Origin of the sequence: Citromicrobium bathyomarinum (assembly GCF_021021475.1) — a bacterium.
Classification (GTDB): domain Bacteria; phylum Pseudomonadota; class Alphaproteobacteria; order Sphingomonadales; family Sphingomonadaceae; genus Alteriqipengyuania; species Alteriqipengyuania bathyomarina.
On the sequence record NZ_JAINWL010000001.1, the window covers coordinates 392,434 to 615,653 of the forward strand.

A 223,220-nucleotide genomic window follows, 5' to 3' on the forward strand; every position below is an offset into this window, starting at 1 on the left:
AATGCGCGTGCCGGAGGGCCGGGAGGGCGCAGCTAGCCTAATGCGCGGGCGCTGCCAAGCCCCTCTTGCTACGCACCTGTATGAAGCCCGATTCTCGCCCGGCGCACCGCTGCCCATTGTGCCGCGCCCCCCGGACATCTATCTTGTCACGAATGCCGCTTTCGCAGTTCTTTTCCCACCAGGCCGGCCGCCAGATCGAAGTGCCGTTCAAGCGCCAGGCGCGCTTTGGCGTCGGTGACGTGGTGCGCCACAAAATGTTCGATTTCCGGGGCGTGGTGTTCGACATCGACCCAACCTTCGCCAACAGCGAGGAATGGTACGAGGCGATTCCCGAACAGATTCGCCCCGAACGCGATCAGCCGTACTACCACCTCTTCGCCGAAAGCGACGATGCGTACTACGTGGCCTATGTCAGCCAGCAGAACCTTGTCGGCGATGGGACCGGCGGCCCGGTCGACCATCCCAATATCGACGAGATGTTCGATGAATTCGCCGACGGCCGCTACCAGATGCGCCGGGGCATGACCCACTGAGGCTGGAGCGCCGGAGTGTCAGCCCTCCGGTCCGCCTTCGTTCACCGGGATAGTACGTCCGGCTATTGCCGGATCTTCCACCCGGACTTGAGCAGCGCGAAGGTCGCCAGTGCGAGCACCGCGTTGAGCGCGAGCAGACCGCCCGCCGCCATCCACACATCGCCAGCCGTGCCGCCGCCAATATCGCTTTGCCCGATGAAGCCATAGCGGAAGCCCGAGATCACGTAGAAGAACGGGTTGAAGTGGCTGATCGTGTAGAACGGCTCATGCAGCCGATCGAGCGTATAGAACGTACCCGACAGCAGGCTGAGCGGCGCGACCACGAAATTGGTCACCGCAGCGTTGTGATCGAACTTCTCCGCCCAGATCGACGCCATCAGGCCGAAGAAGCCGAGCATCAGCGCACCCATCAGGCCGAACCAGACGATCGCCCAGGCGTGCGACAGCATCAGCTTCGCACCGGGATAGATGAACACCGCCAGCGCCACCGCGCAGCCGACCAGCACTGCGCGGGTCACCGCCGCGCCGACGATGCCTGCCAGCAGCTCGCCATGCGAAAGCGGCGGCATCAGCAGGTCGATGATGGTCCCCTGGATCTTGCCCGAGAGGAAGCTGAAGCTCGAATTGGCGAAGCTGTTCTGCATCATCGCCATCACGATCAGGCCCGGCGCGAGGAAGCTTTCGAACGGCACGCCGAGGATCTCGCGACCACCCCGCCCCAGCGCGACCGAGAAGATCACCAGGAACAGGAGTGTGGTGAAGGCCGGTGCCCACACGGTCTGCGTCTGGACCTTGAAGAAGCGCCGCACCTCCTTGAGGTACAGGCTCCACAGGCCGATGGTGTTGATCCCGTGGATCTTCGGCTCGCCCCATCCGGGCAGATTGTCGGGTGCAGCGCAGGCTGCGGCGAGGCTCTGTTGTGCGGGCGGTGCTTGATCGCTCATGCTGCGCGGCCTAAGCGCTGGCGAAACGGGTGGCAACCCACGGCCCGGATACCTAAGTTGCCTGTCTGGGCACAAAGCAGATGGAATTTCGATGAGTTGGACTGAAGAGCGCACCGCGACCCTCAAGCGCATGTGGGAAGGCGGCTCTACCGCGACCGAGATCGCCAAGGAACTGGGCGAGGTGTCGCGCAATGCGGTGATCGGCAAGGCGCACCGCCTGGGCCTGAAATCGCGCCCGTCCCCGGTCAAATCCGCGGAAAAGAAGGCCCCTGCCAGCAAGGCCAAGCCTGCGCCCAAGAAGAAAGCGGCTCCCGCGCCCGCACCTGCTGCTGCGCCCAAGCCTGCCGCGCCCAAGCCCGCCCCCGCCGTGGCCAAGGCCCCCGCGCCCTCGCCAGCCCCGGCCCCTGCCCCCGCACCGGCGCAAGGCCCTGCGGCACCCACTGGTTCGGCAGAGCAAGCCGCGCCCCGCTCCAACATGCCGCGAGTCGTTTCGGTCGGCCCCGGCGGTTTCCTGCGTCAGGGCCCCGGCGACCAGCAGCCGCCGATCCCGCCCGCACCGCCGCGTCGGCTGGTTCCGGCCAAGCCCGATCCCTCGATCGCGGACAAGACCAGCCTGCTCGATCTGAGCGACAAGGTGTGCCGTTGGCCGATGGGCCATCCGGGCGAACCCGATTTCCACTTCTGCGGCGAAGCGGTGAACCCCGGCTTCCCCTACTGCGTCGAACATTGCGGCCGGGCCTATCAGGCGCAGCTGCCGCGCGGCAGCCGCCGCCCCCCGCCGCCGCTGCCCTATGGCGGTCCGCGCGTTCGCTAATAAAGGCCGCGCACTAGTATCAGATTTCGACAGCCCGGCTCTCCACCAGCGAAAGCCGGGCTGTTTCGCGTTGAACAGGAGGAAATACACATGGCCCTATCGCTGCATCAGGCGATCATTCCCAACTGGCTGCAGGTGCTCGGCGCGGTCGACGGCCTGCTCGACAAGGCCGAGGGCTACGTCGCGGACGGAAAGGCAGGCGAGAAAGAGCTGCTGGAGACGCGCCTCGCCGACGACATGCTGCCGCTGGCCTACCAGTTCAAAAGCTGCTGGACGCATACGCACCTGGCGCTCACCGCGGTGCACGAGGGACACTTCTCGCCCGACATGAACCCCTACCCGGAGGATTTCGCGTCCCTGCGCGACATGATCGCGACGGCGCGCAAGACCTGCGAGCAGGCGAGCGAGGACGCGCTTGAGCAGATCGCCGGAAACGACATGGTGTTCACCATCGGCGACAAGTTCCGGCTGGACTTCACCGTGCAGGACTTCCTGCTCAGCTTCTCCAACCCGAATGTCTATTTCCATTCGGCGACCGCCTACGACATCCTGCGGATGGCAGGCGTGGAGATCGGCAAGCGCGACTATCTCGGCGCGCTGCGCCTGAAACCGGCGGGCTGACGCTCCGCCTCAGCGCTTGCGCGCAAACCAGATCGTGTGGCGCGGCCCCTTGTTGTTGGGCCGCGCGCGCACTTCGCGCACCTCGACCTCGAACCCGCCATCCTTCAGCCGCGTGGTGAACTTGTGGTCGGGCGCGGCGGACCACACCGCCATGATCCCGCCGGGGTTGAGCGCATCCTTCGCCTTGGCGATGCCGGTGCGGGTGTAGAGCCGGAAATTGCTGTCGACCACGATCCCGTCCGGCCCATTGTCGACGTCGAGCAGGATCGCATCGTACTTGGGCGTCGTGCCATCATTGGCATCGTCGATCAAAGCTTCGACATTGCACAGGATCACCTCGCCGCGCGGATCGTCGAGGCTCTCGCTGCTCAGATGCGCCAGCGGCCCGCGTGCCCACTCGAGGATTTCGGGCACCAGTTCGGCCACGGTCACGCTGCCGCCTGCGGGCAGGTGCGCGAGCGCAGCGCGATAGGTGAAGCCCATGCCAAAGCCGCCGATCAGGATGCGCGGCTTGCTCGCCCCCAGCTCGGCCAGCGCAAGCACCGCGAGCTGTTCTTCGGAAAACTGCATCCGGGTGCCCATCAGCTCGTCCCGGCCGAGCATGATGATGAAATCGCGCCCGTGGCTGACCAACGTCAGCTCCTTGCCGTCGGGGATCTGGGCAGTGGCTATTGTTTCGCGTGGCAGCATGGGCGTTGCGATAAACGCTACCGCGCGCGGGGGATAGGCCGGAACACGGACCCGTCGGGAAAAGTTATCGAGACAACCCCCGAAGGAGAATTCCCATGACCACCACCGCCCGCATCGCCGTCGTCTCCGAAGCCGGAGCCGACTTCGCCATCGAAGAGCGCGAGATCGCCGATCCCGGCCCGCACGAGGTGCTGATCGAGCTGGTCGCCACCGGCGTGTGCCACACCGACCTCGCGGTGCAGGCGGGCGACCTGCCGACCAATTTCCCGGTCGTCCTCGGCCACGAAGGCGCAGGAAGGGTCATCGCGACCGGTTCGCACGTCACCGGCATTGCCGAGGGCGACCATGTGGTGCTGTCCTACGGCTCGTGCGGGCATTGCCGTCCCTGCCAGGAGGGCGATCCTGCCTATTGTGCCGACTTCAACCCGCTCAACTTTTTGAACAAGCGGCAGGGCGACGATGCGCCGGTGTTCGACGACGGCCCCAACGCCGCCTTCTTCCAGCAGTCGAGCTTCGCTACCTACTCGATCGCGCACGAACGCAACGTGGTGAAGATCGAGGCCGACGTGGACATCTCGCTGCTCGGCCCGCTGGGCTGCGGCATCCAGACCGGTGCGGGCGCGGTGATGCGCACCGCGCAGCCGCCTGCGGGATCGAGCCTGCTGGTCTCTGGGGTGGGCAGCGTCGGCATGGCCGCCGTGATGGGCGCGAAGGTGGCCGGATGCTCGCCGATCATCGCGGTCGATACCAACGAGGACCGGCTGACGCTCGCGAAGGAACTGGGCGCGACCGACACCGTGCATGTCACCAAGGACACCGACGTCCCCGAGGCCGTGCGCAAGATCGTGGCGGGCGGCGTGGACTACGCGATCGAATGCAGCGGCAATGCCACAGCAGCGCGCGGTGCGTGGGGTTCGCTTGCCAACCGTGGCACGCTGGTGGTGGTCGGCGCACCGCCCGCGGGCACCGAATATTCCTTCGACGCCAACGAACAGATCCTCTCGGGTCGCAAGATCGTCGGCTGCGTCGAGGGCGATTCCAAGGTGAAGCAGTTCATCCCGACGCTGGTCGATCTCTACCAGAAGGGGCAGTTCCCGTTCGACAAGCTGGTCAAGCGCTACCCGTTCGACAAGATCAACGAAGCGGTCGCCGACCTGCATGATGGCAAGGTGTTCAAGCCGATCCTCGAAATGGGCTGATCCGGCGACGGACGGCGGTTCGCAACTGGCCCGGGCCGCGGGGGCAAAAGCCTTCGCGGTCCTGTGCGTATGTGCGTCAGGGGGCTGAGGGCACGCCGCCGAGCGGCGCGTCGATCTCCAGCCGCGCGACCGTGCCGGGCCCCACCGGCGCTGCGGCCATGGTAAAACGCCCGCCGAGCGATTGCGCAAGCGTGCGTGCGATCTTCAGCCCCAGACTTTCGGCACGTGCCAGGTCGAAGCCCTCCGGTAGCCCCACCCCATCATTGGCCACGATCACCTCGGTGCCGCCTTCGAAGGGCGCGACGGTGACCACGATCAGCCCGCCCTCACGCGATCCGAAGCCGTGCTCGATCGCATTGTTGAGCGCTTCGGCCACGACCAGCGCGGTGGGGATCGCCTTGTCCGGCGGCAGCACGGTGTCCGCATTGGCGACGAATTCATATCCCAGCCCGGTCCGACCCGAGGCCGCTATCACATCGCGGCAAATCTGGTCGATATAGGCCGCCAGGCTCACCTGCGCGCCTGCCGGGTCGTAAAGCTGGCGCTGGATGCGACCGACGAGGCCCAGCCGCCGCGATGCCTCGTCCAGCGCGGCGCGCGCGCCCTCGTCTGTCATGCGGTTCTTCTGCAACGAGATGAGCGAGCCGACCATCTGCAGGTTGTTGCCGACGCGGTGCTGCAACTCCTTGAACAGCACCTCGGTATTGTCCTTCAGCGCGATGCTACGGCGGCGCTCCGCATCGAGATCGCGATTGGCGACCTGCATCCAGTGGATCAGCGTGATGTCGACCGAAACGATGAAGATGTAGAAGCCCAGCGCCAGCGCGGAACCGAAATGCAGTTCGAAGCTGCCGAAAGGCGCGATGAAGAAGAACCACGACAGCATCCCGCACAGCACGGCGCACACCGTCCCCGGCCCCACTCCGAAGAAGAAGGCGGTGACGATGACGGCGGGGAAAAAGGTGAGATAGGGGAAGCCCGGCGGCAGCCCGTCCCCGATGACATACCGGATCGCCCACGCGACGAAGGTCAGCAGCAAGGCGACACCGTAGCCGATCCACGGGCGATTGCGCGCGAGCGGAAGGCGAGAGACGAAACGGCGCGCCACGCCGGGTGATTTCGGGTTCACCGATTCTGTTGGGACGGCGTGCGACACCTCCGGCAAATGCCAGCGCTTCAAGTCGGGCGCAAAGAAAAAAGGCTGCGGAAGCAATGCTCCCGCAGCCTTTTCTATGTGTTCTGGCGAGAGACTTAGTCGTCGTCGCGCAGGAAGGCAGGCATGTGCGCGGGGCCGTCGCCACCGCCGTTATCGCCGCCCTTGTCGCCGCCACGGTCGTCGCCGCCACGGCCGCGACCACCGCCGCCGCCGCGACCGCCACGGCCACCGCGACGATCGCCGCCACGGTCACCACGAGGGCCACGATCACCGCCGCCTTCGCGCTTCTCACGCGGCGGGCGGGTGTCTTCCAGCTCTTCGCCGGTTTCCTGGTCGACGACGCGCATCGACAGGCGGACCTTGCCGCGCTGGTCGATCTCGAGGACCTTGACCTTAACTTCCTGGCCTTCGGACACGACATCGGTCGGCTTTTCGACCCGCTCGTTCTTCATTTCGGAGACGTGGACGAGGCCGTCCTTGCCACCCATGAAGTTCACGAACGCACCGAAATCGACGATGTTGACGACCTTGCCGGTGTAGATCTTGCCGACTTCGGCTTCCTCGACGATGCCTTCGATCCACTTGCGCGCGGCTTCGATTTCGTCGGCATTGCTCGACGAGATCTTGATCACGCCTTCGTCGTCGATGTCCACCTTGGCACCCGTTTCGGCGACGATCTCGCGGATCACCTTGCCGCCCGTGCCGATCACGTCGCGGATCTTCGACTTGTCGATCTGCATCGTCTCGATACGCGGAGCGTGCTTGGAGACGCCCGTACGCGCCGAGCCCAGCGCCTTGGTCATCTCGCCAAGGATGTGCGCGCGGCCGGCCTTCGCCTGCTCGAGCGCCTTGGCCATGATTTCCTGCGTGATGCCGGCGACCTTGATGTCCATCTGCAGCGAGGTGATGCCGCTTTCCGAACCGGCGACCTTGAAGTCCATGTCGCCGAGGTGATCTTCGTCACCCAGGATGTCCGACAGAACGGCGAAGTCGTCGCCTTCCAGGATCAGGCCCATCGCGATGCCCGAGACCGGACGCTCGATCGGAACGCCTGCGTCCATCATCGACAGACAGCCACCGCACACCGTCGCCATCGAGGACGAGCCGTTGGACTCGGTGATGTCGGACAGTACGCGGATCGTGTACGGGAAGTCTTCATGGCTCGGCAGCACGGGGTGCAGCGCGCGCCATGCGAGCTTGCCGTGGCCGATCTCGCGACGGCCGGTGAAGCCGAAGCGACCCACTTCGCCGACCGAATAGGGCGGGAAGTTGTAGTGCAGCATGAAGTGATTGTACGACAGGCCTTCGAGCCCGTCGATCATCTGCTCGGCATCCTTGGTGCCCAGCGTGGTGGTGCAGATCGCCTGCGTCTCACCGCGCGTGAACAGCGAGGAACCGTGGGTGCGGGGCAGCAGGCCCACGATCGCTTCGATCGGGCGAACCTCGTCGAGCTTGCGCCCGTCGATCCGCTGGCCGTCCTTGAGGATGGCGCCGCGAACGATCTCGCTTTCCAGCTTCTTGACCAGCTTGATCGCGGTCATCTTCTGCTGGCCGTCGAACTCTTCGCTCGAATAGTGCGCCTTCACCTTCTCGCGCGCTTCGTTGAGCGCGTCCGAACGGGCGGACTTGTCGGTCAGCTTGTAAGCCTTGGCGATGTCGTCACCGATCATCTGCTTGATCGCCGACTTCATGTCCGCATGGTCGTCGCCCGAGGCGAGTTCCCACGGATCCTTGGCGGCCTGCTCGGCCAGCTCGATGATCGCACCGATGACCTTGCGGCATTCGTCATGCGCAAACATGACCGCGCCGAGCATTTCTTCCTCGGTCAGTTCCTTGGCTTCGGATTCGACCATCATCACCGCGTCGTTGGTCGCGGCGACGACCAGGTCGAGGCGACCTTCGTCGTCCAGAGCGGCGCTCTGGGTCGGGTTCAGTTCGTATTCGCCATTGCGGAAGCCGACGCGTGCCGAGGCGATCGGGCCCATGAAGGGCACGCCGCTGATGGTCAGCGCAGCCGAGGCCGCGATCATCGCAACGATATCGGGCTCGGTCTCGCCATCGAAGCTGAGGACCTGCGCGATCACGTTGATTTCGTTATAGAAACCTTCGGGGAACAGCGGCCGCACGGGGCGGTCGATCAGGCGTGAAACCAGCGTTTCCTTCTCGGTCGGACGCGCTTCACGCTTGAAGAAGCCGCCCGGGATGCGCCCGGCGGCGGAGAACTTTTCCTGATAGTTGACGGTAAGGGGGAAGAAATCCTGCCCTTCCTTCACCTTCTTGGCGGCGGTCACGGCGCACAGCACCACGGTTTCGCCATAGGTGGCCAGCACGGCGCCGTCGGCCTGACGGGCGATGCGGCCGGTTTCCAGAGTGAGGGTCTTTCCGCCCCACTCCAGACTGACTGTTTTCGTATCGAACATTGATTATCCTTCTGACCCGCCAGCCTTATTGCACGGCGGGGCCTACTGCCGGGGATACCGTCCCGGTCCGGTGCGGGGCGCTTCATATGCCCCAGTTGACCGCGCCCTGCCGGATTGCAGGATCACGGATAGACGAAGGGGCGGCCCATTCGAGCCGCCCCTCCGAGAAAACTCTTACTTGCGAAGACCCAGCTTCTGGATCAGCGCGTTGTACCGCTCGACATCTTTCTTCTTGAGATAGGCGAGCAGGTTGCGGCGCTTGTTGACCATCATCAGGAGACCACGACGGCTGTGATTGTCCTTGTGGTTATCCTTGAAGTGCTCGGTCAGGTTGCGGATCCGTTCGGTCAGGATCGCGACCTGCACTTCGGGACTGCCCGTGTCGTTGTTGCCCTGGGCGTTGTCCTTGATGATCTCTTGCTTGCGCTCGGCAGTAACCGACATTCATTCTACTCCGCGACATCTGGAAAGTTGAAACCCCGCACGATTCGCATCGTGCCGCCTTCGATCTCCACCAGCGCAACCGGGACGCTGCCCGATTTCGCAAAATAGAGCCCGTCGGCATGGGGCAATCCGGAAAGGACCCGGCCCTGGCGGGCCGCCTGCGCTTGCTCCGGATCGAGGGAAAGGGCCGGGATGTCGTCCAGCCCCGCCTCTATCGGCAGGAGTAGGTCTTGAAGCTGCGCGCCGTTACCGATTTCGCCCAGTTTGTCCAGCGAAATCGCCTGTTCCTCGGCGAACGGGCCTGCGCGCGTTCTTCTCAAGTAGGTAACGTGCCCCCGCGTGCCAAGGGCCAGCGCGATATCCCGTGCAAGGGACCGGATGTAGGTGCCCTTGCTGACCGTCGCCTCCAGTGTAACGCTCTCGGCAACTTCGAGCGGTGCGGACGGATCGAACGGGTCCGGGCGGCCGGTGGTGGTCTGGAAGGTGGATTCGAGATCTTGATCCTCATCGGACGTTCCGGTCCGCGGGCTGGATGCTGAAACGAGTTCAGCATGACGGTAAAGCGCCAGCGAGTGAATCGTCACCTTGCGCGCCTTCAGCTCGACGTCTTCCCCTGCCCTCGCCAGGTCGTAGGCACGCTTGCCGTCGACCTTCAGCGCCGAAAAAGCCGGCGGCACCTGCTCGATCGGGCCGGTAAAGCGGTCGAGCACGCCAGCCACCGCAGCCAGCGGAGGGAAGCGGTTCGAGCGCGCGATGACCTCGCCCTCTGTATCGAGCGTGTCGGTCTCCTCGCCGAACTGGATCGTGAAGACATAGGTCTTGGTCGCATCGAGCATGCGGCCCGCCAGCTTGGTCGCCTCGCCCAGAGCGATCGGCAGCACGCCTTCGGCCAGCGGGTCGAGCGTGCCGCCATGACCGATCTTGGTCTTGGCATAGCCACCTTCGCGCAAGGTTCGCTTCACCGCGCTGACGCCCTGGGTCGAACCCATTCCGCGCGGCTTGTCGAGCACGATCCAGCCCGAGGGCGGCATCTTCTTGTCTTTGTCGTTCACGAAACCCGCCTAGCCAAACCGCGCCGGATAGGCCAATTGCTTAGGTGTATGAGCGAGCCTTTCGACCTTCTCGTGATCGGTGGCGGCATCAACGGCGCCGGTATCGCCCGCGATGCTGCGGGCCGCGGCCTGTCGGTGCTGCTGGTGGAGAAGGACGATCTCGCCGCGCACACCTCCAGCGCCAGCACCAAGCTGGTCCACGGCGGCCTGCGCTATCTCGAATATTACGAGTTCCGGCTGGTGCGCGAGAGCCTGCAGGAGCGCGAGGTGCTGCTGAGCAACGCGCCGCATATCATCTGGCCGATGCGCTTCGTTCTGCCCCACCATTCCGGCCTGCGCCCCGCCTGGCTGCTGCGGCTCGGCCTGTTCCTGTACGACCATATCGGCGGGCGAAAGCTGCTCCCACCCACCAAGAGCGTGAACCTGCGAGAGCCGCCGCACGCCATGATCCTCAAGCCCTTTCTCAAGCGCGGGTTCGAATATTCGGACTGCTGGGTCGAGGATTCGCGGCTGGTCGTGCTCAACGCGCTCGATGCGAAGGAACGCGGGGCAGATATCCGCACGCGCACCGAATGCACCGGGCTGGCGCGCGAGGGCGACCTGTGGCGCGCAACCCTGCACGACGGCGCTAGCGAGACTCAGATCAGCGCGCGGATGGTCGCCAACGCCGCCGGGCCGTGGGTCGATCAGGTGTTGCAGCGCGCGCTCCACCGCAACACCCCCGCCCACCTGCGACTGGTCAAGGGCAGCCACCTGATCGTGCCCAAGCTGTGGGACGGTGCGCATTGCTACATCTTCCAGAACGGCGATGGGCGAATCTGCTTCGCGATCCCCTACGAACAGGACTTCACCCTGCTGGGCACCACGGACGAGGCGTTCGAAGGCGACCCCAACGAGGTCGCGATCAGTCAGGACGAGGCCGCCTATATCTGCGCGTCGGTGAACGAATATCTCGCCACACAGGTCCGCCCGGAGGACGCGGTGTCGAGCTATTCGGGCGTGCGCCCGCTGTACGAGGATGCGGCGGCCAGCGCCTCCGAAGTCACCCGCGACTATGTGTTCGAAGTCGATGATGAAGGCGGCGCGCCGATCCTGTCGGTCTTCGGCGGCAAGATCACGACCTTCCGCAAGCTCGCCGAACATGCGCTCGAAAAGCTCGCCGTCGGGGGCAAGCCGTGGACGCACGACGCGCGTCTGCCGGGCGGAGACATGCCGGTGGCGGGCCATGCAAAAGTGGTCGCCGCCTGCGCGTGGTCGGGCCTGCCCGAACATGTCCTCGCGCGGCTCGTGCGTGCCTACGGCATTCGGATCGCGGATATCATTGGTAGCGAAGCGGCACCGGCGGATCTTGGCGCAGAAATCGCGCCCGGCGTGTTCGAGGCAGAGTTGCGATACCTGCGCGATGTCGAGTTCGCCCGTACCGGCGAGGACGTGCTGTGGCGGCGCAGCAAGCTGGGTCTGCATCTGAACGAAGCAGGCCGATCGGCCATCGCCCGCTGGTTCGACGCCTAGGCGGGGGTCTGCCCCGCAATCCAATCGGCAAGGCGCAGGAATTGCTCCAGCATCCATTCGACCGGCGGGCCGATGGTGTTGGAAATTATGCCGGTATCGGGAAACACCCACACCACCGCGATCAGCACCACGAACAGGATCATCCCGACCTGCTGCAGCTTGTTCCAGTACACCGCCCAGCTGCGCGGCAGCAGGCCTTCCACAATGTGCGACCCGTCGAAAGGCGGGATCGGCAGCAGGTTGAAGAAGGCGAGGAACACGTTGATCAGGATGAAGAAGAACAGCGCACTGGGGATCAGCGCGATTGCCCCGTCCGCTCCGGTAACCTGCGGCAGGCCGGTATCGCTCGACGCGAGCATCGCGCCGTCGGGCGCGCTCAGGCCGAACAGCACCGCGCCGATCAGCGCGAGCAGCAGGTTGGTCAGCGGCCCTGCGGCGGCGACCAGCATCATCCCGTAGCGCGGATTGTTCAACCGACCACGCACCACCGGCACCGGCTTGGCCCAGCCGAAGATCGGCCCGCCGACCAGCGCGAGAAAGCCCGGCACCAGCAGCGTGCCGACAGGGTCGACATGCCTGATCGGATTGAGCGTCAGCCGCCCGCGATCATAGGCAGTGGTATCGCCCAGCAGCATCGCGACCCAGCCATGCGCCACCTCGTGGCAGACGATCGCGACGATCAGCGCAGGGATCAGCAGCGCGGCAAATGTGAGGGTGTCGGTCATGCCCGCCTATGTGGGGTCGGCGGGGGCGGAAACGAAGTGCATCCGGCACACCGCAACATAGCGCTCGTTCCCGCCGATCTCGGTCTGCGCGCCGTGCGTCACCGGCTCGCCGGCATCATCCACCCGCTGGTTCATCGTCGCCTTGCGTCCGCAGTGGCACACCGCCTTCATCTCGACGAGCTTGTCGGCAATGCCCAGCAGCGCTGCCGAGCCGGACCATAGCTGGCCCTGAAAATCGGTCCTCAGGCCGTAGCAGATCACCGGGATATCGTGCCGGTCGGTCAGCCGGGCCAGCTGCCACACCTGATCGCGGGTCAGAAACTGCGCCTCGTCCACCAGCACGCAGGCGAGCTTGGGATCGGCCGGACCGCGCCCCGCAGCCTCCTCGCGCACGCGCGCGGCGACATCGGTTTCGGGGGTGAAGCGGTGCGCATCGCTGGTCAGGCCGATCCGGCTGTTGATCGCGCCGAACGCCGGGCGATTATCGACCGCGGCGGTCCACAGCGAGACGTCCATGCCCCGCTCGCGATAGTTGAACGCGGTCTGCAGCAGCAGCGCGCTCTTCCCCGCATTCATGCTGGCGTAGTAGAAATAGAGCTTGGCCATCGGCGGTGTCGCAGCGGGGCCGCCTATTCTTCCCCGTCGCCCGGATCGTCGTCCAGATCGCGCGCGACCTTGGGGTCGCTCAGCAGGCGTTCGATACGGTCCGCCTCGTCGAAACTCTCGTCCGGGCGGAACTGCAGCTTGGGCGCGAATTTCAGGCCGAGGCGCTTGGCCACTTCGCGCTGGAAGAACGCGGTATTGGTGCGCAGCGCCTTGACCACGACATCCTCATCCTCGCCCAGCAGCGGCTTTACGTAGACGCTGGCGTGCTTGAGGTCGGGCGTCATCTTCACTTCGGTGACGCTGACCGAGTGCGCGCTCAGCGTCTCGTCGTGCACCTCGCCCCGAGTGAGCAGTTCGGACAGGATGTGCCGCACCCGCTCGCCCACCTTGAGAACGCGGACCGATTGCTGTTCGGCGGAAAATTGCTGTTTTGCCATTATGCCGCACGACATAGGCATGCGGGGGCGCGCGCTCAATCCCCCGGCGCTAGTCGCGCCCTGGCACGTGTGTAGGAATCGCGGTGGAGGTGGCGCGGGCGAGCAGTCGGCCCTCGGAATCGAACAGCTCGCCTTCGAGGAAAGCGACCTTGCGCCCCGCCTTCACCACGCGTCCCTTGGCGGTGATCCGCTCGAGCGGGACCATACCCACGAAGCTGATGTTCATATCGAGATTGAGCGGCAGTGCGGCATTGTCGCTATGCGCAAGCAGCGCGGCACCCATCACCTCGTCTAGGAAGCCCGCGATCAGGCCGCCCTGCACCGCTCCGCGTGGCGAGGCGAAGCTGGGTGGCGGATCCTAGGTGAAGGTCACTTCGCCCTTCTCGGCATCCCATGACTGGAACTGCGACCCCATGAGCTCTGCCGACGGCGAGCGCCGGGTCTTGAAGAGTTCGGTCACCGATCGCGGTCTTTCTCGGACAGGCGATCGAGAATCCTGGACAGAAGCAGAGATTGGCGACGCTGCTCCTTCACCATCGAAACGATTCCCCAGATAAGGATCAGCGCGAAGACGATGGATATCATCCCGCTTACGAATGCTGCGAATGGCATGACCTGCTCCTGACGTCCCTAACCCTTCGATCGAGACTAACGACTGGGACGAGGGGCTACAACGTCTGCCCGGGCTTCTTTGCGCGCTTGCTCCGGAGCCGCCAGGCCATCAGCTGAGCCGAGCATGAGCGGTCATGAAGAGTTCGCACATGGTAACGCCGAAGCTAGGGGGAGAGCGAAGCCTATAACGACGATGGGGAGGCAACCATGCGTTACGCCGCTATCGACGTAACGCCAGTTGCGCCCCCACCAGGTCTTCTTCTTTTCACGCTCTTCGGAGTTGCGCTTTCGAACTCGGATCTTCGGCGTACCTCGTTCCTTACAGCGTCCGTTCACGCTCCTCGACTTCGAAGACTTCGAGCTGGTCGCCCGGCTTGATGTCGTTCGTGTCTTCCAGCACCACGCCGCATTCGAGGCCTGCGCGGACTTCGTCGACGTCGTCCTTGAAGCGCCGCAGCGAGGCGATGGTGGTCGACGAGACGATGACATCGTCGCGGGTGAGGCGGGCGTGGAGACCCTTGCGGATAACGCCTTCCTCGACCAGCAGACCGGCCGCCTTGTCCTTCTTGCCGGACTTGAAGACTTCCTTGACCGCTGCGCGACCGACGACGTGTTCGATCCGCTCCGGACCCAGCTCGCCCGCCATCTCCTTCGCGATCTCTTCGGTCAGGTGGTAGATGACGTCGTAATACATCATCCGCACGCCTTCGCGTTCGATCTGCTGGCGCGCCTTGGCGTTGGGACGCACGTTGAAGCCGATGATCGGCGCATTGCCGGCAGCCGCCAGCGTCACGTCGTTTTCGGTAATCGCGCCCACGCCCGAGTGCAGGATGCGCACCTTGATGTCGTCGTTGGACAGGTTGGTGAGCGCGGTCTTGATCGCCTCGACCGAGCCCTGCACGTCCGCACGGACCAGCAGCGGGAACTCGATCGCCTTGTTGGCAAGCCCGGCGAACATCGCGTCGAAATTGGTCGGCGCCAGCGCGGTGCGCTGCTCGTTCGCCTTGTCCTGACGATATTCGGCGACTTCGCGCGCACGCTGCTCGTTCTCGACCACGGTCAGCTGGTCGCCGGCATTCGGCACCCCGCCGAGGCCGAGGACTTCGACCGGCATCGAAGGCCCGGCTTCCTTGATCTGCTTGCCCTGATCATCGATGATCGCACGGACGCGCCCGCTCATCGTACCGGCAACCAGCGCGTCGCCCTTCTTGAGCGTACCGCGCGTGACCAGAACCGAGGCGACCGGGCCACGGCCCTTGTCCAGCTGCGCCTCGATCACGGTGGCTTCGGCCATGCGATCGGGGTTGGCCTTGAGCTCCATCAGCTCGGCCTGCAGCGCGATCTTTTCGAGCAGTTCGTCGAGCCCGGTGCCCTTGAGCGCGGAAATCTCCACGTCCTGCACGTCGCCCGACATCGCTTCGACTATGACTTCCTGTTCCAGCAGGCGCTCGCGCACCTTCTGGGGGTTGGCGTCTTCCTTATCCATCTTGTTGATGGCGACGATGATCGGCGTCCCGGCAGCCTTGGCGTGGCTGATCGCCTCGACCGTCTGCGGCATGATGCCGTCGTCGGCGGCGACCACCAGCACCACGATATCGGTGACGTTGGCACCGCGTGCACGCATCTCCGTAAAGGCGGCGTGGCCAGGCGTGTCGAGGAAGGTGATCTTGTCGCCGTTCTTCGTCTTCACCTGGTAGCTGCCGATATGCTGGGTGATGCCACCGGCTTCGCCGCGGGTCACATTGGTGCCGCGCAGCGCATCGAGCAGGCTGGTCTTGCCGTGATCGACATGGCCCATGATCGTGACCACGGGCGGACGCGGCTTCAGGCTTTCTTCCGGATCGACATCCTCTTCGGCCTTGATGTCGATATCGGCATCGGAGACCTTCTGGATGTTGTGGCCGAACTGCTCGACCAGCAGTTCCGCAGTGTCCTGGTCGATCGTCTGGTTGACGGTGACCGCCATGCCCAGGCTGAACAGTTCCTTCACCAGATCCGCGCCCTTTTCGGCCATGCGGTTGGCGAGTTCCTGCACGGTGATCGCCTCGGGGACGACCACGTCGCGGACCTGCTTCTCGCGCGGCTTGGACGAGCCGCCGCCCTGTATCCGGCGTTCCTTCTCACGCGCACGCTTGAGCGCCGCGAGGCTGCGGGCGCGGCGGCCCTCGTCCTCGTTGAGCGCCTTGGTGACGGACAGCTTGCCGGAACGGCGCTTGTCGGGCCGCTCTGCCGCGCGAGCGGGTTTGTCTTCCTTCTTGGCCTTTTTCTCGGGCTTCTTGGGCTCGGGCCGCTGCACGGGAGTAAACTTGCGCGCTGCGGGCACCGCCTTGCCGGTGGACGCGGGCTTGGCGGCCTCTTCGGGCTGCGCAGCTTCCGGCTCGACCTCGGCTGCGGGGGCCTTGGGCGGAGCCTTGGCTTCTTCCTCGGCCCGCTTGGCAGCTTCTTCTTCTGCCTTGCGGTTTTCCTCGGCGCGCTTCTTCTCGTCCTCGGCGGCCTGGCGGGCCTTCTGGTCGTCACGCTTGCGCGCCTCTTCAGCCATCCGCAGGCGATCTTCCTCGGCCTCACGCTGGAGCCGGGCGACGCGTTCCTGCGGAGTTTCGTCGGCAGGCGCTGCCTTCTTGGGCGCAGGCTTCTTCGCCGCGGGCTTGGGAGCGGGCGCAGGCGCAGGCGCGGGGGCCGGAGCAGGCGCGGGCGCTGCCTCAGGCGCTTTCGCTTCTTCGGCGGACGACGGAGCCGGTGCGGCCTCGCCGGGCTTGAGGATCTTGCGACGACGCTTCACCTCGACCGCGACCTTGTTGGTGCGTCCGTGGCTGAAGGTCTGCTTGACCTCGCCCGATTCCACGCTCCGCTTGAGGCCAAGCGGTTTGCGGGTCCGGGTGTTGTTTTCGTCGTCGCTCATAAAACTCGTTTCTTCCTTCAGTCACATCGTCGCGAAAAGAGAGGCCCCCGTCTAGGTGGCCCCGTCCCCGCTCACGTCTTCGCGGGCACCCGCAGACGCATTCCTATAATGCAGCAGGCGCGTCAGGGCCTGATCGACCCGCTTTGCCGCCTCTTCGTCGGCGAGCGCCAGATGGACGACATTGTCGCGGCCCAATGCCACAGACAGCGCCGCACGGTCCAGTGGCAAGCGCGTACCGCCCTCGCCCGAACCTTCGCGATCCATCCCCACACGCCATGCCTGGTCCAGCTTGGCGGTACCGCCATCGCTCGCATCGCTGGCGTGATAGAGCGCACTCAGCACTCCGCCGCGCGCATGCTCGGCAATCCGTTCGGACCCCAAGATAAGGTGTCCGCTGCGCATTTCGAGCCCCAGCCGGTCGGTCAGGGTGCGTAGCAACCCCGCATCGATCTGCGCGGGCAGATCGTCGGGCACGCGGGGAGGCGCGGATTTGAACGCGCGGGCCAGCGCTCCCTTGAGCTTGCCCTTCTCCATCGCGGTTTCAAGCGCGTCGCGCGAAACGCCCAGCCATGCGCCGCGACCCGGCGCACGCGCGCGCGGATCGGGCAGCACGTCACCATCGGGTGAGATCGCGAGACGAATCAGTTCGTCCCGCTCGCCGTGGCGTCCGGTCAGGATGCACTTGCGCTCCGGCGATTTCCCGCCGGGGCGCGTGCGCTCAGTTGTCGGCGTCAGCGACTCATTGTTCGGAGTCCGCATCGGCGGCCTCCTGGTCTGCACCCTCGGATGCGGTTGCGGGCTTGGCCGGTTCTTCATCTTCGAACCAGTGCGCGCGGGCAGCCATGATGATCTCGTTGCCCTGCTCTTCGGTCAGGCCGTATTCGCCCAGCACGCCGCCCTTGTCCTGCTCGCGCTGCGGACGGTCGCGCCGCATCGGCGGGCCATCGGCGTTCGCATTGTTGCGGCGACGCGGAGCTTCGCGTTTCTTGGCGATCAGCTCGTCGGTGGCGAGATCGGCCACATCGTCGAGCGTCTTGAGCCCGGCCTTGCCCAGCGTGACCAGCATCGCCTCCGACAGGTGCGGCAGGTCGGCCAGCGCGTCCTCGACGCCCAGTTCGCGGCGCGCCTCGCGGTGCGCGGCCTCCTGCCGTTCGAGCGCTTCGGTCGCGCGGCTCTGGAGTTCCTCGGCCAGCTCTTCATCGAAGCCTTCGATCATCGCAAGTTCGTCCAGCTGGACGTAAGCGACTTCTTCCAGCTCGGCGAAGCCTTCGGCGACGAGCAGCTGCGACAGCGTTTCGTCGACGTCCAGCTCTTCCTCGAACATCTTGGAGCGAGCAGCAAATTCCTTGCTCTGCTTTTCCGAGGCTTCTTCCTCGGTCATGATGTCGATCTGGTTGCCGGTCAGCTGGCTGGCGAGGCGCACGTTCTGGCCACGGCGACCGATCGCCAGCGAAAGCTGGTCGTCGGGCACCACGACTTCGATGCGGCTCTCGTCCTCATCCAGCACAACGCGGCTGACAGTGGCAGGCTGGAGCGCGTTGACGATGAAGGTCGCCTCTTCCTCGCTCCAGGGAATGATGTCGATCTTTTCGCCCTGCAGTTCCTGCACGACGGCCTGCACGCGGCTGCCCTTCATGCCGACGCAGGCGCCGACCGGGTCGATGCTGGAGTCGTGCGAGATCACGCCGATCTTGGCGCGGCTGCCCGGATCGCGGGCGGCGGCCTTGATCTCGATGATGCCGTCGTAGATTTCGGGCACTTCCTGCGCGAACAGCTTCTTCATGAAGTCGGGATGCGCGCGGGTCAGGAAGATCTGCGGACCGCGGTTGTTGCGCTCCACCTTGCTGATCAGCGCGCGGACACGTTCGCCGACACGGGCGGCTTCGCGCGGGATCTGCTGGTCGCGGCGGATCACGCCTTCGGCACGGCCGAGGTTGACGATCACGTGGCCGAATTCGACCGACTTGATGACGCCGGTGATGATCTCGCCCGCGCGATCCTTGAATTCGTCGTACTGACGCTCACGCTCGGCATCGCGGACCTTCTGGAAGATCACCTGCTTGGCGCTCTGCGCGTCGATGCGTCCCAGATCGACCGGGGGCAGCGGGTCGACGATGAAGTCGCCCACGGCGGCGCCGTCCTGCAGCTTCTGCGCCTGCTTCAGGTCGACCTGCTTGAAATAGTCTTCGACCTCTTCGACCACTTCGACGACGCGCCACAGGCGCAGGTCGCCGGTCTGCGGGTCGAGCTTGGCGCGAATGTCGTTTTCCGCACCATAGCGGTTACGGGCCGATTTCTGGATCGCCTCTTCCATCGCTTCGATGACGATCGACTTGTCGATCATCTTTTCCGAAGCGACCGAGTTGGCGATCGCGAGGAGCTCCGCGCGGTTGGCGGAAATGGCAGTGGCCATCAGTCGTCAGCCTTTTCTTGTTGGTCTTCTTGTACTTCCTCGGCACCCGTGGTGTCGAGCGGTCTGGTCGCGGCGATCAGCTCGTCGGTGAGGACGAGCTGCGCCGAATGGATCTGGTCGCGCGGGAGTTCGACGTCGCCCGCCTTGCGGTCGGTGATGGTGACGATGTCGCCACCAATCCCCTTCAGGATGCCGCGATAGTTGCGCTGGCCTTCATAGCCCTTGGCCATGGAAATCTTGGCCTCGTGCCCTGCCCAGTCGGAAAAGTCCTTGGTACGGGTCAGCGGGCGGTCGATCCCGGGCGAGCTGACTTCGAGGTGGTAGGCCCCTTCGATCAGCACGTCGCCCTGCTCTTCCAGCGCGTCGATCCTGGCAGAGACGGCGCGGCTCAGCGCGGCGCATTGTTCGATCACCAACTGCCCGGTCGCCGGGTCTTCCGCCATGATCTGCAGCGCCTGCGTGCCATCGCCGGCTTCGGACGGCATCATCTTCACGCGCACGAGTTCGAATCCCAGGGCCTGCGCCTCGGGCTCGATAATCTGTGTCAGTCGCGCGATATCTGCCATTCGGTCTCCGTTTCGTTTCCGGTCTGCATGGCCATGCGGCTTGGCGCCGGTGCCTTTCGGCCCGGCCCAACACGGTGCCAGCAATGTCGGGATGGCCGCTAGTTAGGCGCAGTTCGGGCAAAATGCAACGCCGTTCGATGCTAATTTGCGGCTTGGTATGCACTACGGTGGAAAGACGCGCCGCTAGTCCCCGCCCCCGGGATAGGTCTTCAGGCTCGCGAAATAGCGGATCAGCGCGGCATGCAACAGCGTATCTTCCGCCGCACCGCCCAGTTCGACACCTCTCGCCGGATCATCGCTCGCGCGGTGATAGTCGCTGCCCATGAAGCTTTCGAAATCAGCCCGGTCGGCAAGCGCGCTGGAGACCAGCACGGCGGGCACGCCCTCGACCAGCAGCGCCCAGCCATCCTGCCGGGGCAGAAAGGCATCCTGCAGGTCCGAAGAAACAATCTCGCGCCCCTGCACGCGCGCGACCTCCGATATTCCGTAATCGAGCGCGGTCTTGCCAGCGCCGAGCACCACCACCGGCGTCCCGCGCGGTGCGATCGCCATCGTGTCGAGGTTGAACGCCGCCGCGATCGTGGGCAGCGGAACCGGCGGATCGGCCACGAAAGCCTTCGCGCCGAGCAGGCCCAGCTCTTCCGAACTGGTGGCAAGGACGATCACGTCGCGGTCGAGCGGGCCGCCCTGCAGCGCGATCCGCACCGCCTCGATCATCACCGCAAGGCCGCTCGCATTGTCGACCGCGCCGTTGCACAGCCGATCGGTCGCATCGGGCGGCCCGCAATCATCGCCCAGATGATCCCAATGCGCCAGCAGCACCACTGTGCCCGCGCCCGGAACCCGGCCCGGCAGGCGGCCGATCACGTTGGCGGTCTCGATCCGCTCGACCTTCTGCGCGATGCTCGCCTTCAGAATCGTGTCATAGGCGATCAGGCCAAGGCCATCGGGATGCCGCTTCGCATTCGCGCCGATCGCGTCGCTCAGGCCGGCGCTTGCCTGCGGGGAGAGAAGCAGCACGGCAGGGCCGGAGGTATCGCTCCCCAGCCGCCAGCGCCCACGCGAGATCAGGCCGGCGGTCTTTTCATATTCCTCGGCCGTCTGCGTAGTGACGATAAGCGCCTTGGGCGCTGCAGCCTCGAATTTGGAGAACAATCGCGGAAGCTCGGCCGCAGGCACCCGCACTGCGCGATTGACCAGTGAGCGCGGCTGCAATTCTTCGGAGTCGGGATCGAGGCCCACGATCGGCACGTCGGCAAGGTTGGCATCGTCCCGGCCGGGATCGACCGCAATCAGCCCCTGCGAAAGCGACACGCTGCGCGAGCCCCGCGTGGCCGTAGCCGTGCTTGACCCCGCTTCTTCCGACGGCTGGCGGCGCACGAGGGTGAAATCCTGCGTCCAGTCGCCCTCGCCCGCACCAGGCTGCAAGCCGATTTCGGAATAGCGCTGGATCAGCCAGCGCTGCGTCTTCGCTTCGCCCTCGCTGCCGGGATAGCGGCCACCGAAATCATCGGCTGCCAGCGTGCCGATATCCTCCGCCAGCCGCTCCTCGACCATGTCGAGCGAAGGGCCGGTCTGCGGCGCGGGCACGGTGGCGCAGGCGGCGAGCGAAAGCGCCGCCGCACCCACGGCGATGGTGCGCGAAAGGGCGATCATGATCTCATGGTCTAGTCAGCGGTCCAGCCGCCATCGACGCTCCAGTTCGCGCCGTTCACGTTGGCCATCGAATCGCGGCACAGGAACACCGCCATCTCGCCGATATCTTCCGGCTGGACGAACTTCTTGGTCGGCTGCTTGGCCAGCAGCACTTCGTCGATCACTTCCTCGCGGCTCATCCCGCGCGCCTTCATCGTGTCGGGGATCTGGTTCTCGACCAGCGGCGTCCAGACATAGCCCGGGCTGATGCAGTTGACCGTGATTCCACTGGTCGCGAGTTCCAGCGCGACCGTCTTGGTCAGCCCGGCAATCCCGTGCTTGGCCGCCACGTAAGCCGACTTGTAGGGCGAGGCGACCAGCGAATGCGCGCTGGCGGTGTTGATGATCCGTCCCCAGCCGCGTTCCTTCATGTGCGGCACTGCCAGGCGGATGGTGTGGAACGCCGCAGACAGGTTAAGGGCGATGATCTTGGCCCACTTGTCGACCGGGAATTCCTCGACCGGGCTGACATGCTGCATCCCTGCATTATTGACCAGAATGTCGACCCCGCCGGCCTGCGCCATCATCGCCTCGATCGCGGAAACATCGGTCAGGTCGCTGTCGAAATAGTCCGCCCCGCCCAGTTCCTTGCGCAGCTGCGCGATCTCGCTTTCGTCCCCGAAGCCGTTGAGGATCACCGCCGCGCCTTCTGCATGCAGCGCGCGTGCGACTGCCAGTCCGATGCCGGAGGTCGATCCGGTAATAAGAGCCTTCTTACCTTCGAGGAACATCGCTAGCCTTTCGTGTATTAAGCACTGCGTATGGAGCCAATCGCCGCCTGGGTGCCGTGGTTCCGCTGGCAGGCGCACATTGCAAGGGTTTTTCTTCGTAATGCGCGCGGGGAGAAGACAGGGGGACAAGCGCGATGCGGCTCAATCCATTCAACACCGACAATATCGATGTGCGCGGCGGCGGTGGCAGCCGCTTCCCCGGTGGCGGTGCAGGTCAGCTGGGCTGCGGCACGATCATCATCGCCGGGATCGTCTCGCTGCTGTTCGGTACCGATCTCGGCCAGACAATCGCGGTTTTCGATAGCGTCGACCAGGCGACCAATGGTGGTCAGGTGGCCAATTCCCAAGGGAAGATGAGCGAGGAAGAGCTGTGTAGCAGCAGCCAGTACGCGACCGAGGCGTGCAACGCGCTGCAATCGCTCAATAAGACATGGGAGCCAGTCTTCGCGCAGGCGAATGTCGGTTTCGAACAACCGTTCCTCTATCTGTTCAGTGGCGGCGTGAATACCGAGGGGTGCGGCAGCGCAAGCTCTGCGGTCGGCCCGTTCTACTGCCCGGCGGATGGCGGCATCTATCTCGACACCGGCTTTTACGATGTGATGCAGCGCCAACTGGGTGCAGGCGGCGATTTCGCGCGGCTCTATGTGGTGGCGCACGAATACGGACATCATATCCAGAATCTGACCGGGCTCGCCGCGCAGGTGCGCAGTCTCCAGCAACGCTCCCCGCGCGACGCAAATGCGCTTCAGGTGCGTATGGAGCTGCAGGCCGATTGCTATGCCGGGGTGTGGGCGGGCAAGAACAGTGATCTTATCGAGCCGGGCGATTTCGAGGAAGGCATGGAAGCCGCCGCGGCGATCGGGGATGATGCCATTTCGGAACGCATGGGCGGCAGGGCCTCGCCCGAGAGCTTTACCCACGGTACCAGCGCCCAGCGCATGGAGGCATTGCGGCTCGGCATAAGAAGCGGCGATGATACGACCTGCGACCGCTATTTCGCGCCCGAGTCGTTCTAGGCGCGATTCCGCCAAGGGGGGCAGGCCGACAACGCCATGGACTTCATCCGTAACCTCATCACGCTGATCCAGCGGCTCCAGACGATCGTGCGCGACGGGCAGAAGCGCGGCGACCTTCCCGGCATGGCGATGGCTCTGGTGCGCGAGGTGACCGGCAATGGCGGCGAAGAGGAAGGCGAGGCGAGCGGGCCTGCGATCTATCAGGGCAAGCGCGCACAGGCCGATCAGGGCACGCCCGAAAGGGCCTCTCGCGCGACCGCCCGCAACCGCGCGGCGCGTGATACCGACCTGCCCGAACCGGCGGTCTATCGCAGGCCCGAAGGCAGCAGCGATACGCCCGATTTCGAGCCTGCCCGGGCCCCCGCGCGCAATGCGGGCGAGGCCGAAGAGCAGTTCCCCGAGCCTGCCGCCGCGCCGCTGCAAAAGGAAGACTACGACTACCAGCCCGCCTCCGCCCCGCCCGAAGACACCACGATCGAGCCGAAATACGAACCGGCCCGCGCCTCCGCCCCGGAGCCTGAACCCGAGCCCGAGCCCGAGGAGTCGATGGAGGTAAGCGCCGCCTCCGTCACGTGGGACGACGATTCCCAGCCCGCCCCAACTCCGCCCGTGCCTGCATCGGAGCCGCAGGAGACCGTGCCACCCGAACCGTTGGAGGCCTCCGCCGCGCCCGTTCCGGCAGAAGCGAAAGAGGCCAGCGCGACGAAAGCCGGCGACGACGACGAGTGGTTCGACCTCGACGAATGGCAGGGCACAGCGCTGAAGGTCGCGGGTGTCGGGGCCGCCGCCGCCGCGACCGCAGCGGGCGCGATTGCGATCAAGGACCGTTTCTTCGACCGCGACGACGAGGAAGGTGGCGATAAGGACGGCAGCGAGGAAGACCGGCCTGAGGCTGCCGCGAGCCGCTCCGCTATCCCACTTCCGTCAGGCGATGAACCGCTGGTGCGGGACGCGCCTGACGCCGACACAGAGCAGCGCTCCGAGGATGAGGGCGACGGTGACAGCGACGGCGCCGAAAATGACGGTCGCAAATGGGCGGCCGCTGCCGCCGTTGCCGCTCCTGCCGTCGCCGCCGTGCTTCCCAAGGCGTCCGGCGAGGAGGAAACGCAGGAGGAAGAACCCTCCACTTCCGAAAGCGAGCGACCCTCGCCCCCTCCCCCCGAGCCGCAGCCGGAACATCGCCAGCAGGTCGAGATCATTCCTGCCGACCCGCGCAATCCGGCAACCAAGCCCGCCTCCCAGTCGCTCGCCAGCCCCGGCATCCGCCTCTACGGCACGATGGACGCCGCGATGTATGCCGAGTTCAGCGAGATGCTCTCCGAACAGGCACCGGGCGGGCCGATCGTGATCGCGTTGACCACGATGGACGGCGACCCCGAAATCGCCCGCAGCATGGCCGAGGATATCCGCCTGCTGCGCGATCGCGGGCGGCGCGAGATCATCTTTCTTGGCAAGACCGCGGTCTATTCTGCAGGCGTGCTGTTCATGGCCGCCTTTCCCGTCGGCCAGCGCTACCTCACCCGCGCGACCAAGCTGCTGATTACCGAGAACAAGCGCGCGCAGCCGATCCAGCTGGCGGGCGGATCGCTGCGCAGCGTGGCCAGCCAGCTGGAACATGCCCGGCGCGAGATCCAGCGCGAGATCGATCAGGAAGACGACGATTTCCGCGCGATCTCCGAAGGGTCCAATGTCAGCGTGCAGGAACTGCGCGAAAAGGCGCCGGGCGACTGGTACATCACCGCCAGCGAAGCCAAGGCCATGGGCCTGATCGCCGAAGTCGTCTGAGCATCGGCTGTCCCGGCGCAAAGCAAATCTACGCAGGCGCAGGTTTGAATTTCGCTGCCCCGCCGCCATCTTGGGTTGCATGACAAAACTCTCCCTGCTCGACCTCCTCCACGTCACCGAAGGTGGCGATGTCCGCCGCTCGCTCGCCAATGCCGTCGACATGGCGCGCCATGCCGAAGCGCTGGGGTTCGAGCGATACTGGTGCGCAGAGCATCACGGGATGGAAGGGATCGCCAGCGCGGCGACATCGGTGGTGATCGGCCATGTCGCCGCGGGGACCGAGAAGATCCGCGTCGGCGCGGGCGGGATCATGCTGCCCAATCATTCCCCGCTGGTGATCGCCGAGCAGTTCGGCACGCTGGACGCGCTGTACCCGGGCCGCATCGATCTGGGGCTCGGCCGCGCGCCGGGCAGCGACCAGCGGGTTGCCGCTGCGCTGCGCCGCAATCTGGACAGCAATCCCGATGCCTTCCCGCGCGACGTGGTCGAGCTGCAAAGCTATTTCGCCGATGACGGGCGCACCGGGATCAGGGCCACGCCGGGTGCCGGTGCCGATGTGCAGCTCCATATCCTCGGCTCCAGCCTGTTCGGCGCGCAGGTCGCGGCGATGCTGGGCCTGCCCTACGCCTTCGCCAGCCACTTCGCCCCGCAGGCGCTGGATGACGCGCTGAAGATATATCGCGACCGGTTCGAGCCTTCCGCTGTGCTGAGCGAGCCCTATGCGATCTGCGGCTACAACGTCTTCGCCGCGGATACCGAGGAAGAAGCGCAGCTGCTCGCCAGTTCAATGCAGCAGAGCTTCGTGAGGCTGCGGACCGGCCAGCCGGGCAAGCTGCCGCCGCCCGTCGAAGGCTATCGCGAAAACCTGCCGCCGCAGCTTTCGGGTATGCTGGACGGCGTCCTCTCGGCCACTGCGATCGGTACGCGCGATCAGGTGCGCGAGCAGATGAATGCCTTCGTCGAGCGCACCCAGGCCGACGAGCTTATCATCGCCGGGTCGATCTACGACCACGAGGCGCGCAAGCGCAGCCTGGCCCTGGCCGCAGAAGCCTTTGCGGGCGAACCCGCAGCCGCCTGACCCCGAAAAAAGAGGGCGGCGCACGTCTGGGGGAAACGTGCACCGCCCTTACTGATGCTGCTCCCAGCGTCAGTTTGTCCTGCCGACCTCGCGCATCGCCTCATCGAGCGCGCGCAGCGCCTCGGTCCGCTCTCGCCGCGACAGATCGCGATCGCTCTCGATCTCGCGGCGGGCGCTGGCAATCGCGTCTTTTGCGCTCGCCATCATGGCGGTGCGACAGAACACCATCACCTTCTTGCCATCGGGACCGATACGCTCGGTCACCGCCTGGTCGCTCCCGTCGCAAGCGAAGGTGAATTCGGGCATCTCGGCAGCGGCCTGGGCGAGCGCGAGGCGAGTCTCGCGCTCGATCATGCCGCTCTCGCCAAGGCTCCGGCGCATCTCATCCAGTTGCTTGCGCAGGTCGCCATTTTCTCCGAGCCGCTTGCGCAGAAGCTCCATCTCGCTCCGCAGCTCGCGCTGCATGCGGTCGGTATCGACCCTTGCATCGCGCAGGCTGTCGAGCCCGGCTTCGATCTTGGCCCGCTCCTCTGGCGTCGCGGGGCGACCATTGACGGTGTAGGTGGTCCGCTTGGTGCGCTTGCCAGAGTCGTCGGTCGTCACCTTGCGTTCGACGCGGACCACACGCTCTGCGTCATCGCCATCGTCTCCGTCAGATAGCACGAAGACAGCGGGCGCTTCCGGTGCGGCGGGTGCCTCCGGCGCGGCAGGCGCATCCGGCGCAGCCGGAGCCACGGGGGCGAGCGGTGCCACCGACGCTACCGGGGCGAGCGGTGCCGCAGGAACCTCGGGCACGCCCAGCGCCTCTGCATAGGAAATCGATGCGGTCAGCGGCACGGCGGCGAGCGCACCGATCATCAGCGTGCGTGCGGCAATCCGCCGACGCGGGGAAATATCGGACATGGTCAGGCTCCTCAGACGGTGGATAATCGATTTGTCCCCCAGCACCGGGCACGCCATCGGCGCGGCCAGCGCCAGGCTGGCGCGCCTGTCGCTGCGGGTCGCGAAGGACGCGATCGTGGTTGCGTAGGCTTCGCGCCGGCGCGCATCGCAGCGGGCGACGACACGGGCATCGCATGCCGCTTCCTGATCGCGCCGCATCGCACGCCAGCCGACCCAGCCGAGCGGGTTGAACCAGTGCAGCGCGAACAGCGGCTGGACCAGCGCGTTGACCAGCAGGTCATGTGCGCGGTGGTGCGCCAGCTCGTGCTCCAGCGCGAGATCGCGGCGGGTCTTCTCGGTATTGGCCATGAAGCCTTCGGGCAGCGCGATCACCTTGTCGAACACGCCGAACGCGACCGGCGATGCGGTGGCAGGCGATTCGATCAGCCGCACGCTGCCGCGCGTGCCGACGCCGATGCTCGCCCGCAGAAGCTGGCGGCGCATGGCGAAATAGAGCGTGTAGCGGCGGATCAGGAAGACCAGCACACCGGTCAGCCACACCACCATCCCGATCAGCGCCCAGTCGGTGGCAGGCTCGCTCGCCACCATGGGTTGCAGCAGCAGCGCGCCACCCCCGGTTTCGGCGAGCGTGTGCTCTCCTATTGGCAGAAGAACCGCCGTCGGTTCCGGACCCATCGATGCCGGCAGCACAATCGGCGGAAGGACCAGCCGCGCGACCGGCAGCGCCCACAGCGCGTAGGCGGCGTGCGCCCCAAAATGACGCGACACGGGACGGCGCAGCACCAGCACCACGGCGACGAGCGCGCCGGTCCACAGCAGCGTGTCGAAGGCGAAGCCTTGCAGGTCGATGCTCATTTGCGCATCTCCTTCAGCAGGCGTTCGATCTCGCCGAGATCCTCGTCGGTCAGAGCCTCGCTTTCGGCGAGATGCGCGAACAGGGAGGCCGCGCGTCCGCCGAACAGCCGGTCGACCAGCCGCCGGGATTCTCCGCCGACATAATCCGCACGCTCGATCAGCGGGGTGTAGAGAAACCGGCGTCCATCGGGCTCGGTCGCCAGAGCGCCCTTGCTTACCAGACGGGACAGCAGCGTCTTGACCGTGGGCATGGACCAGCCGCGCGCTTCGCAGACCTGATCGCACACATCCGTCGCGCTGACCGGATGGCGATCCCAGATCACCTCCATGATCGCGTGCTCAGCCTCGCTGATGCGTTCGCCCTTGCCGTCTTTCGAATCGGACATCGACCGTCTCCCTCCTCATCCGTCTACACCTGTAGCCATAACGACTACGGATGTAAACATGAGCGGTGGATGAACGGTTCGTGAGGCGCTTTGCCCTCGCCCGGACAAGCGATCAGCAGACTTCTGCGGTGTTCTCCGGAATCGGGCCCGGCGGCACGCGCGCATCGCTCATCCAGAAAGGATCGGCCGCCAGCCGGTGCCGGTCGCCATAGGCGGCGCGCAAGGCGGCGGCTAGCTGCGGATCATAGGCTTCCAGATCCCGATGCCCCAGAATCCGGCGCCCGTCGAACACCTGCAGGCGGTTCGAATCGAACCAGAATTGCGTCCCTTCGGCCCAATATTCCTGGACCGTGGTCATGTTGTATTCCTCGAACCACAGCTTGTTGGCCTGCGCATTGGCATACGCCGCCTCGACCTCGGCGTAGAGATCGGGGTCCGCGCCCTGGATGGCGAACAGGATGTTGTGCGCGAATTCGTGGACCAGGATCGTCTCGCCGTAATAGCGGCTGGTCGGCAGGCCGAGGACATCCTCTTCGGAACCGACCGTATGCTGCCCGCCGATCCCGCGCGCGCGCGCATCCCAGTAGGCGCGGTCGGTCAACCGCCCGATCCGCTCGTCATAATGCTTCTTCTCGCACCGGGTCAGGCGCGGATCGTCGGGGGCCGGCTTTTTCCAGTGCGCGTTCTCGGGAAGGTCGAGCAGCGCCTCTGTCTCGGCGATGATCGCGACGCGATAGCCTTCCCCGCGCAACCAGTCCGCGAGATCGGGCCGGAAGGCGAGCATATCCTCGATCATCGCCTCCGCCGCGACCATCGCATCTTCGGACACGACGCTTGAGGAGACCACGGGGATACCATCCGCATCGCGGTACTGCGTGTAGAAGTCGGGAATGCCCAGCGCGGGTGGCGGGGGTGAGGCGGCGACGCTCGCGCAGGCGGTCAAGGCCGCCACGCTGGCGATTGCAAGAAAGCGGGAGCTCATGCTGCCAAGCTACATCCGCAAAAATGAACGGCGGGCGAAACCGCCCGCCGTCTCAATTAGTACACCCGCTTCTTCGGCTTGATGTACTCGATATCGTCGGTCAGCGTGTATTCGTGGACCGGGCGATAATCGATCTTCATATCGCCCTTGCCCGAACCCTTGGCACCGCCGCCCCAGCCGTCGAACCACGTGACCGTGTGCTTCATCCACTCGGCGTCGTTGCGATCGGGGAAGTCCTCGTGCGCGTGGGCGCCGCGGCTTTCCTTGCGGTTGTCGGCGCTGGTCATGGTGACGCTGGCCTGTGCCATCAGGTTGTCGAGCTCCAGCGTCTCGATCAGGTCGCTGTTCCAGATCAGCGAGCGGTCGGACACGTGGATGTCCTGCATCGAAGCGTTGACCTCGGCGAGGTGCTTCTTGCCCGCCGCGAGCGTTTCGGTGTCGCGGAACACGGCAGCATGCTTCTGCATGGTCTTCTGCATGTCTTCGCGAATCCGCGCGGTCGGCAGGCTACCCTTGGCATTGCGGAAATGGTCGAGCCGGGTCAGCGCCAGCTCGGCACTGTCGGCGGGAAGCGCATCATGGCTCGCGCCCGGCTTCATCGTTTCGGCCAGACGGTGGCCGATCGCGCGGCCGAACACCACGAGGTCGATCAGCGAGTTCGAGCCAAGGCGGTTTGCGCCATGGACCGAGACGCAGCCCGCCTCGCCCGCGGCATAGAGCCCGGGCACGACATGGTCGGGATTGCCGTCCGGCCCCAGCGTCACGACTTCGCCGTGATAGTTCGTCGGAATGCCGCCCATGTTGTAGTGGACGGTCGGCGTCACGGGGAGCGGTTCGCGCGTCAGGTCGACGCCGGCGAAGATCTTGCCGCTTTCGGTGATGCCCGGCAGGCGCTCTGCCAGCACCTTGGGATCGATGTGATCGAGGTGCAGGTAGATGTGGTCGCCATCCTTGCCCACGCCCCGGCCTTCACGCATTTCCAGCGCCATCGAGCGCGAGACGACGTCGCGCGACGCCAGATCCTTGGCCGAGGGAGCATAGCGTTCCATGAAACGCTCGCCTTCGGAGTTGGTCAGGTAACCGCCCTCGCCGCGTGCGCCTTCGGTGATCAGCACGCCCGCGCCGTAGATGCCGGTCGGGTGGAACTGAACGAATTCCATGTCCTGCAGCGGCAGGCCTGCGCGCAGCACCATACCGCCACCGTCGCCGGTGCAGGTATGGGCGCTCGTCGCGGTGTAGTAGCAGCGGCCATAACCGCCGGTTGCCAGCACCACGGCATGCGCGCGGAAACGGTGAATCGTGCCGTCATCGAGGCACATCGCGATCACGCCGACGCAGCGACGGTTGGCACCCTCGCCCGTCATGATCAGGTCGATCGCGAAATATTCGATAAAGAAGTCCGCGTCGTACTTCAGGCTCTGCTGGTAGAGCGCGTGGAGCATCGCGTGCCCGGTACGGTCCGCCGCGGCGCAGGTGCGCTGCACGGGCGGGCCTTCGCCCATGTTCTGCATGTGGCCGCCGAACGGGCGCTGGTAGATCGTGCCATCCTTGTTGCGGCTGAAGGGCACGCCTGCGTGCTCCAGCTCGTACACCGCCTGCGGGGCTTCACGCGCGAGATATTCGATCGCGTCCTGGTCGCCCAGCCAGTCAGACCCCTTCACGGTGTCGTACATGTGCCAGGTCCAGTGGTCGGGCGTGTTGTTGCCCAGCGACGCGGCGATGCCGCCCTGCGCGGCCACTGTGTGCGAACGCGTGGGGAAGACCTTGGAGATGTTGGCGGTCTTGAAGCCGGCCTCTGCGGCGCCCATCGTGGCGCGCAGGCCCGAACCGCCCGCGCCGACGACGACCACGTCGAAATCATGGTCGATGATCGGATAGGCGCGTCCGTTGATTTCGAAAGTATCGGCAGCCATCAGGCGGCTCCTGCAAATGCGATGCTGGCGATGCAGAAGATGCCGAACACGGCCCCTGCCACCGCCACGAGATTGAGAAGGGCGATCAGCGCGAAGCGGCTGCCGCCCTGGTGGATATAGTCCTCGATCAGAACCTGCAGGCCCAGCCGCGCGTGCCAGAACGTGCTGACGATCAGCAGGATCAGCGCCGCCGCCGCGATCGGTGAGGAGAGCCAGCCGGTGACCGTGCCGTAGTCATAGGCGGGCAGCAGCAGGAAGCTGACCAGCAGGAACAGCACCAGCACCAGATTGCCGATCGCGGTGAACCGCTGGAGCAGCCAGTGATGCGCGCCCTCGTGGGCCGAGCCGAGGCCGCGCACGCGGCCGATGGAGGTTCCGTTACCCATGGGAAATGCCTTACTTGAGGAGGATGATCGCCCAGAAGGCGATGGTCAGAAGGACGCCGAGGATCGGGGCCAGCGTCGACCAGGTCTTGTTGATCGTCAGCTCGTACCCCGCGCCGATATCGAGCACGAAGTGGCGCAGACCGCTCATCATGTGGCTGAAGAAGGCCCAGGTCAGGCCGACCAGCACGATATAGCCGGGGATCGAGGTCGCAACGGCGGAGAAGGTGGCATACGCCTCCGGCCCGCTTGCCATCGCGCCAAGCCACCAGAGCAGCACGGCGAGGCCGACCAGCGCCATTCCGTCACCGGTGACACGGTGCAGGATCGAGGTGAACATGTGCGGGCCCCACTTCCAGATCTGGAGATGGGGAGAGAGTGGTCTGTTCGACATGGTGGCTTGCGGGTCCAATCTGGCCGGTGCGGTAGGTCTTGCGCCTCCACTTAGCGGATGCGCGGTCAGGTTCAAGCGAGTCAAAAGCATGGGTGCAAAAGCACGGACCATGGGGTGAGCGCAAGCGCGGGGCTTGGTCGCGCGCATCAATCGGCCTAACAGGTGGCTCCATGACAGGCATTCTCGTCACAGGATCGAGCCGCGGGATCGGCGCCGCCATTCGCGAACAGCTGGAGGCGCGCTGCGTGCGCGTGGTCGGCCACTCGACACGCGGGATCGAGGAAGGCGAGATTGCTGCCGACTTTACAGAGCCTTCCGCACCGTCGACGCTGTGGGAAGAGGCGCTGCGGCAGACCGACGGCGCAATCGACGTGCTGATCAACAATGCCGGGCTGTTCGACGGAGTCCCGCTCGACACCTCGGACATCGAATGGCTCGATGCGTGGGAGGAAACGCTGCGGATCAACCTGACCGCCGCCGCCCAGCTCAGCCGTTTCGCCGTGCGCCACTGGCAGGAACGCGGCTGCGAAGGGCGGATCGTCCATGTCGCCAGCCGCGCCGGGCATCGCGGCGATTCGCCCGCGCACTGGCACTATGCGGCGGCCAAGGGCGGGATGCTGGCGCTGCACAAGACCATCGCGCGCGCTTATGCGAGCGAAGGCATCTACAGCTTTGCGGTCACGCCGGGCTTTACCGATACCTTGATGGCGGGGGACTATCTTGAGAGCCGGGGCGGGCCGGGCCTACTCGCCGATATTCCGCTGGGCCGCGTGGCCGAGCCGGAGGAAATCGCCAGCATCGCCACTTGGTGCGCGCTCGAAGCGCCGCCTTCGATGACGGGCGCGACGATCGACGCCAACGGAGCCAGCTATGTCCGCTAGGCTTGCCGTGCTGGCAGCGCTGGCACTTGTCGCTGGCGGCTGCGCGCCCGCGCCCGAGTCGCCCGCCACCGCCGATCCTGTGGCGCACGACGTCGTCTCGTCACCGGACATGGCCACCAGCTTCCCGCAGTCCGCGTTTCTCGAAAAATGCGAAGACTGGGACGAGTGGGACACACCCGCCCCGCCCTTCGAGCTGCTTGGCGACACCTGGTACGTCGGCACCTGCGGCATTTCCGCGCTGCTCGTGATCGGCGATGGCGAGCACATCCTGATCGACAGCGGCGTGGAGGATGCGGCACCGCTGATCCTCGCCAATATCCGCGCGCTCGGCATCGACCCGCGCGATGTGGGCTATCTGCTGATGAGCCACGAGCATTTCGACCATGTGGGCGCGCACGCAGCCCTCGTCGAAGCGACCAGCGCAGAGGTGATCGCCTCGCCCATAGCGGCTCAGGTTCTGTCCAGCGGCGAGGCAAGCGCGGACGATCCGCAGGTCGACATCCACCCTGCGATGACGCCGGTGAAGGTCGACCGGATCGTGAGCGATGGCGAGGTGCTGACGCTGGGCGGCAAGGAATTCACCGCGCATGTCACCCCCGGCCACACGCCGGGCGCGATGAGCTGGACGTGGAATGCCTGCTCGCTCCCGTGGCAACCGCCGGTGTGCCGCCGCGTCGCCTATGTCGACAGCCTCTCGCCCGTCTCGGCGGACGATTACCGCTTCAGCGATCACCCGGCAGTCGTGGCCGATTTCCGGCGCAGCATCGCCAGGGTCGCCAAGCTTCCGTGCGACCTGCTCGCAACGCCGCATCCCTCGGCAAGCGGAATGCTCGACCGGATGGCAGATGGCGGATTGCTCGATGGGGCCGCTTGCGCAGAATACGCGAGGGCGATCGAGAAACGGCTGAACGAGCGGCTGGCGAAAGAAGGCGAATGAGTGACCTAGCAGGTCCGGGTTCCGATCTGCCCTTCTCCTGCCGCTGCGGCGCGGTGAAAGGGGTGATCGAGAGAGCGGGCCCGCGCGAAGGCGATTTCGTCGTCTGTCACTGCACCGATTGCCAGACCTTCGCCAATCGCTTCGATGCGGGCGACAGGGTGATGGGCGATCAGGACGCAGGCACACCGCTCTACCAGAGCCGCTGCGCACGGATGCGGATAGAGAGTGGGCGCGACCGGCTGCGATGCATCCACCTGACCGAAGAGGCGACCCTGCGCTGGTACGCAGGCTGTTGCGACACGCCGCTGTTCAACTCGTACAAGAACGGCAAAATTCCCTATGTCACCACGCTTGTGGGCAATTGCGACGCCGGGGCACGAGCGCGGATGCTGGGGGAACCGATCGGGCACCTCTTTGTCGATGACGACCCGACATGTACGGAGCCGGTTCCCCGCCTTTCGATGAACACGCTGATGCGGCGATTCTTCGTCAGGATGGTCAAGGACATCGTCTCCGGAGACCGCCGCCGGAGCGCGCTGTTCGATCCCGAAACGCTGGAGCCGATCGTGGCCCCCGCTCGCGCGAAGAAAGAAGATATCGCCCATGTCGGCTGACATCACTGCCGAAGAAGCCGGAATCAGCTGGAAGCTGACCGCACTGGTCGACCGCAAGGCCGCCGAGGCCGCACTCGCGGCGAGTGTGGAGGACGCGTGGGACAGCGATCTGGTGATGAGCGCGCACGAGGTGGAGGCGGATCGCTACGATCCTATCAATGCCGGGTTGTGGCGGATAGAGGCGTGGTATCCGCGCAAGCCCGACGAGACGCTGCGCGCCACGCTCGACACGATGTTCGACGGCAACGCCCCGGACTTCACGCTGGAGAAGGTCGAGCCGGAGGACTGGGTCACGATAAGCCAGCAGGCGGTTGAGCCGGTCCGCGCCGGGCCGTTCCATATCCGCACCCCCGACCACGCGGCCGCGCCCGAGGGAATCGACCTGGTGATTCCCGCCAGCCGCGCCTTCGGCACCGGGCAGCACGAGACCACCGCGGGGTGCCTCGCGATGCTCGGCTGGCTGCGCGCGCGCGGCGTCCACCCGCGTGACATCGCCGATATCGGCACCGGCACCGGCCTGCTCGCGATCGGCGCGCTCAAGCTGTTCCCCACCGCCAATGTGATCGCCAGCGACATCGACCCGGTGTGCGACGAGATCGTGCGCGAGAATGCCCAAGGCAACGCGGTCCCGCTCGGCCAGCGGCCCGGCGCGCTGCATTACGTCACCGCGCCGGGCATGGACAATCCCGCGCTCAGGGCCCGCGCGCCGTACGATCTGCTGATCGCCAATATCCTCGCCGGCCCGCTGATCACGCTCGCGCCCGATTTCGCGCGCGCGGTGCAGCCGGGTGCCTATGTCGTTCTGGCCGGTCTGCTGACCACGCAGGAGGCGCGGGTGACGCGCGCATACCTGCAACAGGGGCTGCGCCGCGAACATCGCATCGTCGATGGCGACTGGTCGATCCTGTGCCTGCGGATGCCCGCCAGATGAGAGCGGTCAGGCTGCTCGGCTGGACGCTAGGCAGCCTGGTCGGCGCGACCGCGCTGCTGATCGCAGGCTTCTTCCTCGCTGCATGGGCGGGATCCTCGATCCCGCGCAATGCCGGGTGGAGCGAGACCGAGACCGGCATCCCGATCATGGTCGAAAGCAACGGCGTCCACACCGGGATCGTGATGCCGATAGCGACCCCGGTGAAGGACTGGCGCGAGACCATCCCGTTCGCCGCAGAGCCGTTGCCCGATGGCAGGCGCGCGACTCACATCTCGGTCGGCTGGGGCGACCGCGAAGTGTACCGCACGGTGGCAACTTGGGGCGATCTCAAGCCGGGCACCGCACTGCGGATCGCGACCCGAGGTGGCCCGGCGGTGATGCGGGTGGCGCGCTATTATCGCCCCTCCGGCGGCCCGAACCATCGCTGGATTATCCTGCGCGAGGCGGAATATGCGCGGCTGGTGGCTGCGGTGGAAGCAGGCCTGCCGCCCATCGCGGACCCGAAGAATCGCGTCAGCCTGACAAGCTTCGATCCGCAGGCGCGCATCTACGACAGCACGGGCCACTACACGCCGTTCTACAGCTGCAATCAGTGGGTCGCCGACGCGCTGGCGGAGGCGGGAATCGAAATAGGCCTGTGGAGCCCGCTCGCCGGCGGCGTGATGAAGTGGATCCCGCAGGGCGCGGCGCAGCCCTGATGCGATCAAAAAGCAGATGACGCTGCGGCTTGCTTGCATCAGTGTAAGTAAGCCATGATCGACCTGCCGACCGCTTTCGATGTCTTTGCCGATCGCATGATCCGCGTCGTCGTGTTCGACGTGCAGCGCTATCTCGTCGCGGCGGGCCTGTTCACGATCGCGCTGCTGGTGTTCCGCAGCTGGGCGACCCGCAAGCGTATCCAGACCCGCCGCGCGACGCGCAAGGATTACACGCGCGAGATCGCGTCTTCGCTGCGCACGTCCTTCGTGTTCGCGCTGACCACCTTTCTGACGCTTGGCCTTCGTGAGATCGGGCTGGTGAAGATCAAGCTGGAAACCTTCACCCTGCTCACCGTCGCGTGGCAGTTCGTGCTGATCGTCCTCGCGCATGATGCCTATTTCTACTGGATGCACCGCGCGCTGCATCACAAGCGGCTGTTCCGCGCGACGCACCTGCATCATCACAAGTCGCGCACGCCCACGCCGTGGACCGCCTACAGCTTTTCGAGCTGGGAGGCGGTGACCGAGGCGCTGTTCCTCCCGATCTTCATGCTGGCGACCAGCACGATGGGCTTCGCGATGACCGGTCTCGCCGTGTTCCTGTTCCTGTGGCACATGATTTTCCGCAACGTGATCGGCCACCTGGGCGTGGAACTCTATCCGGCGGGCTGGGTCGATAACCGCTGGACCGGGTGGTGGAACACGACCACGCACCACGACCTCCACCACAGTTCTGGCAACACCAATTTCGGCCTCTATTTCACCTGGTGGGACCGGTGGATGGGAACCGAGCATCCGCGCTATCGCGAGGAATTCCGGACGGTAACCGCCCGCACCCGCAGGGCGGCGCGCGAAGCCGGGGCCGCACCGGCCTAAGATCCCAGCGCGTCGCGGCGTGCCGCCAGCAAGCGCGCTTCGGCCGGTTCGGGATCGAGCGCCAGCGCTGCGTCATACTCTGCCCGCGCCTCGCTCAATCTTCCCGTGCTCGCCAGCAGGTCCGCCCGCACCGCGTGGAACGGCAGGAACTGCGTCAGCCGTCCGGTCTCGATCGCATCAAGCGCCGCCAGCCCCTCTTCGGCCGAGGTCGCGCGCGCCAGTGCCAGCGCGCGGTTGACCGCGACCACCGGCGTCGGACGCATCATCGCAAGCACATCGTATAGGCGGAGGATCGCAGCCCAATCGGTTCGCCCCGTCTCCCGCCGCAGGCAGTGGACCAGGTGAATCGCCGCCTGCACCTGAAGCGGACCCGGCTTGCCGATCGCGGTCGCCCGGTCGAGCGCAGCGCGCCCCACCTCGATCCGCGCAGGATTCCATTGCGCAACGTCCTGTCGGGACAGGGGGACCATGGTGCCTTCGCGATCCACCCGCGCCGCCTCGCGAGAGCGCACGAGGCAGACCAGCGCCAGCAGCCCGTGCGCTTCCGCCTCCTGCGGCATCAGTTCGACCAGCAGCACCGCCAGCCGTTCGACTTCGGGTGCAAGCCCCTCGGTCTCGCCGGTACCCGCAGCATTGCGATAGGCGATGGCCAGCGCGGTCTTGAGCGTTTCCAGTACGGCACCGACCCGGAATTGCCATTCGCAGGACGGTGGCGTTTCGAAAGGGATGTTGGCCGCCTTGATCTTCGCCTTGGCGCGGGTCAGCCGCTGGTACATCGCGGGCTCTGCGACGAGAAAGGCGCGCGCGATCCGCGCCACCGATACACCGCAGATGACCCGCAGCGCCAGCGCGATCCGCGCCTCGCGGGCGAGCGCCGGGTGGCAGCAGGTGAACAGCAGCCGCAGCCGGTCGTCGGGGATCGGCTCGGGAAAGGCGATCACTTCGCCCACCGAGTCCGAGTCCGGCTGGTCCGCCAGCACACGCGCCTCTCGATCGGCCCTGCGTAGTGCATCGAGAGCGCGCCGCCGCGCGGCAACGTAGAGCCACGCGGCGGGGTCGCGGATCGGCGCAGCCTCGCGCAGTGCCGCCTCGCACGCGGCGGAGAACGCGTCCTCCGCCAGGTCAAGATCGCGGAACCGCGCGGCGAGCGCCGCGACGACCCTCGGCCGCGCAGCCGCGAGCAGGTCTGCCAGCGCGGCCAGCGGCTAGTCCTGCCAGACCGGCCGCACCTCGACCGCACCCTTGCCCGGGATCGGGATTTTCCGCGCCCAACGGACCGCCTCGTCGAGATCGGCGGTCTCGACAATGTAGTAACCGCCAAGTTCCTCGTGGCTTTCGGCGAAGGGGCCATCGTGCAGCGTGCCCTCGCCGCCGTTTTCGTAGCGGATGGTGGTTGCGGTGTCCGCGCCCTTCAGGCGATTGCCGCTGAAAGCGACCCCAGCGGCGTGCCATTCCTCAGCCAGCTTCATGTGCCCCGCCAGCGTGGCCTCCATCACCGCCGCGCCGTTTTCGCCCATATAGGCGCTCTCGTCCTCATGAATCAGCAGCATGTATTGCATCGCATGTCTCCGCCTCGGCATCGCCCCTGCGGCGACACTCTACACCCGAGACGACGCTGCCGCCCGCTTTTCGACATGCTCCGAAAATTTTTTCTACGAGGTGCCAGCCGGATCGTCCTGCGGCGTAGCCCCCGCCCCCGTGACCATCTCGTGATAGCCCGCCACCGCGCGCACGACGCCGTGCATCATCTCCATGCGCACCGGGATCGGCACCTGCGTGCGCCCGATCATCACCGCGACTGTATAGACGCTGCCATCGGGCGCGGTGAGGATGCCGACGTCGTTATAGCCCGCCTGATCGGCAGGCTGGCCCGGCTCCACGATGTCGAGCACCTGGCCAGTGCCGGTCTTGTGCGCGATGCTCCACCCCTCCGGAAGCCCGCCCTTGAGCCGGTTCGGCCCGCTCTTCACCTCGCCCAGCCAGCCGAGGAAGCGCGTGGTGCTGGTGTCGGAGAGCAGATCGCCCGCCTCCAGCCGTGCAAGTGCGCTGGCGATCGCGACCGGGCTCGCCCCGTCGACCGGATCGTCGACATAGGCATCGAAGGCCGCTGCGCGCACATCGTGCGGCACCGTCTTGCGCACTTCGAAGAAGGTATCGCCCAGCGCATAGGACTGGCGCCATTCCAGCCCGGCGATCGCCGACTGCATCGGGCGTTCACCCGGGCCGAAGCGGATATCGGCAAAGCCCTTGCGCGCCAGCACCCCCCGCACCGCATCGGGCCCGCCCACCCGGCGCAGGACCATGTCGTTCGCGGTGTTGTCGCTCTGCGTCAGCGCGCGGGAGATGAAATCGGCATAGCTGGTGGTGAAGCTGCCCTGCGCGACCACGCTCTGCCGGATCGGGCTGTGAAACACCGCCAGATCGCCGTTTCGTACCGTCGCCGTCTCGGAAAGGTCGAGCCGGCCTGCGTCGGCCGTGTCGAGCGCGCTCAGCGCGACCCACAGCTTGCTCACGCTCTGCTGCGGATACAGGTCCGTGCCGTTGAAATGCATCATCCGCCCGCGCGCCGGATCATAGACCGCGATGCCGACCTTGCCCTTGAGACCGGTGCCGAGCGCAAACAGCTGATCGTCGAGCCATTCCTCTTGCGCCGAACGCTCGACCGTCAGGTCTTCCGCCGCCTGCTCGATGCGCTCGCCGAAGCTGGGCACGCCCGAGACATCGTCAGCCTCGTCGCTCGGGCGACAGCTCGCCAATGTGCCGAACGCGAGGAGACAGAACAGGGCGGCAAGGAGGGTTCGCATCGCAGGCATATAGCCTCAACCCGTTGAAAATGAATGCCCTCAGCCAGCCGCCGCGACGATCTCGGCCCAGCCCGCCTCGTCGATCACCTCGATGCCCAGTTCCTCGGCCTTCTTCAGCTTGCTGCCCGCGCCCGGCCCGGCGACCAGCAGGTCGGTCTTGGCCGACACGCTGCCCGCCGCCTTCGCGCCCAGCCGTTCGGCCTGCGCCTTGGCCTCGTCGCGGCTCATCGTCTCCAGCTTGCCGGTGAACACGACCGTCTTGCCCGCGACCGGGCTTTCGACCGTCTCGACTTCGTAGACCGGCGGATCGACTTCGCCCGCTCCGGGTTCTGCGCCGATCAGGTCGTCCCACACCTGGCGGTTGTGCTCCTCGTGGAAGAAATCCGCGAGCGCGTGGCCCACCGCTGTCCCGATCCCGTCGGCCCGCACCTCGTAGATGCGCCGCACCGCGTCGAGCATCCGCGCATTGAACGGACTGACCTTCTCGTCCTGCCCACGCGGATTTTCGATACGGTAGCGGTGGAACTCCGCCGCCTTGCCTGGCAGCTTGCGAATATCGCCCAGCCCCTTGAGCAGGTCGCGCGCGGTGACCGCTCCGACATGGCGGATGCCGAGGCCGAACAGCAGCCGCGCGGCGTCGGGCGCACGCTTGGCCTCGATCGCTGCCAACAGGTTATCCACCGACTTGTCCTGCCAGCCTTCGAGCGCGAGGATCTCGTCACGCCGCTTGCGCAGGCGGAAGATGTCCGCCGGACTTTCGAGCCACCCGCGTTCCAGAAATTCGGCGATGGTCTTCTCGCCCATCCCTTCGATGTCGAGCGCGCCGCGGCTGACGAAGTGCTTCATCCGTTCGAGCCGCTGCGCCGGGCAGATCAACCCGCCGGTGCAGCGCACATCGACTTCGTCTTCCTCGGCCACCGCCTCACTGCCGCATTCGGGACAGGTCTCGGGAAATTCGAAACGCGCACGTTCCGCATCGGGCGTAAGGTTCTCGACCACTTGCGGAATGACGTCGCCTGCGCGCTGGATCAGCACCCGGTCGCCCACGCACAGACCCAGCCGCGCGATCTCGTCGCGGTTGTGCAGCGTGACGTTGGTGACCGTGACCCCGCCGACCAGCACCGGTGCGAGCCGCCCCACCGGGGTCAGCTTGCCCGTGCGCCCGACCTGGATATCGATCGCCTCCAGCGTGGTCTCCGCGCGCTCTGCGGGGAACTTGTGCGCTAGCGCCCAGCGCGGGGCCTTGGCGACGAAACCCAGCCGTTCCTGCCAGTCGAGCCGGTCGACCTTGTAGACCACGCCGTCGATCTCATAGGGCAGACCGGGCCTTGCGGACGCGATCGTCTCGTAATGGTCGAGCAGCGCATCGACCCCTTCCACCCGGGTAAATTGCGGCGAGACCGGCAGGCCGAACGCCTCGATCGCACGGATGACATCTGTCTGCGTCTCACCGGGCACCTGCGAGGCTTCGCCCCAGCCATGCGCCCAGAAGCGCAAGGGGCGCTTGGCGGTGACGCTCGCATCCTTCTGCCGCAGCGAGCCCGCCGCCGCGTTGCGCGGATTGGCGAACTGGCGAGCTTTGGTGGGGTCGAACTCCTCCCCCTTCTCTGCCGCAGCCGCCCGCGCCTCGTCCATCAGCCGTGTGTTGAGATCGGCGAAGGCGGCGCGCTCCATATAGACCTCGCCGCGCACCTCGAACACGTCTGGCGCATCGCCCGTCAGCTGCGCGGGGATATCGGCAATATGCGCGACATTGGCGGTCACATCCTCCCCCACCTGCCCGTCGCCCCGCGTTGCCGCGCGGACCAGCTGGCCCTTCTCGTAGCGGAGCGAGCAGGAGAGGCCGTCGATCTTGTCCTCGGCGGTGAAGGCGATCGGCGTGTCGGCTTCCAGATCGAGGAAGCGCCGCACCCGCGCGACCCACTCGCCCACCTCTTCGCCGTTGAAGGCGTTGTCGAGGCTCATCATCCGCACCGCGTGCGTCACCTTCGACAGCGGCGATGCGGCGACCTCGTGTCCCACGCCCTTCGACGGCGAATCTGGCCGCACCAGATCGGGAAAGGCCGCCTCCAGTGCCTCGTTCCGGCGCACCAGCGCGTCATATTCCTGGTCGGTAATCTCCGGCGCGTCTTCCGCATGATACAGGCGGTTGTGTTTGCGGATGGTCCGCGCGAGCCGCATCAGCTCGTTCGCGGCCTCGGCTTCGGAGAGGGTTTGGGCAAGGTCCTTGGGGTCGTCCATAAGGCGCTGCGATAGGGCACACCGGCAAGCTTACGGAAGCGATTTTCTGCCCGCTGCAACTGCCCGCTACATCTTCTCCTTGAGGCCCTTGCGGATCAGAAGCCAGTTGGTCGGAAAAGCGGTCGCGAACCCGGCGAGCATCGCGATCTGCATCGCGAACCAGAACTCGGGCGTGTTCACCGGCGCCAGCCCGCCATAGCTGGGCGCGAACCAGGCGAACTGGATCAGCGCCATCAGCCCGTACATGCCCACCTGCCACGATGTGATCGAGAGGAAATCCGCCTTCACCGCAGCCGCGATTCCCTCCCCGACCGAAACGTCGCGCATCGGCTTGATCGTGAAATACTGGAAGGCGATGCCCAGCGCGAAAGCGACGATATAATCGACAATCCACACTGCGAAGATCTTTTCGCCAAACAGGGTGTGCCAACCGAACCACACCGCGACCTGCGGGAAAGCAAAGGCAGACCATTCGGCGATGATGTCCCCCAAAGTGCACCCCGCCCCGCAATGCGACGCGCCCTTGGCGACCGAGGCCCAGAAGGGCAGCTCTTCGTCCGGAGCATGGACATCCCGCCCCTTGCGCCGCCCGAAAGCCCGATAGAGCCAAACCCACAGCACGCTGCCGAACAGCGCGGCGAGCGGCCAGACGAAATTCATCACCGCCATCTTCTGCGGATGCCGGATAACGTCGATGGCGATCCACAGCGCACACGCTGCAGCAATCAGTAAAGAGATCGTCGAGAGTGCGTGGAGCCAGTCGGGAAAGGTCGGGGCGTGCATGCAGGCCTAAGGCCGGATGGAGGCCCGAGGTTCCGCCCGCATCATACCCCCTCCAGCAACCGATCCGCCTGCGCGCGCGCCTCCGGGGTAATTTCCGCGCCCGAGAGCATACGCGCGATCTCTTCCTGCCGGCCCCCGGCGTCGAGCAGCTCCACCGATGTCTTGGTGACCGTGCCGCTGCTCGCCTTGGCGATCTGGTAATGGACCCGCCCGCGTGCCGCGACCTGCGGGCTATGCGTCACCACCAGCACCTGCCCGTCGCTGGCGAGGCGCGCCAGCCGTTCGCCGATGGCCGAGGCGACCGCCCCGCCCACGCCGCGGTCGATTTCGTCGAAGATCATCGTCGCCGCGCCGCCCTGCTCCGCCAACGCGACTTTCAGCGCGAGGATGAAGCGCGACAGCTCGCCGCCGCTGGCGATCTTGTTGAGCGGTGCGAAGTCCGCGCCCGGGTTGGTGGCGATCAGGAATTCGACCGCGTCCATGCCCGTTGGGCCCCACTTTTCCTGCGGCAGCGGCTGCACGTCCGTCTGGAAACGCGCTGCGTCCAGCTTCAGCGGCGCAAGCTCGGCGGCGACCGCCTTGTCGAGCGTCTTGGCGGCGGCCTTGCGCGCCTTGCGCAGCCGCACCGCTGCACCCTCATAGGCATCGAACGCCTCGCGCTCGGCGATCCGCAGCGCATCGAGTTGCGCCTCACCGCCTTCGATCGCGTCGAGTTGGCTGCGCATCTCGCGCATCTTGTCCGGCAGTTCGTCGACCTCGCAGCGGTGCTTGCGGGCGAGCGCGCGCAGGTCGAACAGGCGGGTCTCCGCAGCATCGAGTGCGGCGGGATCGTGGACCAGCGCCTCGGCCGCCTCCTCCAGCTTCTCCTCCGCCTCGGTCCCTTCGAGGATCGCCCGGTCGAGCGCCGCCAGCGCCTCGGCCAGCAGCTTGTGCTCTCCGGCAATCCGGTCGAGCCGCCGCGCGGCGGTGCGCAGTTCGCTCAGCGGCGATTCCGACCCTTCCCAGATATGGCGAAGCTCCTCCAGGTCGCCCGCCAGCCGCTCACCCTTCTGCATCGCGGCGCGCTGCTCCGCCAGCCGGGCTTCCTCGCCCGCCTGCGGGGCAATCTCGGTCAGCTCGGCGAGGTGCGCGAGCAAAAGGTCCTGTTCCGCACTGGCGGCGTCGATCGCCGCGCGCGCTTCTTCCAGCGCTTCCGACGCCTTCTGCCATTCGCGCCAGTTGCGCGCGACCTTGGCGGTATCGGCCCCGGCGAACCGGTCGAGCAGCTGGCGGTGGCCGCGCGGGTTCACCAGCCCGCGATCGTCGTGCTGACCGTGCAGCTCGACCAGAATCGGCGCGAGATTGCGGAGCAGTCCGACGCTGGCCGACTGGTCGTTGACGAAGGCCTTGGAGCCCCCGTCCGCCTTGACCTGGCGGCGGATGATCAGCGGTTCGCCCGGCTCGATTTCGACCCCCGCATCCTCCAGCGCCTCTGCCAGCGCGGGCGGGAGCGTGGCGAATTCGAAACTGGCGGTGACGCTGGCCTGCTTGGCGCCGCTGCGCACCAGCGCGGTTTCCGCGCGGTTGCCCAGCACCAACCCCAAAGCGTCGAGCAAGATCGACTTGCCGGCCCCCGTCTCGCCGGTAAGCACGCCGAGACCGCGCCCGAAATCGAGATCGAGCGCTTCGATAAGAACGACATTGCGGACGGCGAGTTGAGTCAGCATCGCGGAGGCAGGATAGCGTGCGCGTGCGGGCACGTCACCGGCAGGCACGCATCCTCACAGCTCATGGATGTGCATAAGCGGCCCGATCTAACGCCGCCCCGGGATAGAAGCGCGATCAGTTGGCCAGCGCAACCTGCGTGTCGGCCGCGTGATCCTCGACCAGCGCATAGGCCTTGTCGTACCATTCGCTGCCGGGATAGTTAGCGCCGAGAACGGCGGCGTACTTCTTCGCTTCCTGCGGGATGCCCAGCGCCAGGCTGGTTTCGGTCAGCCGATAGAGCGCTTCGGCAGCGTGGCTGGTGGTCTGATAGTTCTCGACCACGTTCTGGAAGCGAATCTGCGCGGCAGTCCACTTGCCCGACTTCTCGTAGAAGCGGCCAATATCCATTTCCTTGCCCGCGAGGTGATCGCGCACGAGGTCGATCTTGAGCCGCGCGTCGGCGGCATATTCCGATTGCGGGAAGCGGCGCTCAACCTCGCGCAGCGCGACCAGCGCCTGCTCGGTAATCTTCTGGTCACGCTGAACGTCGCTGATCTGCTCGTAATAGCTGAGCGCGATCAGGTAATAGGCGTAAGGCGCATCCTTGTTACCCGGGTGGATCGACAGGAAGCGCTGCGCGCTCTGGATCGCCTTCGAATAGTCGCGCGACACATAATAGCTGAAAGCGCTCATCAACTGTGCGCGGCGTGCCCACGGCGAGTAGGGATGCTGGCGCTCAACCTCGTCGAACAGCGCAGCGGCCAGCTGAGGATTGCCGCGGTCCAGCCGCTGCTTGGCGGTCGCGTAAAGCGTTTCCACGTCGCGCGCGACATAGGCGGTATCACCCGGGCCGCCGCTGCCGCTGCCGGCACAACCGGACACGAGAGTGGCAATGGTACCGAGGGCGAGCGCGGCGGCGATGGTCTTGGCGTTGGCTGTCATGGTCGCGCGGTATAGCGACCACCGCCATGAACGCCAAGTGAAAGGCTGGGCCAGTCTTGCTCAGCTCGCAGGGCGTTCCCCGTGACCAGACAATTCGCCACTCTCGGGCGCGTCCCACAGCAGGTGGCGCCCTTCAAGCGCGACAAGGTTCTTGTTCCGGACGACCTCGCCCTTGGTCTTGTAGCCAAGCAGCTGTTCGGCATCGAGATGCGGGTTCACCGCCAGCACGCGCAGTTCTTCGGAGGTGAAGTCGGACAGGCCGCGGGCCCGCTCCTGCCCCTGCTGGTCGTAGATGTGGAGCACGTCGCCGCGGCTGAAATCGCCCTCGATCGAGAGGATGTCCTCGCGCCGGATCGCGCGGTTGCCGTCGGCGATCTCGTCCGCCAGCTCGTCCGAAATGCCGATGCTGCCCGCCATCTGAAGCCGGTTGGCGATCCACCGCTCCCACCCCGTAGTCGGCGTGTCGTGGGCGATGAACTTGGTGGCGCGACGCTCCCCGTCGAGCACCGAGCTGAGTGGATTGTCGTGCTCACCATGCGCGATATAGGTAGTGACGCCTGCTTCCTGCGCGATGTTGGCGGCCATCAGCTTGGTCGTCATGCCGCCGGTACCCAGCGTGCTCTTGCCCTTGGTCGCCTCCATGAAGGGCGCGACATCGGTGACTTCCGAGATGAACTCGGCACCTTCCTCGTCCGGGTGGCGATCGTACAGGCCGTCGACCTCGGTCAGGATGATGAAGTTCTTCGCATCGACCATCTGCGCGACCTTGGCCGCCAGCCGGTCGTTGTCGCCGACACGGATTTCCTCGGTGGTGATCGAATCGTTTTCGTTGATGATCGGCATCACCCCGGCTTCCAGCAGGCGGAACACGGTGTTGCGGGTGTTGAGGAAGCGCCGGTGATCCTCGAAATCGCCCAGCGTCAGCAGCACCTGCGCGATCTCGAAATCGAATTCGTGGCCGATCTGCTTGTAGGCATTGGTCAGGATCGGCATCCCGCACGCGGCGGCCGCCTGCTTGTCGCTGACCCCGGCAGTCTCGGGCCGCTCACCCACGATCTTGAGGCCCAGCGCCACCGCGCCGGAACTGCACAAGATGACATTGGTGCCGCGCTCGCGCAGCTTGGCAACGTCTTCCAGCATCCGCTGGATGAACCCGAAACGCGGCGTCAGGCGTTCGGTGTTCGCAACCAGGGTGGAACCGATCTTGACGACAACGGTGTTCGATTGCGGCATGTTTGATCCATCTTGGCGGCCAAAAGAGTGGCGCGGACATAGGCAAGGGTGTTGCATCGCACAACCCACTGGAAAAAATTGCACGACTGTGTTATAAAAGAATAAACACATTGAAAAGGCACGATCGAGCGCCATAAAGCACGCGCGCCCCGATCGCCTCGGAAAACAGATGGAGAGATATTATCTTTCAAGACATACTTTTGATCGGCTGCGGAAAAATGGGCGGAGCGCTGCTCGAATACTGGAAGCGGGGTAGCGAAAGCTTCACCATCGTCGACCCGTTTCTGGATAAAGCGCCAGAGGGTGTTACGCTCGTCAAGGAGCGCAGCGAACTCGGCGACAAGCGCTTCGACGTGATCATCGTCGCGATCAAGCCGCAGATGATCGACGACATCCTGCCCGACTATGCGCCGGTGCTGTCGGATAACGGCTACGTCATCTCGATGGCCGCAGGCGCAGGGATCGCGCGCATTTCCAAGGTTATGGCCAAGGGAGAACAGCCCGCTCCGGTCATCCGCATCATGCCCAACCTGCCCGCCTTCGTGGGCAAGGCGACCAATGGGCTGGTTGCAGGCCCTGGCGTCACCGAAGACCAGCGCAAGCACGCGCATGCGATGATGGAGCGGACCGGCACCGTGGTCGAAGTCGACGACGAGGACCAGCTCGACCGCGTCACCGCAGTCGCAGGTTCGGGCCCCGGCTATGTCTTCGAACTCGCCCGCGCCTACGTCGCGGCGGCCGAAGGCATCGGCTTCTCGCACGAACAGGCCCGCGCACTGGTGCTCGGCACGCTCGAAGGCACGATCGCGATGGCGATCGACCAGGACGGCCAGACGCTGGAGGAACTGCGCAATTCGGTGACCAGCAAGGGCGGGACGACCGCTGCCGGGCTCGACGCGCTGAACGGCGACGGCGCCGTATCGCGCAAGTTCGAACAAACGCTGGAGGCGGCCTACAAGCGCGCCGTCGAGCTGAGGTAGCGGTCGTTCGGAACCCGGGGCACGTCTTGCCCGTCTATCAAGCAGAGCTTCAAAAATAACAGATCCGAAGAGGACCACCATGAACGACCAGACACTCGATCCGGCGATCCACATCCACGAACTCGGCAGCAACGCGCGCGCCGCGGCCAAAGGGCTGCTCACCGCAAGCACCGAGGCCAAGAACACCGCCCTCACCGCAGCGGCCAAGGCGCTGCGCGACCACCAGGACGAGTTGCTCGAAGCCAATGCGAAGGATGTCGAGAGCGTTGCGGGCAAGAAGCCCGAGAGTTTCGTCGACCGGCTCAAGCTCACGCCCGACCGGATCGAAGGCATGGCTAGCGCGCTCGAACAGATCGCCGAACTGCCCGATCCGGTGGGCCGCAAGCTTGCCGAAATCGACCGGCCCAATGGCCTCAAGATCGAACGCGTCGCCGTGCCCATCGGCGTGATCGGCATGATCTACGAATCGCGGCCCAATGTGGGTGCGGACGCCTCGGCGCTGTGCCTCAAGTCGGGCAACGCGGTGATCCTGCGCGGCGGTTCTGAAAGCCGCAACTCGACCCGCGTGATCGTGCGCTGCATGCAGGAAGGCCTCAAGGCTGCCGGCCTGCCCGAAAACGCGGTGCAGACCGTTGGCACGACCGACCGCGCCGCGGTGGCCGAGCTGCTCAAGGCGGACCAGTTCGTGGATCTCGTGATCCCGCGTGGCGGGCGTGGCCTTGTCGAGCTGGTGCGTGACCAGGCCTCCGTGCCCACGCTCCTCCACCTCGATGGCAACTGCCACACCTATGTCCATGAAAAGGCAGACCTCGACAAGGCAGCCGAAGTCATCCGCAACGCCAAGCTGCGCCGCACCGGCGTGTGCGGGGCGACCGAGAGCATCGTGGTCGACAAGGCGGTCGCCGAAAAGGCGATCCCCAAGATCGCGGCGATCTTCGGCGATGATTGCGAGCTTCGCGGCGACGAAACCGCCGTCTCCATCGCGCCGAGCATCAAGCCCGCAACGGATGAAGACTGGGGCACCGAATATCTCGACCCAATCGCGAGCGTAAAGGTGGTCGACGGCCTCGACGAGGCGATCGACTGGGTCGACACCTATTCGAGCCACCACACCGACGCGATCATCACCGAGGATGACGACGCGGCGCGCAAGTTCATGACCAGCATCGACAGCGCGATCCTGATGCATAACGCTTCCACCCAGTTTGCCGACGGCGGCGAGTTCGGGATGGGCGCGGAAATCGGCATCGCGACCGGCAAGATGCACGCACGCGGTCCGGTCGGCCTCGAACAGCTGACCAGCTTCAAGTACCTCGTCCACGGTAACGGCCAGACGCGGCCGTAAGCCACGCGACCTACGCTAAAAGAGCCGCCGATGCCTCCCGGGGCGTCGGCGGCTTTTTCGTGCGCGTCAGATATTGGTGCTGCACGGGATCAGGCTCGGCAGCAGGAAGGTGTAGGGCCGCATCCGTTCGGAATTGCGCGCGACGATCTGCTCTTCCACGTCCTGTAGTGCCGCACGGAAGCGCGACAGCGGGCCGCCCTTCCCCGTGATCTGCGGGTCCTGGAACCACTGCGGATAGGGAAAGTCGGGCGAGAGATAGGTGCCCAGCGGACGGTAATAGAGCGAGCCCAGCAGGAAGAGCACTTTGAGCTGCTGCAACGCCAGAACCTCGGGCGGCATCATCGCCAGCCAGCCCGTCTTGGTTCCGCCTTTCTGCGTGTCGGGGGCCGGTTGCCAGAACGCGCCCGTCACTGCCGGTGCATATTCCATGATCGCCTTTTGCGGGAAGTTGACCGAGGCATGCTGCGCGCTGGCGGTGAAGATCGTCATCGTGCAGATATCGACCAGCTCCTGAATGGTGCTCGGCGCGGAGAAGCCCTTCAGCTTGCCGCTGTCGGAGATTGCTGCGGCCCAGGCCTGCAACTCGGTATCGCCGGTCACATCCTTGTCCGATGAGTAGTAGGTGCGCACGTAAGCCTTCGCCCAGCTCTCGATCGCGTTCCACACCAGCAGACCGTCGTCGCGATAGGGGTAATCGCCCAGCGCGGAGTCCGCGCCCACGCCGCGCGCGACGATATCCTGCGGCAGCATCCCCTTGGCGAAATCGAAGGTGAGCCGCGCCTGCACGGCGGCCTGCTGGCTGCTCTCGATCGTGCCTGCGAAGATGTGGTCGATCGGGCCACCCGCGACGATCAGGCTGTTCGCGGCGGCATCATTGATGAACAGCGTGCCTTCGAAATGGCGCACCAGCAGAGCGTTGATCGGGTGCGCATCGGGAAGCTGGCGATGCGTGGCGATGGCAATCGCCTCGATCACCAGATGCGTGCGCGCCAAATGGGCGAACAGCTCGTGATAATTGCCGTCGGCCACCTGCACGACCAGCTTGGCCATTTCCCAGCCCCACTGCTTTTCCGTGCTCATGCTCGGCGTCATCACCGGGCTCGCCGCGTTGGACGGATCGCAGTTGATCGCGACCGGGACGAGGCTCTGCGCACCGGGCGGCACCGCGAACAGCGCCACCGGGCAGGTCAGGTACTTGGCCGACCCATCCCACTCGCCCGGCTCGATGATCGAGAGCGGCGAATAGTCGCACTGGAACAGGCGCCCCTCCTCCAGTGCGGCATCCAGTGTGTCGCCGGGCACGACCGCCGCATACTGCTTGGCCGTCACAGCGCATTTCTTCGGGATTTTGGTCACCGCTTCGATCAGCATGCAGTTCGGGCCAGCGACACGCAGGTTGGCGAATTCGAGATCGTCCTGGAATGTATAGGCGATCGGCGGGACGGAGATCGTCTTGAAGTTGTCGAGATAGGTCTGGAGCGTGCGCGGGCGTTCCTTGCCGAGCGCCGCCTTGGTCGCGCCGCGCAGTTCGATGACGCCCTTCAGCTTGGTCGCGTGGTTCTTCAGGTCCGCGATGGCGACTTCGGCGTCGAACATGTGAACGCAGTCGGTCGCCAGAGCGACGATGCCCTTGCCCCCCGTGACATCGCCCGCGATCTTCGCCTCCAGCGCGGCGACATCCTTCTCGATCGCGGCGACCACCACGCGGTCCGCCGCGACCAGCGCGGGGTCGAGCGCGGAGAGGCCCTGTTCGATCAGCGATTGCTCGACCTCGATCTGGTTGATCGCCACTTCGATCAGGATCTTCACCAGCTTCAGCCACCATTCGAGCGTCGGCATCTCTGCCGTGGGCAGCGTCTTCACCACCGGCACGCCTTCGAGCGACGGAACCGCGTCGGTCCACTCGTAGGTCGCCTGACTGGCGGCGAGCTGCGCCTCGCGGGCCTTGCGCTGCGCGGGCGTAACGTTCTGGGGAAGCGTGGGATCAGCCGGTGCCTGGTGAGCCATTGTATTTCCGTCCATTTCCGTCGATTTCCGTTGAGACCGCAGAAATGCTACGTCACAATGGTTAATAGGGGGATTACGGCGGACGGGCCGGGCACCCCGCTTAATTTTTGTTTAGACGTTGCTGGTTATCTGGGGGCCATGGACGGGGTGAAAACGATACTGCGCAATGCCGCGATTCCCGATCTTCCGCAGGAGGTTCGGACCGATTTCGTCGTGGCCAGCGCGACCACTGTCCAGAAGCAGGGGCGCTGGCTGTTCGTCGGGCTGCTGCTGACCTGCCCCTTCGCCGCGCTCGCCACGCCCGAGGCTGCCGGATGGTTCGTGCGCTGGGGCCTGCCCACCCTGATGGCGCTCTATTGCCTGATGGGCCTGAAGGATCTCTTCAAGGAAAACCATTTCCCGCAGAAGCCCTGGCGGGCCGAGCGTTTCATGGTCCAGAGCTGGGCGTCGTCGCTGATCGGCGCGGTGATCTCCACCACTTGGGCGGTCGCCTGCTGGTCCGCCGCAGACCCGGGCGTGCGGCTGCATTTCCCCGTCATCCTGGTGATGGGCGCGCTCGCCACCGCGTATTGCATGGCGAGCATTCGCGCAGCCGCAGTGACCCATCTGGTGATCGACATCGGGGCCATCGCAACGCTGATGCTGCTGACCGGATCGACCCTCGACATCGCGACCGCGGTGAGCCTGTGCGTCGCCGGGGTGTTCCAGTGGCGCATGATCACCGCGCACCACAATCAGGTGATCGAGTTGCTGATGCTCGAACGCAAGAGCCAGCAGCTTGCCCTGACCGATCCGCTGACCGGACTTCTCAACCGCCGCGCCCTGCTCGATTTCGCCGAGGATCTGGGCGAGCAGAGCGGGCAGTCGCGGCTGCTGCTGATCGACATCGACTGTTTCAAGGTGATCAACGACACGCATGGCCACGATGTTGGCGATAGTGTGCTGCAGGAGGTCGCGCGGCTGATTCAGGCGCATGCCGGTGACGGGGTCAGCGCGGCGCGGCTGGGGGGCGAGGAGTTCGCCCTGCTCGGCACGAGCGAGGCGCTGCCGCCGGGCATGGCGATGCAGCTGCTCGCGGAGATCCGCGAGGCGGAGATGCCGCATGGCGGGCGATGCACGATCAGCATCGGCGTTGCCGAAGGCGCGCTGCATGACGATTCCACCTGGCGCGAACTCTACCACCGCGCGGACAAGGCGCTCTACGCGGCCAAGAGCCAGGGCCGCGATAGGACGGTGCACGAGCACGAGCTGGAAACCCTCACCGTGCCGCCGGTCGAATGCGCCGTCTCGCCGGATGGCGTGCCGGAGCGCAAGGTCGCCTAGGCCCTACCCGGCAAGCACCTTCCTGCCGGGCAACGCGCAAACGCGCGTGCAGGCTACCTGACACACCTGACACACAGTCCTAGGGGCAAAACCAGTCCCTCCCCATGCGCCACGAAGATGGCCGGTTGGTTGCGCGCGATCGTCCAACGGGCAGGCGCGCGCGAAACACGCAGATCGACGATTTGAAAGAGCGGCGGGCAACCTAGGCAAAGACAGCCGTGTAGGACAGCGCGGCGTGCGAAGCGAAGCACGCACGGTCCTCGATTGAAATACCCCGTGGGGGTATATATAGACTTCGCCTCAGGCTCACTCTTTCGCAGGCCCCACCAATGGCATCCCTTTCCCGCCGCCACCTTATCCGCAGCACCGTCGCGCTCGCCGCCGCAAGCGCCCTGCCCGTGCCCGCCTGGGCACGCGGTGCCTCGCTGAGCCGCGCGCAGAACGGCTTCGGCGAGCTTTCGGGTGAGGACATCGACCTTACCATCGGCGATCATCACTTCATGACCGGCGGCCGCTCGGGCCACGCGGTCGCGGTCAATGGCAGCGTGCCCGGGCCGCTGATCCGCCTGCGCGAAGGCCAGAACGTGCGCCTTCACGTGACCAACAATCTGGCCGAGGACAGCTCGATCCACTGGCACGGCCTGCTGGTGCCGTTCCAGTTCGACGGCGTGCCCGGCGTCAGCTTCCCCGGTATCCGCCCGGGCGAGCGCTTCACCTACGAATTCCCGATCCGCCAGAGCGGCACCTACTGGTGGCACTCGCACTCGGGCCTGCAGGAGCAGGCGGGGCACTACGGCCCGATCGTGGTCGAAAGCGCCGATCCGGACCCGCGCTACGACCGCGATTACGTCGTGCTGCTGAGCGAGTTCACCCCGATCCATCCGCACGAGATCATGCGCAAGCTCAAGGTGGGCGAGCACTACTTCAACTACCAGATGCAGACCGCGACCGAGGGCGAAATGTCCGGGGAAATGCGCCGCATGTGGGGCCGGATGCGGATGAACCCGCGCGACATCTCCGATGTGACGGGCAGCACCTATACCTTCCTCATCAACGGCCACGGGCCGGCGGACGATCTGCAATTCGCGTTCCGTGCGGGCGAGCGGGTGCGCCTGCGGGTCATCAACGGATCGGCGATGACGTTCTTCAACGTGCGCATTCCCGGCGTGCCGATGACGGTGATCGCCGCCGACGGGCAGGACGTCGCCGAGGTCGAGGTGGACGAGTTCCAGATCGGCGTCGCGGAAACCTACGACGTGATCGTCAGCCCGCCCGACGGCAGCCACGCGATCGTGGCCGAGGCGATGGACCGCAGCGGCATGGGCGTCGCCAGCCTGACCAGCCACGCGGGGCACAGGGCCACGCCGCCCGCGCTGCGTGAGCCGGTAACGCTGACCATGGCCGACATGGGCATGATGGACCACGGCGGCATGGCCGGGATGGAAGACATGGACCACTCCATGCGCGATACCTCCACCCTGCCGGCCGACGTGAAGGTCGGCCCGGGGCTCGACATGGTCTCGCCCATGCCGATGGACCGGATGGACTTCCCCGGCCTCGGCCTCGACAAGCTCAAGCACCGCGTGCTGCGCTACACCGACCTCAAGGCCAAGCGGATGAATCCGCATCGCGAGGTGGACCGGGAGATGCAGATCCATCTCACCGGCAACATGGAACGCTACATGTGGAGCTTCGACGGCAAGAAGTTCACCGCCGTCACCGACGATCCGATCCGCTTCGGGTTCGACGAACGGGTGCGCGTGACGCTGGTCAACGACACGATGATGGCGCACCCCATCCACCTGCACGGCCATTTCTTCGAACTGGTCAACGGCGCGGACCATATGCACCAGCCGCTGAAGCACACGGTGATCGTCCAGCCGGGCGGCACCGCGACCTTCGACCTGACCGCCAACGAGCCGGGCGACTGGGCCTTCCACTGCCACCTGCTCTACCACATGCACGCCGGCATGATGCAGGTGGTCACGGTGCGCCCGTTCCCCACAGGAGACGGCGCATGATCCGCGCGATGCTTCTCGCCGGGGCCGTGCTGCTGCCCGCTCCGCTCGCCGCGCAGGACCATTCGGGCCATGGCAGCAAGAGCGAGCCCGCGCCCGAGATGGATCACTGCGCGATGGGCCATCTGCCGCCCGAACAGTGCGGCAAGCAGGAAGAGAGCGAACCGACCCCGGCGATGGACGATGGCATGGCGGGCATGGACCATGGCTCTCACGGAGCGATGACCGACAAGTCCGCGCCGGGCGCGGCCCCCGAAAGCGCCATCCCCGCGCGTGCGCTGGAGGGGCCGCGCCATGCCGCCGATGCGATCTGGGGCGAGGACGCAATGGCGCCCGCGCGCAGGGAACTCGCCCGCGGGAATGGCGGCATGACCACCGGCATGGTGCTGGTCGAGCGGCTCGAGGCACGCATTCCCACCGACGGGGGCGAGAGCGGCTACCTGTGGGACGCACAAGCCTGGTACGGCGGCGACCTCAACCGCTTCGTGCTCAAGACCGAGGGCGAAGGCGAGTTCGGCGGCGCGGTGGAGGATGCCGAGATCCAGGCGCTCTACAGCCGCGCGATCGGGCCGTTCTTCGATCTGCAGGCGGGTGTGCGCTTCGATCCCGAGCCGGACAGCCGCACGCACCTGGTGCTCGGCGTGGCGGGGCTGGCGCCCTACATGTTCCACGTCGACGGCGCGCTGTTCCTTTCCGACCGGGGCGACCTGACCGCGCGGATCGAGGCGGAATACGACCAGAAGATCACGCAACGCCTGATCCTCCAGCCCCGGATCGAGGCGGAGTTCGCCGCGCAGGACATTCCCGAGCGCGACATCGGCGCAGGCGTCACCAAGGTCGAGCCGGGGCTGCGCCTGCGCTACGAGATCGCCCGCGAATTCGCGCCCTATATCGGCGTCGAATACGAGGCCAAGCTGGGCGAGACGGCGGACCTCGCGCGCGCGGGGGGCGAGGATCCGGACGGTTTCAAGGTCCTCCTCGGCGTGCGCGCCTGGTTCTAGGCGGACGCGGCCAGCCCGCTCCCCCCCGCCACGCAGCACCCGCGCGGCGCGGAAAATCGCTGTCCTACAGCCGCGCGGCCGGGGCATAGCCTTGCGCCCGCCCCGCCGCGCAAGGACCGCCGCCCATGAGCTTCCGGCCATGACCCGCAAAGCCGACAACCGCGAGCAGCGCCTGCCCGTGCCTGCTGGCGAGCTGCCCGACTTCACCCCCGTCCCCCGCCAGACCGACCGCCACGATGGCTGGACCGAAGATCGCCAGCGCCGCTTCATCGCCGCGCTCGCCGATACGGGCTCCGTCCACGCCGCGTGCAAGGCGGTCAACATGAGCCAGGCCGGCGCCTACCACCTGCGCCGCCAGCGGGGCGCGGAGAGCTTTCGCGCGGCATGGCAGGCGGCGATCGACCTCGGCGTGCAGCGGATCGAGGATGTGGCGATGGACCGCGCGCTCAACGGTGTCGACGTGCCCGTCTACTCCTACGGCAAGCTGGTCGGCACGCGGACCACCTATAACGACCGCCTGCTGATGTTCATGCTCCGCAACCGCGCGCCCGATCGCTTTACGGAGGGGCGCGCAAAAGGCCTCAACGCGGTCGGCCAGATGGAGCTGAAGCGGCTCAAGAAGCAATGGCGCGAGGAGTACGAACGCGAGCGCGCGCAGGGCGGCGAGGCCCGCGTGTACGAAGCGCTCGAGACCAAGCTGCAAGCGCTCCACCAGCGCCGCCTCGACTCCATGAGCCCCCGCGCCCGCGCGGCCTGGGACGCCTTCAAGGCCATCGAGGCCGAGGACGAGGCCGCAGGCTACCGCTGGTGGGAGGACCCGGAGCATCCGAAGTACGATGCGGGAGAGGATGAGGACGACGGGGATGACTGGGAGGAGCGGGCGCTGCCTCCGTTGGGGTGGCGGTGCCGTGTGCCCGAGGAAGAAAAGCCGGAGGAGAACCCCAAGTGGCGCGGGTTGAAGGATGAGGGGTGGGAGTGAGGAAGCGTCGAATTCGGCGTACTTCGGACCGCTAGACCAGTACCAATAACTCGCCAAGGCGACCAAGCATCAAAGCAACCTCAGTTCTGTTTGCATCTATAGAGCCTCCTGACGACCTCCGGACCATACTTTTTTTCAAGCCTGTCCTTAAAATCATGTTCTATAGAGGATACAAAAGCAATCAAACCAAGAACCTCTTCGATCTGCTCGTCATTGAGCCTGCCGTTGAGAGCATGGTGAACCGCTGCGAATAAATTCCGCTTCCTATCTCTTCCAACTGAGATTTGACCGTCGTTGGTGAGTACTAGGCCAGTTACCTGCCGGCGGAACTTCGACGTCGCATAGACCGTTTTTTCGGAATTTATTTTTAGCGCCGGGTACTCTATTTCTCTAAGTATCATCCTGAGGTGCCGCTCTAATCCATTGAAATATCCAGTTCTCGGGGCTGAAAATGTTATGTCATCCGCATAACGCGTGTAAGACACCTCATCACTCGCTATTTCCGCCGAAATCCTCTCATCAATTCCAAACATAAGGATGTTAGAAAGAATTGGCGAAGAAGGCGCACCTATAGATAGCCTAAGCAGACTCCTGTTAAACTCTTTCTTAAAAAATATCTTCGTCGATATCTCAATATCTAATTCCGCAATACCCCGCCCCTCCGCGTACTTCCTCCAATCGTTTTCAGTTATTGAGGGAAAAAAGTCCTTGAAATCGAATTTCAATATGGGCCCTCGCCCGACATGAGCGGCCGCATTGTCCCTGATTGATGAGCCAGATTTGTATGCGGTAGCCGCCTTGTGTATTGGAAAATTACTTAGAAATTCACGCATCAGAACGCGCTGCATCAATTTTACTTCTTTAGCAGGCTGCGAGATAACTCGCATTTTTTCGCTGTTCCTCTTAGGAATTTTGTATGTTTTGTATCGCGCCGGCGCAGTGGCAATGATCTTTTGCAAATCCCGGTCAGGAAGCGCCGTCTCACGCTTCAATAAGTCGTATAGGCTACCCATGTGCGATTCCCATACCGTCGAGGATTGCAGCGAATCTCTCAGGATCACTGTCTTTCAGCATTGACCTCCTCGCCGCCCTACGCCGTGAAGCGGTACGATCAGTCGTCTCTGGCTTAAAACGAAAATTCGCAGAATCTCGCGGAAGATCTCGAGCAGCTGCAAAATTCCGAAATCCTTTCCGTTTCCGGACCACCCAACCAACCGCCTCAGCACAAAGGAGATAGCGGTCAATTTCCCGCGGCGAAACGTCCAGCTCGAAAGCTAACAGCAGGGTCGATATTTCCTCTGGGGTTAGCGCACCGAATTCCTGAATGAGGCCAACGACAAGCTTAATTCGATGTCCAGCAAGCTCAGCATTGAATGTGGTTGGATTTTCAATCTCTGAAATTCTCAACGTCACTGGATTGGAGAGCATTTTCTGCAATTCGTTGACCGTTACCTCCGTAACGCTCGAGCCTGATAGAGAGAGGCCAGCCTTATCCATTACAAAATGGCTAAGCTCTCCATATTTCTCATTCATAAAATCAACAATTCCAAGCCTGATAAAAGACGATTCTTCGTAATGGTCACTCCTAATCAAAACGAGCATTCTCTTAGCGATTTCGGGAATCAGGCAAAATGCTCCAAGCTCAGCCAAGCTTCCATGACTCTCCGAGAATATTACGGTCAATTTCGCTAATTGAGCGAGATCTAATTCGAAGGATAATAGGTCAGAATAATTGGCGCGCGCTATATGAAGAGCTTCTATATCTTCAGCACGAACGACGCCCGCCCCCTTGAGTGGTTCAAACTCAACGATCTTATAGAAAGCGTCACGGAGCGAAACTGGCGGCTGAACCCCCAAGTCCGTCATTCTTCCTCCGCAGAGGAATACGAATTGCGTCGGACTCAACACGTGGACCTTTGATGGATCCAGAGCGTCCGCGAACTCGTCTATCATAAATAAGGGCTTACCTAAGCACCGAAAGACAGCAGCGCGCTGTCTAGCGGAGCGACCGGCTTGCCGGGAGACAGCGCGCTGCTGTCTTTCGGTGCCATAAAACCGGCCAATCTAGTGAGGTCCGGCGAAGCGCCAGACCGAGCAGGCCATTGCTCAATCGCGTAAGCAGTATTCAATCTAGCTCCAGAGTGAAATGAATTCAATCGCAATCGTTGAGATGAGATATATCGCCGAACGAGCGCGAAATGGAAGTTCTCTGAATTTCCGTATGCACAGAATGATTATGCCTCCACACACCCGCGAAGGCTAAGCGCCTGATCAATCAAGTACAGTGGCTGTGAGACGAAATCCTCATAAAATTATCGACAACGCGGCCCCTTCCTTGCTTCCCCCGTCCCGCGCCGTTCCGCGTTTGCTGACGCAAACGCTCCATGCGCCGCGTGACGTCAGTCGGGTTCCGCCCTTCGACAAGCTCAGGACGGACCCACTGGCCGGAATGCGCGATGCGCTGCGCGCACCGGCTTCTAACTTGTCGCTTTCTACGAAAGCGCCTGCGTTAGGCGCGTAGGGGCTTCGCCCCGCCTATTCCTCCCCCCCCTTTTCAAAGGAGGGGATTGAGGGGTGGTTGCGAGCCGGCAGGCTCGATCTGTGCCAAGGCACCACCCCCAACCCCCTCCTCTGAAAAGGAGGGGGCTTTAGGGATCACTCCTCCCCCATACGCAGCGCCGCAATAAACGCCTCCTGCGGAATGCTCACGTTGCCATATTCCCGCATCCGCGCCTTCCCTTTCTTCTGCTTCTCCAGCAGCTTCTTCTTGCGGCTGATGTCGCCGCCGTAGCATTTGGCGGTCACGTCCTTGCGCAGGGCGGCGATGGTTTCGCGGGCGATCACCTTGCCGCCGATCGCGGCCTGGATCGGGATCTTGAACAGGTGGCGCGGGATCAGGTCTTTCAGGCGCTCGCACATGCCGCGGCCGCGCTCTTCGGCGACGCCGCGGTGGACGATCAGCGATAGGGCATCGACCGGCTCGTTGTTGACGAGGATGTTCATCTTCACGAGGTCGCCCTCGCGCAGGCCGATCTGCTCGTAATCGAAGCTGGCATAGCCGCGGCTGATGCTCTTCAGCCGGTCGTAGAAGTCGAACACCACCTCGTTCAGCGGCAGCTCGTAGGTCACCTGTGCGCGGCCGCCCACGTATGTGAGGTCGGTCTGGATGCCGCGCCGGTCCTGACACAGCTTGAGGATGCTGCCCAGGTATTCGTCGGGGGTGTAGATCACCGCCTTGATCCACGGTTCCTCGATCACCTCGATCCGGTTGGGGTCGGGATAGTCGGCGGGATTGTGCAGCTCGATCACCTTGGCATCCTCGGTCTTCGATTTGCCGAGGTGGATGCGGTAGACGACCGATGGTGCGGTGGTGATCAGGTCGAGGTCGTATTCGCGGCTGAGCCGTTCCTGGATGATCTCGAGGTGCAGCAGGCCGAGGAAGCCGCAGCGGAAGCCGAAGCCCAGCGCGGCGGAGCTTTCCGTCTCGAAGGTGAAGCTCGCATCGTTCAGGCGCAGGCGCGCGATGCTCTCGCGCAGCTTGTCGAAATCGGCGGCGTCGACCGGGAACAGGCCGCAGAACACCACCGGCTGCGGCTCGCGATAGCCGGGCAGCGCCTTGGTGGCGCCGTTCTTGACCGTGGTGATGGTGTCGCCGACGCGGGCCTGCTCCACCTCCTTGATCTGCGCGGTGATGAAGCCGATCTCGCCCGGGCCGATCTCCGCCAGGTCGATGCGCTTGGGGGTGAAGGCGCCCACACGGTCGATCAGGTGCTGCGTGCCGCCCTGCATGAATGTGACGTTGAGGCCCTTCTTGAGGACGCCGTCGATCACGCGCACGAGGATGACGACGCCGAGATAGGGGTCGTACCAGGAATCGACCAGGCTGGCGGTCAGCGGCGCGTCGCGGTCGCCCGTGGGCGGCGGGATGCGCGCGACGATCGCTTCGAGCACGTCCTCGACGCCGATGCCGGACTTGGCGCTGGTGAGCACCGCGCCGCCGTTTTGCCAGGTGCCGGTGGCCTGGATGCCGACGATCTCCTCGATCTCCTCGGCTACGCGTTCCGGCTCGGCGGCGGGCAGGTCTATCTTGTTGATAACAGGCAGGATTTCGTGGTCGTGCTCGATCGACTGGTAGACATTGGCGAGCGTCTGCGCCTCGACCCCCTGCGCCGCGTCGACCACCAGCAGCGCGCCCTCGCACGCGGCGAGGCTGCGGGAGACCTCGTAGGCGAAGTCGACATGGCCGGGCGTGTCCATCAGGTTGAGCTGATAGGTCTCGCCATCATTGGCGGTGTAGCTGAGGCGCACGGTCTGCGCCTTGATGGTGATGCCCCGCTCACGCTCGATATCCATGTTGTCGAGCAGCTGCTCGCTCATCTCGCGCTCGGTCAGCCCGCCGGTGAGCTGGATCAGCCGGTCGGCGAGCGTGGACTTGCCATGGTCGATATGGGCGATGATGCTGAAATTGCGGATCTTGGAAAGGTCAGTCATTACCGCGTCGCAATAGACACGCGCGCCGCGCCTGTCAGCATGTTTGAGGGCATGCACGATCTGTCCCGTGTAGGACAGCGGCAATTGAGTGCGCCCTCAGGCCGAGCGCCGCTGTTCGCGCTGGATCGAGCGCTCGACCTCGGGAGCCGGAAGATCGAACTGGCCGCGCTGGTCGCGCCGCAGACGCTGGGCGAAGCGCACACCGATGCGGTTCTCCGCACACCAGCGCACCTCCGCATCGACCGCCAGCCGCTCGCTCAGCGCGACACGGAAAACCGTGCCCTCGGGCACGTTCCACAGACCTTCGATCAGCGCGCCCTGCGACGAGATATTGCGGATCGTGCCATTGTAGAAATCCTCGCCGTGCTGCAGCACCACCCGGCGCAGCATCGCCTGGCGCGGCTCGCGCGCGGCGCGCGGGCCGCTGGGGCGGGCCTTCAGCCCTTCTTCCAGCCGCGCATCGGCCTCTGCAGTGGAGAGCGGCTTGGAATAGATATAGCCCTGGATGTGGCTGCATCCGTGCATCCTGATCAGCTCTAGCTCGTCGAGCGTTTCGACCCCTTCGGCGGTGGTGTCCATTCCCAGCGCATTGGCAAGGCTGGAGATCGCCGCGATGATCGCGCCATTGCGGCTGCCCGGCATGGTCGCCCCGCGCACGAAGCCCTGATCGATCTTGATCTTGTCGAACGGCGCGTTCTTCAGATAGCCGAGCGAGGAATAGCCGGTTCCGAAATCGTCGAGCGCCAGCCGCACGCCGACCGCCTTGAGCGCGGCGAAGGTCGCATCGGTACCCTCGCTGTCGTCGAGGAACACGCTCTCGGTAATCTCCAGCTCCAAACGCGAGGGGCAGATGCCCGCCTTCGCAATGGCGTCGGCAATCACCCCGGGCAGCGCCGGATCGGCAAACTGCAGCGGCGACACGTTGACCGCGCAGCGCACCGATTTCGGCCAGCGAGCCAGATCGCTGCAGGCCTGGCGGATGGCCCATTCGCCCATCGCCACGATCAGCCCCGCATCTTCGGCCACGGGGACGAATTTTTCCGGGCTGATCCAGCCCTGCTTGGGATGGTTCCAGCGCATCAGCGCCTCGAACCCGCTGATCTCTTCGGTCGCCGTGTTGACCACCGGCTGGTAATGCAATTGCAGGCCGCCGGTGTCGATCGCCAGCCGCAGCTCTTCTTCCAGCTGGTTACGCTCGCGCGCGGCGACGTGGAGATCGTCGGAGAACACACGATAGCGCCCGCGGCCAGCGTCCTTTGCCGCATACAGCGCAAGATCCGCGCTGCGGACCAGCCGCTCGCTGGTGCCGCCATGCTCCGGCGCGATTGCAATCCCGACCGACGCGCCGATGACGGCACGGTTGCCATCGATCGAATAGGGCTGCGAGAGCGAGTGGATGATATCGTTGCCCAGCTGTTCGAGGCGCGCCTTTTCGCAGCGCTTCGGGATCAGCACCTGGAACTCGTCACCGCCGATCCGGCCGACCGTGCCGAGATCGCCGACCACCTTTTCCAGCCGCCGCGCGACCTGGTTGAGCAGGGCATCGCCTGTCGGATGGCCGAAGGTGTCGTTGACGTGCTTGAACCGGTCGAGGTCGAGCATCAGGATCGAGCAGACCCGCTGGGCCGGATTGCGGTGGGTCAGCAGCTTGGACAGCGCCTGGCTGAGCGCGTGGCGGTTGGCGAGCCCGGTCAGCGAATCGTAAAGCGCCAGGCGAGAGGCGTGCTCGGCGCTACGCCGACGCTCGGTCAGATCGGTGCCCGAGCCGCGGAAGCCGCAGAAATTCTCGAACGAATCGAAGATCGGCCGACCATTGACCGACCACCACACCGTGCCATCGCCAGCGCGCCCCTCGCCCCTGACCGGCAGTTCGTGGAACGGGGAGTGGGCCGTGAAGTGGAACTTGATCGTGCGTTCGGCGTCGCGGTCGCTGGGATCGACCTCGAACACGCTGGTAAACACCTTACCCAGCAGATCTTCGTGATCGAAGCCATAGCGCTCGGCAAAGACTTCGGAGATGTAGACGATCCGCCCATGCTTGTCGGTTTCCCAGAACCAGCCCTGCCCGGTCGCCTCATAATCGCGCAGGATGTCGATCGAGCGATTGCGGCTGCGCTCTTCCGCCTGCCGCTCTTCCTCGCTGCGCCGGTCGTAGCGTTCCTGAAACAGGGCGATGCCCACCGCGACAAGGATCGCGAGCGGAAGCGCAACCACGGCCATGTAATCGTCATAGGCGACGGAGTGAACCGCGATCGGTAGCCAGATCCCGATCTTGACGAACAGCATCGGGAACGGCCGCCCCGCAAGGAACACCGCGGCCATACTTCCCGCAAGGATCAGCGTAGCGATCCCGAAGCCCAGCGGCAGGCCTCCATGGAACATCCATTCGGCATAGGCATAGCCGACCAGCAGGTGCGGGATCAGGCCGAAGGCGGTGGTCACCGACAGGCGCCGAACCCTGCCTGTGTCGCGAACGAGCCGGGAGAGGGAGAAAAGCAACGCCGAAAGAAGCACTGCGACCAGCGAGGTGATCGGCGGATAGGATTGGGCAATCAATCCGTTGCCCAGCGCGCCTGCCAGAGCCATTGCGCCCAGCACGGGCCATTGCGAGGGCAGCGCGGGTGCGTCGTCGCTCAGGCTCAGCCCTCGCGCGCGCGCGAAAGCATCGGCTTCGTTGCTTTTGGTGGGCAGGCCGCTGCGACGGCGCTCGCTAGCGGTCGCGTCGCCTTCAGGCGATCGCACCGCTGCCAATGCCCGTCTTTCCGTACGCGTACCCTGCTGCATCCTGAATCCTATGCCTGAAACCGGCTGGAGAAGGATTAACCATCGGGGTTAGCGGCAGGTTAAAGCCGGTTTTGGCGGCCCATGAAGGGCCAACAGACGCCGCGTGCTTGTGTTGCGGCGCAGCAAGCGCCATCACTGCGCTCCCGAGAGGGAAAAACCGCCTTTGCAGGCTGCGCGAAGCGTCGAAAAACGGCGTCTTTTTCGATTTTTGTTTATAACTTTCAAGGCCTTGAAGAATGATGCGCTTTACCGACATGGACCTGCGCCTGCCTGGCTGGGGCCTGTTTGGCGGTGCCGCGCGCAGTCAGCCGAGCAAGCACCTGCGGGGCAAGCCGGGCGGCCCGTTGAGCGCGGATGTATCGTTCGAGACGGTTGACGGGATTGAGCTGCGGGTGGCGCGCTGGCGGCTCGATGCGCCCTGCGCGCACCCCCCGCTGCTGTTCTTCAACGGGATCGGCGCGAACATCGAAGCGGTCGCTCCCTTGGCGGAAACGCTGACCGACCGGGGTTTTATCATGTTCGACATGCCGGGCACGGGGGAATCGCCCGATCCGGTGCTGCCGTATAATCCCTTTACCATGAGTTCGACCGCCGCAGGCGTGCTGAAGCGCTTCGGGCTTGAGACGGTCGATGTGATGGGGATGAGCTGGGGCGGCGCGATGGCGCAGCAATTTGCCCTGCAATACACCAGCCGCGTACGGCGCGTGGTGCTGGCCGCGACCTCCCCAGGCATGCTGATGATCCCGGGCGACCCGGCGATGCTGGCGCAGATGGCCGATCCCTTCTCTGGCATCAACGCCATGCTGCGCAGCGAATACCTGATGGCGCTGGAGAATGCGGACGAGACAAGGCGCGCGCGCCATTCCATCGGCAATATCACCGCGCCCAGCAGCACCGGCTATTTCTATCAGCTGATGGCGCTGGCCGGGTGGACCTCGCTGCCTGCCCTCCCCTTCCTCGACAAGCCGGTGCTGGTGATGATGGGAGAGAACGATCCGATCGTGCCACTCGCCAATGGCAGGCTGCTCGCCGGTGCGATTCCCGATGCCCGGCTGGAAGTGTTCGAAGGCGCAGGCCACCTGTTCCTGATGACCCACCCCGAGCGGGCGATAGACCTGCTGCGCGAGTTTCTGGGTTAGCGCAAACGGCCACCACCCCGCCGCAGCAGGACCGGATCACTTCCCCGACAGCGCCTCTCCGGCGGCAATCATCGCGTCTGCCATCTGTTCGGATTCGGCCACGCAGCGGGTCTGGATGCTCTCGTAGTCCTCCGCCACCTCGGCTGCCAGTTCCTCGGTCATGACCGATCGCAGGCTGTCGACGCCCAGTTGCGAGGTCAGCTTGCCGGAGAAGTAACCGACCAGCGCATAGAGCCCGGTCGCAATCGAGTAGTCGCGGTCCTTCTCGTCCTCATATTGGCCGAGCGAGATGGAGTACACCATCAGACACTGCGCATCGTCGCGCACGGATGCGGCGGCCGGTGCGGGCAATGCTGCGGAGGCCGCGGCCAAGGTCGCGATGGCGACGCCCGTTTTGCGAAAGGTCATGAAAATCCTGCTCCCCATATGAAATTCTATCTGGCCAGCGCGCGCCGCCGCTCGTCTTCCTCCAGCACGCGCAGCGCGGTCCGAAATTCGAGCGCTGCGGTACAATGCTCGGGCGGGACGGCCTTGGCGTACCACACGGCATAGCGGCGGTCCGGGATCGAGGATAGCGCGACGGCGAAGGGTGCCCGGGTTGCCTCCGCCACCTGACGCCCGGCATCCAGATCCACCCCCAGCGGCGGCAGCGCCCTCATCCGCGCGAAGTCACTGCGCATGCTCGCCTCGATCCTGTCGGACTTGGCGTTGTCGAGATGGGAATAGCGCTCGATCCCCTTCAGGCTTTCGCGCAGATCCGACACGCCGATCATCAGTTCGATGCACCGCTCCGTGTCCTCGTACACCGTCTGGCTCATCCGCGAGGAGAGGCAGCGCACCGCATCGGGGTTGCGGTCCACGTTTTCGCTGGTGGTCGAGGCGACGATCGCCGGGCAGTCGTCGGAACCGACCGGCGTCGCTCCCGACAGCAGCAACAAGACGAGGAAGCCGGATGGCATGGCGAAATTCCTTTCGCCAGCAAACCTAGCCCCGGTGCACCGGCCGGAGCCAGTGACAAGGGCGGTTAGGTTTTACACCCGCATCGGCATGAGGACGTACAGCGCCGGGCTGTTCTCGTCCCGACGGATCAACGTGGGAGCACCCGCATCGGCGAGGTGGAGTTCCACCGTGTCGCTGTCGATCTGGCCAAGGATGTCCTTCAGGTAATTGGCGTTGAAGCCGATCTCGAACCCTTCGGACTTGTACTCGGCGGCGATCTCTTCGGCCGCAGTGCCGTTGTCGGGACTGGTGACCGACAGCGTCACCTTGTCCTCGTCCAGCCCCATCTTGACCGCGCGGGTCTTTTCCGTGGCGATGGTCGCGACACGGTCGACGCCCTGGAAAAAGGCCTTGGGGTCGAGCCTGAGCAGCTTGTCATTACCCGTGGGGATCACGCGGCTGTAATCGGGGAAGGTGCCGTCGATCAGCTTGCTGGTCAGGACCACCCCGCCCTCGCCGCCCAGCGCGAAGCGGATCTTGCTCGCCGAAAGGTCGATCTGGACGTTCGAATCGAGCGCTTCTTCAAGCAGCTTGCGCAGTTCGCCGACCGCTTTGCGCGGCACGATCACGTCGGGCATGCCCGCTGCACCCTCGGGCCGGTCGAGCGTGTAACGCGCCAGCCGGTGGCCGTCGGTCGCCGCGGCCTTCAGGACCGGGCGCGCCTCGTCCGACACGTGCAGGAAGATGCCGTTCAGGTAATAGCGCGTTTCCTCGGTGCTGATCGCGAAACGGGTGCGGTCGATCATCTCGGCCAGCTCGCGCGCGGGCAGCTCGAAACTGGTCGGTAGCTCGCCCTCGACGATCACCGGGAAGTCGTCGCGCGGCAGGGTGGGCAGCTGGAAGCGGCTGCGCCCGGCCTTCACCACCATGCGGTTGTCGGCGGTTTCCAGGCTGACCTGGCTGCCATCGGGCAGCTTGCGCGCGATGTCGAACAGCAGGTGGGCGGAGACGGTGATCGCCCCGGCGCTCTCGACGCTCGCGGCGGTCATGGTTTCGACCACCTGCAGGTCGAGGTCGGTCGCCATCACCTTCACGCCGCCGCCTGCGTCGGCGTCGATCAGCACGTTGCTGAGGATCGGGATCGTGTTGCGGCGCTCCACCACGGACTGCACGTGGGACAGGCAGCGGAGCAGCGTGGCGCGTTCGATGGTGGCCTTCATCGGTCCTTCTCTCGTCTCATAAGCGCTTGGAATGCGGCGCGACTCCCCCTCGAGTCTGCCTTGGCGCGAGAAATCTTATCCGGTTTCCTTATCGCGCCTGCACTTAGGGGCAAGCTGCAAGCGCGAGTCCACCCGGATTGCTGGGGATAAGGGGTTGAGGGCGGTAAGGCTAGCCGTTGGTGTTGTCGATGCGCGCCAGTCCCGCCCCGCAACACCTAGCCGAGCATCGCCATCCCGCCATTGACGTGCAGGGTCTGCCCGGTGACGTAGGCTGCCTCGTCGCTGGCGAGGTAGGCCACGGCAGCGCCGATTTCGTCGCCCTCGCCCATGCGGCCCGCCGGAATGCGCGCTTCGATGGCCGCCTTCTGCTTGTCGTCCAGCGCATCGGTCATCGCGGTGCGGATGAAGCCGGGGGCGACGCAGTTGACGGTGATTCCCCGGGTGGCGAGTTCCTGCGCAAGGCTTTTCGACATGCCCGTCAGGCCGGCCTTGGCCGCCGAGTAGTTCATCTGCCCGGGATTGCCCGTCGCACCCACGACGCTGGTGATCGAGATAATCCGGCCATGGCGCGCCTTCATCATCGGGCGGGCGGCGGCGCGCATCAGGCGGAAGGCGGCTTCCAGATTGATCCGGATCACCTGATCCCACTCGTCGTCCTTCATCCGCATGGCGAGGTTGTCGCGCGTGATCCCGGCATTGTTCACCAGAATGTCGACCTTGCCGAGCGTGTCGATCGTCGCGGGGATCAGCTCTTCGACACTCGCCGAATTGGACAGGTCGCAGGTGATCTCGACATGCGCGCCGGCATCGTGCGCGTATTCGTCGTTGAGCTGGTCGCGAAACGCGCGCAGCTTGTCGCCGTTGGAGCCCGACAGCGCGAGGCGCGCGCCCTGCGATGCGAGGGCACGGGCGATCGCCGACCCGATCCCGCCGCTTGCGCCGGTGACCAGCGCGGTTTTTCCTTCAAGTGAGAACATCAGGCCAGTTCCTTCGCCAGCGCTTCGAGGTCTTCCATGGTGATCGCACTGGTCACCTTCGCGTCCTTGTCGGTGCGGCTGACCATGGGGCCGAGGACCTTGCCGCCCAGCTCCACGAACTGCTCCACCCCGTCCGCGCGCATCGCCAGAACGCTCTCGCGCCAGCGCACGCGGCCGGTGATCTGATCGACCAGCAGGGCCTTTTCCTCGTCCGAGTCGGCCACCTTCGCGGCCGTCACATTGGCGTAGAGCGGCAAATCCATCGCCGAAGGAGGCGTGTTTTCCAGCGCCAGCTTCATCCGCTGCGCGGCGGGCTTCATCAGCGAGCAATGGAACGGCGCGGAAACCGCGATCTTGATCGCGCGCTTCACGCCGTGGTCCTTCGCCATGTCGAGCACCCGGTCGATCGCCTGCGCGTGGCCCGAGAGCACGACCTGCGAGGGGTCGTTGTCGTTGGCGATCTCGCACACCTGACCTTCGGCAGCGGCTTCGGCCAGCTTTTGCGCGGTTTCGATATCGGAGCCCAGCAGCGCGGCCATGGAGCCGACGCCGATCGGCACCGCATCCTGCATCGCGATGCCGCGCAGGCGCAGCAGCTTGGCGGTTTCTGTCAGCGAGAAGGCGTTGACCGCACACAGCGCGGTATATTCGCCCAGCGAATGCCCGGCGACGCAATCGCCCGCATCCTTCAGCTTCATGCCGAAGTCCTTCTCCAGCACGCGCAGCGCGGCGATGGCATTGGCCATGATCGCGGGCTGTGCATTGGAGGTCAGCGTGAGTTCGGCATCAGGCCCTTCGCGCATCAGCGTGAACAGCTTCTGGTTCAGCGCGTCGTCGACTTCCTGAAAGGTCTCGCGCGCGGCGGCGCTGGCTTCGGCGAGGTCGGCACCCATGCCGACCTTCTGGCTCCCCTGCCCGGGGAAGATGAAAGCTCGCATAATATCTCCTTATCCGCTGCGGCCTAGGAACCGCGCGCCGGGCTGGCAAGACCGAAGGGGACGATCCGGTTGGCGGCGGTATGGCCGATTTCGGCCCGGCCGAGGTATGGAATACCTGCCCGCGCGCACCAGAACTGCGCGATTTCCTCTGCGCTCATACCGAATTCCCGGTCGTTCTCCGGCACGTTGCTGACCGCGCCGAGCCTCAGCCCCGCAACCCGCGGCAGGGTGTTGGACAGGCTGAAGAACAGCCGATCGACCGCGTAGAGATGCTCGCTCACCTCCTCGACCATCACCACATGGCCCGAAAGATCGGGCAGCATCGGCGTGTCGACCATCATTGCCAGAGTGATGAGGTTGAACGCGACCACCGGCGTCTTGCCATCGAGGCTCGGCTCGAGCCCGCTGCCATCGCCGGAGAACCAGCGCAGCACCCGGCGCACCGCCTCGCGCCCATGCTCGCTGCGCGCGCTGACTGGCATCGAGCCATGGACCGGCTGGCCGATCCCGGCGCGGTAGAGCGCGGCAAGCATGTAGCCCATGTCCGAAAAGCCGACATAGGTCTTCTGCCGCGCGGCATCGTTCATCTGCGTCACCGCCGCCTGTGCGATCCGGTTCGATCCGTAGCCGCCCTTGGCGAACCACACCGCGTCGAATTGCGGATCGTTCGCGCATTCGAGCAGCGCGGTCAGGCGCTGCAGATCGGTCCCGGCGAAGTGCCCCCAGCTTTCGAAGCATTGCGGGTGCACGTAAACGCTGTGTTCGGGAAATTCGTCGGCCACCAGCTGCTCGATCGCGGCGGCATGATCGGGCGTGATGGCGGTGGCGGGCGCACAGATGGCGATGCGGGTCATGTTTTCGCTGTACCCGCCAAACCCACCCCCGTCATCCCCGCGCAGGCGGGGATCCCGCTCACCTCTTCCGCGCCTAGCCGCAAAAAGCGGGACCCCCGCCTGCGCGGGGGTGACGAGTTGGTCTAATGACAATAGGCAGGCCGGATGACCGACCTGCCCGACCCCACCGCCGACCTGACCGCCCGCCCCTGGTTCTTCTGCGGGATCGGCGGATCGGGAATGCAGCCGCTCGCCGCGATCCTGAAGGGGCGCGGGGCGGAGGTCGCGGGATCGGACCGCAGCTTCGACCAGGGTCGCACGCCCGAGAAATTCGCCGCGTTGGAGCGCCAGGGTTTCCGGCTGTTCCCGCAGGACGGCAGCGGGATCACCCGGCCCGAACAAGTGCTTGTAGCCAGCGCGGCGGTGGAAGACACGGTTCCCGAAGTCGTCCGCGCCAAGGAACTGGGCCTACCCCGCCTCACCCGCGCCGACCTGAACGCGGCGCTGTTCAACGCTGCCGAAACGGGCGTCGCCGTCGCGGGCACCAGCGGCAAGTCGACCGTGACCGGGATGCTCGGCTGGATATTGCACCACACAGGCCGCAATCCGACGATCATGAACGGCGCGGTTATGAAGAACTTCGTCAGCGACGACCGCCCCTTCGCCAGCGCGGTGGTCGGCGATGCGGACCTCTACGTGTCGGAGGTCGATGAAAGCGATGGCTCGATCGCGCAATACAAGCCTGCCGTGGGCATCCTGTTGAACGTGTCGCTCGACCACAAGAGCATGGACGAGCTGCGCCAGCTGTTCGGAGATTTCCTCGAGGCGTCGGACCGCGGCGTGGTCAATGCCGACGACGAGGAAGCCTTCCGCCTTGTCGCTCACGCCAATGCCCCGCTTACCTTCGGTGTGACCAATGGCTGCGCCGCGCTCGGCATCGTCGAGGGCAGCATCGCCGAGGGGCCGACGCGGCAGGCGGCGATGGTTCACGACAAGCGCGACGATAGCCAGCACCCGCTGACGCTGAACCTGCCGGGACGCCACAACCTCTCCAACGCACTTGCGGCGATTGCGGGCGCCAATGCGGCGGGCGTGCCGGTGGCCGATGCGGTCGCGGCGCTTGCCGAGTTTGCGGGGCTCGCACGGAGGTTCGACATCGTCGGCACGTCCTCCTCAGGCGTGACCGTGATCGACGATTTCGGTCACAACCCGGAGAAGGCCGCCGCGACCTTGCGCACGCTGAAATCGCACCCGGGCCGCGTGCTCGCCTTCTTCCAGCCACATGGCTACGGCCCGCTCAAGCAGATGGGCGCCGAACTCGCCGAGACCTTCGCCCGCGAACTCGGCCCCGAGGACGTCACCCTGCTGTGCGACCCGGTCTATTTCGGCGGCACGGTCGACCGCTCCGAGGGCAGCGAGAGGATCGTCGATCTGATCGCCAAGCACGGCGGCAAGGCGATCCACATCAACACCCGCGGGGGCTGTGGCGACTGGCTGGTGGCGAACGCCCAGCCCGGCGACCGCATCGCGATCATGGGCGCGCGCGACGATACGCTGAGCGCCTTCGCGCGCGATGTGCTGGAGCGGTTGGGTTGAGCGTCTACGAACGCGCCCGCCGCCATGCGCTCAAAATGCTGCTCGGCGTTGCGATCGGCGTGGTGTTCATCATCGCGGTCGATGCGTGGATCGGCCATTCGAGCGTCGCCTTCGCGATCGTGATCTTCGGCCTGTTCATGGCCAATATCGGCATCCTCGGCTTCAATTGCCCGAACTGCCGCAAGAACCTGTTCTTCCGCGGCCTGCTGATGCTGCCATGGCCGAACAAGACCTGTAGCCGCTGCGGCACGGACCTTGCGAAGGAGCCGTGGCGCGGCGCCTAGTGCGCGCCCTCGCCGCTTTCCTCGCCATCCTCGTGACCCACGCCGAACACCTTGTGCAGCACGACAAAGATCACCGCGCCCAATACCAGCCCGAGTAGCGCGGACGAGGTCGCATAGGCCACCCAGCCAAGCACCCCGCCCAGCGCGCCGGTGGTACTCTCCACCGCATGCTCCAGGCCGTGCGCCGCGCCGTAGAGCGGCTGGAAGCCGAGCTCGTGCGTGCCGTGCAGGATGATCCCCCCTCCGACCCACAGCATCGCCGCCGTTCCCACAACCGACAGGATCGTGAGGATATGCGGCATCGCGTTGAGCATCACCTTGCCCACCTTCTTCGCGAAATCGCCGGGCTTCTTCATCAGGTGCAGGCCGATATCGTCCAGCTTCACGATCAGCGCGACCGCGCCGTAAATGCCCACGGTCACTGCCAGCCCGACCAGTGCCAGGACCACCGCACGCGTCACGAAGGTTTCCGCCGCCACCTCGTTCAGCGCGATCGCCATGATCTCCGCCGACAGGATCAGGTCGGTGCGGATCGCGCCGTCGACGCGTTTCTTCTCGAACGCCTTCTCGTCCTTGATCGGCTCATCCACGGTCTCGCCATGCTTGTCGCCTGTCAGCTTCTCGACGATCTTCTCCGCCCCTTCGTAGGAGAGGTAGCAACCGCCCAGCATCAGGATGAAGACAATCGCCTGCGGCAGAAACTCGCTCAGCAGCAAGGCACCGGGCAACAGGATCAGCAGCTTGTTCTTGATACTGCCCAGCGCGATCTTGCCGATAATCGGCAGTTCACGCGCGGGCGAAAAGCCGGTGACGTAGCTGGGCGTGACCGCCGCATCGTCGATCACCACGCCCGCAGTCTTGGTGCCCGCCCGCCCAGCCGCCGCCGCGACATCGTCGACCGAGGCCGCCGCCGCACGTGCGATTATCGATACGTCGTCAAGCAATGCTGCCAGGCCACCGGGCACGCTATTCTCCTAGTTCAGTCTATAATCTCAAGCGTATGACGGCGGCCTCGAGCGTCCGTTCCGACCGTGCTTTGAAAAACGTGCGTTGCGTCAGCACGTCGCGTCTGCCTGAACACGGCAATAAGGTTGTCGGCCTCATCGAATGTGCAGAATACCTCGAGGGCGCGATCTGCCGAGACCATCGCATTGCCGACTCTACCGAAGGTCAGGAAACCCTCAGAAAGGTGGGAGTCACGACATAACTGGACAGTTGGCAGATCGGTTGCCTCGGCAAGGAATACCGCACTCGAAGAGGTTCGAGAGGGAGCCCCGCAAGCAACGAGCTGACATGCAGCGAGAATCGTGACTGCAAGTGTCGGAAGTTTAGACATGGACATCCCCTGAGCTTGCGACCGACACAGTGACTGCCCGCCACGGCACCATCCCGCAAGCCTTGCATTATCCCACGATCCAGCTATGTGCCCCGCTTCCCTGCTGTGGGTGACGGCCCGCAGTGGGGAAACCAAGAAAGCCGGAGGGGCCCCGCGATCCGCGCGGACAAGCCAGCGATCGGCAGCAATGTGAAAGGAAAAGGCATGGCTCTGTACGAGCATGTATTCCTTGCGCGCCAGGATTTGAGCCAGTCGCAAGTCGACGCTCTGGCCGCGCAAGCCACCGAAATTATCGAGTCGAACGAAGGCAAGGTCACCAAGACGGAGACCTGGGGTCTGAAGAACCTCGCCTACAAGATCGACCGCAACCGCAAGGCCCACTTCGTTCTGCTGAACATCGAAGGCCCCGGTGCGATGGTCGCCGAACTCGAGCGGCAGACCCGCATCAACGAAGACGTCATCCGCTACATGACCATCCGCGTGGACGAACACGAGGAAGGCCCCTCGGCAATGATGCGCAAGAACGAACGTGATTCCAAGAAGCGCCGCGAGCGCTCCGATCGGGGAGACGACTAATGGCCCGCCCGTTTTTCCGCCGCCGCAAGACCTGCCCGTTCTCGGGCAAGAATGCTCCGGTCATCGACTACAAGGACGTGCGTCTGCTGCAGGGCTTCATGTCCGAGCGTGGCAAGATCGTGCCCAGCCGCATCACCGCCGTCAGCGCGAAGAAGCAGCGTGAACTCGCCAAGGCGATCAAGCGCGCGCGCCACATCGGCCTTCTTCCCTACGTCGTGAAGTAAGAGGAGCAGAGACATGGATATCATCCTCCTCGAACGTATCGGCAATCTGGGCAGCATCGGCGACGTCGTGACCGTCAAGGACGGCTACGCACGCAACTTCCTGCTGCCGCAGAAGAAGGCGCTGCGCGCCAACGCCGCCAACAAGAAGGTCTTCGAAGCGAACCGCGAACGCCTGGAAAAGGAAAACGCGGAACGTCGCGGCGAAGCCGAAAAGGCTGGCGAGAAGATCGCCGGTGCCGAAATCGTCCTGATCCGTGCGTCGTCGAACGCCGGCCAGCTGTATGGTTCGGTCAACGTGCGCGACATCGTGGCAGGCCTCGAAGCCCAGGGCCACGAAGTCGACAAGCGTCAGGTCGTGATGGGCAGCCCGATCAAGACCATCGGCATGCACGACGTCACCGTCGCGCTGCACCCCGAGGTGCACGTGATCGTGAAGGCCAACGTCGCCCGTTCGGACGACGAAGCCGAACTGCAGAGCCAGGGCGTCGACGTCCTCGCCCAGATGTTCGAAGACGAACAGCGGGAAATCGAGGAAGCGGCTTCCGAGAACAAGATCGACCCGAATCTCGAGCCGGGCGAAATCCCTGCCGAGCTGATGGAAGACGGCGTGAGCACGCCCGAAGGCCAGTCGACCACCGAAACGCTGATCGAAGCGACCGAGCCGGAAACGAGCTCGGACGAGGTTGCGCCCAAGGGCGAATAAGCCTCGCGCATCGCGCAGCTAGTAAAAGGGCCGCTCGCACCCCGGTGCGCAGCGGCCTTTTTCTTGGGGATCGGTGCTGGGCGCCCCTCGCCCGGCCCGCCTGCGATCGTACCGGCCCGAGCGCGATCTCGCGCGTCGCCGCTTGACCCTTACCCCGGGAAGGTTAGACGCCGCGCCATGCTATCCATCGAACAGGCCCTCGACGCGCTTCAGGCGCATTACGACGCAAGCATCGCCGCGCTGCGCGCCGACATCATCGCCTTTGCAGAAAACGGCACGCTGCCCGCCGAAAGCGCGCGCAAGGACCGCTACACCTACCCACGCTTACTGCTCCATTACGACGGAAGCGAACCCAAGGATTCGCAGAGCCGGGCGTTCGGCCGGTTGGGGACCGAGGGCACCTATTCCACCACGGTTACGCGCCCGCAGCTGTTCCGCGCCTATCTGCGCGCGCAGCTGGAACTGATCGAGAGCGACTACACGATCCAGCTCGATGTGCAGCCTTCCGACCAAGAGATCCCCTTCCCCTACGTGCTGGACGGGGAGGCGACCGCGCGGCTTCAGGGGATCAGCCCGCAGGATATCGCGCGCCACTTCCCGCACACCGACCTCGCCGATATCGGCGACGAGCTGGCCGACGGGATCGAGCTGGACGAGCCCGACCAGCAGATACCGCTGTCGCTGTTCGACGGGTTGCGGACCGATTTCAGCCTCGCGCGTCTGGCGCATTATACCGGCACCGATCCGGAGCATTTCCAGCGCTTCGTGCTGTTCACCAACTACCACCGCTATGTCGACGAATTCGTCGACTGGGCGGGTGCACGGCTGGGCGAGGACGGATGCGGCGCGCTGGCCGGCCCCGGCGGACTCTACCTGACAGAACCGACGCAGAACGCGAAGGACCAGCTGTCCGACGCGGCATGGCGGCGTCACCAGATGCCCGCCTATCACCTGATCGGCGAGGATGGCGACGGGATCACGCTGGTCAATATCGGCGTCGGCCCGAGCAATGCGAAGACCATCTGCGACCATCTGGCGGTGCTGCGACCAGAGGCGTGGCTAATGATCGGCCATTGCGGCGGCCTGCGCTCCAGCCAGAAGATCGGCGACTATGTGCTCGCCCATGCATACCTGCGCGACGATCACGTGCTCGACCCCGTGCTGCCGCCGGAAATTCCGTTGCCTGCGATCGCGGAAGTGCAGCAGGCGCTGGCAGCGGCGGCGGAAGAGGTCTCCGGCCAGCAGGGCAGCGATCTTAAACAGCGCCTGCGCACCGGCACCGTGGTCACCACCGACGACCGCAACTGGGAACTGCGCTACGCCATGTCGGCACGGCGCTTCTCGCTCAGCCGTGCGGTCGCGATCGACATGGAAAGCGCGACCATCGCCGCGCAGGGCTTCCGCTTCCGGGTGCCCTACGGCACGCTGCTCTGCGTCAGTGACAAGCCGCTGCACGGCGAGATCAAGCTGCCCAAGCAGGCCAACACCTTCTACGAAGAGGCAATCGCCGCGCACCTGCAGATCGGCATTGCCGCCGTGCGCCACCTGCGCGAGGAAGGCCCGCGCCTGCACAGCCGCAAGCTGCGCGCGTTCAACGAACCGCCGTTCAGATAAAAGGCGCCCCGCGGACGAACCGGGGGCGCCTCAAGATTGCTCGACGGGTGCGGAGCGCGGCCTACTGGCTGATGTAGTTCTGGTAACTGCCTCCGGAGTCCCTGAAGACCTCGATCTGGGCTTTCATGTTGCCCATCATGATCCCACCATCCGAGATGATGTAGGATTGCAGGACCACGTTTCCGTCGGTCCCGCGATAGGCCTTCGCCGCCGGCGCGGTGTCGTTGAAGCCGCGCAGCTTGTCGTCCAGCGCGGCATCGCTGTCGTAGCCGGACGGACGGGAGAACTGGGCCACCAGCACCAGCCCGCGGCACTGGCCATCCTCGCACACGCGATACCAGGCATAGGCCTTCAGACCATTGGCGAAGGTGACCTGATACAGGTCGGTATCATCCTCGCGCGGGGAGCTTTCCCAGGCCGCGTCCATCGCATCGAGGACCGCTTCCAGGTCGGCATTGTCCATGGTCTTGAGCAGGCGCGTTTCCTGATAGGTCTGCGCGCTGGCGGCGACCGGAGACAGGGCGAGGCCCCCTGCGGCGATGGCAAGAAACAGTGTTTTCAAGATTTCCCCCTCTTTTCCCGAAGGTCCAGAATAGCAATTTCGTGCCGGATGCAAAGCCGCACGATTTGCAGGAAGCCTATTCCGTGGCCTCTTCACCGAACACCTGATCGGCCACTTGATCGACCGTGGTCTCGTACTTGCGCAGGCCGTAGATAAATGACCCAGTAGGGATGCCCTCGAGCCCGGTCGCGACATCCCACGAGATCCACGGATCACCCTCGTCGTCGAGCCAGGTGGAGGCGAAGCGGACGTTCCGGTTGATCGCCAGCGCGTCCTCCGGCTTCCACGGTTTTTCGCTGTCGAAGCCGGTGGTGAACATCAGCGAGGTGCAGTCCTTGCCCTCGTTGCAGCCGTAGAAGTAGATGAAGGACACCATCGATGCGAAGGCGCTGGTGATCATGGGATCGCCATTGCCGTCGGTGTCCAGCTCCGCCCGGTAGCCTGCGTTCCTAAGCGCGCTGACCACGCTTTCAGGCGCGTGCGCGCCCACCATCGGCGCGCTCGACTGCGCCGATGCCTGGCCTGCAAGGCCCGCCGCCAGCACTACCGCCGTTGCCAGTTTCCGCATTACTTGCCCCCTCTTGTTCACGATCCCGAACGCGGCGGGTTAGCCCGCGCCCTTGGTCTTGGTTGCGCCGATCTTGGCGCTCTTCTCGATGAATTCGATGATCTGCCCGGCAATGTCCTTGCCCGACGCTGCCTCGATTCCTTCGAGGCCGGGCGAGGAATTGACCTCCATGATCACCGGTCCGTGGTTGGACCGCAGCATGTCGACACCGCACACGTTCAGCCCCATGCGCTTGGCCGCGCGCACAGCCGTACTGCGCTCCTCGGGCGTGATCTTGATCAGCTGGGCGCTGCCGCCGCGATGCAGGTTGGAACGGAAATCGTCGGGTGCGCCGGTGCGTTTCATCGCGGCGACCACCTTGCCGCCGATCACCAGCGCGCGGATATCGGTGCCGCCCGCTTCCTTGATGAATTCCTGCACCAGAATGTTGACGTTCGCCCCCCGGAACGCCTCGATCACGGACTTCGCCGACGACATCGAATCCGCCAGCACCACGCCGATGCCCTGCGTGCCCTCCAGCAGCTTGATGACCACCGGCGGGCCCTTGACCGCGCGGATGATCTCCTCCGCCTTCTTGGGGTCATTGGCATAGGCAGTCAGCGGCAGGCCGAGACCATGCTTGGCGAGAATCTGCAGGGACCGTAGCTTGTCGCGACTGCGCCCGATCGCGACGCTTTCGTTCAGCGGCCAGCAGCCGCGCATTTCGAACTGGCGCAGAATCGCGAGGCCGTAATTGGTGATCGAGGCCCCGATGCGCGGAATGACCGCGTCGTACCCGATGCACGGCTCCCCATCATAATAGACTTCGGGCTTGTGGCTCGCGATGTGGACCGTGCAGCGCAGCGTGTTGAGCCAGTCGATCTGGTGGCCACGCGCCTCCGCCGCTTCGATCAGGCGCTTGTGCGAATAGAGATTGGGATTTCGGGCGAGCAGCGCGATTTTCATGGCCTGATCCTCATGGGCCGGAATGTCATGGTTTGTGACCTTTCACTGGCTCCCGTCCGGGGGTCTGGAGCCAGGAATTGCCCGAATCGACGAGAAAGCGTCGACGCAGTGCGCTCCTCCCTATCAGCATAGGGAACTTCATGTCGCTACGATCCGCGAGGCTGATCTCCGCACGGAAGGTGATATCACCAATCGTGAGCGGGGTCTTGATCACATAGCGCAGCTGGGTCTCGCCGTTGGAGCTGGTGATCCCGCGCACATCGACGTGCACCGCCTCGCACACCTGCTGCACCTTGGTGCCGGGGAAGAGCACCTCGAAGCGGACGAATTTCTCGCCATCGCGCCGAAACTCTTCGAGCACGCTGCCGTGGAGCGAGGAGGTGCGTGCGCCGCTGTCGATCTTGGCGGGCACGCGCTTGAGGCCGAGTTCGGGCAGCCCGACCAGTTCGCGCCAGCCGACGGTGATCATGCGATCACCGCCAGCCACGCGATTGCCGCCGGTGCGATCACCATCCGCTGGGCTTGCCCGCGTTCTGCTTGTCGAGCCATTCCTTGAGCGGGGCGAAATATTCCATCATCGCCTTGCCGCTCATCTCGCGGCTGCCGGTAAACGCTTCCAGCGCGTCGGGCCACGGCTTGCTGGCACCCATTTCGAGCATGGCGTTCAGCTTCTCGCCCACTTCCTTGTTGCCGTAGAAGGAACAGCGATGCAGCGGCCCTTCCCAGCCCGCCTGATCGCACGCCGCCTTGTAGAACTGGAACTGCAGAATGCGTGCGAGGAAGTAGCGGGTGTAGGGCGTGTTGCCCGGGATGTGATATTTCGCGCCCGGATCGAAGGCGTCGTCGGGCCGCTCGACCGGCGGGGTGATGCCCTGATATTCGCGCTTCAGATCGTGCCACGCAGTGTTGTAGGTGGCCGGGGTGATCGATCCGTCGAACACGCCCCAGCGCCACTTGTCGACCAGCAGGCCGAAGGGCAGGAACGCGACCTTGTCCATCGCCTGACGCAGCAGCAGGCCGATATCCTTGTCCGCGCTGGGCACGTCATTGCGATCGAGCAAGCCGATCTGGACCAGATATTCGGGCGTGATCGACAGCGCGATGAAATCGCCGATCGCCTCGTGGAAGCCATCGTTCGCGCCGTTGAGGTAGAGGTAGGGCTGGTCGTTATAGGCGCGCTGGTAGTAGTTGTGGCCCAGCTCGTGGTGGATGGTGACGAAGTCGTCCGCATTCACCTTGATGCACATCTTGATGCGGATGTCGTCCTTGTTGTCCACGTCCCAGGCGGAGGCATGACACACGACTTCGCGATCTTCCGGCTTGGTGAACATGCTGCGTTCCCAGAACGTCTCGGGCAGCGGCTTGAAGCCGAGCGAGGAATAAAAGCCCTCCCCGATCTTCACCATGTCCATCGGGTCCTTGCCCTGCGCCGTCAGCAGGTCGCCGATGTCATAGCCCAGATCGCCCGAGCCTGCGGGTGCGACCAGCGGGTAGATATTGCCCCATTCCTGAGCCCACATATTGCCCAGCAGATCGGCGCGGATCGGGCCGGTCGCGGGCTGGATATCGTCGCCGTATTTCTCGTTCAGCTTGGTCCGCACGTAGGTGTGCAGCGACTGGTAGAGCGGCGCGACCTCCTGCCACATACGCTCCAGCTGGTCGGAAAACTCCTCCGGCGGCATGTCGTAGCCCGAACGCCACATCGTGCCGACATTGTCGAAGCCCAGTTCCTTCGCGCCTTCATTGGCGATCTCGACCATACGGGCATAGTCGTCCTTCATCGGTGCGCCGACATTGGTGTGCCAGCTGGCCCACATCTCCGCGAGTTCGGCGGGCGTGCGTTCGAGATTGCCCATCTCCGCTTCGATGTCCGAACCGCTGATCTCTTCGCCGTTCAGCGTGCCCTTGCCCTTGCCGTACTGGCTGTTGAGGCTGGTCGCGATCTCGTTCAGCTCGGTCGCCGCGCCATCGGCGGTCGGCGCGGGCAGGACGATGCCGTTGCGCAGGATGTCGAGCTTGCGGGCGACTTCGGGATCGAGCCCGTCGATCTCGGCGTATTTTGCCGCCTCGAGCGCGTAGTTGACCGACTTCTCGGTCCCCTCTGCCCCGACCTTGGCGGCCAGCGCATCGGTATCATGCGTGATGTAGGTCGCGTTGACCCAGTAGATCTGGCTGGCGTGCACCGAATAGTCGAACAGGTCCTTCTCGACCATCGCGACCCAGCTTGCGGCTCCTTCGGGCGTCATCGGATACTGCCCGGCCGCCTGCTCGGTCTGGGCGCCATGATCGTCGGCCAGCGCGGGCGTGGCGAGAGACGCGGCGGCGAGCGCGGCGAGCGAAACGGGAAGCAATTTCATGGGCGGCATCCTGTCGTAGCGTTTGAGATTGGCCGCGAAACTACCGTCACGCGGGGTAATAGCAAGCGGGGCCGTCAGCGTTTTGCCGGGCCCAGCCACTGTGCCATCGCGCGGCCCAGATCGGGCTTCGTGACGCTGCTCATGTGGGTGCCCGGCACCTCGGCATAGGTTGCGTCCGGCAGCATCCCGGCCAGCTCTTGAGCAGAACCGTTGTCGCTGTCCTCATCGCCGCAGACCACCAGCGCGGGGCAGGCGATGTTGGCCAGCTCTGCCAGATCGAGGTTTTCCATGCTCCCGAGCAACAGCCGGGCGGCGGTTCGATCGACCTTCTGCGACTTGAGGAACTGCATCGAGAAATAGGCCGGATCGCCCTTGGGGATCGCATCGAATTCGTCGATCACGCGGATGAAGAAGGCCGCGCGCTTGTCCCATTCGCGCAGGCCGTCGACGCCCATTCCGCCCAGGATCAGCCGCCGCGGGGCAAGCCTGCCGGTGGCAACGCCGTGGATCGCCGTCCGCGCGCCGAGCGAGAAGCCGGCAAGGTCGTAGTCGGTCAGCCCGAGATGCTCGACCAGCGCGACGACATCCTTGACCAGCACGCCCGCCGGATAATTCTCCGCCTCATGCGGCGCCTCGCTCTGCCCATGCACCCGGAAATCGAGCATCAGGACTTCGTAGCCCTGATCGACAATCCGCAGCGCGTGACCGAAGCGGATCCAGTTCATGTCCGCATTGGAGAACAGGCCATGCAACAGCACCGCCGGCCTGCCCTCGCCCATCCGGTGGAGAGCCAGCGTGGTGCCGTCGAAGGATTGGAAATTTTCTGTGCTCATTGGGGGCAAATGCTCCGGTAGATTGACCTCTCGCCTATCAAATGGCGACCTCCTCCGGCAACGGTGTTGCACGTAATAAGTACGCTTATTATATGCGCGCGCATGGACAAGAACCTGGGCTGGCTGATGGTCGACAATGCGCGCCTCTTGCGCCGTGCGTTCGACGAGCGGGTGCGCGCCATCGGCATTACCGGGCCGCAGGCGCGTCTGCTGCTCGCGCTCGAAAGGTCGCCGGGAGAGAACCAGGCCTTTCATGCCGAACTGCTGGAGGTCGAACCGATCACGCTATGCCGGATGGTCGACCGGATGGAGGAATCGGGCCTCGTCGAACGGCGCAACGACCCGCGCGACCGCCGCGCAAGACTGCTCTTCCTGACGCCGCGCGCCGCGGGCGAGGCCGCGCGCATTCGCGATGCGCTCTCCGGGCTGCTCGACCAAATGGTCGACGGGCTCGACGAGGGCGAGCAAGCAGCGTTTTCACGAATACTTCACCGGGTTTCCGCTAACCTCTCCACCACTCCCGAAATGCAAGAGCCCGCCCATGGCTGAAGCCGATCCCGTCATCGCAAGCGACACTCCCGCAACCGAGGAAGCGCCCGCAAACGCGCCCAAGAAGCGCCGCTGGCGGCGCATCGCGCTGATGGCGGTGGTGCCCCTGCTGCTGCTGATCGGCGGGTTCGTCTACTGGTCCAGCCTGCAAGGCAAGGTCGCGACCGACAATGCCTACGTCCAGCAGGACCGGGTCTCGATCTCGGCCGAGGTCGGCGGGCAGATCGTCGAGGTGCTGGTCGCCGACGGGGATCGGGTGAAGCCGGGCCAATTGCTGTTCCGGATCGACCAGCGCCCCTACAAAGTGCAGATTGCCGAGGCCAATGCCGCTATCGCGCAGGCGCAGGCCAGCCGTACTGCGCTGACCAGCGATCCCGACCTCACCGGTGCGTCGATCTCCGCCGCGCGCGAAGATATCGCCTTCGCCGAAGCCAATTTCGCGCGCAAGGATGCGCTGTACAAGAAGGGCTTCCTGACCAAGACCGAGCACGACGCGGCCCAGCACCAGGTCAATCAGGCGCGCGAAGAGCTGCGTCTGGCGCAGGCTCGCAAGGCCTCGGCGCAGGCCAAACTGGCGGACGGCCCTGCCGTCCCGGGGCAGAACCCCGCGATCGCGGCGGGCGAGGCCAAGAAGGCGGGAGCCGAACTCAACCTTAGCCGCATGGAAGTGCGCGCGCCCACGGCGGGCACCGTGACGCAGGCCGACCGGCTGCAGATCGGCCAGCAGATCGTGCAGGGCCTGCCCGTCCTCACGCTGGTCGAGGATGGCAGTTCCTATGTGGAGGCCAATTTCAAGGAAACCGATCTCGACGACATGCGGGTGGGCCAGCGCGCGGAAATCCGTGTGGATGCCTATCCCGGACTGGTGCTCAAGGGCGAGGTAGAGACTATCGGCGCGGGCACGGGTTCGGAATTCTCCGTCCTCCCGGCGCAGAACGCGACCGGCAACTGGGTCAAGGTGACGCAGCGCGTGCCGGTCAAGATCCGCATTACCAGCAAGAGCCCGCGACGGCTGATCGCCGGACTTTCTACCGATGTGACCGTCTTCACCGACGACCGCTGAAGCAATGGCAAGCGCCGCCCGCCCTGCCTCACCCGCTGCCGGAGCCGCCGCGCCTCCGGCCGCCGACGAGCCTCTGCTCCAGGTCCGCAACCAGCCTCTGCTGCTGGTCGGGATCATGGCCGCGTCGCTGATCCAGGTGCTCGACACGACGATCGCCAACGTCGCGATCCCGCACATGCAAAGCGCGCTCGGCGCCAATGCGGAAAGCGTCACCTGGGTGCTGACCAGCTATATCATCGCCAGCGCGGTCGCGATGCCGGCCACCGGCTGGCTGGGCGACCGGGTCGGCGCGCGGCGGCTGTTCATCTTCTCGGTCGCGGGTTTCATCATCGCCTCGATGATGTGCGGGATGGCGCAGAACCTTGGCGAAATGGTGCTGTTCCGCGCCATGCAGGGGGTGACCGGAGCGTTCATCCCGCCGCTCAGCCAGAGCTTCATGCTCGACAGCTCCCGGCCCAGCCGCCACCCGCAGGTGATGGCGATCTGGGGTCTGGGGATCATGATCGGGCCGATCCTGGGGCCGATCCTTGGCGGCTGGCTGACCGAAAGCGCCAACTGGCGCTGGGTGTTCTACGTCAACCTGCCCGTCGGCATACTCGCGCTGGCGCTCCTGATCACTCAGCTGCCCCACCGCGAGGGCAAGCGGCGCAAATTCGACCTGTTCGGGTTCGTGATGCTGGCGATCGCGCTCTCCTCGCTGCAATTGCTGCTCGACCGCGGGTCGCAGCTCGACTGGTTCCAGTCTTACGAGATCTGGTTCTACACCTTCCTGATGGGGAGCGCAGCGTGGATCGCGATCGTCCATTTCACGACCGCGCGCGAACCGCTGTTCGACAAGGCCATTTTCGCCGACCGCAACTTCGTGATCGCACTGCTGTTCATGGTGGTGATCGGGATGGTGCTGTTCGCCAACATGGCGCTGTTGCCGCCGATGCTGCAGCGCCTGTTCGGCTATGGCGTGATCGACACCGGCATGGTGCTGATGCCGCGCGGGGTCGGCGTGATGCTGAGCATGCAGCTGTCCGGCGTGCTGATCCGGCGGGGGCTCGACGCGCGGATCGTGGTCGCCACGGGCTTTGCCATCGCGGCCTATTCACAGTGGATGATGGCGGGCTGGTCGCTCGCGGCGGACGAGTGGCATTTCATCGTCACCGGGCTGATCCAGGGGCTGGGCCTGGGGCTGGTGTTCATCCCGCTCAACGTGACCGCGTTCTCGACCCTGCCGGGCCACCTGCGCACCGACGGGTCGAGCCTGCTCAACCTGCTGCGCTCGATCGGCGCGTCGGTCGGCATCTCGATCACCACCGTGCTGCTCGCAAGGAACATCCAGACCGCGCATTCGGACCTCGGCAGCCATGTGACTTCGGCGACCATCGACGCGATCGACCTTTCGACAGTCGACCGCTACCAGCCGCTGGGCCAGACGGTGCTTTCGATGGTCGATATGGAGGTCAACCGGCAGGCGGCGATGATCGCCTATATCGACGATTTCTACCTGATGATGTGGCTCGCGCTGGCGGCGATCCCGATGGTCTTCCTGATGCGCAAGGGCCGCACGTAGCGGGTGCTGGCTAGGCGCGCGGAGACAGTCCTTTCTGCTCCATCCGCCAGCGGACCATCTCGATCCGGTCCTGCCCGAAGAAGGGTTCACCCTCGAAAACCAGCGTCGGCACACCCCAGTGGCCCGCGTCCTCCAGCGCCTGCTGGTTGGCGGCAATCTCCGCATCGAGCGCGTTGGCCTGCGCCGCGACCTCTGCATCCAGAGCCTCGGGGTCGAGCCCGGCACGCTGCGCCGCATTGGCGAGGTGATCACCCGCGTGCCAGTTTTCCGCCCCGCCCCAGATCAGCTGCGCAGCCTCATGCGCAAACGCCACGCCCTTCCCGCGCCGCGCCGCCGCCTGCCCCAGCCGGGTGACGTAGCGGATAAAAGGCTGGTCCTGCGCAATCCGGCGCGTCGCCATATCCTGCACGATCGGGTCGGGGCGCGGCGGGCCGAAGGGAATGCCGTGGAACTGGGCCACACGCATCATGTCGCGCACGGTATAGGCAAGCCAGTTGGGATGATTGCGCTCGAAGAAATCGGGTTCGCGAATCGCGAGCGGCCAGACGGGCCGCAGCGCAATCTCCACCGCGTGGCTCTCCATCAGCGCGCGATAGCGGCCGATCGCGAGATAGCTGTAGGGCGAGCGGAAGCTGAAATAGAGATCGGCAGTCAGCACGGCCCCGCTCCGATCAGCGGAAATTGCAGGCCACCCCGCCCCACAGCACCGCGACCTGATTGTCCTCGATCAGGCCCGAGACGAGCATCTCGTTGCCACCGACGGTGAATTCCTCGCCCAGCGTGCTGTCTTCAAACGCGGCATAGGTCGAGAGCTTGCGCAGGTCAGCCGCCGACATGCCCAGTGCCACGCCATCGGGCCCGGTGAAGCTCGCGCGCTCGCTCGGGCCGTTGACCATCCAGCCGACGAAGCGGTCGTCCTGAAAATTGGCGACGAACTGGTCGAAAGTCGCGAAGGTCATCGGGCCTGCGCCGCATTCCTCGTTGCTGCCGAATTGCGGGCCGCCGAAGACTGCGGTCAACGCTTCGACCACCTCGTCCTCATCCTCGCCGAAGTTGAGGACCACCCCATTGCCGCCTGCTTCCGGTGGAGCGATCACCAGCCCGTCCGGCAGCAGGTCGATCGACCTTTCACCGGGCGCATTGGGCGTTTGCGCATCGATCTGCTCCTGCGTCACCGGTTCGCTGGGCTGCGGCTCCTGCGTGCCGTCGTTGCACGCCGCGAGCGAGAGCGCCGCCATCCCGGCCAAGGCCAATCCGAACCGATGTGTCATGTCACGCTCCCAAGCGAGGTTGTTCCGGCGCGAGAGTGTCAGAGCCGCCCGCGTGCCACAAGCACTAGTCGTCGCCATCCTCGCGCGGGCGCTGGTCGATGATCACTCCCGCGGGTTCATCGCGCGGCGAGTCCCGCCTTGCCGGGCCCGCATCGTGCCATGATCCGTCGATCGTCTCGCCCTGCCCGCCGAACATGCCGAACTGGCCGCGAACCCGCTCCAGCCGTCTGGTCAGGAAGCGGCGGAACAGCAGCGGCACCGCCAGCGAGACGACCGCGATCGGCACCGCGATCCACCACAGCCAGTCGAGCCAGTCGACGCTTTGCGTCAGCAGGAAGATGACCGCGAAAACGACAGCCCAGCGGATCCCCCAACGCACGACCAGACGCTTCAGGACGGCGGATGTCTCACGCTCGATCTGCTCGATCGAGCGGTCCATCTCGCCCGCCATGCGGCGCTGCTGGTCGGGATCGGGGCCGAGCATCGCTCAGCCCTTCTTGAGGTGGCGGCGACCCAGCAGCTCGGCGATCTGCACGGCGTTGAGCGCCGCACCCTTGCGCAGGTTGTCGGAGACGCACCACAGGTTGAGGCCGTGCTCCACCGTCGGGTCCTCGCGCACGCGGCTGATATAGGTCGCGCCGTCGCCCACGCTTTCCACCGGGGTGATGTAGCCTTCGTCCTCGCGCTTATCGACCAGCATGATGCCGGGTGCCTCGCGCAGAATGTCCTGCGCCTGTTCGGCGGTGATCTCACGCTCGAACTCGATGGTCACCGCCTCGGAGTGGCCGACGAACACGGGCACCCGCACGCAGGTGGCGGTCAGCTTGATCTTGGGGTCGAGGATCTTCTTGGTCTCGACCACCATCTTCCACTCTTCCTTGGTCGATCCATCGTCGAGGAAGACGTCGATATGCGGGATCACGTTGAACGCGATCTGCTTGGTGAACTTGGCTGGCTCCACCGGGTCGCCGACGAAGATCGCGCGGCTCTGCTGGAACAGCTCGTCCATGCCTTCCTTGCCCGCGCCCGAAACCGACTGGTAGGTGGACACGACGACCCGCTTGATCCCCGCCGCATCGTGCAGGGGCTTGAGCGCCACGACCAGCTGCGCGGTCGAGCAGTTGGGGTTCGCGATGATGTTCTTCGCGGTGTAGCCGTCGATCGCGTCGGGGTTCACCTCGGGCACGATCAGCGGCACGTCCGGGTCCATCCGGTAGTGCGAGGAATTGTCGATCACCACGCAGCCTGCAGCGGCAGCCTTGGGCGCATATTCCTTGGCAATCGCGCCACCGGCGGAAAACAGCGCGATGTCCCACCCGGTGAAGTCGAAATGTTCGAGGTTCTTGCACTTGAGCATCTTGCCGGTGTCGCCGAATTCGATCTCGGTGCCCTGCGAACGCGAGCTGGCCAGCGCCACGATCTCGTCGATCGGGAACTCGCGCTCCGCCAACACCTGCATCATTTCGCGCCCGACATTACCCGTCGCGCCGACAACGGCGACCTTGTAACCCATCAATCACTCCTGTGCGTGCTGCACTGCCACATGGGGCCAAGCGCCGCGCGCCGCAAGCATTAGCGGGGTCAAATCACTCCGAGCATGTGCAGCACCAGCACCGCCAGCGCGCCGAATGCGAGCACCGTACCGGGCAGCGTGATCCAGCGACGGCCGACATTCTCCTTCACCGCAAGCGCGTTGAGCGTGCCGAAGACGAGGAGGAAGACCACGCTCGCCCCGCTCACCAGCCCGTCGAGCCCGCCCATCACCGCCAGCGCGAGCGCACCTGCCGCGAGCAGCAGCACCGCCCAGTAAGGCGATCCTTCCGCATTCTCCCGCCCCAGCACGCCCGGCAAGGCGCCGTCGCGCGCCACTTCGCGCGCCAGCCGGGCCGAGCTGAACAGCGTCGCGTTGATCGCACTGGCGGTGGAGAGCGCAGCCGCGATGGTCACCGCGATCAGGCCCGGGGTGCCAAGCGCGGCCTGCCCGGCGCGCGACAGCGCAACCTCGCCATCCGCAATCACCGCCTGCGTGCCGGTGAGCATCGGCACCGCCAGCGCGACGAGGACGTAGATCAGCGCCGCGCTGCCGATCGCCAGCGGCATGATCCGGCGCATCACCCGTTTGCGGTCCTTCATCTCGTCATAGTCGTAGGCGACCAGTTCGAAGCCTTCATAGGCCATGAACACCGACGCCGCGCCGATCACGATGCCGATCAGGCCCGGTTGCTGAGGGATGGAAAGCTTCTCCACCTCGAACTGCGAAAGGCCGAACGCGGCCAGCGCGGCGAGGATTGCGAGCTTGATCGCGACGATGGCGATCTCCACCCCCGCCGCCTGCCCCGCCCCGCGCAGGTTGATCGCGGTCATCGCCAGGATCACCGCGGAGGCCATCGCAGGAGGGAGCCAGCCAGGCCCCCCGATCGCCTGCCCCAGATAGGCCCCGAAGGTGTAGGCATAGACCGCGCAGGTCAGCACGTATCCCGCCAGCAGCACCCATGCGGACCAGCGGGCGAGCCGGGTGAACTTGAGGTCGCGCAGGAAGGTGTAGATGCCCCCCGCCTCGTCCTTCGCCACCGTCAGCGCGGCAAGGCTGTGTCCGGTGGCATAGGCGACCAGCCCGCCGAGCACGAAGCTGAGCGCGGCCCAGTGCCCCGCGCTGGAGATGACCACGCCGAGCGTCGAGAAGATCCCGCCGCCGACCATCCCGCCGACCGCGATCGCCCAGACCGCTGCAAGACCGAGCTGGCCCCCGGTCGACTGCTTTTCGCTCATTCCGGCGGTGTTACCCCGTGGCTATCCAGGAAATCGAAGATCGTGTGCCACAGGTGCACGCTGATCTTCGGACCGCTGACCCGGTGGGTGTAGCCCGGATAGAGCATCATCTCGAACGGCACCGCCGCTTCCTGCAAGGTCGAGATCAGCTCGGTCGAATTCTCGAACACCACGTTGTCGTCCGACATCCCGTGGATCAGCAGCAGCGGGTCGGTCATCTCCGTCGCTTTGGGAATCGCGCTCGCCGCTTCGTAGGCTTCGGGCACTGTGTTCGGATCGCCCATGAAGCGTTCGGTATAATGGGTGTCGTACAGCTCCCACCGGGTGACCGGAGCGCCGGACACGCCCGCGGCGTAGAGGCCGGGATCGGCCTGCAGCTGCTTGAGCGTCATGTACCCGCCATAGGACCAGCCGTAGATCGCCAGCTTGTCAGGATCGACGAAGTCGAGCGACTTGAGAAACTCCGCGCCCGCCTTCTGGTCGCGCACCTCGACCCCGCCCATAGCGTGGTAGATCGGCTGCTCGAACGCGACGCCCCGGTTGGCCGAGCCACGATTGTCGAGCACGAAGTAGACATAACCCTTGTCGACGATCGCCTGCGCCAGCGCGCCCTTCCACCCGCGATCCACCATCTGCGGGCCGGGGCCGCCATAGTGCATGATGAAGACGGGGTACTTCTTGCCCGGCTCCATCTTGGGCTTGAGCATCATGTAATGCAGCGGCGTGCCATCCTCCGCAGGCAGCGTGCCGAATTCCGGCCACACATGGCTGGCGAGATAGGGCGCATAGGGGTGATCTGCGTCGAGCGCGTTTTCCTCCACCCACGCCAGGCGTTGCCCGTCGGTATCGGCGAGGTAGCTTTGCGGCGGCTGGCTGGGGGAAGACCGGCTGATGAGCAGCGTCTGGCCCTGCTGGTCCATGCTCGCGCTGTTGGTGAAGCCGGGGTCGGTCAGCAATGCGCCATCCGCCTGCCCGTCGAGCGAGGCACGATAGATCTGCTGCGTCAGCACATTGGTCGTCGCCTGGTAGAAGAACACGCCGGTCTCTTCGTTGAGTCCGACCAGCGAGGTCACGGGTTCGTCCCCACTGGTCAGCTGCTGCCAGTCCTTACCGTCGAAGCGGTAGAACTGCCCGTAACCGTCGCGTTCGGACCACCACAGCAGACTCCCGTCGTCGAGGAAGCGGTAATTGTCCGACAGGTTGATCCAGTAGTCGGGCCGCGCCGCTTCTTCGGTAAACCAGACCTCGCTTGCCCCGGTTGCGGGATCGACCCTGAGCATGTCGAGCCGGGTCTGCTCGCGGTTCTGGCGCTGGACATAGAGCGCGCTGCCATCGGGTGCCCAGTCGACCCGGGCGAGGTAGATGTCGGGGTTGTCCCCCAGATCGACCTTCACCCGGTTCGCGCCGTCCGGGTCCATCACGAACAGCTCGACGATCGCGTTGTCGCTGCCCGCCACGGGGTAGCGCTGGTCGAACACCTTGGTCCCGGTCGCGCCGATCGCCGCGCGGGTGACCACGCCCACCGGGCTCTCGTCGGTCCGTTGTACCGCGATCCGGCTATCGTCGGGGTTCCACCAGAAGCCGGTCATCCGGCCCATTTCTTCCTGCGCGACGAATTCCGCCTCGCCCCAGCGGATCAGCTCGCCTTCCTTCGGCGTGATCGGCTGCGCGTCGCCACCGACCGGGCCGACCCACAGCTGCCGGTCGCGCACGAAGGAGACGAATTCGCCTTCGGGGCTGAGCTTGGGATTGAGCTCGCTTTCCTCGGTATCGGTCAGCCGGGTGACCGTTCCGTCCAGCTTCGCGAGGTAGAGATCGCCGTCCAGCGGCACCAGCACGCCCGACCCATCCGCATTCCACTGATAGGCGATGATGCCCTTGAGATTGCCGACCCGCGCCCGCTCGCGCTGCATCTTCTCGTCTTCGGACAGCTCGCGCCCCGACCCCAGCGCTTCGCTGTCGACCAGCATGGTCCATTCGCCGCTCTGCCGGTCGTAACCCCACAGATCGTAGCGTTCGCGATCATCCGCGCGGTTGCGCAGCAGGGTGAGATAGCGACCATCGGGCGAAAGCTTCGCCTGGCGCGGGCTCGGCCCGTCGAGGCCGGGGCTGGCGAAGACGCGTTCGATGGTGAGGTCTGCGTTCTGGGTGGCCTGGCTGGTCATGGCGTCGCTCTCCTGCGCGGCAAGCGGTGTGGCAAGGGCGAGAATGGCTGCGGCGGCAAGCAGGTGGCGCATTGATGTAAGTCCTCTCCGTCGTCACCGCGCGCAACCCGCAGGGGCGCACGGCGATCCAGTGGCCAACCGCCCGACATGCAGGGCGATCCGCCGTGGATTGCTTCTTCGCTGACGCTCCTCGCAATGACGGGGGAGAATGACAAGCTTGCAACGAAAAAGGGCGGCCCTGCCGGACCGCCCTTTCCTGTTTCGCTTGGGAGAAAGCCGCGCTTACGCGTCCTTCTTCTCGCCCTTGGCGGGGCGCACATCGCGGCGTTCGGCGATGCGCGCGCTCTTGCCGGTGCGGCCGCGCAGATAGTACAGCTTCGCACGACGCACGACGCCGCGGCGAACCACGGTGATGGAGTCGACGATCGGCGAGTAGAGCGGGAACACACGCTCCACACCTTCGCCGAAGCTCATCTTGCGAACGGTGAAGTTGGAACCCATGCCGCGGTTCGAACGCGCGATGACCACGCCTTCGAAGTTCTGAATACGCTCACGCGTACCTTCGACGACCTTCACGCCGACGCGGACGGTATCGCCGGAGCGGAATTCCGGAATATCCTTGCCGAGATTTTCAATCGCTTCGGCTTCGAGCTGCTGAATCAGGTTCATTGGTCCTGGTCCTTCGTTTCTCGCTGCGCGCCAGAGGCAGACTGGACCGGAGCATCGGTGTGACGCTCCCACAAATCCGGCCTGCGTAACCGTGTCATTTCTTCGGAGCGTTGCTTTCGCCACGCCGCGATCTTCGCATGATCCCCCGATCGCAGCACTTCGGGGATCGTGCGCCCTTCCCATTCCTGAGGTCGGGTGTAGTGCGGGTATTCCAGAAGGCCGTCCTCGAACGACTCCTCCGTCCCGCTTGAAGCCGCGCCCATTACTCCCGGCAGCAGCCGAATGCAAGCGTCGAGTATGGCGATTGCGGCAGTCTCTCCGCCCGACAGGACGATGTCGGCAAGGCTGACTTCCTCGATAAAGGGGCGCGCCTCGAACAGCCGCTCGTCGAACCCCTCGAACCGGCCGCACAGGATGGTGACACCCGGCCCTTCCGCGATCTCGCGAATGCGCGCCTGCGTGATCGGTTTCCCGCGCGGCGTCATCGCGAGGACGGGGACTCTAGCTTCCCCTCCCTTGAGGGAGGGGATTGAGGGGTGGGTGTTCGACGCTTCGGGTGCAGCACGCCCCTCCCCAACCCCTCCCCGCACGGGGAGGGGCTTATCAGTCACACTATCCAGCGCCGCTGCCAGCACATCGCACTTGAGCACCATGCCCGCCCCGCCCCCGGCAGGCGTATCGTCCACCGTGCGATGCTTGTCGGTCGCGAAATCGCGGATCTGCACGGTGTCGAGCGACCACGCGCCCTCGCGCAACGCACGCCCGGCGAGCGACACGCCGAGCGGGCCTGGAAACATCTCCGGGTATAGGGTCAGGACGGTGGCGGTGAAGGTCATGCAATTACTCGAAAACATCCGGATCGGGCACCCGGGCGCCGCCGTCTCGGGGGCGCACCAGGCGGATGGTCAGATAGGCGGCAACCAGATCGACGCCGAGGGCACTGGCGTAAAGCATCCGGCCGCGCGTGTTCATACGCAAAAAGAGATCGATCGCCTCTGCCAGGGACGGCCTGCCGAACGTCGCGATGGCGGCGATCGGCAGGGCGACCAGAAGCACAAAAGCGGGCAGCGCACCCGCGATGGTAAGGCCCAAGGTCGAACGCCGGGACATTCTGCGCCTCAGAACGAAAGCGCAGGCCGCGCTTAGCAGCGCGCCGATCAGAAGGATCACGGCGAAGATGATAAGCAGGTGTGACGCCGGGAAAACCGAAGGCTCAGCGGTCGAAACAGTGACCGAGACAGATGCAGCGGTCGCGATCATTGAAAGGTGCTCACATCGAAGCGGGTCAGCTTGTCGAGACGGCGCGTCGCGAAGTGCGAAACCGGCCACCCGACGATCGCCGCGCCTGCCAGCAAAATCGAAGCTGCGGCAAACCCGACAACCATGAATTCACGGCCATCCGCTGCCATCACCAGGATCAGGGGAGCGCAGGCCAGCCCCGGCCCCAACAGTGCTGCCCACAGCGTCCGTACGCGCGTGCTCGCTGCAGGCCTGGCGAACAGAACAAGCAGAATTGCGCCGAGCGTCGCCATGACGAGCATGACGACGAAAAAGACGATCACCGCGATCACTTCCATCGAGATACCATTGCATTCGTGTTGCTGTTCGTTGCGCAGATGGACAAGCGCCCGCTCACCCCCCGCACCCGCCGCAGCCACCGCCGCCGCAGCCCGATCCGCCCCCGTCGCCGCCACCATCTGCGGTAGAGCCTGCATCCCCGCCGCCGCCGTGGCGCATCGCGTGCAGCGGGTCGAACGGTGTGCCCGCCAGCACGGCGGTGCCGAAGATCGCGACTCCGAGCCCCATCTGGTCGCGGGTCGGCGCGCGTTTCAGCCCGACATGCTCTTGCCGCGCCTCCTTGAGCGCGCGCTCGCCCTCACGCGTGCGGCGCAGCCCGGCGATCAGGCGCCAGCCGATCACCACCACGCCCAGCGCGATCAGGATCACCAAGATGCCGACCGGTTCCCCCTCCGCGCTCCCGGCCTGCAGGCGATAAAGCCCGAGCAGGACGATCGCGAGCATCGGCAGCGCGGCCACGATCCGCACCGGCAGCGCCTCGCCCGATCCGGTCAGCAGGCCCGCATCGACCAGCGCGTCGCGATCCGCCTGATAGGCCCCGTCGATCGCCCGCGCGAAGGTCCGCCACCCGAAACTGTCGCCGAGCGACATCAGCCGCGTTTCCGCGCCGCCGGTGGCGGCCTGCCGATCGCGCACGTGGAATTTCTTGCCCTCCAGCTCGAGCCGGCCCGAGGCGAGCAGGTCGGCCATCACCGCCTCGGCATAGCGCGTCTTGCCGCTCGCCAGCGCGGCGAACTGGCCAGCATTGCCCGGGCGGCCCGGTTCGCCTGCCGGGCGCAGAATCGCAGGCACGATCAGCGCGAGCAGCCAGCCGAGCACGATCAGCCCGGCATAGAGCATGATGAACTGTGCCGCCCCGTATTGCGCCAGATCGATATTCATTGCCCCCCACTCCTCACAGCAGCACCCCCAGTGCCAGCGCGGTCAGCGCTAGCCCGATCGCCGCGGCGAAACCATAGGCTTTGCCGCGCGGCACGATGAAGGCGTCCGCCGGGTTCACCCGCACCGCCTTGGGATCGACGAGGAAGCGGCGACGCGCATCGGGCCAGATATCGTCGGGCGCAGGCGCGCCGAAATGCGCTTCATAGCTGGCGAGCGTGTGCGCATACTGACCGTAGTAGTGCGTCCGTTCCACCGCCCCGCCCGCAGTCGGCCCATGGTGCAGCGGCATGCGCAGGACCTCGGGGCAGAAGCGGTCCCAGTAATCGCGGCTGAAGGTCAGGTGCAGGTGCCACGCCTGATCGACCGCGTCCGACGGCGTGACCTCGTGACCAGCCTCGCAGGCGAGCCAGCAGAACCGCTTGTATTCCGTGAGGACGCGCGCGGCATGGTCCGCGCTCCAGCGGTTCTCCCGGGCGAGGCGCTGGGCGAAGGTAAACGCAGCATCCGCCGGGCCGATCTCGTAACCGGCCAGCCGCTGCCACAGGTCGGTTTCGAACGCGCTCATCCGTACACTATCGGGGCACAGGCGCGCTCAGACCAGCGTCAATCCGTGCATTTGACGAAGACCACGCCATCGCCATCGATGCGGTGCCCGGCAAGCGTTACCACCTCGCCATCAGCGGCAGGCATCACCGCAAGACCATCGGGCCCGCGCGTTTCGATCGGCAGCGTGGGCAGCGGTTCGTCCAATTGCAGCGCAGGTGTCGGGCCGACATCGACCACGCCGGTTTCGGGGTAGCCGTTCACCCGCGTTTCGATGATGCTCATCCCGCGCGAATTGGCGCTGACAGCGAAATCCGGCTTGGCGCAATTGGCGTTCAGCCCCTTCGCCACCCAATTGCCCCGGACATAATCGCCCGTCACCGCAAGCCCGCCCGCTCGGGACGGGGCGCGATCGCGCGCCGGCGGGCTCCTAGCCTCGATCCGCTGCGGGATCAGCGTGCCCGTCCCCTGTTGGCAGAAGCTGGCATCGGCGACCTCGCGGGTGATCTCGACATAGTCACCCGGCCGGAAATCCGCCTCGCCCGCGTTGAACGCCCACGTCTCGCCATCAGGCGTCTTCAGCGTCAGGCATTCGACGCCTTTGCCAATCCTGCCCTCGACCGTCACCAGGTCCGGCTGCCCGGAGGGGCGAATGCCCGCTGCCGGGTTACTGGAGTTGTCACCGGGCGCAGCGATCATCTCGTCGCCCGGCGCATCGGCGCTTTCGCCATTCTCGTCCGAAGGCCCGGCGCAGGCTAGCAGGAGCAGCGGCGCGCAGAGCAGGCTCGTCATATTCCTGAATGTCGTCATGTCCGATCAGTGCGCAATGCGGGGGTCGAGTTCCGAAAATCTCCGGCGATCCCGGCGCCACTTACCGATAAGCTGCGCTGCAACACGCCGTCGCAGCAACCAGCCTTCCCGGTCAGTCGAACACCTTTTCGGAAACCGGCTCTCGGCCAGCAGCGCGCTTCCTGGAGAAGAAATAGGCGACCGGAAAACAGACCACTACGGCAATGAACAGCGCACCGATGACGAGCGCCGCCAGCGGCGCGACCACCTCGGATCGGAAACCGGTTTCGCTCACGAGCGTGATGATCGGCAGCGACATAGGCACGAAGGCGGCGATCAACGCCGTCCACACGGACCGCACCTTCCACGAGGTCGAAGCGGCGATAATATCGAGCAGAAACGCGATGCCGACGGTCAGCGCGACCACAAACCCGAGAGACGCGACCAAGCCGACAATAGCGAACATGCGTCCTTAATCCGCGAATTCGGCGGCGATCACAAGGCGCTTGTCATCCCATTCGGGCACGGCGGTCGGGATCATCGGGACCATGAAGGTCTTCGGGCCCTTTTCGGGCACGGGATCCTGCGCGATCTCGACAATGTCGGTCGCGCCGTAATTGGCGACGTCGATCACGCGGCCCACTGCGGCCCCATCGGTGGTCACCACCGGCAGGCCGATCAGGTCCGCATGATAGAACTCGCCTTCTTCGAGCGGGGGCAGCGCGTCGCGCGAGACGCTCAGCAAGGTGCCGCGCAGGGCTTCGGCGGCGGTTCGGTCGGGCACCTCGGCGAAGCGGGCGATCGCCCCGCCCTTGTTGTCGGAGCGGATCTTGGAGGCGGTCAGCTGCCCGTCGTTGAAGGTCTTGTGCGCCTTGAGCGCATCGACATCATCGCCGAACAGCTTGAGCCGGACCTCGCCCGCCACCCCGTGCGCGCCGGTGACGGCGGCGAGAACAATGTCGGGGCTGGTGACGGGTTTTGCACGCGAGTCCCCCTCCCGCTCGCGGGAGGGGTTAGGGGTGGGCCTGGCAGGGCGCGTCATCGCGTGACGCGCCCACCCCCGGCCCCTCCCGCTAGCGGGAGGGGAGCGAAGGTCATCAGCCTTCGGCCTTTTCTTCGCCGGCGTCTTCAGCAGGAGCTTCGGCGGCGGTTTCTTCAGCCTTGGCTTCTTCTTCAGCCGGAGCTTCCTGGGCGGCCTTCAGCGCTTCGGCGGCTTCGGCTTCCTTGGCGGCCTTTTCCTCGGCGCGTTCCTTGGCCTTTTCGCCCGGCTCGGCCTTGTTGGGGTTGTTGCGCGCAGCACGCTCACGAATGCCGGCGGCATCGAGGAAGCGGGCGACACGGTCGCTCGGCTGCGCGCCGACGCCGAGCCAGTACTTGGCGCGGTCTTCGTTCAGCTGCACGCGCTTCTCGTCGTCCTTGGCGAGCAGCGGGTTGTAGGTGCCGATCTGCTCGAGATAGCGGCCGTCACGCGGATAGCGCGAGTCCGCCGCCACGATGCGGTAATAGGGGCGCTTCTTGGCGCCGCCACGGGAAAGTCGGAGTGCAATAGCCATTTCGGTTCGTCCTTGGTCTTAATCTAAGTCGGTTTCGGTTATTTCTTCTTGGGCAGCAATTTCTGAAGATCGGGCGGCAGCTTGCTCATGTCGACATCGCCCATGCCCTGACCGTCCATGCCCGGAATCTGGGGCATACCCTTGCCCCCAATGCCGGGAAGGCCGCCCATTCCGCCGCCTCCGCCAAGCATTGCGGCAAGGCCCTTCATCCCGCCCATCTTCTTGATCTGCTTCATAGCGCGGGACATTTCCTGGTGCATTTTCAGTACCTTGTTCACGTCCTGCACCTGCGTGCCGCTGCCCGCCGCGACCCGCTTCTTGCGCTTGGCGTTGAGCAGCGCGGGGTTGGCGCGTTCCTTGGGCGTCATGGAGCCCATGATCGCATCCATGTGGACCAGCACCTTGTCGTCCATGCCGCTGGCCTGCATCGCCTGCTTGGCCTTCTTCATGCCGGGCATCATGCCCGCCAGCATGCCGAGGCCGCCCATGTTCTGCATCTGCTGCAGCTGCATGCGCAGGTCGTTGAGGTCGAACTGGCCCTTGGCCATCCGCTTGGCGAGAAGCTCGGCTTCCTCGACCTTGATCGATTCCGCCGCCTTCTCGACCAGCGAAACGACATCGCCCATGCCCAGGATGCGTTCGGCGACCCGGCGCGGGTGGAAGGCTTCGAGCGCGTCGAGCTTTTCGCCGACGCCCGCAAACTTGATCGGCTTGCCGGTGACCGCGCGCATCGAAAGCGCCGCACCGCCACGCGCATCGCCGTCCATCCGGGTCAGGATCACGCCGGTCAGCGGCACTTCGTCGGAGAAGCTCTGCGCAACGTTGACCGCGTCCTGGCCGGTCAGGCTGTCGACCACCAGCAACACTTCGGTCGGCGTAGCAACGCTCGCGACCGCTTTCATCTCGGCCATCAGCGCTTCGTCGACATGCAGGCGGCCTGCGGTGTCGAGCAGGACAACGTCGACATTGCGCAGCTTCGCCGATTCGAGCGCGCGGCGCGCGATGTCGACCGGCTGCTGGCCTTCGACGATCGGCAGTGTGTCGACCTGCGCCTGCTCGCCGAGTACCGCCAGCTGCTCCTGCGCAGCCGGGCGATTGACGTCGAGCGAGGCCATCATGGCCTTCTTGCCGTGCTTCTCGCGAATCAGCTTGCCGAGCTTGGCCGTGCTGGTCGTCTTACCCGAGCCTTGCAGGCCGACCATCATGATGACGACCGGCGGCTTGGCGTCGAGAGTCAGCGGAACGTGGCCGTCCTCGCTGTCCGACCCGCCCAGCATCGCGACCAGCTCGTCATTGACGATCTTGACGACCTGCTGGCCGGGGGTGACCGACTTGAGGACCGCTTCGCCAACGGCCTTTTGCGTGACCCTCTCGATGAAGTCGCGCGCGACGGACAGCGCCACGTCGGCTTCGAGCAGAGCGATTCGCACTTCGCGCATCGCATCGCGCACGTCCTGTTCGCGCAGGGCACCGCGCCCGCGCAGGCGGTCGAAGGTATTGCCAAGGCGATCCGACAGTGCGTCGAACATGCTAGCCGCTTACTCCATCTCCGGCACGATACCGGATTAAACGCGAAAAACGCCGGCGGACGAAACCTCGTCGGCCAGCGTCGGGGCGGTGCCCCTTCTGAAACTCACACAAGGGTAGCGAACTACCCTTTGAAACCGGTGGTGGAGCCTAGCGGGATCGAACCGCTGACCTCTACAATGCCATTGTAGCGCTCTCCCAGCTGAGCTAAGGCCCCGTGCCGGTTGTGGGAGGCGCCGTTTAGAAAGCACGGCGCCCCTTTGCAAGCGGAATATCCGCCCGCGATACGAAAAATCAGGTGTCGTCGTTATCGTCGTCGTCACCCTTGGACTTCGCGACGCCCAGATCGTCGTCGCCGCCCAGATCGACCTCGTTATCCGGCGAATCGTCGTCGTCATCGACGTCGATATCCTCCAGATCGTCATCGGCCAGATCGCTGTCGGCCTCCTCGTCCTTCTTCTTCTTCTCTTCCTCGAAGGGAATCGGCTGCTTCGACTTGAGCACCGGCTCGGGCGTCCAGGTGTTCTCGCACTCGATGCAGGTCACCGGGTCTTCATTGCCCAGATCGTAGAAACGCGTGCCGCACTTGGGGCAGGTGCGCTTGGTGCCCCATTCGGGTTTGACCATGAGAGATGTCCTTGTTGCGGGCGCTGCCATCTTCGCGCGCGCCGATGTGAATTTCCGTGAGGGCTGACTTGGGGCCGCCACCGCCCCGAATCAAGAATGGCGCGCGCCTTGCCATGCACCAATGCCGGTGTCAAAGCCGCCCGCGCATGAATGACACCGCCGCCTCCCATCGCTTCCGCCCTGCCGGCCCCTTGCGCGGGAGCATCACAGTGCCCGGCGACAAGTCGATCAGCCACCGCTCGCTGATCTTGGGCGCGATGGCGGTGGGCGAAACGCGCGTTTCCGGACTGCTCGAAGGCGAGGACGTGCTGGCGACCGCCGCCGCGATGCGGGCGATGAGCGCGGAGGTCTACCGCGACGACGATGCGACCTGGCACGTCCACGGCGTCGGCGTCGGTGGTTTGCTGCAACCCGAGGCGGCGATAGACTGCGGCAACAGCGGCACCTCGGCCCGCCTGCTGATGGGGCTGGTCGCGAGCCACGGGATCGCCGTGACCTTCACCGGCGATGCGAGCCTGTCGAAACGCCCGATGGGCCGCGTGATCGATCCGCTGAGCCAGATGGGTGCGCGCTTCACCCCCAGCCCCGGCGGCACCATGCCGCTGATGCTGGAAGGCGCGCATCCTGCCGTGCCGATCGCCTATCGCCTGCCCGTCGCGAGCGCGCAGGTGAAGAGCGCGGTGCTGCTCGCCGGGCTCAACACGCCGGGCGTCACCTCGGTGATCGAGCCGGTGCCGACCCGCGACCACTCCGAACGCATGCTGCGCGGCTTCGGCGCCGAGCTGGAGATTGGCGAGGACAACGGCGCGCGCGTGATTCGCCTGACCGGGCAGGTCGACCTGCGCCCCCAGACGCTCACCGTGCCGGGCGATCCTTCGTCTGCCGCATTCTTCATGGTCGCCGCCACGCTGGTCGAGGGCAGCGACCTGACGATCCGCAATGTCGGCATGAACCCGACCCGTGCCGGGCTGATCGGCGTGCTGCGCCAGATGGGCGCGAATATTGAGGAAATCGACGCGCGTGAGGTCGGCGGAGAGCCGGTCGCGGATCTGCGCGTGCGCCATGCGCCTCTGACCGGCATAGAGGTCGATCCAGCCCTCGCGCCGAGCATGATCGACGAATTCCCCGTGCTGTTCGTCGCCGCCGCGCTGGCCGAGGGGACCACGGTGACGCGGGGGTTAGACGAATTGCGGGTCAAGGAAAGCGACCGTCTCGCCACCATGGCCGCCGCGCTGGAGACGATCGGCGCGCGGGTGGAAGAGCGTGAGGACGGGCTGACGATCCACGGCACCGGCGGCGAGCCGCTGCGCGGTAGCGCGAATGCGCGGGTAAAGACGCATCTCGACCACCGCATCGCGATGAGCATGGCCGTCGCGGGCCTCGTCACCCGCGACGGGGTGGAAGTGGACGACACCAGCCCCATTGCAACCAGCTTCCCCGGCTTTGAAAGCCTGCTCGAACAGACTACTCCGTCGCAAACCCTGTGATCGTATCCAGAAAAGGGATCCGCCCATGATGTTCCGCCTGATCGCCCCCGCGCTGATCGCGCTGGCCGCCTGCTCGACCACGGTCCAGGCCGCCACATATGAAATGTTCCGCGATCCGAACTGCGGATGCTGCGAGATGTGGGCAGAGCATGTTCGCACAGAAAACGAAGCCGACATTGCGCAAGTGCCGACGCAGGACATGGCAGCGATCAAGACCGCCAACGGCGTGCCACAGGATCTGTGGAGCTGCCACACGATGATCGTCGATGGCTACGTGATCGAAGGCCACGTCCCCGCCGCCGACATCTCCCGCCTGCTGGAAGAGCGTCCCGCCGGCGTGAAGGGTCTCGCGGTGCCGGGCATGCCGATGGGTTCGCCGGGCATGGATATGGGTGGTCACAAGCAGGCTTTTCAGGTGATCGCCTTTGGCGAAAAGGGCCGCTCGGTCTTCGCAAGCTACCCCGGGACATGACCGGGCTCGACATCTACAGCCTCGTCGGCTTCGTCGGGATGGCCTGCATCATCGGGGCCTATTTCTATCTCACCGCCAGCAAGGCGGCGAACCCCTATATCCTGCACGGCACCAACCTTGTGGGTGCGGCGCTGCTGACGGTGAGCCTGCTGGTCCACACCAACTGGCCCAGCCTCGTACTCGAAGGCTTCTGGGCCGCGATCGCAATCTGGGGCATCGCCAAGGCGATCCGTGAGAAGAAGGCCGCGAAGCAGCCATGATCCGCACCATACTAGTCGCCGCCGCGCTCGCCCTGTCGGGATGCGCTACGCTTCCTCCGCCCGAGGCAGCACCCTCCCCCGCCTCGGTTCAGACCGTTGCGCTCGAAGCCTACGCCGCGCCCGACCGCGAACTGATGGTCCCGGTAGAAGGCGGCAATGTCTACGTACGCGTCAACGGCGATCTCGACGCCGCGCCCCCGGTGGTGTTTCTCCACGGCGGCCCGGGGGGCACGCATAACGGCCTCGCCTCGATGCTGGGCTTGGCGGACGAGCGCGCGGTAGTCCTCTACGACCAGCTCGACAGCGGGAAGTCCGACCACCCGAACGATCCCGCCAACTGGCGGGTCGAGCGGTTTGTCGAGGAACTGGAGACGATCCGCCGGACGCTCGGCATCGAGCGCTGGCACGTGGTCGGCCACAGCTGGGGCTCGGCGATCGCGCTGGAATATGCCGCGAAGTACCCGCAGCACGTCGCCTCCACCGTGCTCGGCGGGACCTATATCAATACCGAGCGGTGGATCGCGGACGCCAACATCCTGCTCGAAGACCTGCCGCAGGATGTCCAGCAAACCATCGCCGCGTGCGAGACCGATGCCCCCCCGCCTGCGGAGCAATGCGCCGCCGCAACCGATGCGTTCTACGCCGAATTCAACCGCCGCGAACCGGCGACTGCCGCGCTGCGCGCCTATTCCGAAAGGATCGGCGGACAGGGCTTTAACCCGGTGATCTACAACGCGATGTGGGGGCCGAGCGAGTTCCGCTCCAAGGGTTCGCTCAAGACCTACGACGCGGTCCCGCTGCTTGGCGAAATCGACGGTTCGCGCACGCTGTTCCTGATCGGCCAGTATGACGAGGCGCGGATCGACACCGTGCAGGACTATGTGAAGATGACGCCGGGCGCCGAATTCGGCGTGGTCCCCGGAGCCGCGCACGGCTTCTTCACCGACCGGCCGATGGAGAGCGAGGCGATCCTGCGCGCCTGGCTCGCGAGGCACGACGCACCGTGATCGTCGCTGTCGACGGCCCCACCGCCAGCGGCAAGGGCACTCTCGCCCGGGCCATCGCTGCGCATTTCGGCCTGCCGTATCTCGATACCGGCCTGCTTTACCGCGCAGTTGGACGGCAGGTGCAGCTTGCCGGGACGGACCCCGACAGCGAAGCGGATGCTCTTGCTGCAGCGGACTTCCCCGACAGTCTGCTGTCCGATCCGGAACTACGCAGCGAGGCAATCGGCGGCTATGCCAGTCGCGTCTCGATCCACCCGCAAGTGCGCGCGGCGCTGCTCGAACGCCAGCGGGCCTTCGCGCAGCAGGCCGGCGGCGCAGTGCTCGACGGGCGCGATATCGGCACGGTGATCTGCCCCGATGCGGATGTGAAGCTGTTCGTCATCGCCTCGCTCGACGCGCGCGCGGACCGGCGCTTTGCCGAGATGCAGTCGCAGGGTCGCGAGATCTCGCGCGACGAAATCCACGCGCAGATCGAACGCCGCGACGAGCGCGACATGAACCGTAAGGATGCGCCGCTGAAGCCCGCGCCCGACGCCTTCGTCCTCGATACCACCGCGCTCGGCAAGGACGCCGCCATCGCCGCCGCCATCGAAGCGGTCGAACAGGCGCGCGGGGAAATCCGCTAGCCGATCAGGCGACCGCGCTCTTCGAAGGCTCTTGCGGCGTCGGCCAATGCACCTCCGGCAGGGTGCGAAAGCCGGGTTTTGCGAACAGGTATCCTTGGCAATAGCGGATGCCCAGGAGCCTGAGCGTGGTCCACTCCTCCACGGTCTCGATCCCTTCGGCAACAACCGTGATGCCCAGCCTTGTGGCAATGCGCACGATCCCCTCGACGATCACCCGGCGCGATACAGAGGAGTCGATCGAACGGATCAGCTCCATGTCCAGCTTGAGATAGTCGGTCTGGATTTTCGCAAGCAGCCCCAGCCCCGCGTGCCCCGCGCCGAAATCGTCGATCGCAGTGCTGAAGCCCATGCTTTTGTAACTCTCGACGATGTTTCGCACGTGCTCGGTATCGTCCATCCGCTCGTTCTCGGTCAGTTCGAACAGCAGGCGATCGGTCGGCAGGTCGCACGCCCGCGCGGTCGCAAGGGTCAGCTGGATACAGGCGAGCGGCGAATAGACCGCGTTGGGCAGGAAGTTGATCGACAGCCTGGCGTCGGTCTCGAGAATGCCGGCCTTCACCGCGCCCTCGATCGCAGTCACCCGGCATTGCTGATCGAAGGCGTAGCGCGTCTCGTCAGTGACCTGCGAGAGGACCCAGGCGGCACTCTCGCCGTTCTCGCCGCGCACCAGCGCTTCGTAGGCGAACACGGCGCCCGTCTCGCAATCGACGATCGGCTGGAACGCCATCGCGATTGCGAACTCGTGCTGCGGCGATTTGCACTGCGAACAGCCAGCCATCGGTAATCCTACTCCTTCACTGTCGAACAAATAGGGCTAAGGACATAATGAACTGTAAAAACGATACCTGTTGCTGAGCACGCGGCAAGAGATCCGCACTCAGGCGGATTGCCGCCGGCACGCAAAGCCTCCAATTTGCTTGCATTTTCCGCGGTTCGCGCGTACCTGCCCGCCGTTCTCGCATTCTCATGGATTCGACGGACCCGCGCGGTGGCATACGGCCTCGCGCGGAACACGGCCCTCTTGCCCCGTACGGCCCGCGCAATGGTGTGCAGGCAGACGGGTAAAGACCCCGGACAACCGGTGGCCGGTAGCAAAAGTGAACTAGGAACCTCATACCTATGGCAACTGCAGCCAACCCGACGCGCGACGATTTCGAAGCGCTACTCAACGAACAGCTCGGCGATGCCGATGATGGCGGCTTCGAAGGCCGCGTCGTCAAGGGCACCGTCACCGCCATCGAAAACGGCATGGCGATGATCGATGTCGGCCTGAAGAGCGAAGGCCGCGTCGACCTGCGCGAATTCATGCGCAACGAAGACGAGCACGGCCTCGAAGTCGGCAGCGAAGTCGAAGTCTATGTCGACCGCGTCGAAAACGCCGATGGCGAAGCGATGCTCAGCCGCGACCGCGCCCGCCGCGAAGCCGCGTGGGATCGCCTCGAAAACGAATTCGGCGAAGGCAAGCGCGTCGAAGGCCGCATCTTCGGCCGCGTCAAGGGCGGCTTCACCGTCGACCTCGACGGCGCCGTGGCCTTCCTCCCCGGCAGCCAGGTCGACATCCGCCCCGTGCGCGACGTCACCCCGCTGATGGACCAGCCCCAGCCGTTCCAGATCCTCAAGATGGATCGCCGCCGCGGCAACATCGTCGTCTCGCGTCGTGCGGTGCTTGAAGAAACCCGCGCCGAACAGCGCAGCGAACTGATCAGCGATCTGGCCGAAGGCCAGGTGGTCGACGGTGTGGTCAAGAACATCACCGATTACGGTGCGTTCGTCGACCTGGGCGGCATCGACGGCCTGCTCCACGTCACCGACATGAGCTACAAGCGGGTCAACCACCCCAGCGAAGTGATCGAGATCGGCCAGACCGTGACCGTGCAGATCATCCGCATCAATGCCGAAACGCAGCGCATCAGCCTGGGCATGAAGCAGCTCGAAAGCGATCCGTGGGATGGCGTCGCCGCCAAGTACCCGGTCGGCATGAAGCTGACGGGCCAGGTGACCAACATCACCGAATACGGCGCCTTCGTCGAAGTCGAGCCGGGCATCGAAGGCCTGGTCCACGTTTCGGAAATGAGCTGGACCAAGAAGAACGTCCACCCGGGCAAGATCGTTTCGACCTCGCAGGAAGTCGAAGTCATGGTGCTGGAAGTCGATTCCGAAAAGCGCCGCATCTCGCTCGGCCTCAAGCAGGCGCAGCGCAACCCGTGGGAAGAGTTCGCCGAAGCGCACCCGATCGGCAGCGAAGTCGAAGGCGAAGTCAAGAACGCCACCGAATTCGGCCTGTTCATCGGCCTTCCGGGCGACGTCGACGGCATGGTCCACATGTCCGACATCGCGTGGGGCATCTCGGGCGAAGACGCGCTGGCGCTTCACCGCAAGGGTGAAGAGGTCAAGGCGATCGTTCTCGACGTCGACATCGACAAGGAACGCATCAGCCTGGGCATGAAGCAGCTCGAAAAGGGTGCGCCGACCGAAGCCGCCGCCGGTGGTTCGCTGCGTCGCGGTGAAACCGTCACCGTCACCGTCCTCGAAGTCCGCGATGGCGGCCTCGAAGTGCAGGTTGGCGACGACGGCGCGACCGGCTTCATCAAGCGTTCGGACCTCGGCCGCGACCGCGACGAACAGCGTCCGGATCGCTTCCAGGCGGGCCAGAAGATCGACGCGATGGTCACCGGGTTCGACCGCAGCAAGAAGCCGACCTTCTCAATCAAGGCGTACCAGATCGCCGAAGAGAAGCAGGCGGTGCAGCAGTACGGTTCGGCCGACAGCGGCGCCTCGCTGGGCGACATCCTGGGCGAAGCGCTCAAGAAACAGGACTAAGCTTCGCCACGCTCAACGCGTGACCTTTGAAACGGCCCGCCCTCCCCACCGGAGCGGCGGGCTTTTTCGTATCCCCGGCAACCCTGCCACCATGCGCGCCAGTGCCCTTGTATCGGGCCGCGCGCACTCATAGCGTCGGGCACATGCCGACGATGAGATTCCTTACCTGTGCCGCCCTGCTACTCGCCAGCGCGGCCTGCACCAACGAAGCCGCCACCCCGCAGCCGGATGCCGACGAAGCCGCTGCCCAGCCCACCCGCGCCCCGCTCAAGCTGGCAGGGCAGTACAAGGCGTTCCTCTACGGGCCGGACCATACCAGCGCCTCGGGCGCGCGGCTGGATCAGGCGTGGCAGGTGCTGCAACAGGACCGGGCCAACTACCACGAGCGCGATGTGCGGCAGGACGCCGATCAGAGCGACCCCGTGTTCGCTTCCGCCGCCAATCGCGACCGGATCGAGGACATGGTCGCCAACGGCAACCTGACCGAGGCGTCGGCGCGCAAGATCGTGGACGGGAACGTGCTGGTCGCAGTCGACGTCTATACCCGTGACGGCGAGCCCGCGCGGCTCGATGTGTCGGTCTACTAACCAGCGGAGAAGTCCCCCTGCTCCAGATCCACCAGTTCCCCTGCCTCAACGACAATTACGGCTTCCTGCTGCACGATCCCGCCAGTGGGCAGACCGCTGCGATCGACACGCCCGATGGCGCGGAATACCTCAGGCAGGCCGAAGCCAAGGGCTGGCGGATCAGCCACATCTGGAACACCCACTGGCACCCCGACCACGCAGGCGGAAACAAGGCCATCGTCGAGGCGACAGGCGCGCAGGTGATCGCGCCGCAGGAAGTCGACAAGCTCTCCCCTATCGACCGGGTGGTGGCGCATGGCGATGCGGTGACGCTGGGCGAGCACACGGCGCAGGTGATCGACGTATCGGGCCACACCAACGGCCATATCGCGTTCCACCTGCCCGCAGACGGCATTGCCTTTGTGGGTGACAGCGTGTTCGCGCTGGGCTGCGGGCGGATGTTCGAAGGCGAGCCGCAGCAGTTCTGGGACAGCCTGGAACGGATCAAGGCACTGCCGCCCGAAACCACGCTCTACTGCGCGCATGAGTACACCGCAGCCAACGCGAAGTTCGCCCTCCACGCCGATCCGGAGAACGCGGCGTTGCAGGCCTATGCGCAGGAGATCGATGCCAAGCGCGCGCAGGACGAGCCGACCGTGCCCACGGTCCTCTCGCGCGAGTTGGAGACCAATCCCTTCCTGCGTGCCGATGCCCCCGAGATGCAGGCACGCTGGGGCGGAGAGAGCCCCGCAGACACCTTTGCCAAGCTGCGCGCAGCCAAGGACGCGTTCTAGGCGGCCCGCGTCAGGTCGCGGTGGAAGAACTGGTTGAAGTCGCTCTTCACATAGTCGCCAAAAGCCGCACCCGGCACGAAGCCGCGAGCGCGGTAGAAGCGGATCGCGGGCTCGAAAGCCGCACCGCTACCGGTTTCCAGTGAGAGGCGGTGCAGGCCCAGTACCTGCGCGCGGGAGACGATCGAAGCGAGGATGGCGTCCGCGACTCCGCGCTTGAGAAAATCGGGATGGGTCCGCATGGACTTGATCTCGCCCGTTCCATCGGGGAGCAGCCGCAGCGCGCCGACACCGGCGATCGCATCACCGAACCAGGCGGACCAGACTTCCACATCTGGCCGTGTCAGGCCGCTCAGGTCGAGCGCGAATACGGCTTCGGGCGGGGATTGCGCGTGCATGCCGCGCAGGTGCAGTTCGATGAGGGAACGGGTGGCTTCGCCCGTCAGATCGTCGCGACGAACGACGATTCTGTCGGGCGATAGCGCCGTCATGGCAGGGAAATCAGATCCCGGCGATCATGTCGTCGGCGAGCTTGCGGTCCGCGTCCGCGTCCAGCTTCTCGCCGATCAGGCTGCGGCTGGCTGCGGCAGCAGCGGCAGCGGCCTTGGCACGCACTTCGGCAACGGCCTCACGCTCGGCAGCGGAGATCTTGTCCTGCGCCATGCGCTTGCGCCGTTCGACCAGCTCCTTGCTGTCTTCCTCGGCACGTTCCAGAATCGACTCCGCTTCGGCCCGTGCATTGTCGAGCATTGCCTCGGCATCGCTCTCCGCATTGGCGATCTTGGCCGCATATTCGTCACGCAGCGTCTCGGCTTCGGCTCGCAGGCGCTTCGCCTCGTCCAGCTCTTCTCGGATCGCGGCGATCCGGCCGTCGAGCCCGGCCGTGATGCTCTTGTGCGCCTTGAGGCGCAGAATTGCCACCAGGATAAGCAGCAGCATCGCGACCGAGACCCACTGGAAGGGCTGAAGGCCCAGCAGGGTGGGTTCCGCATGCGCGGCGTCGCCGCCATGCGCCGCCTCGGTATATTCGACGGGCTCTTGCGTGGTGAAGATTTCGGTAGATTCAGCCATGTGCCATCGCTTCCTTCACGGCCTTGCCGGCTGCGGGCTTGGTCACCGTGATGCCGGCGATCCGGGCCACGATATCCTGCGCCGCATCGGTCGCGACCGCTTCGATCTCGCCCATAGCCTGGGCCCGGGCGGCGGCCAGTTCCTGGTCCGCCTCTTCGAGCTTCTTGTCGAGCCGCTTTTGCGCGGCGGCGATCTTCTTCTCGGACTTGGCGGCAGCTTCGGCCTTGGCCTCGGCAATCAGGGCCTGGGCCCGCGCGCGATTTTCGTTCTCGCGCACGCGCCAGGCTTCTTCTTCCTGGTCCGCCTGATCGCGAGCTGCCTGCGCCGCTGCGATATCGTCGGCGATCTGCTTGCTACGCCGCTCCATCGTGCCCGAGACCTTGGGCACCATTCCGCGCCCGACGACGAAGAAGGAGATGCCAAAAAACACCAGCAGCCAGAAGGCCTGGCTGGAGAAGGTTTCGGCCAATTGGTCGATCTGGGGCATGTTGCTCTATCCGGCGTGGGAGGTGGAAGGCGTTCGATACAAGGGCCGGGACGCGCCCGGCCCTTTCAGATATCGATCGGTTTCCTCAGGCCACGAAGGTGAGGATGATCGCGATGACGAACGCGAGCAGGCCGAGAAGTTCCGCACCGGCGAAACCGATGAACAGGCGGCCCTGCTGGCCGTCGGCGGCACCCGGATTGCGCAGCGCGCCATCGAGGAACGAGGCGAAGACGTTACCCACACCCAGCGCGGCGAGACCGCAACCGATTGCGGCAAGACCGGCTCCGAGCAGCTTTGCGGCTTCTGCGTCCATTTCGAATACTCCTTGGTAAAATATGCGTGTGTTGAAAAGGGATCAGTGAAGGTGTTCGGCGTCGTTGATATACAGCGAGGTCAACAGCGCGAAAACATAGGCCTGGATGCCTGCGACCAGGATTTCCAGGGCGCAGATCGCGATCATCAGCAGCATGCTGGGCAGGCTGACGATCAGGCCCGTGCCGACGCCGCCAAGTCCGCCGGAGACGACGAAGCTGGCGAGAACTTCAAGCAGAAGGTGCCCGGCCATCATCGCGACGAACAGACGCAGCGCGAGGCTGAAGGGGCGAACCATGAACGAGATGAACTCGATCGGCGCAATCAGCGGCGTCATGAACAGGGGCGTGCCGTGCGGCACGAACAGGCCGAAGAACTTGAGGCCGTGCTTCCAGAAACCGACCGCAAGCACGATCGAGAAGCTGAGAATGGCGAGTATGCCGGTGACCGTGAAGTGGCTGGTGAAGGTGAACGGGTGGATCCCGACGATCCCCAGCGGCATCAGGCCCAGCAGGTTTGCGAACAGGATGAAGGTGAACAGGGTGAACACGTAGGGCACGTATTTGCGCCCTTCCTTGCCGATATTGGCTTCCACCATATTCTCGATGAAGCCGGTCAGGCTTTCCACCGCCATCTGCCAGCGACCCGGAATCAGGTCCTGCTTGGTACCTGCGCGCACGAAGAGGATGAGCACGATGGTCGCGATCATCATCCACAGCGCGCTGTTGGTGAATGCGATGTTGACGCCAGCCACTTCCCACTGAGCCGATCCGAAGAGCGGCTTGATGGTGAACTGGTACATCGGGTCGATTTTGCCTTCTTCGCCGGCCACCTGAAAATCCTGTTCGCGTCTCTTACCGCTCAATCGCGGCGGCTTGGAAAAATCAGCCTTCGTCAGAAGGTTTGCTGCTGGCACCGCCACCGGTGCCCGCATTTCGAAACATATTTCTGAAAGCCACGCCTATTCCGAGGAACAGGCCGGCCAACAGACCCCACGGCCAGGTTCCGGCCAGCGCATCCACGCCGTAACCGATCACCGAACCGCCAAGCAGCCCACCCAGAAGATCCGCCAGTACACGATTGCCGGCACGGTAATCCGCATCGGCTTTTCGCGCACTTTCCGTGGGCCTGCGCTTCTCCTCTCGCTCGCGTGCGGCCTTAAGCCGCTGCTCGAGCGCGTCGATCCGCGCATCCTCAGGTATGGGCTCTCGCGCGGACTTATCGTCGCTCATGCCAAGGCTCTCTATAAAAGTGAGAATCATGCGGCACGGGCAACACCTGCCCGCCGAGGGCGCGGTCGCCTTAGAAAAGGGTTTTTGGCAAGTCAACCGGAGCCGACGCGCGCCGGTCGAACGTCCCCGTTATTGAAGCGGCCCGATTACATCGGCGGGCAGCGGCTGTCGCGTTCGGGCGGTGCGCTGGTGCGCGTCTTCCACGAACCGTCGGGTGCCTGGTATTTCTCGCCCGGTTGGGTCCGCGCGATCAGCAGGCACCCCTGGGTCAGCGCATAGGCATCGATCGTGGCGTTCTGCGAGCGCGCACGATCGGTATAATTGGCCCGGCGGCGGATATTGATGTCCGACACCAGATCCACGATCGCCTGCGGCTGATTGCCGACCACGCCGAGAAATCCGTCCATCCGCTCGCCCACCTGGCCATTGGCGCGCGCCTGTTCATAGGCCGGATCGCGCTGGAACATGGCCGCAGCCGGATTGGCCAGCGCCAGCCCGATCGCTCCGCCGGCAATGGTCAGCATCAGCTTCGTGCGTTTCATCATCTCGTCTATCCCTGTTGCCGCAACCTGCGGAGTTGCCCCGACCTAGAAAATGTCGGGATTGGCGTCGATATTGTCCTCAACATCCGCAGCAAGGCGATAGATCACCTCCTGCTGAATGTTGATGTTGAGCTCGATCACGATCTTGTCGGACGGTGCGTTCACATTCACGCATCCGCCCAGCAGGCAAAGCCCGCAGACCAGGCCGAGGCCCTTCATCTTCGCATGTATCATGGCCTTTTCTCGCTTTCCGAGTGCTGAATGGTTTGTTCGGGCTTCTTGCCGGCCTGCGCCGCCTCTTGCGCCTCTTCCGCCGCCGCCTCGTCCGCAGCGCGCACCTCTTCGCCGGTGACCGCCGGGCGCAGCCGCACGCCATCGTCGCTCAGCAGGCCGAGCGAGCGCGGATCGCGGACGAATGCGGGGTCGAAGAACGACCGCACGTTCTGGATCAGCGCGAAGAACGGAGCGGAAATGTTGATCCTGAATTCGATCGGCAGCGAGGCAAGCTTGCGGGTGATGAAATTGCTGTCCGCTTCGGCCCCTTGCGCGATTCCATTGAAGCGCAGCCGGGTGATGATCTCGCCGGTCAGCGGGCCTTCGATCTCGACCTCCAGCTGCTCGTAATCGAGCGAACGCAGCGCCTGGAAGGCGAAATTGGCGATCGGGGTCAGGTCTTCATAGGTCAGATCGCCGACATAGGCGACATTCCCGCCCGGCGGGCGCGAGATCAGCAGCCCGTCGACGATCCGGCCATTGCCCTCGGCATCGAACAGCACGGTGATCGATCCGTCGAAAATGCCGGTCGCGTTGACATTGCCCAGCTCCAGCCGCTCGACCAGCCGCGCCGCGTCGAGCCCGGAAATGTCGAACACATAGGCGCGCTCTTCCTCCGCCCCGATATTGATATCCAGATTGCGCAGGGTGATCGTGCCGCCCAGAAACGGAGCGCTGGCCCCGGCAACCGCAATCAGCTGCCCGTCGCGCACGCCAAACTGCACCGTGCCGCCTTCCACCGCGATCCCCGGATTGACCGATCCGACCGCGATTCGTTGATCCGGGGCGGTCGTCAGGCCCAGCAGATCGTCGAACCGGATGGTGCCCGATGCGCCTTTGACCGGGCCGAAAGCGGCCGCGAAGTCGAGCCCGTCGGAAGAGAATTGCCCGGTGCTGGTGACGCCATCGGCGCCCCACTGGATATTGCCCGATCCGGTCACCGCGCCTTCGGTCTGCGCGATCACGCCAAAGGCGAGCCGGGTGAGATCGTCGGGTTGCAGATCCTTGCCGAAGCGGATGCCGGGCACGTCGAGATAGGCGAAGCCGGAGCCCGAGGAGAGATCGTGTTCGACCGTGACGTTGGTCACCAGCTGGTCCGATTCGGGTTCGCGCAGGCCCGCCTCGGCGACGATCCGGTTGTCGCGCAGGCGCAGGCGGGCACCGCGCGCCGCAAGCGGTTCGAAACGCGGCGGATCGGCCCGATCCTGCAACAGGAAGGAGCCTTCGGTCAGCGCCAGCACGCCATCGCGGTAGGACCACTCGCCCGCCGTATCCGTGAGGTCGAGCGGCACGGCGGCCAGCCCGATATCCGCCCCGCTGAAGGTGCCGCCGATATCGCGCCCCAGCCGGGCCTTGAGATTGTCGATCCGGAACCGGGCGGCATCCCCGCTGCCCAGCGTCACGTCGAGCGCGCTGGCGGAGAGCTGGCCGGGCCATGCGAAGCCCACCGGGCCGCTCTTCAGCGCGATCGGCGTGTCTGCCAGCGTGCCCGACAGGTCGAGGCTGGGCGCACCCGCCGCCAGCTGCACCGCGCCGCCCGCTGCGGTCAGGATCGGCCGGCCCTTCGCGGGGCACAGGGTCACCGTGCGCTGGTCGAGCGCGAGATTGGCGTAGATCAGCTGGCCGAAGCTCACCCGCGTGCAGTCGGGCCACAGCGCCAGCCGGTTGCCATCGTAGGAGCCCTTGATCGGCAGGCTGAGCCCGCGCGCGAAGCCGCCCGGCAGCGGCCCGCTCGCCTGAATTGCGCCTGCCAGCCCGATCGTGCCGCCCGGAGCCTGCGCCACCGCCAGCTGCGGGATCGCCAGCCGGGCCTGGCCCGCGCGGTATTCCTCCATCGCCAGCTGGAACACCAGCCGCCCCGAGGCGCTGCGCTCCATCCGGCCCTGCATGACCGGGATGCCCGGCCCCGCGGTGGTGAAGTTGCCCGAAACGCGCGGCAGCGCGCCTTGCGTGGGCAGGACCGCGAAGCGCGAGAGCGAGAGGATGCGCGCCCCGCTCGCCCCGTCGAGCGTGGCGGTGGGCACGCCGAGCGAGAAGCCGTCCGCATTCGTCGTCAGCGTGACTTCGGCCGCCAGCGAGCTCCCCCGTGCCTCGCGAGACAGCGCCTCGCGCAGGCGGGCCAGCAGCGGTGCTGCCAGCGTGTCCTTGCTCGCGACCTGCCAGTCGCGCAGCCGCGCCAGCCAGTCGGCGCTGGGTGACAGGCCCTCGCCAGCAAGGCTGGTCTGCACCCGCCATCCGGTATCGCGCCCGCGCCGTGCGACGCCCTTCGCGCCGATCCACCTCGCGGCGAGCCCGGTGGTGCGCGCATTGCCCAGCCGCAGGTCGTAGTGGAGGCTCGTCTGCCCGCCGCGCAGAGCGAGCGCGCCTTCGATCGTGCTGCTACCTGCCGCAAGGCTGGGGGCAGAGAGGCGCGCGACCTTGCCGTCGACCTGCACTTCCAAGCCATCGAGCGTGTCATCCACCGCAAGCGTGACCGGGCTGCTGAGGTCGACCACTTGCACCTGAGGGTCTTCGCACGCGATCTCGGCCACCCGCAGCGGCCCGCGCAGGGTCGGCTTGCCGCCATCGACGCCGATGCGCCCCTTGCTGCGCGCATTGCTGAGCCCGCACCCGGGATAGTCCAGCGCGTCGGCCCGCAGGTCGTAACGTCCGGCGAAACCGCCATCGAGCCGCCCCTCGCCCACCAGCCCCAGCGCGATGTCGCCATAGGCCCCGCCGATACGCGCGCGCCCGTCGATAATCTTGAGGTCGAGCTCGGGCAGCCCGCCCTCCCCGCCGGTATCGCGGAAGAGCACCCGGTCGAGCGTGCCGAAGCTGATCCCGCCCTCGCCCAGCGTGCCCTTGAGGCGCGGTTTTTCGAGCGTGACGCGCCCGAACCGCGTGCCCCACGGGCGCACGCGCAGGTCCACGATCGCGCGCGTAACGGTCAGGTCCGGGGCCGCCGGATCGCCGACCACGATATTGCGCAGCACCTGCCGGTTGGGGCCGATCGACTCGATCTCGTAGGTGGCCGGCAGATCATACTGGTCGAGCTGGCCCTGGATCAGATCATCCGCGATCCGCTCGCGCGAGAACCATGCGATCGCCAGCGCGATCACCACCAGCGCGGCCAGTGCGATCAGCGTGTAGCCTACCCGGCGACCGGGTCGCAGGCGAGCCCGGCGGGAGGATGGGCGTGCGCCCTCCTCGCCCTCACCGGCGGCCAAATCTGCCTCTGCGCTGTCCGCCATTCGGGTCACTCGCTTGCACGTCATGCCGCCAGCGGGCATCTCTTGCACGTCTTGGGGGTCTTATCGGGATAGGGCGGGCATGGCGCAAGTGGATGACGAATTCGCGGGGGCAGCGCAGGTTCCCTCTGCGGCCGGCCACCGCGAGCGTTTGCGCAAGCGGCTGCTGGATGGCGGGGCGGAGGCGCTGGCCGATTACGAAGTGCTCGAATACCTGCTGTTCGCCGCCAACCGCCGCGGCGATACCAAGCCGCTGGCCAAGGCGCTGCTGGCGCGTTTCGGCAGTCTGGCGCGGGTGCTGGAGGCGGAACCCGCTGCGCTCGCCAAGACGCCGGGCATGGGCGAGGCGGGCGCTGCCGCGCTCAAAGCGGTCGCGCTGGCGGCACGGCGGATGGCGCGCAGCGAGGTGGTGGACAGGCCGGTGATCGCCAACTGGCACGCGCTGATCGACTATCTTTCCACCGATATGGCGCATCTTACGGTGGAGCGCGTGCGGGTGCTCTATCTCGATACCAAGAACCGGCTGGTGCAAGACCATCACGTGGGCGACGGGTCGATCGACGAGGCTTCGATCCACCCGCGCGAGGTGATCCGCCGGGGGCTGGATCTGGGCGCGGCGGCGCTGATCCTGGTCCACAACCACCCCAGCGGCAATCCGGAGCCGAGCCGCGCCGATATTGCGGTGACGCTGAAGATCGCGGAGGCCGGGCGCCTGCTAGGCATCGCGGTGCACGACCACGTGATCATCGGCCAGGGCCGCTATGTCAGCCTGAAGGCGAAGGGGCTGATCTAGCCCCTCCCGCCTAGCAGCGCCTACTTCGGCGGCAGGCCCCACAGGCTGTAGAGCGAGGCGATCCCCGGCGCGGCATGCAGTGCCGATTCGATATCCTCGCGCGCCTCCGCCTCACGGCCGAGCGAGCGTTTCACCACCCCGCGCAGATAGCGCGAGCTGTGCTGACCCGGCGAACGTGCAAGCGCCACGTCGAGGTCGCGCAGCGCCTCTTCGGCGCGGCCCATGCGATACAGCGCCAGCGCGCGGCTATCGATCGCGCCCGAGCTGTTCTGCGCCTCTTCCACAGCGCGGGTGCAGGTCTCCAGCGTCTCTTCGGTGACAAGATCGAAGATTCCTGCGTGCCAGCAGGCCGAATTGAGCAGGCCCGCATCCTCGGGCTCGATCGACAGCTCGTCGCGCAGCAGGTCCAGCCCTTCCTGCGCCTGCCCGGCGAAGCCCAGCGCGTAGGAGCGCAACTGCGCCTCGCTCTTGGGGTCTTCGAACAGGTAGGCGAACTCGTCGACCAGCGCGACCGCCTCGTCCGCCCGGCCCAGCAGCGCGAGCAGCTCGATCCGGCGGCTGTTGATCGTATAGTCGGGGTCGATATCCGCTACCGCGACGTGATCTGCCAGCGCGGCGTCGAAATCGCCCAGATTGTAGTGAACCTCGCCCCGGCTCAGATAATTGTCGGCCGAGGCATCGCGCGCGATGGCCGCGTCGATATCGGCCAGCGCCCCTTCGAAATCGCCGGTCTGGAAGCGGAAGTCGAAGCGGTTGAGCAGAGCGCTGGTATCGTCGCTGTCCGCGTCGGCGACCAGTTGTGTGTAGATCCGCTCGATCGGTTCGAGCCTGGCGCTCGCGTCCCCGCGATATTCCCACGCCCGGCGCACGGGCGAGGTCGCTCGCAGCCGCGGCAGGCTGCGCTTCAAGCGCAGGCTGGCGCGGCGCACATCGGGCAGATCGCTCGCCGGGAATTCCCACGCGAGGCTCTGCACCTCCTCGGTGATCTGCAGTACCGGCGCGGTCAGCTCTGTCTGCGAGGAAAGCCGCGTGCCCCCGATCACCTCGTCGATCTGCGGATTGCCGAGCAGGCGGAACAGCGTCTCTCCCTCGGGCAGCAGCCACTCGATCTCGCGGCGGAAGTAGATCGGCCCAGGCACGCTGACCGGCAGGTCCGCGATATCGGGGCGGGCGCGATCAACATCGAAGCCGAAGCTGTCGGCCACCTGATATGGCACGTCGAGCTCGGCGCGGGTGGCGTTGGTATCCCACGGCGAGGTGACGAGGCCATGCGCGGTGACGGTGGCAATGCCGCTGTCGGAATCGAAGGCGAGCTCCATGTCGACCGGCTGGTGATCGCCCAGGATCGTCGAGACGGTGCCGTAGAGCGCATCCTTCTTCTGCGCGGGATCGTCGATCAGGGAGAGCGCCTGGAACTGGCGGGCGGTCGCGCCGGTAATCGCGATCCGCACGTCGTAGATCGCGGGCAGCCCGACCCCTGCCGACTGGTCGATTTTGACCGACACTGTCTGGTCGGGCACGGCCTGCGGGCGCATCTCCATTTCCTGCAGGTCCGTCCCGCCTTCGCGCAGCGGCAGCGCATAGCGGAAGCGCGGGACCTCGATCATATTGGTCGCCCGCAACCCGCCATTGGTGCCGTCGAGCCAGTAGGGCACGCCGTCGATATCGGCGCGCACGATCATGTGGTCGAAATTGGTCAGCGTGGGCAATTGCTCGGGCAGCGCATCGCCCGTCTGGCTCTGCACCAGCACCGCCTCCGCGCTGATCCCCAACTCGCGCAGCATGGCGAGCAGCAGCAGCGACTTCGCCTTGCAGTCGCCGCTGCGCAGTTCCCAGGTCTCCGCCGGACTCTGCGGAATGTAGTTCCCGCCATTGAGGCCGTTGAGCAGATAGCTGACCTCGTCCTGCACGAATTGCGTGGCGAGCGCCGCGCGCTCCTTCTGGTCGGTGGTCTGCGCACCGATCTCGGCGATCTTCTCCGCCAGCGCGCTGCCCGGTTCGATCGTCCCTTCGGTGGCGAAGAACGGCGCGATGTCGGCGGAAATCTGCGCGTAGCTGTCGAACGTGGTCGCGCGAATCTGCGGCGGCAGGCGGAAGCGCGGCGGCGCGTCTGCCGGAATCTCGGCCGGTTCGGCCACCGGCACCGCGATGGTCACGTACCTGTACCCGTCGCGCGTCGTCTCATCGACCGGCGCGTCGACCCGGGTGGTCGCCCAGCGCACACTCTCGTCCACCGGCCACGATAGGATCATGCGTCCTTCCGCGAGCGGCACGGGCTTGGCCATCACCACGTTCACATATTCCATCTCGTCGTCGAGCACCTGCTCGTCGGTGGTGGTGGTGAAGCTGTAGCGCAGCACATCGCCGATCTGCGCGCCGGGAATGGACATGGTGGCGGTCAGCGCACCGTTGAGGATGCGCTTTTCCAGCCCTTCCTCGCGCCGCAGAACCTCGAACCGGGCGCCATCGGCAAGCACGTCGATCACCTTGTCGCCGCGCACCAGCTCGACCCGGTGGACCGTCAGGTCGCCCTTGTCGGGCAGCCATTCGAGCGAGATCGTGCCCATCGCGTCGAGTGCTTCGGTGCTGTCGAGCGCGAAGGCGATATCGCCGTAGCTGGAGACGACGCCATCCTCCATCCGGGTCTGCGATTCCATCAGGCGCAGCGGCATGCCCCGGCCATCTTCGGCAGATGGCAGATCGGCCACATCAATCCACGCGCCTTCATCGCCATAGAGAATCGTCTCGCCCGCATGGGCCGGCATGGCGATCGCGGCCGCAATCAGCCCGGTCGCATAAGCGACGTGAAAATAACGCATTGGTCCCCCGATGATCCCTGTACTTGCCCTGGCCCGGCAGACTTACAGGGCACACGGGCGCGTGCAAGGCGAAGCTTCGGACTGTCCCGGCGCGCATTGGCACCCGAGATGCTTGCCTTCGGACCCGATGCATCTTAGCCGCGCGTCCATCCCCGCCATTCCAACCGGAGCCGCCCGATGGTCCCCCGCTATGCCCGCCCCGAAATGACCGCCCTGTGGGAGCCGGAGGCGAAATATCGCATCTGGTTCGAGATCGAGGCGCACGCGACCAGCAAGCTGGCCGAGCTGGGCGTGGTCCCGCAGAGCGCTGCCGACGCGCTGTGGAACTGGTGGGAAACCAACCCGGAAATCGACGTCGACGCGATCGACGCGATCGAGGCGGTGACCAAGCACGACGTGATCGCCTTCCTCACCTGGGTGGCCGAGCATGTCGGCGAGGAAGCGCGCTTCATGCATCAGGGCATGACCAGTTCCGACGTACTCGACACCACGCTGAGCGTCCAGCTGGTCCGCGCGACCGACATTCTGCTGGCCGACATGGACGACCTGCTCGAAGCGCTCAAGCGCCGGGCGGAAGAGCACAAGTTCACCCCCACCATCGGCCGCAGCCACGGCATTCATGCAGAACCCGTCACCTTCGGGCTCAAGCTGGCGCAGGCCTATGCCGAGTTCGACCGGTGCCGCGCGCGCCTGTGGGATGCGCGCACCGAAATCGCGACCTGCGCGATCAGCGGCGCGGTCGGCACCTTCGCCAATATCGATCCGCAGGTCGAAGCCTACGTGGCGGACAAGCTGGGCCTGGTGCCAGAGCCGGTCAGCACGCAGGTCATCCCGCGCGATCGCCACGCGATGTACTTCGCCACGCTGGCGGTGATCGCCGGGTCGATCGAGCGGCTGGCAGTGGAGATCCGCCACCTTCAGCGCACCGAGGTGCTGGAGGCGGAAGAGTTCTTCTCCAAGGGGCAGAAGGGTTCGTCGGCCATGCCGCACAAGCGCAATCCCGTGCTGACCGAGAACCTGACCGGCCAGGCGCGCATGATCCGCGCCTATGCCATGCCCGCGCTGGAAAACGTCGCCCTGTGGCACGAGCGGGACATCTCGCACTCCTCGGTCGAGCGCTTCATCGGCCCCGACGCGACCATCACGCTCGACTTCGCGCTCGCCCGCCTCACCGGCGTGGTCGACAAGCTGCTGGTCTACCCCGAGCGGATGGAGGCCAACATGAACCGGATGGGCGGCCTGATCCACTCGCAGCGCGTGCTGCTGGCGCTGACCCAGAACGGCGTCAGCCGCGAGGATGCCTATGCCATCGTCCAGCGCAACGCGATGAAGGTGTGGGAATCGGACGGGCGTCTGCAACTGCTCGACCTGCTCAAGCAGGATGAGGACGTCTCGAAGGCCCTGTCCGAAAATGACCTCACCGCGCTGTTCGACCTCGACTACCACCTGAAACATGTCGATACGATTTTCGCGCGGGTGTTCGACGGCGACTAGCCTTTCGAAAGGGGCTGACCAGCCGCTGGACGCATGGGGACGCGCGGCCTAGGCTGCGCTCTGGCCGGGCCTTGACCGGAACTACGGGGGGAAGTGCTGTGCAAATCGTGCGGATGATTTTGTGGGTGATCCTGCTGGTGGCGGTGATCATCTTTTCGTGGTCCAACTGGAACCCGGTCGAAGTGACGATCTGGGACAATCTGGTTGTCGAAACCAAGGTGCCCGCGCTGGTCATCATCTCTTTCCTGATCGGCTTCCTGCCGGTGTGGCTCTATTCGCGCGGCGTGATCTGGAGCCTCAATCGCAAGATCCGCAGCCTCGAAATCGCGGCCAAGGCGAGCTCCGTCTCCGCCGCCGCACGCGAATCCGACCGCGAGGAGGCCGAGCGGCAGGAAGAGGCGCACAGCGAACCGCAACCCGCGCCCGCTACCGATCCCGCTCCCGCTCCGGCAGCGGTGGACACCACGCCGACGGTTGACGAGACCCCGGCGGAAGAGGAAACCCGCCTGACCGCCGACGACACGGCGGCTGGCGATGCACCCGCCGCGGATGATCGCAAACCGACACAGGATACGACAGCCAGCTCGTGAGTAACCCGGTCTATCTCGCCCTCGACCTGCCGCGGATCGACGCGGCCCGTGCCCTCGCCGAAAAGGTGAAGGGCCATGTCGGCGGGTTCAAGCTCGGCCTCGAATTCTTCTGCGCGCACGGCCACCACGGGGTGCATGAGATCGCGCAGGTCGGGCTGCCGATCTTCCTCGACCTGAAGTTCCACGACATCCCCAACACGGTCGCCGGCGCGATGCAGGCGATTCACGTGCTCGAACCCGCGATCGTCACCGTTCACGCGGGCGGCGGGCGCGCGATGATGGAAGACGCCAAGGCGGCTGCGGGCGAGAATACCAAGGTGGTTGCGGTCACCATGCTCACCAGCCTCGACGAGCGCGACCTTGAGCGCACGGGCGTTTCGGGCAGCGCGCACGATCAGGTGCTGCGCCTTGCCGATCTGGCGCAGGACGCCGGGCTCGACGGGATCGTATGCTCGGGCCACGAGGTGGGCGAAGTGCACAGGCGCTGGAAGCACGGCTTCTTCGTCGTCCCCGGCCTGCGCCCCGCGGGCAGCGCGGTCGGCGACCAGAAGCGCGTTGTCACCCCGCGCGCCGCACGCAATGACGGTGCCAGCGTACTGGTGATCGGGCGGCCGATTTCGAAGGCGGACGATCCGCTCGCCGCAGCGAAGGCCATCGAAGGCACGCTGTGAAGCGCGGGGCTACCCTCGCCGCATTCGCCCTTGCCCTTGCTGCATGTGTCGGCACGCCGCGCGCATCCGAAAGAGTCGCGCTGATCGATCCGGCGATGGGCGCCGCGCTGACCCGTCCCTGCTCGCGCCCCGGGCCTGAGAATCCGGAGCGGTTCTTCGTACCCTCGCCCAGCCAGATCACCGCGACCGAAACCGCCACGATGCGGCTCCTGCGCGAACGCGCCGGGGACTACGCCGCATCTCTCGGCAACGCGGCGGATGAACCGACGCCGTTCGACTGGCCCGCCGATCCTGCGCTCTATCATCGCCAGTATGCCGGCTATTATCAGGATGGCCGCGCGATGATTTACGGCAACTACTTTCCCGCCGGGTTCGACGCCGACCTCACCCAGCCCACCGGTCTGTGCGATGGCGGGTTCAGGTTCTTCGGGGTCGAGTATGATCTGGCCAGCCGCTCGGTCCGCCGGATCGCGTTCGACGGATCGCGTTCGACGGATCGCTGGGCGGCCCGTTGCTCCCCCCGATCGAGCCCTGAGGCCCGCGCCTACTGGTCGGCAGGCGCAGCGGCTTCCGCAGGCTCGTCCGCGTAATTCTCGAACACATCGGCCATCATGTCGGGCGAGTTGATATTGTAGCCCACCAGCCTCAGCGAATCGCCCGATCCGCTGAACACGAAGGTCTCGACGCCCCGCCCCCGCTCGAAATGGGTCTCCATCTGCAAGGTGGTAAAACTGCCCTGCGGGCTGGTGTTCATCTTGACATTGGTCTGCGAGGTTTCCTCGACCGGCCCCAGGCTCTTGCGCACCGTGCCCAGCAGGCGGACGAAATCCTCGCGCGAGGTCGCCTTGCGCAGCTGCTCGCCCGCATTGGTCCAGATCGCCTGATCCTCGCCCGCATTCAGCCGCTCGTGGAACACATCCACCTGCGCGCGCGCATCCTTCGCCTGCTGCACCGGGTTGCACCCGGCCAGCAGTACCCCGGCGAGTACCATTGCGATCCATTTCAGCATTGCCGTGTCCCCCACTTGTCCGCCCCATGCGATTGCCGGGCGAGTAGCATTTGCCTCGGCAAGACCAAGCTATAAGAGCACACACATGCCCACCCAGATCAAGATTTGCGGCCTCTCGACGCCCGAAACGCTCGATGCGGCAGTGGACGCAGGTGCGAGCCATGTCGGCCTGGTCCATTTCGCAAAGAGCCCGCGCCATGTGAGTCTGGAAACCGCAGCCGAGCTGCGCGCGCGGGTGCCCGATCACGTCTCCACGGTGGTGCTGGTGGTCGATCCGGACGAAGCGCTGCTGGGCGCGATCGTCGGGAAGGTCCGGCCCGATATCATCCAGTTCCACGGCCGCGAAGCGCCCGAAGCGCTCGCGGTGACGGGCGCGCAATTCGATGTCGAGACATGGAAAGCGGTCGGCCTGGGCGATGCCTCCAAGCTGGACCGAGCGACCACCTACAAGGGCTGCGCAGATCGCCTGCTGTTCGATGCACCGCCCACATTGCTGCCCGGCGGCAATGGCGAGAGCTTCGACTGGGCGCTGCTCGACGAGGTCGATATCGGCATGCCCTGGGGGCTCGCGGGCGGGCTGACTCCGGAGAATGTCGCTGCGGCGATCCACCGCACCCGCGCTCCGCTGGTCGATGTGTCGAGCGGAGTGGAAGGCGCGCCGGGCGTGAAGGACGCCGCCCTGATCCGCGCCTTCTGCGACGCGGTGCGCGCTGCGGACGCGAACCGCTGAGTACCAAGGCCGGAGCGGCAATGCGCCCCGGCCCGGCAACGGAAACGACGGTTAGAAGAACGTACCGATGCCGATGGTGACGGCGTTGGCTTCGTGATGGTCCACGAACACGTGGCGGTATTCGGCGGCGATGTAGGTGCCGCTGTGGCCGAGGTGGTACTCGTAGCCGATCCCTGCATGCGGCCCGTCGCCGTGGTGGGTGAAGGTGTATCCGCCCGCGAGGAAGACACTGCCCTTCTCGCTCACCTTGGTGCCGAGGCGGCCGGTCAGCGCGAGTTCCACATAGGTATCTTCGGCGAGGATCTTCTCACCCGAGACTTCGCCGCCCAGGAACACCGTGTCGCCAAGGTCGAAATCATAGCCCGCCGCAATGCCGAGGACCGGATCGGTTTCCCCGTCCGCCCACGCGACGCCGCCGCGAACTTCCGCGCGCGGGCCACCGGCTGCCTCTTCGGCGAAGGCCGGAGCCGCCGGCAGAGCGATCAGGAGAGCGGACAACACAACAGGCTTAATCATCGAAACATCCCATCAAGGGGCCACCGCGCACTCGCCGGAGCGCCGGCCCGAACCAGACCCATAAGGCTTCCATCATAGAGGGACGCGCCGCGCCCGATTCCCCGGGGGCCGGGTTTTTTGGGCAGCGCGGGCGTGGCAACCGGCTCGCACTACCCACGCAAACCGGTGGACATGATTTTGCGGCTCTGCCAATCGCTCAGGCCTATGCGCACACCCCAGACCAGCCCGGGCGACACCGCCGACACCCCCAACAGCTTCCGCCAGCAGCCGGACGATCGCGGCCATTTCGGCGATTTCGGCGGGCGCTACGTCGCCGAAACGCTGATGCCGAACATCCTCGCGCTGGAGCAGGCCTATGACGAGGCGAAGAAGGATCCCGCCTTCACCGACCAGTTCGAGGATTTGCTGGAGCACTATGTCGGCCGCCCCAGCCCGCTCTATTTTGCGGAGCGCCTAACCGAAGCGCTGGGCGGCGCGCAGGTGTGGTTCAAGCGCGACGAGCTCAATCACACCGGCGCGCACAAGATCAACAACTGCATCGGGCAGATCCTGCTCGCGATCCGGATGGGCAAGACGCGCATTATCGCAGAGACCGGCGCGGGCCAGCACGGCGTGGCCACCGCCACCGTGTGCGCGCGGTTCGGCCTGCCTTGCGTGGTGTACATGGGCGCGGAAGACGTGCGGCGGCAGTCGCCCAACGTGTTCCGGATGAAGCTGCTCGGCGCCGAGATCGTCCCCGTCACCAGCGGGCGCGGCACGCTCAAGGACGCGATGAACGAGGCGCTGCGCGACTGGGTCGCGAATGTGGACGACACGTTCTACATCATCGGCACTGCGGCGGGCCCGCACCCCTACCCCGCGATGGTCCGCGACTTCCAGAGCGTGATCGGCACCGAGGCGCGCGCCCAGATCCAGCAGCGCACCAGCCGCCTGCCCGATCTTCTGGTCGCGTGCATCGGCGGCGGCTCCAACGCGCTGGGCCTGTTCCACCCCTTCCTCGACGATCCGGACGTGAAGATGCTCGGCGTCGAAGCGGCAGGGCTCGGCCTCGATGGAGACCAGCACGCCGCCAGCCTGACCGGCGGTGCCCCCGGCATCCTCCACGGCAACAAGACCTTCCTGCTGCAGGACGAGGACGGCCAGATCACCGAAGGCCACTCGATCTCCGCAGGCCTCGACTACCCCGGCATCGGCCCCGAGCATGCCTGGCTCAAAGACATCGGCCGCGTCGAATACACCGCCGTCACCGACGACGAGGCGCTGGAGGCCTTCCAGCTGCTGTGCCGGACCGAGGGGATCATCCCCGCGCTGGAGCCTTCGCATGCCATCGCGGCGGTCGCGAAGCGCGCGAAGGAGATGGACAAGGACGCCATCATACTCGCGAATTTGTGCGGGCGCGGGGACAAGGACATCTTCACCGTGGCCGAGAAGCTGGGGGTGGAGATTTGAGCCCCCGCAGGCTGGCCTGGCTCACAATCGCTCTCGCGCTGGTCGGCTTGCTGTTCCTTGCGGCAAGCGGCCTGTGGCGCGAGACCGGCGCGATAGCCGCGACGGCGTTCGTATTCCTTGCCGCCACTACAATTCTTAGCTTCCTCATAAGCGGTAAGAAGCCGGAATAACCGCTCACTCACTAGGCATTGCGAGGAGCCTGGAAGGCGACGCGGCAATCCAGATTAAGAGGTTTTGACGAGCCGAAACGCGCAAAGGAAATGGACAAGGACGCGATGATCCTTGCCAACCTGTGCGGGCGGGCGGACAAGGATATTTTCACGGCCGCTGAAAAGCTGGAGGTGGAGATTTGAGCAAGGCACTCGTGTTGGCGCGCAATGTGCTTGTCATGACGACCATCCTGACAGCTCTGTTTGCTGGTCTCGACGCGCTATTTTCGCAGGATCCCGATCCGCTAGTCGAGAATGTCGCGCTGGCATTTGCAGTCGCGATCATCATCGAACTAAGACAGCTTTGGGCCAATGGGACGAAGTGACGCACTTCGTTCCGCCCTCGGCAAACGCCCAAAGCCCTCTCTCCTTCAGGGGAGAGGGTTGGGAGAGGGGCCTTGCGCGACGCTGAACTGACCAGCCGCGCCCGCGACATGCGCAAGGGCATGACCGAGCCGGAGACGCGGTTGTGGCTCGAACTGCGCGACGGTCGCTTTCACGGGATCAAGTTTCGGCGGCAGAAGGTCATCGGGCGATATATCGCGGACTTTGCGGCGAACGATCCCAGGCTGGTGATCGAGCTGGATGGCGATACGCATGCTTCAACTTCAGAATACGACGCAGAGCGTACGCGCTATGTGGAAGCGCATGGGTACCGGGTTGTCCGCTTCAGCAATGCGGAGGTGATCGAGAACATGGACGGCGTTTTGCAACGGCTGGGCGAGATCGTGTGTGCGCTGCGCCATGCCCCTCCCCCCAACCCCCTCCCCTGAAGGTGAGGGGGCTCAACCATGACCTCACGCGCTCCCCTCTCTCTCACCGGCTCGTGCCATTGCGGCAGGGTCTCGGTGAAGCTGCGGACGTCATCAAAGACCCTTCCGGCGGCGCGCGCGTGCGGGTGCTCCTTCTGCACCAAGCATGGCGCGGCGTGGACCAGCGATCCTCAGGGCGAGCTTGTCCTGTCGCATCGCGCACCCGATGACATCCGCCGCTACCGCTTCGGGCTGGGCATTACCGACTTCATCATCTGCGCGCATTGCGGCGTGCCCTGCGTCGCGATGGGGATGGTCGACGACCGGCTGCTGGGCGTCGTCAACATCAACACGATGGACCGGTTGGGCGATTTCGCCCCCGCCAGCCCCGCCTCCTTCGACGGGGAAGAGACCGACGACCGCCTCGCACGGCGGCGCAAGGGGTGGACGCCGGCGCGCGTGGTGTGCGCGGAGGATGAGGGATAGGCCCGCCGCATGCTTGGAAGACGAAAGCCGGGTCGACCCCAACCACAATCGTCATCCCGGACTCGATCCGGGATCCCGCTTCTTCCGGAGCGCGCCACTCAAGGCAGCGGGACCCCGGATCGAGTCCGGGGTGACGAACACGAGAAACCCTGTCCTACACCCACTCCCCACGCGCATAATCGCCGCATGACCCGCTCAGCGCCCTTCCCCACCCCGCCGTTCTTTGCCATGCGCATCGCCAGCCCGTTTTTCTAACCTAGGACAGTGTGTCAGGTGTGTCAGCGTTCAGCCCCGAGAGCCCTACGATGAACAACGCGAACCGAATCGCAGCCGCCTTCGCAAAGCCGCACCCTGCGCTGGTGTGCTTCGTCACCGCGGGCGATGGCGATACTGCCGCCAATCTCGATGCGCTGGTCGATGGCGGCGCGGATGTGATCGAGCTGGGGATGCCCTTTACCGATCCGATGGCGGACGGCCCCGCGATCCAGGCGGCGAACATCCGCGCACTGAAAGCCGGGACGACCACCGCCGACGTGCTGATGATCGCCAACGAGTTCCGCGAGCGGCACCCGGACGTGCCGCTGGTGCTGATGGGCTATGCCAACCCGATGGTCCGCCGCGGGCCTGAGTGGTTCGCGCAGGAGGCCGCAGGCGCGGGCGTCGACGGCGTGATCTGCGTCGACATCCCGCCCGAGGAAGACTCAGCGCTCGGCCCGGCATTGCGCGAACGGGGCATCGCCCCGATCCGCCTCGCCACGCCGACCACCGACGACTTCCGCCTGCCGACCGTGATCGAGGGGAGCGAAGGCTTCCTCTATTACGTCTCGGTCGCCGGGATCACCGGCAAGCAGAGCGCCGCGCAGGACTCGATCGATGCGGCGGTGAAGCGGCTGAAGGCGGCGACCGACCTGCCCGTCGCGGTCGGCTTCGGCGTGCGCACGCCCGAACAGGCCGGCGCCATCGCCAGGGTGGCCGATGGCGTGGTGGTTGGCTCGGCGCTGGTCGATCTGGTCGCCGAACATGGCGCGGATGCACCCGCACACCTGCGCGATCTCACCGCAAGACTTGCCAAGGCGGTCCATTCTGCGGAAAGGACGCCCCAAAAGGAGTCTGGCGCATGAGCTGGTTCAATCGTGTCCGCAATTCGCTGCCCTTCGTGGCCAAGCGCTCCACCGACGAAACGCTGTGGATCAAGTGCAAGGGCTGCGGAGAGATGATCTTCGCAAGCGACTATGCCGACAATCTCTACGTCTGCCCGCGCTGCGAGCACCACGGGCGGATCGGTGCAGACACGCGGATCGCGATGCTGATGGACGAGGGCTTTACGCTGCTGCCCCAGCCCGAGGTCAAGGAAGACCCGCTCAAGTTCCGCGATTCCAAGCGCTATACCGACCGGCTGAGAGCCGCGCGCGCCAACAATCCGCACCGCGATGCCTTCACCGTGGCGAGCGGGGCGATCGACGGGCAGCCTGCGGTCGTGGGCGTGCAGGACTTCCACTTCATGGGCGGTTCGATGGGCATGGCGGTGGGCCAGGCCTTCTGCGACGGCGCTGCCGAAGCCCTGCGGCGCAAGTGCGGCTATGTCGTCGTGACCGCGGCGGGCGGTGCGCGGATGCAGGAAGGCATTCTCAGCCTGATGCAGATGCCCAAGGCGACCGTGATGGTGCGCAAGCTGCGCGCGGCGGGCCTGCCCTATATCGTGCTGCTGACCGACCCGACCACCGGCGGCGTTACCGCCAGCTACGCGATGCTCGGCGACGTGCAGATCGCGGAACCGGGCGCGCTGATCGGCTTTGCGGGCCAGCGCGTGATTCAGGAGACGATCCGCGAACAGCTGCCCGAAGGCTTCCAGCGCGCCGAATACCTGCACGAACACGGCATGGTTGACCGCGTGGTGCACCGCCACGCCCTCAAGGCCGAGCTGGCGATGATGCTGCGCTATATGCGCGGATCGAAGGCTGCGTGACGATCATCCTCCCCTCCCCTTCAGGGGAGGGGATCGAGGGGTGGGGGAAAGCTGGGCGCGAGACCCCTCCCCCAACCGGCGACGGGTCGTCCGGGGGACGTTTCACCCGACGCCCCCCCCTGAACGAGAAGGGGCTGTGATATGAAGGACTTCGCCCGCTCGGACGATCCAGCCGTGCAGGCCCAGCTCGACCGGCTGGCCGCGCTCTCGGTGCCCGACGGCCGGCTGGGGCTGGAGACGATCCGCGCTCTGCTGGCCCGGCTGGGCGATCCTCAGGACCGACTGCCGCCGGTGTTCCATGTCGCAGGCACCAACGGCAAGGGGTCGACCTGCGCCATCCTGCGCGCGATGCTGGAGGCGGATGGCAAGCGGGTCCATGTCGCCACCAGCCCGCATCTGGTGCGCTATAACGAGCGGATCCGGATCGCAGGCGCGCTGATCGGCGACGCACAGCTCGCCGCGCTGCTGGCCGAGGTGCTGGATGCCAGTGAAGAGGACGGCGAAGATCTGAACCCCAGCTTCTTCGAAGTCACCATCGCCGCCACCTTCCTCGCCTTCGCGCGCGAACCCGCAGATGCCTGCGTGATCGAGGTAGGCCTTGGCGGGCGCTTCGATGCGACCAATGTGCTGGGCTCGCACGTGCTGGCCGCGTGCGGGATCGCCGCGCTGGGGCTGGACCATGAACGCTTCCTGCTCGCGCCGGAGGATAACGTGCCTGCCGAACCGCTGGCACGCATCGGGTTCGAGAAGGCCGGGATCGGCAAGCCCGGCGTGCCGCTGGTCACGCTGTCCTACCCCGAAGGCGTAACGCTGGAGGTGGAGCATGCGGCGATCGTGCGTGAGGCGCTGCTAACGATGCGCGGGCGCGAATGGCATTCAAGCGTCACCGAGACGGGCCTCCACTTCGTCGATGCGCTGGGCGAGCTCGCGCTGCCCCTGCCCGCCCTGCCCGGCGCGCATCAGGCGGAGAACGCCGCGCTCGCCATCGCGATGCTGCGGCATCAGGACCGGGTCAGCGTGTCGCGGGATGCGATGGCGCAGGGGCTGCGAAGCGTGACATGGCCCGCGCGGCTTCAACGCCTGCCCGCCTCGCCGCTGACGGGCGAGCGGATCGTATGGGTCGATGGCGGCCACAATCCCAGCGCGGGCGAGGCGCTGGCGCAGCACTTTACGGGTGAGCGTTTCCACCTCATCCTCGGCATGCTCGCCAACAAGGATCACCGCGCTCTGGTCGATCCGCTGGCGGACGCCATCGCGAGCATCACCGCCGTACCGGTGCCGGGGCACGAGTATCACCCCGCGAGCATGTACGGAGCAGACGTACGCGAAGCGGCGGATGTCGCCCATGCGCTGCGTGCCCTGCCCGACGACGGATTGCCTGTGCTGATCGCAGGCTCGCTCTACCTCGCGGGCGATGTGCTGCGGCTGAGCGGCGCGCTGCCCGACTGACTACTGCGCCGCAACCGCTTCCGATCCGGGCGGCGGCGCGTTCTGCGAGCGGCCCGAACGGACCACGCGGATCCATTCGAACACGCACAGCACCACCGCCAGCATCCCGATCAGCGTCGTCAGGATGAACACGTCGTAATAGCCCTGCTTCTCGATCATCTCCCCCAGCGCGCCGCGCCCCAGCGTGCCCACCAGCAGCGTCAGCGAGGAAAGGAGCGCGTACTGGACCGCCGAGTACTTCTTCGAAACGATCGAGCTCAGCCACGCGACATAGGCGGCCCCCGCGATGCCGATCGCGAGGTTCTCCCACATGATCGTGAAGGTCAGCCGCGGCAGCGCCTCCGACCCGAACGGGGCCATGAAACCGATCAGCGCGGAAAAGCCGATCGCGTCGCTCGCCGCCTGCATGTTCGCCCCGCCTGCCGCCATGTCGGCATAGAGCAGGTTGGTCAGCGCAGCGATCAGCGCGCCCAGCGTCAGCGTGGCCATCCGTCCGATCGCGGTCAGCAGATAGCCGCCGATCGCCAGACCCGCGATGATCGCGCCGACTCCGAAGAACTTGGAAGCGAAGGCGACTTCGTCGTTCGTGTACTGCAACTCGCCCAGATAGAACGGATAGGCGAAGGTGCCCCAGATCGCGTCGCAGATCCGGTAGGTCAGCACCAGCGAAAGGATCAGCACCAGAGACCAGCCCATCCGCCCGACGAATTCGACCAGCGGCATCACGAGGGCGCGGTAGAGGTGGTCCATCGCATAGGATTGGCCCGCACGTTCGGGCAGGTCCTCGGTCATCACATATTCGCCCCGCTCCTTCTTGGAGGCGAGCCAGCCCGCGATCAGCGCGGGGATGACGACCGTGGCGACGATGATCCACGGGCCGTAGTTGAGCGTGAATTCGGTCGGATTGGGCCGCTCCTCCGGCGGGAAGGCCAGCGACATGTACATGAAGGTGAGCACTGTGCCGATGGCGACCGCCCACAGCAGGCCGACCGCGCCCAGCGCCTTGGCGCGGACCGAGGGCTTCAGCTCGCCCTTCCGGCGCAGGCTGAGCAGCAGTTCGTCGTCGATCGTGCCGTCGACATTCTCGCCTGCCTTGCTGTCGGGCGCGAACAGGCCCGCAATCCCGATCACCAGCAGGATCGCGCCCATCATCAGGTAGGTCTGCGGCCAGCCGATCCGCGCGGCGATGATCAGGCCCAGCGCCCCGCCCACCAGTGCCGCCAGCCGGTAGCCCATCTGATAAACGGTCGAGAGGATGTCGATCGTCGCCTCTTCGTCCGCGACGTCGATGCGCCAGGCGTTGATCGCGATGTCCTGCGTAGCGCTGGCCAGTGCGCCGATCCCGGCGAGCAGGCTGAACCAGCCGATCGCCTCGTTCGTCGGATTGGACAGCGAAAGCGCGATGAGGATGACGCCGAGCAGGATCTGCGCGGGCACGATCCACTGCTTGCGCCGGCCGAGCTTGCGGAAGCCGGGGATCGAAACCTTGTCGATCAGCGGCGACCAGAGGAACTGGAACGCGTAGGCAAGCCCGATCAGCGAGAAGACGCCCATCGTCTCCAGCTCCACCTCGGCTTCGGAAAGCCAGGCGTAGAGCGTGCCGAGGAACAGCGCGAAAGGCAGGCCGCTCGCAAAACCGAACAGCGCCATATAGCCGCTCTTGGGATTGCGCAGAGAGCGCGCCAGCGTTCCCCAGCCCGGCTTCTTCGCCTTGTCAGCCTTTGCCTCGGCCATACACACCCTTCCCTCGATAAATCGTCCTTGCGCTCTCTAGCCGCTGTGGTCCGGGTAAGCCTAGCCCTCGCAGGACATTGCCAAAGCATTTGGCGGATCGTCGACCGGTCGCTAAGCGGGCCTACATGGCCGAAGATGAACGTAAGGGCGATCGCATCGCCAAGCTGCTGGCGCGCGCAGGCGTGGCGAGCCGCCGCGAGGTTGAACGGATGATTGCGGACAAGCGGATCGCGATCGATGGGAAAACCGTGGAGACCCCGGCAACCCTGCTCGAATCCCTGCGCGGGGTGACCGTGGACGGCAAACCGGTCGCCAAGCCCGAACCGACGCGCCTGTTCGCCTTCCATAAGCCGACCGGGCTGATCACCGCCGAGCATGACCCGCGCGGGCGTCCGACGATCTACGACGCCCTGCGCAACTCGCTGCCCAAGGATGCGCCGCGGGTGATGCCGATCGGTCGGCTCGACTTCAACACCGAAGGCCTGCTGCTGCTGACCAATGACGGCGAGTTCAAGCGCATGCTGGAACTGCCCGCCAACGCCGTGGAGCGGACCTATCGCGCGCGCGCGCATGGCGGGGTGACGCAGGCGCAGTTGGAGGAACTGAGCGAGGGGATCACCATCGATGGCGTGCATTACGGCCCGATCAACGCCAATCTGGAGCGGCGGACCGGTGCCAATCAGTGGATCGAAGTGACGATTACCGAAGGCAAGAACCGCGAAGTGCGCCGGGTGCTCGAACATCTCGGCCTCGAAGTGAACCGGCTGGTTCGCGTGGCCTTCGGGCCGGTCGCGCTGGGCGATCTGCCGCGCGGGCAGGCGATGGAAATCCGCAAGCACGAGATCGGCAAGTTCCGCGCCTCGGTGAAGAAGGGACGCGACTGATGCGGATCGTCGCAGGCGACTGGCGCGGGCGTGCGATCAAGGCTCCGCCGGGCGAAACCACCCGCCCGACCGCCGACCGCACCCGGGAGACGCTGTTCAACATGCTGAGCAGCCGCCTCGGCAGTTTCGAGGGGCTGAGCGCGGTGGATCTGTTCGCCGGATCGGGCGCGCTCGGGCTGGAGGCGCTGTCGCGCGGCTGCGCCTCGTGCCTGTTCGTCGAAGAAGACAAGCGTGCAGTGGACGCGATCCGGGCAAATGTAGCGGCGCTGGGTGCAGGGACGCGGGCGACGGTACAGCAGGCCTCCGCCTTGCGGCTGGGCCCGGCGAAGGTGCCGCACGATCTGGTGATGCTCGACCCGCCCTATGGCACTGGCGCAGGCGCCGTTGCGCTGGAGCGGCTGGTCCGGCTCGGCTGGATCGGCCCCGCGACCTGGGTCTCGCTCGAGGTGGCAGCGAAGGAAACGCCGGACTTGCGCGATATGCAGGTCGATGCAGAGCGTAAAGTGGGCAAGGCGAAACTGCTGCTGCTCCAGCTGGACAGCTAGCGACAACGCCCATCAAAAAAGGGCGCCCGCCGATGGCGAACGCCCTCTTTCGATCGCAGATCGGGCGATCAGTTCTTGGGTTCGTTGAGCGGCAGCGGCTCGTCGATCTCGCTCGCCGGGCGACCCGGCCAGTAGTTAATCGGGCGGTTGCCGGTCTTGTTGGCTTCCCAGCTGTTGATGCAATTGGTCTGCTGGTCTTTCTTGCAGATCGGAAGCTCGCCGGACTTGGGCTGCTCATCCTGTGGGACCTGCTGCACCGTCTCCTTGCTGACGTAGTTGATCGTGGGTGCAGTCTGCGCTGCGGCAGGGATCGACAGCCCCGCAAGGGCGGTGGCGAAACCGGTCAAAAGGATCTTATTCATCTTATTGCTTTCCTCTCGAAAAAATATGGCGACCCCGGGATAACCCCGGAGCCGCCACACGGTTTCACGCAGAATAACGTTTGTTTATTAGACTGCCCCGCGGTTGATGCAGTTATCCTGCTGCATCGGCTCGCAGATGGGCAGATCGGCCGGCGGCGGCCCTTCATCGCCAGGGGTCGGCTGCACCATCGCCTTGCTGGTATAGTTGATCTTGGCGCTTCCCGAAGTCGTGCTGGTGGTGGTTGCCGTCGCCGAGCCGCTCAGCTGGCTGTTGATCGACTGCCAGGCAGCCATGCGCTGCTCGGGCACCATGTTGACGATCTTGACGCGCTGATCATTGGTCAGCGTGTTCCACCAGACGTTCTTCTGAGTATCGTTGAGCGTCCAGTAATATTCCTGGGCGGCAATGGGCCACTCCTGATAGGTCATCCGCTGTTCGGCAGACCAATCAAGGTACATTTTTTCCTGCGCGTCAGTCATCGCGTAGGATTCGGCTTCCATGTGATGGTCGGCGAGTGCCGGAGCCGCTGCAGCAATTGCGAGGCCGCAGGCGGCAGTCGAAGCAATAATAAGCTTTTTCATGTCTCTGTCTCCTTCTTCCCTCGTCCTTGCCCAACCAACGAGACCTCGGGCGTGAGGTTCCGAATTGGGGAGCGCGGGTGCTGCTTCCCTTGCTCGGACGGCCCGCGTTCCCTACCTGTTCGGCCATAGCCATGAGTGATGCCTTCCCCCTCGCAACCGCCGCCGGAGACGCGGATATCCCGTCCTATGCCGCGCGATTGAACCCGCCGCAGCGCGAAGCCGTGCTCACCACCGAAGGACCGGTGCTGATGCTGGCCGGTGCGGGAACGGGCAAAACCTCGGCGTTGACCGCAAGGCTGGCGCATCTGGTCGCGATGCGGCTCGCCTGGCCGAGCGAGATCCTGTGCGTCACCTTCACCAACAAGGCCGCGCGCGAGATGCGCGAACGTGTGGGCCGCCATATCGGCGACGCGGTCGAAGGCATGCCGTGGCTCGGCACGTTCCACGCGATCGGGGCGAAGATGCTGCGCCGCCATGCCGAGCTGGTCGGCCTGCAATCGAACTTCACGATCATCGACCCCGACGATCAGCTGCGCCTGCTCAAGACGCTGATCGCGGAGGCCGATCTGGACGAGAAGCGCTGGCCCGCGCGCCAGCTGGCCGGGCTGATCGACCGGTGGAAGAACCGCGGGCTGAACCCTGGCGATCTCGATGCGGTGGAGAATGAAGCCTACGCCAACGGACGCGGCGCTCAGCTGTACAAGACCTATCAGGCGCGCCTGCAATCGCTGAACGCTTGCGATTTCGGCGATCTGCTGCTGCACATGCTCAACATCTTCCGGCAGCATTCTGATGTGCTGGAGCAGTACCAGAACCGCTTCAAATACATCCTGGTCGACGAATATCAGGACACCAACCAGGTCCAGTACCTTTGGCTCCGCCTGCTCGCACAGCACCGCAAGAATATCTGCGTGGTGGGGGACGACGACCAGTCGATCTACTCGTGGCGCGGCGCGGAAGTGGCCAATATCCTGAAGTTCGAGAAGGACTTTCCGGGCGCCAAGGTCATCAAGCTGGAGCAGAATTATCGCTCCACCCCGCACATCCTCGGCGCGGCATCGGGCCTGATCGGGGAGAACAGCCAGCGGCTCGGCAAGGAGTTGTGGACCGAGACCGACACGGGCGAGAAGGTGCGCGTCATCGGGGTGTGGGACGGGCCCGAAGAGGCGCGCCGCGTGGGGGAGGAGATCGAGAGCCTCGAGCGTGGCGGCGTGGGCCTCGACGAGATCGCGATCCTCGTGCGCGCGCAGTATCAGACGCGCGAATTCGAAGACCGCTTCATTCAGATCGGCATGGCCTACCGCATCGTCGGCGGTTTTCGCTTCTACGAACGCGCCGAAATTCGCGACGCCCTCGCCTACCTGCGCGTCATCGCGCAGCCGGCGGACGACCTCGCGTTCGAGCGGATCTACAACCAGCCCAAGCGTGGTCTCGGCGCCAAGACGCTGGAGAAGATGTACCAGCACGCGCGGCGCACCGGGATGCCGCTCGCTGCGGCATCACTCGATCTGGCGGACAGCGACGAACTGCCTGCGCGGGCGCGCGGGACCATCGGTGGGCTGATGCGTCAGTTTCTCCAGTGGCGCGAACAGGCGGACAGCCTCGCCCCCGCCGAACTGCTGCGGCAGGTGCTGGAAGAAAGCGGCTATCAGGCGATGCTCGAGAACGAGCGGACGCCCGAGGCCAAGGGGCGTCTCGAAAACCTGTCCGAGCTCGCGCGCGCGATGGAGGATTACGAGACGCTGGGCGACTTCCTCGAACACGTCGCGCTGGTGATGGATAATGATGCGAATGCGGAGGATGCCAAGGTCACCATCATGACCATCCACGCCGCCAAGGGGCTGGAGTTCGACCACCTGTTCCTGGTCGGGTGGGAAGAGGGCGTATTCCCGTCGCAGCGTTCGCTCGACGAAGGCGGGCTCGCTTCACTGGAGGAGGAACGCCGCCTTGCTTACGTCGCGATCACCCGCGCGAAGAAGGCCTGCACGATTCTGCACGCCGCCAACCGGCGCATCTACGGCCAGTGGACCAGCTCGCTACCCAGCCGATTTATCGGTGAACTGCCCGAAGACCACGTCGAGAGCGAGACCACGATGTCCGGAGGCGCCTCCCTCTGGCGGGCGAATTGGAGCGAGAGCGAAGACCCCTTCGCCCATGTCACCCGCGATCGGCCTGAGCGCTCGAACAACCGCGGCCCCGGCTGGCAGCGTGCGCTGGCGACGGGATACGAGACACGGCCCGCCAGGGTTCAGGAAAGCCGCCGCAGCGCAGCCAGCTTCGCGGCCAAGCCACGCGGCGACATCGCGCTGGGTGCGCGGGTGTTCCACGACAAGTTCGGTTACGGCACCGTCATGGGGCAGGAAGGCAACAAGCTCGAAATCGAGTTCGAAACCACCGGCACCAAGCGGGTGATCGACAGCTTCGTGAAGCCGGCCGACTAGCTCACCGCGCGCAGCTGCGGCGCGGCGCGAATGTGCTGCCCCGCAATCGCATCGGGACAAATCGAAGCAGTGCCGCGTTCGGTCCGCTTCGCCTGGTACAAGGCATAGTCGGCACAGCGCAGCAGCTGGCTGCGATCATTGTTGCATGCGGTCAGCCAGGTTGCTCCGATCGTGGCGCTGGCCAGAATTGTCTCACCTTCCCGACCGACCTCGAAGCGCAGCTTGCCCAGCAGCAGTTCGAGCGTCCCGGGCAGATCGGCAAGCAACTGCTCGTTCTCGATCACCAGCACGAATTCGTCCCCACCCAGCCGCGCAGCCATCTGACCGGCGAAAGGTTCGCTGACCAGTTGTGCAGCAACGCCCTTGAGCACGCGGTCCCCCGCCTCATGGCCGAGACGGTCGTTGATGTCCTTGAAGTGGTCGAGGTCGATCAGCAGCAGCGCCATTCGACGGCCTGCCTTGTGCATCGTGTCGATCGTACTGTCGAGATACTGGTTCAGGCGGGCGCGATTGGGCAGGCCCGTCAGTTCATCCACGTGGGCCGCCGCGCGGAGTCGCGTCTCGAGGTGATAGCGCTCGGTAATGTCCTGAAACACGCCCATAATCCCGACGGGCTTACCGTCAGCGATTTCCTGTTCGCCGATCGCGCGCACCCGCTTGAGCACACCCTTGGCATCACGGAAATCGAGTTCGAGATCGTAGGGCCTGCCATGTTTGGCGCACTCCTCGACCGCCTTGGCGATACGGGGGCGCTCATGCGGAGGGAAATAGTCCAAGCCGCCCTGAAGGTGTGCCTTTGTCGGATTCTCGATCGCATGAATCGCAATTGTCTGAGGCGACCAGAAAAGCTCCTCGGTCGCCAGATCCATTCGCCAGTGGCCGATCTGCGCCATCTCTTCCGCCAGTTCGAACTGGCGCTGCACCCGGCGCAACTCGTCGATCAGCTGTCGGCGCGCCTCGAGCGCCGCCTCGGCGAGCTTCGCATCGAGCCGCGTCTGGAACAGCGATTCAACCACGTGCGCAAGTCGGCGCAACTCGTCGAGTTCTTCCCGGCTTGCCACCCACGGCCGGTCGTCGATGACGCAGAGCGTGCCGATCGGCACGCTTACGCCATCCATCGGCGGCCCCATCAGCGGGATTGTCACGAAGAACTGGAAATGTGGCATCGCCACGATGTCGGGCATCTGGCCGTAGACCGGATGCTCCTGCAGGTTCTCGACAACGATCTCTCGGTTTTCATCGACCGCCGTCGCACAGATCGAACACTCGCGCGCAACTTCGCTCGGCGCGAAGCCCTCCCGCGCCTTGAACCACTGACGATCCCCGTCGATCAGCGAAATATATGCCGTGCGGCTCCCGAAAATCCGGCGGGCCGCCATCACCAGGGCGTCGAACTCGCCCTCGGCTTCGGTGTCCAGTATCTCCATCGCCACGAGCGTTCGGTGACGGATCGCCTCGACGTTGATTTTCTCTTCGGACATCCCTGCTCCTTCGGCGCGCGACGAGTGCACGATTCTGGTTAAGACCAGCCTAACTCCCGCCGCTTTTGCAGACAGTACGCCCGATTCTTTGGTCAGGTCGCACTGACGGAGAGGAAGTCGGGCTTGGGCCCGTTCCACTCGCCGGCGGGGATCACCTCGTTATCTTCCCTACGCCCACGGCCACCATTGCTGCGGGGCGATCTGTTTTCTGCCGAACGGCCCGGTCGCGCTTCGTCGCGCTGCGACTCATCGCGGCGGGGCTTGCGCTCCCTCGCGGGCTTGGCCTTGCGCGATTCCCGGTCATCGTCACGCTCGGGAGCGTCCGCCTTGCGCTCGTCCGACCGCTTGCGATCCGATTCGCGCTTCGGCTCCGCCTCGACCAGTTCGACCCGAACGTCTTCCTTGCCGAACGGCTTGATCTTCGATTCGGTCAGCTTCTCGACATTGGCGATCGCCTCGGCGTCGTCATCGGTGACGAAAGTGAAGGCGCGCCCCTTGGCCCCGGCACGGCCCGTCCGCCCGATACGGTGAACGTAATCGTCCGGGTGCCACGGCGTGTCGAAGTTGAACACGTGGCTGACACCCTTTATGTCGAGCCCGCGCGCAGCAACGTCCGACGCGACAAGAATATTAACCTCGCCGGCCTTGAACCGGTTGAGTTCGGCGATCCGGCTCGACTGGTCCATGTCGCCATGAATCTCGCCGCTGGCGAAGCCATGGCTCTGCAGGCTCTTGTTGATCTCGCGCACGGTCGTCTTGCGGTTGGCAAAGATGATCGCGGTTTCAACGTGGTCGTTCGCCAGCAGCCAGCGCAGCGTCTCGCGCTTTTCACGCGGCTTCACCGGAATCTTGAACGCGGTGATGTTCTCGTTGGTGGAGGCCGCGCGGCTCACCTCGATCCGCTTGGGATTGGTGAGGAATTTCTGCGCCAGCTTCTCGATCGGCGGCGGCATGGTCGCGCTGAACAGCAGCGTCTGGCGCGGCTCGGGCAGCTTGGAACAGATCGTCTCGATGTCGGGGATGAACCCCATATCGAGCATCCGGTCCGCCTCGTCGATCACCAGCAGTTCGCAGCCGTTGAGCAGGATCTTGCCCCGCTCGAAAAGATCCATCAGCCGGCCGGGCGTGGCGATAAGCACGTCGACGCCTTCGTTGAGCGCCTTGACCTGATCGCCCATCTGCACGCCGCCGATCAGGAGCGCGAGCTGGAGATCGTGCTGCTTGCCGTACTTCTCGAAGTTTTCGGCGACCTGGGCGGCCAACTCGCGCGTGGGCGCAAGGATAAGGGAACGCGGCATCAGCGCGCGGCGACGACCGCTGGCGAGAATGTCGATCATCGGCAACACGAAGCTCGCGGTCTTGCCGGTGCCCGTCTGCGCGATGCCGATGATGTCCTTCATCATCAGCACGGGGGGGATGGCCTGCGCCTGAATCGGCGTAGGCTCGGTGTAGCCGGCGGCTTCTACCGCCTGCAGCAATTTGTCGGAGAGGCCGAGATCGGCAAATTTCATTCAGGGTTCCGGATGTGGAGGGCAATCAACGCCAAGACCGCGGAAAATACAGCTCCGCGTAAGCGCGCGCGGCTTCGCTCAAACCCGCGCGAATGTCAAGATTAGAGGGCTATTCGGCGGGGACGAGCTGGCGGATCGCGCCAATCTTGCAAGTCGCACCGCTGCGCGCACGCAGAAGATCGCGATCGACGCACAGCTTCCCATCCTCGCTCGGCTCCACGTAGAAGCCCAGATAGAAATCGCGTGCATTGCAGGACTTGTGCAGCAGCGCTCGGATCATTCGCTGGTCGGACATGTGCAGCACGAGATCCCGCGAAGAGACCGTTTGCACCGCTAGAATATCTTTAGCTGGCAGACACTTGCCGATCTTGCGCTGTTCATACTCGCGTGGGATCGCAGTCCGCCAATCGGCCACCAGTTCGTTCGTGGTCGATCTGCGCGGGGATACCCGGATCATAATCTGCTGCCGAATACGGACCTGGTTCGCCTCGAGATCGCGTCGCCAGGACTGGCTGACCATCCACCCCGGCGAATGGTCGGTACGAATATTTGCAGGCGGCTCTGTTGAAAACACCGGCGCGTCGAGCGGCCAGCTGGCACTCGACGACGAAGCATCGGGCGCGACCGGCGCGCTAAGCGCCAGAATCGGTGCCAGAAATGCTGCCACGAAGTGCATGATATCAAATGCTGCCTAACTCTTGCGGGGCGAACGCACATCTACAGCGCGCCCAATTCGATCAACCCGGGCGCAAGCGATAGCCTGGTCTTTTGAATGGCGGCTTAATTGTGTCCCGGCAATACGTCCGGGGGTGGCAGGGGCGCGCCTAAGTGTGGCATGACAGCAACATGAACTCTGCTACTGACGGATCATTCTTGGAAGGCGCGCAGGCCATCCTGGGCGAGCGCGGCCTGACCCGCGATGCCGAGCTGATGGAGCCGTGGCTGACCGATTGGCGCGGACGCTATCGCGGCAAGGCGATCGCCCTCGCCTCTCCTGCCAATACTGCCGAGGTCGCCGCGCTTGTCGCGCTATGCGCCCGGCATCGCGTGCCGATCGTGCCCCAGGGCGGCAACAGCGGCATGTCCGGCGGCGCAACCCCGGATGCGAGCGGCACGGCGCTGCTGCTGTCGCTGCGGCGGATGGATTCCTTCCGCCTGTGGGACGAGGATGCTCGCGAGGTCGTGTGCGAGGCAGGCGTCATCCTGCAAACGTTGCATGATGCGGCCGCGCAGCGGGCCTTGCGCTTCCCGCTGACACTGGGCGGGCGCGGATCGGCCACCATCGGCGGGCTGATCTCGACCAATGCGGGCGGCACGCAGGTGCTGCGCCACGGCACCATGCGCGCGCAGGTTCTCGGCCTCGAAGCGGTGCTGCCGGACGGTTCGGTGCTCGATACCCTCGCCGCGCTGAAGAAGGACAATCGGGGCTTCGACCTCAAGCAATTGCTGATCGGATCGGAGGGTACGCTGGGCATCGTGACCGCTGCCACGCTCTCTCTGGAACAGCAAATCGCCGGACGGCAGGTGGTTTTCGCAGGGGTCGAATCGGTCCAGCAGGCATGGCGGCTGCTGCTGCTCGCTCGCGACAAAATGGGGGCCGCGCTCGAAGGGTTCGAGATCATCCCGCGGCTCGCACTCGAATCGGTACTGCGCCACGAGCCCGCCAGCCGCGCCCCGCTGTCAGGTCGGCATCACTGGTATGTGCTGATCGAACTGGTCACCCACGATCCCGACACTGCCCCCCTCGCCGAGCAGACCACTGCCCTGCTGGAAGCGGCGCTTGACCACGGGCTGGTCGAAGACGCGACGATCGCCGCGAACGAGACTCAGGCCGAGGCGCTGTGGGCCTTGCGCGACGGCATTTCCTCCGCCGAGCGCGCGCATGGCCCGGCGGTGCAGCACGACATCTCCGTGCCGCCCGCCAGGATGCCCGACTTCATCGATCAGGCAAGCGCAACGCTGGAGGATCGGTTTGAAGGTACCCGGGCGGTGGCTTTCGGTCATCTTGGGGACGGCAATGTCCACTTCCACCTTCGTGCACCCGCAGGCGCGACCGGCGGTGAATGGGAGGAGCGCGAAGGCAAGGCAATCAGTGCCGCGGTGCATGATCTGGTGACCCAGTGGGGCGGCTCGATCAGTGCCGAGCACGGCATCGGCCAGATGAAGCGTGACGAGCTGGCGCGCCTCGCCGACCCGGCCAGGCTGACCATCCTGCGCGGGGTAAAACAGGCGCTCGACCCGCTCGGGATCATGAATCCGGGCAAGCTTGTCCCGCTTGCCAGTTCCCCGCAGGCCGCCTAAAGGCGCGGTTTCGCGACCCGGGCGGCTTGCATCGATCACCGCCCTCACTCATTCAGCCCGATGACGGAGAGACCGATGGCCAGCGCGCCGCAACAGCCCCAGCTTCCGATGTTCTATAACGACCTGATGCCGCTCAACACGCGGGATCACCTGAAGTTTCGCAATCGCATGCTCGATACGGCACCCTGGCTGTCCAAGCAGCACGTCGTTCCGCTGACCGGCGACGAGTTCATCCAGGCCGCACGCCATTTCCCGGTGATCTTCTCGTCGGGCGACAACCCGCTGCCGCTGGCGCTGATGGGTCTCAACGAAGGCGTGAACACCTTCTTCGACGATGAAGGCAAGCTGATCGATCAGGTCTACGTGCCCGCCTACATCCGCCGCTATCCGTTCATCCTCGCCAAGCTGACGCCCGAAACCGACGAGCTGTCGCTGTGCTTCGACCCGACCTCGAATGCGGTCGGCGAATTCGACGAAGGCGAGCTTCTGTTCAACGAAGACGGTTCGACCACCGAACAGACCAAGGCGATCCTCGATTTCTGCGAGAAATTCGAGCAGGCCGGTCAGCGCACCCGCAACCTGACGCAGGAACTGCTCAAGCACGACCTGCTGATGGATGGTGAAGTCTCGATCGAACGCGCCGAACTGCCGGGCAAGCCCTACGTCTATCGCGGTTTTCGCATGATCGATCAGGCCAAGCTGGCCGAGATCGATGCGGAGACCCTGAAGCAGTGGAACAAGGAAGGGATGCTCGCGATCATTTACGCGCACCTGACCTCGCTCGAACTGATGCGCAACATCTTCGGCCGCCAGGAACAGCAGGGCAAAATGCCCGCTCCGACCGAGCAGGACGGCGCCCCGAACTAGGGCTGACAGGGCGCGCTGCAACAGTGCTTGACTTTGCTGCAACGCACCCCAGATTCAGCGTGTCCGGGCGGAATTCCCCCTCATAGCCGCTCCGGATAGGCACGCTTTCGAGCGTGCTTCCTCCCTGAACCTTGGCCACCTCGTGCATTCGTGCACGGGGTGGTTTTTTTATTCCGCAGCCAGCGGTAGCCCGTAATCGCGACGATCCGGTAGGACCTCGTCCGCCAGCGTGCGCACCAGTTCGGCAATCAGCCGCGCGACCCCGGGCAGACGGGCACTCGTCCCCGCCAGACGTGCATCCAGATAGAGCGTGCGACACACTTCCAGTTGGAGGGCATTGATGCCCAGACCGGGCCTGCCGTGCCGGTCGAGCACGTAGCCACCGGCATAGGGGCGGTTATGCGTCACGCCTCGCTCGCTGCGCCCCAGGAACTGCAGCGCGCGCCCCGCCACACCATCCTCGCAAGAGGCTCCGAAACGGTCGCCGATCACGAATTCGGTGGGTCGCTGACCCGGGTGGCTGGCGGCGAGCGGCGGCATCGAGTGCAGATCGATCAGCAGGGCGACGCCCCAGGTCCTGCGGATCGCATCCAGCGCCCGGGCAAGAGCGCGGTGATAGGGTTCGTGAATCAGCGCAATTCGCTCCGCCACCTCGGCGCTGGTCAGATCCGTGCGCCAGATTTCGCCCACCCCCGAAACGCGGCGGGGGACGAGGCCGAGCCCGCTTCGCGCGCGACGATTGGCGCTTGAGTGCGCAGGCCTGTCCGCGGGCGCATCGGCGACCATCGACCAGTCCATGTCATCGGGTGCCCGGTTGAGATCGAGCATTGCGCGCGGAGCGTGTGCAATCAGCGAGGCAGCGCCGGTCTGCCGCGCCACCTCCAGCGCCAGCCGATCGACGTGGCGATCCTCCAGCCGCAACTGGGCGATGGCCGGATTGCGCATCGCATCCGCAATCCGCGCAGGATAGGCGCGACCGCCATGCGGCGCCGCGATCAGGACCGGAATTGCCGCGTTCTCAAGATTCTCGAGGGTGAAGGCCGGCGCCCCGCTGCCGGGGATCATTCCGCCTGCAATGCCCTGTCCCGAATCGCTGCCGCGCGCGCCTTCCATGTTCGCCGTGCTGAACCGGAACACAGGGTGTGTCAAAGCAGGGCAAGGCACTGACACGCCAAAGATTCATTAAGTGGTGGCCGCTATGGACGAGGGTCTATGAGCAAACCCACCTTTCAGCGGCGAATCCTCCTGGCGGAGGACGAGGAAGCAATGCGGACCTATCTGACCCGCGCGCTCGAAAAATCAGGCTATGCGGTCGATTCGGTCGATTGTGGAACGGCGGCCCTGCCCCTGCTCGAAAGCGACAGTTACGACCTTCTGCTGTCCGATATCGTGATGCCTGAGATGGACGGGATCGAACTCGCCCAGCGGTGCGCGGAGATCAGCCCGGAGACGAAGGTGATGTTCATCACCGGATTCGCGGCGGTTTCGCTGAAGGCAAGCGCCGACCAGCCGCAGGCCAGGGTGCTCTCGAAACCGTTCCATCTACGCGATCTGGTACTGGAGGTGGACCGGGTTTTTGCGGACGCGAGAGAGGCCCTTCTGTAACAAGCAACTTTAGCCTCTTGTAACGGCGAGCGGGCGCGGCTAGATGGCGCCTCCGCCGACAAGACGGCGATCCCCATGGTGCGGGCGTATAGCTCAGGGGTAGAGCACTATGTTGACATCGTAGGGGTCGGAGGTTCAAATCCTCCTACGCCCACCATTGGGGTTTTCGAGAGGGGCGTCGCGGCGAGCGGCGCCTTTTTTCGTATCTGGCTGCAAGCTCCCCTCCCCCGCCGCCAGCGCGGCATTGCTCATTGCCCCGCCCCACCGGCACCGCGCTTTGCGTCCGCGATCCTTGCACCCGCCCGGACCTCTGCTAAAGCCGCGCCAGATTCACCCCCAAATTGCAACGCACGGACCAGCAGGGACGGATAATGGCGAAAATTCAGGTCAAGAACCCGGTCGTCGAACTCGACGGCGACGAAATGACGAAAATCATCTGGCAGTGGATCCGCGAAAGGCTGATCCTGCCCTACCTCGATATCGACCTTAAGTACTACGACCTGTCGATCGAGAAGCGCGACGAAACCGACGACCAGATCACGGTCGATGCGGCCAACGCGATCAAGCAGTACGGCGTCGGCGTGAAGTGCGCCACGATCACGCCGGACGAGGCGCGGGTCGAGGAATTCAGCCTCAAGAAGATGTGGGTCTCGCCCAACGGCACGATCCGCAACATCCTTGGCGGCGTGGTCTTCCGCGAACCGATCGTGATCGACAACGTGCCGCGCCTGGTGCCCGGCTGGACCGATCCGATCGTGGTCGGCCGTCATGCCTTCGGCGACCAGTACCGCGCCAAGGACACGCTGATCCCCGGCAAGGGCAAGCTGCGCCTCGTCTTCGAAGGTGAAGATGGCGAGAACATCGACATCGACGTGTTCGAATTCCCCAGCCCGGGCGTCGCGATGGCGATGTACAATCTGGACGATTCGATTCGCGACTTCGCGCGCGCCAGCTTCCAGTACGGCCTCGACCGCAAGTGGCCGGTGTACCTGAGCACCAAGAACACCATCCTCAAGAAGTATGATGGCCGCTTCAAGGACCTGTTCCAGGAAGTGTTCGACGCCGAGTTCAAGGCCGATTTCGACAAGGCCGGAATCACCTACGAACACCGCCTGATCGACGACATGGTCGCCGCAGCGCTCAAGTGGAGCGGCAAGTTCGTGTGGGCCTGCAAGAACTACGACGGCGACGTGCAGTCGGACATCGTGGCGCAGGGCTTCGGCTCGCTCGGCCTGATGACCTCCGTGCTGATGACGCCCGATGGCAAGACCGTCGAAGCCGAAGCGGCGCACGGCACCGTGACACGTCACTACCGCCAGCACCAGGAAGGCAAGGCGACCTCGACCAACCCGATCGCCAGCATCTTCGCGTGGACGCGCGGCCTGATGTATCGCGGCAAGTTCGACGATACGCCCGAAGTGGTGCAGTTCGCCGAGACGCTGGAAAAGGTCTGCATCCAGACGGTCGAGAACGGCCAGATGACCAAGGATCTCGCGCTGCTGATCGGCCCGGGCCAGAGCTGGCTGACCACCGAGCAGTTCTTCGAGGCAATCGTGACCAACCTCGAAACCGAAATGAAGAAGCAGGGCCTCGCCCCCGCCTGATCCGGAACACCGTTTCCGTGAAAATCTCGCCCCGGCGCCTCACTCGTAGGCGTCGGGGCTTTCTATATGCGGTCGGTCGATGCCCAGCCCGATGAGCCTGGCAGGCAGGCGTTGCAGCGGGCTCACCGTATCGATCAACCGCACCGGCAGCGGCGCCCGGTCGATCGGCTGATCGCGCTGGAGGATCGGCCGGATGATCCGATCCTGCGCGAGCTTCTGCATCATCTGCGTGTAATGGACCGACCGGGCGCGCAGCTGCTGCACACGCGGCAACAGCGGATCGGGATTGTCTCCGCGTGCGAGCGGTGCCGCCAGCACGTTCGCCGCGACCACTGCATCCTGCACAGCTATGTTGATGCCTACCCCACCGATCGGACTCATCGCGTGGGCGGCATCCCCGATCGCCAGCAACCCGTCACGGTTCCACCGTGTCAGACGGTCGAGCGCCACGCTCAGAATCTTCACATCGTCCATATCCGAGAAAGCGGCGATGGCCCCATCGAGCTCCGGCACCAGACCCAGCAGGCGATTGCGAAACGCGTCGATCCCCTGCGCGCGAATTTCGTCCGCCTTGCCTTTGGGGATCAGGAACGCGCACTGAAGGTAAGTGCGCCGGTTGATGAGAACCAGAAACTTGCCCGCAGCGAGCGAACCGAAACTCTCCGGGCCGAGCCCTTCGGGGCGGTCGAGCCGGAACCACAGGACATCCATCGGCGCGCCGATTCGCTTGAGCGGCAGCGCCGCCTCTTCGCGCATGATCGAGCGGCGGCCGTCCGCGGCGATCACCAGCCGCGCGGGCAGCACCTCCCCGGCCTTTGTTTCGACCGCAGATATTCGCCGGTTGCTATCGGTACGAGCGGCGACCGCCTCTGTCCCCATACGCAGTTCGAACCCGGGATACTGACGCGCCTTTCCCGCCAGAAAATCGAGCAGGTCCCACTGCGGCATCATCGCGATGTAGGGCGCAGGCACGGGCAGGTGCCGGAAGTCTGCAATTTTACGCTGCTCGCCTGCGATCCTCAGCCCGATCTGCTCGACCTTGCTGTGCTCGATCTCCAGCAGCTCATCGAGCCAGCCGAGCTGGTGGAACAGGTCGAGAGTCGAGGGATGGACGGTATCTCCGCGAAAATCCCTGAAGAAGTCCTCGTGCTTCTCCAGCACGGTGACCTTGACGCCCGCCCTTGCGAGCAACATGCCAGCGAAGATTCCGGCGGGGCCACCGCCTACAACAACGACGGGCAATTCGGAATTGTGCGGCACTTTGGCGGCCCTTCCTTGTTCAGGCACTAGTGTCCATTGAACGCAAGCATACAGGAGACGATCCGATCTCGACCACCGACAAGACCAAGGCGCGCCTCGAAGTCCGCCAGGCGAAGCTCAAGGATGTGCCCGATATCGCGGAACTGGTCCGGCGCGCCTATGTCGACCTGCCGCCCTACAAGCTGGGGGAAATCCGCGGGCAGCTGAACAATTACCGCGAGGGTTGCTTCGTCGCCAAGCTGGATGGCGTCATCGTCGGCTACTGCGCGTCGATGCGCCTTAAGGCGAATGTCGCGATGTCGGATCACTCGTGGGACGAGGTTACCGGCAACGGGTTCGGCAGCCGCCACGATCCCACCGGCGACTGGCTCTACGGCTACGAAATGTGCGTCGATCCCAAGGTGCGTGGCACCCGGATCGGACGACGCCTGTACGAGGAGCGGCGTGCGCTGGCCGAGCGACTCGACCTGTCGGGCATCGTCTTCGGCGGGCGCATGCCCAATCTGGCGAACGCGATGCGGCGCAAGCGCAACCGGGCGGAGGGGCCGGAGGATTATCTCGAGAAGGTCGTCGACAACAAGATCCACGACCCCGTCCTGCGCTTCCAGCTGGCCAACGGGTTCGAGCCGCAGGGCATCCTCGAAAACTACCTGCCCGAAGACAAACGCTCCAAGGCGTTCGCCGTGCGCATGGTCTGGCGCAACCCTTACGTGGATGCCGACGCGCCGCGCAAACACCGCCTGCCGCGCGATGTCGAAAGCGTACGGATCGCGACCTGCCAGCTGCAGGCGCGCGCCGTCTCCGGTTTCGACGAGTTCATGCGCCACGTGGAATATTTCGTGGACGTCGCATCGGACTACGAGAGCGATTTCATCCTCTTCCCCGAACTGTTCACGCTGATGCTGCTGAGCGCGGAGGAAAAGGAGCTCAGCCCGATCGAGGCGATCGAAGCGCTGAGCGAGTACACGCCCAAAATCCGCCAGAAGCTCTCCGAACTGGCGCTCAACTACAACATCAACATCATCGGCGGATCGCACCCGACGCGAATGGACGACGGCGACATCCACAACGTCGCCTATGTGTGCCTGCGCGACGGATCGATCCATGCGCAGGAGAAGATCCACCCCACCCCCAACGAGGCCTATTGGTGGAACATCAAGGGCGGCGATTCGATCGATGCCATCCCGACCGATTGCGGCCCGATCGGGGTGCTGATCTGTTACGACAGCGAATTCCCCGAACTCGCCCGCCGACTGGTCGACGAAGGCGCGCGGATCATCTTCGTGCCCTTCTGCACCGATAGCCGCCAGGGCTATATGCGCGTGCGCTATTGCGCGCAGGCCCGCGCGATCGAGAACCAGTGCTTCACGGTGCTCAGCGGCAATGTCGGCAACCTGCCCAATGTCGCGAACATGGACATCCAGTACGCGCAGAGCTGCATCCTGACCCCCTGTGACTTCCCCTTCGCGCGCGATGGGATCGCCGCCGAAGCGAGCGAGAATGTCGAGACGCTGACGATCAGCGACGTCAATCTCGCGGACCTCAGCTGGGCGCGCGCCGAAGGCACGGTCCGCAATCTCGCGGATCGCCGCTTCGATCTCTACCAGATCGAGTGGGACAAGCGCGTGGGCCAGATCTCCCCCCGGATCGGCGAGGCAGAGGCCGAAGCCGCCGGACAGGACGCCGCACCCAGGGGCCCGCACACCCCGGGCGGTGGGTAATCCCGAACTTTCGCTCATTTCAGGCCTTCAACGGCTGGGCAGGCTTGATATGGTCGGCCCGTGGCAGGTGAACTTCAACCGACGACTGCGCTGTCTGACGCGCTGGTGATTTTGGGCGCAGCGGGAATCGTCATCCCGCTGTTCGCCCGCTTCCGGATTACGCCCGTGATCGGCTTCCTGCTGATCGGCATCCTCGTCGGCCCCTACGGGCTCGGCGCGCTGACACCTGAAATCAAATGGCTGACGGCGGTGACCATATCCGAGCCGGATTCTCTCGCGATATTCGCGGAGTTCGGAATCATCCTGCTGCTGTTCACGATCGGGCTGGAACTGTCGTTCAACCGATTGTGGCAGATGCGCAGGCTGGTCTTCGGGCTCGGCGCGCTCGAGCTGACGATCATCGGCACCTCCATCGCGCTGGTGCTGGCGATGATGGGCCAATACTGGACCGGCGCGATGGCGCTGGGCCTGGCGCTGGCGCTGTCGTCGACCGCGATCGTGCTGCCGATTTCCGGCACCAGCTCCCCGGTCGGCAAGGCCGCGCTCTCGATGCTGCTGTTCGAGGATATCGCGATCGTCCCGATCATCTTCATGCTCGGCGCGCTCGCCCCTTATGCGCAGGCCGACGGGCTCACCGGGCTGTGGACCACGCTGTGGCAGGGCGCGGCGGTGATCGCTGTCCTGCTGATCCTGGGCCGCTATGCCCTGCCGGTACTCTTCGCGCAGGCTGCGCGTACCAAGAGCCCCGAGGTGTTCCTCGCCGCCACGCTGGTGGTGGTGATCGGTGCCAGTCTTGCAACCGGGATCACCGGCCTCTCCCCCATCGTGGGCGCGCTGATCGCAGGGCTGCTGATCGCCGAGACCGATTTCCACGGCGAGGTCGAGACGATCATCGAGCCCTTCAAAGGTCTCGCACTCGGTATCTTCCTGATCACCATCGGGATGAGCATCGATTTGAAGGCGCTGGCTGACAATGTCGGGATCATCCTGACCGCGGTGGTGCTGGTGCTGTCGTTCAAGGCGCTGGTCACCGGGCTGCTGCTGCGGATGATGGGCGCGCGGCGCAACACGGCGACCGAGACCGGCATCCTGATGGCGAGCCCATCGGAAACCACGCTGATCGTGCTTTCTGCCGCAAGCTCGGCGATGCTGATCCAGCCGGGTACGACGCAGTTCTGGCAGATCGTCACCGCGATCGGTCTAACCGTAACCCCGCTGCTGGCCTTCGTCGGGCGCGCGGTCGCCCGCAGGGTGGACCCGGTGCCCGATCCCGCGCGCGACCAGTCCGCCCCGGCGGGCCGGGTGATCGTGGTCGGCGGCGGGCGTGTCGGCCGGCTGATCGCGGATATGCTGCGCGTGCACGAGAAGCCCTATGTCGCCATCGAGTCCGACGCGGACCTGGCGCTGCAGGACAAGCGCGATGGCTACAACGTCATCTTCGGCAATGCCGCGCGGCTGGAAACGCTGCGTGCGCTGCGAGTGGAAGACGCCTCCGCAATCGTGCTGACGATGGATGCACCGGTACTCGCCCAGCAGCTGGTTGCACGGCTGCGGCGCAATTACCCCGATCTGCTGATCGTCGCGCGTGCCCGCGATGCCAGCCATGCCGCATTGCTCTATCAGGCTGGCGCGAGCCACGCGGTCCCGGAAACGCTCGAAAGCTCGCTGCAACTGTCGGAGGCAGTGCTGGTGGATATCGGAGTGGCCATGGGGCCGGTGATCGCCTCGATCCACGAGAAGCGGGATGAAATGCGCAAGCAGATTCAGACCGAAGGCGCGCTGGAATACGCGCCCAAGCTGCGCACGAGCACCGTATCGGCAACCGCGCCCTCAAGTGTCCCGGCAGATCTGTCTTCCGACTGATCCGGACCTTCTTTCGCTGCCAACCATTGGTAGGGAAAGGAGAATTTAAATGTCCGACATCGACCCGACCAAGCCGATCCCGAACGACGAGAAGTTCAAGCCGCAAAATCAGCAAGGAAGCGGCAAGGCCAAGCCGTCCGCTCGCCGGGACGCCTCCAGGCCTGCCGATACCGGCGGTGAGGACCTGAACCGTGGCAGTCAGCCAGACGCGCGGCGAGCAGGCAGCGGCGCCCGCTAAAAAATGTCCGAGCGCGCGTACGGCTAGGCGTTTACCGCCTCGGCCAGCGCGCCTCGCACCGCATCAAGCGCGGCCCCGGCGCTAGCCGCATCGGGGCCGCCGCCTTGCGCCATATCCGGTCGGCCGCCCCCGCCCTTGCCGCCAAGCGCGGCAACACCGGCGCGGACCAGTTCGACAGCGCTGAAGCGATCGGTCAGGTCGTCGGTAACAGCGACCGCGAAGGCGGCCTTGCCGTCATTGGTGGCGCAGATCGCGGCGATCCCGGACCCAAGGCGCTGTTTTGCCGCATCGAGCAGCGGGCGCAGTTCCTTGGGATCCAGCCCCTCGATGACCTGACCGCTGAAGGTCACGCCATTGATCGTCTCGTCGCTGACGTGCGGCCCGTCGCCACCCCCGCCCGACAGGGCGAGTGCGCGCTTGGCGTCAGCCAGCTCCCGCTCGAGCGTCTTGCGCTGCGCGAGCAGGGCATCGAGCTGCGCGACCGCCGCATCGGGAGTCGCGCCCAGCTTGCCGCTGATTTCGTTTAGGGCGTTCGCTCGGGTGCGAAGATATTCGCTGGCCGCATTGCCGGTCAGCGCCTCGATCCGCCGGACGCCCGAGGATACGGATGATTCGCCGATGATCGCAAACAGGCCGATATCGCCGGTCCGTTCCACGTGGGTGCCGCCGCACAGCTCGATCGAGAAATCGGCGTCGGCATCGCGCCCCATCGAAAGCACGCGAACCTCGTCTCCGTATTTCTCCCCGAACAGCGCCATCGCCCCTGCAGCGACCGCGTCGTCGGGTGTCATCAGCCGGGTGCCGACTTCAGAATTGCCACGGATCTGGGAGTTCACATCCTGCTCGATCCGGTCGAGCCCTTCGCGGTCGATCTTCTCCGGGTAGGAGAAGTCGAAGCGCAGGTAATCCTCTGCCACCAGCGAGCCCTTCTGGGTGACCTGATCGCCAAGGCGCCGGCGCAGTGCTGCATGAAGCAGATGGGTCGCGGAGTGATTGGCGCGAATTCGGTTGCGGCGCTGCTCGTCGACGGTCAGCCGGACCTCGTCGCCCACGCGCACTTCGCCCGCCTCGATCTTGCCCTGATGCGTGTGGAGCCGACCGAGCGGTTTGCCCGTGTCGCGCACTGCGATACGTAGGCCATCGTGCGTGGTGATGCTGCCGCTGTCGCCGCTCTGGCCACCGCTTTCGCCGTAGAAGGGCGTCTGGTTGGTCAGCAGCACGACATCTTCGCCAGCCGCAGCCGAGGTCACTTCGACGCCATCCTTCACGATCGCGACCACCTGGCCTTCGCCCTGCGTGGCGGAATAGCCGGTGAACTCGGTCGCGCCTTCACGTTCGGCAATAGTGAACCAGACCTCGCTGTCCGCAGCCTGACCGCTGCCCTTCCACGCGGCACGAGCCGCCTCGCGCTGGCGCGCCATCGCAGCGTCGAACCCTTCACGGTCGACCGCGATGCCCTGGCCGCGCAAGGCATCTTCGGTGAGGTCGTACGGGAAGCCGTAGGTATCGTAGAGCTTGAACGCGACCTCGCCGTCGAGCTGATCGCCCTTGCCCAGCGAGCCGGTCGCCTCGTCGAGCAGACGCAGACCCTTCTCCAGCGTTTCGCGGAAGCGCGTCTCTTCGCGTTCGAGCGTTTCCTCGATCAGTGCCTGGCCGCGCCCGAGTTCGGGATAGGCCTGGCCCATTTCGCCGACCAGTGTCGGGACGAGGCGGTGCATCAGCGGCGTTTTAGCGCCCAGAAGATGCGCGTGACGCATCGCGCGCCGCATGATTCGCCGCAGCACGTAGCCGCGCCCTTCGTTCGACGGGAGGACCCCGTCCGCGATCAGGAAACCGGTCGCGCGCAAGTGATCGGCAATCACGCGGTAGCTGGCGATCGTATGGTCGGTCGCATCCGCGTGAAGCTGGGCCTCGGTGGATTCGATTAGCGTGCGGAAGGTGTCGGTGTCGTAGTTGTTGTGGACACCCTGCAGAACAGCAGCAATCCGCTCCAACCCCATGCCCGTGTCGATATTCTGGTTGGGCAGATCGCCGACGATCTCCCCGCCCCGCTGCTCGTTCTGCATGAACACGAGGTTCCAGATCTCGACGAAGCGGTCGCCATCCTCTTCCGGAGAACCGGGAGGGCCACCGGGGATATGATCGCCATGATCCCAGAAGATTTCGGAGCACGGTCCGCACGGGCCATCATCGCCCATCGCCCAGAAGTTGTCCTTGGTCGCGATGCGAATGATGCGGTCTTCGGGGAGCCCTGCAATCTTGCGCCACAGATCGAACGCCTCGTCATCGGTGTGATAGACCGTGGCGAGCAGGCGATTTTTGTCGAGACCGAACTCCTCGGTCAGCAGCGTCCATGCATTATGGATCGCCTGTTCCTTGAAGTAGTCCCCGAACGAGAAATTGCCGAGCATTTCGAAGAAGGTGTGGTGCCGCGCGGTGTAGCCCACGTTGTCGAGGTCATTGTGCTTGCCGCCTGCGCGCACGCATTTCTGCGCGCTGACTGCGCGGGGCGCCGGGGGCGTTTCTAGGCCGGTGAAGACGTTCTTGAACGGCACCATGCCGGCGTTGACGAACATCAGCGTCGGATCGTTATGCGGCACCAGTGGCGCCGAGGCGACACGCTTGTGATCGCGCGATTCGAAGAATTCGAGGAAGGTCCGGCGGATATCGTTGGTGCTGGTCATGATCCAGCCGAGTTAGGCAAGAAGGCCGTGGCCGACAAGCTTTCACGAAGGCTTCCGTGTCGGGATCGCGTTTAGCGCCCGGTGGTGCGCCAAGGGTCACGCGGGCCACAACGGAAAAGCCGGTCGCGATGCTTCCATCGGGAAGCGCCGCAACCGGCATTCCGGGTTCCCGGGCGCTTCCTTTGCGCCCGCTTGAGAAGAAGCGATCAGTCCTCCGCGTCAGGGCCGACCATCATCTCCTCGGCGACGTCGTCGGTCTTGCCGCGGATCGCAGCCTCCAACTTGTCGCAAATTTCGGGGTTTTCCTTCAGGAAGGTCTTCGCATTCTCGCGGCCCTGCCCGATCCGGATACTGTCGTAGGAGAACCAGGAGCCGGATTTCTCGACAACGCCAGCCTTCACGCCGAGGTCGAGGATTTCGCCGATCTTGGAAATGCCCTGCCCGTACATGATGTCGAATTCGACCTGCTTGAACGGCGGTGCGACCTTGTTCTTGACCACTTTCACACGTGTGGAGTTACCGATAATTTCGTCGCGGTCCTTGATCTGGCCGGTGCGGCGGATGTCGAGTCGCACGCTGGCGTAGAACTTGAGCGCATTGCCCCCGGTGGTCGTTTCCGGATTGCCGTACATCACGCCGATCTTCATCCGCAGCTGGTTGATGAAGATGACCATGCACTTGGAACGGTTGATCGACCCGGTCAGCTTGCGCAGGGATTGGGACATCAGGCGTGCCTGAAGGCCGACGTGGCTATCGCCCATCTCGCCTTCGATTTCGGCACGCGGGACCAGCGCGGCCACCGAGTCGACCACCAGCACGTCGATCGCATTGGAGCGGACCAGCGTGTCGGTAATTTCGAGCGCCTGCTCGCCCGTATCGGGCTGCGAGACGATCAGTTCGTCGATATCGACACCCAGCTTCTTGGCGTAGACCGGGTCGAGCGCGTGTTCGGCGTCGACGAAGGCGGCAGTACCGCCGGCCTTCTGCGCTTCAGCGATCACATGCAGCGCCAGAGTGGTCTTGCCCGAGCTTTCCGGCCCGTAGACCTCGATCACCCGGCCCTTCGGCAGGCCGCCGATGCCGAGCGCGATATCCAGACCGAGCGAGCCGGTCGAAATCGATTCGACATTCATCGTTTCCTTTGAGCCCAGCTTCATCGCCGAACCCTTGCCGAATGCGCGGTCGATCTGTGCGAGTGCCGCGTCGAGCGCTTTTTGACGGTCCACGTTGGTTTCCTTATCGTCTACCAGCTTCAGTTTCGCAGCAGCCATCGCACGCCCTCCTTCATGTTCCTAGAGAGGCTCTCGCCTTTTCGACATGAGCAGTATGTACCGCTTATGTTCCGATAGAACAAGGGGGGAACGAATATTTTGCGGAACGTCAGATAATACGTTTAGAATCAGTCGCTTGCAGCGCCCAGCACCTCACCAACCTTGCGTGAGATCTGTTCCACACTGAATGGCTTGGCGATGAAATACATGTTGTCGATGCTGATCTCGTTGCGCAGAGTTTCCTCGGCATAGCCCGACATGAACAGGATCGGGAGGTCGGGCTTCAGCTTGCGGATCGCGCGAGCCATCGCAGGACCGTCCATTCCCGGCATCACCACATCGGAGACGACCAGATCGAAGACGCCGCCATTGGCTATCTCGGCGAGGCCGTCCTCTCCATCGGGCTGGGCGGTGACGGTGAAGCCCGCGCGGACCAGCGCGCGCTCGGCCACCGCGCGGACCATATCCTCGTCCTCGACCAGCAGCACGCGGCCACCGCCGGACCAGCGCCGCGCAGGCTCGTCCGGATCGGCGCGGCGCTCTTCCGCAGTGGGCGCGCCGTGGTGCACCGGCAAATAGACAGTGAAGGCCGCGCCGGAGCCGAGCCCATCGCGAGGGCCCACGTTCTCGGCATAGATATAGCCGCCCGACTGGCGGATGATGCCGTAGACGGTCGACAGGCCCAGCCCGGTGCCCTTGCCCAGCTCCTTGGTGGTGAAGAAGGGATCGAAGATCTTGCCCATCACCGCGGCCGGAACCCCGCCCCCGGTGTCGCGCACGATCAGCGCGGTGTAGTCACCCGGCGGCATGTCGGGGCCGAGGCTGCGCGTTTCCTTGAGCGAGACCTTGCGGGTCGACATCACCAGCGTGCCCGTGCCGTCGCCCTGCGCGGCAATCGCATCGCGCGCGTTGACCGCCAGGTTCACGATCACCTGTTCGAGCTGCCCGGGATCGGCGCGGACCGGACCAAGATCGCGATCGTGCCGCACGCGCAGCTCGATCTTCTCGCCCAGAAGACGCTTGAGCAGCTGGCTAACCTCGGAGATGACGTCAGGCAGTTGCAGCACCTCGGGGCGCAGCGTCTGCTGCCGGCTGAACGCAAGCAACTGCCGGGTGAGGCTGGCCGCCCGGTTCGAATTGGCGCGAATCTGCTGGATGTCGTCGTAATCGCTGTCGCCCGGGATGTGGCGCAGCAGCATCAGGTCGCAATAGCCGATGATCGCGGTCAGCACGTTGTTGAAATCGTGCGCGACGCCGCCTGCGAGCTGGCCGATCGCCTGCATCTTGCTGGCCTGCGCGATCTGCCGCTTGAGCTCGGTTTCTTCCTTCGAATCGACCAGCGACAGCAGCACGGCAGGTTCGCCCAGCCCGCGCACGCTGGCGAGACCGAGCGAAATCGGCTCGCCCGGCGCGCTGTCCAGCCGCACTGCGACGTCGCCGCTCGCCACCCCACCCTTGCCGAAGCGGCGCACCGCGTCCGAGATCGCGCCCTTGTCCTCGCGCACGACCAGATCGGAGGGGAACGTCGGCAGGCCCTTCTCTGTCCGTCCGACCGCGCGCAGGAAAGACGGGTTGGCGAACAGGAAGCGTCCGTCGCGATCGGTCATCGCCAGGCCCAGCGGCAGGGCCTCGATCAGCGACTCCACCTTGGGCGCAGTATCGGCGGAGACATGCTCGGCCAGAGCAACATGCGCCTCGACCAGCAGCATCAGCGAAGGCGCATCCTGGGGGTTGGCGGCCCATTCGTCGTCGATATCGTTGAGCGGCACGTGGATCAGCTGGAAGGGCTCGCCCTCCCGTCCCGCGCGGGCAAAATATATCCGCTCGCGTTCGTCGAGCCGGAGAAAATCGGCGAATTCGCGGCCGACCAGCGTGGCCGAAGGGTCGCCCGCAGCGCGCTCTGCAAAGGCCGTCGACGCTGCGCGTACGGTGCCTTCGGCGGTAACCAGCGCGGCAACCACCCCTGCCCGGCCAAGCATCCTGCCCAGCGCACCGGTGACCAGCTGCGATATGTCGCTGGCGAGATCTTCGCTCGATTCGGGGCGGAAGCGCCAGACGAGGTGATCCTCGCCCCGCCCCGCCCGCTGCGCCTCGACCTCCCAGCGCACATCGTCCTTGCCCAGCGAGAGGTGCGCCGCGTGTGCGCGCCCTTCGCGCCAGGCCTCGCGCGCAGTTCTGAGCAGTGCTTCGGCGGCGGCCTCCTCGCTCAGGGCGAGATTGGGCGGTGCCTTCTCGACCCCGAAGCGGGAGGAAAACGACGCGCTCGCGCAGACCAGCCGGTTCGCGCGGTCGGTGATCGCGACCATCGCACCGGGCTGGTCGATCGCGGTAAGCGTAACGCTCCAGTCGGGCGGTGCCAGTTCCACCCGCTCTGCGCCGGCGGCCTTGCCGCGCAGAACGATCAGCAGGGTCATCAGCGTCGCGAGCCCGCCGGCATAAGCTGCGGTCAGGATCGGCAGGTCGCTGAGCAGCCATACCGCCGCAACGCTGACCACCAGCGCGAGCAGCAGGACCAGCCAGCCGAGCGGGGTTCCCCCGGCGCCAGGCTGAGCGAATGGCTTCACGATGGCGTTGCCTGCGATGGCGCAGCGGCAGCTTCGCGGGCGATCGCACCGCGCTTCAGCCGTTTCTTGCGCCGCCGGCCCATGGCGGCGCGCCATATCCACTTGGTCAGAAGATAGCCGATCGGGGGAAACAGCGCCGCGAAGAGGAAGAAGCCGAACACGGTCGCGCCCGCTGCCTCGAACAGGCCGCCAAGCGTCATCAGCCCGTCCTGCGGCAACAGCACGTTTCCGCCATCGGGAATGATGGTCAGCACCTTGTGGCCGACCCGGTTGGCTGCCCACAGCCAGAACGGGAAGGTCAGCGGATTGGTCACCAGCGTGGTCGCGCTGGCGATCGGCACGTTGGCGCGCACGGTGAAGGCGAGCACCAGGGCGAGGAAAATCTGACCGAACGGAATCACGAACCCTGCGAACAGACCGAGCGCGACGCCGCGCGGCACGTTGCGGCGGGTGAAGCGCCATAGTTCGGGGCTGAGGAAACGGTGAGCAATGGGCCGCAAGACACGGCTTTCGGCCAGCTTTTCCCGGTCGGTATATCGACGCAGGTAGCTCCACGTTGCCGAACGTGCGGACGGCTTGTGAAGGCTATCTGATGGCTGGCTCATAATGCTCGTTCGATAGTGGTGTCGGCCATGCCGAAGGGCAAGCCGGAGGTCGTCGTTTTACCCCATAGTAGAGGCGCAGGAGCACTAGCCGAAACGGGGTGGCTGGTTCATTAATCAAGCGGCCCGGATCGTCGCAAAATCCGCCCTTCCCGGCGCACCTGAAACTACCCCCGATCGCGCAGGATTCGTGCCTTGTCGCGCTGCCAGTCGCGATCCTTGATGTAGTCGCGCTTGTCCTTGGTCTGGCGGCCCTTGGCCAGCGCCAGTTCGACCTTCGCCCGACCCTGCCCGTTGAAATACATCGACAGGGGTACAAGCGTCATTCCCTTGCGCTCAACCGCACCTAGCAGCTTCTCGATCTCGCGTTCATGCAGCAGCAGCTTGCGCGGACGCTTGGGCTCATGGTTCAGGCGGTTGCCGTGGGTGTATTCGGGGATGTTGGCGTTGATCAGCCATGCCTCCCCGTCGCGCACCTCGGCATAGGATTCGGCGATCGTCGCCTCGCCCGAGCGGAGCGATTTGACCTCGGTACCCTGCAGGGCGATCCCGGCTTCGAACTTTTCCTCGACCGCATAGTCGAACCGCGCGCGCCGGTTCTCGGCGACGGTCTTGCGCTTGTCGAAGGTAGGAGGTTTGGGACGTGCCATAAGGGGCCGCGATGTAGGGGGGCGTGGACGAAAGGGAAAGGGGCCGCGCAAGGAGTGGGGATGAAATCTCGCCTGCGCTTGCACAGCGCGGCCGCAGCGTGGCTATTCCTGATCGATGCAATCCAGCGCGCCAGAGCCCTTCCGCATTCACGACCGCGCGATCGCGCCGGGCAGTTCCGAAATCCTGACCATCCCGGTCAGCCAGCAGGTCACCGGGCTCGACGCATCGCTCGCGCTGAAGGTGCTGCACGGGGCGAAGGCCGGCCCGGCGGTGTTCGTCAGCGCGGCGATCCATGGGGACGAGATTGTCGGGACCGCGATCATCCAGCGGCTGATCGACCACCTGATGCCGGGCGCGATGGCGGGCACGCTCATCCTCGCGCCGGCGGTCAATATCTACGGCTTTGCCTCGCACAGCCGCTACCTGCCCGACCGGCGCGATCTCAACCGCAGCTTTCCGGGTTACGAGAACGGCAGCCTTGCCGCGCAGCTGGCGCATACGTTTCTGGAGCAGGTGATCGACCGCTGCTCGCTCGGGATCGACCTGCACACTGCTGCGGTCCACCGGTACAACCTGCCGCAGATCCGCATCGCCTCGGGCAGCCCCTACCTCACCGAACTGGCGATGGCCTTCGCCCCGCCGATCATCATCGAGAGTCCGCTGCGGCCCGGATCGATGCGCGCGCTCGCGCATGATCGCGAAACGCCGATGCTGCTGCTGGAAGCGGGCGAGGCGCTGCGGTTCGATCGCTATGCGATCAATGTCGGGGTCAGCGGCGTGCTGCGCGTGCTCGCGCATATCGGGATGATCGAGCTCGACGACGGGCTCGCGGCGGTCAAAGTCCCGACCCGCGCCAATCGTTCAAGCTGGGTGCGCGCGCCGCGCGGCGGAGTCTCGCGCCGGGTGCGCAAGTCGGGCGACGTCGTGCGGCAGGGCGACATGCTGGCGGTGGTCGGCGGCCTGTTCGGCGAGGACGCGCAGGAACTGGTCAGCCCGGTCGACGGCGTGATCATCGGCCACGCAACCCTGCCGGTGGTCCATCAGGGCGACGCGCTGTTCCATATCGCCGAGGTCGAGACGCTGGATGGCGTCGGTCACGGCGCACGCAGCATCGCCGATGCGCTGGCAGTCAGCGAACCGCCCCACCCGCCGACCACGCTGCTGGACGAGGACGAGGTGCTTTAGGTCCGCCTATTTCTCGTTGTGCAGATTGCGGGGTTTCTCGCGAATTTCCTGAGGCGCATCCGCAGCCGCCCCTTTCCAGCACCAGGTATCTGGCAAGTCACAATAACCAGATTCGGCAATCGCGATCGTCTCGGGCCATGCTTCGGGCGTCTCTCCGCCTTCGTAGGTTACGACCAGAACAGGCGCAGGCTCCAGCCGCGTCAGCTGCGCCATAACGTCAGGCAATTCGGCTTTGTCCAGAGTTCTGCCGCCCAAGGCCAAACTTCCGTCCTGCGAGACGGACAGCTCTGTGAACGGAGCACTATGGATCAGCGTGTCCTGCTTCAGATTCCACACTTCTTCTTCGGCTGTACGATCGGGCTCGACGGAGCCACCACAATTCGCAAGCGCGGGCATTATGGTGAGGAGAAGCAGGGCTCGGATCACATGATATCCTTGGCAATCAGCAGCACACCACAGATGAGAGTCAGCCAGCCACTCCAACGGAGGAATCTCATGTCGCGCAACTGCGGATAGGCAGCAAGCGCGCGCCTTTCTTCGAAGAAACGATCCTCACCGATATGCATCCGCCCTCGCGCATCCATGGCTCGGCTGCGCGCCGTTATGATCGTAAACGCTCCCCGCCAACACCAGAACGATACCGAAGGCCATCACACCAGCCCCGCATGCTCCAGCGCCTTGTCGACCGCGCGGCGGGCGTGGTCGGAGCAGGCGACCAGCGGGAGGCGGACTTCGTCGGTCATCCAGCTTTGCGTGCGGCTCAGCGCATATTTCACCGGCGCGGGGCTCGAATCCTCGAACATCGCGTAGTGCAGCGGATAGAGCCGGTCGTTGAGTTCGCGCGCGCGGACCAGATCATTGTCGGCGCAGGCCTTCTGAAACTCGGCGCACAATGCGGGTGCGACGTTCGCGGTCACCGAAATGCAGCCCGAACCGCCTGCGGCGTTGAACGGCAGCGCCAACTCGTCATTGCCCGACAGCTGGCAGAAATCGCGACTGATGCCCATGCGGTGGTCGGAAACGCGCGACAGATCCTCGCTCGCGTCCTTGATCGCCACGATCACCTCGGGGAATTTTTCCGCGAGCTCGCACACCGTTTCCGGCAGAATGTCTGTCACCGTGCGGCCCGGCACGTTGTAGAGCACGATCGGCAGGTCGCCATGTTCGGCGAGGTGGCTGAAATGCGCGATCAGCCCGGCCTGGCTCGGCTTGTTGTAATAAGGCGCGACGCACAGTCCGGCGGTCACCCCGGCCTTCTTGGCGAACTTGAGGTGCAGCAGCGCGTTGTTGGTGTCGTTGCTGCCGCATCCGGCGATGATCGGCACGCGGCCCGCCGCCTGTTCGACGCACATCTCGATCACCCGGTGGTGTTCGGCATTGGACAGGGTCGAGGCTTCGCCGGTGGTCCCGCAGGGCACCAGCGCGGCGCTGCCCTGCTCGATCTGCCAGTCGACCAGCGTGCGGAACGCCGCCTCGTCGACCTTGCCGTCCCGAAATGGAGTGACGAGCGCGGGGATTGAGCCTGAGAACATTTGAGTCGCTCCTGCGTTGAGCTTATATGAGGGGCGAGAAACGGAGCTTTCATCGCCCCATCAATCCCTTCGTTCAGTGCCTGATAAGGAGCCAGCGGCCATAATGTCCAGCATGACCAGACTCCCCTTTTTGGCGCTTGCGCTAGTTTCCACCACCTCGATCGTCCCCCCCGCCTACGCGCAGGATGCGTCGAGCTGGGATCGTGCGCGCGCAGACCTGATAGCGTCCGCCCCCTCACAGATGGCGCAGGTCGTCGCGCGGTGGGACTATCTGATCGGTCAGGACAGCCTGCCCTTCACCGAATATGCGAGCTTCCTGCTCGCCTACCCGGACTTCCCGCAGGACGATCGCCTGCGCGTGCGGGCAGAGAACGCGCTGGACGAAAGCGTTGCCAGCCCGGAAAGCTTGGTCGCCTTTTTCGACGCGCTGCCGCCGCTCACCAATGCGGGCAAGGCCCGCTACGCGCTCGCACTGTCCTCCGTCGGGCGGCCCGAAGCCGCCACTATTGCCCGCGAGGCATGGCGCGGCGGCAGCATGAGCGCGACCAGCGAGCCCTACCTGCTGTCGATCTTCGGCAACCAGTTCTCGCCCGCAGACGACGACGCGCGAATGGACGCGCTGCTGTGGCAGAGCGCGCTGGAAGCCTCGCAGCGGCAGATCAACCGCGTCTCGCCCGCCAAGCGCGACATGTTCATGGCGCGGCTCGCGCTGATCCAGGGCTATTCGCCCGAAAGCCAGGGCCTGCCGGTTCCCCCCGATGCCAATCAGGATGCGGGCTACGTCTATAATCTGGCGAAGTATTACCGCGAAAACCGGCAGCTGCCGCAGGCGATCACGCTGCTCGCCAGCCGTCCTTCGTTCCAGCGCCCCGCCTTCGACCCGGAAGATTTCGTGGGCGAAGCGCTGCGCGTTGCGCGCGGTGCGGGCTCCGACCCGTCCGCGCAGATCGCTGCGAAGGTCGACGATCTGTTCGCGCCGGGCACCGATATCAGCAAGGAAGCCTATCGCCTGCGCGACGACTATACCTCGCTGATGTGGCTGGGCGGGACCAACGCCTACTGGAATCTCGGCCAGCCGGGCCGCGCGGCGCCGCTGTTCTACCGCTATGGCGCGGCGGCGCAGACCCCGCAGACCCGCTCCAAGGGGTTCTACTGGGCAGGCCTCGCCTCCGAACGTGCGGGCGACCGCAGCGAAGCCAACCGCTATTACGAGATGGCCGCGCGCTATGCCGACCGTTTCTACGGCCAGCTGGCGCTCGCCAAGCTGGGCCGCGCAGTCCCGCCGCTCGGCGGAGACAGCGTCGCCCTGCCCACCGCGCAGCAACGCGCCGAATTCGAGAATGCGGCGCTGACCAAAGCGGTGCGCGAAGTGGCCCGCGGCGCTCCGTGGCGCACCGGGATCCAGTTCTACCAGGCGATTTCGGATCAGGCCGATACGCCCGAGGAACACGCGCTGGTCGCCGAACTAGCGCGCGAGACGGGCCGCCGCGATCTGGCGGTCAACGTCGCCGAAGCCGCTGCGGCGGACGGCCATCGCGGCTTCGTCAGCCAGGGCTTCCCCACCGTCACCCCGCCGGGTGGCGCGAACTGGACGATGGTTCACGCGATCGCGCGGCAGGAAAGCCAATTCGCCGCCAATGCGATCAGCCACGCCGGCGCGCGCGGCCTGATGCAGCTGATGCCGGGCACCGCACGCGAACAGGCGGGCAAGCTGGGGCTTGGCTATGACCGTGAAAACCTGATCGCGGTCCCAAGCTACAACATGCAGCTGGGCGATGGCTATTTTGCCCGCATGATGAGCTATTATGGCGGGTCCTACCCGCTCGCCATCGCGGCCTATAACGCGGGCCCGGGCAACGTGAACAAGTGGCTGCGCGCCAATGGCGACCCGCGCGATGGCGGGATCGACTGGGTCACCTGGATCGAGCGGATCCCGATCTACGAGACCAAGAACTACGTCCAGCGCGTGATCGAGAATGCCGCAGTTTACGAGCAGCTCAATCCCGACCGCGCGCAGTTCGGCAAGCCCAGAATGGCGGGTGACTTCCTGCGCTGAGCCGCGCTAGGCTGCGGGCATGAAAGGCGACAATCCGATCACTCCCGCGGGCTATTCCGCGATGAAGGCGCGTTACGACCACCTGCTGGGCACCGCCCGGCCCGAGATCGTGGAGATCGTCAGCTGGGCGGCGGGCAATGGCGACCGCTCCGAAAACGGCGACTATCTCTATGGCCGCAAGAAGATGCGCGAGATCGACCGCGAACTGGCGCATCTCGCCCGCCGGATGAAGTCCGCGCGGGTGATCGACCCCGCCGACCAGCCCAACCGTGACCGCGTGTTCTTCGGCGCGACCGTGACTCTGGTGGACGAGGACGACCGCGAGAAAGTGCTCACCCTGGTCGGCAACGATGAGGCGGAGGCGAGCGAGGGCCGGATCGGCTGGGGCTCGCCCATGGCACGCGCGCTGCGCGGCGCAGAGGTCGGCGATTTGCGGATGGTCAAAGGCCCGACGGGCCTGCGCGAATGGGAAGTTCTCAAGATCTCCTATCCCGAACGCAAGGGCGCGGCAGCATGAAGCGCGCAGTCATTCTGCTGGGGGCACTGGCCACGCTGGCGAGCCCCGCTGTGGCCCGCTCCTCGCTCGGCGTGTTCGACGACTGGGGCGCGTTCCGCGATCCGCGCCTGCCGCGCTGCTATGCGATCTCCAAGGCGGAGCGCAGCCGGGCGGCGCGCGAGTTCGAGCCTTACGCGACGATCGGCACTTGGCCCAACCGCAAGGTCCGCAATCAGGTGCATGTGCGGCTGTCGCGCCGTCTGGCAAGCGATCCCTCGGTCACCCTGCGGGTCGGCGGCGATAGCTATCGACTGACCGCCGGGGAGGCGGATGCCTGGGCTGAGGACAAGCGGATGGACGCGGCCATCGTCGCCGCAATGCGGTCGGGGACCCGGATGAGCGTCTCCGCCACCGATCGCGGCGGCAACCGCTTCACCGATCGCTACAGCCTGTCGGGCGTCGCCACCGCGATCGACGCGGCAACCATCGCCTGCGCACGCGACTAGCAGCCGACGCAAAAAGGGCGCGGCCCGCCAAGGCCACGCCCTTTCCGTTTACTAGCGACCGATACGCTTAGAAGCGCACGCCCAGGCCGACGGTGACCTGATGACGGTCGGTGTCGACGTCGAACTGGTCGGTATCCGGCAGGGTGCCGTTGAAGTCGACTTTCGCGTCGGAATAGTTCGAATAGCGGTATTCGATGTTGGTGAACATGTTCTTCCCGAAGGCGTATTCGAGGCCGCCACCCACGCGGTAACCGTCGAGATCGTAGTCGGTGTCGAACTCCGTCGTGCCGTCATTGCTGCGCACGTTGAGCTTGGCGTTGGTGTAGCCGCCCTTGGCGTAGAACATCATGTTCGGGTTGGCCTTCACACCGATGCGGGCGCCGACATAGACGTCGCGACCGGCGGAGACATTGCCGAAGCCGAAGCCTTCGAAGTCGCCGTTCTCATAGTCGGTGTCTGCGGTCGAACCGGTCAGTTCGGCTTCCGGGCCGATCACGATGTTGCCGAGATCGACGTCGTACCCGATCGTGGCACCGTAGATGACGCCTTCGGCCGACTGGTCGTTATTGTCGTTGCCATCGTCGTCGACGCTGCTGCCGGCGGTGATCTGATCGTAACCGGTCGTGCCCTGGATACGGAAGCCGGAGAACGGCGAATCCGGATCCACCTGCGCGGCGGCAGGAGAGGCGAGCGCAGCCAGGGAACCCGTGGCGAGAATAGCAAATGCGATTTTCATTTCAGATACTTCCTTCTTTGTCATGCCGTCTGCGATGCGGCACACAGCAAGGAAATGGTTCTCCGCCGACGAAGTTTCATGAATGTCACACAACAAGAAACTGTGGCATTCCGGTAACATTCGTTCGCCCAGCTGACGGTTTCGCACGATCAACGGCAGGAACCGGGCGGCGGCATGTGCGTGCGCCGCTGGAATTTCGCCGCAGAAGCGATTATGTGCGGCTCTCCCATGGCCAATACAGACCTCATGCCCACCCCCGGCGCGTTCGATCCGGTTCCGACCCCGCGCGATATTACGCCTCGGGCGGACGGGCGCGTGGACCTCATCGGCCTGCCCAAGGCGCGCATTCGCGAGCTTTTCGAGGCCGCCGGGCTCGACGCCAAGGCCGCCAAGCTGCGCTCCAAGCAGGTGTTCCACTGGCTCTATCACCGCGGTGTGACCGAGTTCGAGGCGATGACCGATATCGCCAAGACCATGCGCCCGTGGCTGACGGAACGCTTCGTGATCGGACGGCCCGAGGTGGTCGAGGCGCATCACTCGACCGACGGAACCCGCAAGTGGGTGCTGCGCACCGCCGACGGGAACGATTTCGAGATGGTCTTCATCCCCGACGCGGATCGGGGAACCTTGTGCATCTCCAGCCAGGTCGGCTGCACGCTCAATTGCCGCTTCTGCCACACCGGTACGATGCGGCTGGTGCGCAACCTGACGCCGGGCGAGATCGTCGGCCAGGTCATGCTCGCGCGCGACAGCCTCGGCGAATGGCCCAAGGGTTCGATGGCCGGCCTCGACGAGGTTGAGGACAGCGCTGAATACACGTCAGACGGACGCCTGCTGACCAATATCGTGCTGATGGGCATGGGCGAGCCGCTGTATAATTTCGACAACGTCCGCGACGCGATGAAGCTGGTGATGGATGGCGACGGGCTCGCCCTGTCGAAGCGCCGCATCACGCTCTCGACCAGCGGCGTGGTCCCGATGATGGAACGCTGCGGCGAGGAGATCGGCGTCAATCTCGCGGTTTCGCTCCACGCCGTGCGCAAGGACATCCGCGACGAGATCGTTCCGCTCAACAAGAAGTACGGCATCGAGGAACTGCTGCAGGCCTGTGCCGACTATCCCGGCGCCAGCAACGCCCGGCGGATCACCTTCGAGTACATCATGCTCAAGGACAAGAACGACAGCGACGAGGATGCCCGCGAGCTCGTCCGCCTGCTCAAGCAGTATGATCTGCCCGCCAAGGTGAACCTGATCCCGTTCAACCCGTGGCCCGGCAGCGACTACGCAACCTCCCTCCCCGAACGCATCCGCGCCTTTTCGGACATCGTCTTCGAAGGCGGCATCAGCGCGCCTGTTCGCACCCCGCGCGGGCGCGACATTGGTGCGGCCTGTGGCCAGCTGAAGACCGCAGCGGAGAAGAAGAGCCGCGCCCAGCGCGATCGCGAAGCCGCGGAAGCTGCCGAGGAAAAAAGCGCCGCGTGAGCCTGACGGTCGAAGCGATCTGCGCCGGACGCGCAGCCCTGCTTCCCGGCGACAAACGCAGTGCCATCGCCAAATCGCCACTCGAGGGCCCGGTCGAAATCGGGCCGCGCGGTGTGGCGGGCGACGAGCAGGTAAATCGCAAGCACCACGGCTTTCCGGCGATGGCCGTGCATCTCTACCCGGCCGACCACTATGCTTGGCTTAAGGAGCAATTCGACGCTTCATCCGCGCTGGCCGGGCCGGGCAGCATGGGCGAAAACCTGTTCGTTCACGGGGTCGACGAAACCGCAGTCTGCATCGGCGACCGGTTCCGCCTCGGCACCGCGATCATCGAGGTTTCCCAGCCGCGCCAGCCGTGCGCGACGATCGAACGCCATCTGGGCCGCAAGGGCATCGTCAAGGCGATCGTCCAAAGCGGGCGCTGCGGCATGTTCTTTCGCGTGATCCAGCCCGGCCTGGCCAAGGCGGGAGACTCGCTGGACCCGATGGAGCAAGGGGCAGCCGACTGGACCGTCCGGCGCGCTTTTCACCTCGTCTATGCGGGCGGAAAGCCGGATCGCGGCGAGCTGGAAGAACTGGCCAGCCTCCCTCGCGTATCGGATCGGCTGGTCCACGACATTCGCCGCAAGCACCCGGCCACCTGATCGACGCGATCGGCTCTCCGCCTCTTGAAACAATCGCTTGGAGGTGTAACACTCGCATAACACACCAAGGGAGGTTATGCTTGCGCACATTTCTGACAATTCTTGCCGCTTTCGGTCTGGGGCTCTCCACCAGCGCCGCGGCCGATCCCGGCCCGCCGGTCGCCCCGACCGAAATCATGGTCGGCGAGGAACTGCCCTATGCCTATTTTGCCACGCCGGAGGGCGAAGGTCCCTTCCCCGTCATCATCGTACTCGGCGGGAGCGAGGGCGGCGACATGGGCTCTCGCAGTTCGGCCCCACGCTTCATCGAACAGGGCTATGCCGTGCTCGGCCTGCCCTACTACTCGCCCGGCTATCTTCCCCCCGCACGACAGCTGCCCGACCTGCCCGAGGCGTTCGACTCCATTCCGCTCGAAAAGCTGGCGATCGCGCGCGACTGGTTGCGCGCGCGTGACGATGTGCAGGCCGATGCGATCGGTCTATACGGCGTATCCAAGGGTGCGGAATTCGTGCTTGCAGGGGCCAGCCGGATCGACGGATTTGCAGCTGTCGTGGCGATCGTGCCCAGCGACGTGATCTGGGAAGGCTGGGGGCCGCAGGTGAAGCCGGGTGAGGTCAGCAGCTTCTCATGGGCCGGCGAGCCGCTGCCCTTCGTGCCCTACCTGGGCATGGAAGAAGAATTCGCGAAATACGCGATCCCCGGCGCGGTCGTCCGCCTGCGCACGCCGCAGGATGCAGGACGCCGTGCCAATCCCGACCGGGTGCCCGCCGCGCGCATTCGTGTGGAGGATATCGACGAGCCCGTACTGGTCGCGGGCGGCGATGCCGACAATACTTGGAACTCGGGCGGAATGGCGCAGAATATCGCCGAGCGGCGGGCCGAGGCCGGCGGGCTGGAGACGGTCGCGATGATCTATCCGGGCGCAAGCCACGCGCTGTCGGGCACCGGCGTCCAGCGGACCGAGGGTGAATTCCGTTACGACGAAGCCACGCTCGCCGCGCAGCAGGAAATCTGGCCCGCGACGCTCGCCTTCCTCGCCGAGCATCTCAAAGGCGAATGAGCTTCGATCAGGCCACGATCGACTATTACGCGCGGGCCGCGCCGCACTACACCGCCAGCACCGCGCAGGGCCGGCACCGAAACCTCGACCCGTTCCTCGATCGGCTGGAGGCGGGTGCGTCGGTGCTGGAACTGGGGTGTGGCTGCGGCGCGGACGCGGCCCACATGCACAAGCGCGGGTTACGGGTCGACGCAACCGACGCGGCAGCGGCGATGGCACGCAAGGCGCGGGAACGCTTCGACATCCCCGCGCGCGTCATGCGGTTCGACGAGCTTGAAGCGTGCCAGAGCTATGATGCCGTGTGGGCCCATGCATCCCTGCTGCACACCCCGCGCAATGCACTGCCCGACATCCTCGGACGCATTCACCGCGCGCTGAAGCCCGCAGGGTGGCACTTTGCCAATTTCAAGCTGGGCGACGATGCCCACCCGGACGAGGGTCGCGATTTGCTGGGCCGGTGGACCAACCTCCCCAGCCCTGCGTGGCTCGAGCAGACCTATGCCCACGCAGGTTTCGCGGTCGAGGAGGCCGAACGCTATCGGGGCAATGGCTCCGACGGCACCCAGCGCGACTGGTACGCGCTGACCGTCCGCAAGATCGACTGACGGTCGGTCGGTTCGGCGCACCGAGCACGGTTAATCTATCGCGGACTTCGCACGGCTCGTCTGCAAATCGCCAAGCCAACGTATCGTTCATCTGAGGTTGGGGAGCCGGGGCGCTGCTTCGGAATTGGTTGGGACAGAACAATTCGAAGGAGTGACCCGATGAAGATCCCCATGATGGCAATCGCCGCTTCCACCCTCGCCCTGCCCGCCGCCCCCGCGCTGGCCGCAGAGCTTCCCGTCGAGAGCCGCACCAGCACCATTGCGGCCTCGCCCTTCTCCGCCACGCCCGCCAGCGCGCACCAGTATCAGCGCCGCGACTATCGCGATCGGCGCGAGTATCGGCGCGGCTACCGCGATGCGCGGCGCGAGGCGCGCCACGAACGGCGCCTGGATCGCGGCGACCGCGTGTGGCGCGGGCAGGACGGCCGCTACCGCTGCCGCCGCAACGACGGGTCGACCGGTCTGGTGATCGGCGCTGGCGTGGGTGCGCTCGCTGGCTCGCAGATCGCCGCCGATTCGACGCTTGGCGCGATCATCGGAGCGATCGGCGGCGGCCTGCTCGGCCGCGAGATCGAACGCGGCGATCTGCGCTGCCGCTGAGGCGATCATCGCCCAATATGCTGGGGCCGCACACTAAGCCGGTGTGCGGCCCCTTTGTAATATGCGCCCGGACCGATATGGGTCGGCCTGAAAGGAGGGGAGTATGAGCAGGCCGAGCGTGCTGATCACCGGGGGCGCGCAGCGACTGGGCGCGGCCTTCTCGCGCGCCTTCGCCGAGGCCGGGTGGCACGTGGTCATCCATTACCGATCCTCGCGCGAGGAAGCCGAAGCGCTTGCCGGCGAGCTTCCCTCCGCCGAGATCGCACAGGCGGATTTCGCGCAGGACGGCGCGGCCAATGCGCTGGCGCAGGACCTCTCGGCACGGCTGGAAGACTGGCGCGCGCTGGTCAACTCCGCCGCGATCTTCGAACAGGACAGCGTGACCGCGCTCGACCCGGCGGTTCATGACCGGGCGATGCGGACCAATGCGCGCGCGCCTGCGATGCTCGCGCAGAGCTATCTTGCGCACGCGCGCGCATCATCGGGGCGCCATGTCATCCAGGTGACCGACCAGAAGCTCGCCAATCCGAACCCCGATTTCTTCAGCTACACGATGAGCAAGCACGCGCTCGACGCGACGATCCGGATGCTCGCGATGGGTGCGACGCGGCGCGAGGACCGGGTCTACGGCCTCGCCCCCGGCGCAATCCTTGCGAGCCACGACCAGAGCGAGGAGGAGGCGGAGCGATCCCACCTGCTCAATCTGCGCCGCCGCCGCACCACCCCGGGCGATGTCGCGCAGGCGGCAGTGATGCTGGCAGGCGGCGATCTGGCGAGCGGAGAGACGCTGTTCGTCGATAACGGGCAGCACCTGCTCAGCCAGCCACGCGACGTGATCTATCTGGAACGGGAGGGCGCGCGATGAGGCACTTCGTCTCGACCCGCATCTGGCACTGGATCAACCTGATCGCGATCGTGGTGCTGTTCATGAGCGGGCTGAACATCTCCAACGCCCACCCCTACCTCTATTGGGGCGACTGGGGCTTCTCGCCCACGCAGGCCTGGCTGGCGGTGCCCCGCTTTCCCGGCTGGATGACCATCCCCGATTACTACAGCCTCGCCAAGGCGCGCGACTGGCATCTGCTGATGGCCTTCCCCTTCGCCTTCGGCCTGCTGGGGATGTGGATCGCGATGCTGTGGAACGGGCATTTCCGCCGCGATATCAAGACTACGCGGCGCGAATGGCGCTGGTCCGCGATCAGGGCGGACATTGCCAAGCACCTGCGGTTCGACTTCACCCATGGAGAGGGGAAGTACAACTTCCTCCAGAAGATCGCCTATGGTGCCGTGTTCGGCGTGCTGCTGCCGGGCATGGTTCTGACCGGACTGGCGATCAGCCCGGGAATGGAGCCGAGCCTGTGGTGGCTGGTCGACATCTTCGGCGGGCGGCAGAGCGCGCGATCCCTCCATTTCCTGTGCGCATGGGGGCTGTTCGGGTTCTTCGTGGTCCATGTGGTGCTCGTGCTGCTGAGCGGTCCGGTCGGGCAGCTGCGCGCGATGATCCTTGGTGGAGACCACCAGCCGACAAACCCGCCCTTTGCCCGCCCAGCCAAGCCCGAGGGAGAGAGCGCATGAGCTTCACGATGAAACGCCGCTCCGTCCTGCTCGGCTCGGGCGCGCTGATGCTTGGCGCGTGCACCAAGGTTGGCGACAGCGAGGCGGGGACACGCTTTTTCGAAACCGTCGACGACTGGCAGATGGGCCTGCAACGCGCGCTGCGTGCGCGCAACGCGCTCGTTCCGGAATACGCGCTGGAGGACATCTCGCCCACCTTCCGCGGCAACGGGTCGACCGACCCGCAGAACGATGGCTATCCCGAGCATGTCACCAATGGCTTTGCCGACTGGCGCTTTACCGTCACCGGCCTGGTCGAACGGCCGCTGTCCTTCACGCTCGACCAGATCATGACGCTGCCCCAGCGCACCCAGATCACCCGCCACGATTGCGTCGAGGGGTGGAGCGCGATCGGCCAGTGGACCGGCCCGCAGCTGTCGACCTTCCTCGAACTGGCGCGGGTGCGCGAGGGCGCGAACTACGTCGTGTTCCGCTGCGCCGACGACTATACGCGCGGCCGCTATTACGAGAGCATCGACATGGACGATGCCTACCACCCGCAGACGATCATCGCGCATCGCCTCAATGGCGAGCCGCTGCCGGTCAAGAACGGCGCCCCCCTGCGCGCGCGGGTGGAGCGGCAGCTGGGATACAAGCACGCGAAATATCTCACCGGCATCGAACTGGTCGCGAGCCTCGATGCGATCGGCCTCGGCAAGGGCGGTTACTGGGAAGATTATGGTGGCTATCAATGGTACGCCGGGATGTGACCGCCTTGCGGGCGCAAAGCCCGCTGGATAGAGTCGAGCCCTCTTTACCGAACAGGGCCTACCGAACATGGCGAACGTCTGGAGTGACGAGGAAGTGCGCGTGCTGGTCGGTTGGACGGCCGAGGATTACGGGGCCAGCATGGTCCTGCGTCTGGAAACCGTCACCAACATGCCGCAGAACGCAAACGACGTGCTGGTGTCGCGCATGGTTCTGAACAAGGATCAGGCGGTGCAGCTGGGCAACGTGCTGTTCGAACTTTCAGGCCGCCTGCCGCCCAAGACCGCGAAGCCGCCCTTGCTGGACCGTATGCTTGCCCGCAAGTCGGACTAGGCGCATAGCCGAGGCGTGCCCACAGAGCCCCGCAAGAAGGACTGGCAAACTGCTCGATCAAACGAGATCTAAACCGACCGGGAGCGGCCGCCCGCGCGGCCCCGCTAACCTCCTGTTCTGCCGCTTCCTCGACGGGCACATCAAGTCCGGCGCGCTGGAAGTGGTCTTCGCAGACGGTAGCCGGGCGCAGTTCGGCGCGCCCGGCTCCAACTCACTCGATATCGCGATCCGGCTGACCGATTCGGGCGTCGCGCGCAGCATCCTGCTCGATCCGGCGCTGGGCGCAGCGGAAGCCTTCATGGACGGGCGGCTGGTGATCGAGCGCGGCGATGTGATGGGCCTGGTCGACCTGTTCGCGCGCAATGCCCCGTGGGAGGCAGGGGCGAGCTACAACCGACCCAGCCCGCTCAGGAAACTCGGCAACCGGATCGCCTTCCACGGCGAACAGCTCAACAACGCGGTCCGCAGCCGCGCGAACGTCGCGCATCACTACGATATCGGCAACGCGCTCTACCGCCTGATGCTCGATCCCGAGCACATGCAGTACAGCTGCGGCTACTGGCCGCGCGAGGGCATGACGCTGGGCGAGGCGCAGGAGGCTAAGCTGGCCCATATCGCGGCCAAGCTGGCGCTGGAGCCGGGCCAGCGGGTGCTCGATATCGGGTGCGGCTGGGGCGGCATGGCAATCTTCCTCGCGCAGCGCGCCGGGGTGCACGTCACCGGGATCACCCTGTCCAGGGAACAGGCCGCGCTGGCGCGCGAGCGGGTCACGGCGGCAGGCGTGGAAGACAAGGTCAGCATCGAACTGATCGATTACCGCGACCACGCAGACCAGGGCCACAAGTACGACCGGATCGTCTCGGTCGGCATGTTCGAACATGTCGGGCAGCAGCAGTTCGAAACCTTCTTCCGCTGCACCGGCAAGCTGCTCGACACCGATGGAGTGATGCTGGTCCACACGATCGGCCGCATGGGGGGACCGGGATCGACCGATGCCTTCACCCGCAAGTACATCTTCCCCGGCGGCTATATCCCCGCGCTGAGCGAAACCGTCGCCGCGAGCGAGAAGAGCCGCCTGATCGCCACCGATGTCGAGACCTGGCGGCTGCACTATGCGCACACGCTGCGCGCCTGGTACGCCAAGTGCGAAGCCAATCGGGACCGGATCGTGCAGATGTACGACGAGAGGTTCTACCGCATGTGGACCTTCTATCTGGCAGGAGCCACCGCCGCGTTCGAAAGCGGGACCATGTGCAACTACCAGCTGCAATTTGCACGCCACCGCCATGCCCTGCCCTTCTCCCGCGATTACATGGCGCAGGCGGAGAAGGATCTGCTCGCCAAAGGGTGACCCGCTGCGTCCCGATCCGGCCAAGCGATTGATTTCGGCGGCTTCCGACCCCAGATTGGGTTCTGGACGTTTGCAGGAGCAGGCACATGGCAGGTGGATGGGCGCGCGATGGCGCGGTTCAGGACCAGATCGACGATACCGTATCCGACGCGGTCAGCGCGGCGCGATCGCGGATGCCGACCGGCGAGAGCGAGCAGTGGTGCGTCGAGTGCGGGGAAGAGATTCCCGAAAAGCGCCGCGCCGCGCTACCCGGAGTGAAGCGGTGCGTGCAATGCCAGTCCGGCCTTGATGCTTCCGTGCGCAGCAGTGGCATCAACCGTCGCGGCAGCAAGGACAGCCAGTTGCGCTGAACTGCGCCTGTTGCTGGCCGCAATCCGCGTTGCGCGGTTCCCCGGTCGCTGCTAGCCGCGCGGCATGAGCAACAACGCCAGCACCAATAACCGCGTCGTCCTCGCCTATTCGGGCGGCCTCGACACTTCCGTCATCGCCAAGTGGCTCGAAGTCGAGCGCGGGCTGGAGGTCGTCACCTTCACCGCCGATCTTGGCCAGGGCGAGGAGCTGGAGCCTGCCCGCCGCAAGGCGCAGGCGATGGGCATTCCCGACAAGCACATTTTCATCGAAGATCTGCGCGAGGAATTCGTGCGCGACTTCGTGTTCCCGATGATGCGCGCCAATGCCCGTTACGAAGGCGACTACCTGCTCGGCACCAGCATCGCCCGCCCGCTGATTTCAAAGCGGCTGGTCGAAATCGCGCGCGAGACCGGCGCCGGCGCCATCGCCCACGGCGCGACCGGCAAGGGCAACGACCAGGTTCGCTTCGAACTGAGCGCCTACGCGCTTGATCCCGACGTTACCGTGATTGCGCCGTGGCGCGAATGGGACCTGACCAGCCGTACCGCGCTGATCGCCTGGGCCGAGTCGCACCAGATCGAGGTGCCCAAGGATAAGCGCGGCGAAAGCCCGTTCTCGACCGACGCGAACCTCCTCCACACCTCGTCCGAGGGCAAGGTGCTGGAAGACCCGTGGGAAGAGACGCCCGACTACGTCTATTCGCGCACCGACAATCCCGAGGATGCGCCGGACACCCCGGAATATATCACGCTTTCGTTCGAGAAGGGCGATGGCGTCGCGCTCAATGGCGAGGCGATGAGCCCTGCCACGCTTCTCGCCGCGCTCAACGATCTGGGCCGCAAGCACGGCATCGGGCGGCTCGATCTGGTCGAGAACCGCTTCGTCGGCATGAAAAGCCGCGGGATGTACGAGACGCCGGGCGGCGAGATCTACGCCCGCGCGCATCGCGGGATCGAACAGATCACGCTCGATCGCGGGGCGGCGCATCTCAAGGACGAGCTGATGCCGAAATACGCAGAGCTGATCTACAATGGCTTCTGGTTCAGCCCCGAGCGCGAGATGCTGCAGGCGGCGATCGACCACAGCCAGGAACGCGTTTCCGGCGACGTGCGTCTCAAGCTGTACAAGGGCAATGCCTCGGTCGTCGGTCGCCGCAGTCCGCACAGCCTCTATTCCGAAGCGCACGTCACGTTCGAGGATGACGCCGGCGCATACGACCAGCGCGATGCGCAAGGGTTCATTTCGCTCAACGCCTTGCGGTTGAAATTGCTGGCAAAACGCGACCAGCGCAGCGGAAATTAGGGAATTCGCGCAATAACCGGCAAGGAGCGCGAAAGGTCCGAAGCTTTCCGTTCAAATGTGGCGAAAGCGCGGCGAGCCGCCTTCGGCCGTATTCCTTCTTGGCGAAGTGGGCCTAATTTGCCCCGCCATGGACGGGAACAAAAAGACCCTTCGCCGCGCTGCGCTCCCCACGCTCGCGCTTGCCGTGCTCGCTCTGCCGCTCGCAGGCGCCGGAGCGCAGGACGCGCCGGGCCAGCAGCCGCTGGTCGCCGACCTCTCGGCAGAAGCACGCCCGGTCTCGCTGACCGACGAGCGTGTGCCCGCGGTCGATCAGTTCGACGCCAGCTTCGCACGCTTCGATGTTGCGCCGCCGATGCCGGAGGCGAGCGCGCGCGCGGTCGATCTCGACCAGATCGATCCGCCGATCGAAGCCGAACCGGCAGTGTGGCGCAGCGGCGTCGCTTCCTATTACGGCGCGCGCTTCAACGGTCGCCCCACCGCCAGTGGCGAGCGTTTCGATATGAACGCTCTCACCGCCGCGCATAAGACACTTCCCTTCGGCACCAGGGTGCGCGTCACCAATCCGCGCACCGGCAAGAGCGTGGTGGTGCGCATCAATGACCGCGGGCCCTATGCGCATGGGCGCGAGATCGACGTCTCGCGCGCTGCGGCGGTCGAGCTCGGCCTGATCCAGCGCGGCCACGGCACCGTGGAGCTCGCGCTGATCGACTAGCGCTTGCTGCAGGTTCCCCTCGACTGCAGTTCAAGCAGACTGGCTAATCCAACTCACGCTACAGCTTCAGCTCGCTGACATCGCGAAAGGCGCCGATCGTGCCGCGCGGGAAGGTGTTGAACGCGATCGAATAGCGGTTCTGGTTCGACCGGTTCTCCTCCACGAAATGGAGGATCGAGCTGGAGAACAGTACCAGATCGCCCTGTTTGGGCACCACCGCATTGCGCGGCGCGTTGTAGATGTTGGTTCGCCCACTCTCGATCCCCAACTCGATCTGGCGGTAGCCGGTGGTCCGCTCGAAGATCATGTTGCCCGGCGGATCGGGCATCGGCGCGTAATACAGCGATCCCGAGACCAGCGAGTTGGAGTGCGTGTGCGCATGCATCCCCACCCCGGGGGGGTTCATCAGTGCCCAGCTCTGCGTCACCTCCAGCCGGCTGCTCACACCCATCACATCGTGGGCGTAGGTCTCCAAGGCAGCGTGGACCGCCTGCTTGATGCTTTTGAGCTCGCGCCGGTCGAACAGGTAGAGATCCTCGGAAATGCGGTTGATCTGGTTTTCGAGCATCGTCACCGACTGGATGAACTCGACCTGCTCGGGCGAGATCGCGTGGCCGATATTGGTCACGAACACCGGCTCCGCGAACAGCGGCTTGACGCTGTACTCCGCATTCGCCGCAGCTTTCCGCGCGCTGGCTGTCGCCATGGTAGCAATCCCCCAATTGCCGTTTCGGATCGCACGATAGCTATCCGGCGCGGCGGGGTTGTGCAAGGCGCGCGATAGGCCTTCGCGCAAAAGGCAAGCCCTTCTCTGCGAACGACATCATCTCATCGACCAGCGACATCATCGCGACACCGCGCAAACCGCTGGCCACCCCAAGCCACCGGGGCTAGACTTTGCCCGGCAGCTGGGGGCGGCGGTATGAGCGAATTCGACATCACATTCGAACTGTTCACCCTGCTGCTGGGCCTGACCATGGCCGAGGTGCTGGCCGGCTATGCCCGCACCTACAAGCTGCGCAGCCGCATCCGCCACAACCGGCTGGCCTATGGCGACCAGGGCGGCGACGGCGTGGTCCAGCAGGTTCGCATCGGCTGGCTCGTCCCGCTCTCCGCCGCGGTCGTGCTGTTCCACCAGGCGACCTTCTGGCTGTTCATGTTCGACGTGCAGGGCAACGTCCCGCTCAACTTCCTCAGCCTGATCTGCGTGCTCGGCGTGATCGGCTGGTACTACCTGATCAGCGCCGCGCTGTGGCCGGACGAGCCCGAGGCGTGGCCCGATTTCGACGCCTACTACATGGCCCACCGCCGCTTCATCTGGTTCGGCGTGATCGCGGTCGCACTGCTCGCCGATTTCGGCCGCGCGCTGTTCGAGCCGCCGCTGGAGCCGACAACCGCGCCCGCATGGATCGTGAGCACGGTCGACTGGACCAACAATGTCGGCTCGGTCGCGATCCTCGCCATGCCCTTCATCCGCTCGCGCCGGTGGGCGATCGCGGTGCTGGTGGTGCTCAACCTGCACTTCGTGGTGCTGGCCGTATTCTCCCCCTGGATGTTCATCTGAGGCGCGTTCCGCGCCCGGCCTGACACACCTGACACACAGTCCAGGGGTTAAAAACGCACCCCCTCCCCGCCCGCGTGCATCAGGCCGCCCGATCCCCTTCCTCATCGGCATAGTGCTGGACCATTTCGGGCGCATCGAGCAGCTCGTCGAGCGCGGTATCGAACCCTATCGCCGCGTGATAGGTCGCCGGGTTCTGCGTCAGCCGGTCGAGCCGCGCGAGATGCGCGAGCAGCAGCCGCGCGTCGTAGCGGCGGCGCGTCGCCACCGCCTCCCCGTGGTAAAAAATCGTCTCCTCCACCCCGTTGAGCGCGCGGTCCGCCAACACCGCCTCGACCTGCGTGCGCGCGACCAGCAGCGCGGCATCCCACAGCTGCTCGAACCGGCCGCACGCCCGCCGCATCCGGTACGCGGTCGAGCGCGAGACCCCCGCCGCCCCGCACGCCGCGCGGACATTGCCGCCCTGCGCCAGCGCATCGAGGAAATCGGCCTGCTGCTCCCGGCTGAACTGTTCGGGGATCGCGGGCAGAGCCGCCTCGTCCTGCGGCGCGAGCGCGAGGCGGGTTTCGGGCGTATCGGCGGTATCGGCGAGATCGGGCATGGAGCATCGGTCCGTAAGCTGGCGCAGCCCAGACGGCGCGCGGGGTGAGACGGACCGGATCATCTAGAGGCGAAACCACGTGTAGGACAGGTTTTGTGCGAGGGCGCGAGATCGCGCGGGCGTAGTCGCCCTCCCCCCTCGCCCCCTATCGTCGGCCCGGACTTGATCCGGGCCAGTGCTTCTTCTTCACCTCGCCTGGCCAATCGCGCCAATGCCGCCCCGATTGAACCGCTGTTGAGCCCCAACCAGCCAAGCAGGGAAACAAAGCCTTGGCCCGGATCAAGTCCGGGCCGACGATTAAGAGAATGCAGCGAAACCTACCGCCCCCGCAATTCCTCCCGCACATGCACGGTCACCGAGACCGCACGCCCGAGCAGCACTTCCTCGTTGCGCATATGGCGCAGCAGCTGCGCAGGCGTCTGCAAGGCGCGCTTCCCGATCCGGCCCGCGTCGACATGGCGCTGCCACTCCTCATACGCGACGCGCGCCGAGAGCGGTGGCCCGCCCATAAGGTCGGGGTGCTGTGGGGCAGGTTTGGACATGAGGGTGCCTCTCGGGTTGGTGGGTGGGGACCGGAGAGGCTAGTGGGGGAGAGGGATGTAGGACACATCTTTACATACGTCCGATCCTTGCCAATACCGAGATGAAGACCATTGCCTGAAGGGTCGTATAAGTGAAAATCGTACAAGATCTCGAACTAGAAATTTCGAAATGCGAATTTGACCCAGTTCAGAGAGCCTGCTTCCGTATCGCCGGTAGGTCCTTAGGGCTTCTCGCGTACAGATTACGAGATCATGTCGACAGCCAGTATGTCCAATTGGAGGACACCTTTCGCAGCCTTCTTATCTGTAGTAGCCAGCTGAACGGCTCAAACCCGGTGCTGTCGTCTGTCGCGAATCAGTATCTAAAAAAGCTACAAAGGCATCTTCAAGACAATCGCTTGATGATTTGCTTCAGAGCGGGACTTGAATCGACCCTCCCGCGAACAAAAGCGCAGAGAATGGAGATACTCCGGCGCTGCGCACAATCCTCCTTTGACAATTCGATCAACTTCGCTTCCGAGTTGAGTGATATTCCCGCACCTGCGAATTACACTGACAGGATGGTCGCGGTAGATGAATTGAAAAATGAAACTTGGAATTATTTAAAGAAGGATCTTTCCGATGTAATCGGAATCTATCGCACGAAGCGAGGAGTGGGTACACTTCCGCCAGCCCTGAATCCGAACCACTCACTGTATAGGTCTTGGCTACTCCTTAAAGAGAGGCTTCAAGCCAGGAGCGAAACATGGAACGTTTGGATCGAGTGGTACGAATTTCGATTTCTCGGAAAGACATCGAGCAAGGTTCCTAACGGCCTTTGGAAATCTATTGAAAATAAACTCTGTCTTAGACATGACTTTATGTCTTCTGACGATGTCACGACGATCAATGGAATATTTGCGGAACAAATATTAGAAGAGGTCGAAGCGCTGGTTGATTACCAAGCAAGCGTTGAATTTTCACAGACCGCCCCGTCTGTAACTGTTTCAAATGGAACTATTGAAATTAGCGACCCTCCGACTGCGCGGTTAAGCGGCCAAAACCACATTGCGTTTTCCGAGCTTCAAGATGCGTTAAACGCTATGAAAGCAGAGTGCGATAAGAATAGCGCTTCTCATCTCAAAGATGATATTGATAGCTACGATAATTCGTTCGGTTCAACTGGGTGGGAAAATCCCATCCCTTTCGCAATAAGAGGCGATCGCCTCAGGAGACTTCTCGACATTCATTTAGCAAAAGACGCTGGATCAGATATCCCAGATATCTCTGACCAGACCTTATTCTGCTTCCAGAACTTGGTTCGGGCGCACAACTTCGCAGTATCCATTCATCCAGACACCCGAAAAATCGACGATCAACTGAATGAAGGTCTACGGGGACTAGATTCCGATCCGTTAGAAATATTCCGTGAAATTTCACGAATATATCAAGCGAAGGTTGTAATTGATAAAAACTCGAGAGAAACTCTTGATTTTTTGCGAAAAGGAATAGATGCAGATTCTGACTCAGCCAGTAAAGTATTGTTGGCATTTGGATTTATTGGCAATGTCGTACAGTCAGCATCGGGGTGGATTTGGAGAAACAGAAAGGCTCTTGCGGCTGGTTCTGTAACTTTAGGTGGCGCGCTGCTCGCCACCGCCAAATGGATGCTTGCTCAAGAAGCATGGCTCCTCGCAAATTTTAGCGTTAACTCACAGATAGGCGCACTTCTAAGGTCGGTACTTGAGATACTTAAATCTCTACCAATTTGAAATTTCGCCATTCCTCAAACTATTCGCGCTCTTTAAATCGGGTTTATCGCCTTAATCTATTTTCACCGGGTAAACGTTTAGCTTTTCAAATTTTAAGCGCCCGTATTATCTTGAGTATCGCTTAACGCCCGTGGGGCACCTAGTCTGCACCGGGTTTAGTCCGGCGCAGACGAACTTCAGATCACATTCTCACTCCGCCGGTTCGGCCTGCCTTTCCAACATCGGCTTTAGATAGCTGCCCGTATAGCTCCCACTCACCGCAGCCACCTGCTCCGGCGTACCCTCCGCCACAATCTCCCCGCCGCGCACACCGCCGTCCGGGCCGAGGTCCACCAGCCAGTCGGCGGTCTTGATCACGTCGAGGTTGTGCTCGATCACCACCACGGAGTTCCCCTGGTCGACCAGCCGGTGGAGCACTTCCAGCAGCTTGCGCACATCCTCGAAATGCAGCCCGGTGGTCGGCTCGTCGAGGATATAGAGCGTCTGCCCGGTGCTGCGCTTGCTCAGCTCCTTGGCCAGCTTCACACGCTGCGCCTCGCCGCCCGACAGCGTGGTCGCCTGCTGGCCGACCTTGATATAGCCCAGCCCCACCTCGTTCAGCATCGCCATCTTGTCACGGATCGGGGGGACCGCCTTGAAGAAGCTTTCCGCATCCTCGATCGTCATGTCGAGCACGTCGGCGATGGAGTGGCCCTTGAACTTCACCTCCAGCGTTTCGCGGTTGTAGCGTTTGCCGTCGCATTCCTCGCAGGTGACGTAGACGTCGGGCAGGAAGTGCATCTCGATCTTGATCAGGCCGTCGCCCTGGCACGCCTCGCACCGGCCGCCCTTGACGTTGAAGCTGAAGCGGCCGGGCTTGTACCCGCGCGCCTGGCTTTCGGGCAGGCCGGCGAACCAGTCGCGGATCTGGGTGAAGGCGCCGGTATAGGTCGCCGGGTTGCTGCGGGGCGTGCGGCCGATCGGCGACTGGTCGATCTCGATCACCTTGTCGCAATGCTGCAGGCCGGTGACCTTGTCGTGCGCGCCTGCGATCACCCGCGCGCCGTTCAGCTCGCGCGCGGCGGCGGCGTAGAGCGTGTCGATGGTGAAGCTCGACTTGCCCGAGCCGGAGACGCCGGTGATGCAGGTGAAGGTGCCCAGCGGGATCGACGCGGTGACGTTGTTGAGGTTGTTGGCGCGCGCGCCGTGGACGGTCAGCTTGTGCTTGTTGCCCTTGCGGCGCGTGGCCGGGACTTCGATCTCGCGCGTGCCGTTCAGGTACGCCGCGGTGAGCGATTTCCTGGACTTGAGCACCTGTTTCAGCGTGCCCTCCGCCACGATCTCGCCCCCGTGGACGCCCGCGCCGGGGCCCAGGTCCACCACATAGTCGGCAGTGCGGATCGCGTCCTCGTCATGCTCGACCACGATCACCGTGTTGCCGAGGTCGCGCAGCCGCTTGAGCGTTTCGAGCAACCGGTCGTTGTCGCGCTGGTGCAGGCCGATGCTCGGCTCGTCGAGCACGTAGAGCACGCCCGAAAGCCCGCTGCCGATCTGGCTGGCGAGGCGGATGCGCTGGCTCTCGCCGCCTGACAGCGTGCCCGACTTGCGGTCGAGGTTGAGGTAGTCGAGGCCCACGTTGTCGAGGAAGCCCAGCCGCTCGTTGATTTCCTTGAGGATCGCGCGGGCGATCTGCTGCTGCTGGTCGGTCAGGCGTTCGGGCAGGTTCTCGAACCACACCTTCGCATCGCCCACGCTCATCTGCGACGGGGTCGCGATGTCGATCGCGTCTTCGCCGGAGCCGGGCGTCCCGCCGATCTTCACCGCCAGCGCCTTCTCGTTCAGCCGCTTGCCGTGGCAGGTCTCGCACGGCTGCGCGGTCTGGAACTTGCTCAGCTCGTCGCGCATCCACGCGCTTTCGGTCTGCAGCAGGCGGCGGTTGAGGTTGCCGATCACGCCCTCGAACGGCTTGTTGACCGTGTACTGCTTGCGCCCGTCCTTGAAGGTCAGCGGTACGCGCTTCCCCTTGGTGCCGTAGAGGATGACGTCCTGGTTCTCCGTGCCCAGCTCCTGCCACGGGGTGGTCAGGTCGAAGCCGAACTCCTTCGCCAGGCTGGCGAGCACCTGCATGTAATAGGGCGACGGCGGATTGCTCTTCGCCCACGGCATGATCGCGCCCTGCTTCAGCGTCAGCGCCTCGTTCGGCACCACCAGCTGCGGGTCGAACAGCTGCTTCTCGCCGATCCCGTCGCACGTCGCACACGCCCCCTGCGGCGCGTTGAAGGAGAACAGCCGCGGCTCGATCTCCTCGATCGTGAACCCGCTGACCGGGCAGGCGAACTTTTCGGAGAAAACGATCCGGTTGGCGGGCACGCCCGCGCCCTTGAGGTTGCCCTCCCCCGTATCTTCGCCCTCGCGCCCCGGCACCACGCCATCGGCGAGGTCGACGTAAGCAAGCCCCTCGGCCAGCCGCAGCGCGGTTTCGAACGAGTCCGCCAGCCGCGTTTCCAGCCCTTCCTTCACCGCGAGGCGATCGACCACCACTTCGATGTCGTGCTTGAACTTCTTGTCGAGCGCGGGCGCGTCCTCGATCGGGTAGATCTCGCCGTCGATCCGCACGCGGGTGAAGCCCGCCTTCTGCCACTCGGCCATTTCCTTACGGTATTCGCCCTTGCGGCCGCGCACCACCGGCGCGAGCAGGTAGAGCCGCGTGCCCTCGGGCAGCGCCATCACCCGGTCGACCATGTTGGAAACGGTCTGCGCCTCGATCGGCAGCCCGGTCGCGGGCGAGTACGGCACGCCCACCCGCGCCCACAGCAACCGCATGTAGTCGTAGATCTCGGTGACGGTCGCCACGGTCGAGCGCGGGTTCTTGCTCGTCGTCTTCTGCTCGATCGAAATCGCGGGCGAGAGCCCTTCGATATGCTCGACATCGGGCTTCTGCATCATCTCGAGGAACTGGCGCGCGTAGGCGGAGAGGCTCTCGACATAGCGCCGCTGACCTTCCGCGTAGATCGTATCGAAAGCGAGCGAGCTCTTCCCCGAGCCCGAGAGCCCGGTGATGACGATCAGCGAATCCCTCGGCAGGTCGATATCGACGCCCTTGAGGTTATGCTCGCGCGCACCGCGCACGGAGATTTTGGTAAGTGCCATGGTGGGCGTGTTCCATATCTGTTCTTGAAGCGCAACGCGACCTGCGCCATTGTCGACCACCAAGATAGGATTCAGGGGACTACCCGCAATCGTAGCTTTAGCTGTGACGGGGAAAGAGGCAGGTACGACTGATGGCTAGCCATACCTTTTACGAATTTTTTGCCGGTGGCGGCATGGCTCGTGCGGGGCTTGGCAGCGCCTGGAAATGCTTGTTTGCCAACGACTTTGATCAGAAAAAGGCCGCAATATATCGCGCAAATTGGGGCGATGAAGAGATGTGGTGCGGTGATGTCGCGGATGTCGACCATCGCCAGCTTCCCGGCGATCCCGATCTGGTCTGGGCTTCTTTCCCGTGCCAGGATTTGTCGCTCGCCGGAAATGGAACGGGTCTTAACGGCTCAAGATCAGGTGCATTCTGGCCGTTCTGGAATGTCATCGAGGGTTTGATCGCGGAGAGGCGAAAACCTCGAACAGTCGTTCTGGAGAATGTCTGCGGTCTGCTCACATCGCGAAACGGGGACGATTTCTCTGCCCTTTGTGCCGAGGTGGCCCGAGCCGGGTATTGGCTTGGCGGGGTAGTTGCCGACGCGAAGGACTTTGTCCCCCAGTCCAGGCCGCGGCTCTTTCTGATTGCCGTTGATTCGCATCGGCCCTTGCGCAGCGGTGTCCAGTCAGCTCAACCCTCGCCTCACTGGCACTCGAAGCAATTGCAGACCGCATACGCGCGGCTGCCGACATCTATCCAAGCCAACTGGCTTTGGTTCTGTCCTCCGACGCCTGCGAAGCGCAACCTGAACCTGGTCGATATCATTGAGGACGAACCAACCGGTATCTGTTGGCACAGCGAAGCCGAGACACGACGACTCCTCGACATGATGTCGCCGACAAATCGCGCCAAAGTCGATCTGCACAGTGCGAATTCCAAGACAGCTATAGGTGCAATCTACAAACGCACGCGACGTGTCGACGGCGTAAAAGCGCAACGCGCAGAGGTCAGATTCGACTTGGCCGGATGCCTGCGAACCCCAGGCGGAGGCTCCAGCAGACAGAGCATTCTAGTTTGCCGGGACGGCGAAATTCGTTCACGGCTCCTGTCCACTCGGGAGACCGCACGGCTCATGGGATTGTCCGATAGCTACATTTTGCCCGAACGCTATAACGACGCCTATCATCTGACCGGAGACGGGGTCGTCGTACCGGTCGTGCGCTGGATCAGCCAGCATATCATCGAGTGTGTTCTTGAGGCGGATTTGTCCCATGAAGCCGCTTGAACGGCTACGAGAGTTCGCCGCGCAAAATGAGATGCTCAGCACGCGTGGAGCATTGAACGTGGGGCTCGTGATGACCCGGCGTGCGCGTGATGAGGGCCTACCACTAGATGCAGACGATCATGTCGCGCCGAGCGGATCGCAGGTTCGCGGGCTGAATGGAAAAGCAGGAAACAAGGTTCTCTTCGACCACGGCGTAACCCAGAGCATTGGAACCGAAGCGGGGCGCACCAATCGCGGTGCAGTCGCGCAAATGCGGGCATACGTTGGGTTCCTAAACGAAGAATCAAAGCGAGCTCAATTCGATCTGGATGAATTCGAGGGCTTCTGGGTCGAGCAGGTAAACCGACATTTCGCAACCAAGCCGTTCAAGCTCCGCCGCGAACAAGGCGCTAGTATTCAGTCCATTATTCGCGACCTAATGGAACAGGCTCTTGATCGACAGAGAAAAGGTGCCGGAGCAATGGTGCTTGGCACGATGCTGCAGCATCTCGTCGGCGCAAAGTTGGAAGCCGCGCTTGCAGGCAGCGTGAGTATAAAGCATCATGGCGCAAATGTGAGCGATAATGATGCGCGCGGCGGCGACTTCGATATTGGCAACACAGCCATTCACGTGACTGCTTCACCTAGCGACCTCTTGCTAGAAAAGTGCCGTAAGAATCTGCACTCTAGTATTCGTCCGATGATTGTAACAACTCCCAAAGGTGTTTCGGGCGCAGAAAATCTAGTCGAAAATCAGGGCCTTCAGGGAAGGATCGAAATCTACTCGGCAGATCAATTCATCTCGTTGAACATTAATGAACTGGGCGTGTTCTCGGATAAATCGATATCGGACGCGCTGTATGATGTGATCAACCGCTACAATCGCATCGTTAGTGACCATGAAGACGATCCAAGTTTGTGCATTGAATGGACCTGAGCCTGTCCTTTTCCCCTGGCGATACACAGCTAGTGCCTTCGTGCCATTTTCGTATGAAGGCGTGAAAGACGCTTCCGGAACATCCCCGCCCCGCAACCGCTGAGCCCTCGAACTCCCAATTCGAAGGACCACACCCATGAAAGTACTCGTCTCCGGCGCAACCGGACACACCGGCAAGCGCCTCGTCCCGCAGCTCATCGAAGCGGGGCATTCGCCCATCGCGCTGGTGCGCGACGGTTCCGACACCTCGTCGCTCCCCGATGGATGCGGCACGCGCAAGGGCGACCTGACCGACCTTCCGCAGGATGTTTGCGAAGGCATCGACGCGGTGATCTTCGCCGCAGGCTCGGGCAGCAAGACCGGGCCGGAGATGACCGACAAGGTCGACCGCGATGGCGCGAAGGCGCTGGTCGACCGGGCCAAGGCGGCGGGCGTGAAGCGCTTCGTGATGCTGAGCGCGCGCGGCGTGGACGATCCCGATCCGGACTCGGACCTCTATCACTACGCGCTCGCCAAGAAGGCAGCGGATGAGCACCTGATCGCCTCGGGCGTGCCCTACGCGATCATCCGCCCCGGCGCGCTGACGCATGACGACGGCAAGCGCGACATCCGCCTCGGCGACGATGTCGAAGGCGACGGCACCACCGCACGCGGCGACCTTGCCGCGGTACTGGTGCGCGCGGTGGACGATGCTGCGCTTGAAAACCGCGTCGTGCCGATGGAATCGCACGGCATTTGACGAAACGGGCGGCGGAGAGGACAGGAGCGCCATGCACCGCCTCTTCGTCGCCCTTCGTCCGCCCGAGGCCATCCGCGATCCGCTGATCGACACCATGGAGGGCGTCGAGGGCGCGCGGTGGCAGGCAGACGAGCAGCTGCATCTGACGCTGCGTTTCGTCGGCGAGGTCGACCGGGCGCAGGCCAATGATCTGGCGAGCGCGCTGGAGGCGGTGCGTGCGCCGCGCTTTGCTCTGGACCTGCGCAGCGTCGGTACTTTCGAGCGCAAGGGCCGGGTCGGCTCGCTGTGGGCCGGGGTCGAAGAAAGCGAGCCGCTGAACATTCTCCAGCGCCGGGTCGAGCGTGCGTGCCGCGCCGCCGGGCTGGAGCCGGTGAAGCGCAAGTTCGTGCCGCATGTGACCATCGCGCGGGTCAATGCCTCGACCGGGCCGATCGGCGGGTGGCTGGCGCAGCATTCCCGGCTCGCGCTGCCGGTGTGGCAGGTCGAAACGTTTCATCTTTATGAGAGCCGGCTGGATGCAGGCGGCGCGCATTACGAGCCGGTGGTCGCGTTCCCCCTGACGGATTAGCGCATCAGAACAGCGTCTGCTTCACCGGGACCGTCAGCCCCACTTGCTGCGCGATCATGCCGACCCATTCGCCGACCTTGGCGATCTCGTCCTCCACCACCGCACTGTGGGTGGCTTCGCGGTCGCGGATGGATTTCTCGGTGAAATCGGCTCCGGTCTTGGCGTCGCGGGCGAAGACGGGGCCTTGCGCGATTTCCTCCGCTCGGGCGGGGTCAATCGCGACCCCGGTGAAGCTGCCGATCGCAGCCAGCGTCTCTGCCCGCGCGCCATCGAAGCGGTCGCCGTCGAGCACACGGACACGGTCGCCATATTGCCGCGCGATCGCATCGAGATAGCGCTGATTGAGGAACCACGCGAGACCGGCAGCCTGCAGGTCGGTCATCAGGAATTGCTCGCGCCCGTCCATTCCGAGGTCGAGCGGGGCGTAGCCCATCATTTCAAGATAGAGCTGGCGCCCCCAGCGCCGCCCCATCATCCCCTTGCGGATCACCGCTGCGAGGAAGCTGGGCAGTGGGTTGGTCATGAGGATCGCGCGCGCCTGCGGTGCCGCGTTCATCAGCGCGGGGACCAGCCGGTTGGCATGGTTGGTGGGCTTGACGAACACCGCCTCGCCCTCACCCCACGGTCGCGCGAGCAGCTGCGTCACCGGGGCGATCAGCGGCTCGCCCGCCTGCCCTGCATTGACGAGGCTGGCGATAATCCCCGGCTCGCTCAGCCCTGCGGACACGCCCGGTATGTCGAGCGCCCGAACCAGCAGGGTCGATCGGCAGAAGGCGGTGTGGAAGATGAAATGCAGCGGGCCGGTTTCGGGCGAGAGGCCCTGCACTTCTGCGAGCGGCAGCGCACGGGCCTGCCCGGTGCGATCGGCGAGAAAGCCGGTATCGGCCAGCGCGGCGCGCTCGACCCGCAGAAACTCCATCGTGCCCGCGACGGGATCGATCCGGTGGGGCAGCCAGTGCGGGTCTGCGGCGAGAGTTTTGGCGTCGGACATGCCCAGCCGGTAGCCCAGCGCGGCAGCCTTCGCAAAGGGCGCAAATCGGTCGCCAACCGCTCCGAAACGTTAACGAGGCCCGACGAGTTGCGGACCTATCCTACGCCTCGCCCGTTGAAAGAGTAAGATAACAGGAGGAAACCGCATGATCGCCCGCGAGGCGACAGCAAGCAGCAGGGGCGCAGATGCCGTGGGAGGCCGGGAATGACCGGCCCCACCACTATTCGCGACCACTCGGGGCCGAATATCGCGCGCAAGAAGCGCGGGGCCCGGGCCAAGCTGCGCGCCATGCATTCAGGCGACAACACGCCCCGCAGCGCAAAACTGCGCCGACGGCTCAAGCGCGCTCCATGGGCGCTCGCCGCGGTATCCGTCGCCGCCGGATCGCTGGGAAGCTGCGCCCCGGGCCAGACCTCGGACGATGTGCGCGGCTGGTCGTATCAAACCAATCTCAAGACCAATCCCAACTTCACCCGCGTGAACGCGGCCCTGCTCGCCACCAGCGAGCGGATGCGCAAGGCGTTAGCGCAGGAAGAAGGGATGCGGCTGACCGTCTATCGCGATGTCGCGGGCTATCCCACGGTGGGCATCGGCCATTTGGTGCGACCCGAAGACGGGCTGAAGGTGGGCGACAGGATCACCCGCGAGCAGGCGATGGCGTTCCTTGCGCAGGACCTCAAAACCGCCGAACAGGCGGTGGTCGATGTGGTCGGCGATCTGAAGCTGTATCAGCACGAATTCGATGCGCTGGTCGATCTGGCGTATAATGTGGGCGAAGGAACGCTTTCCGAAAGCGAGAGCCCCGATCTCAACCGGGCGATTGCCCTAGCGGATTATACAGGCATTGCCGAAGAACTTGATTACCGTTTCGCCGGCGGGCGGATCGCGGGCGGGCTCGTCCATCGATCCGAACGACGCGCGCAGATTTTCCTTGAGGCCAATTATGCGGATGTGCGCCCCGGCTAGGGTCCCGCTGCTTGCCGGGCTCGGCGGCGCACTTGCCGCCTGCGCGCTTTCCGCCTGCTCACCTGCCGCAGACCCCGCGCAGGGGCCTGCCGCGCGCGAGGCGGGAGTGGATACGCCGCTCCCTGCGCCGCAGGCGGCATCCGAAACTCAGACCGACAATTGCCTGCTGCTGGTGTGGCAGGATCAAGAGACGCGCGACGAGCGCTTCGATCTTGAGCACGACTCGGCCGAGGGCGGTGCAATCTCATGCTCCACCGGAACCACCGCAAGCCAGTTTGAACAGGTCCTGCGCGAAATCCGCGCGGCCGCGCAGGCGGACGACAAGGCGGCGATCCTGCAGGAGATCGGATTGCCGCTGCTCTACATCGACGACGAGGGCAATCGCCGCGAGTTGACCGATCCAGCAGACGTCGATGCGCGCTTTTCCGAGGTGTTCGACCAGGACGTACTCGCCCTCCTGCGCCGGATCGACCTCGACGGGCTGACCGTAGTGCCCGATCAGGGTGCCTTCCTGGAACTGGGATCGATCTGGCTGGTGGTCGATCGCAAAGGAGGCCGACCAAGAATCGTTACAATCAACAAGCAGGCGCTGGGCGAAGCGGGTCCTGCCAAGCCTGCGCAAGCACCGGATTAGAGCATCGAGCCTCGGCAAGCCGCTGTTCAAGAAGGCTCTGCTAGGCCATAGCCAACCCAGTTTTCACCGTAACAACGGAGCGAATTTACATGCGTATTCTTCTCGCCACTGCTGCAACCCTTGCCCTTGCGGGCGGTTATCACGGGACGGCACAGGCCCAGACCAGCGAAGGCGACACCATGACCCAGGGCGAAGCGGAAGCCGAGAGCATCGAGAACTATTTCGCGCAGGAAAGCACCCTGCCGTTCAAGGCGCCCGACTTCACCAAGATCGCCGAAGAAGACTACATGCCCGCGTTCGAACAGGGTATGGCGATCCAGAAGGCCGAAGTGCAGGCGATCATCGACAATCCCGAGCCGCCGACCTTCGCCAACACGATCGTCGCGCTGGAAAAGTCGGGCCGGATGCTGGGCCGTGTGGGCGCGGTCTTCTTCCACCTGACCGGCACCAACACCACCGACGCTCTGGACGAGATCAATACCGAGATCAGCCCCGTCCTCGCCGCGCATTCGGACTCGATCACGCTGAACCCCAAGCTCTTCGCCCGGGTCAAGGCGGTGTACGACAACCGCGCCGCGATGAGCATGACGCCCGAAGACGCCAAGCTGCTGGAGGACACGTACGAAGGCATGGTCCACGCAGGCGCGATGCTGACCGATGCCGAGCGTGAGCGGGTGAAGGAAATCAACACCGAGCTTTCGACCGTCACCACCGAATTCGCGCAGACCGCGCGCGCCGCGATGGCGGACCAGCCGGTGTTCTTCGACACGCGGGAAGAGCTGGCCGGCCTTTCCGAAGCGGACATTTCCGCCGCTGCCGATCTGGCCGAGGAAGCGGGCCAGCCGGGCAAGTTCGCGATCGCGCTGCAGAACACCACGCAGCAGCCGCTGCTGCCGAGCATGGAAAACCGCGATGCGCGCGAAAAGCTGTTCATGGCCAGCTACCACCGCGCCGACGGCACGACTGACATCGACACGCGCGAGCTGGTCGCCAAGATCGTGGAGCTGCGCGCCGAAAAGGCCGCTCTGTTCGGCAAGCCCGACTGGGCGAGCTACACCATGTACGACCGGATGGTCGAAAGCCCGCAGACCGCGCTCGACTTCATGGGCCAGATGGTCCCCGCGCTGGCCGAAACCCAGCGCCGCGAAGCGGGTGTGCTGAACGAGAAGATCGCCGAGGATGGCGGCGATTTCGAAGTCCAGCCGTGGGACTGGTATCGCTATTCCAACCAGATCAAGGCCGAACGCTACCAGGTCGATGACGACAAGGTGATGCAGTACTTCCAGCTCGACAAGGTGCTGGAAGATGGCGTGTTCTACGCCGCCAACAAGCTGTACGGCCTGACCTTCGAAAAGCGCGACGATCTGCCGACCTACCATCCCGACGTGTGGGTCTACACCGTGAAGGACCGCGACGGTTCGGAACTGGGCCTGTTCTATTTCGACCCGTTCCAGCGCCCTTCCAAGCGCGGCGGTGCGTGGATGAGCAATTTCGTCGACCAGTCCGACCTGTGGAATGAAAAGCCCGTCATCTACAACGTGCTCAACATTCCCAAGGCCCCTGCTGGCGAGCCGCAGCTGGTCAGCTTCGACTGGGTCGAGACCGCATTCCACGAATTCGGCCACGCGCTGCACGGCTTCTTCGCCGACCAGACGTATCCGAGCCTGTCGGGCACGGCGACCGCGCGCGACTTCGTCGAATACCCGAGCCAGGTCAACGAGATGTGGGCGACCTACCCGGAAGTGCTTCAGCACTACGCCAAGCACTACAAGACCGGGGAGACGATCCCGACCGCGCTGGTCGACAAGATCAAGGCATCGTCCAAGTTCAACCAGGGCTACGATTTCGGCGAGGTGCTGGAAGCCGCGCTGCTCGACATGAAGTGGCACGCGCTCTCGAAGGACGAAGCGGCTGCGATCGATACGCCTGAAAAGGTGACGGCCTATGCCGATCGCTCGCTGTCCGAACTGGGGCTGGAAGTCGCTCTGGTGCCGCCGCGCTACCGCACGACGTACTTCAACCACATCTTCTCCGGTCCGACCGGCTATTCGGCAGGCTATTACAGCTATCTGTGGACCCAGATGCTCGACCGCGACAGCCGTGCATGGTTCCTGCAGAACGGCGGCCTGACGCGCGAGAACGGCGATCACTATCGCGCGACCGTGCTCAGCCAGGGCGGGACGCAGGATTACGGCGAAATGTACCGCAACTTCGCGGGCCGCGATCCGGACGTGAAGTACATGCTGATCGCGCTGGGCCTGGCCGACGAAGAGCCCGGCACGCCCGAGCAGACTGCGGAAGGCACTTCGGACGGCCGCGTCGACTAGGCGAACGCCGCAACACGCAAGCTTTGCATTGCAAAGGGAAAGGCCGGGTCTCTGCACCCGGCCTTTTTCGTTCGACGAACGACATGGTCGCGGTTGTTCGCCAGCCTCTCTACTGTATTATGTCACTAATACATTGGGGAGGAAAATCGAGTGAAATTCGGTATGACCGCGGCGGTTGCCGCACTGGCTCTGTCAGGATGCACGGCGATGGATGAGCCGGTCGAGGCGCAGACGGTCGCGAACCCGCAGCGCCTGGCGCTGGACGAGACCGCCCCTGCCATGCTGGCGCAGAACAATGTGCCCAGCCTTGCCGTCGGCTGGATCGAGGATGGCGAAGTCGCGTGGACTGCCGTCTATGGCGAGCGCGCTCCGGGTGAGCCTGCAGACGACAACACGCTGTACAACATCGCCTCGCTGACCAAGCCGCTGGTCGCGGAAACCATCCTGCGGCTGGTCGCAGCGGGCACGCTTGATCTCGACACCCCGCTGGCGACGCATTTCGTCGACCGCGACCTGACCGACGAACCGCGTGCGCAGAAAATCAAGCTGCGCCATGCCCTGTCGCATCGCACCGGTATTCCCGACAACTGGCGCGAGCGGATGGAAGGCGGCAAGCTGCGCCTCGACTGGGAGCCGGGCACGCAGGCGAAATATTCGGGCGAGAACTACGTCATGGCCGCCCGCTATGCGATGACGGCGACCGACACCCGGCTCGATCGGCTGGCGCAGCAGGCGCTGTTCGCACCCGTCGGGATGAGCGATACCTTCTTTACCCCTGACCCGTCATGGGAAGGCCGGGTGGCGATGGTGCGCGGCGAGGACGGTTCCCTGCGCCTGCCGGACAACAGCCCCCAGGGGAACGCGGCCGATAACGTCCACACGACGATCGGCGACTACACCCGCTTCGTCGCCGCTGCGATGCGCGGCGACGGCCTGACGCCCGAACTGGTGGAAGCGCGCGGCACGATCTACGACGACCAGACCCAGCAGGTCTGCCCTCCCGGCCTGATCCCGCCGGACAAATGCGCCAAGGCCAACGGATTCGGTCTTGGCTGGATCATCCTCGATACCGGCATCAACCGCTTCCACCTGCACAGCGGCAAGGACTGGGGCGAACGCACCGTCGCGCTGTTCGAGCCTGACAAGCGTTTAGGAATCGTTGTGTTCACCAGCGGGGCGAATGGTCGGCAGGTGATCGCCGATGTCCTGAAGCTACTGGTCGACGATGTGCCGCTCACCACGCTTACCCAGGCGGAGGCCGATTTCGAGAAGCGCGGGCGCTGACCTCGCGTCAGCTGTGCAGCGGATACGGACTCAGTCTGTCTTGTAGACCGCTGCGCGCACCTGCAGGGCCGCCAGGGCCGCGGCGAGCCCTGCACCCTGCAGCGGCTGGGGCGAGGGTTCGCCGGGGCCGATCTCGCACGGCTGCTTGTCCTTCATCACCGCGACGCACATCTGCGGCGTACCGCGCCCGGACGCAGCCAGCTTGCGCGCGATGTCGCGCGCCTGTTCGGTGTTGCGGATGGTGATCGCGCCGTTCTTCAGCGCGAAGGCGGCGACGTCTTCCCAGTAGCCCAGTTCCCACAGATCGCGCAGCTCGCTGCCGCTCGGGCCGCCAAGGCTGTTCAATCCCTTGAGCGCGCGATCGGCGAGGTGCCACGCCTGGACATAGGCATAGGCCCGATCGGTCCGGTACGCCTCGGCATTGGGGACGTTGGGATAGCGCTCCACCAGCAGGTCCAGATCGGCGAGCTGGCCCAGCTTGTCGCCCGCGCCATAGCGGGCATTGGCGCGGAAATTGAGCACCCGCGCGCGCTGGATATCGGTCAGCCCCGGATCGGCGAGGATCTTCTCATAGGCCGCGATATGCCACGGCTCGTTGCTCCATTTGGCCATCGCCCTCAACTGGCTGTTGAGATCGGCATCCTCGCGGGCGAGCGCAGGCGTGATGGCGGTGGCCGCCAGGACCGTGGCAAGAAGCAGGCGCAGCATCGAAGCATCCTCGTCGATTGTCGGCGAGAGATCATAAACCGCCATCGCCGCGGACACTCAAATGACAAATCCCGTCATGCGTCTCCGGCGGCGAGCGACAGCACCTTTGCCCCCGGCTCGCCCAGCCAGTGCGCCTCCACCCCGAACACGGCACGCAGGTGCTCGGGCGAAAGCGCGTATTCCGGCGGACCCTCTGCATGGAGCAGCCCGTCGTTCAGCAGCAGCACCCGATCCGCGAGATTGTGCGCCAGGCTGAGGCCGTGGACGACGACGACCACCGCGCGCCCATGCTCGTGCGCCTGCGTCCGCAGGTGCTGGGCGAGCGAGGCCTGGTAGGCCAGGTCGAGCGAGGCGAAGGGCTCGTCGGCAAGGATACAGCGCGGCTCACCCGCCAGCACCCGCGCCAGCAGCACCCGCGCGCGTTCCCCGCCCGACAGGGTCGAGACCGGGCGATCGGCCAGCGCCTCCAGCCCCATCGCCGCCAGTGCCGCGTCGACCGGCTCGCGCCGCGCATCGCCATGCGCCAGCCGCCCGAGCGAGACGAGATTGCGGGCGGACAGGTCCCACGCGATCTGCGGTTCCTGCGGCAGATAGCCGACCTCGCGCGCGCGCGCCTTGGGATGCAAGTCCCGCAGGCGCACGCCATCCATCAACGCCTCGCCCCCGGTCGGCTCCAGCACACCGGCGAGCAGCCGGATCAGGGTCGACTTGCCCGCGCCATTGGGCCCGCAGATCGCGGTGACGCGGCCCGCCGCGATCGTTGTGCAGACGCCGCGCAGCCGATCGTTCAGGGCCAGCTTGTGTGCTTCCAGCATCGGCGTCTCCATCAGGTCAGCCCCAGCGTTCCGCCGCGCCGCAGGCGCAGCAGCAGCCACAGGAAGAACGGCGCCCCGATCAGCGACAGGGCGATGCCCAGCCGCAACTCGCCGACCAGCGGGAGCATGCGCAGCACGCTGTCCGCCACCAGCACCAGCAGCGCGCCGCCCAGCGCACTAGGCACGATCAGCGAAGACGGGCGGCGGTCGGTCAGCGGGCGCACGATATGCGGCACCATCAGGCCGACGAAACCGATGATCCCGGCGACCGCGACCCCGCTGCCGATGGTCAGCCCCACGCCCGCGACCAGCAGCATGAGCAGTTTTTCCATGTCCACCCCCATCGATCGCGCGGCATCCTCGCCCAAGGTCAGCGCGTCGAGCGCGGGCGCGGCGCGGGCGAGTACTACGATCCCCGCAAGCGTCATCGGCGCTGCCAGCATCACGTCGGCCCAGCTGCGATCGGTCAGCGCGCCCATCAGCCAGGTGACGATCTCGCTCAGCGCCCAGGGATTGGGGGCAAGGCTGATGACGAGGCTGGTCAGCGCGCCCGCAAGGCTCGCGATCATCAACCCGGCGAGCGTGAACAGAGCGATGCCGCCGCCGCGCCCGGCCAGCAGCGCGAGCAGCGCCATCGCCGCGCCCGCTCCCGCCAGCGAGAGGATCGGCAGCAGCCAGCCGCTCGCCGCGAGGCCGAAGGAAAAGCTCAGGACAGCGCCCAGCGCCGCGCCCGGCGCGATCCCGAACAGGCCCGGATCGGCCAGCGGATTGCGCAGATAGCCCTGCATCGCCGCCCCCGCCGCGCCGAGCCCAGCGCCGACGGTGACCGCGAGCAGGGCGCGCGGCAGGCGCAGCTCGGCGATAATCAGCAGCGCGCGCGATTCCTCGATCCCGAAAATCCAGGTCCGCCCGGCGACCAGCGACAGCGGAATGGCCAGCAGCAGGGCCGCCAGCAGGATCGCGCTGGCGCGGCTCATGCCGCCTCATCCCGAATTTGCGCCAGCCGCTCGGCTGCGCGGATCAGGCTGGGGCCGCCGCAATAATAGAGCTGCGGATCGAATTCGGCGCTGCGCAGACCGAGCTTGCGCAGCGCGGGATGGTGGAGCGCGCGCGACTGCTCGTCTCCGCGCGGGCCTGCGTGCAACAGCAGCTCGGGCGGATCGACCAGCACTGCTTCCAGCGGCAGACGGTCGCCCTGGCCGAGCCCGCGCGTGGCCGAGGCGGGGCGCAGCCCGACCCGGCGCATGAGATCGACCACCAGCGCGCCATCGCCGGGCACGATCCCGCCCGGCTGCCACAGGATCGTGGCAGGGTCGGCGCGTGCGTCCTGCGGAGCGGCAGCGGCGATCGCGGCCTCGATCTGGCCGACCAGCGCCTCGCCTGCCTGCGGCTCGCCGACCGCTTCGGCCAACTCGCGCACCTGCGCCAGATTGCCATCGACATCATTGGCCATGCCCAGCGTCACCACCGGAATGCCCAGATCGTCCAGCGCCTTGCGGGTCGCCGTCGGGAGGAAGCTGGAGGCGACGACCATATTGGCATGCGCAGCAAGGATGTCCTCCACCGACCCGCCATTGGCGGGCCAGCGCCGCGCCTCTGCCACCGGCATCGAGGCGGCAGACGGATCGTGGCTGTAATGCGAGACACCGACCAGCTTGTCCGGCGCGACCTTCGCAAGGATCGCATCGGTGCACGGGTTGAGGCTGACGATCCGCAGGCCCTCGCCCCGTGCATGCGGAGCTGGCGGGACTGCACATCCCGATAGCGAACAGGCCGCCAGCACACATGCGATGGCCAGCGCCCGCGCGCGCATGGTCACAGACCCACGCGCAGCCCGGCGAAGATCCCGCGCGGTGCCTGCGCATAGCCGGCTGCGGTCTGGTATTCCTCGTCGAACAGGTTTTCCGCCCGGGCGAAAATCTCGACCGGACGCTCGCCCGCGATCTTGCCCAGCGGCATGGAGACGCGCAGGTCGAACACGGTGTAACCGTCGAGCACCACGGTGTTGGCCGCGTTGTCGAACGCCTCGCCCACGATCCGCAGATCGCCGCCGATCACCGGCACGCCGACCCGATCGGGCAGCGGTGCCCAGTCGACCGACAAGGTGGCGGCATTGCTCGGCCGACGGGCGAGTTCATTGCCGAAATTGGCCGTGCCGGTGCTGCGATCCTCGGCCTCGGTATAGGCATAGGCGGCACGCAGCGTGAGGCCGTTGACCGGCGTTGCGCCTGCTTCGACCTCGACCCCGCGCGCACGCGCCTGCGACACGTTGTCGTAGGTACCAAAGGGGCGATTGTCGCAGATCCCGGTCTGCACCGGGCAGCCGACGAAGGCGATCAGGTTCTCGCTGTCGCGCTGGAACGCCGTCACGCTCGCATAGAAGGGCGAGGTCCGGGTGCCATAGGCGATACCCAGATCGTAGCTGGTGCTTTCCTCGGGCTGAAGGATCGCGTTCCCGTAATCCGAATAGAGCTGATAGAGCGACGGGGCCTTGAAGCCCTCGCCCACGCTGGCGCGCAGGCGCAGGTTGGGCACAATTTCGAAGGTCAGGTCACCGCCGAAGCTGGTCGCGCCGCCGAAATCTTCGTGCTCGTCCTGCCGCACACCGACATGGCCGGCGAGGCCGCCGAACTCGATCCCCGCCTGGACATAAGCGCCGAAGATACTGGTGTCCGCGCTGCTGGTCGCCCCGTAGGAGGTGCTTTCATAGTCCGACCACAGGTTTTCCGCGCCGAAATTGACGATTAGCGGCCCGATCGGGCGCCACTCGCCGCGCAGTTCCAGCCGGTCGGAATGGCCGTCGCTCTCGAACGTCGCCGCCTGACCCGGCCCGGGCAGGTTGTCGCGCGCGGTGTCGGAGAAGCTGTAGCCACCGCGCAGGAACAGCGCGCCGCCATCGTAGATCGCGCCGACATTGCCGGAAAGCTGGCTGGTTTCCTGAATTTCGTCGGTATCGGCGAGGGTGAAGGACGGCGCGGGGAAGCCGTCAATATCCAGCGTTCCTTCGGCATAGCGCAAGCTGCCGATCAGCTCGAACGTGCGGCTGATATAGGCGCGCGCGCGGCCATTGACCGCGAACTGACGGAAACCGTCGGGCTCGGTACCATTGGCTGCGGCGGAAAAGCCATCGGTGGTCAGATAGCTCGCCGAACCGCCGATGAAGCCGGCATCGCCCGCAAGCCCGCCCTCGATGCTGGAGGCCACCGTGCTGCGTGAGCCTGCCTCGACCGAGCCACCCAGCCCGCTGCGCTCCACGGTGGAGGCGACGAGTACCCCGGCGAGCGCATCGGCGCCCCAGATCACGCTGTTCGCGCCGCGCAGCAGCTCTACCTTGGCGAGATTCGAACTGGTCAGCGTGCCGAAGTCGAACGCGCCTGCGGGCGACGCTGTATCGGCCACGCGCACCCCGTCGATCAGCACCAGCAGCTGGTCGTTCGAGGCACCGCGCACCGAAACGCCGGTGGTCGCGCCCAGCCCGCCGGTGCGGTTTATGGTGACGCCGGGCACGCGGCGCAGCACGCGGGTCAGATCGGGGCCCTGGATCTGCGCAATTTCCTCTGCGCCGATCACGGTCACGGGCTGGCCGGTATCCTCGACCTCGCTGGGGTTGCCGGTGACGGTGATGGTGATCGCGTCTTCATCGATCTCGAACGCGTCGGAGGCCAGAACCATCTCATCGGCACCCGCATCTGCATCCGACGCGTCCTGCGCATAGGCAGGCGCGGTCAGACCCAGGATCGAGCCACCAAGAAACAGAAATGTACGCATAATTTCTCCATCACAAGCAGTGCTGTCGCTCATGACGGAAGGCGTGGGCCAGAATTGCCTGCGCCTTTCCTCCGCTTCCCCGGTGCACCCCGCCCGTGGTCGAACGACGCATCGCGGGCAGGTCTCCTGGCTCCCGGATCAGCACGGTTCCGCCCACCTTCCCGTGCCGCGACAAGCTGGGCACAGTGGCAATTCGGGCGGTCCGCTACCCGGTCACAGTTGCGGGGGCAGCTGGAGCTTTCGACTCCATTCCCTCTTAGGCGGCAGCGGACCCGGACAAGCCGTATCCGCAGCCACACCTGCGATACTGGGTCCGCGCATAAGAGCATCGTTTCCGGCGCGCAACCTCGCGTCGGCGACAGGGTGCCGGTGGAGGTTCGCGTTAACCGTTTTCTTTCACGCCTTTCTGCGATGTGTCCCGTATATATACGAAGCGGTCAGTGCCGGGCGACCCCCAAACCCTTAACGCCTAAGCTGGCCGCACCACCCCCGTCTGTTCTCTGCCGAAAGCCCCCTTTGCACCAACCCCGCCATCAGGCCGAACCCAGCGCTTCGCACCGCGACACGCCCGCCAGGCGCGCGCCGATGCGTCGCAAGGCGTGGCACGGGATCGCGGTGCTGACCGGCGCGATCGCTCTGCCGGCGATGGCGGCGCATGCCGAATGGGGCCTGCCCGAGGTTGCGCCCGAGGCGAGCGCGATCGTGGCCAGCAATCAGGTCGAACCGATGCCGTTCGAACGGGCGGGCGCAACCTTCCCCGGCTCGGCGCTCTATTTCCTCGCCGATCCGCCCGCCGCGGCAAGCACGGTGAACATGCCCGTGGAAAGCAGCACCGGGGTCAACCCGATTGCTGCATGGAACGGCGACCCCGATGCCGCAATCGCGATCGAGACCGCAGGGCCCGCAGCGCGCAGCTTCGTCAGCCGGGGGACGGGAATCGACAAGGCGCGCGCGCTCGATTGCCTCGCCAAGGCGGTCTATTACGAGGCGGCGAGCGAAAGCGAAGGCGGCCAGCGCGCGGTCGCGCAGGTGGTCCTCAACCGGGTCGCCCACCCCGCCTATCCCGATACGGTGTGCGGCGTGGTCTATCAGGGATCTCAGCGGCGCACCGGGTGCCAGTTTACCTTTACCTGCGACGGATCGCTGGGGCGAAAGCCATCCGCGACCTACTGGGCGCGTGCGCTCTCGGTGGCGCGGCGCGCGCTCTCGGGCGAAGTCTATGCGCCGGTAGGCCTCGCCACGCATTACCACACCACCTGGGTGAATCCGTACTGGGCACCCAGCCTTGCGCATATCGGCACGATCGGCGCGCACCGCTTCTACCGCTGGCCCGGCGCGGCAAGCCGACCGGCGGCGTTCAGCGATGTCTATCGCGGCGGCGAACCGCTTCCCCAGCCCGCGATCGCGGCCCGTTCCGCCGACCCCGCGCCGGACCCGGTCGCCATTGCCCGGCAATATGAAGTCGCGGACCGCACCGCCACGACCACGGGCCTGAATGGCGAGAATACGCGGCAGGCAGAGATCGCCCAGCCGCGCAGCCAGCCCGTCCGCCAGCAGCCCACCGAAGCGCAGGAGGGATCCGGCAGCGTGCGGCCCGAATACGCCAATAGCGGGCGCTGGATCGGCCAGCCGAACTGAGCCCCACGCGGGTGCCGCCCCTGCATGCAGCATCTGGTTAAGTACCTGGAAACCCTGCTTATCCGCGAAAGCTAAACGCGCCGCCACGTACCCCGGGCGTATTCCCCCCAACCACGCAGGATTTCATCACGAATGAGTCGCGGCCTCGCCCCTACCCGCCCCTCCTTCCGCATATGCCAGGCCGGTTCCGCCCCCTTGCGGATACCCGAGGCGGCCAACGACAACCTGCGCCCCGGGCGCCAGCCGCAGAGCGAGGCGGAAATCCGCGCGGCGCTGGGCCATTTCGCGCAGCACCACCTCAACGCCGCGCAGGATGCGCATGCGCGGGCCGAAGCTGCATTCGCCACCGGGGATCGGGAGGAATTCGCATTCTGGGCCAATATCTGCCGCGCGCTCGACCGGCGGCTGGCGGCGACCCTGTCCGAGGTCTGGGGGCTTCCCGGCTGATCGTCGCGCCGATCGCCGATACGCCACGCGGTCGCTGGACCCGATAACATTTGTTAACGCGTTTGACACAAAATTAACCATGCTAGACAATCAGGGCGTCATGGCTTCCTCTGGCACCGCTCTTGATCCCGCTGCGCAGGCGGCACCGCACGACGACGGCGGCGATGCGCGTTCTTTCATGCTGCATGAGGGTACCGAAAGCCGCAGCGTGCCCTGCGACGACGTGCTGGTGCGCGAGATCAGCGGACGGGTGGACATCCGCCCGGTCGTCCATCCCGATCGCAAGCCGCCGCGGCGCAATGTCGGCAAGGCGTGGTATCACTTCAAACGCTACATCAAGGACAAGGAACAGACCAACGAGGTCGTCGCCGTGTTCGACAACCTGCCCTGGCGCGAGTTGCACGATGAGGCTGCGGCCTTCCTGCAGACCGAGCGCGGGCGCGAGATCTATCGGGCCGAGCCGTATCTGCCCACCTTCCTCGACGATCACGAGACCCTGCGGCGCACACCCAGGGGCAGCTTCGCCCACGCCTATTGCGACTTCATGGAACGCGAAGGACTGACCGCCGCCGGAATGGTCGAAGCCACGAAGGCGCGCGAGGACGCCAATTATTTCGACGACGGGGTCAACTGGTACATCGAGCGTCTGCGCGATTTCCACGACATCCTGCATATCGTGACCGGCTACGGGCGCGACATTCTGGGCGAGCAGTGCATCTTCGCCTACATGTATCACCAGCGGCCCAGCCCCGGGCATCTCTATCTCGCGTGGATCGGCGCACTGATGGTCCGGGCCCAGGCGCTGCGTTCGCGCGCGCCGATCATCGGCGCGCTGCGCGAGGCACGGCGCAATGGCAAAGGCTGCCCGAGGATCGTCGAGCAACCGATCCAGGAGCTCTTCGCGCTGCCGCTCGAAGAAGTCAGGGCGCGGTTCAACACGCCGGCGCCGCACGTCTATCATAAGGTGATGGACATCTTCCGCGAGGAAGGAATCGATCCGCACGCCTTCCTCGCCAAGCAGGAAGACTAGCGGCCGTTCCCGCTCGCCCGGTGTCCCGATGCGTCTGCAAGGGGGTAGCGAATTGGGCAGATAGCGTCCCGAGACCCAAATCTTAACCGCTTGATCACCATTCTCCCTCTACCGTTCCTGCGGAACCACGGGAAAATTCTCATTTTTGGGTCAGGCAAGATTTTCAAGGGCGCGAAGCCGAGCAGTGTGATCGACCAGAGGCTCCGACGGACCCTGGTGGACTCGCTCTACTCCAATCCGATGAGCCTTCTGATCGGCGCGCTGTGCGGCGTGCTGGTGTGCGCCTACACCGCCTACGTCTCCGACGACCAGGCGCTGCAGATCGTCGCCTGGGTCCTGGCCGGCGTCGCGCTCACGCGGGTCGCTGTGATGGTCGCGGTCCGCAATGTCCTGCGCGCCAAGAGCAGCACGCTGGAACTGCTGTTCGAATTCGGGGCCTTCGCCTACGCCGGATCGGTCAGCCTGATGGCCGCGCTGGCGATCCTCCACAATGTCAGCGTCGAGGCGCAGATGGTGCTGGTGGTCTACGCCGTCGGCTACGCCACCGCGATCGCGCCGCGCAACGCCGGGCGTCCGTTCATCGCCATCGGCCAGCTGCTCGCGGTCATGGCCCCGCTTACCGGCGCCCTGCTGCTAAGCGATGCGCTGCTGGTGCGTGTGCTGGGTGTCGTCGCGCTGCTGCACATCCCCTCGACCGTGTCGATCACCATCAACGTCTACCGCTCGCTGCGTACATCGATCGCGGAGGCCGAGACGAATGAGCGGCTGGCCCGCAAGATGGAGGTGCTGGCGCATACCGACATCGTCACCGGCCTGCACAACCGCGCCGGGCTCAACGATGTGCTCGCCGCGCAGGTCCGCCATGGCGGTCCGGATCAGCGGATTGCGCTGTTCTGGCTCGACCTCGACCGATTCAAGGAGGTGAACGACCTGCTCGGCCACCAGATGGGCGACCGGGTGCTGTCCGAGATCGCGCGTCGCCTGCGCGACAGCCTGCCGGTGGATGCGGGGATCGCGCGCTTCGGCGGCGACGAATTCGTGTTCTTCTGCCAGATCGACGATCGCGCCCAGTGCGAGCGGCTGGCCAACCGCGTGCTCGACCAGATCACTCGCCCGATGCGCCTCGATGGAGAGCGTCTCGAGGTCTCCAGCTCGATCGGGATCGCGACCATGCCCGAGGACGGCGTGGATGCCGACCGGCTGATGCAGGCCGCCGACCTTGCGCTGTACCATGCCAAACAGGATGGGCGCGGCAAGCTGCGCTTCTTCGATGACGAGATGACCCGCGAACTGGCCAACCGGCGCGAGATCGAGGCGGAATTGCGCCAGGCGATCCAGCGCGACGAGCTGTCGCTGTTCTTCCAGCCGATCATCGATCTGCAGACCGGCCGCATCCGCTGTTTCGAGGCACTGCTGCGCTGGTTCCACCCGGTCAAGGGCGAGCTACGCCCGGCCGAGTTCATCCCGGTGGCCGAGGAAACCGGCGTGATCGTGACGCTGGGCAACTGGATCACCCGCCAGGCCGCACTTGCCTGCGCGCAGTGGCCCGAAGACGTCAGCGTAGCGGTCAACCTCTCCCCGCTCCAGATCAAGGCGCCCGGTGCGGTCCTCGCAATCGAGCAGGCGCTGCGCGAGGCCAATCTCGACCCGCGCCGGCTGGAACTGGAGGTGACCGAGAGCCTGTTCATCGAAGACCACGAACAGACCGCCGCGTTTATCGACGAGCTGGCCGCCAAGGGCGTACGCTTCGCGCTCGACGATTTCGGCACAGGCTATTCCTCGCTCTCGTACATCCACAAATACCCGTTCTCCAAGATCAAGGTCGATCGCTGCTTCGTCTCCGGGGCGGACGTGGGCCCGCGCGCGCACGCGATCATCCGTGCAGTCGCCGCCATGGGCCGCGGGCTGGATATGGAGATCGTCGCCGAAGGGCTGGAGGAACAGTGCCAGGTCGAGACCGTTCGGGATGCAGGCTGTACGCTGGGCCAGGGCTATTTCTTCAGCCGCGCGGTGCCCGATTACCTCGCCGCGATGCTGCTCGCGCAGGATCGCGAGGACGACGGATTGCGCGCTGCGTAGAGAGCAAAACGCTCCTGCAAATCATTATCTAAAACACTCGCCCCCTTGTCCTTTTTGCCGGTTGCAATCGCGCAAACCCGGGCCTACGTCGCTTGCCAGAAGCAGGCTTTCGCGCGCAATCCCTCGGGGACGCCGAAGGGGCGTGAAAGTCTTGCACCAACGAACGGCAACCGCGGCGTCCCCGGCAAAAAGGACTGATACGCTCCCATGGCCACTCCCGCAGGACGCAAGAAGATCGCCCTCATCGGCTCCGGCATGATCGGAGGCACCCTCGCCCACCTCGCCGCGAAGAAGGAAATGGGCGACATCGTCCTGTTCGACATCGCCGAGGGCATGCCCCAGGGCAAGGCGCTGGACCTTAGCCAGTGCGGCCCGGTCGAAGGCTTCGACGCCAAGATCACCGGCACCAACGACTATGCCGACATCGCCGGCGCAGACGTCATCATCGTGACCGCCGGTGTCCCCCGCAAGCCCGGCATGAGCCGTGACGACCTGCTCGGCATCAACCTCAAGGTGATGAAGGCGGTCGGCGAAGGCATCAAGAACAACGCGCCCGATGCGTTCGTGATCTGCATCACCAACCCGCTCGACGCGATGGTGTGGGCTCTGCGCGAATTCTCCGGCCTGCCGCACAACAAGGTGGTCGGCATGGCGGGCGTGCTCGACTCGGCGCGCTTCGCCACCTTCCTCGCGTGGGAATTCGACGTTTCGGTGAAGGACGTGAACGCCTTCGTGCTCGGCGGCCACGGCGACACCATGGTTCCCGTCACCAGCTACACCACGATCAACGGCATCCCGGTCAACGACTTCGCCAAGATCAAGGGCGTCGACCAGAGCCGCATCGATGAAATCGTCGACCGCACCCGCAAGGGCGGCGGCGAGATCGTTGGCCTGCTCGGCAACGGTTCCGCCTACTATGCCCCCGCGACCAGCGCGATCAGCATGGCCGAAGCCTATCTGGGCGACCAGAAGCGCATCCTGCCCTGTGCCAGCTATGTCGAAGGCAAGTACGGCCTCGACGGCCTCTATGTGGGCGTCCCCACCGTCATCGGCGCGGGCGGCACCGAGGACGTGATCGAGATCGAGCTTTCGGATGAGGAAAAGAAGAACCTCAAGGTCAGCACCGACGCGGTCGAGGAACTGCTCGAAGCCTGCAAGGGGCTGGATAGCTCGCTGGCGTGATCGGGCCGCTAACCTACACCGGCTGGGTTGTCATCCTGGCGATCATTGCGGTTTGGACCGCGATGATTCGCTTTGGTCTGGCAGGCAAATGGCAGTTGGGGTTAGCGCTTACCGCTCCGTTCTTTGGTGTGCTCATTTGGGTTGAATTCAACACCGCAGGACCACCCATGTGGGCAGACCCTTACGGACCGCTTCTTTTTGCGATGATAGCTGGGCCAATCTTTCTCGGCTGGATTCTTTTCGCACTCGCCTTTGCCTCTCGCAGGCTCACCAAACACGGTTAGACATTTCGGAGACAGTTCATGTCCATCCTCGTAAACAAAGATACCAAGGTCATCACCCAGGGGATGACCGGCAATACCGGCACCTTCCACACGCAGCAGGCCCTCGATTACGGCACGCAGATGGTTGCGGGCGTGACGCCGGGCAAAGGCGGCACCGACCATATCGGCCTGCCGCAGTTCAACACCGTCAAGGAAGCCAAGGAAGCGACCGGCGCGACCGCATCGTGCATCTACGTGCCGCCGCCCTTCGCCGCCGACGCGATCTGCGAAGCGATCGACGCGGAGATCGAGCTGATCGTGTGCATCACCGAAGGCATTCCGGTGCTCGACATGGTCCGCGCCAAGGCTGCGCTGGAAGGCTCCAAGTCGCGCCTCATCGGGCCGAACTGCCCCGGCGTTCTGACGCCGAACGAATGCAAGATCGGCATCATGCCTGGCTCCATTTTCAAGAAGGGCAGCGTGGGCGTCGTAAGCCGCTCGGGCACGCTGACCTATGAAGCCGTGCACCAGACCACCAATGCAGGCCTCGGCCAGACGACCGCGGTCGGCATCGGCGGCGATCCGGTCAACGGCACCAACTTCATCGACGTGCTCGACCTGTTCCTCGACGATCCGGAAACCGAGAGCATGATCATGATCGGCGAAATCGGCGGCAGCGCCGAGGAAGAAGCCGCCCAGTTCCTCGCGGAGCAGAAGAAGAAGGGCCGCTGGAAGCCGACCGTCGGCTTCATCGCGGGCCGCACGGCGCCTCCGGGCCGCCGCATGGGCCACGCCGGCGCAATCGTCTCGGGCGGCCAGGGCGGCGCGGAAGACAAGATCGCGGCGATGGAAGCGGCCGGCATCCGCGTGGCGCAGTCGCCCAGCGAACTGGGCACCACGCTGGCCGCGCTGCTCAAGGAAAACGCCTGAGTCCCTAATGGTGGCCCTGGCGTGTGCCGGGGCCACCAACCACGCGGGGGGGACCTATATGCCGGGCAAAAGCTTCTATGATGGAAGCGTCCTCTTTCCCCGGAATGCATGAGTGAAGTTCGATGGGTAACGAAAACCAGTCCTTCCTGCCGGAACTCGGCGATCAGGAAGCCGCGCAACCCGGCCCCAGCTGGGCCAATCCGCGCTGGCCGCTGACCGGTCTGGACAGCGAAAGCGACCTGACCCAGGCGATGGACCCGACGGTGATGAAGCTGGCGGTGAAGCAGGCCGCGCAAAAGGCGGGCAAGCCCACCGATCAGGCCAGCGTCACGCAGGCCGCCGAAGACGCGATCCGCGCGATGCTGCTGATCCGTACCTTCCGCGTGCGCGGTCACCTCGCCTCCGATCTCGACCCGCTGGGCCTGTCCAAGCGCGACCTGCCCGAAGACCTGAAGCTGGAATGGCATTTCCCGCCCGATGCAATGGATCACGAGATCTACGTCGGCGGCAATCTGGGATTGGAGTGGACCACCCCGCGCGAGCTCTACGATGTGCTCAAGGCCAATTACTGCGGCAAGGTCGGCCTCGAATACATGCATATCTCCGACGTGGAGGAGCGGCGCTTCCTCCAGGACCGGATCGAGGGCCCCGAAGAGGTCATCCAGTTCACGCCCGAGGGCAAACGCGCGATCCTGGCCGCGGTGATCCGGGGCGAGGAGTTCGAGAACTTCCTCGGCAAGAAATACGTCGGCACCAAGCGCTTCGGCCTCGACGGCGGCGAGGGAATGATCCCCGCGCTGGAGGCAGTCATCAAATATGGCGGCCAGATGGGCGTGCGCGAGATCATCTATGGCATGGCCCACCGCGGCCGCCTGAACGTGCTCGCCAACGTGATGGCCAAGCCCTACCGCGTGATCTTCCACGAATTCTCCGGCGGCAGCGCCAATCCGGAAGACGTCGGCGGCTCGGGCGATGTGAAATACCACCTCGGCACCAGCACCGACCGCGAATTCGACGGCATCAAGGTTCACATGAGCCTGGTACCCAACCCCAGCCACCTCGAAGCGGTGGACCCGGTGGTGCTGGGCAAGGCCCGCGCTCAGCAGGCGTTCCGCGACGATCTGGTCAAGCACGAGCAGGTGCTGCCGGTGCTGATCCACGGCGATGCCGCCTTCGCCGGCCAGGGCATCGTGTGGGAGACGCTCAGCTTCTCGGGCATTCCCGGCTACAACACGGGCGGGGTCATCCACTTCGTCATCAACAACCAGATCGGCTTCACCACCAGCCCCAGGTTCGCCCGCAACTCGCCCTACCCGTCCGACGTGGCGAAGGGTGTGCAGGCGCCGATCCTGCATGTGAACGGCGACGATCCCGAAGCCGTGACCTTCGCGTGCAAGCTGGCGGTCGAATATCGCCAGCACTTCGGCCGCGACATCGTGATCGACATGTGGTGCTATCGCCGCTTCGGCCACAACGAGGGCGACGAGCCGAGCTTCACCCAGCCGCAAATGTATGCCGCGATCAAGCAGCACCCCAAGATCAGCGTGATCTATTCCGATCGCCTGCTGGCCGACGGGGTGATCGAGGACGGCTTCGTCGAAGCGCAGCGCGAAGAGTTCACCAACCACCTGCAGGAAGAATTCACCGCCGGGCAGAACTACAAGCCCAACGAGGCGGACTGGTTCGGCGGACGCTGGGCGGGCCTGAACAAACCGGTCGATCCGGAAACCTCGCGCCGCAATGTCGAGACCGCGATCTCGACCAAGCTGTTCGACAGCCTTGGCCGCACGCTGACCACCGTGCCGGAGGATGTCTCCATCCACCGCACGCTTGGCCGCGTGCTCGACGCCAAGCGCGAAATGTTCGAGAAGGGCGAAGGCTTCGACTGGGCAACCGGAGAAGCGCTCGCCTTCGGCAGCCTCGTGTCGGAAGGCTACGGCGTGCGCCTGTCGGGCCAGGATTCGGGCCGTGGCACGTTCAGCCAGCGGCACGCCGTGTGGCACGACCAGAAGGTGGAGGGTGAGACCTACATCCCGCTGACCACCCTGCCGCACGGCAAGTTCGAGGTCTACGACAGCCCGCTGTCCGAATACGGCGTGCTCGGCTTCGAATACGGGTTTGCCCTCGCCGATCCGAAGACGCTGGTGTTGTGGGAAGCGCAGTTCGGCGATTTCGCCAACGGCGCGCAGATCATGATCGACCAGTTCATCGCCAGTGGCGAGGCCAAGTGGCTGCGCGCCAACGGCCTGGTGATGCTGTTGCCGCATGGCTACGAAGGCCAGGGGCCGGAGCACAGCTCCGCCCGGCTCGAGCGGTTCCTGCAGCTGTGCGCGAACGACAATATCCAGGTGTGCAACATCACCATGCCGCACAACTATTTCCATGTGCTGCGCCGCCAGATGATGCGTCCGTTCCGCAAGCCGCTGGTGATCATGACGCCCAAGAGCCTGCTGCGTCACCCGATGGCCAAGAGCCCGGCCTCGATGTTCATGGGGGATTCGCAGTTCAAGCGCATCCTTTCGGACAACAAGGAGATCGCGGACGAGAAGGTGAAGCGCCTCGTGCTGTGTTCGGGCAAGGTGGCGTTCGACCTGATGGAGAAGCGCGACGAGGAAGGCCTCGAAGACGTCTCGATCGTCCGGATCGAACAGCTCTACCCCTTCCCCGGCGATCCTCTGGCCGTCCGTCTGGAACGGATGACCAATCTGGAAAGCGTCGTGTGGTGTCAGGAAGAACCGCGCAACAACGGCGCATGGTTCTTCGTGAACGAGCGGATCGAGGCATCGCTGGCCGCTGCGGGCAAGGACGGCATGCGCCCGACCTATGCCGGTCGCGAAGAAGCCGCATCGCCCGCCACCGGGCTCGCCAAGCGGCACCAGGCGCAGCAGGAAGCGCTGGTGACCATCGCGCTGGGCCTCGCCGATGGCGGCGAAGCCAAGCGCGCCCTGAAGAAAAAAGAAATCGCCGAAAAGAAGGTCTGACGCATCATGGCTACCGAAATCACGGTCCCCCAACTCGGTGAATCGGTCACCGAAGGCACCATCGCCGAATGGCTCAAGCAACCCGGCGATGCCGTGGCTGTGGACGAGCCGATCGCCAGCCTGGAGACGGACAAGGTTGCCGTCGACGTGCCCTCGCCCGTTGCCGGGGTGATCGAGGAACTGCGCGCCGAGGTGGGCGACAATGTCGAAGTCGGCGCGGTGATCGCGACGGTGAAGGAAGGCGCGGAAGCGTCCTCGGGCAAGAGCGCGCCTGCGCCCAGCCCCGCACCGGCCCCCGCGAAGGACGATGCCGGTCAGGCCGCCTATGGCAACCACGACGAAGGCACCGGTGACGCCGGCCAGACGCTCTCCCCCGCGGTGCGCCGCGCGGTGCTGGAATACGGGGTCGACCCGAGCAGCATCAAGGGCTCCGGCAAGGACGGTCGCCTGACCAAGGAAGACGTCATCGCCGCCGCGAAGAACAAGGGCGACGACAGCGCGGCATCCGCCCCCGCCCCGTCCGCTCCCGCCACGGCCGCTTCGGGTGAACGCCGCGAGGAACGCGTCAAGATGACGCGGATGCGCCAGACGATCGCCAAGCGCCTCAAGGGCGCGCAGGACAACGCCGCTCTGCTGACCACCTTCAACGATGTGGACATGAGCGCGGTCATCGAGACGCGCGAGAAGTACAAGGACCTGTTCGCCAAGAAGCACGACATCAAGCTCGGCTTCATGGGCTTCTTCGCGAAGGCCGCGTGCCTCGCGCTGAAGGACGTGCCCGCCGCCAACGCCTACATCGAAGGCGACGAGATCGTGTACCACGACTTCGTCGACATCTCGGTCGCGGTCAGCGCGCCCAACGGCCTGGTCGTCCCGGTCATCCGCGATGCCGACAAGAAGGGCTTCGCGCAGATCGAGAAGGACATTGCGGACTTCGGCGCGCGCGCCAAGGACGGCACGCTGACGATGGACGACATGAAGGGCGGCACCTTCACCATCTCCAACGGTGGCGTGTTCGGCTCGCTGATGTCGACCCCGATCATCAACCCGCCGCAGAGCGCGGTGCTGGGCCTCCACCGGATCGAGGATCGCCCCGTGGCGATCAACGGCAAGGTCGAAATCCGCCCGATGATGTACATCGCGCTCAGCTACGACCACCGTCTGATCGACGGACGGGAAGCTGTGACCGCGCTCAAGATCATGAAGGAAGCGATCGAAGATCCGACCCGGATGCTGATCGACCTGTAAGACTATTTGCCGTCACCCCCGCGAAAGCGGGGGTCCCGCTCCCTATATCGGGAGCACAACGGAGAAGGCGGGGTGCCCGCTTTCTGGGGGATGACGAGAGAAGAAAATGGCTGACCACAACTACGATTACGACGTCCTTGTCATCGGCGCTGGCCCGGGCGGCTACGTCGCCGCGATCCGCGCCGCGCAGCTGGGCCTGAAGACCGCCTGCGCCGAAGGGCGCGAGACGCTGGGTGGGACCTGCCTCAATGTCGGCTGCATCCCCTCCAAGGCGATGCTGCACGCATCCGAGTATTTCGATGCGGCCAAGAACGGCGCGATGAAAGAACTCGGCATCGACGTGGAGCCCAAGCTCAACCTCGACCAGATGCACGCCCAGCGCCGCGACGCGGTGAAGGGCCTGACCGGCGGGATCGAATTCCTGTTCAAGAAGAACAAGGTCGACTGGAAGAAGGGCTACGCCACCTTCCAAGACGCGCACACGGTGAAGGTGGGCGACGAGACGGTCACCGCGAAGGACATCGTCATCGCGACCGGTTCCTCGGTCACCCCGCTGCCGGGTGTCGAGATCGACAACGACAAGCACATCGTGGTCGACAGCACCGGCGCGCTCGAACTGCCCAAGGTGCCCAAGAAGATGGTCGTCATCGGTGGCGGCGTGATCGGGCTGGAACTCGGCTCGGTCTGGCGGCGTCTGGGCGCCGAAGTCACCTGCGTCGAATTCCTCGACGAGATCCTGCCGGGCATGGACGGCGACATCCGCAAGGAAGCGCGCAAGATCTTCAAGAAGCAGGGGATCGAGTTCAAGCTCTCGACCAAGGTCACCGGCGTATCGGTCAAGGGCAAGACCGCGACTTTGACGCTCGAACCCGCAGCGGGCGGTGACAAAGAGACGATGGAAGCCGATTGCGTGCTCGTCTCGATCGGGCGCAAGCCCAACACCGACGGGCTCGGCCTCGATGCGATCGGGCTGGAAACCAACAAGCGCGGCCAGATCGAGACCGATCACGACTTCCGCACCAAGGTGGATGGCGTGTGGGCGATCGGCGACTGCGTCCCCGGCCCGATGCTCGCCCACAAGGCCGAGGATGAAGGCATTGCCGTGGCGGAGAACATCGCCGGCCAGACCGGCATCGTGAACCACGCGATCATCCCGAGCGTCGTCTACACCTGGCCCGAGATCGCGGGCGTTGGCCTGACGACCGAGGAAGCCATCGAGAAGATGGGCGGCGACAAGAAGGCGGTAAAGGTCGGCAAGTTCCCCATGCTGGGCAACAGCCGCGCGAAGACCAACCACGAGCCCGACGGCTTCGTAAAGGTGATCGCCGAGGCCGAAAGCGACAAGGTGCTGGGCGTGTGGGCCATCGCCGTGCCCGCCGGCACGATGATTGCCGAAGCTGCGCTGGGCATGGAATTCGGCGCGACGTCGGAAGACATCGCCTACACCTGCCACGCCCACCCGACGCATTCCGAAGCGATGAAGGAAGCGGCGATGGCGGTTCAGGGCAAGCCGATTCACGTCTGATCGGAGAAGGATGATGGCGCAGCGCTGGGGCGAGAGATTTCCGGCGCTGCTCGCCATCGCCCTGCCCGTGCTGGCGGGCCTGGCCTATATGGCCTCGGGCGGAGCGCCGCAGTACTACCTGATCGTCAATGGCGGCGCGCTGGTGCTCGCCGCGCTGATCTTGCTGATCGGGCTACCGCAACTGGAGCAGCGCGGTCGCCTGATCGCGGGAATCGTGCTGCTGGTATTCTTCGCCCTGCCGCTTGTGACCGGGCCCTCGACCAACGGGATCGCGCGGTGGCTGCCGCTGGGTCCATTCATTCTCCACGCCGGGATGCTCACCATCCCCCCGCTGGTGGTGCTCGCCGCGCGCGATGAGCGGCTGGGCCCGCCGGCGCTGGCCGGTGCGCTGCTGATTGCGCTTGTCCAACCCGACTTTGCCAGCGCCTTTGCGCTCACCGGCGGGGCCGTCGGAGCCTACCAGGTGCGCAGCGACTGGCGCTTCGGCCTGGTGGTGATCGGCGGCTTCTTTATCGCCATTGCCGCTGCCTTGCAGGGCGAATTGCCCGCCGTGCCCTTTGTCGAGCGGGTCATTATCGACGCGGTCCATACGGCGCCCCTGATGGCGGCCCTCATCGCGCTCTCGCTTGCAGGCGCAGTCCTGATCATGCTGTTCGGCACCGGCCTGCCGCGGATCGCGCGCTATCCCACGGGCATGAGCCTGTTCGGCTTCTGGCTCGCCGCGCTGATGTCGAACTATCCGACCCCGCTGGCTGGGTACGGCGCGGCTGCGATTATCGGTTTCGCGCTGGCCCACGCGGTTGCGTTCGCCCTGCCCGATGCGGCACAAGAACGCGCATGAGCATTCCCCCCTTCCATCTCGCCTTCCCCGTTCACGATCTCGACGCGGCGCGCAATTTCTACGGCGCGCTGCTCGGCTGCCGCGAGGGGCGCTCGGATCGCGACTGGATCGACTATGATTTCTACGGTCACCAGATCGTGGCTCACGTGGCGCCAGCCGCAGTCGCCGCGCGCGCTGCGGGAGAGGATCGCAATGCAGTCGACGGAGAGGCCGTGCCGGTGCCCCATTTCGGCGTAGTGCTGCCGATGGACCAGTGGCAGGCGCTCGCCGACCGGCTGACCGGAGCAGGTCTGGAGTTCGTGATCGAGCCAACCGTGCGCTTCAAGGGGCAGCCCGGCGAGCAGGCGACGATGTTCTTCCGCGATCCCAGCGGCAATGCGCTGGAAATCAAGGCGATGGCCGACCCGGACAAGCTTTTCGCCAAAGACTGAGCGGGCGGACCCGTCCACTCCGATTGTGCCCGGCGCGCATGGGCGATAAGGGCGCGCGGATGGCCCGCAAACCCATCATGATGCGCCTTGCCAAGTGGCATATCTGGCTCGGCTGGCTGATCGGCGTTCCGCTGCTGATGTGGACGCTGACCGGGCTGGTGATGGTCGCGCGCCCGATCGACCAAGTGCGCGGCGAGCACCTGCGCGCTGAAGTGACAGAGCGTGCGTTGCCCAAGCAGCTGGCGCTGCCCGCGATCCCCGATGGCCAGCCGCGCCCGGTGGAGATCACGATCCGCTACGGCGAGAGCGGCCCCGTCGCGCTGGCCAGGTTTGCGGACGGATCGCTGCGGCGCTTCTCGGCGGAAAACGGCGCTCTGCTCCCCGAACTCTCGGCAAGCGATGCACGCGCGGTACTCGCCGGGAGGATCGTGACCGACAGTCCGCTCAAGGAACTGCGCAAGTTCGACGCCGACGAACCGCCGTTCGATTTCCGCCGCCCTGTCGACGTGTGGCGCGGCGAGTACGAGGATGGCACGCGCGTCTATATCGGCCGGCAGAGCGGCGCGGTGGAGGCGGTGCGCACGCCCTTCTGGCGTCTGTTCGATTTCATGTGGGGTCTGCACATCATGGATCTGCAAACCCGCGAGGATACCAGCCACCCGATCCTGATCGCATTCGCCGCGCTGGGCGCGATCGGATCGCTGATGGGGATCGTCCTGCTGTTCCGGCGCAGAAGGAGCAAACGCCGTGCCCGTAACTGAAGCCGCCGTGATCCTGACCCCCGTGCTCGACTGGCTGGATCTGGTCGGGGTCGCCGTGTTCGCGCTGTCGGGCGCGCTGATCGCCGCGCGCGAGCGGCAGACTTTCGTGACGATGGGCTTCTTTGCGCTGATGACCGGCGTCGGGGGCGGCACCGTGCGCGATCTGCTGATCGACGCGCCGGTCTTCTGGGTTCGCCATCCGTGGTACGCGGCGGTGTGTATTTCGATGGCCGCGATCGTGTGGAACACGCCGACCCGCTGGTGGCAGGGCAAGCTGTTCGACTACGCCGACGGCGTCGGGCTGGCGGCCTATTCGGTGCTCGGCGCGGCCAAGGCGATGAGCTACGGCCTGCCGCCGATCTCGGCCACGATCATGGGGATCATCACCGGCACCGTGGGCGGCACCATTCGCGATGTGATCGCGGGTCGCCCGTCGATCCTGATGCGGCCCGAGCTTTACGTGACGGCAGCCGCCCTGTCGGCGACCTTGTGCAGCTTCGGGATGTGGCTGTTCGACCCGCACGGGCTGAGCGACTGGGTGGTCTGGGCCATTGCGGCGTTTGCCGGCCTGGTGCTGCGCAGCGCGGCGATCCGATACAACCTAGGCCTGCCCGCGTTCCACGAACGTGAAATGGCCAGCGACCGCGAGACCGAGATCGGCGCGGAGGCGGTGGCCGAAGCGATTTCGCCGGAGAGCGACGGGATTTTCTTCGAAGAGGAGGCCCTGCCCCAGGAAGAAGCCCCCCGAACCTGACGTGAGTCTGAGGTTCGGGGGTCTCTCGATCATCCCGGCGACGGGGAAGTGTTAGCGGGCCCGATCAATACGGCTCGCCGTAGCCATCGTCCGGGTCGCCATCGTAGTCGTCGTAATCCTCACCCGGCACCGGCCCGCCGGGATAGGCAGGCTGCGCGGTGCTTCCCTGCGGGGGGTAGCCATAGCTCTGCGTCGAATAGGTGTTGCCGCGCGCGCGGGCATAGGCCTCGTCCGAGTATTGCGAGTCGCCGTACCCCTGGTCCGACTGGTAGCCATCATAGCCCTGGTAGCCGCGACCATAGCGGACATCGAGAACCTGCCCCGAACGATTGACCCGGCAGGTAAAGCCGCTGCCGTCATAGGTCGTGCCGGTCACCGAATAGCCGCTGCCGGTCCGCCCGACATTGTCGACCGAGCCGACACGCGACTGGCGCTCCACGCGGGAGATACAGCGATCCACCGCCCGGTCGAACGCGTCGTTGCGGACATAGTCCCGATCATCCCGGTCGGAGCTGGTCGCTGCGCTCGCAATCGCGAAGATGCCGCCCAGGATCAGCGCCCCTGCGATCACATCGCCAGCATCCACCCCACCGCCGCGATGGCGACGGTGATAGCGATAGCGGCGATATTGCTGCGCCTCGTCCACACCAAAGTCAGAACCGGCGACCGCGACAGGCGCGATCTGCGCAACGGGCTGGGCCACCGGAGGCAACTGGGCTGCCTGTACCGGTGAGAGAGCCAGCGCCGCAGTGGCACCGGCGAGCGAAAACGTGGTCAGTTGGCGCATTGTCCTGTTGTCTTTCATGCAATCCGGAGAGAACCCCGGCGCGACCGTGGAATCGGGAATAGGCGGCCAGCCCTGTCATGGGGCTGAACCGCCTTTCCCCTGTCGCTACGCGAACGTCGCGACGAACTGGCGCGGGTCAGATCCGGTTGAGACCACGGATCCCGCGATAATCGATGTCGACCACCCGGCCGCGACGGATCTCGCAGCTGAACCGGCCGCTGTCGCCGCGACGGTTATAGCCGCGCCGGTCGTAACCGCGACGCTGGTCGCGATAGCCGCGCGCACCATCGACCTCGATCCGGCCGGTGATGTTCCAGCCACGGCGGGTGTCGCGCACGCGGTTGATGTCGACCACGTTGGCGTAGCGATAGCCGGCCCGGCGGGCCTGATTCTCGGCAACGCGGACGCACTTGTCGATCGCGCGGCGCGGGTTGCCGTTGGAACGGTAGTAATTGTCGCGATAACGGTCGTCGCGATAACGGTCGCGGTTGGAAGCGGAAGCGATCGCGGCGATCCCGCCGATGATCAGCGCGCCGGCGATGACTTCGCCCGCGCTGATCCCGTCATTGTCGCGATCGCGATAGCGCTGGGCATCGGCAGGGGCGGCGGTGGTGAAGGCCATGGCGCCCGCGGCAGCGGTGCACAGGGCGGCCTTGGTGAAGCTTTGCATTGTGTGTCTCCTCACTGTGGTGCCGAGCGCCATTGCCCGAACACCAACTGTTCTAGAGACCACCCGGTGAGGTGTGACTGAATTGCGGCGAAAGCCATTGTTAATACAAATTGCCCCAAACCTGAACGGGCAGAATTCCGCGGTTTCCTGTGGTTTACCGCTGGTTTTACAACATGATTTGTATCGGAAACGTCGCCGAGGCCCGTCTCGCAATGCTGCTTCGTTAAGCTTGGTTCAGCAAGCCAAAGCGCCATTTCGACTCGCGATGCGCGCTCGAAACACGAAGCGGAGCCCGAAGGCCCCGCTTCGCTCGAATTGCCTGCCCTACTTCTCGATTTCGAGCCCTGTGAACGCGGCGAGGAAGGCGAGCACGTCGGCCGCTTCCTCGATCGCCTTGTCGGTCGGCTTGCCCGAACCGTGGCCCGCGCGCGTCTCGATCCGGATCAGCTGCGGCTTGTCGCCCAGATCCGCCGCCTGCAGCGCGGCGGTGTACTTGAAGCTGTGGCCCGGAACCACGCGGTCGTCGGTATCGGCGGTGGTCACCAGCAGCGCGGGGTAATCCACGCCCGAACGGATGTTGTGGTACGGCGAATAGGCGCGCAGCACCTTCCAGTCAGCTTCCTTGCTGGGATAGCCATAATCGTCGACCCAGTAGCGACCGGCGGTGAACTGGTCGAAGCGCAGCATGTCCATCACGCCGACGGCAGCATTGCCCGCCGCGAACAGATCGGGCCGCTGGTTTGTCACCGCGCCGATCAGCAGGCCGCCGTTCGAGCCGCCCTGAATCGCGAGGCCATCTTCCGGCGTGATTCCTTCATCGATCAGGTATTCCCCCGCGGCGATGAAATCGTCGAACACGTTCTGCTTGTTGTTCAGCCGCCCGGCATCGTGCCACGCCTTGCCGTATTCGCCGCCGCCCCGGATGTTGGCGACCACATAGGCCCCGCCCGATTCGACCCATGCGAGGCGCGAGGGGCTGAAGCCCGGCGTCAGCGAAATGTTGAACCCGCCATAGCCATAGAGCAGCGTCGGCACGGCCTTGCCGCTCTCGGCCACGGCCTTGCTGCGGACCAGGAACATCGGCACGCGGGTGCCATCCTTCGAAGTGTAGAACTTCTGTTCGACCACGAAATCGTCCGGGTCGAAGGAGACCTCGGGCTGGGCCCAGATCGTGCTCTCGCCGCTCGCGACATCATAGCGGTAGATGGTCGTGGGGCGGTTGTAGCTGGAGAAGGCGTAGAACGTCTCGGCCTGCTCCGGATCGCCGCCGAAGCCGCCCGCGCTACCGATCCCCGGCAGTGAGACCTCGCCCTGCGGCGTGCCGTCCAGCCCGAACACCTCGATCTTGCTCTTGGCATCGACCAGGTAACTCGCGATCAGCTTGCCGCCGACCAGCGACACCCCGTCGAGCGTCTGTTCGCTTTCGGGGATCACCGTGCTCCAGCCCTGCTGCGGCGCGGTGACATCCACCGTAACCACCTTCTTCAGCGGCGCATCATCGTTGGTGACGAAGAAGAACCGGCTGCCGAGGTTGCCGACATAGGAATAGTTGTTCTCGAACCCCGGCACCAAAGTCATCGGGTCGGCATCGGGGCGCTCCAGATCGATCAGCGTCACTTCGTAGCGATCGTCGGTCCCGCTGGAGCTGGTGACGACCAGCCAGCGGCCATCATCGCTCACCTGCGCAGTGTGGTTCAGCTCGGGCTGGTGGGGCGTCTCATAGACCAGCGTGTCGGCATCCTGATCGGTGCCGAGCGTGTGGAAATAGACCTGCTGGTTTGTGTTGAGCGCCTGGAAGGTCTCGCCCTCGCCCGTCGCGGGGAAGCGGCTGTAGTAGAAGCCGCTGCCGTCCTTCGCCCAGTCGAGATTGGAGAACTTCACCCATTCGACCGTATCGGGCAGCACCGTGCCGGTGGCGACATCCATCACCTTGACCGTGCGCCAGTCGCTGCCGCCATCCTGGATCGCGTAGAGCAGCTTGGTGCCATCATCGGTGATCGCGTAATCGGCGAGCGCGGTGGCATCGTCTTCCGACCATTCATTAGGGTCGATCAGCACGCGTGCTTCGCCATCCAGCCCGTCGCGCACATAGAGGACGCTCTGGTTCTGCAGGCCGTTATTGCGGGTGTAGAAATAGTGCCCGTCCTTGTCGGTCGGCAGGCCGAAGCGCTCGTAATCGGTCAGCTGCGTGATCCGCTTCTTCAGCACATCGCGCCCAGGCAGCTGAGCGAGGAAGGCGTCGGTAACGGCATTCTCGCGCGCGACCCAGTCGGCCACTTCCTTGTCGGTGCGGACATCGTTCTCGAGCCAGCGATAGGGATCGGCGACCTGCTGCCCGAAGTGCTCTTCCACGACATCGCCGGTGCGCGTTTCGGGATAGTCGGGCGCGGTCAGATCCTGCGCGGCGGCGGGCATCGCGACCGCAACCAGTGCGGTGGCGGCTCCGGTAAGAAGGCTGTTGCGAAGCATGGGGTGGCGTCCTCTCGTTGGTCGGGGAAACTGGTGCAGGATATCTAGTCGATGGCGGGCAGCGTGCAACTCGCTGCGCAGGATCACTCCATCGCGGCGAGCATGTCGCGGGTGAAGGCGATGATGTCGAACCGAGTGCCGACAGGGTCTTCCCCGCGCCGGACGATCACCACCTCGCGGCTGGGCACCACGACGACATATTGCCCGCGGTTGCCCATGGCGGCGAAGGTGTCCGGCGGGATACCCTCGCTCTTGTTCATCAGCCACCAGCCCGCGCCATAGCCCAGCTCGCCATCGGGCTGCGGCCCGCTGGGCGTGGAGACATACTCCCGCCAGTTCTCGGGCAGAAGGCGCTTGCCGCTCTGCGTCACGCCGTCGTCCAGATAGAGCTGGCCGAGCTTCGCGAGATCGTCCGCGGTCGCCCACACCTGGCTCGACAGGATATAGTCCGTCCCCCAGTCGGTCTCCGCGACCGTGCCGGTCATCCCGATATCGCTGAACAGGTCGGCGGGATCATAGGTATCGAACGTATCCTCGATCGCCTTGACCGCCATCAGCGTGTCGTTGTTGGCATAGCGGAACACGCTCCCCGGCTCGTGGAGCAGCGGCCATCCGGTCGCGCTCTCCGCCACCAGCGCGCCGCCCATGTAGAGCGGGTCGGTCCGATTGCCCGGCGTATCGCTGTATCGGCCCGAGGCCATGCGCAGGAAATTGTCGATCGTGATGGTCCGGCGTGCGTCCCACCGCCACTGGTCGAAGGCGAGCCCGTCGGTCACCTGCGCATCGCCGCGCTGGACCGCCGCGCCGATCAGCGTCGCGGCAATGCTCTTGGCGACAGACCAGGTACGCTGGGGCGTGTCCATGCCGAAGCCGGGGGCGTATCGCCCCTGCCCGATAACGCCATCGCCGCTATCCCCGTGGCGAAGCACAACGGCGGTGGTTCTCGCGCCATCGCCATAGTCCGGGGTGAAGGCACGCCCGATCACTTTGTCGAGCGCGCTTGGCGGGGCCTTCGGCGTCCGCTCACCTGTCTCGACCGCCACGATCGGGATTGTCAGACCAGCGCCACGTCGCGTCGCATCGGCGCTCGCCTGCTCCTCGCCCGGCCGGGGCGGCACGCGCATTTCCGGCGTGGGAGCCTCCAGCCCGATCGGCGCGAGGCGGCAGCCCTGATCGTGCGAGGCTTCGGCAAAGCGCGGCGGCATGTCCTCCGCCCACTCGACCTCGACCAGCGCCACGCGTCCTGCGGCATCGGGCAGGATCGAGTAATCCAGATCGCCGATGATCGCATCGATCCGCGGATAGATGCCGGTCAGCTCCCATGCCTCGACGCTCTCTGGCGCGCGCTCCACCCCGTTGCGCTGCGCATTGGCGAGAGCGCTGCACAGGAACAGCGCCTTGTAACCGGCGGCAAGCGCGCGGTCGTAACGCGCATCGAGCTGTTCCTGCGTAGTCGACTGTGCCGCGAGCGAGGCAGGCAGGGCGAGTGCCGCAAGCGCGGCGAGGCTGGTCCGGATCATGGCGCGCGAGTGTGCCATAGCGATTCCGAAAGGGAAGCCTGCAAACGAAAAAGGGGCCGGAGGAATGCCCCGGCCCCTTCTCTCGTCACAGCGGATCGGATCAATTCTCGGGCGGGATGAATCCGTCGATCACATAGACCACGCCATTCGACGCCGCTTCCGCGATCTTGGTCAGGTGGGGAGCATCATCGCCATCGCCGACGAGGATCTGCCCGTCGATCTTGCGCACCTGGATGGGCTCGTCCGCGACGCTCGCCAATTCGATAGACCCGCCGTTCTCATCGAGCGCCTTGTCCAGATCTTCGCGCGATATCGCACCGACCGCCAGATGGCCGCGCAGAAGCGCGATCACCTCAGGCCGGCCTTCATCGGAGCGAAGCCGCTCCAGATCACCCTCGGGCAGCGCGGCAAAGGCCGCGTTGCTCGGCAGGAAGGCGGTATAGGAACCGGCCCCGTCGAACGGATCTTCCAGACCTGCATTGCCGATCACCTCGGCCGCGGTCGACAAGTCATCGATCCCGGCGATGGTGGCGGCCAGATCTTGCGAGCCTGCCGTTGCAGTGGATTCGACGGGATCGGCCGCCTCGTCTCCAGCACCGCATCCGGCCAGCATGAGGGAAAGCGCCCCCAATGCGGGGATGATCGTCTTCTTCATCATTGTCCTCACGTCAAAAGATCGATGACCGCAGCGACCACTCGGGTCGTGGGGTCGACCTGGTAAACATAGCCGTCGCTGTAGCGATACATCGCATCGGGTCCATCGCGATATCGGTCGCGATAGGCGTAAGGCACATTATACGCATCGTACCCGGCAGGCAGGCGCTGGCCGACAGTGATGTCGTCACCCGTCAGAAGTGCGGCGATACCCATGATCGCCTGATCCTTCGGGTCGACCGAGAACAGCGTCTGATCGGCGTAGTAATAGCGGGCATCCGAATTGCGCCCAAAATAGTCCGCGTAATAGGTGGGTGCCTGGTACTGATCATAGGCGGCCGGCCACTGGTTGCCGCTGAACAGCGCCCCGCCGACCAGCGGAACCAGCGCATCGATCACGCCCCCGCGCGAGGGGCGGTAGGCGTAGCCGTCGTAATACTGCCAGTCGCTGCCCGAAAGCTGCGGATAGGCGGAGCCGTAGTAGCCGCCGAAGCGCTCGCTCCGCAACTTCTTGGCCTGCCCGGGCGGCTGACAGCCATTGTTCTTCTTGGCGAGCCCCGGCGGGCAGAAGCCGCGCAGCGGCCGATCCGCGCGGTCGAACCGCGTGAGCACTTCGCGAGCATCGCCGCCCAGGCGATCGGTCACCTCGCGTGCGGCACGGTTGGCACCGCGCCGGACCTCATCCTCTAGCCGCCGATCGACCCGGCGATCCAGCTCGCGCTCGAGGCGGTCGGTCGGATTGCCACGCTGCGCCACCGGAGCCGGGCCCTGTCCGCGCTCGGCCTTGCCGTTGCCCGGCCCGTTTCCGTTGCCCCGCATCGCGGGCGGGCCGCCGCGCGGGTTGCCCGAATTGCGCTTGCCTGCGCCCGGGCCCTTCCCGGGATTGGCCTTGGCACCCTGGCTATTTCCATTGCCGTTTCCATTCCCGTTGTTCTGGGCAAGCACGGGCACGGCGAACGCGAGCGCGAGTGCGCTCGACGCCGCGATTGCAATACGCATGTCGTTTCTCCTTGGTGAGAGAAACCGCGCTTCGCCGATTTGGGTTCCGTAAGTGTCGCGGCCCAAAGGAAAAGGGCCGCGCGGGTTGCCCCGGCGGCCCTTCTCGAACTGGTCTTGCGAGCAGCGCTTACGCGTCGTCGTATTCGTCTTCCTCGGTCATCACCGGGCCCGAATCGAGGCCCTTGGCATCTTCGTCGCGATCGACGAATTCGATGACCGCGAGCTGCGCGCTGTCCGAAGCGCGGTAGCCTGCCTTGATGATGCGGGTGTAACCGCCTTCACGGTCCGAATAGCGCTCCGCCAGAACGTCGAACAGCTTCTTCAGCTGGGTTTCGTCCTGCAGACGGCCCATCGCGAGGCGACGGTTGGAAAGGCCGCCACGCTTGGCCAGCGTGATCAGCTTTTCGATGTAGGGGCGCAGTTCCTTCGCCTTGGGCAGCGTGGTGACGATCTGCTCGTGCTTGATCAGCGCGGCCGACATGTTGCGGAACATGGCGGTGCGGTGGCCCGACTTGCGGCCAAGCTTACGCTGCGAAATACCGTGACGCATTATTCAATCCTTCGTTTGTAAGGGGGCCGTACGAGGTACCCCGGTACGGGCCGGAATTGCGGGTCCGGCCCATGCCCGTAAGCGGAGTTAGCCGAGCAGTTCCTGTTCGAGCTTCTTGGCCATTTCCTCGATGTTCTCCGGCGGCCAGCCAGGGATGTCCATCCCGAGGCGCAGGCCCATGCTGGAGAGCACTTCCTTGATCTCGTTCAGCGACTTGCGGCCGAAGTTCGGCGTGCGCAGCATCTCGGCTTCGGTCTTCTGGACCAGATCGCCGATATAGATGATGTTGTCGTTCTTGAGGCAGTTTGCCGAGCGGACCGACAGTTCCAGTTCGTCGACCTTCTTGAGAAGGTAGCGGTTGAGCTGGTTGGCGTCCGATTCCTGCGGCTCTGCGGCCATCCCGATCATCGGGCTGGAAGGCTGCGGAATGCCGTCTTCGAAGTGGACGAACAGGGTCAGCTGGTCCTGCAGGATGCGCGCGGCGTAGGCCACGGCGTCTTCAGGGGTGACGGTGCCGTCGGTTTCGATGGTCAGGTTGAGCTTGTCGTAGTCCAGTTCCTGGCCAACGCGAGCATTCTCGACCTTGTAGCTCACCTGCTTGATCGGCGAGTAGAGCGAGTCGACCGGGATCAGACCGATCGGCGCATCGGCCGGGCGGTTCTGCACGGCGGGGACGTAGCCCTTGCCGGTATCCGCGGTCAGTTCCATGTTCAGCGTCGCGCCTTCGTCGAGCTGACAGATCACGAGATCCTTGTTCAGGATCTCGATGTCGCCGGAAACGGCAATGTCGCCCGCTTTGACGGCACCCGGACCGGTCGCGGAAAGCTGCAGGCGCTTGGGGCCCTCGCCTTCCATCTTGAGCGCGATCTGCTTCACGTTGAGGACGATATCGGTCACGTCTTCACGAACGCCAGCGAGGCTGGAGAATTCGTGGAGCACGTTCTCGATCTTGATCGAGGTGATCGCGGCACCCTGAAGCGAGGAGAGCAGCACGCGGCGCAGGGCATTGCCCAGCGTCAGGCCGAATCCGCGCTCGAGCGGTTCGGCGACGAAGGTTGCCTTGCGCTTCTTGTCGGCGCCGGTGTCCTTCAATTCGAGCGAGGTGGGCTTTTTCAGTTCCTGCCAGTTCTTGGTGTTGACGGCCATGGATGTCCCCTAGGAATGCAAGATCGGCTGGGGCCGGGCGCTTCTCGGTGGGGGGAAGAAGCGTGACCGGCCCGGAAAATGTCGGCGGAGGGAACGGCTCCCACCGCCGGGCAGGATCAGGTCAGACGCGACGCCGCTTGGACGGACGGACCCCGTTGTGCGGGATCGGCGTCACATCGCGGATGCTGGTGATGGTGAAGCCCACCGCCTGCAGCGCACGCAGCGCGCTTTCGCGGCCCGAACCCGGGCCCTTCACTTCGACTTCCAGCGTGCGGACGCCGTGTTCGGCGGCCTTCTTGCCGGCATCGTCCGCCGCGACCTGTGCGGCGTAGGGAGTCGACTTGCGGCTGCCCTTGAAGCCCATCATCCCGGCGCTGGACCAGCTGATCGCATTGCCCTGCGCATCCGTGATGGTGATCATGGTGTTGTTGAAGCTGGCGTTGACGTGCGCCACGCCGCTGGAGATGTTTTTCCGCTCGCGGCGCCGAATGCGGCCTGGTTCGCGTGCCATTGGATATTCCCCTTAAGGAAAGAAGACAGAAGAGAGACGAAGTGAAGCGCTGTTCGCGCGCTTACTTCTTCTTGCCGGCGATCGGCTTGGCCTTGCCCTTGCGGGTGCGCGCATTGGTGTGCGTGCGCTGGCCGCGAACGGGCAGACCGGCGCGATGGCGCAGGCCGCGGTAGGAACGAAGGTCCATCAGACGCTTGATGTTCATCGCGGTCTGACGGCGAAGGTCGCCTTCCACCGTGTGCTCTTCGTCGATCGTTTCACGGATCCGCAGCACTTCCTCGTCGGTGAGGTCCTGCACGCGGGTCTTGTGATCAATGCCGAGCTTGTCGGCGATCTCGACGGCCTTGGTACGGCCGATTCCGTGAATATAGGTAAGCGCAATGATCACGCGCTTGTTGGTGGGGATATTGACCCCGGCAATACGAGCCACTTACTTCTCCATGCTCCACAGGGGCTTGGCGATCCGCAACAGCGGTGCACCCCTATCTCATCGCGAGTTTCATCGGTTCGCTGCATCACCGCCATCCGGACGGACAAAAACCGGCAGGCGCGAAGACCGGGCCGGTGCTGCAAT

At 65.1% G+C, this 223,220-nt stretch carries 219 protein-coding genes, 2 tRNA genes, 1 pseudogene and 1 riboswitch; of the genes and pseudogenes, 103 read left to right on the plus strand and 119 right to left on the minus strand.

Features of this window, described 5'->3' with window-relative positions; translation table 11 throughout:
- Nucleotides 1–152: 152 nt before the first annotated feature.
- Nucleotides 153–533, plus strand: a complete 381-nt coding sequence (hspQ, locus tag K7H93_RS01970) for a heat shock protein HspQ (protein ID WP_010239899.1) — start codon at nucleotides 153–155, stop codon at nucleotides 531–533.
- 62 nt (nucleotides 534–595) lie between these two features.
- Here hspQ and K7H93_RS01975 read toward each other — a convergent pair whose 3' ends face one another.
- Entirely contained in the window at nucleotides 596–1,477 is an 882-nt protein-coding gene (locus K7H93_RS01975) for an ABC transporter permease (RefSeq protein WP_230782189.1), read from the minus strand.
- 91 nt (nucleotides 1,478–1,568) lie between these two features.
- On the opposite strand from K7H93_RS01975, the gene K7H93_RS01980 reads away from it, so the two are divergent.
- Both K7H93_RS01980 and K7H93_RS01985 read left to right on the plus strand, forming a co-directional pair.
- A complete protein-coding gene (locus K7H93_RS01980) occupies nucleotides 1,569–2,291 on the plus strand; it encodes a GcrA family cell cycle regulator (protein ID WP_230782191.1) in 723 nt (240 codons plus the stop codon).
- Nucleotides 2,292–2,381: 90 nt separating this feature from the next.
- On the plus strand, nucleotides 2,382–2,912 hold the full coding sequence (locus K7H93_RS01985) for a DUF1993 domain-containing protein (protein WP_230782192.1): 531 nt from the start codon (nucleotides 2,382–2,384) through the stop codon (nucleotides 2,910–2,912).
- Between the two features lie 9 nt (nucleotides 2,913–2,921).
- Here K7H93_RS01985 and K7H93_RS01990 read toward each other — a convergent pair whose 3' ends face one another.
- Nucleotides 2,922–3,602, minus strand: coding sequence for a spermine/spermidine synthase domain-containing protein (locus K7H93_RS01990; protein ID WP_230782193.1), 681 nt, complete (start codon nucleotides 3,600–3,602; stop codon nucleotides 2,922–2,924).
- 95 nt (nucleotides 3,603–3,697) lie between these two features.
- Between K7H93_RS01990 and K7H93_RS01995 the strand changes: the two genes are divergently transcribed.
- A complete protein-coding gene (locus tag K7H93_RS01995; RefSeq protein ID WP_230782194.1) occupies nucleotides 3,698–4,801 on the plus strand; it encodes an NAD(P)-dependent alcohol dehydrogenase in 1,104 nt (367 codons plus the stop codon).
- Nucleotides 4,802–4,877: 76 nt separating this feature from the next.
- On the opposite strand, the gene K7H93_RS02000 is transcribed toward K7H93_RS01995, so the two are convergent.
- The 4 genes from K7H93_RS02000 to truB form a co-directional block, all read right to left on the minus strand.
- Nucleotides 4,878–5,930, minus strand: coding sequence for a sensor histidine kinase (locus K7H93_RS02000; RefSeq protein ID WP_230782195.1), 1,053 nt, complete (start codon nucleotides 5,928–5,930; stop codon nucleotides 4,878–4,880).
- 122 nt (nucleotides 5,931–6,052) lie between these two features.
- Nucleotides 6,053–8,377 carry a polyribonucleotide nucleotidyltransferase gene (pnp, locus tag K7H93_RS02005; RefSeq protein ID WP_230782196.1) on the minus strand — a complete coding sequence of 775 codons (2,325 nt, stop codon included), beginning with the start codon at nucleotides 8,375–8,377 and terminating at the stop codon, nucleotides 6,053–6,055.
- 174 nt (nucleotides 8,378–8,551) lie between these two features.
- Nucleotides 8,552–8,821 (minus strand): 30S ribosomal protein S15, encoded by a 270-nt coding sequence (gene rpsO, locus K7H93_RS02010; protein ID WP_010239920.1) that lies wholly within the window; start codon nucleotides 8,819–8,821, stop codon nucleotides 8,552–8,554.
- A 5-nt stretch (nucleotides 8,822–8,826) separates the two neighbouring features.
- Nucleotides 8,827–9,852: a tRNA pseudouridine(55) synthase TruB gene (truB, locus tag K7H93_RS02015; RefSeq protein WP_230783142.1), complete on the minus strand. Its 1,026-nt coding sequence runs from the start codon at nucleotides 9,850–9,852 to the stop codon at nucleotides 8,827–8,829.
- A 69-nt stretch (nucleotides 9,853–9,921) separates the two neighbouring features.
- Between truB and glpD the strand changes: the two genes are divergently transcribed.
- The gene (gene glpD, locus K7H93_RS02020) at nucleotides 9,922–11,385 is read left to right on the plus strand and encodes a glycerol-3-phosphate dehydrogenase (RefSeq protein WP_230782198.1); all 1,464 of its coding nucleotides are present in this window, start codon (nucleotides 9,922–9,924) and stop codon (nucleotides 11,383–11,385) included.
- Here glpD and K7H93_RS02025 read toward each other — a convergent pair.
- The 11 genes and pseudogenes from K7H93_RS02025 to K7H93_RS02075 form a co-directional block, all read right to left on the minus strand.
- Complete coding sequence (locus K7H93_RS02025; protein WP_230782200.1) at nucleotides 11,382–12,110, minus strand: site-2 protease family protein; 729 nt, start codon at nucleotides 12,108–12,110, stop codon at nucleotides 11,382–11,384. The genes glpD and K7H93_RS02025 overlap by 4 nt on opposite strands.
- Nucleotides 12,111–12,116: 6 nt before the next feature.
- Nucleotides 12,117–12,716, minus strand: a complete 600-nt coding sequence (locus K7H93_RS02030) for a thymidine kinase (protein ID WP_230782201.1) — start codon at nucleotides 12,714–12,716, stop codon at nucleotides 12,117–12,119.
- A gap of 23 nt (nucleotides 12,717–12,739) precedes the next feature.
- Nucleotides 12,740–13,153 (minus strand): 30S ribosome-binding factor RbfA, encoded by a 414-nt coding sequence (gene rbfA / locus K7H93_RS02035; protein WP_230782203.1) that lies wholly within the window; start codon nucleotides 13,151–13,153, stop codon nucleotides 12,740–12,742.
- A gap of 49 nt (nucleotides 13,154–13,202) precedes the next feature.
- Nucleotides 13,203–13,478 (minus strand): annotated as a pseudogene (locus K7H93_RS02040) (PaaI family thioesterase); the annotation flags it as partial.
- Between the two features lie 131 nt (nucleotides 13,479–13,609).
- Complete coding sequence (locus K7H93_RS02045; RefSeq protein WP_230782205.1) at nucleotides 13,610–13,765, minus strand: hypothetical protein; 156 nt, start codon at nucleotides 13,763–13,765, stop codon at nucleotides 13,610–13,612.
- Nucleotides 13,766–14,084: 319 nt separating this feature from the next.
- Nucleotides 14,085–16,664, minus strand: a complete 2,580-nt coding sequence (infB, locus tag K7H93_RS02050) for a translation initiation factor IF-2 (RefSeq protein WP_230782207.1) — start codon at nucleotides 16,662–16,664, stop codon at nucleotides 14,085–14,087.
- Between the two features lie 51 nt (nucleotides 16,665–16,715).
- Entirely contained in the window at nucleotides 16,716–17,423 is a 708-nt protein-coding gene (locus tag K7H93_RS02055) for a DUF448 domain-containing protein (RefSeq protein ID WP_054523910.1), read from the minus strand.
- Entirely contained in the window at nucleotides 17,404–19,077 is a 1,674-nt protein-coding gene (nusA, locus tag K7H93_RS02060) for a transcription termination factor NusA (protein WP_010239941.1), read from the minus strand. The genes K7H93_RS02055 and nusA overlap by 20 nt, the downstream gene beginning before the upstream one ends.
- The gene (gene rimP / locus K7H93_RS02065; RefSeq protein WP_230782209.1) at nucleotides 19,077–19,643 is read right to left on the minus strand and encodes a ribosome maturation protein RimP; all 567 of its coding nucleotides are present in this window, start codon (nucleotides 19,641–19,643) and stop codon (nucleotides 19,077–19,079) included. Before rimP ends, nusA begins: the two co-directional genes overlap by 1 nt.
- A 183-nt stretch (nucleotides 19,644–19,826) precedes the next feature.
- Nucleotides 19,827–21,299, minus strand: coding sequence for a M28 family peptidase (locus tag K7H93_RS02070; protein ID WP_230782211.1), 1,473 nt, complete (start codon nucleotides 21,297–21,299; stop codon nucleotides 19,827–19,829).
- Between the two features lie 11 nt (nucleotides 21,300–21,310).
- Entirely contained in the window at nucleotides 21,311–22,069 is a 759-nt protein-coding gene (locus K7H93_RS02075; protein ID WP_230782212.1) for a 3-hydroxybutyrate dehydrogenase, read from the minus strand.
- A gap of 134 nt (nucleotides 22,070–22,203) precedes the next feature.
- On the opposite strand from K7H93_RS02075, the gene ypfJ reads away from it, so the two are divergent.
- The 3 genes from ypfJ to K7H93_RS02090 all read left to right on the plus strand — a co-directional run bounded on the left by ypfJ (nucleotide 22,204) and on the right by K7H93_RS02090 (nucleotide 25,948).
- Nucleotides 22,204–23,085, plus strand: a complete 882-nt coding sequence (ypfJ, locus tag K7H93_RS02080) for a KPN_02809 family neutral zinc metallopeptidase (protein ID WP_054523906.1) — start codon at nucleotides 22,204–22,206, stop codon at nucleotides 23,083–23,085.
- 36 nt (nucleotides 23,086–23,121) lie between these two features.
- A complete protein-coding gene (locus tag K7H93_RS02085; RefSeq protein ID WP_230782213.1) occupies nucleotides 23,122–24,870 on the plus strand; it encodes an ATP-dependent Clp protease proteolytic subunit in 1,749 nt (582 codons plus the stop codon).
- A gap of 79 nt (nucleotides 24,871–24,949) precedes the next feature.
- The gene (locus K7H93_RS02090; protein WP_230782214.1) at nucleotides 24,950–25,948 is read left to right on the plus strand and encodes an LLM class flavin-dependent oxidoreductase; all 999 of its coding nucleotides are present in this window, start codon (nucleotides 24,950–24,952) and stop codon (nucleotides 25,946–25,948) included.
- Nucleotides 25,949–26,017: 69 nt separating this feature from the next.
- Here K7H93_RS02090 and K7H93_RS02095 read toward each other — a convergent pair whose 3' ends face one another.
- The 6 genes from K7H93_RS02095 to sdhC all read right to left on the minus strand — a co-directional run bounded on the left by K7H93_RS02095 (nucleotide 26,018) and on the right by sdhC (nucleotide 31,764).
- Nucleotides 26,018–27,706: a M56 family metallopeptidase gene (locus K7H93_RS02095; protein WP_230782215.1), complete on the minus strand. Its 1,689-nt coding sequence runs from the start codon at nucleotides 27,704–27,706 to the stop codon at nucleotides 26,018–26,020.
- Nucleotides 27,703–28,092, minus strand: coding sequence for a BlaI/MecI/CopY family transcriptional regulator (locus K7H93_RS02100; RefSeq protein ID WP_054525963.1), 390 nt, complete (start codon nucleotides 28,090–28,092; stop codon nucleotides 27,703–27,705). The genes K7H93_RS02095 and K7H93_RS02100 overlap by 4 nt, the downstream gene beginning before the upstream one ends.
- Nucleotides 28,093–28,204: 112 nt before the next feature.
- On the minus strand, nucleotides 28,205–29,074 hold the full coding sequence (locus K7H93_RS02105; protein ID WP_230782216.1) for a glycoside hydrolase: 870 nt from the start codon (nucleotides 29,072–29,074) through the stop codon (nucleotides 28,205–28,207).
- A gap of 56 nt (nucleotides 29,075–29,130) precedes the next feature.
- Nucleotides 29,131–30,987, minus strand: coding sequence for a succinate dehydrogenase flavoprotein subunit (gene sdhA / locus K7H93_RS02110; protein WP_230782217.1), 1,857 nt, complete (start codon nucleotides 30,985–30,987; stop codon nucleotides 29,131–29,133).
- Entirely contained in the window at nucleotides 30,987–31,373 is a 387-nt protein-coding gene (sdhD, locus tag K7H93_RS02115) for a succinate dehydrogenase, hydrophobic membrane anchor protein (protein ID WP_010239964.1), read from the minus strand. Before sdhD ends, sdhA begins: the two co-directional genes overlap by 1 nt.
- Before the next feature lie 10 nt (nucleotides 31,374–31,383).
- The gene (gene sdhC / locus K7H93_RS02120; RefSeq protein WP_029140636.1) at nucleotides 31,384–31,764 is read right to left on the minus strand and encodes a succinate dehydrogenase, cytochrome b556 subunit; all 381 of its coding nucleotides are present in this window, start codon (nucleotides 31,762–31,764) and stop codon (nucleotides 31,384–31,386) included.
- Nucleotides 31,765–31,934: 170 nt separating this feature from the next.
- Between sdhC and K7H93_RS02125 the strand changes: the two genes are divergently transcribed.
- The 6 genes from K7H93_RS02125 to K7H93_RS02150 are packed head-to-tail and all read left to right on the plus strand — an operon-like array spanning nucleotide 31,935 to nucleotide 36,701.
- Nucleotides 31,935–32,645 carry an SDR family NAD(P)-dependent oxidoreductase gene (locus K7H93_RS02125; protein WP_230782219.1) on the plus strand — a complete coding sequence of 237 codons (711 nt, stop codon included), beginning with the start codon at nucleotides 31,935–31,937 and terminating at the stop codon, nucleotides 32,643–32,645.
- A complete protein-coding gene (bla, locus tag K7H93_RS02130) occupies nucleotides 32,635–33,582 on the plus strand; it encodes a subclass B3 metallo-beta-lactamase (RefSeq protein WP_230782221.1) in 948 nt (315 codons plus the stop codon). Before K7H93_RS02125 ends, bla begins: the two co-directional genes overlap by 11 nt.
- Entirely contained in the window at nucleotides 33,579–34,196 is a 618-nt protein-coding gene (locus K7H93_RS02135; protein ID WP_230782222.1) for a DUF6151 family protein, read from the plus strand. Before bla ends, K7H93_RS02135 begins: the two co-directional genes overlap by 4 nt.
- A complete protein-coding gene (locus tag K7H93_RS02140) occupies nucleotides 34,186–35,127 on the plus strand; it encodes a 50S ribosomal protein L11 methyltransferase (RefSeq protein WP_230782223.1) in 942 nt (313 codons plus the stop codon). Before K7H93_RS02135 ends, K7H93_RS02140 begins: the two co-directional genes overlap by 11 nt.
- The gene (locus tag K7H93_RS02145; RefSeq protein ID WP_230782224.1) at nucleotides 35,124–35,825 is read left to right on the plus strand and encodes a DUF2459 domain-containing protein; all 702 of its coding nucleotides are present in this window, start codon (nucleotides 35,124–35,126) and stop codon (nucleotides 35,823–35,825) included. The genes K7H93_RS02140 and K7H93_RS02145 overlap by 4 nt, the downstream gene beginning before the upstream one ends.
- Nucleotides 35,826–35,879: 54 nt before the next feature.
- Complete coding sequence (locus K7H93_RS02150) at nucleotides 35,880–36,701, plus strand: sterol desaturase family protein (RefSeq protein ID WP_230782225.1); 822 nt, start codon at nucleotides 35,880–35,882, stop codon at nucleotides 36,699–36,701.
- On the opposite strand, the gene K7H93_RS02155 is transcribed toward K7H93_RS02150, so the two are convergent.
- The 8 genes from K7H93_RS02155 to proB all read right to left on the minus strand — a co-directional run bounded on the left by K7H93_RS02155 (nucleotide 36,698) and on the right by proB (nucleotide 46,390).
- Complete coding sequence (locus tag K7H93_RS02155; protein ID WP_338080290.1) at nucleotides 36,698–37,903, minus strand: RNA polymerase sigma factor; 1,206 nt, start codon at nucleotides 37,901–37,903, stop codon at nucleotides 36,698–36,700. The two genes, K7H93_RS02150 and K7H93_RS02155, sit on opposite strands and share 4 nt — an antisense overlap.
- Nucleotides 37,904–37,906: 3 nt before the next feature.
- Nucleotides 37,907–38,251, minus strand: a complete 345-nt coding sequence (locus tag K7H93_RS02160; RefSeq protein WP_230782226.1) for a YciI family protein — start codon at nucleotides 38,249–38,251, stop codon at nucleotides 37,907–37,909.
- A 102-nt stretch (nucleotides 38,252–38,353) separates the two neighbouring features.
- Nucleotides 38,354–39,457 (minus strand): serine hydrolase, encoded by a 1,104-nt coding sequence (locus K7H93_RS02165; protein WP_230782227.1) that lies wholly within the window; start codon nucleotides 39,455–39,457, stop codon nucleotides 38,354–38,356.
- 87 nt (nucleotides 39,458–39,544) lie between these two features.
- Entirely contained in the window at nucleotides 39,545–41,746 is a 2,202-nt protein-coding gene (gene ligA, locus K7H93_RS02170) for an NAD-dependent DNA ligase LigA (RefSeq protein WP_230782228.1), read from the minus strand.
- Between the two features lie 66 nt (nucleotides 41,747–41,812).
- Entirely contained in the window at nucleotides 41,813–42,529 is a 717-nt protein-coding gene (locus tag K7H93_RS02175; RefSeq protein WP_230782230.1) for a DUF4396 domain-containing protein, read from the minus strand.
- Nucleotides 42,530–42,570: 41 nt separating this feature from the next.
- Nucleotides 42,571–44,235 carry a DNA repair protein RecN gene (gene recN, locus K7H93_RS02180; RefSeq protein WP_230783144.1) on the minus strand — a complete coding sequence of 555 codons (1,665 nt, stop codon included), beginning with the start codon at nucleotides 44,233–44,235 and terminating at the stop codon, nucleotides 42,571–42,573.
- 115 nt (nucleotides 44,236–44,350) lie between these two features.
- Entirely contained in the window at nucleotides 44,351–45,157 is an 807-nt protein-coding gene (locus K7H93_RS02185) for an outer membrane protein assembly factor BamD (protein ID WP_010240002.1), read from the minus strand.
- 60 nt (nucleotides 45,158–45,217) lie between these two features.
- Nucleotides 45,218–46,390, minus strand: a complete 1,173-nt coding sequence (proB, locus tag K7H93_RS02190) for a glutamate 5-kinase (protein ID WP_230782232.1) — start codon at nucleotides 46,388–46,390, stop codon at nucleotides 45,218–45,220.
- 200 nt (nucleotides 46,391–46,590) lie between these two features.
- On the opposite strand from proB, the gene K7H93_RS02195 reads away from it, so the two are divergent.
- Entirely contained in the window at nucleotides 46,591–47,370 is a 780-nt protein-coding gene (locus tag K7H93_RS02195) for a pyrroline-5-carboxylate reductase family protein (RefSeq protein WP_255351404.1), read from the plus strand.
- 79 nt (nucleotides 47,371–47,449) lie between these two features.
- Nucleotides 47,450–48,715, plus strand: coding sequence for a glutamate-5-semialdehyde dehydrogenase (locus tag K7H93_RS02200; RefSeq protein ID WP_230782233.1), 1,266 nt, complete (start codon nucleotides 47,450–47,452; stop codon nucleotides 48,713–48,715).
- Between the two features lie 66 nt (nucleotides 48,716–48,781).
- On the opposite strand, the gene K7H93_RS02205 is transcribed toward K7H93_RS02200, so the two are convergent.
- On the minus strand, nucleotides 48,782–50,722 hold the full coding sequence (locus K7H93_RS02205) for a lipoxygenase family protein (protein ID WP_230782234.1): 1,941 nt from the start codon (nucleotides 50,720–50,722) through the stop codon (nucleotides 48,782–48,784).
- Nucleotides 50,723–50,869: 147 nt separating this feature from the next.
- Here K7H93_RS02205 and K7H93_RS16065 point away from each other — a divergent pair, with 147 nt between their 5' ends.
- From K7H93_RS16065 to K7H93_RS02225, 4 genes are all read left to right on the plus strand, one after another.
- A complete protein-coding gene (locus K7H93_RS16065) occupies nucleotides 50,870–52,045 on the plus strand; it encodes a GGDEF domain-containing protein (RefSeq protein ID WP_230782235.1) in 1,176 nt (391 codons plus the stop codon).
- A 329-nt stretch (nucleotides 52,046–52,374) separates the two neighbouring features.
- Nucleotides 52,375–54,066 carry a copper resistance system multicopper oxidase gene (locus K7H93_RS02215; RefSeq protein WP_230782236.1) on the plus strand — a complete coding sequence of 564 codons (1,692 nt, stop codon included), beginning with the start codon at nucleotides 52,375–52,377 and terminating at the stop codon, nucleotides 54,064–54,066.
- Nucleotides 54,063–55,064: a copper resistance protein B gene (locus K7H93_RS02220; RefSeq protein ID WP_230782237.1), complete on the plus strand. Its 1,002-nt coding sequence runs from the start codon at nucleotides 54,063–54,065 to the stop codon at nucleotides 55,062–55,064. The genes K7H93_RS02215 and K7H93_RS02220 overlap by 4 nt, the downstream gene beginning before the upstream one ends.
- Nucleotides 55,065–55,203: 139 nt before the next feature.
- Nucleotides 55,204–56,043 (plus strand): hypothetical protein, encoded by an 840-nt coding sequence (locus K7H93_RS02225; RefSeq protein ID WP_230782238.1) that lies wholly within the window; start codon nucleotides 55,204–55,206, stop codon nucleotides 56,041–56,043.
- An 80-nt stretch (nucleotides 56,044–56,123) separates the two neighbouring features.
- Here the strand turns inward: K7H93_RS02225 and K7H93_RS02230 are convergent, their stop codons facing one another.
- The 5 genes from K7H93_RS02230 to K7H93_RS02250 form a co-directional block, all read right to left on the minus strand.
- Nucleotides 56,124–57,056: a retron St85 family RNA-directed DNA polymerase gene (locus K7H93_RS02230; RefSeq protein ID WP_230782241.1), complete on the minus strand. Its 933-nt coding sequence runs from the start codon at nucleotides 57,054–57,056 to the stop codon at nucleotides 56,124–56,126.
- Nucleotides 57,049–57,996: a retron St85 family effector protein gene (locus K7H93_RS02235; RefSeq protein ID WP_230782243.1), complete on the minus strand. Its 948-nt coding sequence runs from the start codon at nucleotides 57,994–57,996 to the stop codon at nucleotides 57,049–57,051. The genes K7H93_RS02230 and K7H93_RS02235 overlap by 8 nt, the downstream gene beginning before the upstream one ends.
- A 702-nt stretch (nucleotides 57,997–58,698) precedes the next feature.
- Nucleotides 58,699–60,534, minus strand: a complete 1,836-nt coding sequence (gene lepA, locus K7H93_RS02240) for a translation elongation factor 4 (protein WP_230782245.1) — start codon at nucleotides 60,532–60,534, stop codon at nucleotides 58,699–58,701.
- Nucleotides 60,535–60,630: 96 nt separating this feature from the next.
- Nucleotides 60,631–63,276 (minus strand): EAL domain-containing protein, encoded by a 2,646-nt coding sequence (locus tag K7H93_RS02245; RefSeq protein ID WP_230782248.1) that lies wholly within the window; start codon nucleotides 63,274–63,276, stop codon nucleotides 60,631–60,633.
- A complete protein-coding gene (locus tag K7H93_RS02250; RefSeq protein ID WP_230782249.1) occupies nucleotides 63,263–63,574 on the minus strand; it encodes a hypothetical protein in 312 nt (103 codons plus the stop codon). Before K7H93_RS02250 ends, K7H93_RS02245 begins: the two co-directional genes overlap by 14 nt.
- Between K7H93_RS02250 and K7H93_RS02255 the strand changes: the two genes are divergently transcribed.
- On the plus strand, nucleotides 63,555–64,457 hold the full coding sequence (locus tag K7H93_RS02255) for an alpha/beta fold hydrolase (protein WP_230782251.1): 903 nt from the start codon (nucleotides 63,555–63,557) through the stop codon (nucleotides 64,455–64,457). The genes K7H93_RS02250 and K7H93_RS02255 overlap by 20 nt on opposite strands.
- Before the next feature lie 36 nt (nucleotides 64,458–64,493).
- Here K7H93_RS02255 and K7H93_RS02260 read toward each other — a convergent pair whose 3' ends face one another.
- From K7H93_RS02260 to K7H93_RS02285, 6 genes are all read right to left on the minus strand, one after another.
- Nucleotides 64,494–64,865, minus strand: a complete 372-nt coding sequence (locus tag K7H93_RS02260) for a hypothetical protein (protein ID WP_230782253.1) — start codon at nucleotides 64,863–64,865, stop codon at nucleotides 64,494–64,496.
- 26 nt (nucleotides 64,866–64,891) lie between these two features.
- Complete coding sequence (locus tag K7H93_RS02265) at nucleotides 64,892–65,416, minus strand: hypothetical protein (protein ID WP_230782256.1); 525 nt, start codon at nucleotides 65,414–65,416, stop codon at nucleotides 64,892–64,894.
- A gap of 72 nt (nucleotides 65,417–65,488) precedes the next feature.
- Entirely contained in the window at nucleotides 65,489–66,616 is a 1,128-nt protein-coding gene (dnaN, locus tag K7H93_RS02270) for a DNA polymerase III subunit beta (protein ID WP_230782257.1), read from the minus strand.
- Nucleotides 66,617–66,831: 215 nt separating this feature from the next.
- On the minus strand, nucleotides 66,832–67,593 hold the full coding sequence (gene fabG / locus K7H93_RS02275; RefSeq protein ID WP_230782258.1) for a 3-oxoacyl-[acyl-carrier-protein] reductase: 762 nt from the start codon (nucleotides 67,591–67,593) through the stop codon (nucleotides 66,832–66,834).
- Complete coding sequence (gene fabD / locus K7H93_RS02280) at nucleotides 67,593–68,531, minus strand: ACP S-malonyltransferase (protein WP_230782259.1); 939 nt, start codon at nucleotides 68,529–68,531, stop codon at nucleotides 67,593–67,595. The genes fabG and fabD overlap by 1 nt, the downstream gene beginning before the upstream one ends.
- Before the next feature lie 23 nt (nucleotides 68,532–68,554).
- The gene (locus tag K7H93_RS02285) at nucleotides 68,555–69,385 is read right to left on the minus strand and encodes an LD-carboxypeptidase (RefSeq protein ID WP_230782260.1); all 831 of its coding nucleotides are present in this window, start codon (nucleotides 69,383–69,385) and stop codon (nucleotides 68,555–68,557) included.
- A gap of 144 nt (nucleotides 69,386–69,529) precedes the next feature.
- Between K7H93_RS02285 and K7H93_RS02290 the strand changes: the two genes are divergently transcribed.
- Together K7H93_RS02290 and K7H93_RS02295 are read left to right on the plus strand one after the other, a co-directional pair.
- Entirely contained in the window at nucleotides 69,530–70,960 is a 1,431-nt protein-coding gene (locus K7H93_RS02290; RefSeq protein ID WP_230782261.1) for a glutamate ligase domain-containing protein, read from the plus strand.
- The gene (locus K7H93_RS02295; protein ID WP_230782262.1) at nucleotides 70,957–71,244 is read left to right on the plus strand and encodes a hypothetical protein; all 288 of its coding nucleotides are present in this window, start codon (nucleotides 70,957–70,959) and stop codon (nucleotides 71,242–71,244) included. Before K7H93_RS02290 ends, K7H93_RS02295 begins: the two co-directional genes overlap by 4 nt.
- Here K7H93_RS02295 and K7H93_RS02300 read toward each other — a convergent pair.
- Nucleotides 71,241–72,209: a DUF808 domain-containing protein gene (locus K7H93_RS02300; protein ID WP_226660694.1), complete on the minus strand. Its 969-nt coding sequence runs from the start codon at nucleotides 72,207–72,209 to the stop codon at nucleotides 71,241–71,243. The two genes, K7H93_RS02295 and K7H93_RS02300, sit on opposite strands and share 4 nt — an antisense overlap.
- Before the next feature lie 575 nt (nucleotides 72,210–72,784).
- Here K7H93_RS02300 and rpsF point away from each other — a divergent pair.
- The 4 genes from rpsF to K7H93_RS02320 all read left to right on the plus strand — a co-directional run bounded on the left by rpsF (nucleotide 72,785) and on the right by K7H93_RS02320 (nucleotide 75,697).
- Nucleotides 72,785–73,156 (plus strand): 30S ribosomal protein S6, encoded by a 372-nt coding sequence (gene rpsF, locus K7H93_RS02305; protein ID WP_010240046.1) that lies wholly within the window; start codon nucleotides 72,785–72,787, stop codon nucleotides 73,154–73,156.
- The gene (gene rpsR, locus K7H93_RS02310; protein ID WP_010240048.1) at nucleotides 73,156–73,380 is read left to right on the plus strand and encodes a 30S ribosomal protein S18; all 225 of its coding nucleotides are present in this window, start codon (nucleotides 73,156–73,158) and stop codon (nucleotides 73,378–73,380) included. The genes rpsF and rpsR overlap by 1 nt, the downstream gene beginning before the upstream one ends.
- Before the next feature lie 13 nt (nucleotides 73,381–73,393).
- A complete protein-coding gene (gene rplI / locus K7H93_RS02315; protein ID WP_230782265.1) occupies nucleotides 73,394–74,083 on the plus strand; it encodes a 50S ribosomal protein L9 in 690 nt (229 codons plus the stop codon).
- A 177-nt stretch (nucleotides 74,084–74,260) separates the two neighbouring features.
- Nucleotides 74,261–75,697 (plus strand): AMP nucleosidase, encoded by a 1,437-nt coding sequence (locus tag K7H93_RS02320; protein WP_230782267.1) that lies wholly within the window; start codon nucleotides 74,261–74,263, stop codon nucleotides 75,695–75,697.
- Nucleotides 75,698–75,758: 61 nt separating this feature from the next.
- Here K7H93_RS02320 and K7H93_RS02325 read toward each other — a convergent pair whose 3' ends face one another.
- The 6 genes from K7H93_RS02325 to K7H93_RS02350 all read right to left on the minus strand — a co-directional run bounded on the left by K7H93_RS02325 (nucleotide 75,759) and on the right by K7H93_RS02350 (nucleotide 80,962).
- On the minus strand, nucleotides 75,759–76,259 hold the full coding sequence (locus tag K7H93_RS02325) for a YbjN domain-containing protein (RefSeq protein ID WP_230782269.1): 501 nt from the start codon (nucleotides 76,257–76,259) through the stop codon (nucleotides 75,759–75,761).
- A 76-nt stretch (nucleotides 76,260–76,335) separates the two neighbouring features.
- Entirely contained in the window at nucleotides 76,336–76,827 is a 492-nt protein-coding gene (locus K7H93_RS02330; RefSeq protein WP_230782271.1) for a YbjN domain-containing protein, read from the minus strand.
- 39 nt (nucleotides 76,828–76,866) lie between these two features.
- Nucleotides 76,867–77,772: a 30S ribosomal protein S6--L-glutamate ligase gene (gene rimK, locus K7H93_RS02335; protein WP_010240063.1), complete on the minus strand. Its 906-nt coding sequence runs from the start codon at nucleotides 77,770–77,772 to the stop codon at nucleotides 76,867–76,869.
- Nucleotides 77,773–77,797: 25 nt separating this feature from the next.
- Nucleotides 77,798–78,241 (minus strand): ATP-dependent zinc protease family protein, encoded by a 444-nt coding sequence (locus K7H93_RS02340; RefSeq protein ID WP_040379244.1) that lies wholly within the window; start codon nucleotides 78,239–78,241, stop codon nucleotides 77,798–77,800.
- Between the two features lie 37 nt (nucleotides 78,242–78,278).
- Nucleotides 78,279–80,129, minus strand: a complete 1,851-nt coding sequence (locus K7H93_RS02345; protein ID WP_230782273.1) for a M2 family metallopeptidase — start codon at nucleotides 80,127–80,129, stop codon at nucleotides 78,279–78,281.
- A 74-nt stretch (nucleotides 80,130–80,203) separates the two neighbouring features.
- Nucleotides 80,204–80,962 carry an alpha/beta fold hydrolase gene (locus tag K7H93_RS02350; RefSeq protein WP_230782274.1) on the minus strand — a complete coding sequence of 253 codons (759 nt, stop codon included), beginning with the start codon at nucleotides 80,960–80,962 and terminating at the stop codon, nucleotides 80,204–80,206.
- A gap of 102 nt (nucleotides 80,963–81,064) precedes the next feature.
- Between K7H93_RS02350 and K7H93_RS02355 the strand changes: the two genes are divergently transcribed.
- Genes K7H93_RS02355 through K7H93_RS02365 form a run of 3 tightly spaced genes read left to right on the plus strand, consistent with a single transcriptional unit; the run spans nucleotide 81,065 to nucleotide 84,135 of the window.
- Nucleotides 81,065–81,511, plus strand: a complete 447-nt coding sequence (locus K7H93_RS02355) for a MarR family winged helix-turn-helix transcriptional regulator (RefSeq protein WP_230782276.1) — start codon at nucleotides 81,065–81,067, stop codon at nucleotides 81,509–81,511.
- The gene (locus tag K7H93_RS02360) at nucleotides 81,504–82,574 is read left to right on the plus strand and encodes an HlyD family secretion protein (RefSeq protein ID WP_230782277.1); all 1,071 of its coding nucleotides are present in this window, start codon (nucleotides 81,504–81,506) and stop codon (nucleotides 82,572–82,574) included. Before K7H93_RS02355 ends, K7H93_RS02360 begins: the two co-directional genes overlap by 8 nt.
- A 4-nt stretch (nucleotides 82,575–82,578) precedes the next feature.
- Nucleotides 82,579–84,135: a DHA2 family efflux MFS transporter permease subunit gene (locus K7H93_RS02365; protein WP_230782278.1), complete on the plus strand. Its 1,557-nt coding sequence runs from the start codon at nucleotides 82,579–82,581 to the stop codon at nucleotides 84,133–84,135.
- 10 nt (nucleotides 84,136–84,145) lie between these two features.
- Here the strand turns inward: K7H93_RS02365 and K7H93_RS02370 are convergent, their stop codons facing one another.
- The 19 genes from K7H93_RS02370 to K7H93_RS02460 all read right to left on the minus strand — a co-directional run bounded on the left by K7H93_RS02370 (nucleotide 84,146) and on the right by K7H93_RS02460 (nucleotide 98,508).
- A complete protein-coding gene (locus tag K7H93_RS02370; RefSeq protein WP_230782279.1) occupies nucleotides 84,146–84,793 on the minus strand; it encodes a 2-hydroxychromene-2-carboxylate isomerase in 648 nt (215 codons plus the stop codon).
- A 13-nt stretch (nucleotides 84,794–84,806) separates the two neighbouring features.
- A complete protein-coding gene (locus K7H93_RS02375; protein ID WP_230782280.1) occupies nucleotides 84,807–85,406 on the minus strand; it encodes a hypothetical protein in 600 nt (199 codons plus the stop codon).
- A gap of 64 nt (nucleotides 85,407–85,470) precedes the next feature.
- Entirely contained in the window at nucleotides 85,471–85,890 is a 420-nt protein-coding gene (locus tag K7H93_RS02380; protein WP_230782281.1) for a hypothetical protein, read from the minus strand.
- Nucleotides 85,891–85,893: 3 nt separating this feature from the next.
- The gene (locus K7H93_RS02385) at nucleotides 85,894–86,919 is read right to left on the minus strand and encodes an aspartate-semialdehyde dehydrogenase (protein WP_230782282.1); all 1,026 of its coding nucleotides are present in this window, start codon (nucleotides 86,917–86,919) and stop codon (nucleotides 85,894–85,896) included.
- Between the two features lie 68 nt (nucleotides 86,920–86,987).
- Nucleotides 86,988–88,175, minus strand: coding sequence for an APC family permease (locus tag K7H93_RS02390; RefSeq protein ID WP_230782284.1), 1,188 nt, complete (start codon nucleotides 88,173–88,175; stop codon nucleotides 86,988–86,990).
- Entirely contained in the window at nucleotides 88,172–90,412 is a 2,241-nt protein-coding gene (locus K7H93_RS02395) for a DPP IV N-terminal domain-containing protein (RefSeq protein WP_230782286.1), read from the minus strand. The genes K7H93_RS02390 and K7H93_RS02395 overlap by 4 nt, the downstream gene beginning before the upstream one ends.
- A 210-nt stretch (nucleotides 90,413–90,622) precedes the next feature.
- Entirely contained in the window at nucleotides 90,623–91,009 is a 387-nt protein-coding gene (gene rplS, locus K7H93_RS02400; protein WP_010240097.1) for a 50S ribosomal protein L19, read from the minus strand.
- A complete protein-coding gene (trmD, locus tag K7H93_RS02405) occupies nucleotides 91,006–91,845 on the minus strand; it encodes a tRNA (guanosine(37)-N1)-methyltransferase TrmD (protein WP_230782288.1) in 840 nt (279 codons plus the stop codon). Before trmD ends, rplS begins: the two co-directional genes overlap by 4 nt.
- 4 nt (nucleotides 91,846–91,849) lie before the next feature.
- On the minus strand, nucleotides 91,850–92,269 hold the full coding sequence (locus tag K7H93_RS02410) for a hypothetical protein (protein WP_230782289.1): 420 nt from the start codon (nucleotides 92,267–92,269) through the stop codon (nucleotides 91,850–91,852).
- Nucleotides 92,266–92,586: a hypothetical protein gene (locus tag K7H93_RS02415; RefSeq protein WP_226660711.1), complete on the minus strand. Its 321-nt coding sequence runs from the start codon at nucleotides 92,584–92,586 to the stop codon at nucleotides 92,266–92,268. The genes K7H93_RS02410 and K7H93_RS02415 overlap by 4 nt, the downstream gene beginning before the upstream one ends.
- A gap of 55 nt (nucleotides 92,587–92,641) precedes the next feature.
- A complete protein-coding gene (locus tag K7H93_RS02420) occupies nucleotides 92,642–93,469 on the minus strand; it encodes a TIGR04222 domain-containing membrane protein (RefSeq protein ID WP_230782291.1) in 828 nt (275 codons plus the stop codon).
- A 13-nt stretch (nucleotides 93,470–93,482) separates the two neighbouring features.
- Nucleotides 93,483–94,034, minus strand: a complete 552-nt coding sequence (locus K7H93_RS02425; RefSeq protein ID WP_230782293.1) for a glycine-rich domain-containing protein — start codon at nucleotides 94,032–94,034, stop codon at nucleotides 93,483–93,485.
- A gap of 38 nt (nucleotides 94,035–94,072) precedes the next feature.
- The gene (locus tag K7H93_RS02430; RefSeq protein WP_230782294.1) at nucleotides 94,073–94,804 is read right to left on the minus strand and encodes a DUF5818 domain-containing protein; all 732 of its coding nucleotides are present in this window, start codon (nucleotides 94,802–94,804) and stop codon (nucleotides 94,073–94,075) included.
- Nucleotides 94,805–94,934: 130 nt separating this feature from the next.
- Nucleotides 94,935–95,267 (minus strand): hypothetical protein, encoded by a 333-nt coding sequence (locus K7H93_RS02435; RefSeq protein ID WP_230782295.1) that lies wholly within the window; start codon nucleotides 95,265–95,267, stop codon nucleotides 94,935–94,937.
- A 6-nt stretch (nucleotides 95,268–95,273) separates the two neighbouring features.
- Entirely contained in the window at nucleotides 95,274–95,843 is a 570-nt protein-coding gene (rimM, locus tag K7H93_RS02440; RefSeq protein WP_230782296.1) for a ribosome maturation factor RimM, read from the minus strand.
- A 55-nt stretch (nucleotides 95,844–95,898) separates the two neighbouring features.
- Nucleotides 95,899–96,354 carry a 30S ribosomal protein S16 gene (gene rpsP, locus K7H93_RS02445; RefSeq protein ID WP_010236692.1) on the minus strand — a complete coding sequence of 152 codons (456 nt, stop codon included), beginning with the start codon at nucleotides 96,352–96,354 and terminating at the stop codon, nucleotides 95,899–95,901.
- Between the two features lie 38 nt (nucleotides 96,355–96,392).
- Nucleotides 96,393–97,883 (minus strand): signal recognition particle protein, encoded by a 1,491-nt coding sequence (ffh, locus tag K7H93_RS02450; protein ID WP_230782297.1) that lies wholly within the window; start codon nucleotides 97,881–97,883, stop codon nucleotides 96,393–96,395.
- 139 nt (nucleotides 97,884–98,022) lie between these two features.
- Nucleotides 98,023–98,098: transfer RNA gene (locus K7H93_RS02455), tRNA-Ala, on the minus strand.
- 77 nt (nucleotides 98,099–98,175) lie between these two features.
- Nucleotides 98,176–98,508, minus strand: coding sequence for a TIGR02300 family protein (locus K7H93_RS02460; protein WP_010236688.1), 333 nt, complete (start codon nucleotides 98,506–98,508; stop codon nucleotides 98,176–98,178).
- Nucleotides 98,509–98,654: 146 nt separating this feature from the next.
- On the opposite strand from K7H93_RS02460, the gene aroA reads away from it, so the two are divergent.
- The 5 genes from aroA to cmk are packed head-to-tail and all read left to right on the plus strand — an operon-like array spanning nucleotide 98,655 to nucleotide 102,360.
- Entirely contained in the window at nucleotides 98,655–99,995 is a 1,341-nt protein-coding gene (gene aroA / locus K7H93_RS02465; protein ID WP_230782298.1) for a 3-phosphoshikimate 1-carboxyvinyltransferase, read from the plus strand.
- A 25-nt stretch (nucleotides 99,996–100,020) separates the two neighbouring features.
- Complete coding sequence (locus K7H93_RS02470; RefSeq protein ID WP_230782299.1) at nucleotides 100,021–100,467, plus strand: DUF411 domain-containing protein; 447 nt, start codon at nucleotides 100,021–100,023, stop codon at nucleotides 100,465–100,467.
- Entirely contained in the window at nucleotides 100,464–100,727 is a 264-nt protein-coding gene (locus K7H93_RS02475; RefSeq protein ID WP_010236682.1) for a CBU_0592 family membrane protein, read from the plus strand. The genes K7H93_RS02470 and K7H93_RS02475 overlap by 4 nt, the downstream gene beginning before the upstream one ends.
- On the plus strand, nucleotides 100,724–101,734 hold the full coding sequence (locus K7H93_RS02480; protein WP_230782300.1) for a proline iminopeptidase-family hydrolase: 1,011 nt from the start codon (nucleotides 100,724–100,726) through the stop codon (nucleotides 101,732–101,734). Before K7H93_RS02475 ends, K7H93_RS02480 begins: the two co-directional genes overlap by 4 nt.
- Complete coding sequence (cmk, locus tag K7H93_RS02485; protein ID WP_230782301.1) at nucleotides 101,731–102,360, plus strand: (d)CMP kinase; 630 nt, start codon at nucleotides 101,731–101,733, stop codon at nucleotides 102,358–102,360. The genes K7H93_RS02480 and cmk overlap by 4 nt, the downstream gene beginning before the upstream one ends.
- 4 nt (nucleotides 102,361–102,364) lie before the next feature.
- Here the strand turns inward: cmk and K7H93_RS02490 are convergent, their stop codons facing one another.
- Nucleotides 102,365–103,138: an EAL domain-containing protein gene (locus K7H93_RS02490; protein WP_230782302.1), complete on the minus strand. Its 774-nt coding sequence runs from the start codon at nucleotides 103,136–103,138 to the stop codon at nucleotides 102,365–102,367.
- Between the two features lie 341 nt (nucleotides 103,139–103,479).
- On the opposite strand from K7H93_RS02490, the gene rpsA reads away from it, so the two are divergent.
- The 3 genes from rpsA (at nucleotide 103,480) to gloB (ending at nucleotide 106,540) form a co-directional block, all read left to right on the plus strand.
- Entirely contained in the window at nucleotides 103,480–105,180 is a 1,701-nt protein-coding gene (gene rpsA, locus K7H93_RS02495) for a 30S ribosomal protein S1 (RefSeq protein WP_230782303.1), read from the plus strand.
- A gap of 152 nt (nucleotides 105,181–105,332) precedes the next feature.
- Nucleotides 105,333–105,767, plus strand: coding sequence for a hypothetical protein (locus K7H93_RS02500; protein ID WP_230782304.1), 435 nt, complete (start codon nucleotides 105,333–105,335; stop codon nucleotides 105,765–105,767).
- Nucleotides 105,768–105,784: 17 nt separating this feature from the next.
- Entirely contained in the window at nucleotides 105,785–106,540 is a 756-nt protein-coding gene (gene gloB / locus K7H93_RS02505; protein ID WP_230783145.1) for a hydroxyacylglutathione hydrolase, read from the plus strand.
- Here gloB and K7H93_RS02510 read toward each other — a convergent pair.
- The 9 genes from K7H93_RS02510 to K7H93_RS02550 form a co-directional block, all read right to left on the minus strand.
- Nucleotides 106,537–107,028 (minus strand): GNAT family N-acetyltransferase, encoded by a 492-nt coding sequence (locus tag K7H93_RS02510; RefSeq protein WP_230782305.1) that lies wholly within the window; start codon nucleotides 107,026–107,028, stop codon nucleotides 106,537–106,539. The genes gloB and K7H93_RS02510 overlap by 4 nt on opposite strands.
- Nucleotides 107,029–107,038: 10 nt before the next feature.
- Entirely contained in the window at nucleotides 107,039–107,608 is a 570-nt protein-coding gene (locus K7H93_RS02515; protein ID WP_054523845.1) for a F0F1 ATP synthase subunit B family protein, read from the minus strand.
- Nucleotides 107,601–108,095 carry a F0F1 ATP synthase subunit B family protein gene (locus tag K7H93_RS02520; protein WP_010236658.1) on the minus strand — a complete coding sequence of 165 codons (495 nt, stop codon included), beginning with the start codon at nucleotides 108,093–108,095 and terminating at the stop codon, nucleotides 107,601–107,603. The genes K7H93_RS02515 and K7H93_RS02520 overlap by 8 nt, the downstream gene beginning before the upstream one ends.
- 85 nt (nucleotides 108,096–108,180) lie before the next feature.
- Nucleotides 108,181–108,408, minus strand: coding sequence for a F0F1 ATP synthase subunit C (locus K7H93_RS02525; RefSeq protein ID WP_010236656.1), 228 nt, complete (start codon nucleotides 108,406–108,408; stop codon nucleotides 108,181–108,183).
- Between the two features lie 42 nt (nucleotides 108,409–108,450).
- Nucleotides 108,451–109,239 carry a F0F1 ATP synthase subunit A gene (locus tag K7H93_RS02530; protein WP_172807049.1) on the minus strand — a complete coding sequence of 263 codons (789 nt, stop codon included), beginning with the start codon at nucleotides 109,237–109,239 and terminating at the stop codon, nucleotides 108,451–108,453.
- 52 nt (nucleotides 109,240–109,291) lie between these two features.
- Nucleotides 109,292–109,639 carry an AtpZ/AtpI family protein gene (locus tag K7H93_RS02535; protein WP_054523844.1) on the minus strand — a complete coding sequence of 116 codons (348 nt, stop codon included), beginning with the start codon at nucleotides 109,637–109,639 and terminating at the stop codon, nucleotides 109,292–109,294.
- A gap of 146 nt (nucleotides 109,640–109,785) precedes the next feature.
- Nucleotides 109,786–110,181 (minus strand): YdbL family probable chaperone protein, encoded by a 396-nt coding sequence (locus K7H93_RS02540; RefSeq protein ID WP_420840376.1) that lies wholly within the window; start codon nucleotides 110,179–110,181, stop codon nucleotides 109,786–109,788.
- Nucleotides 110,182–110,226: 45 nt separating this feature from the next.
- Entirely contained in the window at nucleotides 110,227–110,415 is a 189-nt protein-coding gene (locus K7H93_RS02545) for a YnbE family lipoprotein (protein WP_054523843.1), read from the minus strand.
- Entirely contained in the window at nucleotides 110,412–113,684 is a 3,273-nt protein-coding gene (locus tag K7H93_RS02550; protein WP_230782308.1) for an intermembrane phospholipid transport protein YdbH family protein, read from the minus strand. Before K7H93_RS02550 ends, K7H93_RS02545 begins: the two co-directional genes overlap by 4 nt.
- Before the next feature lie 79 nt (nucleotides 113,685–113,763).
- On the opposite strand from K7H93_RS02550, the gene radC reads away from it, so the two are divergent.
- The gene (radC, locus tag K7H93_RS02555) at nucleotides 113,764–114,474 is read left to right on the plus strand and encodes a RadC family protein (protein WP_230782310.1); all 711 of its coding nucleotides are present in this window, start codon (nucleotides 113,764–113,766) and stop codon (nucleotides 114,472–114,474) included.
- 20 nt (nucleotides 114,475–114,494) lie between these two features.
- On the opposite strand, the gene K7H93_RS02560 is transcribed toward radC, so the two are convergent.
- Entirely contained in the window at nucleotides 114,495–117,293 is a 2,799-nt protein-coding gene (locus tag K7H93_RS02560) for a DUF3857 domain-containing protein (RefSeq protein ID WP_230782312.1), read from the minus strand.
- Between the two features lie 177 nt (nucleotides 117,294–117,470).
- On the opposite strand from K7H93_RS02560, the gene purB reads away from it, so the two are divergent.
- The 4 genes from purB to K7H93_RS02580 all read left to right on the plus strand — a co-directional run bounded on the left by purB (nucleotide 117,471) and on the right by K7H93_RS02580 (nucleotide 120,638).
- On the plus strand, nucleotides 117,471–118,787 hold the full coding sequence (gene purB / locus K7H93_RS02565) for an adenylosuccinate lyase (protein ID WP_230782313.1): 1,317 nt from the start codon (nucleotides 117,471–117,473) through the stop codon (nucleotides 118,785–118,787).
- Between the two features lie 113 nt (nucleotides 118,788–118,900).
- Nucleotides 118,901–119,377, plus strand: coding sequence for a LapA family protein (locus tag K7H93_RS02570; RefSeq protein WP_230783146.1), 477 nt, complete (start codon nucleotides 118,901–118,903; stop codon nucleotides 119,375–119,377).
- A complete protein-coding gene (gene pyrF, locus K7H93_RS02575) occupies nucleotides 119,374–120,048 on the plus strand; it encodes an orotidine-5'-phosphate decarboxylase (protein ID WP_054523838.1) in 675 nt (224 codons plus the stop codon). The genes K7H93_RS02570 and pyrF overlap by 4 nt, the downstream gene beginning before the upstream one ends.
- The gene (locus tag K7H93_RS02580; protein WP_230782314.1) at nucleotides 120,045–120,638 is read left to right on the plus strand and encodes a hypothetical protein; all 594 of its coding nucleotides are present in this window, start codon (nucleotides 120,045–120,047) and stop codon (nucleotides 120,636–120,638) included. Before pyrF ends, K7H93_RS02580 begins: the two co-directional genes overlap by 4 nt.
- On the opposite strand, the gene K7H93_RS02585 is transcribed toward K7H93_RS02580, so the two are convergent.
- Nucleotides 120,593–121,057 (minus strand): DUF4019 domain-containing protein, encoded by a 465-nt coding sequence (locus K7H93_RS02585; RefSeq protein WP_230782315.1) that lies wholly within the window; start codon nucleotides 121,055–121,057, stop codon nucleotides 120,593–120,595. The genes K7H93_RS02580 and K7H93_RS02585 overlap by 46 nt on opposite strands.
- Nucleotides 121,058–121,142: 85 nt before the next feature.
- On the opposite strand from K7H93_RS02585, the gene K7H93_RS02590 reads away from it, so the two are divergent.
- Nucleotides 121,143–121,787: a phosphoribosylanthranilate isomerase gene (locus K7H93_RS02590; RefSeq protein ID WP_230782316.1), complete on the plus strand. Its 645-nt coding sequence runs from the start codon at nucleotides 121,143–121,145 to the stop codon at nucleotides 121,785–121,787.
- Between the two features lie 51 nt (nucleotides 121,788–121,838).
- Here K7H93_RS02590 and K7H93_RS02595 read toward each other — a convergent pair whose 3' ends face one another.
- A complete protein-coding gene (locus K7H93_RS02595) occupies nucleotides 121,839–122,303 on the minus strand; it encodes an outer membrane beta-barrel protein (protein WP_230782317.1) in 465 nt (154 codons plus the stop codon).
- Between the two features lie 204 nt (nucleotides 122,304–122,507).
- Here K7H93_RS02595 and trpB point away from each other — a divergent pair, with 204 nt between their 5' ends.
- The 7 genes from trpB to K7H93_RS02630 all read left to right on the plus strand — a co-directional run bounded on the left by trpB (nucleotide 122,508) and on the right by K7H93_RS02630 (nucleotide 128,614).
- Complete coding sequence (trpB, locus tag K7H93_RS02600; protein ID WP_230782318.1) at nucleotides 122,508–123,752, plus strand: tryptophan synthase subunit beta; 1,245 nt, start codon at nucleotides 122,508–122,510, stop codon at nucleotides 123,750–123,752.
- A gap of 349 nt (nucleotides 123,753–124,101) precedes the next feature.
- Nucleotides 124,102–124,287 carry a hypothetical protein gene (locus K7H93_RS02605; RefSeq protein WP_230782320.1) on the plus strand — a complete coding sequence of 62 codons (186 nt, stop codon included), beginning with the start codon at nucleotides 124,102–124,104 and terminating at the stop codon, nucleotides 124,285–124,287.
- A gap of 72 nt (nucleotides 124,288–124,359) precedes the next feature.
- Nucleotides 124,360–124,734, plus strand: coding sequence for an endonuclease domain-containing protein (locus tag K7H93_RS02610; protein ID WP_230782322.1), 375 nt, complete (start codon nucleotides 124,360–124,362; stop codon nucleotides 124,732–124,734).
- Nucleotides 124,735–124,752: 18 nt separating this feature from the next.
- Nucleotides 124,753–125,199 carry a GFA family protein gene (locus tag K7H93_RS02615; protein ID WP_230782324.1) on the plus strand — a complete coding sequence of 149 codons (447 nt, stop codon included), beginning with the start codon at nucleotides 124,753–124,755 and terminating at the stop codon, nucleotides 125,197–125,199.
- A gap of 305 nt (nucleotides 125,200–125,504) precedes the next feature.
- Complete coding sequence (trpA, locus tag K7H93_RS02620; protein WP_230782326.1) at nucleotides 125,505–126,320, plus strand: tryptophan synthase subunit alpha; 816 nt, start codon at nucleotides 125,505–125,507, stop codon at nucleotides 126,318–126,320.
- On the plus strand, nucleotides 126,317–127,165 hold the full coding sequence (accD, locus tag K7H93_RS02625) for an acetyl-CoA carboxylase, carboxyltransferase subunit beta (RefSeq protein ID WP_230782328.1): 849 nt from the start codon (nucleotides 126,317–126,319) through the stop codon (nucleotides 127,163–127,165). Before trpA ends, accD begins: the two co-directional genes overlap by 4 nt.
- Before the next feature lie 141 nt (nucleotides 127,166–127,306).
- On the plus strand, nucleotides 127,307–128,614 hold the full coding sequence (locus tag K7H93_RS02630) for a bifunctional folylpolyglutamate synthase/dihydrofolate synthase (RefSeq protein ID WP_230782330.1): 1,308 nt from the start codon (nucleotides 127,307–127,309) through the stop codon (nucleotides 128,612–128,614).
- On the opposite strand, the gene K7H93_RS02635 is transcribed toward K7H93_RS02630, so the two are convergent.
- On the minus strand, nucleotides 128,615–130,348 hold the full coding sequence (locus K7H93_RS02635) for an AmpG family muropeptide MFS transporter (RefSeq protein ID WP_230782331.1): 1,734 nt from the start codon (nucleotides 130,346–130,348) through the stop codon (nucleotides 128,615–128,617).
- Between the two features lie 125 nt (nucleotides 130,349–130,473).
- On the opposite strand from K7H93_RS02635, the gene K7H93_RS02640 reads away from it, so the two are divergent.
- Both K7H93_RS02640 and rsmD read left to right on the plus strand, forming a co-directional pair.
- Nucleotides 130,474–131,232: a pseudouridine synthase gene (locus K7H93_RS02640; protein ID WP_226660779.1), complete on the plus strand. Its 759-nt coding sequence runs from the start codon at nucleotides 130,474–130,476 to the stop codon at nucleotides 131,230–131,232.
- Entirely contained in the window at nucleotides 131,232–131,777 is a 546-nt protein-coding gene (rsmD, locus tag K7H93_RS02645) for a 16S rRNA (guanine(966)-N(2))-methyltransferase RsmD (protein ID WP_230782332.1), read from the plus strand. The genes K7H93_RS02640 and rsmD overlap by 1 nt, the downstream gene beginning before the upstream one ends.
- Nucleotides 131,778–131,845: 68 nt before the next feature.
- Here the strand turns inward: rsmD and K7H93_RS02650 are convergent, their stop codons facing one another.
- Both K7H93_RS02650 and K7H93_RS02655 read right to left on the minus strand, forming a co-directional pair.
- Nucleotides 131,846–132,139, minus strand: coding sequence for a hypothetical protein (locus K7H93_RS02650; RefSeq protein ID WP_010234923.1), 294 nt, complete (start codon nucleotides 132,137–132,139; stop codon nucleotides 131,846–131,848).
- 87 nt (nucleotides 132,140–132,226) lie between these two features.
- Nucleotides 132,227–132,721 (minus strand): hypothetical protein, encoded by a 495-nt coding sequence (locus K7H93_RS02655; protein ID WP_226660783.1) that lies wholly within the window; start codon nucleotides 132,719–132,721, stop codon nucleotides 132,227–132,229.
- Nucleotides 132,722–132,852: 131 nt separating this feature from the next.
- Here K7H93_RS02655 and K7H93_RS02660 point away from each other — a divergent pair, with 131 nt between their 5' ends.
- Nucleotides 132,853–135,162, plus strand: coding sequence for an ATP-dependent helicase (locus K7H93_RS02660; protein WP_230782333.1), 2,310 nt, complete (start codon nucleotides 132,853–132,855; stop codon nucleotides 135,160–135,162).
- Here the strand turns inward: K7H93_RS02660 and K7H93_RS02665 are convergent.
- The 3 genes from K7H93_RS02665 to K7H93_RS02675 form a co-directional block, all read right to left on the minus strand.
- Complete coding sequence (locus tag K7H93_RS02665; protein ID WP_230782334.1) at nucleotides 135,159–136,643, minus strand: sensor domain-containing diguanylate cyclase; 1,485 nt, start codon at nucleotides 136,641–136,643, stop codon at nucleotides 135,159–135,161. The two genes, K7H93_RS02660 and K7H93_RS02665, sit on opposite strands and share 4 nt — an antisense overlap.
- A 92-nt stretch (nucleotides 136,644–136,735) precedes the next feature.
- Nucleotides 136,736–138,154, minus strand: a complete 1,419-nt coding sequence (locus K7H93_RS02670; protein WP_230782335.1) for a DEAD/DEAH box helicase — start codon at nucleotides 138,152–138,154, stop codon at nucleotides 136,736–136,738.
- A gap of 109 nt (nucleotides 138,155–138,263) precedes the next feature.
- Nucleotides 138,264–138,821: a hypothetical protein gene (locus tag K7H93_RS02675; RefSeq protein WP_156313760.1), complete on the minus strand. Its 558-nt coding sequence runs from the start codon at nucleotides 138,819–138,821 to the stop codon at nucleotides 138,264–138,266.
- 179 nt (nucleotides 138,822–139,000) lie between these two features.
- Between K7H93_RS02675 and K7H93_RS02680 the strand changes: the two genes are divergently transcribed.
- Both K7H93_RS02680 and K7H93_RS02685 read left to right on the plus strand, forming a co-directional pair.
- Nucleotides 139,001–140,455 carry an FAD-binding oxidoreductase gene (locus K7H93_RS02680; RefSeq protein WP_230782336.1) on the plus strand — a complete coding sequence of 485 codons (1,455 nt, stop codon included), beginning with the start codon at nucleotides 139,001–139,003 and terminating at the stop codon, nucleotides 140,453–140,455.
- A gap of 75 nt (nucleotides 140,456–140,530) precedes the next feature.
- Nucleotides 140,531–141,322: a SapC family protein gene (locus tag K7H93_RS02685; protein ID WP_010234911.1), complete on the plus strand. Its 792-nt coding sequence runs from the start codon at nucleotides 140,531–140,533 to the stop codon at nucleotides 141,320–141,322.
- Between the two features lie 168 nt (nucleotides 141,323–141,490).
- Here K7H93_RS02685 and K7H93_RS02690 read toward each other — a convergent pair whose 3' ends face one another.
- Nucleotides 141,491–142,459, minus strand: coding sequence for an N-formylglutamate amidohydrolase (locus tag K7H93_RS02690; protein ID WP_230782338.1), 969 nt, complete (start codon nucleotides 142,457–142,459; stop codon nucleotides 141,491–141,493).
- A gap of 75 nt (nucleotides 142,460–142,534) precedes the next feature.
- On the opposite strand from K7H93_RS02690, the gene cpdR reads away from it, so the two are divergent.
- From cpdR to K7H93_RS02705, 3 genes are all read left to right on the plus strand, one after another.
- Nucleotides 142,535–142,927: a cell cycle two-component system response regulator CpdR gene (gene cpdR / locus K7H93_RS02695; protein WP_054523822.1), complete on the plus strand. Its 393-nt coding sequence runs from the start codon at nucleotides 142,535–142,537 to the stop codon at nucleotides 142,925–142,927.
- Nucleotides 142,928–143,009: 82 nt separating this feature from the next.
- Nucleotides 143,010–143,084, plus strand: a tRNA-Val gene (locus tag K7H93_RS02700).
- Nucleotides 143,085–143,298: 214 nt separating this feature from the next.
- Nucleotides 143,299–144,531, plus strand: coding sequence for an NADP-dependent isocitrate dehydrogenase (locus K7H93_RS02705; protein WP_230782340.1), 1,233 nt, complete (start codon nucleotides 143,299–143,301; stop codon nucleotides 144,529–144,531).
- 39 nt (nucleotides 144,532–144,570) lie between these two features.
- Here the strand turns inward: K7H93_RS02705 and K7H93_RS02710 are convergent, their stop codons facing one another.
- The gene (locus K7H93_RS02710) at nucleotides 144,571–145,818 is read right to left on the minus strand and encodes an FAD-dependent oxidoreductase (protein ID WP_338080272.1); all 1,248 of its coding nucleotides are present in this window, start codon (nucleotides 145,816–145,818) and stop codon (nucleotides 144,571–144,573) included.
- A 38-nt stretch (nucleotides 145,819–145,856) separates the two neighbouring features.
- Here K7H93_RS02710 and K7H93_RS02715 point away from each other — a divergent pair, with 38 nt between their 5' ends.
- From K7H93_RS02715 to K7H93_RS02725, 3 genes are read left to right on the plus strand one after another with little or no spacing between them, the layout of a single operon-like run.
- On the plus strand, nucleotides 145,857–147,512 hold the full coding sequence (locus tag K7H93_RS02715) for a bifunctional GNAT family N-acetyltransferase/carbon-nitrogen hydrolase family protein (RefSeq protein ID WP_029140279.1): 1,656 nt from the start codon (nucleotides 145,857–145,859) through the stop codon (nucleotides 147,510–147,512).
- 60 nt (nucleotides 147,513–147,572) lie between these two features.
- Complete coding sequence (locus tag K7H93_RS02720) at nucleotides 147,573–149,375, plus strand: cation:proton antiporter domain-containing protein (RefSeq protein ID WP_230782345.1); 1,803 nt, start codon at nucleotides 147,573–147,575, stop codon at nucleotides 149,373–149,375.
- Nucleotides 149,376–149,424: 49 nt separating this feature from the next.
- Nucleotides 149,425–149,613 carry a hypothetical protein gene (locus K7H93_RS02725; RefSeq protein WP_010234901.1) on the plus strand — a complete coding sequence of 63 codons (189 nt, stop codon included), beginning with the start codon at nucleotides 149,425–149,427 and terminating at the stop codon, nucleotides 149,611–149,613.
- Between the two features lie 23 nt (nucleotides 149,614–149,636).
- Here K7H93_RS02725 and alaS read toward each other — a convergent pair whose 3' ends face one another.
- The 5 genes from alaS to smpB form a co-directional block, all read right to left on the minus strand.
- Nucleotides 149,637–152,297 (minus strand): alanine--tRNA ligase, encoded by a 2,661-nt coding sequence (alaS, locus tag K7H93_RS02730; RefSeq protein ID WP_230782346.1) that lies wholly within the window; start codon nucleotides 152,295–152,297, stop codon nucleotides 149,637–149,639.
- A 206-nt stretch (nucleotides 152,298–152,503) separates the two neighbouring features.
- A complete protein-coding gene (gene recA, locus K7H93_RS02735) occupies nucleotides 152,504–153,568 on the minus strand; it encodes a recombinase RecA (protein WP_010234893.1) in 1,065 nt (354 codons plus the stop codon).
- 128 nt (nucleotides 153,569–153,696) lie between these two features.
- Entirely contained in the window at nucleotides 153,697–156,132 is a 2,436-nt protein-coding gene (locus tag K7H93_RS02740; RefSeq protein ID WP_230782347.1) for a hybrid sensor histidine kinase/response regulator, read from the minus strand.
- Nucleotides 156,129–156,737 (minus strand): DUF2062 domain-containing protein, encoded by a 609-nt coding sequence (locus tag K7H93_RS02745; RefSeq protein WP_230782348.1) that lies wholly within the window; start codon nucleotides 156,735–156,737, stop codon nucleotides 156,129–156,131. The genes K7H93_RS02740 and K7H93_RS02745 overlap by 4 nt, the downstream gene beginning before the upstream one ends.
- 164 nt (nucleotides 156,738–156,901) lie before the next feature.
- Nucleotides 156,902–157,384, minus strand: coding sequence for an SsrA-binding protein SmpB (gene smpB, locus K7H93_RS02750; RefSeq protein ID WP_010234884.1), 483 nt, complete (start codon nucleotides 157,382–157,384; stop codon nucleotides 156,902–156,904).
- A gap of 115 nt (nucleotides 157,385–157,499) precedes the next feature.
- Here smpB and K7H93_RS02755 point away from each other — a divergent pair, with 115 nt between their 5' ends.
- Nucleotides 157,500–158,570: a succinylglutamate desuccinylase/aspartoacylase family protein gene (locus K7H93_RS02755; protein WP_230782349.1), complete on the plus strand. Its 1,071-nt coding sequence runs from the start codon at nucleotides 157,500–157,502 to the stop codon at nucleotides 158,568–158,570.
- Between the two features lie 6 nt (nucleotides 158,571–158,576).
- Here K7H93_RS02755 and K7H93_RS02760 read toward each other — a convergent pair whose 3' ends face one another.
- The 3 genes from K7H93_RS02760 to dapA form a co-directional block, all read right to left on the minus strand.
- Nucleotides 158,577–158,996, minus strand: coding sequence for a hypothetical protein (locus K7H93_RS02760; RefSeq protein ID WP_230782350.1), 420 nt, complete (start codon nucleotides 158,994–158,996; stop codon nucleotides 158,577–158,579).
- On the minus strand, nucleotides 158,993–159,136 hold the full coding sequence (locus K7H93_RS02765; protein WP_230782351.1) for a hypothetical protein: 144 nt from the start codon (nucleotides 159,134–159,136) through the stop codon (nucleotides 158,993–158,995). Before K7H93_RS02765 ends, K7H93_RS02760 begins: the two co-directional genes overlap by 4 nt.
- Nucleotides 159,137–159,220: 84 nt before the next feature.
- Nucleotides 159,221–160,102, minus strand: coding sequence for a 4-hydroxy-tetrahydrodipicolinate synthase (dapA, locus tag K7H93_RS02770; RefSeq protein ID WP_054523815.1), 882 nt, complete (start codon nucleotides 160,100–160,102; stop codon nucleotides 159,221–159,223).
- A 103-nt stretch (nucleotides 160,103–160,205) separates the two neighbouring features.
- On the opposite strand from dapA, the gene K7H93_RS02775 reads away from it, so the two are divergent.
- From K7H93_RS02775 to K7H93_RS02785, 3 genes are read left to right on the plus strand one after another with little or no spacing between them, the layout of a single operon-like run.
- Entirely contained in the window at nucleotides 160,206–162,158 is a 1,953-nt protein-coding gene (locus K7H93_RS02775; protein ID WP_420840371.1) for a lytic transglycosylase domain-containing protein, read from the plus strand.
- Between the two features lie 19 nt (nucleotides 162,159–162,177).
- Nucleotides 162,178–162,675 carry a transcription elongation factor GreB gene (gene greB, locus K7H93_RS02780; protein ID WP_054523813.1) on the plus strand — a complete coding sequence of 166 codons (498 nt, stop codon included), beginning with the start codon at nucleotides 162,178–162,180 and terminating at the stop codon, nucleotides 162,673–162,675.
- The gene (locus K7H93_RS02785) at nucleotides 162,672–163,160 is read left to right on the plus strand and encodes an invasion associated locus B family protein (protein WP_230782354.1); all 489 of its coding nucleotides are present in this window, start codon (nucleotides 162,672–162,674) and stop codon (nucleotides 163,158–163,160) included. The genes greB and K7H93_RS02785 overlap by 4 nt, the downstream gene beginning before the upstream one ends.
- Nucleotides 163,161–163,227: 67 nt before the next feature.
- Here the strand turns inward: K7H93_RS02785 and K7H93_RS02790 are convergent, their stop codons facing one another.
- A complete protein-coding gene (locus K7H93_RS02790; protein ID WP_054524531.1) occupies nucleotides 163,228–163,896 on the minus strand; it encodes an outer membrane protein in 669 nt (222 codons plus the stop codon).
- Between the two features lie 228 nt (nucleotides 163,897–164,124).
- Here K7H93_RS02790 and rlmN point away from each other — a divergent pair, with 228 nt between their 5' ends.
- The 13 genes from rlmN to K7H93_RS02855 all read left to right on the plus strand — a co-directional run bounded on the left by rlmN (nucleotide 164,125) and on the right by K7H93_RS02855 (nucleotide 174,659).
- A complete protein-coding gene (rlmN, locus tag K7H93_RS02795; RefSeq protein WP_230782355.1) occupies nucleotides 164,125–165,378 on the plus strand; it encodes a dual-specificity RNA methyltransferase RlmN in 1,254 nt (417 codons plus the stop codon).
- A complete protein-coding gene (locus K7H93_RS02800; RefSeq protein ID WP_230782356.1) occupies nucleotides 165,375–166,022 on the plus strand; it encodes an MOSC domain-containing protein in 648 nt (215 codons plus the stop codon). Before rlmN ends, K7H93_RS02800 begins: the two co-directional genes overlap by 4 nt.
- A gap of 80 nt (nucleotides 166,023–166,102) precedes the next feature.
- Complete coding sequence (locus K7H93_RS02805) at nucleotides 166,103–167,083, plus strand: acyl-CoA thioester hydrolase/BAAT C-terminal domain-containing protein (protein ID WP_230782357.1); 981 nt, start codon at nucleotides 166,103–166,105, stop codon at nucleotides 167,081–167,083.
- The gene (locus tag K7H93_RS02810; protein ID WP_230782358.1) at nucleotides 167,080–167,688 is read left to right on the plus strand and encodes a class I SAM-dependent methyltransferase; all 609 of its coding nucleotides are present in this window, start codon (nucleotides 167,080–167,082) and stop codon (nucleotides 167,686–167,688) included. The genes K7H93_RS02805 and K7H93_RS02810 overlap by 4 nt, the downstream gene beginning before the upstream one ends.
- Before the next feature lie 159 nt (nucleotides 167,689–167,847).
- Entirely contained in the window at nucleotides 167,848–168,288 is a 441-nt protein-coding gene (locus K7H93_RS02815) for a glycine zipper 2TM domain-containing protein (protein ID WP_230782361.1), read from the plus strand.
- Between the two features lie 103 nt (nucleotides 168,289–168,391).
- Entirely contained in the window at nucleotides 168,392–169,153 is a 762-nt protein-coding gene (locus K7H93_RS02820; protein ID WP_230782362.1) for an SDR family oxidoreductase, read from the plus strand.
- The gene (locus K7H93_RS02825) at nucleotides 169,150–169,863 is read left to right on the plus strand and encodes a cytochrome b/b6 domain-containing protein (protein WP_230782363.1); all 714 of its coding nucleotides are present in this window, start codon (nucleotides 169,150–169,152) and stop codon (nucleotides 169,861–169,863) included. The genes K7H93_RS02820 and K7H93_RS02825 overlap by 4 nt, the downstream gene beginning before the upstream one ends.
- The gene (locus tag K7H93_RS02830; protein ID WP_230782364.1) at nucleotides 169,860–170,612 is read left to right on the plus strand and encodes a molybdopterin-binding protein; all 753 of its coding nucleotides are present in this window, start codon (nucleotides 169,860–169,862) and stop codon (nucleotides 170,610–170,612) included. The genes K7H93_RS02825 and K7H93_RS02830 overlap by 4 nt, the downstream gene beginning before the upstream one ends.
- A gap of 67 nt (nucleotides 170,613–170,679) precedes the next feature.
- Nucleotides 170,680–170,943 carry a hypothetical protein gene (locus K7H93_RS02835; protein ID WP_230782365.1) on the plus strand — a complete coding sequence of 88 codons (264 nt, stop codon included), beginning with the start codon at nucleotides 170,680–170,682 and terminating at the stop codon, nucleotides 170,941–170,943.
- Between the two features lie 160 nt (nucleotides 170,944–171,103).
- On the plus strand, nucleotides 171,104–172,294 hold the full coding sequence (locus K7H93_RS02840) for a class I SAM-dependent methyltransferase (RefSeq protein WP_230782366.1): 1,191 nt from the start codon (nucleotides 171,104–171,106) through the stop codon (nucleotides 172,292–172,294).
- Between the two features lie 86 nt (nucleotides 172,295–172,380).
- Complete coding sequence (locus K7H93_RS02845) at nucleotides 172,381–172,644, plus strand: DksA/TraR family C4-type zinc finger protein (protein WP_010234827.1); 264 nt, start codon at nucleotides 172,381–172,383, stop codon at nucleotides 172,642–172,644.
- Nucleotides 172,645–172,708: 64 nt separating this feature from the next.
- Nucleotides 172,709–173,947: an argininosuccinate synthase gene (locus K7H93_RS02850; RefSeq protein ID WP_010234824.1), complete on the plus strand. Its 1,239-nt coding sequence runs from the start codon at nucleotides 172,709–172,711 to the stop codon at nucleotides 173,945–173,947.
- A gap of 127 nt (nucleotides 173,948–174,074) precedes the next feature.
- Nucleotides 174,075–174,659 carry a septal ring lytic transglycosylase RlpA family protein gene (locus tag K7H93_RS02855; protein ID WP_230782367.1) on the plus strand — a complete coding sequence of 195 codons (585 nt, stop codon included), beginning with the start codon at nucleotides 174,075–174,077 and terminating at the stop codon, nucleotides 174,657–174,659.
- Nucleotides 174,660–174,717: 58 nt separating this feature from the next.
- On the opposite strand, the gene K7H93_RS02860 is transcribed toward K7H93_RS02855, so the two are convergent.
- Nucleotides 174,718–175,365 carry a putative 2OG-Fe(II) oxygenase gene (locus K7H93_RS02860; RefSeq protein ID WP_230782369.1) on the minus strand — a complete coding sequence of 216 codons (648 nt, stop codon included), beginning with the start codon at nucleotides 175,363–175,365 and terminating at the stop codon, nucleotides 174,718–174,720.
- 216 nt (nucleotides 175,366–175,581) lie between these two features.
- Between K7H93_RS02860 and K7H93_RS02865 the strand changes: the two genes are divergently transcribed.
- Entirely contained in the window at nucleotides 175,582–176,223 is a 642-nt protein-coding gene (locus K7H93_RS02865; protein WP_230782371.1) for a hypothetical protein, read from the plus strand.
- A gap of 79 nt (nucleotides 176,224–176,302) precedes the next feature.
- Here the strand turns inward: K7H93_RS02865 and K7H93_RS02870 are convergent, their stop codons facing one another.
- Both K7H93_RS02870 and K7H93_RS02875 read right to left on the minus strand, forming a co-directional pair.
- Nucleotides 176,303–176,821 (minus strand): helix-turn-helix domain-containing protein, encoded by a 519-nt coding sequence (locus tag K7H93_RS02870; RefSeq protein ID WP_230782373.1) that lies wholly within the window; start codon nucleotides 176,819–176,821, stop codon nucleotides 176,303–176,305.
- A 317-nt stretch (nucleotides 176,822–177,138) separates the two neighbouring features.
- Nucleotides 177,139–177,363, minus strand: a complete 225-nt coding sequence (locus tag K7H93_RS02875; protein ID WP_230782376.1) for a hypothetical protein — start codon at nucleotides 177,361–177,363, stop codon at nucleotides 177,139–177,141.
- A 521-nt stretch (nucleotides 177,364–177,884) separates the two neighbouring features.
- Here K7H93_RS02875 and K7H93_RS02880 point away from each other — a divergent pair.
- Entirely contained in the window at nucleotides 177,885–179,114 is a 1,230-nt protein-coding gene (locus K7H93_RS02880; RefSeq protein ID WP_230782378.1) for a hypothetical protein, read from the plus strand.
- Between the two features lie 189 nt (nucleotides 179,115–179,303).
- Here the strand turns inward: K7H93_RS02880 and uvrA are convergent, their stop codons facing one another.
- Nucleotides 179,304–182,243: an excinuclease ABC subunit UvrA gene (uvrA, locus tag K7H93_RS02885; protein WP_230782380.1), complete on the minus strand. Its 2,940-nt coding sequence runs from the start codon at nucleotides 182,241–182,243 to the stop codon at nucleotides 179,304–179,306.
- A 131-nt stretch (nucleotides 182,244–182,374) separates the two neighbouring features.
- On the opposite strand from uvrA, the gene K7H93_RS02890 reads away from it, so the two are divergent.
- From K7H93_RS02890 to thpR, 4 genes are all read left to right on the plus strand, one after another.
- On the plus strand, nucleotides 182,375–183,514 hold the full coding sequence (locus tag K7H93_RS02890; RefSeq protein ID WP_230782382.1) for a DNA cytosine methyltransferase: 1,140 nt from the start codon (nucleotides 182,375–182,377) through the stop codon (nucleotides 183,512–183,514).
- Nucleotides 183,501–184,430, plus strand: coding sequence for a DUF4928 family protein (locus tag K7H93_RS02895; RefSeq protein WP_230782384.1), 930 nt, complete (start codon nucleotides 183,501–183,503; stop codon nucleotides 184,428–184,430). The genes K7H93_RS02890 and K7H93_RS02895 overlap by 14 nt, the downstream gene beginning before the upstream one ends.
- A gap of 136 nt (nucleotides 184,431–184,566) precedes the next feature.
- Nucleotides 184,567–185,169, plus strand: a complete 603-nt coding sequence (locus K7H93_RS02900; RefSeq protein WP_230782386.1) for an SDR family oxidoreductase — start codon at nucleotides 184,567–184,569, stop codon at nucleotides 185,167–185,169.
- A gap of 31 nt (nucleotides 185,170–185,200) precedes the next feature.
- Nucleotides 185,201–185,737: an RNA 2',3'-cyclic phosphodiesterase gene (thpR, locus tag K7H93_RS02905; RefSeq protein ID WP_230782388.1), complete on the plus strand. Its 537-nt coding sequence runs from the start codon at nucleotides 185,201–185,203 to the stop codon at nucleotides 185,735–185,737.
- 4 nt (nucleotides 185,738–185,741) lie between these two features.
- Here thpR and K7H93_RS02910 read toward each other — a convergent pair whose 3' ends face one another.
- On the minus strand, nucleotides 185,742–186,728 hold the full coding sequence (locus K7H93_RS02910; RefSeq protein WP_230782390.1) for a hypothetical protein: 987 nt from the start codon (nucleotides 186,726–186,728) through the stop codon (nucleotides 185,742–185,744).
- Nucleotides 186,729–186,932: 204 nt separating this feature from the next.
- On the opposite strand from K7H93_RS02910, the gene K7H93_RS02915 reads away from it, so the two are divergent.
- The 4 genes from K7H93_RS02915 to K7H93_RS02930 all read left to right on the plus strand — a co-directional run bounded on the left by K7H93_RS02915 (nucleotide 186,933) and on the right by K7H93_RS02930 (nucleotide 191,939).
- Entirely contained in the window at nucleotides 186,933–187,694 is a 762-nt protein-coding gene (locus K7H93_RS02915; RefSeq protein ID WP_230782393.1) for a lysozyme, read from the plus strand.
- A complete protein-coding gene (locus K7H93_RS02920) occupies nucleotides 187,678–188,328 on the plus strand; it encodes a hypothetical protein (RefSeq protein WP_230782395.1) in 651 nt (216 codons plus the stop codon). Before K7H93_RS02915 ends, K7H93_RS02920 begins: the two co-directional genes overlap by 17 nt.
- Before the next feature lie 89 nt (nucleotides 188,329–188,417).
- The gene (locus K7H93_RS02925) at nucleotides 188,418–190,655 is read left to right on the plus strand and encodes a M3 family metallopeptidase (protein ID WP_230782397.1); all 2,238 of its coding nucleotides are present in this window, start codon (nucleotides 188,418–188,420) and stop codon (nucleotides 190,653–190,655) included.
- A 150-nt stretch (nucleotides 190,656–190,805) separates the two neighbouring features.
- Nucleotides 190,806–191,939 (plus strand): serine hydrolase domain-containing protein, encoded by a 1,134-nt coding sequence (locus tag K7H93_RS02930; protein WP_230782399.1) that lies wholly within the window; start codon nucleotides 190,806–190,808, stop codon nucleotides 191,937–191,939.
- A 30-nt stretch (nucleotides 191,940–191,969) separates the two neighbouring features.
- Here the strand turns inward: K7H93_RS02930 and K7H93_RS02935 are convergent, their stop codons facing one another.
- The 5 genes from K7H93_RS02935 to K7H93_RS02955 are packed head-to-tail and all read right to left on the minus strand — an operon-like array spanning nucleotide 191,970 to nucleotide 197,230.
- A complete protein-coding gene (locus tag K7H93_RS02935) occupies nucleotides 191,970–192,692 on the minus strand; it encodes a hypothetical protein (RefSeq protein WP_230782400.1) in 723 nt (240 codons plus the stop codon).
- A 29-nt stretch (nucleotides 192,693–192,721) separates the two neighbouring features.
- On the minus strand, nucleotides 192,722–193,462 hold the full coding sequence (locus tag K7H93_RS02940; protein ID WP_230782403.1) for an ABC transporter ATP-binding protein: 741 nt from the start codon (nucleotides 193,460–193,462) through the stop codon (nucleotides 192,722–192,724).
- Between the two features lie 11 nt (nucleotides 193,463–193,473).
- Entirely contained in the window at nucleotides 193,474–194,439 is a 966-nt protein-coding gene (locus K7H93_RS02945; protein ID WP_230782404.1) for a FecCD family ABC transporter permease, read from the minus strand.
- A complete protein-coding gene (locus tag K7H93_RS02950) occupies nucleotides 194,436–195,275 on the minus strand; it encodes an ABC transporter substrate-binding protein (RefSeq protein ID WP_230783147.1) in 840 nt (279 codons plus the stop codon). Before K7H93_RS02950 ends, K7H93_RS02945 begins: the two co-directional genes overlap by 4 nt.
- Before the next feature lie 2 nt (nucleotides 195,276–195,277).
- Complete coding sequence (locus tag K7H93_RS02955; RefSeq protein WP_230782405.1) at nucleotides 195,278–197,230, minus strand: TonB-dependent receptor plug domain-containing protein; 1,953 nt, start codon at nucleotides 197,228–197,230, stop codon at nucleotides 195,278–195,280.
- Nucleotides 197,231–197,329: 99 nt separating this feature from the next.
- A riboswitch (cobalamin riboswitch) is annotated at nucleotides 197,330–197,543 on the minus strand.
- A 272-nt stretch (nucleotides 197,544–197,815) separates the two neighbouring features.
- Between K7H93_RS02955 and K7H93_RS02960 the strand changes: the two genes are divergently transcribed.
- The 14 genes from K7H93_RS02960 to K7H93_RS03025 all read left to right on the plus strand — a co-directional run bounded on the left by K7H93_RS02960 (nucleotide 197,816) and on the right by K7H93_RS03025 (nucleotide 213,340).
- Complete coding sequence (locus tag K7H93_RS02960; RefSeq protein WP_230782406.1) at nucleotides 197,816–198,868, plus strand: cell wall hydrolase; 1,053 nt, start codon at nucleotides 197,816–197,818, stop codon at nucleotides 198,866–198,868.
- Between the two features lie 132 nt (nucleotides 198,869–199,000).
- Nucleotides 199,001–199,315, plus strand: coding sequence for a hypothetical protein (locus K7H93_RS02965; protein WP_230782407.1), 315 nt, complete (start codon nucleotides 199,001–199,003; stop codon nucleotides 199,313–199,315).
- Nucleotides 199,316–199,394: 79 nt separating this feature from the next.
- Nucleotides 199,395–200,345 carry a Coq4 family protein gene (locus K7H93_RS02970; RefSeq protein ID WP_230782409.1) on the plus strand — a complete coding sequence of 317 codons (951 nt, stop codon included), beginning with the start codon at nucleotides 199,395–199,397 and terminating at the stop codon, nucleotides 200,343–200,345.
- A 240-nt stretch (nucleotides 200,346–200,585) separates the two neighbouring features.
- On the plus strand, nucleotides 200,586–202,424 hold the full coding sequence (locus K7H93_RS02975) for a putative bifunctional diguanylate cyclase/phosphodiesterase (RefSeq protein ID WP_230782411.1): 1,839 nt from the start codon (nucleotides 200,586–200,588) through the stop codon (nucleotides 202,422–202,424).
- Nucleotides 202,425–202,631: 207 nt separating this feature from the next.
- Entirely contained in the window at nucleotides 202,632–203,606 is a 975-nt protein-coding gene (gene mdh / locus K7H93_RS02980) for a malate dehydrogenase (RefSeq protein WP_230782413.1), read from the plus strand.
- Nucleotides 203,603–203,890 (plus strand): hypothetical protein, encoded by a 288-nt coding sequence (locus K7H93_RS02985; protein WP_230782414.1) that lies wholly within the window; start codon nucleotides 203,603–203,605, stop codon nucleotides 203,888–203,890. Before mdh ends, K7H93_RS02985 begins: the two co-directional genes overlap by 4 nt.
- Nucleotides 203,891–203,908: 18 nt before the next feature.
- Entirely contained in the window at nucleotides 203,909–204,799 is an 891-nt protein-coding gene (gene sucD / locus K7H93_RS02990) for a succinate--CoA ligase subunit alpha (RefSeq protein ID WP_054523782.1), read from the plus strand.
- Between the two features lie 122 nt (nucleotides 204,800–204,921).
- On the plus strand, nucleotides 204,922–207,780 hold the full coding sequence (locus K7H93_RS02995; protein WP_230782415.1) for a 2-oxoglutarate dehydrogenase E1 component: 2,859 nt from the start codon (nucleotides 204,922–204,924) through the stop codon (nucleotides 207,778–207,780).
- A gap of 6 nt (nucleotides 207,781–207,786) precedes the next feature.
- Nucleotides 207,787–209,028, plus strand: coding sequence for a 2-oxoglutarate dehydrogenase complex dihydrolipoyllysine-residue succinyltransferase (gene odhB / locus K7H93_RS03000; protein ID WP_230782416.1), 1,242 nt, complete (start codon nucleotides 207,787–207,789; stop codon nucleotides 209,026–209,028).
- Nucleotides 209,029–209,134: 106 nt separating this feature from the next.
- On the plus strand, nucleotides 209,135–210,553 hold the full coding sequence (gene lpdA / locus K7H93_RS03005; RefSeq protein WP_230782417.1) for a dihydrolipoyl dehydrogenase: 1,419 nt from the start codon (nucleotides 209,135–209,137) through the stop codon (nucleotides 210,551–210,553).
- Between the two features lie 13 nt (nucleotides 210,554–210,566).
- A complete protein-coding gene (locus tag K7H93_RS03010) occupies nucleotides 210,567–211,394 on the plus strand; it encodes a hypothetical protein (protein WP_230782418.1) in 828 nt (275 codons plus the stop codon).
- Nucleotides 211,391–211,825: a VOC family protein gene (locus K7H93_RS03015; RefSeq protein ID WP_010234750.1), complete on the plus strand. Its 435-nt coding sequence runs from the start codon at nucleotides 211,391–211,393 to the stop codon at nucleotides 211,823–211,825. The genes K7H93_RS03010 and K7H93_RS03015 overlap by 4 nt, the downstream gene beginning before the upstream one ends.
- 59 nt (nucleotides 211,826–211,884) lie before the next feature.
- Nucleotides 211,885–212,586 carry a PepSY domain-containing protein gene (locus tag K7H93_RS03020; protein ID WP_230782419.1) on the plus strand — a complete coding sequence of 234 codons (702 nt, stop codon included), beginning with the start codon at nucleotides 211,885–211,887 and terminating at the stop codon, nucleotides 212,584–212,586.
- Entirely contained in the window at nucleotides 212,573–213,340 is a 768-nt protein-coding gene (locus tag K7H93_RS03025; protein ID WP_054523776.1) for a trimeric intracellular cation channel family protein, read from the plus strand. The genes K7H93_RS03020 and K7H93_RS03025 overlap by 14 nt, the downstream gene beginning before the upstream one ends.
- Nucleotides 213,341–213,404: 64 nt before the next feature.
- On the opposite strand, the gene K7H93_RS03030 is transcribed toward K7H93_RS03025, so the two are convergent.
- From K7H93_RS03030 to rpsM, 10 genes are all read right to left on the minus strand, one after another.
- Nucleotides 213,405–214,127, minus strand: a complete 723-nt coding sequence (locus K7H93_RS03030; RefSeq protein WP_230782421.1) for a hypothetical protein — start codon at nucleotides 214,125–214,127, stop codon at nucleotides 213,405–213,407.
- Nucleotides 214,128–214,263: 136 nt separating this feature from the next.
- The gene (locus K7H93_RS03035; protein WP_230782423.1) at nucleotides 214,264–214,797 is read right to left on the minus strand and encodes a hypothetical protein; all 534 of its coding nucleotides are present in this window, start codon (nucleotides 214,795–214,797) and stop codon (nucleotides 214,264–214,266) included.
- Between the two features lie 324 nt (nucleotides 214,798–215,121).
- Nucleotides 215,122–217,266, minus strand: a complete 2,145-nt coding sequence (locus K7H93_RS03040) for a prolyl oligopeptidase family serine peptidase (RefSeq protein ID WP_230782425.1) — start codon at nucleotides 217,264–217,266, stop codon at nucleotides 215,122–215,124.
- A gap of 83 nt (nucleotides 217,267–217,349) precedes the next feature.
- Nucleotides 217,350–218,786 (minus strand): serine hydrolase domain-containing protein, encoded by a 1,437-nt coding sequence (locus K7H93_RS03045; RefSeq protein ID WP_230782426.1) that lies wholly within the window; start codon nucleotides 218,784–218,786, stop codon nucleotides 217,350–217,352.
- 100 nt (nucleotides 218,787–218,886) lie between these two features.
- Nucleotides 218,887–219,444, minus strand: coding sequence for a fasciclin domain-containing protein (locus K7H93_RS03050; protein WP_230782428.1), 558 nt, complete (start codon nucleotides 219,442–219,444; stop codon nucleotides 218,887–218,889).
- A 5-nt stretch (nucleotides 219,445–219,449) separates the two neighbouring features.
- Nucleotides 219,450–220,439: a hypothetical protein gene (locus K7H93_RS03055; RefSeq protein WP_230782430.1), complete on the minus strand. Its 990-nt coding sequence runs from the start codon at nucleotides 220,437–220,439 to the stop codon at nucleotides 219,450–219,452.
- Between the two features lie 127 nt (nucleotides 220,440–220,566).
- Nucleotides 220,567–220,989, minus strand: a complete 423-nt coding sequence (gene rplQ, locus K7H93_RS03060) for a 50S ribosomal protein L17 (protein ID WP_054526089.1) — start codon at nucleotides 220,987–220,989, stop codon at nucleotides 220,567–220,569.
- An 87-nt stretch (nucleotides 220,990–221,076) separates the two neighbouring features.
- Entirely contained in the window at nucleotides 221,077–222,135 is a 1,059-nt protein-coding gene (locus tag K7H93_RS03065) for a DNA-directed RNA polymerase subunit alpha (RefSeq protein ID WP_010234723.1), read from the minus strand.
- Nucleotides 222,136–222,256: 121 nt separating this feature from the next.
- On the minus strand, nucleotides 222,257–222,646 hold the full coding sequence (gene rpsK / locus K7H93_RS03070; RefSeq protein ID WP_010234721.1) for a 30S ribosomal protein S11: 390 nt from the start codon (nucleotides 222,644–222,646) through the stop codon (nucleotides 222,257–222,259).
- 61 nt (nucleotides 222,647–222,707) lie between these two features.
- Nucleotides 222,708–223,076, minus strand: a complete 369-nt coding sequence (gene rpsM / locus K7H93_RS03075; protein ID WP_029140271.1) for a 30S ribosomal protein S13 — start codon at nucleotides 223,074–223,076, stop codon at nucleotides 222,708–222,710.
- Nucleotides 223,077–223,220 lie beyond the last annotated feature (144 nt).

What these genes read in the sequence shown, in the direction of transcription:
- K7H93_RS02375 (WP_230782280.1), bottom strand. Translation starts at nt 85,406, where the DNA reads ATGACACATCGGTTCGGATTGGCCTTGGCCGGGATGGCGGCGCTCTCG.
- K7H93_RS02350 (WP_230782274.1), bottom strand. Translation starts at nt 80,962, where the DNA reads ATGAGCACAGAAAATTTCCAATCCTTCGACGGCACCACGCTGGCTCTC.
- K7H93_RS02640 (WP_226660779.1), top strand. Translation starts at nt 130,474, where the DNA reads ATGGCCGAAGATGAACGTAAGGGCGATCGCATCGCCAAGCTGCTGGCG.
- K7H93_RS02225 (WP_230782238.1), top strand. Translation starts at nt 55,204, where the DNA reads ATGACCCGCAAAGCCGACAACCGCGAGCAGCGCCTGCCCGTGCCTGCT.
- lepA (WP_230782245.1), bottom strand. Translation starts at nt 60,534, where the DNA reads ATGACTGACCTTTCCAAGATCCGCAATTTCAGCATCATCGCCCATATC.
- K7H93_RS01990 (WP_230782193.1), bottom strand. Translation starts at nt 3,602, where the DNA reads ATGCTGCCACGCGAAACAATAGCCACTGCCCAGATCCCCGACGGCAAG.
- K7H93_RS02200 (WP_230782233.1), top strand. Translation starts at nt 47,450, where the DNA reads ATGAACGACCAGACACTCGATCCGGCGATCCACATCCACGAACTCGGC.
- K7H93_RS02910 (WP_230782390.1), bottom strand. Translation starts at nt 186,728, where the DNA reads ATGTCCGACGCCAAAACTCTCGCCGCAGACCCGCACTGGCTGCCCCAC.
- K7H93_RS02945 (WP_230782404.1), bottom strand. Translation starts at nt 194,439, where the DNA reads ATGAGCCGCGCCAGCGCGATCCTGCTGGCGGCCCTGCTGCTGGCCATT.
- smpB (WP_010234884.1), bottom strand. Translation starts at nt 157,384, where the DNA reads ATGGCACGTCCCAAACCTCCTACCTTCGACAAGCGCAAGACCGTCGCC.
- lpdA (WP_230782417.1), top strand. Translation starts at nt 209,135, where the DNA reads ATGGCTGACCACAACTACGATTACGACGTCCTTGTCATCGGCGCTGGC.
- fabD (WP_230782259.1), bottom strand. Translation starts at nt 68,531, where the DNA reads ATGCGAGCTTTCATCTTCCCCGGGCAGGGGAGCCAGAAGGTCGGCATG.
- dnaN (WP_230782257.1), bottom strand. Translation starts at nt 66,616, where the DNA reads ATGAAGGCCACCATCGAACGCGCCACGCTGCTCCGCTGCCTGTCCCAC.
- K7H93_RS02145 (WP_230782224.1), top strand. Translation starts at nt 35,124, where the DNA reads ATGAGAGCGGTCAGGCTGCTCGGCTGGACGCTAGGCAGCCTGGTCGGC.
- aroA (WP_230782298.1), top strand. Translation starts at nt 98,655, where the DNA reads ATGAATGACACCGCCGCCTCCCATCGCTTCCGCCCTGCCGGCCCCTTG.
- K7H93_RS02260 (WP_230782253.1), bottom strand. Translation starts at nt 64,865, where the DNA reads ATGACCTTTCGCAAAACGGGCGTCGCCATCGCGACCTTGGCCGCGGCC.
- sdhD (WP_010239964.1), bottom strand. Translation starts at nt 31,373, where the DNA reads ATGGGTAACGGAACCTCCATCGGCCGCGTGCGCGGCCTCGGCTCGGCC.
- K7H93_RS02205 (WP_230782234.1), bottom strand. Translation starts at nt 50,722, where the DNA reads ATGGCTCACCAGGCACCGGCTGATCCCACGCTTCCCCAGAACGTTACG.
- odhB (WP_230782416.1), top strand. Translation starts at nt 207,787, where the DNA reads ATGGCTACCGAAATCACGGTCCCCCAACTCGGTGAATCGGTCACCGAA.
- K7H93_RS02915 (WP_230782393.1), top strand. Translation starts at nt 186,933, where the DNA reads ATGACCGGCCCCACCACTATTCGCGACCACTCGGGGCCGAATATCGCG.
- K7H93_RS02660 (WP_230782333.1), top strand. Translation starts at nt 132,853, where the DNA reads ATGAGTGATGCCTTCCCCCTCGCAACCGCCGCCGGAGACGCGGATATC.
- K7H93_RS02435 (WP_230782295.1), bottom strand. Translation starts at nt 95,267, where the DNA reads ATGTTCGCTATTGTCGGCTTGGTCGCGTCTCTCGGGTTTGTGGTCGCG.
- K7H93_RS02725 (WP_010234901.1), top strand. Translation starts at nt 149,425, where the DNA reads ATGTCCGACATCGACCCGACCAAGCCGATCCCGAACGACGAGAAGTTC.
- K7H93_RS02545 (WP_054523843.1), bottom strand. Translation starts at nt 110,415, where the DNA reads ATGATACATGCGAAGATGAAGGGCCTCGGCCTGGTCTGCGGGCTTTGC.
- K7H93_RS02535 (WP_054523844.1), bottom strand. Translation starts at nt 109,639, where the DNA reads ATGAGCGACGATAAGTCCGCGCGAGAGCCCATACCTGAGGATGCGCGG.
- K7H93_RS02820 (WP_230782362.1), top strand. Translation starts at nt 168,392, where the DNA reads ATGAGCAGGCCGAGCGTGCTGATCACCGGGGGCGCGCAGCGACTGGGC.
- K7H93_RS02925 (WP_230782397.1), top strand. Translation starts at nt 188,418, where the DNA reads ATGCGTATTCTTCTCGCCACTGCTGCAACCCTTGCCCTTGCGGGCGGT.
- rplQ (WP_054526089.1), bottom strand. Translation starts at nt 220,989, where the DNA reads ATGCGTCACGGTATTTCGCAGCGTAAGCTTGGCCGCAAGTCGGGCCAC.
- K7H93_RS02255 (WP_230782251.1), top strand. Translation starts at nt 63,555, where the DNA reads ATGATGCGCTTTACCGACATGGACCTGCGCCTGCCTGGCTGGGGCCTG.
- K7H93_RS02385 (WP_230782282.1), bottom strand. Translation starts at nt 86,919, where the DNA reads ATGGGTTACAAGGTCGCCGTTGTCGGCGCGACGGGTAATGTCGGGCGC.
- K7H93_RS02265 (WP_230782256.1), bottom strand. Translation starts at nt 65,416, where the DNA reads ATGCCATCCGGCTTCCTCGTCTTGTTGCTGCTGTCGGGAGCGACGCCG.
- K7H93_RS02655 (WP_226660783.1), bottom strand. Translation starts at nt 132,721, where the DNA reads ATGAAAAAGCTTATTATTGCTTCGACTGCCGCCTGCGGCCTCGCAATT.
- K7H93_RS02330 (WP_230782271.1), bottom strand. Translation starts at nt 76,827, where the DNA reads ATGCGGAAACTGGCAACGGCGGTAGTGCTGGCGGCGGGCCTTGCAGGC.
- K7H93_RS02975 (WP_230782411.1), top strand. Translation starts at nt 200,586, where the DNA reads ATGAGCCTTCTGATCGGCGCGCTGTGCGGCGTGCTGGTGTGCGCCTAC.
- K7H93_RS02500 (WP_230782304.1), top strand. Translation starts at nt 105,333, where the DNA reads ATGAGATTCCTTACCTGTGCCGCCCTGCTACTCGCCAGCGCGGCCTGC.
- K7H93_RS02360 (WP_230782277.1), top strand. Translation starts at nt 81,504, where the DNA reads ATGGCTGAAGCCGATCCCGTCATCGCAAGCGACACTCCCGCAACCGAG.
- K7H93_RS02875 (WP_230782376.1), bottom strand. Translation starts at nt 177,363, where the DNA reads ATGTCCAAACCTGCCCCACAGCACCCCGACCTTATGGGCGGGCCACCG.
- K7H93_RS02220 (WP_230782237.1), top strand. Translation starts at nt 54,063, where the DNA reads ATGATCCGCGCGATGCTTCTCGCCGGGGCCGTGCTGCTGCCCGCTCCG.
- infB (WP_230782207.1), bottom strand. Translation starts at nt 16,664, where the DNA reads ATGAGCGACGACGAAAACAACACCCGGACCCGCAAACCGCTTGGCCTC.
- rplS (WP_010240097.1), bottom strand. Translation starts at nt 91,009, where the DNA reads ATGAACCTGATTCAGCAGCTCGAAGCCGAAGCGATTGAAAATCTCGGC.
- K7H93_RS02940 (WP_230782403.1), bottom strand. Translation starts at nt 193,462, where the DNA reads ATGCTGGAAGCACACAAGCTGGCCCTGAACGATCGGCTGCGCGGCGTC.
- K7H93_RS02810 (WP_230782358.1), top strand. Translation starts at nt 167,080, where the DNA reads ATGAGCTTCGATCAGGCCACGATCGACTATTACGCGCGGGCCGCGCCG.
- hspQ (WP_010239899.1), top strand. Translation starts at nt 153, where the DNA reads ATGCCGCTTTCGCAGTTCTTTTCCCACCAGGCCGGCCGCCAGATCGAA.
- K7H93_RS02085 (WP_230782213.1), top strand. Translation starts at nt 23,122, where the DNA reads ATGGACTTCATCCGTAACCTCATCACGCTGATCCAGCGGCTCCAGACG.
- K7H93_RS02765 (WP_230782351.1), bottom strand. Translation starts at nt 159,136, where the DNA reads ATGCATATCGGTGAGGATCGTTTCTTCGAAGAAAGGCGCGCGCTTGCT.
- K7H93_RS02100 (WP_054525963.1), bottom strand. Translation starts at nt 28,092, where the DNA reads ATGTCCGATTCGAAAGACGGCAAGGGCGAACGCATCAGCGAGGCTGAG.
- ligA (WP_230782228.1), bottom strand. Translation starts at nt 41,746, where the DNA reads ATGGACGACCCCAAGGACCTTGCCCAAACCCTCTCCGAAGCCGAGGCC.
- K7H93_RS02150 (WP_230782225.1), top strand. Translation starts at nt 35,880, where the DNA reads ATGATCGACCTGCCGACCGCTTTCGATGTCTTTGCCGATCGCATGATC.
- K7H93_RS02870 (WP_230782373.1), bottom strand. Translation starts at nt 176,821, where the DNA reads ATGCCCGATCTCGCCGATACCGCCGATACGCCCGAAACCCGCCTCGCG.
- K7H93_RS02425 (WP_230782293.1), bottom strand. Translation starts at nt 94,034, where the DNA reads ATGAGCGCGTTCGAAACCGACCTGTGGCAGCGGCTGGCCGGTTACGAG.
- K7H93_RS02775 (WP_420840371.1), top strand. Translation starts at nt 160,206, where the DNA reads ATGTCCAGCATGACCAGACTCCCCTTTTTGGCGCTTGCGCTAGTTTCC.
- sucD (WP_054523782.1), top strand. Translation starts at nt 203,909, where the DNA reads ATGTCCATCCTCGTAAACAAAGATACCAAGGTCATCACCCAGGGGATG.
- fabG (WP_230782258.1), bottom strand. Translation starts at nt 67,593, where the DNA reads ATGTTCTCACTTGAAGGAAAAACCGCGCTGGTCACCGGCGCAAGCGGC.
- K7H93_RS02955 (WP_230782405.1), bottom strand. Translation starts at nt 197,230, where the DNA reads ATGCGTACATTTCTGTTTCTTGGTGGCTCGATCCTGGGTCTGACCGCG.
- ffh (WP_230782297.1), bottom strand. Translation starts at nt 97,883, where the DNA reads ATGTTCGACGCACTGTCGGATCGCCTTGGCAATACCTTCGACCGCCTG.
- K7H93_RS02860 (WP_230782369.1), bottom strand. Translation starts at nt 175,365, where the DNA reads ATGGCGACAGCCAGCGCGCGGAAAGCTGCGGCGAATGCGGAGTACAGC.
- K7H93_RS02105 (WP_230782216.1), bottom strand. Translation starts at nt 29,074, where the DNA reads ATGAGCTCCCGCTTTCTTGCAATCGCCAGCGTGGCGGCCTTGACCGCC.
- rimM (WP_230782296.1), bottom strand. Translation starts at nt 95,843, where the DNA reads ATGACGCGCCCTGCCAGGCCCACCCCTAACCCCTCCCGCGAGCGGGAG.
- K7H93_RS02855 (WP_230782367.1), top strand. Translation starts at nt 174,075, where the DNA reads ATGGACGGGAACAAAAAGACCCTTCGCCGCGCTGCGCTCCCCACGCTC.
- rpsP (WP_010236692.1), bottom strand. Translation starts at nt 96,354, where the DNA reads ATGGCTATTGCACTCCGACTTTCCCGTGGCGGCGCCAAGAAGCGCCCC.
- K7H93_RS02140 (WP_230782223.1), top strand. Translation starts at nt 34,186, where the DNA reads ATGTCGGCTGACATCACTGCCGAAGAAGCCGGAATCAGCTGGAAGCTG.
- K7H93_RS02340 (WP_040379244.1), bottom strand. Translation starts at nt 78,241, where the DNA reads ATGATCACCGTCGGCTGGCGCGAACTGGTCGGGCTGCCCGAACTCGGC.
- K7H93_RS02290 (WP_230782261.1), top strand. Translation starts at nt 69,530, where the DNA reads ATGACCGACCTGCCCGACCCCACCGCCGACCTGACCGCCCGCCCCTGG.
- K7H93_RS02345 (WP_230782273.1), bottom strand. Translation starts at nt 80,129, where the DNA reads ATGAAATTGCTTCCCGTTTCGCTCGCCGCGCTCGCCGCCGCGTCTCTC.
- K7H93_RS02635 (WP_230782331.1), bottom strand. Translation starts at nt 130,348, where the DNA reads ATGGCCGAGGCAAAGGCTGACAAGGCGAAGAAGCCGGGCTGGGGAACG.
- K7H93_RS02825 (WP_230782363.1), top strand. Translation starts at nt 169,150, where the DNA reads ATGAGGCACTTCGTCTCGACCCGCATCTGGCACTGGATCAACCTGATC.
- rpsF (WP_010240046.1), top strand. Translation starts at nt 72,785, where the DNA reads ATGGCTCTGTACGAGCATGTATTCCTTGCGCGCCAGGATTTGAGCCAG.
- K7H93_RS02135 (WP_230782222.1), top strand. Translation starts at nt 33,579, where the DNA reads ATGAGTGACCTAGCAGGTCCGGGTTCCGATCTGCCCTTCTCCTGCCGC.
- K7H93_RS02890 (WP_230782382.1), top strand. Translation starts at nt 182,375, where the DNA reads ATGGCTAGCCATACCTTTTACGAATTTTTTGCCGGTGGCGGCATGGCT.
- greB (WP_054523813.1), top strand. Translation starts at nt 162,178, where the DNA reads ATGAAAGGCGACAATCCGATCACTCCCGCGGGCTATTCCGCGATGAAG.
- K7H93_RS03015 (WP_010234750.1), top strand. Translation starts at nt 211,391, where the DNA reads ATGAGCATTCCCCCCTTCCATCTCGCCTTCCCCGTTCACGATCTCGAC.
- nusA (WP_010239941.1), bottom strand. Translation starts at nt 19,077, where the DNA reads ATGGCCACTGCCATTTCCGCCAACCGCGCGGAGCTCCTCGCGATCGCC.
- ypfJ (WP_054523906.1), top strand. Translation starts at nt 22,204, where the DNA reads ATGCGGCTCAATCCATTCAACACCGACAATATCGATGTGCGCGGCGGC.
- K7H93_RS02745 (WP_230782348.1), bottom strand. Translation starts at nt 156,737, where the DNA reads ATGAGCCAGCCATCAGATAGCCTTCACAAGCCGTCCGCACGTTCGGCA.
- K7H93_RS02755 (WP_230782349.1), top strand. Translation starts at nt 157,500, where the DNA reads ATGCAATCCAGCGCGCCAGAGCCCTTCCGCATTCACGACCGCGCGATC.
- rbfA (WP_230782203.1), bottom strand. Translation starts at nt 13,153, where the DNA reads ATGGCAAAACAGCAATTTTCCGCCGAACAGCAATCGGTCCGCGTTCTC.
- K7H93_RS02235 (WP_230782243.1), bottom strand. Translation starts at nt 57,996, where the DNA reads ATGATAGACGAGTTCGCGGACGCTCTGGATCCATCAAAGGTCCACGTG.
- K7H93_RS02570 (WP_230783146.1), top strand. Translation starts at nt 118,901, where the DNA reads ATGATTTTGTGGGTGATCCTGCTGGTGGCGGTGATCATCTTTTCGTGG.
- K7H93_RS02390 (WP_230782284.1), bottom strand. Translation starts at nt 88,175, where the DNA reads ATGAGCGAAAAGCAGTCGACCGGGGGCCAGCTCGGTCTTGCAGCGGTC.
- sdhC (WP_029140636.1), bottom strand. Translation starts at nt 31,764, where the DNA reads ATGTCGAACAGACCACTCTCTCCCCATCTCCAGATCTGGAAGTGGGGC.
- K7H93_RS02585 (WP_230782315.1), bottom strand. Translation starts at nt 121,057, where the DNA reads ATGCTGAAATGGATCGCAATGGTACTCGCCGGGGTACTGCTGGCCGGG.
- K7H93_RS02230 (WP_230782241.1), bottom strand. Translation starts at nt 57,056, where the DNA reads ATGGGTAGCCTATACGACTTATTGAAGCGTGAGACGGCGCTTCCTGAC.
- K7H93_RS02540 (WP_420840376.1), bottom strand. Translation starts at nt 110,181, where the DNA reads ATGAAACGCACGAAGCTGATGCTGACCATTGCCGGCGGAGCGATCGGG.
- K7H93_RS02410 (WP_230782289.1), bottom strand. Translation starts at nt 92,269, where the DNA reads ATGATCGCGACCGCTGCATCTGTCTCGGTCACTGTTTCGACCGCTGAG.
- K7H93_RS02935 (WP_230782400.1), bottom strand. Translation starts at nt 192,692, where the DNA reads ATGGCGGTTTATGATCTCTCGCCGACAATCGACGAGGATGCTTCGATG.
- K7H93_RS02790 (WP_054524531.1), bottom strand. Translation starts at nt 163,896, where the DNA reads ATGAAAATCGCATTTGCTATTCTCGCCACGGGTTCCCTGGCTGCGCTC.
- K7H93_RS02480 (WP_230782300.1), top strand. Translation starts at nt 100,724, where the DNA reads ATGATCCGCACCATACTAGTCGCCGCCGCGCTCGCCCTGTCGGGATGC.
- K7H93_RS02665 (WP_230782334.1), bottom strand. Translation starts at nt 136,643, where the DNA reads ATGTCCGAAGAGAAAATCAACGTCGAGGCGATCCGTCACCGAACGCTC.
- K7H93_RS02175 (WP_230782230.1), bottom strand. Translation starts at nt 42,529, where the DNA reads ATGCACGCCCCGACCTTTCCCGACTGGCTCCACGCACTCTCGACGATC.
- K7H93_RS02830 (WP_230782364.1), top strand. Translation starts at nt 169,860, where the DNA reads ATGAGCTTCACGATGAAACGCCGCTCCGTCCTGCTCGGCTCGGGCGCG.
- glpD (WP_230782198.1), top strand. Translation starts at nt 9,922, where the DNA reads ATGAGCGAGCCTTTCGACCTTCTCGTGATCGGTGGCGGCATCAACGGC.
- K7H93_RS02075 (WP_230782212.1), bottom strand. Translation starts at nt 22,069, where the DNA reads ATGTTCCTCGAAGGTAAGAAGGCTCTTATTACCGGATCGACCTCCGGC.
- K7H93_RS02525 (WP_010236656.1), bottom strand. Translation starts at nt 108,408, where the DNA reads ATGGACGCAGAAGCCGCAAAGCTGCTCGGAGCCGGTCTTGCCGCAATC.
- K7H93_RS02490 (WP_230782302.1), bottom strand. Translation starts at nt 103,138, where the DNA reads ATGGCTGGCTGTTCGCAGTGCAAATCGCCGCAGCACGAGTTCGCAATC.
- K7H93_RS03035 (WP_230782423.1), bottom strand. Translation starts at nt 214,797, where the DNA reads ATGCAAAGCTTCACCAAGGCCGCCCTGTGCACCGCTGCCGCGGGCGCC.
- K7H93_RS02680 (WP_230782336.1), top strand. Translation starts at nt 139,001, where the DNA reads ATGAACTCTGCTACTGACGGATCATTCTTGGAAGGCGCGCAGGCCATC.
- rpsA (WP_230782303.1), top strand. Translation starts at nt 103,480, where the DNA reads ATGGCAACTGCAGCCAACCCGACGCGCGACGATTTCGAAGCGCTACTC.
- K7H93_RS03010 (WP_230782418.1), top strand. Translation starts at nt 210,567, where the DNA reads ATGGCGCAGCGCTGGGGCGAGAGATTTCCGGCGCTGCTCGCCATCGCC.
- bla (WP_230782221.1), top strand. Translation starts at nt 32,635, where the DNA reads ATGTCCGCTAGGCTTGCCGTGCTGGCAGCGCTGGCACTTGTCGCTGGC.
- K7H93_RS02185 (WP_010240002.1), bottom strand. Translation starts at nt 45,157, where the DNA reads ATGACAGCCAACGCCAAGACCATCGCCGCCGCGCTCGCCCTCGGTACC.
- K7H93_RS02095 (WP_230782215.1), bottom strand. Translation starts at nt 27,706, where the DNA reads ATGAGCATCGACCTGCAAGGCTTCGCCTTCGACACGCTGCTGTGGACC.
- K7H93_RS02815 (WP_230782361.1), top strand. Translation starts at nt 167,848, where the DNA reads ATGAAGATCCCCATGATGGCAATCGCCGCTTCCACCCTCGCCCTGCCC.
- K7H93_RS03050 (WP_230782428.1), bottom strand. Translation starts at nt 219,444, where the DNA reads ATGATGAAGAAGACGATCATCCCCGCATTGGGGGCGCTTTCCCTCATG.
- K7H93_RS02125 (WP_230782219.1), top strand. Translation starts at nt 31,935, where the DNA reads ATGACAGGCATTCTCGTCACAGGATCGAGCCGCGGGATCGGCGCCGCC.
- K7H93_RS02475 (WP_010236682.1), top strand. Translation starts at nt 100,464, where the DNA reads ATGACCGGGCTCGACATCTACAGCCTCGTCGGCTTCGTCGGGATGGCC.
- K7H93_RS02630 (WP_230782330.1), top strand. Translation starts at nt 127,307, where the DNA reads ATGAAGGACTTCGCCCGCTCGGACGATCCAGCCGTGCAGGCCCAGCTC.
- trpB (WP_230782318.1), top strand. Translation starts at nt 122,508, where the DNA reads ATGCGCACACCCCAGACCAGCCCGGGCGACACCGCCGACACCCCCAAC.
- alaS (WP_230782346.1), bottom strand. Translation starts at nt 152,297, where the DNA reads ATGACCAGCACCAACGATATCCGCCGGACCTTCCTCGAATTCTTCGAA.
- K7H93_RS02845 (WP_010234827.1), top strand. Translation starts at nt 172,381, where the DNA reads ATGGCAGGTGGATGGGCGCGCGATGGCGCGGTTCAGGACCAGATCGAC.
- K7H93_RS02920 (WP_230782395.1), top strand. Translation starts at nt 187,678, where the DNA reads ATGTGCGCCCCGGCTAGGGTCCCGCTGCTTGCCGGGCTCGGCGGCGCA.
- thpR (WP_230782388.1), top strand. Translation starts at nt 185,201, where the DNA reads ATGCACCGCCTCTTCGTCGCCCTTCGTCCGCCCGAGGCCATCCGCGAT.
- trpA (WP_230782326.1), top strand. Translation starts at nt 125,505, where the DNA reads ATGAACAACGCGAACCGAATCGCAGCCGCCTTCGCAAAGCCGCACCCT.
- pnp (WP_230782196.1), bottom strand. Translation starts at nt 8,377, where the DNA reads ATGTTCGATACGAAAACAGTCAGTCTGGAGTGGGGCGGAAAGACCCTC.
- K7H93_RS02550 (WP_230782308.1), bottom strand. Translation starts at nt 113,684, where the DNA reads ATGGCGGACAGCGCAGAGGCAGATTTGGCCGCCGGTGAGGGCGAGGAG.
- mdh (WP_230782413.1), top strand. Translation starts at nt 202,632, where the DNA reads ATGGCCACTCCCGCAGGACGCAAGAAGATCGCCCTCATCGGCTCCGGC.
- rsmD (WP_230782332.1), top strand. Translation starts at nt 131,232, where the DNA reads ATGCGGATCGTCGCAGGCGACTGGCGCGGGCGTGCGATCAAGGCTCCG.
- K7H93_RS03020 (WP_230782419.1), top strand. Translation starts at nt 211,885, where the DNA reads ATGGCCCGCAAACCCATCATGATGCGCCTTGCCAAGTGGCATATCTGG.
- truB (WP_230783142.1), bottom strand. Translation starts at nt 9,852, where the DNA reads ATGCCGCCCTCGGGCTGGATCGTGCTCGACAAGCCGCGCGGAATGGGT.
- K7H93_RS02460 (WP_010236688.1), bottom strand. Translation starts at nt 98,508, where the DNA reads ATGGTCAAACCCGAATGGGGCACCAAGCGCACCTGCCCCAAGTGCGGC.
- sdhA (WP_230782217.1), bottom strand. Translation starts at nt 30,987, where the DNA reads ATGGCTGCCGATACTTTCGAAATCAACGGACGCGCCTATCCGATCATC.
- K7H93_RS02160 (WP_230782226.1), bottom strand. Translation starts at nt 38,251, where the DNA reads ATGCTGCTGATTCATGAGGACGAGAGCGCCTATATGGGCGAAAACGGC.
- K7H93_RS02950 (WP_230783147.1), bottom strand. Translation starts at nt 195,275, where the DNA reads ATGCGCGCGCGGGCGCTGGCCATCGCATGTGTGCTGGCGGCCTGTTCG.
- K7H93_RS02355 (WP_230782276.1), top strand. Translation starts at nt 81,065, where the DNA reads ATGGACAAGAACCTGGGCTGGCTGATGGTCGACAATGCGCGCCTCTTG.
- K7H93_RS02470 (WP_230782299.1), top strand. Translation starts at nt 100,021, where the DNA reads ATGATGTTCCGCCTGATCGCCCCCGCGCTGATCGCGCTGGCCGCCTGC.
- K7H93_RS02025 (WP_230782200.1), bottom strand. Translation starts at nt 12,110, where the DNA reads ATGACCGACACCCTCACATTTGCCGCGCTGCTGATCCCTGCGCTGATC.
- K7H93_RS02090 (WP_230782214.1), top strand. Translation starts at nt 24,950, where the DNA reads ATGACAAAACTCTCCCTGCTCGACCTCCTCCACGTCACCGAAGGTGGC.
- K7H93_RS02785 (WP_230782354.1), top strand. Translation starts at nt 162,672, where the DNA reads ATGAAGCGCGCAGTCATTCTGCTGGGGGCACTGGCCACGCTGGCGAGC.
- K7H93_RS02590 (WP_230782316.1), top strand. Translation starts at nt 121,143, where the DNA reads ATGCCCACCCAGATCAAGATTTGCGGCCTCTCGACGCCCGAAACGCTC.
- K7H93_RS02970 (WP_230782409.1), top strand. Translation starts at nt 199,395, where the DNA reads ATGCTAGACAATCAGGGCGTCATGGCTTCCTCTGGCACCGCTCTTGAT.
- K7H93_RS02250 (WP_230782249.1), bottom strand. Translation starts at nt 63,574, where the DNA reads ATGTCGGTAAAGCGCATCATTCTTCAAGGCCTTGAAAGTTATAAACAA.
- uvrA (WP_230782380.1), bottom strand. Translation starts at nt 182,243, where the DNA reads ATGGCACTTACCAAAATCTCCGTGCGCGGTGCGCGCGAGCATAACCTC.
- K7H93_RS02320 (WP_230782267.1), top strand. Translation starts at nt 74,261, where the DNA reads ATGCTATCCATCGAACAGGCCCTCGACGCGCTTCAGGCGCATTACGAC.
- K7H93_RS02960 (WP_230782406.1), top strand. Translation starts at nt 197,816, where the DNA reads ATGCGTCGCAAGGCGTGGCACGGGATCGCGGTGCTGACCGGCGCGATC.
- rpsK (WP_010234721.1), bottom strand. Translation starts at nt 222,646, where the DNA reads ATGGCACGCGAACCAGGCCGCATTCGGCGCCGCGAGCGGAAAAACATC.
- K7H93_RS02650 (WP_010234923.1), bottom strand. Translation starts at nt 132,139, where the DNA reads ATGAATAAGATCCTTTTGACCGGTTTCGCCACCGCCCTTGCGGGGCTG.
- K7H93_RS02420 (WP_230782291.1), bottom strand. Translation starts at nt 93,469, where the DNA reads ATGAATATCGATCTGGCGCAATACGGGGCGGCACAGTTCATCATGCTC.
- K7H93_RS02415 (WP_226660711.1), bottom strand. Translation starts at nt 92,586, where the DNA reads ATGGAAGTGATCGCGGTGATCGTCTTTTTCGTCGTCATGCTCGTCATG.
- K7H93_RS02030 (WP_230782201.1), bottom strand. Translation starts at nt 12,716, where the DNA reads ATGGCCAAGCTCTATTTCTACTACGCCAGCATGAATGCGGGGAAGAGC.
- K7H93_RS02900 (WP_230782386.1), top strand. Translation starts at nt 184,567, where the DNA reads ATGAAAGTACTCGTCTCCGGCGCAACCGGACACACCGGCAAGCGCCTC.
- K7H93_RS02995 (WP_230782415.1), top strand. Translation starts at nt 204,922, where the DNA reads ATGGGTAACGAAAACCAGTCCTTCCTGCCGGAACTCGGCGATCAGGAA.
- K7H93_RS01995 (WP_230782194.1), top strand. Translation starts at nt 3,698, where the DNA reads ATGACCACCACCGCCCGCATCGCCGTCGTCTCCGAAGCCGGAGCCGAC.
- K7H93_RS02595 (WP_230782317.1), bottom strand. Translation starts at nt 122,303, where the DNA reads ATGATTAAGCCTGTTGTGTTGTCCGCTCTCCTGATCGCTCTGCCGGCG.
- K7H93_RS01975 (WP_230782189.1), bottom strand. Translation starts at nt 1,477, where the DNA reads ATGAGCGATCAAGCACCGCCCGCACAACAGAGCCTCGCCGCAGCCTGC.
- purB (WP_230782313.1), top strand. Translation starts at nt 117,471, where the DNA reads ATGGTCCCCCGCTATGCCCGCCCCGAAATGACCGCCCTGTGGGAGCCG.
- K7H93_RS02850 (WP_010234824.1), top strand. Translation starts at nt 172,709, where the DNA reads ATGAGCAACAACGCCAGCACCAATAACCGCGTCGTCCTCGCCTATTCG.
- K7H93_RS02285 (WP_230782260.1), bottom strand. Translation starts at nt 69,385, where the DNA reads ATGACCCGCATCGCCATCTGTGCGCCCGCCACCGCCATCACGCCCGAT.
- K7H93_RS02395 (WP_230782286.1), bottom strand. Translation starts at nt 90,412, where the DNA reads ATGCGCCACCTGCTTGCCGCCGCAGCCATTCTCGCCCTTGCCACACCG.
- K7H93_RS02685 (WP_010234911.1), top strand. Translation starts at nt 140,531, where the DNA reads ATGGCCAGCGCGCCGCAACAGCCCCAGCTTCCGATGTTCTATAACGAC.
- rplI (WP_230782265.1), top strand. Translation starts at nt 73,394, where the DNA reads ATGGATATCATCCTCCTCGAACGTATCGGCAATCTGGGCAGCATCGGC.
- recA (WP_010234893.1), bottom strand. Translation starts at nt 153,568, where the DNA reads ATGGCTGCTGCGAAACTGAAGCTGGTAGACGATAAGGAAACCAACGTG.
- K7H93_RS03055 (WP_230782430.1), bottom strand. Translation starts at nt 220,439, where the DNA reads ATGCGTATTGCAATCGCGGCGTCGAGCGCACTCGCGCTCGCGTTCGCC.
- K7H93_RS02835 (WP_230782365.1), top strand. Translation starts at nt 170,680, where the DNA reads ATGGCGAACGTCTGGAGTGACGAGGAAGTGCGCGTGCTGGTCGGTTGG.
- K7H93_RS01985 (WP_230782192.1), top strand. Translation starts at nt 2,382, where the DNA reads ATGGCCCTATCGCTGCATCAGGCGATCATTCCCAACTGGCTGCAGGTG.
- rimP (WP_230782209.1), bottom strand. Translation starts at nt 19,643, where the DNA reads ATGGCAGATATCGCGCGACTGACACAGATTATCGAGCCCGAGGCGCAG.
- K7H93_RS02055 (WP_054523910.1), bottom strand. Translation starts at nt 17,423, where the DNA reads ATGCGGACTCCGAACAATGAGTCGCTGACGCCGACAACTGAGCGCACG.
- K7H93_RS02705 (WP_230782340.1), top strand. Translation starts at nt 143,299, where the DNA reads ATGGCGAAAATTCAGGTCAAGAACCCGGTCGTCGAACTCGACGGCGAC.
- K7H93_RS02045 (WP_230782205.1), bottom strand. Translation starts at nt 13,765, where the DNA reads ATGCCATTCGCAGCATTCGTAAGCGGGATGATATCCATCGTCTTCGCG.
- K7H93_RS03040 (WP_230782425.1), bottom strand. Translation starts at nt 217,266, where the DNA reads ATGCTTCGCAACAGCCTTCTTACCGGAGCCGCCACCGCACTGGTTGCG.
- K7H93_RS02670 (WP_230782335.1), bottom strand. Translation starts at nt 138,154, where the DNA reads ATGAAATTTGCCGATCTCGGCCTCTCCGACAAATTGCTGCAGGCGGTA.
- rpsO (WP_010239920.1), bottom strand. Translation starts at nt 8,821, where the DNA reads ATGTCGGTTACTGCCGAGCGCAAGCAAGAGATCATCAAGGACAACGCC.
- K7H93_RS02515 (WP_054523845.1), bottom strand. Translation starts at nt 107,608, where the DNA reads ATGGCTGAATCTACCGAAATCTTCACCACGCAAGAGCCCGTCGAATAT.
- proB (WP_230782232.1), bottom strand. Translation starts at nt 46,390, where the DNA reads ATGCCGCAATCGAACACCGTTGTCGTCAAGATCGGTTCCACCCTGGTT.
- K7H93_RS03030 (WP_230782421.1), bottom strand. Translation starts at nt 214,127, where the DNA reads ATGCGCCAACTGACCACGTTTTCGCTCGCCGGTGCCACTGCGGCGCTG.
- trmD (WP_230782288.1), bottom strand. Translation starts at nt 91,845, where the DNA reads ATGACCTTCACCGCCACCGTCCTGACCCTATACCCGGAGATGTTTCCA.
- accD (WP_230782328.1), top strand. Translation starts at nt 126,317, where the DNA reads ATGAGCTGGTTCAATCGTGTCCGCAATTCGCTGCCCTTCGTGGCCAAG.
- K7H93_RS02865 (WP_230782371.1), top strand. Translation starts at nt 175,582, where the DNA reads ATGAGCGAATTCGACATCACATTCGAACTGTTCACCCTGCTGCTGGGC.
- cpdR (WP_054523822.1), top strand. Translation starts at nt 142,535, where the DNA reads ATGAGCAAACCCACCTTTCAGCGGCGAATCCTCCTGGCGGAGGACGAG.
- K7H93_RS02070 (WP_230782211.1), bottom strand. Translation starts at nt 21,299, where the DNA reads ATGATCGCCCTTTCGCGCACCATCGCCGTGGGTGCGGCGGCGCTTTCG.
- K7H93_RS02510 (WP_230782305.1), bottom strand. Translation starts at nt 107,028, where the DNA reads ATGACGGCGCTATCGCCCGACAGAATCGTCGTTCGTCGCGACGATCTG.
- rpsR (WP_010240048.1), top strand. Translation starts at nt 73,156, where the DNA reads ATGGCCCGCCCGTTTTTCCGCCGCCGCAAGACCTGCCCGTTCTCGGGC.
- K7H93_RS02965 (WP_230782407.1), top strand. Translation starts at nt 199,001, where the DNA reads ATGAGTCGCGGCCTCGCCCCTACCCGCCCCTCCTTCCGCATATGCCAG.
- K7H93_RS03045 (WP_230782426.1), bottom strand. Translation starts at nt 218,786, where the DNA reads ATGATCCGGACCAGCCTCGCCGCGCTTGCGGCACTCGCCCTGCCTGCC.
- recN (WP_230783144.1), bottom strand. Translation starts at nt 44,235, where the DNA reads ATGCTGACTCAACTCGCCGTCCGCAATGTCGTTCTTATCGAAGCGCTC.
- K7H93_RS03065 (WP_010234723.1), bottom strand. Translation starts at nt 222,135, where the DNA reads ATGGCCGTCAACACCAAGAACTGGCAGGAACTGAAAAAGCCCACCTCG.
- K7H93_RS02380 (WP_230782281.1), bottom strand. Translation starts at nt 85,890, where the DNA reads ATGCTCGGCCCCGATCCCGACCAGCAGCGCCGCATGGCGGGCGAGATG.
- rlmN (WP_230782355.1), top strand. Translation starts at nt 164,125, where the DNA reads ATGGCCAATACAGACCTCATGCCCACCCCCGGCGCGTTCGATCCGGTT.
- K7H93_RS02365 (WP_230782278.1), top strand. Translation starts at nt 82,579, where the DNA reads ATGGCAAGCGCCGCCCGCCCTGCCTCACCCGCTGCCGGAGCCGCCGCG.
- K7H93_RS02520 (WP_010236658.1), bottom strand. Translation starts at nt 108,095, where the DNA reads ATGCCCCAGATCGACCAATTGGCCGAAACCTTCTCCAGCCAGGCCTTC.
- K7H93_RS02215 (WP_230782236.1), top strand. Translation starts at nt 52,375, where the DNA reads ATGGCATCCCTTTCCCGCCGCCACCTTATCCGCAGCACCGTCGCGCTC.
- K7H93_RS02615 (WP_230782324.1), top strand. Translation starts at nt 124,753, where the DNA reads ATGACCTCACGCGCTCCCCTCTCTCTCACCGGCTCGTGCCATTGCGGC.
- rimK (WP_010240063.1), bottom strand. Translation starts at nt 77,772, where the DNA reads ATGAAAATCGCGCTGCTCGCCCGAAATCCCAATCTCTATTCGCACAAG.
- K7H93_RS02430 (WP_230782294.1), bottom strand. Translation starts at nt 94,804, where the DNA reads ATGACGAGCCTGCTCTGCGCGCCGCTGCTCCTGCTAGCCTGCGCCGGG.
- radC (WP_230782310.1), top strand. Translation starts at nt 113,764, where the DNA reads ATGGCGCAAGTGGATGACGAATTCGCGGGGGCAGCGCAGGTTCCCTCT.
- K7H93_RS02560 (WP_230782312.1), bottom strand. Translation starts at nt 117,293, where the DNA reads ATGCGTTATTTTCACGTCGCTTATGCGACCGGGCTGATTGCGGCCGCG.
- K7H93_RS02895 (WP_230782384.1), top strand. Translation starts at nt 183,501, where the DNA reads ATGAAGCCGCTTGAACGGCTACGAGAGTTCGCCGCGCAAAATGAGATG.
- K7H93_RS01980 (WP_230782191.1), top strand. Translation starts at nt 1,569, where the DNA reads ATGAGTTGGACTGAAGAGCGCACCGCGACCCTCAAGCGCATGTGGGAA.
- dapA (WP_054523815.1), bottom strand. Translation starts at nt 160,102, where the DNA reads ATGTTCTCAGGCTCAATCCCCGCGCTCGTCACTCCATTTCGGGACGGC.